The sequence below is a fragment of the Bifidobacterium choloepi genome (genome assembly GCF_010667615.1).
GTDB classification, from domain to species: Bacteria; Actinomycetota; Actinomycetes; order Actinomycetales; family Bifidobacteriaceae; genus Bifidobacterium; species Bifidobacterium choloepi.
The window spans coordinates 287,218-517,903 of record NZ_VYSG01000001.1 but is presented as its reverse complement, the minus strand read 5'-3'; the positions used below and the strand labels follow the sequence as shown (position 1 = coordinate 517,903).

Annotated in this window: 170 protein-coding genes, 4 tRNA genes and 3 pseudogenes (2 of these 177 running past the window's edge); 123 read left to right on the top strand and 54 right to left on the bottom strand. The window is 66.7% G+C overall.

Features of this window, described 5'->3' with window-relative positions:
• A protein-coding gene (locus F6S87_RS02105; RefSeq protein WP_331270744.1) for a sulfatase-like hydrolase/transferase crosses the window boundary here: on the top strand, nt 1-85 show its end. Its footprint begins 2,228 nt before the window's first position; 85 of the gene's 2,313 nt are visible here — the last part of the coding sequence; its start codon lies off the left edge, out of view; the stop codon is at nt 83-85.
• A gap of 568 nt (nt 86-653) precedes the next feature.
• The gene (gene uriH / locus F6S87_RS02100; protein ID WP_163227000.1) at nt 654-1,598 is read left to right on the top strand and encodes a uridine-preferring nucleoside hydrolase UriH; all 945 of its coding nucleotides are present in this window, start codon (nt 654-656) and stop codon (nt 1,596-1,598) included.
• 139 nt (nt 1,599-1,737) lie between these two features.
• Here uriH and purD read toward each other — a convergent pair whose 3' ends face one another.
• From purD to purF, 3 genes are read right to left on the bottom strand one after another with little or no spacing between them, the layout of a single operon-like run.
• Nucleotides 1,738-3,156, bottom strand: coding sequence for a phosphoribosylamine--glycine ligase (gene purD, locus F6S87_RS02095; protein WP_163226999.1), 1,419 nt, complete (start codon nt 3,154-3,156; stop codon nt 1,738-1,740).
• A 49-nt stretch (nt 3,157-3,205) separates the two neighbouring features.
• Nucleotides 3,206-4,273, bottom strand: a complete 1,068-nt coding sequence (gene purM, locus F6S87_RS02090) for a phosphoribosylformylglycinamidine cyclo-ligase (protein ID WP_163226998.1) — start codon at nt 4,271-4,273, stop codon at nt 3,206-3,208.
• 21 nt (nt 4,274-4,294) lie between these two features.
• The gene (purF, locus tag F6S87_RS02085) at nt 4,295-5,803 is read right to left on the bottom strand and encodes an amidophosphoribosyltransferase (protein WP_163226997.1); all 1,509 of its coding nucleotides are present in this window, start codon (nt 5,801-5,803) and stop codon (nt 4,295-4,297) included.
• A gap of 289 nt (nt 5,804-6,092) precedes the next feature.
• Here purF and F6S87_RS02080 point away from each other — a divergent pair, with 289 nt between their 5' ends.
• From F6S87_RS02080 to F6S87_RS02065, 4 genes are all read left to right on the top strand, one after another.
• Complete coding sequence (locus F6S87_RS02080; RefSeq protein WP_163226996.1) at nt 6,093-6,626, top strand: hypothetical protein; 534 nt, start codon at nt 6,093-6,095, stop codon at nt 6,624-6,626.
• Nucleotides 6,627-6,796: 170 nt separating this feature from the next.
• Nucleotides 6,797-8,314 (top strand): Y-family DNA polymerase, encoded by a 1,518-nt coding sequence (locus F6S87_RS02075; RefSeq protein ID WP_163226995.1) that lies wholly within the window; start codon nt 6,797-6,799, stop codon nt 8,312-8,314.
• A 103-nt stretch (nt 8,315-8,417) separates the two neighbouring features.
• On the top strand, nt 8,418-8,849 hold the full coding sequence (locus tag F6S87_RS02070) for a hypothetical protein (RefSeq protein ID WP_163226994.1): 432 nt from the start codon (nt 8,418-8,420) through the stop codon (nt 8,847-8,849).
• A 71-nt stretch (nt 8,850-8,920) separates the two neighbouring features.
• Complete coding sequence (locus tag F6S87_RS02065) at nt 8,921-9,898, top strand: Gfo/Idh/MocA family protein (RefSeq protein ID WP_163226993.1); 978 nt, start codon at nt 8,921-8,923, stop codon at nt 9,896-9,898.
• A gap of 17 nt (nt 9,899-9,915) precedes the next feature.
• Here F6S87_RS02065 and F6S87_RS02060 read toward each other — a convergent pair whose 3' ends face one another.
• Entirely contained in the window at nt 9,916-10,806 is an 891-nt protein-coding gene (locus F6S87_RS02060) for a putative ABC transporter permease (RefSeq protein WP_163227545.1), read from the bottom strand.
• 107 nt (nt 10,807-10,913) lie between these two features.
• Between F6S87_RS02060 and F6S87_RS02055 the strand changes: the two genes are divergently transcribed.
• The 3 genes from F6S87_RS02055 to F6S87_RS02045 are packed head-to-tail and all read left to right on the top strand — an operon-like array spanning nt 10,914 to nt 14,240.
• On the top strand, nt 10,914-12,251 hold the full coding sequence (locus tag F6S87_RS02055) for an alpha/beta hydrolase (RefSeq protein ID WP_231129304.1): 1,338 nt from the start codon (nt 10,914-10,916) through the stop codon (nt 12,249-12,251).
• A complete protein-coding gene (locus tag F6S87_RS02050; RefSeq protein ID WP_163226992.1) occupies nt 12,248-13,585 on the top strand; it encodes an alcohol acetyltransferase in 1,338 nt (445 codons plus the stop codon). Before F6S87_RS02055 ends, F6S87_RS02050 begins: the two co-directional genes overlap by 4 nt.
• Nucleotides 13,572-14,240 carry a DUF6320 domain-containing protein gene (locus F6S87_RS02045; protein WP_163226991.1) on the top strand — a complete coding sequence of 223 codons (669 nt, stop codon included), beginning with the start codon at nt 13,572-13,574 and terminating at the stop codon, nt 14,238-14,240. Before F6S87_RS02050 ends, F6S87_RS02045 begins: the two co-directional genes overlap by 14 nt.
• A 275-nt stretch (nt 14,241-14,515) precedes the next feature.
• Here F6S87_RS02045 and codA read toward each other — a convergent pair whose 3' ends face one another.
• Entirely contained in the window at nt 14,516-15,751 is a 1,236-nt protein-coding gene (gene codA / locus F6S87_RS02040) for a cytosine deaminase (RefSeq protein ID WP_163226990.1), read from the bottom strand.
• Between the two features lie 217 nt (nt 15,752-15,968).
• On the opposite strand from codA, the gene F6S87_RS08585 reads away from it, so the two are divergent.
• The 4 genes from F6S87_RS08585 (at nt 15,969) to F6S87_RS02020 (ending at nt 23,043) form a co-directional block, all read left to right on the top strand.
• Nucleotides 15,969-17,201 carry a hypothetical protein gene (locus F6S87_RS08585; protein WP_196779066.1) on the top strand — a complete coding sequence of 411 codons (1,233 nt, stop codon included), beginning with the start codon at nt 15,969-15,971 and terminating at the stop codon, nt 17,199-17,201.
• A 146-nt stretch (nt 17,202-17,347) separates the two neighbouring features.
• Nucleotides 17,348-18,028 (top strand): PspA/IM30 family protein, encoded by a 681-nt coding sequence (locus F6S87_RS02030; protein ID WP_163226989.1) that lies wholly within the window; start codon nt 17,348-17,350, stop codon nt 18,026-18,028.
• Between the two features lie 363 nt (nt 18,029-18,391).
• Nucleotides 18,392-19,141: a phosphoribosylaminoimidazolesuccinocarboxamide synthase gene (gene purC, locus F6S87_RS02025; RefSeq protein WP_163226988.1), complete on the top strand. Its 750-nt coding sequence runs from the start codon at nt 18,392-18,394 to the stop codon at nt 19,139-19,141.
• A 119-nt stretch (nt 19,142-19,260) separates the two neighbouring features.
• Nucleotides 19,261-23,043 (top strand): phosphoribosylformylglycinamidine synthase, encoded by a 3,783-nt coding sequence (locus F6S87_RS02020; protein WP_163226987.1) that lies wholly within the window; start codon nt 19,261-19,263, stop codon nt 23,041-23,043.
• Between the two features lie 117 nt (nt 23,044-23,160).
• Here the strand turns inward: F6S87_RS02020 and purT are convergent, their stop codons facing one another.
• On the bottom strand, nt 23,161-24,429 hold the full coding sequence (gene purT / locus F6S87_RS02015; RefSeq protein ID WP_163227543.1) for a formate-dependent phosphoribosylglycinamide formyltransferase: 1,269 nt from the start codon (nt 24,427-24,429) through the stop codon (nt 23,161-23,163).
• Nucleotides 24,430-24,600: 171 nt separating this feature from the next.
• A tRNA-His gene (locus F6S87_RS02010) sits at nt 24,601-24,673 on the bottom strand.
• A 695-nt stretch (nt 24,674-25,368) separates the two neighbouring features.
• On the opposite strand from F6S87_RS02010, the gene F6S87_RS02005 reads away from it, so the two are divergent.
• The 8 genes from F6S87_RS02005 (at nt 25,369) to F6S87_RS01970 (ending at nt 37,711) form a co-directional block, all read left to right on the top strand.
• Nucleotides 25,369-26,931 carry an MFS transporter gene (locus F6S87_RS02005; protein ID WP_163226986.1) on the top strand — a complete coding sequence of 521 codons (1,563 nt, stop codon included), beginning with the start codon at nt 25,369-25,371 and terminating at the stop codon, nt 26,929-26,931.
• A gap of 117 nt (nt 26,932-27,048) precedes the next feature.
• Nucleotides 27,049-28,143: a threonine aldolase family protein gene (locus tag F6S87_RS02000; RefSeq protein WP_163226985.1), complete on the top strand. Its 1,095-nt coding sequence runs from the start codon at nt 27,049-27,051 to the stop codon at nt 28,141-28,143.
• 63 nt (nt 28,144-28,206) lie between these two features.
• The gene (locus tag F6S87_RS01995; RefSeq protein ID WP_163226984.1) at nt 28,207-29,391 is read left to right on the top strand and encodes a glycosyltransferase; all 1,185 of its coding nucleotides are present in this window, start codon (nt 28,207-28,209) and stop codon (nt 29,389-29,391) included.
• Nucleotides 29,392-29,807: 416 nt separating this feature from the next.
• Complete coding sequence (gene rpsL, locus F6S87_RS01990; protein WP_006294990.1) at nt 29,808-30,179, top strand: 30S ribosomal protein S12; 372 nt, start codon at nt 29,808-29,810, stop codon at nt 30,177-30,179.
• A gap of 5 nt (nt 30,180-30,184) precedes the next feature.
• On the top strand, nt 30,185-30,655 hold the full coding sequence (gene rpsG / locus F6S87_RS01985; protein WP_003813834.1) for a 30S ribosomal protein S7: 471 nt from the start codon (nt 30,185-30,187) through the stop codon (nt 30,653-30,655).
• A gap of 163 nt (nt 30,656-30,818) precedes the next feature.
• Entirely contained in the window at nt 30,819-32,948 is a 2,130-nt protein-coding gene (fusA, locus tag F6S87_RS01980) for an elongation factor G (protein ID WP_163226983.1), read from the top strand.
• Nucleotides 32,949-33,320: 372 nt separating this feature from the next.
• The gene (tuf, locus tag F6S87_RS01975) at nt 33,321-34,520 is read left to right on the top strand and encodes an elongation factor Tu (protein ID WP_163226982.1); all 1,200 of its coding nucleotides are present in this window, start codon (nt 33,321-33,323) and stop codon (nt 34,518-34,520) included.
• 173 nt (nt 34,521-34,693) lie between these two features.
• Nucleotides 34,694-37,711 (top strand): glycoside hydrolase family 3 protein, encoded by a 3,018-nt coding sequence (locus F6S87_RS01970; protein ID WP_163226981.1) that lies wholly within the window; start codon nt 34,694-34,696, stop codon nt 37,709-37,711.
• Nucleotides 37,712-37,881: 170 nt separating this feature from the next.
• Here the strand turns inward: F6S87_RS01970 and F6S87_RS01965 are convergent, their stop codons facing one another.
• Complete coding sequence (locus tag F6S87_RS01965) at nt 37,882-38,409, bottom strand: NAD(P)H-dependent oxidoreductase (RefSeq protein WP_163226980.1); 528 nt, start codon at nt 38,407-38,409, stop codon at nt 37,882-37,884.
• Nucleotides 38,410-38,764: 355 nt separating this feature from the next.
• Here F6S87_RS01965 and F6S87_RS01960 point away from each other — a divergent pair, with 355 nt between their 5' ends.
• The 8 genes from F6S87_RS01960 to gmk all read left to right on the top strand — a co-directional run bounded on the left by F6S87_RS01960 (nt 38,765) and on the right by gmk (nt 50,105).
• Nucleotides 38,765-41,413, top strand: a complete 2,649-nt coding sequence (locus F6S87_RS01960) for a glycoside hydrolase family 3 C-terminal domain-containing protein (RefSeq protein ID WP_163226979.1) — start codon at nt 38,765-38,767, stop codon at nt 41,411-41,413.
• 231 nt (nt 41,414-41,644) lie between these two features.
• On the top strand, nt 41,645-42,331 hold the full coding sequence (locus tag F6S87_RS01955; protein ID WP_163226978.1) for a Pr6Pr family membrane protein: 687 nt from the start codon (nt 41,645-41,647) through the stop codon (nt 42,329-42,331).
• A 64-nt stretch (nt 42,332-42,395) separates the two neighbouring features.
• A complete protein-coding gene (gene efp / locus F6S87_RS01950) occupies nt 42,396-42,959 on the top strand; it encodes an elongation factor P (protein WP_163226977.1) in 564 nt (187 codons plus the stop codon).
• Nucleotides 42,960-43,071: 112 nt separating this feature from the next.
• Nucleotides 43,072-43,554, top strand: a complete 483-nt coding sequence (nusB, locus tag F6S87_RS01945; RefSeq protein ID WP_163226976.1) for a transcription antitermination factor NusB — start codon at nt 43,072-43,074, stop codon at nt 43,552-43,554.
• An 85-nt stretch (nt 43,555-43,639) separates the two neighbouring features.
• Complete coding sequence (gene carA, locus F6S87_RS01940; RefSeq protein WP_407925098.1) at nt 43,640-44,944, top strand: glutamine-hydrolyzing carbamoyl-phosphate synthase small subunit; 1,305 nt, start codon at nt 43,640-43,642, stop codon at nt 44,942-44,944.
• Nucleotides 44,937-48,320 carry a carbamoyl-phosphate synthase large subunit gene (gene carB, locus F6S87_RS01935; RefSeq protein WP_163226974.1) on the top strand — a complete coding sequence of 1,128 codons (3,384 nt, stop codon included), beginning with the start codon at nt 44,937-44,939 and terminating at the stop codon, nt 48,318-48,320. The genes carA and carB overlap by 8 nt, the downstream gene beginning before the upstream one ends.
• Nucleotides 48,321-48,501: 181 nt before the next feature.
• The gene (pyrF, locus tag F6S87_RS01930; RefSeq protein ID WP_163226973.1) at nt 48,502-49,419 is read left to right on the top strand and encodes an orotidine-5'-phosphate decarboxylase; all 918 of its coding nucleotides are present in this window, start codon (nt 48,502-48,504) and stop codon (nt 49,417-49,419) included.
• A 92-nt stretch (nt 49,420-49,511) separates the two neighbouring features.
• Nucleotides 49,512-50,105, top strand: coding sequence for a guanylate kinase (gene gmk / locus F6S87_RS01925; RefSeq protein ID WP_163226972.1), 594 nt, complete (start codon nt 49,512-49,514; stop codon nt 50,103-50,105).
• Nucleotides 50,106-50,141: 36 nt separating this feature from the next.
• Here gmk and ilvD read toward each other — a convergent pair whose 3' ends face one another.
• On the bottom strand, nt 50,142-52,001 hold the full coding sequence (ilvD, locus tag F6S87_RS01920) for a dihydroxy-acid dehydratase (protein WP_163226971.1): 1,860 nt from the start codon (nt 51,999-52,001) through the stop codon (nt 50,142-50,144).
• Between the two features lie 240 nt (nt 52,002-52,241).
• Between ilvD and rpoZ the strand changes: the two genes are divergently transcribed.
• From rpoZ to fmt, 6 genes are all read left to right on the top strand, one after another.
• A complete protein-coding gene (rpoZ, locus tag F6S87_RS01915) occupies nt 52,242-52,526 on the top strand; it encodes a DNA-directed RNA polymerase subunit omega (RefSeq protein WP_163226970.1) in 285 nt (94 codons plus the stop codon).
• A gap of 237 nt (nt 52,527-52,763) precedes the next feature.
• Nucleotides 52,764-53,987, top strand: coding sequence for a methionine adenosyltransferase (gene metK / locus F6S87_RS01910; protein WP_163226969.1), 1,224 nt, complete (start codon nt 52,764-52,766; stop codon nt 53,985-53,987).
• A 148-nt stretch (nt 53,988-54,135) separates the two neighbouring features.
• The gene (locus F6S87_RS01905) at nt 54,136-55,419 is read left to right on the top strand and encodes a class I SAM-dependent methyltransferase (protein ID WP_163226968.1); all 1,284 of its coding nucleotides are present in this window, start codon (nt 54,136-54,138) and stop codon (nt 55,417-55,419) included.
• A 100-nt stretch (nt 55,420-55,519) separates the two neighbouring features.
• The gene (locus F6S87_RS01900) at nt 55,520-58,018 is read left to right on the top strand and encodes a primosomal protein N' family DNA-binding protein (RefSeq protein ID WP_163226967.1); all 2,499 of its coding nucleotides are present in this window, start codon (nt 55,520-55,522) and stop codon (nt 58,016-58,018) included.
• Between the two features lie 68 nt (nt 58,019-58,086).
• Nucleotides 58,087-58,797 (top strand): HAD family hydrolase, encoded by a 711-nt coding sequence (locus tag F6S87_RS01895; protein WP_163226966.1) that lies wholly within the window; start codon nt 58,087-58,089, stop codon nt 58,795-58,797.
• Nucleotides 58,798-58,954: 157 nt separating this feature from the next.
• Complete coding sequence (fmt, locus tag F6S87_RS01890; RefSeq protein ID WP_163226965.1) at nt 58,955-59,980, top strand: methionyl-tRNA formyltransferase; 1,026 nt, start codon at nt 58,955-58,957, stop codon at nt 59,978-59,980.
• 53 nt (nt 59,981-60,033) lie between these two features.
• Here fmt and serB read toward each other — a convergent pair whose 3' ends face one another.
• Nucleotides 60,034-60,645 (bottom strand): phosphoserine phosphatase SerB, encoded by a 612-nt coding sequence (serB, locus tag F6S87_RS01885; protein ID WP_231129360.1) that lies wholly within the window; start codon nt 60,643-60,645, stop codon nt 60,034-60,036.
• Between the two features lie 242 nt (nt 60,646-60,887).
• Between serB and F6S87_RS01880 the strand changes: the two genes are divergently transcribed.
• The 6 genes and pseudogenes from F6S87_RS01880 to F6S87_RS01855 all read left to right on the top strand — a co-directional run bounded on the left by F6S87_RS01880 (nt 60,888) and on the right by F6S87_RS01855 (nt 67,848).
• Entirely contained in the window at nt 60,888-61,592 is a 705-nt protein-coding gene (locus F6S87_RS01880; RefSeq protein WP_196779064.1) for a DedA family protein, read from the top strand.
• A 107-nt stretch (nt 61,593-61,699) separates the two neighbouring features.
• A pseudogene (gene arc, locus F6S87_RS01875) lies at nt 61,700-63,238 on the top strand (proteasome ATPase); the annotation flags it as partial.
• A 163-nt stretch (nt 63,239-63,401) separates the two neighbouring features.
• Entirely contained in the window at nt 63,402-65,093 is a 1,692-nt protein-coding gene (gene dop, locus F6S87_RS01870) for a depupylase/deamidase Dop (RefSeq protein WP_163227541.1), read from the top strand.
• A gap of 79 nt (nt 65,094-65,172) precedes the next feature.
• The gene (locus F6S87_RS01865; protein WP_163226962.1) at nt 65,173-66,030 is read left to right on the top strand and encodes an inositol monophosphatase family protein; all 858 of its coding nucleotides are present in this window, start codon (nt 65,173-65,175) and stop codon (nt 66,028-66,030) included.
• 84 nt (nt 66,031-66,114) lie between these two features.
• Entirely contained in the window at nt 66,115-66,330 is a 216-nt protein-coding gene (locus F6S87_RS01860; protein WP_163226961.1) for a ubiquitin-like protein Pup, read from the top strand.
• Nucleotides 66,331-67,848 carry a proteasome accessory factor PafA2 family protein gene (locus F6S87_RS01855; protein ID WP_163226960.1) on the top strand — a complete coding sequence of 506 codons (1,518 nt, stop codon included), beginning with the start codon at nt 66,331-66,333 and terminating at the stop codon, nt 67,846-67,848.
• Between the two features lie 91 nt (nt 67,849-67,939).
• Here F6S87_RS01855 and F6S87_RS01850 read toward each other — a convergent pair whose 3' ends face one another.
• The 3 genes from F6S87_RS01850 to purB all read right to left on the bottom strand — a co-directional run bounded on the left by F6S87_RS01850 (nt 67,940) and on the right by purB (nt 72,863).
• Nucleotides 67,940-68,224: an HU family DNA-binding protein gene (locus tag F6S87_RS01850; RefSeq protein ID WP_163226959.1), complete on the bottom strand. Its 285-nt coding sequence runs from the start codon at nt 68,222-68,224 to the stop codon at nt 67,940-67,942.
• A gap of 277 nt (nt 68,225-68,501) precedes the next feature.
• Entirely contained in the window at nt 68,502-70,898 is a 2,397-nt protein-coding gene (locus tag F6S87_RS01845) for a lysylphosphatidylglycerol synthase transmembrane domain-containing protein (RefSeq protein ID WP_163227540.1), read from the bottom strand.
• Between the two features lie 522 nt (nt 70,899-71,420).
• On the bottom strand, nt 71,421-72,863 hold the full coding sequence (gene purB, locus F6S87_RS01840; protein ID WP_163226958.1) for an adenylosuccinate lyase: 1,443 nt from the start codon (nt 72,861-72,863) through the stop codon (nt 71,421-71,423).
• 187 nt (nt 72,864-73,050) lie between these two features.
• Between purB and F6S87_RS01835 the strand changes: the two genes are divergently transcribed.
• Together F6S87_RS01835 and F6S87_RS01830 are read left to right on the top strand one after the other, a co-directional pair.
• A complete protein-coding gene (locus F6S87_RS01835) occupies nt 73,051-73,401 on the top strand; it encodes a hypothetical protein (protein ID WP_163226957.1) in 351 nt (116 codons plus the stop codon).
• Nucleotides 73,398-74,948 carry a PGAP1-like alpha/beta domain-containing protein gene (locus F6S87_RS01830; protein WP_163226956.1) on the top strand — a complete coding sequence of 517 codons (1,551 nt, stop codon included), beginning with the start codon at nt 73,398-73,400 and terminating at the stop codon, nt 74,946-74,948. Before F6S87_RS01835 ends, F6S87_RS01830 begins: the two co-directional genes overlap by 4 nt.
• 77 nt (nt 74,949-75,025) lie before the next feature.
• Here F6S87_RS01830 and F6S87_RS01825 read toward each other — a convergent pair whose 3' ends face one another.
• From F6S87_RS01825 to F6S87_RS01795, 7 genes are all read right to left on the bottom strand, one after another.
• Entirely contained in the window at nt 75,026-75,580 is a 555-nt protein-coding gene (locus F6S87_RS01825) for a DUF6466 family protein (RefSeq protein ID WP_163226955.1), read from the bottom strand.
• A complete protein-coding gene (locus F6S87_RS01820; protein ID WP_163226954.1) occupies nt 75,577-76,608 on the bottom strand; it encodes a vWA domain-containing protein in 1,032 nt (343 codons plus the stop codon). The genes F6S87_RS01825 and F6S87_RS01820 overlap by 4 nt, the downstream gene beginning before the upstream one ends.
• A complete protein-coding gene (locus tag F6S87_RS01815; RefSeq protein WP_163227539.1) occupies nt 76,605-77,663 on the bottom strand; it encodes a VWA domain-containing protein in 1,059 nt (352 codons plus the stop codon). The genes F6S87_RS01820 and F6S87_RS01815 overlap by 4 nt, the downstream gene beginning before the upstream one ends.
• 5 nt (nt 77,664-77,668) lie before the next feature.
• Nucleotides 77,669-78,229 carry a hypothetical protein gene (locus F6S87_RS01810; protein WP_163226953.1) on the bottom strand — a complete coding sequence of 187 codons (561 nt, stop codon included), beginning with the start codon at nt 78,227-78,229 and terminating at the stop codon, nt 77,669-77,671.
• The gene (locus F6S87_RS01805) at nt 78,226-79,170 is read right to left on the bottom strand and encodes a DUF58 domain-containing protein (protein ID WP_231129358.1); all 945 of its coding nucleotides are present in this window, start codon (nt 79,168-79,170) and stop codon (nt 78,226-78,228) included. Before F6S87_RS01805 ends, F6S87_RS01810 begins: the two co-directional genes overlap by 4 nt.
• Nucleotides 79,171-79,271: 101 nt before the next feature.
• Nucleotides 79,272-80,321, bottom strand: coding sequence for an AAA family ATPase (locus F6S87_RS01800; RefSeq protein WP_163227537.1), 1,050 nt, complete (start codon nt 80,319-80,321; stop codon nt 79,272-79,274).
• 256 nt (nt 80,322-80,577) lie between these two features.
• Nucleotides 80,578-81,354, bottom strand: coding sequence for a uracil-DNA glycosylase (locus F6S87_RS01795; RefSeq protein ID WP_163227536.1), 777 nt, complete (start codon nt 81,352-81,354; stop codon nt 80,578-80,580).
• Nucleotides 81,355-81,474: 120 nt separating this feature from the next.
• Between F6S87_RS01795 and F6S87_RS01790 the strand changes: the two genes are divergently transcribed.
• The 3 genes from F6S87_RS01790 (at nt 81,475) to groL (ending at nt 85,004) form a co-directional block, all read left to right on the top strand.
• The gene (locus F6S87_RS01790) at nt 81,475-82,164 is read left to right on the top strand and encodes a LytR C-terminal domain-containing protein (protein WP_163226952.1); all 690 of its coding nucleotides are present in this window, start codon (nt 81,475-81,477) and stop codon (nt 82,162-82,164) included.
• A gap of 408 nt (nt 82,165-82,572) precedes the next feature.
• The gene (locus tag F6S87_RS01785) at nt 82,573-82,782 is read left to right on the top strand and encodes a cold-shock protein (RefSeq protein WP_163226951.1); all 210 of its coding nucleotides are present in this window, start codon (nt 82,573-82,575) and stop codon (nt 82,780-82,782) included.
• Nucleotides 82,783-83,390: 608 nt separating this feature from the next.
• Nucleotides 83,391-85,004 (top strand): chaperonin GroEL, encoded by a 1,614-nt coding sequence (groL, locus tag F6S87_RS01780; RefSeq protein ID WP_163226950.1) that lies wholly within the window; start codon nt 83,391-83,393, stop codon nt 85,002-85,004.
• A gap of 102 nt (nt 85,005-85,106) precedes the next feature.
• Here groL and F6S87_RS01775 read toward each other — a convergent pair whose 3' ends face one another.
• A complete protein-coding gene (locus F6S87_RS01775) occupies nt 85,107-85,397 on the bottom strand; it encodes a WXG100 family type VII secretion target (RefSeq protein ID WP_163226949.1) in 291 nt (96 codons plus the stop codon).
• A 112-nt stretch (nt 85,398-85,509) separates the two neighbouring features.
• On the opposite strand from F6S87_RS01775, the gene F6S87_RS01770 reads away from it, so the two are divergent.
• The 4 genes from F6S87_RS01770 (at nt 85,510) to F6S87_RS08920 (ending at nt 91,054) form a co-directional block, all read left to right on the top strand.
• Entirely contained in the window at nt 85,510-86,727 is a 1,218-nt protein-coding gene (locus tag F6S87_RS01770; RefSeq protein ID WP_231129303.1) for a TPM domain-containing protein, read from the top strand.
• 97 nt (nt 86,728-86,824) lie between these two features.
• Nucleotides 86,825-87,556, top strand: a complete 732-nt coding sequence (locus F6S87_RS01765; protein WP_163226948.1) for a response regulator transcription factor — start codon at nt 86,825-86,827, stop codon at nt 87,554-87,556.
• Between the two features lie 8 nt (nt 87,557-87,564).
• Nucleotides 87,565-89,322, top strand: coding sequence for a HAMP domain-containing sensor histidine kinase (locus F6S87_RS01760; protein ID WP_163226947.1), 1,758 nt, complete (start codon nt 87,565-87,567; stop codon nt 89,320-89,322).
• A 124-nt stretch (nt 89,323-89,446) separates the two neighbouring features.
• Nucleotides 89,447-91,054: a DUF3027 domain-containing protein gene (locus tag F6S87_RS08920; protein WP_163226946.1), complete on the top strand. Its 1,608-nt coding sequence runs from the start codon at nt 89,447-89,449 to the stop codon at nt 91,052-91,054.
• A 72-nt stretch (nt 91,055-91,126) separates the two neighbouring features.
• Here the strand turns inward: F6S87_RS08920 and F6S87_RS01750 are convergent, their stop codons facing one another.
• Together F6S87_RS01750 and F6S87_RS01745 are read right to left on the bottom strand one after the other, a co-directional pair.
• Complete coding sequence (locus F6S87_RS01750; RefSeq protein WP_163226945.1) at nt 91,127-91,960, bottom strand: hypothetical protein; 834 nt, start codon at nt 91,958-91,960, stop codon at nt 91,127-91,129.
• Nucleotides 91,961-91,965: 5 nt separating this feature from the next.
• Nucleotides 91,966-92,970 carry an ABC transporter ATP-binding protein gene (locus F6S87_RS01745; protein ID WP_163226944.1) on the bottom strand — a complete coding sequence of 335 codons (1,005 nt, stop codon included), beginning with the start codon at nt 92,968-92,970 and terminating at the stop codon, nt 91,966-91,968.
• A gap of 185 nt (nt 92,971-93,155) precedes the next feature.
• Between F6S87_RS01745 and F6S87_RS01740 the strand changes: the two genes are divergently transcribed.
• The 5 genes from F6S87_RS01740 (at nt 93,156) to F6S87_RS01720 (ending at nt 100,133) form a co-directional block, all read left to right on the top strand.
• Entirely contained in the window at nt 93,156-93,692 is a 537-nt protein-coding gene (locus F6S87_RS01740) for a TetR/AcrR family transcriptional regulator (protein WP_163226943.1), read from the top strand.
• 212 nt (nt 93,693-93,904) lie between these two features.
• On the top strand, nt 93,905-95,164 hold the full coding sequence (locus F6S87_RS01735; protein ID WP_163226942.1) for a hypothetical protein: 1,260 nt from the start codon (nt 93,905-93,907) through the stop codon (nt 95,162-95,164).
• 144 nt (nt 95,165-95,308) lie between these two features.
• A complete protein-coding gene (locus F6S87_RS01730) occupies nt 95,309-96,400 on the top strand; it encodes a universal stress protein (protein ID WP_163226941.1) in 1,092 nt (363 codons plus the stop codon).
• 353 nt (nt 96,401-96,753) lie between these two features.
• Nucleotides 96,754-99,321 carry an ATP-dependent Clp protease ATP-binding subunit gene (locus tag F6S87_RS01725; protein WP_163226940.1) on the top strand — a complete coding sequence of 856 codons (2,568 nt, stop codon included), beginning with the start codon at nt 96,754-96,756 and terminating at the stop codon, nt 99,319-99,321.
• A gap of 185 nt (nt 99,322-99,506) precedes the next feature.
• Entirely contained in the window at nt 99,507-100,133 is a 627-nt protein-coding gene (locus F6S87_RS01720; RefSeq protein WP_163226939.1) for a hypothetical protein, read from the top strand.
• A gap of 128 nt (nt 100,134-100,261) precedes the next feature.
• Here the strand turns inward: F6S87_RS01720 and F6S87_RS01715 are convergent, their stop codons facing one another.
• Nucleotides 100,262-101,197, bottom strand: coding sequence for a LysR family transcriptional regulator (locus tag F6S87_RS01715; RefSeq protein WP_163226938.1), 936 nt, complete (start codon nt 101,195-101,197; stop codon nt 100,262-100,264).
• 220 nt (nt 101,198-101,417) lie between these two features.
• Between F6S87_RS01715 and F6S87_RS01710 the strand changes: the two genes are divergently transcribed.
• From F6S87_RS01710 to F6S87_RS01695, 4 genes are all read left to right on the top strand, one after another.
• The gene (locus tag F6S87_RS01710; protein ID WP_196779063.1) at nt 101,418-102,446 is read left to right on the top strand and encodes an amidohydrolase family protein; all 1,029 of its coding nucleotides are present in this window, start codon (nt 101,418-101,420) and stop codon (nt 102,444-102,446) included.
• 145 nt (nt 102,447-102,591) lie between these two features.
• Complete coding sequence (locus F6S87_RS01705; protein ID WP_163226937.1) at nt 102,592-104,220, top strand: PTS transporter subunit EIIC; 1,629 nt, start codon at nt 102,592-102,594, stop codon at nt 104,218-104,220.
• A gap of 68 nt (nt 104,221-104,288) precedes the next feature.
• Complete coding sequence (locus F6S87_RS01700) at nt 104,289-105,515, top strand: hypothetical protein (RefSeq protein ID WP_163226936.1); 1,227 nt, start codon at nt 104,289-104,291, stop codon at nt 105,513-105,515.
• A 66-nt stretch (nt 105,516-105,581) separates the two neighbouring features.
• The gene (locus F6S87_RS01695; RefSeq protein WP_163226935.1) at nt 105,582-106,682 is read left to right on the top strand and encodes a neutral/alkaline non-lysosomal ceramidase N-terminal domain-containing protein; all 1,101 of its coding nucleotides are present in this window, start codon (nt 105,582-105,584) and stop codon (nt 106,680-106,682) included.
• An 81-nt stretch (nt 106,683-106,763) separates the two neighbouring features.
• On the opposite strand, the gene F6S87_RS01690 is transcribed toward F6S87_RS01695, so the two are convergent.
• A complete protein-coding gene (locus F6S87_RS01690) occupies nt 106,764-107,852 on the bottom strand; it encodes a YeiH family protein (protein WP_163226934.1) in 1,089 nt (362 codons plus the stop codon).
• Between the two features lie 375 nt (nt 107,853-108,227).
• On the opposite strand from F6S87_RS01690, the gene F6S87_RS01685 reads away from it, so the two are divergent.
• From F6S87_RS01685 to F6S87_RS01665, 5 genes are all read left to right on the top strand, one after another.
• Entirely contained in the window at nt 108,228-108,617 is a 390-nt protein-coding gene (locus F6S87_RS01685; protein WP_163226933.1) for a cupin domain-containing protein, read from the top strand.
• Nucleotides 108,610-109,479 carry a class I SAM-dependent methyltransferase gene (locus F6S87_RS01680; RefSeq protein ID WP_163226932.1) on the top strand — a complete coding sequence of 290 codons (870 nt, stop codon included), beginning with the start codon at nt 108,610-108,612 and terminating at the stop codon, nt 109,477-109,479. The genes F6S87_RS01685 and F6S87_RS01680 overlap by 8 nt, the downstream gene beginning before the upstream one ends.
• A 137-nt stretch (nt 109,480-109,616) precedes the next feature.
• Entirely contained in the window at nt 109,617-110,354 is a 738-nt protein-coding gene (locus tag F6S87_RS01675) for a nitroreductase family protein (RefSeq protein ID WP_163226931.1), read from the top strand.
• Between the two features lie 279 nt (nt 110,355-110,633).
• Complete coding sequence (locus F6S87_RS01670; RefSeq protein WP_163226930.1) at nt 110,634-111,998, top strand: uracil-xanthine permease family protein; 1,365 nt, start codon at nt 110,634-110,636, stop codon at nt 111,996-111,998.
• A gap of 141 nt (nt 111,999-112,139) precedes the next feature.
• Nucleotides 112,140-114,224: a DEAD/DEAH box helicase gene (locus F6S87_RS01665; protein ID WP_456236800.1), complete on the top strand. Its 2,085-nt coding sequence runs from the start codon at nt 112,140-112,142 to the stop codon at nt 114,222-114,224.
• A gap of 73 nt (nt 114,225-114,297) precedes the next feature.
• Here F6S87_RS01665 and F6S87_RS01660 read toward each other — a convergent pair whose 3' ends face one another.
• On the bottom strand, nt 114,298-115,179 hold the full coding sequence (locus F6S87_RS01660; protein WP_163226929.1) for an SDR family NAD(P)-dependent oxidoreductase: 882 nt from the start codon (nt 115,177-115,179) through the stop codon (nt 114,298-114,300).
• 327 nt (nt 115,180-115,506) lie between these two features.
• Between F6S87_RS01660 and F6S87_RS01655 the strand changes: the two are divergent.
• A pseudogene (locus tag F6S87_RS01655) lies at nt 115,507-118,508 on the top strand (heavy metal translocating P-type ATPase).
• Between the two features lie 467 nt (nt 118,509-118,975).
• On the opposite strand, the pseudogene brnQ reads toward F6S87_RS01655, so the two are convergent.
• Nucleotides 118,976-120,349, bottom strand: a pseudogene (brnQ, locus tag F6S87_RS01645) (branched-chain amino acid transport system II carrier protein); the annotation flags it as partial.
• Nucleotides 120,350-120,645: 296 nt separating this feature from the next.
• On the opposite strand from brnQ, the gene F6S87_RS01640 reads away from it, so the two are divergent.
• Nucleotides 120,646-121,293, top strand: a complete 648-nt coding sequence (locus F6S87_RS01640; protein WP_163226927.1) for a Type 1 glutamine amidotransferase-like domain-containing protein — start codon at nt 120,646-120,648, stop codon at nt 121,291-121,293.
• 102 nt (nt 121,294-121,395) lie between these two features.
• Here the strand turns inward: F6S87_RS01640 and gndA are convergent, their stop codons facing one another.
• The 8 genes from gndA to F6S87_RS01600 all read right to left on the bottom strand — a co-directional run bounded on the left by gndA (nt 121,396) and on the right by F6S87_RS01600 (nt 131,069).
• Complete coding sequence (gene gndA, locus F6S87_RS01635; RefSeq protein WP_163226926.1) at nt 121,396-122,850, bottom strand: NADP-dependent phosphogluconate dehydrogenase; 1,455 nt, start codon at nt 122,848-122,850, stop codon at nt 121,396-121,398.
• A 181-nt stretch (nt 122,851-123,031) separates the two neighbouring features.
• On the bottom strand, nt 123,032-123,832 hold the full coding sequence (gene pgl, locus F6S87_RS01630; RefSeq protein ID WP_163226925.1) for a 6-phosphogluconolactonase: 801 nt from the start codon (nt 123,830-123,832) through the stop codon (nt 123,032-123,034).
• A 93-nt stretch (nt 123,833-123,925) separates the two neighbouring features.
• A complete protein-coding gene (locus tag F6S87_RS01625; protein WP_163226924.1) occupies nt 123,926-124,876 on the bottom strand; it encodes a glucose-6-phosphate dehydrogenase assembly protein OpcA in 951 nt (316 codons plus the stop codon).
• Nucleotides 124,873-126,435 carry a glucose-6-phosphate dehydrogenase gene (zwf, locus tag F6S87_RS01620; RefSeq protein ID WP_163226923.1) on the bottom strand — a complete coding sequence of 521 codons (1,563 nt, stop codon included), beginning with the start codon at nt 126,433-126,435 and terminating at the stop codon, nt 124,873-124,875. The genes F6S87_RS01625 and zwf overlap by 4 nt, the downstream gene beginning before the upstream one ends.
• Before the next feature lie 10 nt (nt 126,436-126,445).
• Nucleotides 126,446-126,814: a hypothetical protein gene (locus F6S87_RS01615; RefSeq protein WP_163226922.1), complete on the bottom strand. Its 369-nt coding sequence runs from the start codon at nt 126,812-126,814 to the stop codon at nt 126,446-126,448.
• Between the two features lie 9 nt (nt 126,815-126,823).
• Nucleotides 126,824-128,752: a ferrous iron transport protein B gene (gene feoB, locus F6S87_RS01610; protein WP_407925108.1), complete on the bottom strand. Its 1,929-nt coding sequence runs from the start codon at nt 128,750-128,752 to the stop codon at nt 126,824-126,826.
• 140 nt (nt 128,753-128,892) lie between these two features.
• Nucleotides 128,893-129,348 carry a FeoA family protein gene (locus F6S87_RS01605; protein WP_163226920.1) on the bottom strand — a complete coding sequence of 152 codons (456 nt, stop codon included), beginning with the start codon at nt 129,346-129,348 and terminating at the stop codon, nt 128,893-128,895.
• A 305-nt stretch (nt 129,349-129,653) separates the two neighbouring features.
• Entirely contained in the window at nt 129,654-131,069 is a 1,416-nt protein-coding gene (locus tag F6S87_RS01600; RefSeq protein WP_163226919.1) for an aspartate ammonia-lyase, read from the bottom strand.
• A 189-nt stretch (nt 131,070-131,258) separates the two neighbouring features.
• On the opposite strand from F6S87_RS01600, the gene F6S87_RS01595 reads away from it, so the two are divergent.
• The 3 genes from F6S87_RS01595 (at nt 131,259) to F6S87_RS01585 (ending at nt 135,523) form a co-directional block, all read left to right on the top strand.
• Nucleotides 131,259-131,711, top strand: a complete 453-nt coding sequence (locus F6S87_RS01595) for a nucleoside 2-deoxyribosyltransferase (protein ID WP_163226918.1) — start codon at nt 131,259-131,261, stop codon at nt 131,709-131,711.
• A 187-nt stretch (nt 131,712-131,898) separates the two neighbouring features.
• A complete protein-coding gene (locus F6S87_RS01590; RefSeq protein ID WP_163226917.1) occupies nt 131,899-133,638 on the top strand; it encodes an ABC transporter ATP-binding protein in 1,740 nt (579 codons plus the stop codon).
• 7 nt (nt 133,639-133,645) lie between these two features.
• A complete protein-coding gene (locus F6S87_RS01585) occupies nt 133,646-135,523 on the top strand; it encodes an ABC transporter ATP-binding protein (protein WP_231129301.1) in 1,878 nt (625 codons plus the stop codon).
• On the opposite strand, the gene mfd is transcribed toward F6S87_RS01585, so the two are convergent.
• Nucleotides 135,520-139,116, bottom strand: a complete 3,597-nt coding sequence (gene mfd, locus F6S87_RS01580) for a transcription-repair coupling factor (protein ID WP_163226916.1) — start codon at nt 139,114-139,116, stop codon at nt 135,520-135,522. The genes F6S87_RS01585 and mfd overlap by 4 nt on opposite strands.
• Before the next feature lie 105 nt (nt 139,117-139,221).
• Entirely contained in the window at nt 139,222-139,824 is a 603-nt protein-coding gene (gene pth / locus F6S87_RS01575; RefSeq protein ID WP_163226915.1) for an aminoacyl-tRNA hydrolase, read from the bottom strand.
• Nucleotides 139,825-139,934: 110 nt separating this feature from the next.
• On the opposite strand from pth, the gene F6S87_RS01570 reads away from it, so the two are divergent.
• Entirely contained in the window at nt 139,935-140,450 is a 516-nt protein-coding gene (locus F6S87_RS01570; protein WP_163226914.1) for a GNAT family N-acetyltransferase, read from the top strand.
• Between the two features lie 211 nt (nt 140,451-140,661).
• Here the strand turns inward: F6S87_RS01570 and F6S87_RS01565 are convergent, their stop codons facing one another.
• The gene (locus F6S87_RS01565; protein WP_163226913.1) at nt 140,662-143,895 is read right to left on the bottom strand and encodes a UPF0182 family membrane protein; all 3,234 of its coding nucleotides are present in this window, start codon (nt 143,893-143,895) and stop codon (nt 140,662-140,664) included.
• A 165-nt stretch (nt 143,896-144,060) separates the two neighbouring features.
• Here F6S87_RS01565 and F6S87_RS01560 point away from each other — a divergent pair, with 165 nt between their 5' ends.
• The 11 genes from F6S87_RS01560 to F6S87_RS01510 all read left to right on the top strand — a co-directional run bounded on the left by F6S87_RS01560 (nt 144,061) and on the right by F6S87_RS01510 (nt 153,924).
• On the top strand, nt 144,061-145,455 hold the full coding sequence (locus tag F6S87_RS01560; protein ID WP_163226912.1) for a glycoside hydrolase family 3 protein: 1,395 nt from the start codon (nt 144,061-144,063) through the stop codon (nt 145,453-145,455).
• Nucleotides 145,456-145,643: 188 nt separating this feature from the next.
• Nucleotides 145,644-146,936, top strand: a complete 1,293-nt coding sequence (eno, locus tag F6S87_RS01555; protein ID WP_163226911.1) for a phosphopyruvate hydratase — start codon at nt 145,644-145,646, stop codon at nt 146,934-146,936.
• Between the two features lie 150 nt (nt 146,937-147,086).
• Nucleotides 147,087-147,626, top strand: a complete 540-nt coding sequence (locus F6S87_RS01550) for an FtsB family cell division protein (protein ID WP_163226910.1) — start codon at nt 147,087-147,089, stop codon at nt 147,624-147,626.
• Between the two features lie 70 nt (nt 147,627-147,696).
• On the top strand, nt 147,697-148,305 hold the full coding sequence (locus tag F6S87_RS01545) for a DUF501 domain-containing protein (protein ID WP_163226909.1): 609 nt from the start codon (nt 147,697-147,699) through the stop codon (nt 148,303-148,305).
• The gene (locus F6S87_RS01540) at nt 148,298-149,317 is read left to right on the top strand and encodes a Ppx/GppA phosphatase family protein (RefSeq protein ID WP_163226908.1); all 1,020 of its coding nucleotides are present in this window, start codon (nt 148,298-148,300) and stop codon (nt 149,315-149,317) included. The genes F6S87_RS01545 and F6S87_RS01540 overlap by 8 nt, the downstream gene beginning before the upstream one ends.
• Nucleotides 149,318-149,340: 23 nt before the next feature.
• A tRNA-Leu gene (locus tag F6S87_RS01535) sits at nt 149,341-149,420 on the top strand.
• Nucleotides 149,421-149,482: 62 nt separating this feature from the next.
• Nucleotides 149,483-150,052 (top strand): cadmium transporter, encoded by a 570-nt coding sequence (locus tag F6S87_RS01530; protein ID WP_231129300.1) that lies wholly within the window; start codon nt 149,483-149,485, stop codon nt 150,050-150,052.
• 121 nt (nt 150,053-150,173) lie between these two features.
• A complete protein-coding gene (locus F6S87_RS01525; RefSeq protein WP_163226907.1) occupies nt 150,174-150,581 on the top strand; it encodes an FKBP-type peptidyl-prolyl cis-trans isomerase in 408 nt (135 codons plus the stop codon).
• Nucleotides 150,582-150,731: 150 nt separating this feature from the next.
• Nucleotides 150,732-151,217: a GreA/GreB family elongation factor gene (locus F6S87_RS01520; RefSeq protein ID WP_163226906.1), complete on the top strand. Its 486-nt coding sequence runs from the start codon at nt 150,732-150,734 to the stop codon at nt 151,215-151,217.
• 191 nt (nt 151,218-151,408) lie between these two features.
• Nucleotides 151,409-152,383 carry a PAQR family membrane homeostasis protein TrhA gene (trhA, locus tag F6S87_RS01515; RefSeq protein ID WP_407925107.1) on the top strand — a complete coding sequence of 325 codons (975 nt, stop codon included), beginning with the start codon at nt 151,409-151,411 and terminating at the stop codon, nt 152,381-152,383.
• 62 nt (nt 152,384-152,445) lie between these two features.
• Complete coding sequence (locus F6S87_RS01510) at nt 152,446-153,924, top strand: sensor histidine kinase (RefSeq protein ID WP_163226905.1); 1,479 nt, start codon at nt 152,446-152,448, stop codon at nt 153,922-153,924.
• Between the two features lie 92 nt (nt 153,925-154,016).
• Here F6S87_RS01510 and F6S87_RS01505 read toward each other — a convergent pair whose 3' ends face one another.
• The 4 genes from F6S87_RS01505 to F6S87_RS01490 form a co-directional block, all read right to left on the bottom strand.
• Nucleotides 154,017-154,295: a WhiB family transcriptional regulator gene (locus tag F6S87_RS01505; protein ID WP_163226904.1), complete on the bottom strand. Its 279-nt coding sequence runs from the start codon at nt 154,293-154,295 to the stop codon at nt 154,017-154,019.
• Nucleotides 154,296-154,547: 252 nt separating this feature from the next.
• Complete coding sequence (locus tag F6S87_RS01500) at nt 154,548-156,329, bottom strand: FtsK/SpoIIIE domain-containing protein (RefSeq protein WP_163226903.1); 1,782 nt, start codon at nt 156,327-156,329, stop codon at nt 154,548-154,550.
• A gap of 133 nt (nt 156,330-156,462) precedes the next feature.
• A complete protein-coding gene (locus F6S87_RS01495) occupies nt 156,463-157,821 on the bottom strand; it encodes an LCP family protein (RefSeq protein WP_407925106.1) in 1,359 nt (452 codons plus the stop codon).
• A gap of 268 nt (nt 157,822-158,089) precedes the next feature.
• The gene (locus F6S87_RS01490) at nt 158,090-159,517 is read right to left on the bottom strand and encodes an LCP family protein (protein ID WP_163226901.1); all 1,428 of its coding nucleotides are present in this window, start codon (nt 159,515-159,517) and stop codon (nt 158,090-158,092) included.
• A gap of 306 nt (nt 159,518-159,823) precedes the next feature.
• On the opposite strand from F6S87_RS01490, the gene F6S87_RS01485 reads away from it, so the two are divergent.
• Together F6S87_RS01485 and F6S87_RS01480 are read left to right on the top strand one after the other, a co-directional pair.
• Nucleotides 159,824-162,940, top strand: coding sequence for a glycosyltransferase family 2 protein (locus tag F6S87_RS01485; RefSeq protein ID WP_163226900.1), 3,117 nt, complete (start codon nt 159,824-159,826; stop codon nt 162,938-162,940).
• Complete coding sequence (locus F6S87_RS01480; RefSeq protein ID WP_163226899.1) at nt 162,937-164,661, top strand: DUF5719 family protein; 1,725 nt, start codon at nt 162,937-162,939, stop codon at nt 164,659-164,661. The genes F6S87_RS01485 and F6S87_RS01480 overlap by 4 nt, the downstream gene beginning before the upstream one ends.
• Before the next feature lie 68 nt (nt 164,662-164,729).
• Here F6S87_RS01480 and F6S87_RS01475 read toward each other — a convergent pair whose 3' ends face one another.
• Nucleotides 164,730-165,158, bottom strand: coding sequence for a metallopeptidase family protein (locus tag F6S87_RS01475; protein ID WP_163226898.1), 429 nt, complete (start codon nt 165,156-165,158; stop codon nt 164,730-164,732).
• Between the two features lie 67 nt (nt 165,159-165,225).
• Between F6S87_RS01475 and F6S87_RS01470 the strand changes: the two genes are divergently transcribed.
• Nucleotides 165,226-166,101, top strand: coding sequence for an HAD family hydrolase (locus tag F6S87_RS01470; protein ID WP_163226897.1), 876 nt, complete (start codon nt 165,226-165,228; stop codon nt 166,099-166,101).
• Between the two features lie 52 nt (nt 166,102-166,153).
• Nucleotides 166,154-166,966 (top strand): ComF family protein, encoded by an 813-nt coding sequence (locus F6S87_RS01465; protein ID WP_163226896.1) that lies wholly within the window; start codon nt 166,154-166,156, stop codon nt 166,964-166,966.
• Between the two features lie 33 nt (nt 166,967-166,999).
• On the opposite strand, the gene ispF is transcribed toward F6S87_RS01465, so the two are convergent.
• Together ispF and F6S87_RS01455 are read right to left on the bottom strand one after the other, a co-directional pair.
• Entirely contained in the window at nt 167,000-167,494 is a 495-nt protein-coding gene (gene ispF / locus F6S87_RS01460; protein ID WP_196779100.1) for a 2-C-methyl-D-erythritol 2,4-cyclodiphosphate synthase, read from the bottom strand.
• 56 nt (nt 167,495-167,550) lie between these two features.
• The gene (locus tag F6S87_RS01455) at nt 167,551-168,138 is read right to left on the bottom strand and encodes a CarD family transcriptional regulator (protein ID WP_163226895.1); all 588 of its coding nucleotides are present in this window, start codon (nt 168,136-168,138) and stop codon (nt 167,551-167,553) included.
• 308 nt (nt 168,139-168,446) lie between these two features.
• On the opposite strand from F6S87_RS01455, the gene glgB reads away from it, so the two are divergent.
• The 5 genes from glgB to F6S87_RS01430 all read left to right on the top strand — a co-directional run bounded on the left by glgB (nt 168,447) and on the right by F6S87_RS01430 (nt 174,757).
• On the top strand, nt 168,447-170,726 hold the full coding sequence (gene glgB / locus F6S87_RS01450; protein ID WP_163226894.1) for a 1,4-alpha-glucan branching protein GlgB: 2,280 nt from the start codon (nt 168,447-168,449) through the stop codon (nt 170,724-170,726).
• A 20-nt stretch (nt 170,727-170,746) separates the two neighbouring features.
• Complete coding sequence (locus tag F6S87_RS01445; RefSeq protein ID WP_163226893.1) at nt 170,747-171,469, top strand: response regulator transcription factor; 723 nt, start codon at nt 170,747-170,749, stop codon at nt 171,467-171,469.
• A 134-nt stretch (nt 171,470-171,603) separates the two neighbouring features.
• A complete protein-coding gene (locus F6S87_RS01440) occupies nt 171,604-172,734 on the top strand; it encodes a sensor histidine kinase (protein ID WP_163226892.1) in 1,131 nt (376 codons plus the stop codon).
• A gap of 209 nt (nt 172,735-172,943) precedes the next feature.
• The gene (locus F6S87_RS01435; RefSeq protein WP_331270757.1) at nt 172,944-173,930 is read left to right on the top strand and encodes a metal ABC transporter ATP-binding protein; all 987 of its coding nucleotides are present in this window, start codon (nt 172,944-172,946) and stop codon (nt 173,928-173,930) included.
• Nucleotides 173,927-174,757, top strand: a complete 831-nt coding sequence (locus tag F6S87_RS01430) for a metal ABC transporter permease (protein ID WP_163226890.1) — start codon at nt 173,927-173,929, stop codon at nt 174,755-174,757. The genes F6S87_RS01435 and F6S87_RS01430 overlap by 4 nt, the downstream gene beginning before the upstream one ends.
• A 57-nt stretch (nt 174,758-174,814) precedes the next feature.
• On the opposite strand, the gene F6S87_RS01425 is transcribed toward F6S87_RS01430, so the two are convergent.
• The gene (locus F6S87_RS01425; protein ID WP_163226889.1) at nt 174,815-175,831 is read right to left on the bottom strand and encodes a metal ABC transporter solute-binding protein, Zn/Mn family; all 1,017 of its coding nucleotides are present in this window, start codon (nt 175,829-175,831) and stop codon (nt 174,815-174,817) included.
• Between the two features lie 168 nt (nt 175,832-175,999).
• Here F6S87_RS01425 and F6S87_RS01420 point away from each other — a divergent pair, with 168 nt between their 5' ends.
• The 6 genes from F6S87_RS01420 (at nt 176,000) to pyk (ending at nt 184,252) form a co-directional block, all read left to right on the top strand.
• Nucleotides 176,000-176,884 carry a bifunctional methylenetetrahydrofolate dehydrogenase/methenyltetrahydrofolate cyclohydrolase gene (locus tag F6S87_RS01420; protein WP_163226888.1) on the top strand — a complete coding sequence of 295 codons (885 nt, stop codon included), beginning with the start codon at nt 176,000-176,002 and terminating at the stop codon, nt 176,882-176,884.
• Nucleotides 176,885-177,166: 282 nt separating this feature from the next.
• The gene (gene rpsA / locus F6S87_RS01415; RefSeq protein WP_163226887.1) at nt 177,167-178,648 is read left to right on the top strand and encodes a 30S ribosomal protein S1; all 1,482 of its coding nucleotides are present in this window, start codon (nt 177,167-177,169) and stop codon (nt 178,646-178,648) included.
• Nucleotides 178,649-178,785: 137 nt separating this feature from the next.
• Nucleotides 178,786-179,439 carry a dephospho-CoA kinase gene (gene coaE / locus F6S87_RS01410; RefSeq protein WP_163226886.1) on the top strand — a complete coding sequence of 218 codons (654 nt, stop codon included), beginning with the start codon at nt 178,786-178,788 and terminating at the stop codon, nt 179,437-179,439.
• A 3-nt stretch (nt 179,440-179,442) separates the two neighbouring features.
• Nucleotides 179,443-181,551 carry an excinuclease ABC subunit UvrB gene (uvrB, locus tag F6S87_RS01405; protein WP_163226885.1) on the top strand — a complete coding sequence of 703 codons (2,109 nt, stop codon included), beginning with the start codon at nt 179,443-179,445 and terminating at the stop codon, nt 181,549-181,551.
• A 162-nt stretch (nt 181,552-181,713) separates the two neighbouring features.
• Entirely contained in the window at nt 181,714-182,703 is a 990-nt protein-coding gene (locus F6S87_RS01400) for a TerC family protein (RefSeq protein ID WP_163227527.1), read from the top strand.
• A 106-nt stretch (nt 182,704-182,809) separates the two neighbouring features.
• Nucleotides 182,810-184,252: a pyruvate kinase gene (gene pyk, locus F6S87_RS01395; RefSeq protein WP_163226884.1), complete on the top strand. Its 1,443-nt coding sequence runs from the start codon at nt 182,810-182,812 to the stop codon at nt 184,250-184,252.
• Nucleotides 184,253-184,341: 89 nt separating this feature from the next.
• Here pyk and F6S87_RS01390 read toward each other — a convergent pair.
• Nucleotides 184,342-184,415, bottom strand: a tRNA-Leu gene (locus tag F6S87_RS01390).
• 225 nt (nt 184,416-184,640) lie between these two features.
• Here F6S87_RS01390 and F6S87_RS01385 point away from each other — a divergent pair.
• From F6S87_RS01385 to glgX, 6 genes are all read left to right on the top strand, one after another.
• The gene (locus tag F6S87_RS01385; protein WP_163226883.1) at nt 184,641-185,252 is read left to right on the top strand and encodes an NUDIX domain-containing protein; all 612 of its coding nucleotides are present in this window, start codon (nt 184,641-184,643) and stop codon (nt 185,250-185,252) included.
• A 259-nt stretch (nt 185,253-185,511) separates the two neighbouring features.
• Nucleotides 185,512-186,312, top strand: coding sequence for an ANTAR domain-containing response regulator (locus tag F6S87_RS01380; RefSeq protein WP_163226882.1), 801 nt, complete (start codon nt 185,512-185,514; stop codon nt 186,310-186,312).
• Nucleotides 186,313-186,412: 100 nt separating this feature from the next.
• Nucleotides 186,413-189,487, top strand: a complete 3,075-nt coding sequence (locus F6S87_RS01375; protein ID WP_163226881.1) for a DNA polymerase I — start codon at nt 186,413-186,415, stop codon at nt 189,485-189,487.
• Between the two features lie 95 nt (nt 189,488-189,582).
• Nucleotides 189,583-190,521 carry a Nif3-like dinuclear metal center hexameric protein gene (locus F6S87_RS01370; protein WP_163226880.1) on the top strand — a complete coding sequence of 313 codons (939 nt, stop codon included), beginning with the start codon at nt 189,583-189,585 and terminating at the stop codon, nt 190,519-190,521.
• 38 nt (nt 190,522-190,559) lie between these two features.
• Nucleotides 190,560-191,279 carry an NUDIX hydrolase gene (locus F6S87_RS01365; protein ID WP_163226879.1) on the top strand — a complete coding sequence of 240 codons (720 nt, stop codon included), beginning with the start codon at nt 190,560-190,562 and terminating at the stop codon, nt 191,277-191,279.
• A gap of 46 nt (nt 191,280-191,325) precedes the next feature.
• A complete protein-coding gene (glgX, locus tag F6S87_RS01360) occupies nt 191,326-193,470 on the top strand; it encodes a glycogen debranching protein GlgX (protein ID WP_196779060.1) in 2,145 nt (714 codons plus the stop codon).
• Between the two features lie 180 nt (nt 193,471-193,650).
• Here glgX and F6S87_RS01355 read toward each other — a convergent pair.
• Nucleotides 193,651-193,724 (bottom strand) — tRNA-Pro (locus F6S87_RS01355).
• Nucleotides 193,725-193,866: 142 nt separating this feature from the next.
• Here F6S87_RS01355 and F6S87_RS01350 point away from each other — a divergent pair.
• The 3 genes from F6S87_RS01350 to F6S87_RS01340 all read left to right on the top strand — a co-directional run bounded on the left by F6S87_RS01350 (nt 193,867) and on the right by F6S87_RS01340 (nt 197,859).
• A complete protein-coding gene (locus F6S87_RS01350; protein ID WP_231129299.1) occupies nt 193,867-195,300 on the top strand; it encodes an ABC transporter permease in 1,434 nt (477 codons plus the stop codon).
• 211 nt (nt 195,301-195,511) lie between these two features.
• Nucleotides 195,512-196,267, top strand: coding sequence for a hypothetical protein (locus F6S87_RS01345; RefSeq protein ID WP_163226878.1), 756 nt, complete (start codon nt 195,512-195,514; stop codon nt 196,265-196,267).
• Between the two features lie 83 nt (nt 196,268-196,350).
• Nucleotides 196,351-197,859, top strand: coding sequence for a 3-phosphoshikimate 1-carboxyvinyltransferase (locus F6S87_RS01340; protein WP_163226877.1), 1,509 nt, complete (start codon nt 196,351-196,353; stop codon nt 197,857-197,859).
• A gap of 226 nt (nt 197,860-198,085) precedes the next feature.
• On the opposite strand, the gene F6S87_RS01335 is transcribed toward F6S87_RS01340, so the two are convergent.
• Both F6S87_RS01335 and pta read right to left on the bottom strand, forming a co-directional pair.
• Complete coding sequence (locus F6S87_RS01335) at nt 198,086-199,315, bottom strand: acetate/propionate family kinase (RefSeq protein ID WP_163226876.1); 1,230 nt, start codon at nt 199,313-199,315, stop codon at nt 198,086-198,088.
• Nucleotides 199,316-199,543: 228 nt separating this feature from the next.
• Nucleotides 199,544-201,220 (bottom strand): phosphate acetyltransferase, encoded by a 1,677-nt coding sequence (gene pta, locus F6S87_RS01330; protein WP_331270742.1) that lies wholly within the window; start codon nt 201,218-201,220, stop codon nt 199,544-199,546.
• A 317-nt stretch (nt 201,221-201,537) separates the two neighbouring features.
• Here pta and F6S87_RS01325 point away from each other — a divergent pair, with 317 nt between their 5' ends.
• From F6S87_RS01325 to F6S87_RS01300, 6 genes are all read left to right on the top strand, one after another.
• The gene (locus tag F6S87_RS01325; protein ID WP_163226874.1) at nt 201,538-203,037 is read left to right on the top strand and encodes a chloride channel protein; all 1,500 of its coding nucleotides are present in this window, start codon (nt 201,538-201,540) and stop codon (nt 203,035-203,037) included.
• Nucleotides 203,038-203,259: 222 nt separating this feature from the next.
• Nucleotides 203,260-205,038, top strand: coding sequence for an oxalyl-CoA decarboxylase (gene oxc / locus F6S87_RS01320; RefSeq protein WP_163226873.1), 1,779 nt, complete (start codon nt 203,260-203,262; stop codon nt 205,036-205,038).
• A gap of 142 nt (nt 205,039-205,180) precedes the next feature.
• Nucleotides 205,181-206,296: an AEC family transporter gene (locus F6S87_RS01315; protein ID WP_163226872.1), complete on the top strand. Its 1,116-nt coding sequence runs from the start codon at nt 205,181-205,183 to the stop codon at nt 206,294-206,296.
• Between the two features lie 283 nt (nt 206,297-206,579).
• The gene (gene frc / locus F6S87_RS01310; RefSeq protein ID WP_163226871.1) at nt 206,580-207,899 is read left to right on the top strand and encodes a formyl-CoA transferase; all 1,320 of its coding nucleotides are present in this window, start codon (nt 206,580-206,582) and stop codon (nt 207,897-207,899) included.
• 165 nt (nt 207,900-208,064) lie between these two features.
• A complete protein-coding gene (locus F6S87_RS01305) occupies nt 208,065-210,077 on the top strand; it encodes a lipase family protein (RefSeq protein WP_163226870.1) in 2,013 nt (670 codons plus the stop codon).
• Between the two features lie 57 nt (nt 210,078-210,134).
• Nucleotides 210,135-211,076, top strand: coding sequence for an Mbeg1-like protein (locus F6S87_RS01300; RefSeq protein ID WP_163226869.1), 942 nt, complete (start codon nt 210,135-210,137; stop codon nt 211,074-211,076).
• Between the two features lie 90 nt (nt 211,077-211,166).
• On the opposite strand, the gene guaA is transcribed toward F6S87_RS01300, so the two are convergent.
• A complete protein-coding gene (guaA, locus tag F6S87_RS01295) occupies nt 211,167-212,729 on the bottom strand; it encodes a glutamine-hydrolyzing GMP synthase (RefSeq protein WP_163226868.1) in 1,563 nt (520 codons plus the stop codon).
• Nucleotides 212,730-213,287: 558 nt separating this feature from the next.
• On the opposite strand from guaA, the gene F6S87_RS01290 reads away from it, so the two are divergent.
• Nucleotides 213,288-215,768, top strand: a complete 2,481-nt coding sequence (locus tag F6S87_RS01290) for a phosphoketolase (protein WP_163226867.1) — start codon at nt 213,288-213,290, stop codon at nt 215,766-215,768.
• Nucleotides 215,769-215,905: 137 nt separating this feature from the next.
• On the opposite strand, the gene F6S87_RS01285 is transcribed toward F6S87_RS01290, so the two are convergent.
• Both F6S87_RS01285 and F6S87_RS01280 read right to left on the bottom strand, forming a co-directional pair.
• Nucleotides 215,906-217,378 (bottom strand): hypothetical protein, encoded by a 1,473-nt coding sequence (locus tag F6S87_RS01285; RefSeq protein WP_163226866.1) that lies wholly within the window; start codon nt 217,376-217,378, stop codon nt 215,906-215,908.
• A gap of 260 nt (nt 217,379-217,638) precedes the next feature.
• A complete protein-coding gene (locus tag F6S87_RS01280) occupies nt 217,639-217,893 on the bottom strand; it encodes a hypothetical protein (RefSeq protein WP_163226865.1) in 255 nt (84 codons plus the stop codon).
• On the opposite strand from F6S87_RS01280, the gene F6S87_RS01275 reads away from it, so the two are divergent.
• The 5 genes from F6S87_RS01275 to F6S87_RS01255 all read left to right on the top strand — a co-directional run bounded on the left by F6S87_RS01275 (nt 217,892) and on the right by F6S87_RS01255 (nt 222,142).
• Complete coding sequence (locus F6S87_RS01275) at nt 217,892-218,257, top strand: phage holin family protein (RefSeq protein ID WP_163226864.1); 366 nt, start codon at nt 217,892-217,894, stop codon at nt 218,255-218,257. The two genes, F6S87_RS01280 and F6S87_RS01275, sit on opposite strands and share 2 nt — an antisense overlap.
• 108 nt (nt 218,258-218,365) lie before the next feature.
• Nucleotides 218,366-219,058 carry a putative ABC transporter permease gene (locus F6S87_RS01270; RefSeq protein WP_163226863.1) on the top strand — a complete coding sequence of 231 codons (693 nt, stop codon included), beginning with the start codon at nt 218,366-218,368 and terminating at the stop codon, nt 219,056-219,058.
• Nucleotides 219,059-219,345: 287 nt separating this feature from the next.
• Nucleotides 219,346-220,032 carry a type 1 glutamine amidotransferase domain-containing protein gene (locus tag F6S87_RS01265; protein ID WP_163226862.1) on the top strand — a complete coding sequence of 229 codons (687 nt, stop codon included), beginning with the start codon at nt 219,346-219,348 and terminating at the stop codon, nt 220,030-220,032.
• 147 nt (nt 220,033-220,179) lie between these two features.
• Nucleotides 220,180-221,085, top strand: a complete 906-nt coding sequence (locus F6S87_RS01260) for an SPFH domain-containing protein (protein WP_163226861.1) — start codon at nt 220,180-220,182, stop codon at nt 221,083-221,085.
• 100 nt (nt 221,086-221,185) lie between these two features.
• A complete protein-coding gene (locus tag F6S87_RS01255; RefSeq protein ID WP_163226860.1) occupies nt 221,186-222,142 on the top strand; it encodes a hypothetical protein in 957 nt (318 codons plus the stop codon).
• An 85-nt stretch (nt 222,143-222,227) separates the two neighbouring features.
• Here F6S87_RS01255 and F6S87_RS01250 read toward each other — a convergent pair whose 3' ends face one another.
• Nucleotides 222,228-222,806, bottom strand: a complete 579-nt coding sequence (locus F6S87_RS01250; RefSeq protein ID WP_163226859.1) for a xanthine phosphoribosyltransferase — start codon at nt 222,804-222,806, stop codon at nt 222,228-222,230.
• Between the two features lie 158 nt (nt 222,807-222,964).
• Here F6S87_RS01250 and F6S87_RS01245 point away from each other — a divergent pair, with 158 nt between their 5' ends.
• The 6 genes from F6S87_RS01245 to alaS all read left to right on the top strand — a co-directional run.
• On the top strand, nt 222,965-225,607 hold the full coding sequence (locus F6S87_RS01245) for an ATP-dependent helicase (RefSeq protein WP_163226858.1): 2,643 nt from the start codon (nt 222,965-222,967) through the stop codon (nt 225,605-225,607).
• Nucleotides 225,608-225,963: 356 nt separating this feature from the next.
• On the top strand, nt 225,964-226,590 hold the full coding sequence (gene rpsD, locus F6S87_RS01240) for a 30S ribosomal protein S4 (RefSeq protein ID WP_163226857.1): 627 nt from the start codon (nt 225,964-225,966) through the stop codon (nt 226,588-226,590).
• Between the two features lie 192 nt (nt 226,591-226,782).
• Nucleotides 226,783-227,484, top strand: coding sequence for a histidine phosphatase family protein (locus F6S87_RS01235; protein ID WP_163227525.1), 702 nt, complete (start codon nt 226,783-226,785; stop codon nt 227,482-227,484).
• A gap of 160 nt (nt 227,485-227,644) precedes the next feature.
• A complete protein-coding gene (locus tag F6S87_RS01230) occupies nt 227,645-228,052 on the top strand; it encodes a DUF948 domain-containing protein (protein WP_163226856.1) in 408 nt (135 codons plus the stop codon).
• A 1-nt stretch (nt 228,053) separates the two neighbouring features.
• A complete protein-coding gene (locus F6S87_RS01225) occupies nt 228,054-228,293 on the top strand; it encodes a hypothetical protein (protein ID WP_163226855.1) in 240 nt (79 codons plus the stop codon).
• Between the two features lie 138 nt (nt 228,294-228,431).
• On the top strand, nt 228,432-230,686 hold the 5' portion of the coding sequence (gene alaS, locus F6S87_RS01220; protein WP_163226854.1) for an alanine--tRNA ligase. It continues 442 nt past the right edge of the window; the window shows 2,255 of its 2,697 coding nt (coding positions 1-2,255); it begins with the start codon at nt 228,432-228,434; its stop codon lies beyond the right edge, outside the window.

The following is a 230,686-nucleotide window of genomic DNA, read 5'->3' as shown; positions in this document are numbered from 1 at the left end:
CATCCAGTACGACATCACCGCCGGCGAGGGCTACCTGAAGAACACCGACTTCCTGAGCCTGCCCGACAACGCCGGCACGATGTAACGGTCGCCCAACGGGCCTAGCACCCGTGCAAGCTGGAAAAAAGGTACCGTCCGACGGCCGTCGGGCGGTACCTTTCTTCCATTTTCCTGTCGGTGCTGGAAGAAAGGTGCCGCCGGGATGGCCTTGGGCGGTATCTTTTTCCAGTTTCCTGCCGGTGCTGGAAGAAGGGTGCCGCCAGGATGGCCTTGGGCGGTATCTTTTTTCCAGTTTCCTGTCGGTGCTGGAAGAAAGGTATCGCGGGGAGGACAGCGGACGGCACCTTCTTTCCAGTTTTCTTCCAGTTCCCGGATTGGCGATGGCGGAGGAGACACCGGCAGTCGCGGGATGGGGCGCGGGTTTTTCAAGAAGGAGGGGCGTGTTTTCCGAGAATTTGGAAAAACGTTTTAGCTTTTGGGCGTTCCCAGACGAAAACGATGGTATTGTGGGACCAACACGGCCTTGGCAACGAGGCCCGGTCCCCATGAACCGCGCCGGAATCGGCGAATTGCGGCCGGTATGCGGGGAGCGAATCGTTCCATGCATACACATCGATATAGAGGGAACAGGGAAGGTCCAAAGGAGGACAACCATGGTAGAGAAGATTATCCTCGACTGCGATCCGGGACACGACGACGCCGTCGCGCTGCTGCTCGCCGTCGCGAACCCGGCGATCGACTTGATCGGCGTGACGACGGTCGGCGGCAATGCCGCGCTCGAGAAGTGCACCTACAACGCCCGCGCCTGCCTCGAGCAGTACGGCGCGACCGACATCCCGGTCCATGCCGGCTGCGACCGTCCGCTGGTCCACCCGCTGGAAGTCGCCGACTACGTGCACGGCGAGACCGGCCTCGACGGCGCCGAACTGCCGGTGCCGACCCGTCCGCTCGACGAGGGCCACGCCGTCAACTGGATCGTCGACACGATCATGAACAACCCGCCGAAGACGATCACGCTCGTCCCGACCGGCCCGCTGACCAACATCGCGATGGCCATGCGCATGGAGCCGCGCATCGTCGAGCGCGTCAAGCAGGTCGTCCTGATGGGCGGCGGCTACAACATCGGCAACTGGTCCGCCGTCGCCGAGTTCAACGTCAAGACCGATCCGGAAGCCGCCCACATGGTGTTCGCCGAGAAGGGCTGGCCCGTCACGATGATCGGCCTCGACCTGACGCACCAGGCGCTGTGCACGCCGGCCGTCCAGGCCAAGATCGACGAGATCGGCACGCCGACCGCCAAGTTCATCAGCGAGCTGATGGACTTCTTCCGCAAGTCCTATCAGGATTCCGAGGAGTTCATCGATCCGCCGGTCCACGATCCGTGCACCGTCGCCTACCTGATCGACCCGTCGGTCATCAAGATGCGTCGCGCTCCCGTCGAGGTGGAGCTGCGCGGCGACCTGACCGTCGGCATGACGGTCGCCGACCTGCGCGGTCTCGAGCCGTCCGCCGAGGAGTGCAACACCCAGGTCGCGACGAAGCTCGACTTCGACAAGTTCTGGAACCTCGTCATCGACGCCGTCAAGCGCATCGGCTGATCGAGTCCCGGAGCTGATCAGGCCCTGATATGAACGATCCCCGCCAATGGCGGGGATCGTTTCGTTTGATGTCACCAGCCCGAGCTGCAGGCTCGGGCTGGTGACATCGCAATGGCGGGGCATGGGTCACCGCGCGAATCTACCGCAGCGCCTTGGCGGCGATGTCGTGGCGGTAGAAGAGGCCGGGAGTGTCGACGGCGTCGAGGATGTCGTAGATCTTGCGCTGCGCCTCGGCGATCGTCGGGGCACTCGTCTCGACGAGCAGCACGCGGCCCGAGTTCGCGACGAGCTTCGGGGCGGCCTCCTCGCCTCCGGAAGCGGCGACGCCGTTGCCGGCGGAGGCGGCGCGTGAATCGTCGCTGGCGGTCCTCTCGTCAGGAGCGAGACCGACGCCGGCGTAGTAGACGTGCGTCTCGTCGTCGAGATCGCCGAAATCGGGGACCGGGGCGCCCTTGACGACGTCGCCGGGGTAGCCGTCGGACGCGAGCACGACGCCGATCGTCGCGCCGTCGGTGTCCCATGCGAAGACCGGTTCGGCGCCGACCTTCGGGAACGAGCCGGTCTGCACGATGTCGTCGGCCGACTGCGGCGCCGCCACGCCGTCGCCGGACTGCAGGATCGTCCAGATCGCGGCGCCGAGGTCGCTCTTGAGGCGCGGCAGCACGACTTCCGTTTCCGGGTCGCCGAAGCGGGCGTTGAACTCGATGACCTTCGGGCCGTCGGCCGTCGCGATGAGTCCGGCGTACAGGATGCCGGTGAACGGCGCGCCCTCGGCCGCCATTGCCTCGACGGTCGGCCGGACGATCGTCCCGATCGCCTCGGCGACCGTCTCGTCGGCGATCTGCGGCACCGGCGAATAGGCGCCCATGCCGCCGGTGTTCGGGCCTTCGTCGTTGTCGTAGGCGCGCTTGTGGTCCTGCGAGATCGGCATCGGCCAGAAGTCGGTGCCGTTGACGAAGCTCATCAGCGAAAATTCCTGGCCCTCGAGATAGTCCTCGATGACGACCTTCGCGCCGGCGTTGCCGAAGCGGTGGTCGACGAAGATGTCGTCGAGCGCGGCAAGCGCCGTCTCGACGTCCATCGCGACGGTGACGCCCTTGCCGGCGGCCAGGCCGTCGGCCTTGACGACGATCGGCGCGCCGTGTTCCCTGACATACTCGGCGGCCGGCTCGAGTTCGGCGAACGTCGCGTACTTCGCCGTCGGGATGCCGTGACGATCCATCAGTTTCTTCGCGAAGTCCTTGGAACCCTCGATCTGCGCGGCGGCCTTCGACGGGCCGAATGCCGGAATGCCGGCGTCGGCGAACATGTCGACGATGCCCTCGATGAGCGGCACTTCCGGGCCGACGAACACCCAGTCGATGTCGTTGGCCTGCGCGAAGTCGATCATGGCCGCCTGGTTCGACGGGTTGATCTGCACGACGCGGATGCCGTCGGCTTCCATGCCCGGATTGCCGGGCGCGACGGTCACTTCCTCGACCGAATCGCCCTTGAGTAGCGTGTGCGCAATCGCATGTTCGCGCGCACCGGATCCGATGACGAGTACTTTCTGTCCCATGATGTATCTTTCTCCAATTCGGACTCCTCCGGAGAGGAGGTCCATAAGCTCACGCGAGTTCGACGTCTTCCTGTGTCTTCGGCACGATTCGTCCGATCTTCACGCCCCGCTCGCCGACGGACTCGAGCGCGGCGAGCGCCTCGTCGGCGCGCTCGGCCGGCACGGCGACGACCATGCCGATGCCCATGTTGAAGACGTTGTACATTTCCATGTGGTCGATTTCGCCGGCCTTCTCGATGACATCGAAGATCGGCGGCACGGTCCAGCTGCCGAGCTCGATGTGTGCGGCCAGGCCGTCGGGGATCATGCGCGGGACGTTCTCGACGAAGCCGCCGCCGGTGATGTGGGCGACGCCGTGGACGAGACCGTCAGCGGCGAACAGCGGCTTCAGGGCCTTGACGTAGATCTTCGTCGGCGTCAGGATGACATCGCCGAGCGTGCGGGCCCCGGCATTGGCGGACGAATCGTCGCCGCCGTTGAGTTCCGGCAGGACGTCGTCGACCGAGTAGCCGCCGTGGTCGAACAGGGCGCGGCGCACGAGCGAGAAGCCGTTCGAGTGGATGCCGCTCGACGGCAGGCCGATCAGCACGTCGCCGGCGACGATGGCCGAGCCGTCGACGATTCTCGACTTCTCGGCGACGCCGACCGCGAAGCCGGCGAGATCGTATTCGTCCTCGTCGTACATGCCCGGCATTTCCGCCGTCTCGCCGCCGATCAGCGCGGCGCCTGCCTCGACGCAGCCGTCGGCCACGCCGGCGACGACCTGCTCGAGCAGCGCCGGATGGTTCTTGCCGCAGGCGATGTAGTCGAGGAAGAACAGCGGCTCGGCGCCCTGGGCGGCGATGTCGTTGACGCACATCGCCACGCAGTCGACGCCGATCGTGCGGTGCGAATCCATCATCCTGGCGACGACGAGCTTCGTGCCGACGCCGTCGGTGCCGGAGATCAGCACCGGCTCCCTGTAGTCGAGCGACGCGAGGTCGAACAGGCCGCCGAAGCCGCCGATGCCGCCGACGACGCCCGGCCGGTCGGTGCGCGCCACGTGCGACTTGATGCGCTTGACGACTTCGTATCCCGCTTCGACGCTCACGCCGGCGTCTTCATATGCCTTGGGCATTCGTTGGGCCTTTCCTTGTAGTTATTCGAAATCCGTGGTGACCTGGTATTCGTTGCCGTTGTATTCGCTGACGTCGCGGGCGAACCGGGGCAGGCGCTGGCGGTCCTCCTCGGTGAGCGAGGCGAGGAACGCCGGCTCGTAGTCGTCGAGCGTCGTCGGATAGTCGCCGTTGAAGTACGCCACGCACAGGCCTCCGTACGGCGCGTCGGCGTTCAGGCCGATCGACTCGATGAGGCCGTCGAGCGAGAGGAACGCCAGCGAGTCGGCGCCGATGTAGTCGCGGATCTCGTCGACCGACTTCTTCGCGGCGATGAGTTCCTTCGTCGTCGAGATGTCGATGCCGTAGAAGCACGGATACTTGAGCGGCGGCGAGCTGATGCGCATGTGGACCTCGGCGGCGCCGGCCTCGCGCAGCAGGCTGACGATGTACTTCGACGTCGTGCCGCGGACAATCGAGTCGTCCAGCACGACGACGCGCTTGCCCTTGACGACGGAACGCACCGCCGACAGCTTCATCCTGACGCCCTGCTCGCGCAGTTCCTGCGTCGGCTGGATGAACGTGCGGGCGATGTACTGGTTCTTGATCAGGCCCATCTCGTTCGGCAGGCCGATCGTCTCGGCGTAGCCGGACGCCGCCGACAGCGACGAGTTCGGCACGCCGATGACCATATCGGCGTCGGCCGGCGCCTCCTGTGCCAGGCGCGCGCCCATGCGCTTGCGGGCCGTGTGGACGTTGACGCCGTAGATGTCGGAGTCGGGGCGGGCGAAGTAGATGAACTCCATCGAGCAGATCGACAGCTGCGTCAGCCCGGTGTACTGGACGACCCGGTAGCCGTCGTCGTTGACGATGACGATTTCGCCGGGACGGATGTTGCGCACGAGCTCGGCGCCGACGACGTCGAGCGCGCAGGTTTCCGACGCGAGCACGTAGGCGCCGTTCTTCATGCGGCCGAGCGAGAGCGGGCGGAAGCCGTTCGGGTCGAGCGCGCCGACCATCTCGTGCTCGGTCATGATCAGGTAGGCGAAGCCGCCGTGGACGGTGTTGAGCGCTTCCTTGAGCTTGTCGACGAACGTGCCGCGCACCGAGCGGCGGATGAGGTGCATGAGGACTTCGGTGTCCGAATTCGAATGGAAGATTGCGCCGTCGTCCTCGAGGGCGCGCCGCAGCGACTGGCAGTTGGTCAGGTTGCCGTTGTGACACAGTGCCATGTCGCCGTCATGGAAGCGGAAGACGAACGGCTGGATGTTGTCGAGGCCGCCGCTGCCGGCCGTCGCGTAGCGTACGTGGCCGATCGCCCGGTCGCCCCTGAGCTTCTCGATGTCCTTCTCGTCGTGGAAGACCTGCGTGAGCAGCCCGAGCCCCCGGTGGCCGATCAGGTGGCCGCCGTCGTTGGATACGATTCCCGCGCCCTCCTGGCCGCGGTGCTGCAGCGCGTGCAGGCCGAAGTAGGTCAGGCGCGCGGCGTCGGGGTGACCCCATACGCCGAAAATACCGCATTCTTCATGGATGTCCTCGAGTTCAGCCGACAAGCCAAGACTCCTTCCAGGGTGGGAAAGACGGGGGTTTCTCTGCCGAGGCCAACCCTAGCAACTTCCGACTACAAGGGGGCGCCCACGGGGGCGTGGAGGTCGCTCCGGCCGCTGGCGCGAACCGGACGGATCGGCGGTTTTCCACCGTTTTCCGACGGGGTTACATTGCGGACCGTCTTTCGCAATGTGGACGGGCGCCATTTGTCGCACAGGGAAATCGAAGGCGGGAGAATCGCCGCATTCCTACAATCGCTGGTAAAGGGAAACTCTGTCAGGAATGGGGGACGACATGGCCAACGACGAGAAGTCCGACGGCACGAAGAAGAGCGGCGCCGCCGCCGAAGACGTCAGGAAGGCCGCAGCGAAGACGACGGGCGCGGAAGCGCTCGAGCGTTCCGAGCACAGCAAGGACTATCGCGACGAAAAGCATCGCGAGGAGCTCGAGGACGACCGTCGCGAACGCCGCGAGCGCGAGAAGCGCGACCGCGAACGCGAGCTGGCGCGCCAGCGCGAGCAGCTCGCCGAGGAGCGCGTCGACGAGCTCGAGGAGCGCGAGGCCGACGAGGATCTCGAGAACACCGGCTATCCGGCCAGCGTCGTGCTGGCGCTCGTGTTCGGCATCCTGTTCGTCATCCTCGAGATCCTCGAGCTGTGCGCGGGCACGCAGATCAAGTACCTGTTCTGGGCCGCGATCACGCCGGTGCTGCTGTGCATCTGGGGTCTCGTCGACGTCTACGAGCCGGGCCGCCACTACAAGGGCATCGTCGGCTGCTGGATTGCCGTCGCCCTCACCGTCATCGGCATCATCCTCGGCTTCTGCTGACGCCGATCGGCTACGTGTAACGCCGATACTTCTTTTCTGGATGTCGCCATTCCCGTGATCGGATCACGGGAATGGCGACATCTTTTTGTTGCCGTCGTCCCGGTAGTCCTGATAGCTGCTGCCGAAACGCCGATTGGACCGCTTCGAACAATTGTTCGATAATGGATGGCATGGCTGAACCGCGAACCTATCTGGCGATCGACTTGAAGTCGTTCTATGCCTCGGCCGAGTGCGCCTCGATGGGCCTCGACCCGCTGGCGACGAACCTTGTCGTCGCCGACGCCTCGCGCACCGACAAGACGATCTGTCTCGCCGTCTCGCCGACGCTCAAGGCGTACGGCATTGCCGGTCGCCCGCGCCTGTTCGAGGTCAAGCGCATCATGCAGCAGGTCAACGAACGGCGGCGACTGCGGGCGCCCGGACGCCGGCTGTCCGGCAACTCCGTCAACGCTGCCCAACTGGCCGCCAATCCGGCGCTCGAGGCCGGATTCGTCGTCGCCAAGCCGCGCATGGCGTACTACCTCGAGACGAGCGCGAAGATCTACGGCATCTACCTCGACTACGCGTCGGCCGACGACATCCACGTCTACTCGGTCGACGAGGTGTTCATCGACGTCACGCACTATCTCGGCTACTACGGCTGCACGGCCCACGAACTGGCCCGGCGCATCGTCGCCGACATCTGCGCGGTCACCGGCATCACGGCGACGGCCGGCATCGGCACGAACCTCTACCTCGCCAAGGTGGCGATGGACATCGTCGCCAAGCACATCCCCGCCGACCGCGACGGCGTGCGCATCGCCGAACTCGACGAAACGTCCTACCGCCGACGGCTCTGGAGCCACCGGCCGCTCACCGACTTCTGGCGCGTCGGCCGCGGCACCGCCCGCAAGCTCGAGCACGCCGGCCTGTGGACGATGGGCGATATCGCCCGCTGCTCGCTCGGCGCTCCGGGAGAGGCCTACAACGAGGACATGCTCTACCGCATGTTCGGCGTCAACGCCGAACTGCTCATCGACCATGCCTGGGGCTGGGAACCCGTCACGATCGCCGACATCAAGGCCTACCGGCCGTCGGTGCGCAGCCATGGCGACGGCCAGGTGCTGCCGCGGCCGTACCGTTTCGCCGAGGCGCGCAACGTCGCCTGCGAAATGGCCGACCGGATCGCGCTCGACCTCGTCGAGAAGCAGTCGACCGGCGACAGGGTGGCGCTCGCCGTCCACTACGACGGCTCGAGCCTGGCGCCCGGACTCGGCGGACGCGGCGCCGACGGCATGCCGCGCGGCCGCGGCGCCTACGACGGGCCGCTGTCCTACGACCGCTACGGGCGCCCGCGGCCGAAAGGCGTCCACGGTTCGATGGATCTCGGCCGGTTCACGTCGTCGGCGCGCGCCATCCGCGAGGCGACCGGTTCGCTGTTCGACCGGATTGTCGACCCATCGCTGGCCGTGCGGCGCATCACCGTCGAGATCTGCCATGTGCGCGGACCGGGGGAGGGTGGCTACGAACAGCCCGGTCTCTTCGACGAGTCCGGTGCCGCCGACGACCGCCAGGACATTGCCGTGCAGCGCGCCGTGCTCGACATCAAGAAAAAATTCGGCGGCAACGCCGTCATCAAGGGCATGGACCTCGACGAGGGCGCCACCGGCATCCAGCGCAACAACCAGATTGGCGGCCACGCGGCGTGACAGGCCATGACGGAAGGATCGTGCACTATCGACACCGATATCGACAGCCGCAACCGGCGACGACTCGCGCAACCATACGCGCGGCGAAAAGGGGAGTGACATCATGCTGGACGAATCGACGGAACGCTACGGCGACATCATCGACCTGCCGCACCACCGGTCGCGCACGCGGCCGCACATGACGGTGCACAACCGCGCCGCCCAGTTCATGCCGTTCGCGGCGCTGCGCGGCTTCGACGACGTCATCGACCGGCAGACCAGCAGCGTGCAGCGGCAGGAACGCGGCCGGCTGCAGCCCGGACCCGACGACGAGGATTCCCTCAACGGCCGCCTCGTCGAACTGCTCGGCCAGCTCGAGCACCGTCCATGGGTGACGATCACGCATTTCCAGGCCGACGGTTCCCGCGGCGCCGGCGGCGGCGACTATGTGCTGACCGAGGGCATCGTCCGCCGTTTCGACGCCGCCGAACGCGTTCTCGTCATGGATGACGACAGCCGCATCCCGCTGTCCGCCATCCTCGCGCTTGATTTCTGACCGCCGTTTCCCGTCCGGTTCGGGAACTCTGTCGCGGCGGCGGTATCATGACGGGGAAATCGAGGTGAAGCATGCGCATTGGATTCTATGGCGACGGATTCATCGCCGGACGCGTGGCGGCGACGCTGGCGAAGATGGGCGACGGCTACGAACTGTACGCCGTGTATGGCAGGTCGGAAGGGAAGGCCCGGCAATTCGCCGACAAGTTCGGCTTCCGGAACGTCTACACGGACGAGGAAGCGTTCTTCGACGATCCCGCCGTCGATCTCGTCTACGTCGCCGTCATCAACTCGCTGCACGGCACGGTCGCGACGAAGGCGATCGAGCACGGCAAGGCGACCATTGTCGAGAAGCCGTACTGCATGACGGCAGCCGAGGCGCGCGACGTGTTCCGGCTGGCGGACGAACACGGCGTGTTCACGACGGAAGCCGACTGGACGAACTACGCGCCGGCGCGTTTTCTCGTCGACGACCTGCTGAAATCGGGAAAGGCCGGCGACATCCGACGGGCCGAAACGACGATGGCGAACAACGTGTTCGTCGACGCCCACGACCGGATCGTCAACAAGGCCGAGGGCGGCGGCGCGCTGCTGGAATTCGGCGTGTACACCATCGGCGACGCGCTGATGGCGCATTTCGGCACGTCGCCGGCGCCGGTCATCGAAAGCATCCGGTGCGACAAGATCGAGAGCGGCGTGGACGTGCGCGACTGGATCGAGCTGAAGTTTCCCGGCGGCCCGTCCTGCTCCGTCTTCCACAATGTCGAGCAGCCGCGGCCGTTCGTCAAGTTCGCCAACTACTACGGCACGAAGGGGACCGTCAAGGTGGAGGGAACGTCGCTGGTCACCGGCATCGTGCTGGAGGACCTCGACGGCACGGTGCTCGAGCGCGTGCCGATCCCGCCGATGATTTCCGGCTACGAATACGAATTCGAGGCCTGCCGCAGGGCGTTGGCGGCCGGGGCTCTGGAATGCGTGGAGCAGCCCCACGCAATGACACTGGCCGTGCTGGACGTGATGGACGCGTTGCGCGAACGCGCGGGAATGTAATCGGCCTTCTGCCTCTGCTACTTCTTGTCCTTCTTCAGCAGCCGCCGCACCTCGGCGACGAGCTTCGGACGGGACAGGTCTTCCAGTGTCGGATAGTTCTCGATAAGCCGGCGCTGCTGGTAGCTGAACTCGTGGCGCACCTTCGCGGCGAGCTCTTCGGCGTGCCGTCCGGTGCGCGTGCTGTCGAGACGACGGGCGACGTCGGCCTTGACGGCGGCGGCATGGCCGTCGGCACGCGACTCCGCGGCGGCGAGCTTCTCGTCGGCGCTCGTCCTGGCGGAAGCAAGGTGCTCGTCGGCGCGCGTGATGACCGGATCGATCTCGGCGATCTTTTCCTGCTTCCAGTCCTTGATGTCGGTCTCGACATGGCCGAGCCGCGAACGCAGGCTGATCAGGCCGGCGAGCGTGACGGCGGCGTCGGCAAGCAGCATCGCGAGCAGGATGCCACTGACGACAGCGAGCGGCACGGCGGGAATACGGTCGAGCCAGCCGAGCACCCACGGCTGCACCCACAGCTTGACGGCGGTGGCGCCGAGACCGAACGCGACGAAGCCGTTCAGGTACACGCGGCCGTTGATGTTGAACGGCTTGTTCGAATAGTCCCAGAACCGCACGTGGAACAGCTTCTCGATGCCCCACGACGTGACATATTCGAGCGTGCAGGCGAGCACGCCGCTCGACAGGAAGATGACAAGCGGCTGGTGTTCGCCGGCGAGCGCGAACAGCACGATCATCGCGCCGAAGCCGTAGATCGGACACAGAGGCCCGTTGAGCATGCCGCGGTCGACGAACCGCTTCTTCATGACGATGTTGAGGCCGGTTTCCCACAGCCAGCCGACGAAGCTGTACAGCAGGAACCAGCAGAAGACGCGTTCGATGGCGATGAGGAGGTGCGGCATGGGCTCCATCGAACCGGAGGCGGTTGACATCGGCCGCTCCGGTTCGCCGGTAGCGAGTGTCGGCGACTAGGCTGGGTGGCAATGGAGGGAACGATTCTCGCGAAAGGACGGTGCCCATGCCGATTCCGAAGGCCATCTATTCGGCGATCACGCACCTGACGCCGGACGCCTCGCATGCGTACCGACTGCAGCGCGTCGTCGAGGGCGTGGGCGCCCGGCTCGAGGGCGGCCTGCGCGGCAAATGCGCCGTCCAGGACATCCACCTGTCGATGTCCGACGACTACCGGCTGCCGCTGCGCGTCTTCACGCCGCTGCAGGCCGTCACCGAGACGCGCCACGCCGCCGAGGCCGCCTTGCAGCACCGCCAGGAGGAGTCGATCGCCGAGGTGCTGCGCGAGCTGGAAGGCGAGGAAATCCGCAACGAGATCCGGCTCGGCGACGACCAGCGCCGGCAGGCGGCCGCGCGCACGTGCCGCATCCGGCCAGAAATGCAGTTCGGCGGCCGCTATCCGGACGCGCCGGCGACGGCCACGACGGCGACGCCCGACCTGACCGACCCGGCGCTGATGCCGACGCACCTGAACGGCACCGTGCTCTTCATCCATGGCGGAGGCTGGGCGACCGGCAGTCCGGAGCTGTATACCGACGCGTGCGCCAACCTCGCCCTGCAGACCAATCGCCGCGTCGTCTCGGTCGACTACCGCCGCGCGCCCGACTACCGGTTCCCGCAGGCGCCGGAGGACTGCTACGAGGCCGCCCGCCAGCTGGCGACCGGCGAGCTGCGGCTGCCGCCAGTGCATGGCGTGGAACAGTTCGTCGTGCCGGAGCGGCTCGTCGTCTTCGGCGACAGCGCCGGCGGCAACCTGACGGCTGCCGTCTCGCTGATGGCCCGCGACCGCGGCGAGTTCGCCATCCGCACGCAGATGATGCTCTATCCGTGCCTGAACAACGACTACGATCCGGACACGACGCTCTTCGACTCGGTGCGCACGAACGGCAAGGACTACATGCTCACGGCGAAGGACATGGCCGACTATGTCAACATGTACCGGTCGAGCCCGGCCGACTTCATGGACCCGTACTTCGCGCCGCTCAACTCGACCGACCTGACCCGCCAGCCGCGCACCTTGATGATGACGGCCGAATACTGTCCGCTGCGCGACGAGGGCGAGACCTACGCGCGCGAGCTCGCGCAGGCCGGCAACGACGTCGAGTGCTACCGCATCCGCAACGGCGTCCACGGCTACTTCCTGTACCCGCGCGCCACGCACCTCGTCACCGACACATACGCCGTCATCCGGCATTTCCTCGACGGCGAGCCGCTCGGCGACGCCGACGCCGCCGGCGAGCCGTCCGGACCGGACGAATCGTCCGGCGCCATCCGGATCGAGCTGGACGATTCGTCCGCGACGGACGGCGCGCACATGTCGCGGGGAAAGGACGTGCGGCGGTGACACAGTCCTGGTACGCGCTCGACAACGTCGGCAAGTTCTATTCGGCGCAGGCCGGCCGCTCGCTGCAGACGGTGTTCCGGTTCTCCGCCGGCGTCGCTGATCCCGTCGACCCGGTCCTGCTGCAGCAGGCGCTCGACGCCGCGATCGAACAGTTTCCGAGCTTCAACGTGAACTTGCGCAACGGCCTGTTCTGGCACTATCTCGTGCAGTCGGAGGCGAAGCTGCTCGTCGCGCCGGAAACCCTGCCGATCTGCTCGCGGCTGCACCACGGGCCGGCGAGCACGCTGTTCCGCGTGACCTACCATCGCGAGCGCATCAACCTCGAGGTCTCGCACATGGTGTCCGACGGTCGCGGCGCGATCAACCTGTTCAAGGCGATCGTGCAGCGCTACGTGAGCCTGCGCTACCACGTGACCGGCGTACCGTCGGATTATGCCGGCTCGGACAGCGACAAGGCCGAGAACAGCTTTGACAAGTTCTACGAGAAGGACAAGGCCGCCGCCACGCCGACGACGAAGATCTTCCGGATTCCGGGCTTCCAGGACCGGTCGGCGCCGACGTTCCTCGAGCTGCACGTGAGCGCGTCGGCCGTGCTGGAGCTCGCCCACGCCTGCGGCGTCTCGCTGACGTCATACCTGATCGCGCTGATCATCGTCGCCATCCGCCAGTGCATGCCGTTGCGCGCCGTCGGCAGGAAGGCGATCCGCGTCGACATTCCCGTCGACCTGCGCGGTTTCTACGGTTCGGACACGGTGCGGAATTTCTACGGCATGACCTACGTCGCCTATGTGCCGCAGGACGGGGACGGCACCGGAGACGCGGGAATCGTCGCCGCCCGCCGTCCGTCTTCGCAGGACGATGACGATTCGTCCGCCGGTTGCGCCCCCGTCGCCGACATCGCCCGCGAAGTCCAGGAGCAGCTGACAACGGCGACAAGCCGCGAACGCATCGCCGGCTACATGAACACGATGGTCAGGCTCGAGAAGAACGCCGTGCTCAGGGTGGCGCCGTCGGCCGCGAAGGACGTCGTGCTCGACCTCGCGCAGAAAATGACGGAACGGCAGACGACGACGACCGTCTCGAACGTCGGCAGGATCGTCTTCGATCCGCGCATTGCCGAACACGTCCGCACCGTCTCGATGCTGACGACGCCGGCCGGACTGAACTTCACCGTCTGCTCGTTCGAAGACGACCTGTCGATCGGCGTTTCCTCGATCTATCGGGAGCTGGACGTGACGAAGAACCTGGTGCGGCTGCTGGCCGCGCAGGGCGTGACCGGCGTCGTGAACGCGGCCGGCGCGCTGGTGGAGGAGCGGAACAATGCTGAAATGTGAGGCGTGCGGCGTGGAGCTGACCGGAAACCTGCGGCGCTGTCCGCTGTGCCAGGGAACGCTGGACGGCGGTCCGGACGACGTCGTGCCGTCGCCGCTGCCGTCACAGCGCGTGTTCCTGCAGTCGCGGCGGCTGGCCGCCCAGATCGTGACGTTCGCCGCGGGACTGCTGGTCATCCTCGGCGTGTTCTTCATGGTCCTGTTCGACTGGCCGTGGCGGATCGTGCTCGCCTGCTGCCTGAGCGTGGCGGTGACGGGACTGTACGCCGTCAACGCCATCCGCCAGGCCGTCGGCCCGCTGCGGCTGCTGCTGCGCGCGTTCTACGTCGTCGAGCTCGCGGCGCTGATCTGGTTCGCCGTCCTCGGCAGCCGGATCGTCACGATGTTCGTCATTCCGATCACGACGATGGCGGCGATCGGCACGGGCGCCATCCTGATGATGGTGCTCGGCACCGAGGCACTCGACCGGTTCTTCAAGTACTTCGTGTTCAACATCGTCTTCGCGCTGTTGCCGCTCGTGTTCCTGCCACTCGGCTGGGCGCCGTGGCGGCTGCTTGTCATGGTCAGCGCGCTCGTCGGCGTGCTGTTCGCGTTCGCGCTCGCCGTCTTCGCCCACCGTCAGGTCCGCCGCGAATTCGGCAAGCAGTTCGGCGCGTGATCCATGCAGTCGGCACCTTCCTTCCAGTACCGGAAACCAGCTGGAAGAGAGATGCCGTCATGAGCCGGTAAACCAGCACCTTCCTTCCAGCTTGGCACCGAAACTGGAAGAAGGGTGCCGTCACCAGTCGGTAAAGCGGCACCTTCTTTCCAGTACCGGAAACCAGCTGGAAGAAGGGTGCCGTGGTTGGTCGACGAAACGGCACTTTCTTTCCAGTTCGGCACGGGAACTGGACAGAAAGTGCCGTTGGCGGGGATATTCGGCGAGCGCCGCCGTCACCAGTCCAGGTCGACGGTGGCCGGCTCGCCCTTGGCCAGGACCTGGCCGCGGCGGATGCTGTAGAGCAGGTCGGCGTTCGTGTTGAGCACCTCGTAGAAGTTCGGGGCGTTCAGGATGATGCAGTTCGCCGGGCGTCCGGTCTCGATGCCGTAGGCGTCGCCAAGGTGCATCGTGCGCGCGCCGTTCGTCGTCACGAACCTGTACGAGTCCATGAGCTGCGAGTAGCCCATGAGCTGCGCGGCGTAGACGCCCATCCTGACGACGTCGACCATGTTGCAGGTGCCGAGCGGGCTCCACGGGTCGCGGATGTCGTCCTCGCCGAACGCGACGTTGACGCCGTTCTCGTTCAGCTCCTTGACGCGCGTCAGTCCGCGGCGCTTCGGATAGGTGTCGAAGCGGCCGCCGAGATGCATGTTGACGAGCGGGTTCGAGACGAAGTTGATGTCGGCCATCTTCAGCAGGCGCATCAGCTTGTAGGCGTAGGCGTCGTTGTACGAGCCGAACGCGGTGGTGTGGCTTGCCGTGACGCGGTCCTTGAGGCCGCTTTCCAGCGCGAGCGTTGCGAGGACCTCGAGGTTGCGGGACGCCGGATCGTCGATCTCGTCGCAGTGGACGTCGACGAGCCGGTCGTTCTCGACGGCGAGGTCCATCAGGAATTGCAGCGATTCGCGCCCGTAGTCGCTCGTGAACTCGAAGTGCGGAATGCCGCCGACGACGTCGGCGCCCTCGGCGACGGCCGCGCGCATCAGGTCCTTGCCGTTCGGATAGGACAGGATGCCTTCCTGCGGGAACGCAACGACCTGCAGGTCGACGTACGGCTCGACTTCCTCGCGGACTTCCAGCATCGCGTGCAACGCCGTCAGCGTCGGGTCGGTGACGTCGACATGCGTGCGGACGCACTGGATGCCGTGGGCGGCCATGTTCTTCAGCGTCGCGACGGCGCGGTCGTGGACGTCCTGCTTCGTCAGGCTTTGCTTGCGTTCGCTCCAGATCCGGATGCCGTCGAATAGCGTGCCGGACTCGTTCCACTCCGGCTCGCCGGCCGTCAGCGTCGCGTCGAGGTGGACGTGCGGGTCGACGAACGGCGGCAGCAGCAGGCCGCCGCGGCCGTCGACGACTTCCTCGCCGTCCTTCGGCACGATTCCCGCGCCGATCCGTCCGAACACGTCCCCGTCGACTTCGACATCGAGCAGCTCCGGGGAATTTTCCACATGTACATTGCGAATGATCATGCCATCCATGATAGTGCCGACCGCCCTTGCAAACGCTGGCCTCAGCCCCCTTTCTCCGGCTTTCCGGGAGGAACCATTCGGAAAGACGGGCGCGCAAGCCGGAAGGAACAGCGATGACGGTTCGGGAGGGCGGTTTAAGACGGAGGGCGTAAGGGGGAGTGCGCCACGGTAGGATTTCCTACAATTGATTCCTGACACGACGCGGAAAGGACTGGGCATGGGCAGGCCATCATCGACTGGGGGCGGCGGGGGCCGTTCGGGTTCCGGCCATTCGTTCGGCGGTTCGGGCCGGCCCGGCGGATCGTCCGGCGGCTTTGGCGGAGGCGGCCGGCCGGGCGGCGGTTCCGGCGGCGGCATCTTCGGCGGAGGAGGATTCGGCGGCGGTTGTCCCGGTGGCGGCTCGGGCGGCGGACGTCCCAGCGGCGGCTTCGGGGGAGGCCCCGGTTTCGGCGGCCCGGGCATGTTCGGGCCGGGCATGGGCCGGCCGGCGCCGCCTCCGCGCCGGCCGCCGCGCCGGCACGTGCCGTTCGTCGCGCCGATCATCGTCACGCCGCCGGTGCGCACCGGCGGGTATCCGGACGGCGGCGCGCCCGACGGTGGCAACCCGAACGGGCAGCCGGGAGGCCGGCCGCCGCACCGCAGTCATGCCGGCCTGTTCGTCGGCCTCGTCGCCGTGTTCCTCGTCATCATCCTCGGCTTCGCGTTCTGCGGTTCGCGAGGATTGTCATCGTCGTCGAACACGGCGTCGGACATCCCATCGAGCACCGTCAACCGCACGAAGCTGACCGGCACGACGTGGACGAACGACTGCGTCGAGGACCAGCTCGGATGGATCGACGACGTCTCGCAGATGGAAAGCCAGCTCAAGACGTTCTACAACGAGACCGGCATCCAGCCGTACGTCGTGCTGCTCAAGTACAGCAGCTCGCTGACGAGCAACAGCGCCATGCAGTCGTACGCCGAACAGTGGTACGACCAGCACATCTCCAACGAGACGACGACGGTCTACTTCTACTTCGCCGGCAAGAACGCCGACACCGACTACGGCTACAACTACCTGTATTCGGGCTCGTCGGCGTCGACGATCATGGACTCGGAGGCGCGCCAGATCTTCTTCGCCTACCTCGACGAGTACTGGGCGACGAGCATGTCGACGCAGCAGGTCATTGTCAAGACGTTCGACTCGACGGCCTCCCGGATCATGACGAAGACGACGACGGCGGCCGACGTGCTCAAGTGGGTCGCGATCGGCATCGTCGTCATCGCCGTCATCGTCGGGGTGATCGTGCTGCTCAGGCTCAAGTTCAAACGCGACCGCGAACGCAACGAGGAGACCGAACGCATCCTGAACACGCCGCTGACGTACTCCGATCCCACGCTCAATAAGTACGAGGGGAACGATTCGTCCGGCGACAAGCCGTCCGGACCGACGATCAGCAGTCCCCGGTAGCCGTCGGCTGGCTGCCCGGGAGCCGGACAGTTCCAGCGAACTGACAGCATCTTCGGGAAGAATGCCGTACCAATAAGTCAATCAGGACACCAACAACCAACAGTCACGCGGAGCCATCAACCGCTCCGGACAGAAAGGCGGGGATCATGGGAATCCTCCAGCGGTTCAACGACATCATGCGCAGCAATATCAACGCGCTGCTCGACAAGTGCGAGGACCCGTCGAAGATGGTCGACCAGATGCTGCTCGACCTGCGGCGCGACCTGGCCGACGTCAAGAACGAGACGGCCGGCGTCATGGCCGACGCGGCCAACGCCAAGCGCCAGCTCGACCAGTGCGACGAGACGATCGCGCGCTACGACAAGGCCGCCCGCGCCGCCCTGCAGCAGGGCAACGAGGCCGACGCCCGCGAACTGCTCTCGAAGAAGCAGCAGTACGAGGAGACGCGCACGAGCCTGGCCAACGCATGGCAGCTCGCCGACGCGAACGCGACGAAGATGCGCGAGCTGCACGACAAGCTCGTCTCCGACATCTCGTCGCTCGAGGCCCGCAAGTCGGCAATCAAGGCGAAGGTCGCCGCCGCGAAGGCGCAGGAGCACGTCAACGACATCACGTCCGGCGGCGACCGCGCCCGCTCGTCGATGGAGGCGTTCGACCGCATGGAGGCCAAGGCCGACCGCATGCTCGACGCCGCCCAGGCCAAGGCCGACCTCAACGCCGGCGTCAACTCGACGTCCGAGCTGGCCGACAAGTACCTCAAGGGCGCCGACAGCCCGTCCGTCGACGACGAGCTCGCCCGCATGAAGGCCGAGATGGGCCTCGAGTAGTTCCGTTCATATCACACTCCCTCCCTGGAGGGGGTCGGCGAAGCGAAGCTGAGCCGGTGGGAGTTCGCAAGGCCGCTGGAACTGGCCGCTGATTCGGCAAGCAGCCGGTTCCGGCACGGTTGCGAACTCCCACCGAAACCGCTGCGCGGTTTCGACTCCCTCCGGGGAGGGAGTTTTTTCGCTGCCGGTCTCGCAGAGCGTCGCGGGGCTGTCCGGAATGTGACTCGGGGGCACCCCTTGCGAGCCCCCTTGTTTGGCGACGTTGCTACTGTTTTGCCTGTCAGCTCACCTAGGTGATCCAACTTCGAACGGCCACGGCCGGCATGGGGTTCGCCAAGCCGCACATGGCCGGGAAGGCAGAACATGGAGAAACTGGACAAGCTCTACGAGGGCAAGGCCAAGAAACTGTACGCCACCGACGATCCGGACGTCCTCTGGGTCGAATACATGAACCAGGCCACGGCCGGCAACGGCGCGAAGAAGGCCCAGATCGACGGCAAGGGGTCGCTGAACAACCGCATTACGTCGGTGATCTTCGACCTGCTCAAGGCCCGTGGCGTCGACTCCCACTTCATCGACCACATCTCCGACACCGAACAGCTCGTGCGCAGGATGGACATGTATCCGCTCGAGATCATCATGCGCAACACGGCCGCCGGCAGCTTCGCGCAGCGCTACGGTGTCGAGGAAGGCACCGAGCTGAAGAAGCCGATCCTCGAATTCTGCGTCAAGGACGACGACCTCGGCGACCCGTTCATCAACGACGACGGCATCGTCGCGCTCGGCCTGGCCAGCGAGGACGAACTCGCCGAAATCTCCCGCCAGGCCCGTGCCGTCAACGACGCCCTCAAGGACATCTTCTCGAAGATCGACGTCCAGCTCGTCGACTTCAAGATCGAGGAAGGCAAGACAAGCGACGGCACGATCCTGCTCGCCGACGAGATCACGCCGGACACCTGCCGCCTGTGGGACCTGAAGGACGGTTCCGGACAGATCGAGCATCTCGACAAGGACCTGTTCCGCCGCGACCTCGGCAACATCATTCCGGCCTACGAGGAAATCCTCGACCGCCTGACCGCCCTCGCCAACGAAGAGGGCGTCGAACTGCGCTAACCTCACGGCCTGCGTTCCGCCGAACGCAGGCCCTTTCAATCTTGGAAACGATTCGTCCCGGGACAGATCCCCGCCAGCGGGCATCGGATCGGGGACGCCATATATAGAAGGAATGGCAAGTGGTTTTTCGCATCCACGTGGAAAAGAAGCCGGGATTCGACGTCGAGGCGCGGCAGCTGACGCATGAACTGCGCACGATTCTCGGCATCGAGGGCCTGACGAACGTGAGAATTGTCAACCGGTACGATGTCGAGGGCATCTCGCGCGAGCTGTTCGACCGGGTGACGCCGACCGTGTTCAGCGAGCCGCAGGTCGACAACGCGACGGCGGACCTGCCGGCGTTCGATGACGACGACGATGTGTTCGCCGTCGAGTTCCTGCCCGGCCAGTTCGACCAGCGCGCCGACTCGGCGAGCGAATGCATCCAGCTCATCTCGCAGGGCGAGCGGCCTGCGGTCCGCTCGGCCAAGGTCTACGCGCTGGAAGGCGACCTGACCGCCGACGACGTCGCCGCGATCAAGAAGTACGTCATCAACCCCGTCGAGGCGCGCGAGGCCACCATGGAAATGCCGCGGACGCTGGCGGCCGCCGTGCCGGTGCCGCAGCCGGTGGAAGTCCTGACCGGCTTCCGCGACATGGCCGACGACGACCTGCAGGCCTTCATCGACGAACGGGGACTGGCGATGGACACCGCCGACCTGAAGTTCTGCCGCGACTACTTCGCCGAGGAAGGCCGCGACCCGACGATCACCGAAATCAGGGTCGTCGACACCTACTGGTCCGATCACTGCCGCCACACGACGTTCGGCACCAGCCTCGACCACGTCGCCATCGACGACCCGAAGACGGCCGCCGCCTTTGAAACCTACCTGAAGATGCGCGAGGAGCTTGGCCGCGAGCACAAGCCCGTGTGCCTGATGGACATAGGCACGATCGGCGCGAAATGGCTCAAGAAGAACGGCGTCCTGACCGGCCTGGACGAATCGGACGAAATCAACGCCTGCACCGTCAAGGTGACCGTCGACGTCGACGGCGAGCCGGAAGACTGGCTGTACCTGTTCAAGAACGAGACGCACAACCATCCGACCGAAATCGAGCCGTTCGGCGGCGCCGCCACCTGCATCGGCGGCTGCATCCGCGACCCGCTGTCCGGCCGCGCCTACGTCTACCAGGCCATGCGCGTCACCGGCGCCGGCGACCCGACCGTGCCGGTCGCCGAGACGATGGAAGGCAAGCTGCCGCAGCGCAAGCTCGTCACGACGGCCGCCGCCGGCTACAGCTCGTACGGCAACCAGATCGGACTGGCGACCGGACAGGTCGACGAGATCTACGATCCCGGCTACGCGGCCAAGCGCATGGAAATCGGCGCCGTCGTCGCGGCCACGCCGGCCGACCACGTGCGCCGCGAGACGCCGGCGCCCGGCGACGTCATCATCCTGCTCGGCGGCCGCACCGGCCGCGACGGCATCGGCGGCGCCACCGGCTCGTCGAAGGCCCACAACGTCGACTCGCTCGAACTCGACGGCGCCGAGGTCCAGAAGGGCAACGCGCCCGTCGAGCGCAAGATCCAGCGCCTGTTCCGCCGCGGCGAGGCGACGCGCCTGATCAAGCGCTGCAACGACTTCGGCGCCGGCGGCGTCTCCGTCGCCGTCGGCGAGATCGCCGACGGCCTCGACGTCGACCTCGACAAGGTGACGAAGAAGTACGAGGGCCTCGACGGCACCGAGCTCGCGATCTCCGAATCGCAGGAACGCATGGCCGTCGACGTCGCCGCCGACGACGCCGACGAATTCCTCGGGTACGCGAAGGAAGAGAACCTCGAGGCCGAAATCATCGCCACCGTCACCGAGGAACCCCGGATGATCATGCGCTGGAACGGCGACGTCATCGTCGACCTCTCCCGCGCGTTCCTCGCGTCCAACGGCGCCGAGAAGCACCAGGACGTCCACGTCGTCGAACAGCGCGCATACGTCGCGCCGTACACGGACGAATCGTACCGGCTCGCCGACGAGGACGCTCCCGGCCTCGAGGCCCGCATGACGGCGATGCTCTCCAACATCAACGCCGCCTCGAAGAAGGGCCTCGTCGAACGCTTCGACTCGACGATCGGCGCCGGCACCGTCCTGATGCCGTTCGGCGGCAGCCGCCAGCTCACGCCCGCCGAGGCGATGGTCGCCAAGCTGCCCGTCGACGGCGGCAAGACGACCACCGCGTCGGCGATGGCCTGGGGCTTCAACCCCGCCATCATGAAGGCCAACCAGTTCACCGGCGCGTACCTCGCCGTCGTCGAGTCGCTCGCCAGGCTCGTCGCCGCCGGCTTCGAACACGAGAAGGCCTACCTGACGTTCCAGGAATACTTCGAGAAGCTGCGCGACGTTCCGGAGCGCTGGGGCAAGCCGACCGCCGCCGTCCTCGGCGCGCTGATGGCCCAGGTCCAGCTCGGCGTCGGCGCCATCGGCGGCAAGGACTCGATGTCCGGCTCGTTCGAGGACCTCGACGTGCCGCCGACGCTCGTCTCGTTCGCCACCGCCGTCGGCGACATGCACCGCGCCACGTCTCCGGAATTCAAGGCCGCCGGCCACCGCGTCGTCCGCATCGCCCCGCGCCTGCAGGACGACAACCTCACCCCGGTGCCCGAAGCGTTCCTCGAGGCGATGTCGGTCGTCGAGGACCTCGTCGACTTCGGCGACGCGCTCGCCGTCGCCACGCCCGGCATGTTCGGCACCGCCGAGGCGCTGTTCCGCATGATGGTCGGCAACGCCATCGGCGTGCGGCTCGACGACGGCATCGCCGTCGACGACCTGTTCGAACCGGCGTACGGATCGTTCCTCGTCGAACTCGCCGACGACGCCGACCTGCCGGCCGTCACCAACCTCGTCGAGGCCGGCCAGATCGGCGAGACGACCGCCGACTACGTGTTCGCCGCCGCCGGCACCGTCCTCGACGGCGCCGCGCTGCAGGAAACATGGGAACGCGGGCTCGAGTCGGTCTTCCCGTACCGTTCCGCGGGGGAGGAGTCGCTCGAGGGCGACGATTCGTCCGTCGACCAGCTGTCCTGGACCGGTGGCCAGAAGCATGTGTACGCCGGCCAGCCTGTCGCCAGGCCGCACGTCGTCATCCCCGTCTTCCCTGGCAACAACTGCGAATTCGACGCGGCCGCCGCGTTCGAGAAGGCCGGCGCCGACGTCACGACGCTCGTCGTCAACAACCTGACGCCATCCGCCGTCGCCGAATCCACGACGGCGCTCGCCGACGAGATCCGGCGCTCGCAGATCGTCATGATCCCCGGCGGCTTCTCCGGCGGCGACGAGCCCGACGGCTCGGCGAAGTTCATCACGGCGTTCTTCCGCGCGCCGGAAGTCACCGACGCCGTGCGCACGCTGCTGGGCGACCACGACGGCCTGATGCTCGGTATCTGCAACGGCTTCCAGGCGCTGGTCAAGCTCGGCCTTGTGCCGTTCGGCGACATCGTGCCGATGACCGCCGACTGCCCGACGCTGACGTTCAACTCGATCGGCCGCCACCAGAGCCGACTCGTCACCACGCGCGTGGCGTCGAACCTGTCGCCGTGGCTGTCCGGCTGCGAGGTCGGCGACCTGCACACCGTCGCGATCTCGCACGGCGAGGGTCGCTTCGTCGCGCCGGCGAGCGTGCTGGCGTCGCTTGTCGAGCACGGTCAGGTCGCCACGCAGTACACGGATGCCCATGGAGTGCCGTCGATGGACCTCGACGTCAACCCGAACGGCTCGATGCTCGCGATCGAGGGCATCACGAGCCCCGACGGCCGCGTCTTCGGCAAGATGGGCCACTCCGAGCGCGCCGGCGACGGCCTCTACCGCAACGTCCCCGGCAACCTGTACCAGCCCGTCTTCGAATCCGGCGTGAACTACTTCACGGCCTGAGACCGCAAGAGGCAGGCTCCCTTCCATGGAACCTTCCCCCTTGACTCGATGTCGCAAACCCGAGCTTGCAGCTCGGGTTTGCGACATCGTAAGAGATGGAACAGGTCGCCCGGAGGCTCAGCCGACCTGGATGGCCAGGGCCTGCACGAGCTGCGTGGCCTTGATGCGGGCCTCCTCGATGTCGCTGCCGGTGGCCAGCGCCACGCCCATGCGGCGGTGGCCGTGGACTTCCGGCTTCGCGAAGACGCGCAGGTCGGTGCCCGGCTGGCGCAGCGCCACGTCGAGGTTGCCGAAGGACACCTCGCCGTCGCCCTCGACGACGATCGGGTGGCTGGCCGCGCCGGCATACTTCGGCAGTGCCAGCGCCACGTGGGCGTCGGTGACCGGAATGCCGAGGATGGCGCGGGCGTGCAGGTCGAATTCGCTCAGGTGCTGCGAGATCATCGTGACCATGCCGGTGTCGTGCGGCCGCGGCGAGACCTCGTTGAACAGCACCGTGCCATCCTTCAATACGAACAGTTCCACGCCGTACACGCCCCAGCCGGTCTCGTTCGGCAGCGGCTTGCCGTCGGCGCCGCGGGCCGACAGGTCAACGAGGCCGGCGACGGCGGCCTTCGCGATGCGCTCGGCATCTTCGTAGACGGACACGGGAACGTCCGCCGGCTGCCACGATTCGCGGTAGTCGCCGCTTTCCTGGCGCTGGCCGATCGGCTGGCAGACGACGATGCCGGCCGACGAGGCGACCGTCAGCATCGTCAGCTCGTAGTCGAGGTCGACGAGCTGCTCGACGACGACGCGGGACACGCCGCCCTCGCCGGCCGCGCGACGACCGTGCTGGGCCTCCTCCCACGCCGCCTCGATGCCGGAAGCGTCGCGCACGACCGACTGGCCATGGCCGGAACTCGACATGACCGGCTTGACGACGCACGGATAGCCGACGGCCTCGGCACCGGCCTCGAGTTCCCCGGGCGTGCCGGCGAAGCGGTAGTCGCTCGTCGGCAGTCCGAGCTCGTCGTGGGCGAGCGTGCGCAGCTTCTCGCGGTCCATGCATGTCTGTGCGACCTCGGCGCTCGGCACGACCTGGATGCCCGAACGGGCGGCGTCCGTCAGCTCCGACGTCGCGATCGCCTCGACTTCCGGCACGATGATGTCGGGATGGACGTCGGCAATGAGCTTCCTGAGCTCGTCGGCGTTCGCCATGTCGACGACGAACGATTCATGCGCCACCTGCGCCGCCGGCGCGCCGGCATACGAGTCGGCCGCGCCGACCCAGACGCCGAGCCGCATCAGCGCGATCGCGACTTCCTTGCCGAGCTCGCCGGAGCCGAGCAGCAGCACGCGCACCGGATGGGCGCCGAGCGGCGTGCCGACGCGACGGGCGGCCATGCCGGACGCGGCGGAAGTAGTGGGGGAGTTGTCTGCAATGTCGGCCAGATCGGCCTGATCGAGTTTCGCCATGCCCCCATTGTGCCATCGGACGGCGGCGGAGGGACCTTGTTTCGCCGGAATATGGCGGAAAACGAAAAACCCTCCGCGATGCGGAGGGTTTCGGTTCGGGGTGGATAACGCGGTTCGAACGCGCGACCTTCTGAACCACAATCAGATGCTCTACCGACTGAGCTATATCCACCATGTGGCGTCCGCTGCTTGAGCGGGGCAACAGATGGAAACTATACACGGTTTGCCGGTGGCGCAAAAATCACGGCGTGTCGCAGCGTTGGAAATCCTCGCGTGGCGCCTGGAAAGCGACTATACTGAAAGGTACTTGATAAAAGAAATAACTGAAGAGTGCAGACCGGACAGCAACGGTATCAGTGCCGCGCAGGGTGGCGCGGCGTCCCGGCGCGGGAGCCGGGAGAGCAGTTCCGAGGACGGAACGGTTCCGGTAGCGGGAATCGTTCGAGCATGAGAACCGCGGTGCACGCAGGCACCGCGAGAGAGGCCCCGCTGGCAGGCAGATCGGCGGTGAGGCACCCGCGAAACGATGGAATGGTGACAGTTCGAGGAGCGAGAATAACCCGCGTGGATGCGGGAGCAACGAGGATTCTCGGATGATAACTGAATAACCGGCCTTGGTTCGCGACGATGAAAATCCATTGGCAAGGCTGGAATGACGGACCGGATGACAGGCAATGCGCCGCCGACAGGCGCTCGGAAGCGCGGCAGTCGAACAGGCGGCGAGACCGGTCCTTCTTAGGGTGAGGCGGCCCGCGGAGTTTCCTAGACACTCCGCGGGCCGCCTGTTTTTTGTTGCAGTCCGCGACGCACTCAGCCGGTGACGAATCCGGGGCGGCGGGGAGCCGCCGGCTTCCTACCGTGGAAGGCATGGGAAGTTCGACTGCGGTAACGAATGCGAAGGAAAGCGGCAACCAGTCCGACCAGGGAGGCCTGCACGGATGGCGGCTGGCGCTCGTCTTCATCGGCCTGGCGCTCGGCATGTTCGTCAGCTCCTTGTCGGAGACGATCGCCGCGACGGCGCTGCCGACAATCGTCGGCGACCTCGGCGGCGTGACGATCATGCAGTGGGTCTCGACGACGTACATCCTCACGTCGACGATCACGATGCCGTTCTACGGCCGCCTCGGCGACAAGATCGGCCGCAAGCGGCTGCTCATCGTCGCGCTGGGCCTGTACGCGCTGGGCAAGGGCATCTGCGGCATCACGCCAAACATGGCCGGCCTGATCTGCGGCCGCGCAATCTCCGGCCTGGGCGGCGGCGGCCTGATCATCCTGTCGCAGGCCATCCTGGCGGACGTGGTCTCGGCGCGTGCCCGCGGCAAGTACATGGGCGCGATCGGCGCCGTCTTCGCCGTCTCGAACGTCCTCGGCCCGGTGCTCGGCGGCTGGTTCGTCCAGGTGACCGGCTGGCGGATGATCTTCTGGTTCACCATCCCGCTCGCCGTCCTCGCGATGGTCGGCACCGGCATCTTCCTGCCGAAGGACTCCCACGACGACCATCACGTCACCGTCGACGTCTGGGGCATCGTCACGTCGACATTGTTCACCGTCGCGCTCGTCCTCGCGCTGAGCTGGGGCGGCACGACGTTCGCGTGGGATTCGTGGGAAGTCATCGGCATGCTGGTGCTGACCGTCGTCGCCGCGGTCGCGTTCGTGCTCGTCGAGCGGCGCGCCGTCGAGCCAGTGATTCCATTGAGCCTGTTCCGCAACCGCAACTTCACGCTGCTGACCGTCGCCGCGATGCTGATCTACGCGAGCTTCGACGGCGCGATCAACTACCTGCCGACGTTCCTGCAGATCGTAGAGGACAAGTCGCCGGAAATCGCCGGCCTGATGATGGTGCCGATCTGCATGGGATCCCTGATCACGTCGACGGCCACCGGCTTCCTCGCCTCGGCGACGGGCCGCTACAAGTGGATGCTCGTCTCGATGTGCGCGTTCGTCTCGGTCGGCTTCTTCCTGATGGGCGTGCTGAACAGCCACACGGCACTGTGGCTCATGCTGACGTACTTCTTCATCCTCGGCTTCGGCCTGGGCCTGGGCTCGCAGATCATCGTGCTCGTCGTGCAGAACGAGTTCCCGCACTCGATCGTCGGCACGGCGACGGCCGCGAACAATTTCTTCCGCCAGATCGGCTCCACGCTCGGCACCGCCATCACCGGCTCGGTCTTCACGGCGCGCCTCGCCGCGATCGTCGAGCCGAAGCTGCCGTCGACGAGCCACATCAAGCTCGCCGACCTGACGCCGGACGAGTTCGACACGTTCCCGAAGGCGCTCAAGGCCATTGTCGCCGACGGCTACTGCCAGGCGCTCGTCCCGATTTTCCGCGTCTTCGTGCCGCTGATGGTCGCGTGCCTGGTCATGATGGTCTTCGTCAGGAACCATCCGCTCGCGACGAAGGTCGACAACGGCGGCACGGCTGCCCGGTGACGCTCCGGCGGCCCGCGTTTGCGATACGCCATCGGTGGACGGGAAGAATCGTGCACGCATGCCAATGGAATAATCGAACAGCAGAACATTCATTGGAAACCTGACGGAAGGGTTGTCATGCTGTCTTTCGAAAACGACTACTCGTCGACCGCGGCGCCGGAAATCCTCAAGCGGATGCAGGAAACCGCCGACGAACAGAATCCCGGCTACGGAGACGACGACTACTGCAAGGCCGCGGCCGCGAAAATTGGCAAGTATTGCGACGATCCGTCCGTCCAGGTCGTCTTCCTGACCGGCGGCACGCAGACCAACCAGGTCGTGCTCGACGCGATCACGCCGCCGTACGCCGGCGTCGTCGCCGCCGACAGCGGCCATGTCGCCGTCCACGAGGCCGGCGCCATCGAGTCGACCGGGCACAAGGTCCTCACGATCCCGGCCCATTACGGCAAGATCCGCGCCGCCGACCTCGACGATTTCTGCGAACGCTTCTACGCCGACGCCAACCACGAGCACATGGTGGCGCCCGGCTCCGTCTACATTTCCCAGCCGACCGAATACGGCACCGTCTACTCGCGCGAGGAACTCGCCGCGATCGCCGAGGTCGCGCACAGCCACCACATGCCGCTGTTCATCGACGGCGCCCGGCTCGGCTACGCGCTGACGGCCGTCTCGAACGACAACTGCGACGAAACCGAGACGCCGGACACCCCGGACGATCCGGCCGAGCCGACTGAACCGACAACGATGGCGACGATGGCCGACATCGCCCGCATCTGCGACGTCTTCACGATCGGCGGCACGAAGTGCGGCGCGATGATCGGCGAGGCCGTCGTCTTCACGAAGCACAACCTGCCGTCCCACTTCACGACGCTCGTCAAGCGCCACGGCGCGCTGCTCGCCAAGGGCTGGCTGCTCGGCCTGCAGTTCGACACGCTGTTCACCGACGACCTCTACTTCAACCTGTGCCGCCACGCCAACGAGGAAGCCGACCGCATCCGCGAGGTGCTCGTCAGGAAGGGCTACAACGTCGCGTTCATCTCCTCGACGAACCAGATCTTCATCACCGTGCCGAACGCGACGGCCACCGCGCTGCAGAAGAACGTCAGGCTCGGCTTCATGGAGCAGGTCGACGCCGGCCACGTCATGCTGCGCATCTGCACGAGCTGGGCGACGACCGACGCGCAGGTCGACCAGCTGATCAAGCTGCTGTAGTCGCCGGCGCCTGCCGCGTTCGCCGCCGGCTGTTCTACCCCCGTGACGTTACAATCGGGCCCCATGGGAAGCGAAGAGGAACAGGACAACCGGACAGCCGACGGCGACAGGCCGCTGACGATAGCGCTCGTCGTCGAGACGGGCGGCAACCGCGGCAACGGCACGTCGAACTCGGCGCTGCAGTGGGCCGCCGAACTGACACGGCAGGGGCACCATCCGCGCGTCGTCGGCATCGGCTCGGCGGATTTCCCGGCGCGCGAGAACCACATTCCGTTCGTCAGCTGGATCTCGCGCAAGCAGCAGATGCAGTTCGCCGAGCCGAGCCGCAAGCTGTTCGAGAAGGCGTTCGACGGCGTCGACGTCGTCCATGTCTACCTGCCGTTCCGCTTCGGACGCCACGCCGCGAAGGCCGCGCGCCGCATGGGCCTGCCGGTGACGGCCGGCTACCACCTGCAGCCCGAGAACATCACGTATTCGGCGGGCCCGCTGCGCTACCTGCCGTTCATGGACCCGCTGATCTACGGGCTGTTCGATCACTGGCTGTACCGCAAGGTCGACCACATTCACGTGCCGACCGAACTCGGCGCCACGCTGTTGCGCTCGCACGGCTACACGACGCCGATCACCGTCATCTCGAACGGCTACGAGCCGAGGTTCGTGCCCAAGCGGCAGAGCCCGGCCGGCTCGCCGTCGCCGCGGCCGTTCAGGATCGTCGCCTCGGGGCGGCTGACCGGCGAAAAGAATCACATCCTGCTTATCGAGGCGATCTCGCGCTGCCGGCACGCCGACGACATCGAGCTGACGATCGCCGGCACGGGACCGCTGGCGAACACGCTGAAGAAGCACGCCGACCGGCTGCTCACGCGCCCGGCGTCGATCGGCTTCCACCGCAACGCCGACATGCCGGCGCTGCTGCGCTCCGCCGACCTGATGGTCCACCCGTCGATCGCCGACCTCGAGTCGGTCTCGGTGCTCGAGGGCATGGCCAGCGGCCTCGTGCCGGTCATCGCCGACTCGCCGCAGTCGGCGGCCGGCCAGTTCTCGCTGTGCGAGGAAAGCTCGTTCGCCGTCGACGATGTCGAGGAACTGGCCAGGAGAATCGACTGGTGGATCGACCATCCGGACGAGCTGGCCCGCTGGGGCGCGCGCTACGCGCAGGTGGCCGCCGAACACTACTCGGTCGCCCGCTCGGTGCGCCGCTTCGTCGCGATGGAACGTGCCGTCATCGCCGGCCACGAGACCGCCTGACCTGTTCATTGCATCATGCCGCTGTCGCCCATGGTGCAAATCCGGGTTGCCGGTCCGGGTTTGCGCCATGAACGCAAGGGAAAAGACCGGCGAGTCGCGGCGTTGTGATTGTCGGGGGAGACGTGATATCATTCCCTCTTGTGTGTGCCAGCGGCGCGCCTTATGTGACAGGAGCGGACGCTGGGATATCCCGGAAGTCGACATGACCACGGACAGCAATGCCGCGGTGGGATGACGGACGGGCCATCGGGCCGGTGGGCAGTGGCTAGCTTTCTTTCGCAAGGATCGTCAACGATCCATCCGAGGAAGTGGACGTCGCAAGACCTGGAGTCTGCGGCGGCTCCCGAAAGGAAAGTGCGGCTGCAGCGCGGCACCGCACCAAGGAGAACAGAAACCACTGAATCGGAGAATTCAAGTTGCCTACTATTGAACAGCTCGTCCGCAAGGGACGCAAGGCAAAGCCGAAGAAGTCCAAGACTTTGGCTCTCAAGGGCAGCCCGCTGCGCCGCGGCGTGTGCACCCGTGTCTACACGACCACCCCGAAGAAGCCGAACTCGGCTCTTCGTAAGGTTGCCCGTGTGCGCCTGAGCTCCGGCGTCGAAGTCACCGCCTACATTCCGGGCGAGGGCCACAACCTGCAGGAGCACTCCATCGTGCTCGTGCGCGGCGGCCGTGTGAAGGATCTGCCGGGTGTTCGTTACCACATCGTGCGTGGTGCACTCGATACCCAGGGCGTTAAGGACCGCAAGCAGGGTCGTTCCCTGTACGGAGCAAAGAAGGCGAAGTAAGAGATATGTCACGTAAGGGACCTGCCAAGAAACACCAGCTGCTGCCGGATCCGATCTACGGTTCCACCGTTGTGGCACAGCTCATCAACAAGATTCTGCTCGACGGCAAGAAGTCGATCGCCGAGGACATCGTCTACTCGGCCCTTGACATGGTCAAGGAGAAGACGGACCAGGAGCCGGTGGCCGTGCTCAAGCGCGCCCTGGACAACATCCGTCCGTCGCTCGAGGTCCGCTCCCGCCGTGTCGGCGGCGCGACCTATCAGGTGCCGGTCGAGGTCAAGCCGGCCCGCGCCAACACGCTGTCGCTGCGCTGGCTGACCGACTTCTCCCGCGCCCGTCGCGAGAAGACGATGGCCGAGCGCCTCGCCAACGAGATCCTCGACGCCTCCAACGGCCTCGGTGCTTCCGTCAAGCGCCGCGAAGACACCCACAAGATGGCCGAGGCCAACAAGGCCTTCGCTCACTACCGCTGGTAGTCGCCACTTGCCGGGAATACCGGCCGGCTTCCCGTGGTTGCCGGTCATCGGTTGGATGAATCGTTCCAGATAGCCGCTTTGCCGGCTGGAACGATTCTTGCTGCCGGGAGCTGTTCCCGGCGACGGATATCAGAAAACGAAAGAGCTAAGGAAACAACGCATCATGGCACAAGACGTGCTTACTGATCTGCACATGGTTCGCAACATCGGCATCATGGCCCACATCGATGCCGGCAAGACGACGACCACTGAGCGCATTCTGTACTACACCGGCAAGAACTACAAGATCGGCGAGACCCACGACGGCGCCTCGACCATGGACTTCATGGCGCAGGAGCAGGAGCGCGGCATCACGATCCAGTCTGCCGCCACGACCTGCTTCTGGAACCGTCAGACCCACGACACCGACCAGAAGTTCCAGATCAACATCATCGACACCCCGGGCCACGTGGACTTCACGGCCGAGGTCGAGCGTTCGCTGCGCGTCCTCGACGGCGCCGTCGCCGTCTTCGACGGCAAGGAAGGCGTCGAGCCGCAGTCCGAGACCGTCTGGCGCCAGGCCGACAAGTACGGCGTCCCGCGCATCTGCTTCATCAACAAGATGGACAAGCTCGGTGCCGACTTCTACTACTCGGTCGACACGATCAAGACGAAGCTCGGCGCCACGCCGCTCGTCGTCCAGCTGCCGATCGGCGCCGAGAACGACTTCGCCGGCGTCGTCGACCTGATCCGCATGAAGGCCTACGTCTGGAACGACGTCAAGGACGACATGGGTGCCCACTACGACACGATCGAGATCCCGGACGACCTCAAGGAACGCGCCGAGCAGTACCGCTCGGAGCTGCTCGACCAGGTTGCCGAGTCCGACGAGGAGCTGCTCGAGAAGTACCTCGAGAGCGGCGAGCTGTCGGAAGAGGAGATCCGCGCTGGCATCCGCAAGCTGACGATCAACCGCGAGGCCTACCCGGTCCTGTGCGGTTCCGCGTTCAAGGACAAGGGCGTGCAGCCGATGCTGGACGCCGTTGTCGACTACCTGCCGAGCCCGGAGGACGTGCCGTCCATCCGCGGTTTCGACCCGTCCGACGAGTCCATCGAGATCGACCGCAAGCCGACCTTCGACGATCCGTTCTCGGCCCTGGTCTTCAAGATCTCGACCCACCCGTTCTACGGCAAGCTGGTCTTCGTCCGCGTCTACTCCGGCGTGGTCAAGCCGGGCGACACCGTGCTCGACTCCACGAAGGGCAAGAAGGAACGCGTCGGCAAGATCTTCCAGATGCACGCCGACAAGGAGAACCCGGTCGATTCCGCCGAAGCCGGCAACATCTACACGTTCGTCGGCCTGAAGAACGTCACCACCGGTGACACGCTCTGCGACGAGAAGCACCCGATCTCCCTCGAGTCCATGACCTTCCCGGACCCGGTCATCGAGGTGGCCGTCGAGCCGAAGACCAAGGCCGACCAGGAGAAGATGTCGCTGGCCCTCGCCAAGCTGTCCGACGAGGATCCGACGTTCCAGGTCAAGACCGACGAGGAATCCGGCCAGACGCTGATCTCCGGCATGGGCGAGCTCCAGCTCGACATCATCGTCGACCGCATGCGCCGCGAGTTCAAGGTCGAGTGCAACGTCGGCAAGCCGCAGGTCGCCTACCGCGAGACCATCCGCAAGGCCGTCATGGGCCAGGAATACACCCACAAGAAGCAGACGGGCGGTTCCGGCCAGTTCGCAAAGGTCCTCATGAACTTCGAGCCGCTGGACACCGAGTCCGGCGAGGTCTACGAGTTCGCCAACGAGGTCACCGGCGGCCACATCACGAAGGAATTCATCCCGTCGATCGACGCGGGTGTCCAGGAAGCCATGGAATCCGGCATCCTCGCCGGCTTCCCGGTGGTCGGCGTCAAGGCGACCGTCGTCGATGGCCAGGTCCACGACGTCGATTCCTCGGAAATGGCCTTCAAGATCGCCGGCTCGATGTGCTTCAAGGAAGCCGCCCCGAAGGCGAAGCCGGTCATCCTCGAGCCGATCATGGCCGTGGAAGTCCGCACCCCGGAAGAGTACATGGGCGACGTCATGGGCGACATCAACTCCCGTCGTGGCGCCATCCAGTCCATGACCGACGCCGCCGGCGTCAAGGTCATCGACGCCAAGGTCCCGCTGTCCGAGATGTTCGGCTACATCGGCGACCTGCGTTCGAAGACCCAGGGCCGCGCGATGTTCACGATGCAGATGGATTCCTACGCGGAGGTCCCGAAGGCCGTCGCCGACGAAATCATCAAGGCCCAGCGCGGCGAGTGATCCGGCCGGGCCGGCCGGTCCCTCGCGGCTGGCCGGGCCGCGCGGATCGTTCGCGGCGACTATCCGCCGCCGGACGGGACGACGAATTTTTCCGGAAATTTTCCGGAATAAACAACCGTCGAAACGATTGGTCATCACGTCTCGTCCGGCCGGGGGATGCCGCGGCGAAACGGCGCTGAAAAGTGACACGATTTCGTCACACCGGGGTTTGCCAGTGTCGCCCATAAACGGTAAGATTCTGTACCGTTGACTGGGTTGGCGACCCCGAAGTGGCGGAAAAACCATAAACTCAGTAATATGTAGCAAGTGCCTTGTGGCCTCGGCCCGAGGGGACAAGGTTTACTACGAGAACGTCCAGGAGGACAAACACACATGGCAAAGGAAAAGTACGAGCGCACTAAGCCGCACGTTAACATCGGCACCATCGGTCACGTCGATCACGGCAAGACCACGCTGACCGCCGCTATCTCCAAGGTTCTGCACGAAGAGTACCCGGATGTCAACCCGGCCTACGACTTCAACCAGATCGACGCCGCTCCGGAAGAGCAGCAGCGCGGCATCACGATCAACATCGCCCACATCGAGTACCAGACCGAGAAGCGTCACTACGCTCACGTCGACTGCCCGGGCCACGCCGACTTCGTCAAGAACATGATCACCGGTGCCGCCCAGATGGATGGCGCCATCCTCGTTGTGGCCGCCACCGACGGCCCGATGGCCCAGACCCGCGAGCACGTCCTGCTCGCCCGCCAGGTCGGCGTTCCGAAGATCCTCGTCGCCCTGAACAAGTGCGACATGGTCGACGACGACGAGCTGATCGAGCTCGTCGAGGAAGAGGTCCGTGACCTCCTCGACGAAAACGGCTTCGATCGCGACTGCCCGGTCGTCCACACCTCCGCTTACGGCGCCCTGCACGACGACGCTCCGGACCACGACAAGTGGGTCGAGTCCGTCAAGGAGCTCATGAACTACGTCGACGAGTACATCCCGACGCCGGTTCACGACCTGGACAAGCCGTTCCTGATGCCGATCGAGGACGTCTTCACGATCTCCGGTCGTGGCACCGTCGTCACCGGCCGTGTCGAGCGTGGCCGCCTGCCGATCAACACCCCGGTCGAGATCGTCGGCATCCGCCCGACCCAGAACACCACCGTCACCTCCATCGAGACCTTCCACAAGCAGATGGACGAGTGCGAGGCCGGCGACAACACCGGTCTGCTGCTCCGCGGCATCAACCGTACGGACGTCGAGCGTGGCCAGGTCGTCGCTGCTCCGGGCTCCGTCACCCCGCACACCAAGTTCGAGGGCGAAGTCTACGTCCTGACCAAGGACGAGGGTGGCCGTCACTCGCCGTTCTTCTCGAACTACCGTCCGCAGTTCTACTTCCGCACCACCGACGTCACCGGCGTCATCACGCTGCCGGAAGGCGTCGAGATGGTCCAGCCGGGCGATCACGCGACCTTCACGGTCGAGCTGATCCAGCCGATCGCCATGGAAGAGGGCCTGACCTTCGCTGTCCGCGAAGGCGGCCACACCGTCGGCTCGGGCCGTGTCACCAAGATCCTCGCCTGATTCCATTCGAATCAGTCGGTAGATCCGACACGCTGAACTAGCGCAGGGCCCCGCTCCCGTCTGGGAGCGGGGCCCTTTTGCATGTGCGGGAGAAGTAGGTTGCATGCGCGGGGATAAGAAGGATGAATAGGTAAAATGAATTGACAAATATCCTGCGCACATCTGGAGGCACCATGGCGACGAAGCCCACCGCAAGTCCCGACCAGCACGACGATTTCCGCTCCACGCCGCTGTGGGACGAATCGTTGCCGATATCCGAACGCGTCGAATGGCTGCTGGACGAGCTGACCATCGACGACAAGCTGTCGCTGCTGGCATCCAGCACGCCGGCGATTCCGCGGCTGGGTATCGGGCCGTTCAACATCGGGGGAGAAGCGGCGCATGGTGTCGAGGCCCGCCACGACCAGGACGGCGACGGCCCCGAACCGGACGGCAGCCTGCCGCATGCCGAGCACACGACGTCGCTGCCGCAACCCATCGGCATGAGCGCCACGTGGGATGCCAGTCTCCTCGAACGGGCCGGCGCGCTCGTCGGCGTCGAGGCGAGGGCGCTGTACCGGCGCAACCCGCGCGGCGGCCTGTGCCGCTGGGCCCCGACCGTCGATCTCGAACGCGACCCGCGATGGGGACGCACCGAGGAAGGCTACGGCGAAGATCCGGTGCTCACCGGCGCGATGGCCGGAGCCTACGTGCGCGGCCTGCAGGGCGGCGGCCCGGAGGACACCCGCGACCACCTGCGCGTCAGCGCCGCATTGAAGCATTTCTTCGCCAACAACGTCGAGGACGGCCGCTGCGTGACGTCCTCGACGGTCGGCGCCCGCGACCGCCGGGAATACTACCTGGAGCCGTTCCGCCGCTGCATTCAGGATGCCGGTGCCAGCTCGGTGATGACGGCGTACAACGCCGTCAACGGCACCGTCGAAATGCACGACGCTCGCGTGCGGGAACTGCTGCGCGGCGAGGATGGACTCTACGGCCATGTCGTCAGCGACGGCGGCGCCATGCGGCTCGTTCACGACGCGCGCGGCGACACGGACTCGCATGCGCAGACGGTGGCGCGGGCGCTCAAGGCAGGCGTCGACTGCATCGTCGACGATCCGGACCTCGTGCGCGAGGCGGCGACGCAGGCCTATCGGGAAGGACTCGTTGACATCGGGGACATCGACGAGGCGCTGCGGCACTCGTTCACGACGAAACTGCGGCTCGGCCTGTTCGACGCGCGACAGTCCAACCCGTTCGCCGCCGTTCCCGCCGACGCCGTCGACAGCGCGGAACATCGCCGGCTGGCCCGGCAGGTCACCGACGAATCGCTGGTGCTGCTGAAGAACGACGGGCTGCTGCCGCTGCGGATGCCGCACGCGGACGGCGGGACGCCGCCGGCACGCATTGCCGTCGTCGGGCCGCTCGCCGACCGCTGGTACCGCGACTGGTACGGCGGCGAACCGAACCTCCACGCGACGATAGCCGACGGCGTGCGCGACATTGCCGGAGCGGGCGTCGACGTCGCCGTCGACGATGCGCTGGACGTCGTGCTGCTGAAATTCGACGGACGCTACGCCGCGCTCGGCGACGATGCGCGCCTGCGGGCCGTCGGCGACGCCGCGCAGGCGGAACGATTCCGGCTGCAGGACTGGGGTCACGGTGCGCTGACGTTCGTCTCCGAAACGACCGGACGCTACCTGACGGCGCTGGACGACGGCTCGATCGCCGCCATCAAGGACATGCCGTTCGGCTGGTTCGTCAAGGAAACCTTCCATCGCGACGCCGACGGCAACCTGTGCATCTACAGCGACGTGCCCGTGTCGGTCGACGGCGACGGGAACATCGTCGCGGCCGGCGGCACTGATCTCGCCTCGCAGCGGGTGGGCGTGCCGCAGACCCATGGCTTCGGGACGGCGTCGTCCCGCGGTGCCGTGCTGGACATCGACGTGGTGGAGCGAGGCGTCGAGCGGGCCGGGAAGCTGGCCGCGGCGGCCGACGTCGTCATCGCCGCCGTCGGCTGCTGTCCGGTCATCAACGGCAAGGAGGACGAGGACCGGCCATCCACCGGGTTCCCGCCGTCCCAGCACGAACTTGTCCGCCGGCTCGTCGCGGCGAATCCGGACACGGCGATGGTGCTCGTCGCCAACTATCCGGTCGACATCGACTGGGAAGAGGAACACGTGCCGGCCATCCTGCTGACGGCTTCCGGCTCGCAGTGCATGGGCGACGCCGTCGCCGACGCGCTGTTCGGCGCCGTGGCCCCGGCCGGCAGGCTCCCGATGACGTGGTACGGCGCCGGCGTCGACCTGCCCGACAAGAACGACTACGACATGATCGGCGGCGGCCGCACCTACCAGTGGCACCGCGGCCCGGTGCTCTATCCGTTCGGCCATGGACTGACCTACGCGCCGTTCTCGTATATGTTCGGCACGCTGCCGGACGGCGGGTTGCGGGCGAACGCGGCCGCCGCCGACGTCGTGCATGTGCCGGTCGCCGTCGCGAACCATGGCGACGTGACCAGCGACGCCGTCGTCGAGGCCTACGTGCGCTACCCGCATGAAGAGGGGAACGATCCGGTGCCGATGCCCGTGCGGCGCCTCGTCGGCTTCGTCCGCGAACGGCAGGTCAAGCCGGGAGAGGAACGGCGCGCCGTCCTCGAGATCCCGATGGAGAACCTGCGCATCTACGACGTGCGTCGCGGCGACTACCGCGTTCCCGATGGCCGGTATGCGCTGGACATCGGCGCGTCCAGCGGCGACATTCGCGCCAGCATGCTGCTGGACATCGCCGGCGAGCCGCCGCGTCCGCGTCCGCTCGGCGAATGGATTCCCGTCGACCACTGGGATGCCGCGTCCAATATCGCGCTGGTGGCGGTGCCTGTCATGAACGATTCATCCGGCGATTCGATGACGGACCGTCCTGCCGCAACGGTGACGGATCATCTTCCGGCGGATGCCTGCTTGGCTACGGTTCATCAGCCCGACCGTCCCGGCACGCTGGCATTTGGCGGTTTCGAGCCCATGCAACCGGGCCGGCATGTGCGGCTTGCCAGCGACAATTGCACGATCGGCAGCCCCGTTGTCCTTCGCGTGGGCACCGACGACATCATCGCCGACCCCGACGGCACCTTCCCGCTGCCCGAAGGCACGGTATCCTTCACCCTCGTCCTGACCGGCGAAGCCCGGGTGTGCGCCGTCCGCGTCGACTGAAGCGTGGCTGCGGAGCAGGGGAGGACGGACTTGGTTATTCCGTCATCTTGATAGGGATTCGGTTCGCCGCGGGCAGGCCTACGGCGAACCGATTACAAAAGCAGGATGCTGTTTTCTGCATGTCACAATCCCGTGATCCGATCACGGGATTGTGACATGCAGAAATGTGGTCAGGAGGAAAGCAGGGAGGCGTAGGCCTGGGCGCTCTGGACGAGCCGGAGGTCGGCGAAACCGGGAACGGCGGTGCCGTGAACGAGGAACGGATCGTCGTAGATCATGCCGAGATAGCGGGCCGTGCTGCGCAGCGGGACCAGCACGTCGTCCATCGTGACGTTCTGGCTGCCCTCGTAACGGTAGATTTCTTCCGTACCACCGACAGTGACGGCGACCAGCAGGTGCTTGCCGGTGAGGACATTGTCGCCCTCATACGCCCAACCGGGCTCCAGCACGTCGTCTTCCCACTGCTTGAGCAACGCCGGCGAGCTGTACCAGTACAGCGGGAACTGGAACACGATGCGGTCGCTGGCTTCGGCCAGCGCCTGCTCCGCGGCGACATCGATGTCGAATTGCGGATACAGCGCGTACATGTCGCGGACGGTGATGTCGGGATCATGCAGGTTCTCGACGGCTTCGGCGAGCGCGCGGTTGGCGACGGACTGTCCGAGGTCGGGGTGGAACACCATGACGGAGGTCTTCATTGATTCTCCTTGGTTGGGCTTGTGTGCTTCGCAATTGCCAGTCTAATCGTCCGGCTCGCGCCGATGAACCGGAGGGGACATCCGGACGTCTCGAAGCGCGTTTCGATCGATAACAGACGTCGTCGCTTATCGCCGCCGTCATGGTTGCAGGGACGAAAACATGTCCCGGCGGATAGCCGATGGCTGTGGTCATCGCCGGCGTCCTGGTTGCCTGGGAGAAACGTGCTTCGGCCGATATGCGCAGTGACAGCGGAACGGGATTGGGACGGCCACGTCGGTGGTGTGGGTTTTCGAGTACGCTGGAAGGACAAGCGACAGGGCTGCCGTCCGGCAGGCCCCGCCGACCTGAGGGGGAATGACGATGACGCAGCCGCACTATCACGGCACCGAGCTGTGGAACGAAAACCTGGATATCGCCACCCGCGTCGAGTGGCTGCTGGGGGAACTGACGCTCGACGAGAAGGCCGTGCTGATCGCCGCGGACACGCCGGCCATCGACCGGCTCGGCATCCGGCCGTATTCGATGGGCCACGCCGGCTCGCCGATCGCGCAGCCGATCTCGATGGCGGCGACGTGGGATCCGGCGCTTGTCCAGCTCGCCGGCACCGCGACCGGCGAGCACATCCGCCGCGGCTTCCACGCCGGCGACGTCATCCGTGCGGCGGACAACGGCGACGGGAACGCCGCCTCGCCGCACGACACGACGCCACTGAGCGGCCTGACCTGCGACATCGCCGTCAGCCCGGCGTTCGATCCGCGCTGGGAGGGCGTCGAATACAGCTTTGGCGAGGATCCGCTGCTGTGCGGCGTCATGGCGTCGGTCTACATCGCCGGCGCCCAGGGCACGCCGATCAGCGACAACGCCGGCTACCGCTTCGACAACGTCAACACCGTCGCGAAATTCGGCGACTTCTCGGTCGACGACCCGCTGCGCGTCTGCGGCGCGCTGGCCGCGTTCTTCCTCGGTGAGGGCTGCGGCACGCCGGAGGACATTACCGTCGACGCGAGGAATCGTCGCGAATATTTCCTCGAGCCGTTCCGCCGCGGCATCATCACCGGCAACGCCAGCGCCGTAGAGACGGCCAGCTCCGTCGTCAACGGCACGCCGGAGCGGTTCGATCCGCGACTCGCCGAGCTCGTGCACGATTCGTACGGCATTCACGGCCACGTCGTCAGCGACGAGCACGCCGTGGCGCAGGCCGTCGTCGACGGCCGCACGCCGGAGGAGGCCGTCGCGGCGATGCTGTGCTCGGGCGTCGACGCCGTGCGCGACGATCCGGCCGTCGTCGAGCGTGCCGTCCACGACGCGCTCGACCGCGGACTGCTCGCCGAGGCCGATCTCGACGTGGCCATCGGCCACACGTTCGCCACGAAGATCCGGCTTGGCCTGTTCGACGCCCGGCCGATCAATCCGTACCAGTGGAAGCAGGGGCGTCCCGGCACGATGGATCCCGTCGACCCGACGGCGACGGCCGAGCGACTCGAGGCCGAACAGCTCGTGCTGCTCAAGAACAACGGCCTGCTGCCGCTGCCCATCGACGGCCACCGGACGCTCGGCGTCGTCGGGCCCGAATCGTTCATCGCCGGCGTCAAGAAGGCCGTCGACCAATGCGCCGGTGCCGTCGTCGGCTCCGACATCGACGTCGTCGGCGAGAGCGACCGCTCCCGCGCCGTCGACCTCGCCCTCGACGTCGACACCGTCGCCGTCGTCTGCCGGCGCGCCCAGCCCGACGTCGCCAACCCGCGCACGATCGCGTTTCCCGACGACGAACGCCGCCTGCTGCAGGACATCCTGCAGGTCAACAGTCGCGTCATCGTCGTGTTGCTGACCGAGCGGCCGGTCTGCATCGACTGGGAAAAGGCGGCGATTCCCGCCATCCTGACGACGGCCGCGCTCGGCTCCGCGAGCGAGGGACGCACGTCGGCGGCCGCGCTCGAGCGCACCGGACGGACCGTCGGCCGCGCGCTCGTCGGCGACGTCAATCCGGCCGGCCGGCTGCCGATGACCTGGTACGGTCCCGGCGGCTCGGTCGGCAGCGGCCTCGTGCCGGCCGGCATCGTGCGCGACCGGGCATCCGAGCCGCGCGGCGTCGACGGACCGCTCGACGACGACGGCGACCTCTACTACGACAAGGTCCCCGACGAGGACGACTTCGACATCATCGGCACCGGCCGCACCTACCAGTGGTGCCGCGGACCGGTCCTGTTCCCGTTCGGCCACGGCCTGTCCTACACGACGTTCGACGTCGAGCTCGCCGCGCCGCTCAACGGCGGCCGCCGGCTGGACACGACGATCGACCACTCGGTGCTCGTCAACCTGCGCGTGACGAACACCGGCGCGAGGACCGGCGACGACGTGCTGCAGGTGTACGTGCGCTATCCGCGCGAGCTCGGCGGCGGCGCGAACGAGGAGGTCAAGCCGGTCCGGCGCCTCATCGGCTTCGAGCGCCTCAACGGCCTGAAGCCGGGGGAGAACTTCCGCGTCCAGATGCGCATCCCGCTCGAGAACCTGCGCATGTACGACGTGCGCAAGGAAGGCTTCCGCATTCCGTACGGCACCTACCAGCTCGAGGTCGGTTCCTCGTCGGCCGACATCCGGCTGTCGTTGCCGATGCAGGTGCGCGGCGAGAAGCCGGCCACGCGGCCGGTACACGAATGGATCGCCATCGACCACTGGGACGAGATGAGCGGCGCCGCGCTCGTGCCGTCGCGCCCGCTGATGGGCCAGGAGCCGGGGCGTGCCTGCGCCGCCGTGCTCGAGCCCGGTGCCGCCGAAGCCAGGCTGACGTTCCGCGGCTTCGAGTCGACGAAGGAAGGCCGGCGCCTGCGCGTCGCCGGCGAGCGGCGGCGCACCGACGACGGCCGCACGCCCATCCACGTCGAGGTCGGCGCCAACGTCATCGTCGCCGACGGCGACGGCGCGTTCCCGCTGCCGCCCTACACGACCGCCCTGGACATCGTCCTCACCGGTCCCGCGAAGATTTCCGGACTGCGGGTCGACTGATGATCGTCGATGTCGTGAACCCGGGCCGACGGCCCGGGTTCACGACATCGAGGGGAGAAATTGGCTGGTCATTACAAGACCGGATGTGTCGTTTTTGTACGAAACCGCAAAGACGGGGTTTCGTCCGGTGCCCTAGAGTGGGAACGTTTTGCGTTGCACGATGCTCCGCGCCCGTTCGCGGCGGGAGCATCGTGCCGCCCACCGTCATCCACAAGAGAGGGTAACGAAAGCATGTTCACCAACCGCAATGCGCAGCTGATCTTCCAGAGCATGTTCGTGGCGCTCGGCGTCATCGGCATCATCGGCAGTTTCGGCGTCTACGAATACAAGTACGACGACGTCTGGTACACGTACTTCACGAACCTGTCGAACTACCTGTGCATCGGCGTCATGTTCGCCGAGCTGCTGCAGACCGCGAGGAAGCCGGTGGACAGCTTCGTCACCGTCGCGCCGCGGCTCAAGTTCGTCTCCGTCGAGGCCATCCTGCTGACCTGCCTCGTCTTCAACCTGCTGCTCGCCAACCAGCCCGACCGCTCGCCGGCGCAGAACGTGACGGTCACCTGCATCCTGTTCCACACCGTGCTGCCGATCGCGTTCACGGCCGACTGGATCCTGTTCTACCGCCACAAGGTCGCCCGCTGGACGTGGCCGCTGCTGTCGACGATCTTCCCGATCCTCTACCTCGTCTACATCTTCGTGCGCGCCGCCATCCTGAACTGGAATCCGGATGCGCCGAACATCTACCCGTACTTCTTCCTCGACGTCGACACGATCGGCTGGGGCGGCGTCGTCCGCTGGATCGTCATCCTGCTCGTCGCGTTCATGGTGTTCGGCTACCTGCTGATGGCGCTCGACCGCGCGCTGAGGCAGCCGAAGGGGGCCGTCGAGCGGGCGGCCGAAGCGGCGCAGCTGGCCTAGTTCAGGCGGTATGGCATAATGGTCAGCGGCTTAATTTGTAACCATGCGAAATAGGTGAAAAACATTGGCACAGACTACTAACGACATCAAGAACGGTTCCATCCTGAACCTCGACGGCCAGCTGTGGCAGGTCATCAAGTTCCAGCACGTCAAGCCGGGCAAGGGCCCCGCCTTCGTCCGCACGACGATCAAGAACGTGCTGAGCGGCAAGATCGTCGACAAGACGTTCAACGCCGGCATGAAGATGGAGTTCGAGACGGTCGACAACCGCACGCTGCAGTACTCCTACGACGATGGCGACAACTTCGTCTTCATGGACATGACGACGTACGACCAGGTCATGATCCCGAAGACGCTCGTCGGCGACCAGGCCAAGTACCTGCTCGAGGGCACCGACTGCATCGTGTCCTTCCACGACGGCACCGCGCTGTCCGTCGAGCTGCCGGCCTCCGTCGTGCTCACCGTCACGCACACCGAGCCGGGCCTGCAGGGCAACCGCTCGAACGCCGGCACGAAGCCGGCCACCGTCGAGACCGGCGCCGAGATCCAGGTCCCGCTGTTCATCGGCGAGGGCGAGAAGGTCAAGGTCAGCACCGAGGACGGTTCGTACCTCGGCCGTGAGAACTGAGCCGGACCGACCGACAAGGTCGGGTAGAATCGTTCGGTAATCGCGGCGCCTCGCCGGTGCCGGACGATTCCCGATGTCCAGTCAGTTTTCTCGAAAGAAGGACCAAGCTTCCATGGCACGTTCCACGGCTCGCAAGAGGGCTCTGAACACGTTGTACGAAGCGGACGAGAAGGGACAGGATTTCCTGTCCCTTCTTGATGAGCGCATTGCCGAGCCCGGTGCGCAGACGCCGCTTCCCGAGTACGCCATCGAGATCGTTCGTGGCGTGGCCGAACACCGTCGCGAAATCGACGACATGCTGAACCGGCATTCCACAGGGTGGAAGGTCAGGCGCATGCACGTGCTCGACCGTAATATCCTTCGTATCGCGGCATGGGAAATCATGTACAACGATGAGATTCCCGACAAAGTTGCGATCGACGAGGCGCTGAATCTGTCGAAGACGCTATGCGACGACGATTCGCCCTCGTTTATTCATGGCCTGCTCAGTGCCGTGTGCACCGAGCCGAAACCGGACTCTTCCGGACCTGGTTCCGCACAGACCACGGACGCCGTCCCGGCAGACGACAGCGACACGGACCAGTCCGGAGACTGACCGATCGCTTGGCGACTGGCCGGGTCGCGGGCTTCTCAACCGGCCGTTTGACCATCAGCAGTGACAGGGAAGAATGGGGGTTTGGGTGAGCCAGAACGACTCGGCAGCCGTGAACTATTCTCAGGACGATGCGGTTCTCGTACTCGAGGACGGCCAGGTGTACGTGGGGGAGCCGTTCGGCGCGACCGGCTCCACGACCGGCGAGATCGTCTTCACGACAGGCATGACCGGATATCAGGAAACGCTGACCGATCCGAGCTATGACCGGCAGATCGTCGTGCAGACGTTCCCGCACATCGGCAACACCGGCGTCAACGGCGAGGATCCGGAATCCGGCCGCATCTGGGTCGCCGGCTACGTCGTGCGCGACCCCAGTCCGAATGTCAGCAACTGGCGCGCGTCCGGCTCGCTGGACGACGCGCTCGTCGACAACGGCATCGTCGGCATCGCCGGCATCGACACGCGCAAGCTGGTGCGCCACCTGCGTTCCGCCGGCGTCATGCGCGCCGGCATCTTCTCGGGCGCCGCCTTGCTGGACGATCCTTCCAGTCCGGCCTCCTCCCCGCGCTCGATCGACTCCATGATGGAGGAGGTGCGCGGCACCGCGCAGATGAAGGGTCTGAGCCTCTACGACGAGGTCTCGGCCGACTCCTCCTACGTCGTCGAACCGTCAGGCGACTTCGCGGGCCAGGACCCGCTGCTCACCGTCGCCGCCGTCGACCTCGGCATCAAGGGAATGACGCCGGCGCTGATGGCCGAACGCGGCTGCCGCGTCGTCGTCATGCCGTCTTCGTCGACGATCGACGACATCAAGGCCGTCCATCCCGACGGCGTCTTCTTCTCCAACGGCCCCGGCGACCCGGAGCAGGCCGACCAGATGGTCCGGGTCCTGCGCCAGGTGCTCGACGCCGGCTACCCGTTCTTCGGCATCTGCTTCGGCAACCAGCTGCTCGGCCGCGCCCTCGGCTTCGGCACCTACAAGCTCAAGTTCGGCCACCGCGGCGTCAACCAGCCGGTCAAGGACATGACGACCGGCAAGATCGAAATCACCGCGCACAACCACGGCTTCGCCGTCGACGCTCCGCTCGACGGTCCGGTCGCCGCACCATACGACAACGGCAGGTACGGCCAGGTCTTCGTGTCCCACATCGACCTGAACGACGACGTCGTCGAGGGCCTGCAGTGCGTCGATATTCCCGCCTTCTCGGTCCAGTACCATCCGGAAGCGGCCGCCGGCCCGCACGACGCCGCCTACCTGTTCGACCGCTTCGCCGAGATGATGCGACGCCGCACGTCGCCGTCGCAATGGGATGACACGCGCGAATCGTGCCATGCCGAACCGACTTCCGCAACCAATTCCGATGCCAAGGAGGCCAACGCGAATGCCTAAGCGCAACGACATCAAGTCCGTCATGGTGATCGGCTCCGGCCCGATCGTCATCGGCCAGGCCGCCGAGTTCGACTACTCGGGCACGCAGGCCTGCCGAGTGCTCCGCGAAGAAGGCATCCGCGTCATCCTCGTCAACTCGAACCCGGCGACGATCATGACCGATCCGGAGATGGCCGACGCGACCTACATCGAGCCGATCGCCGTGCCGATTCTCGAGCAGATCATCGCCAAGGAACGTCCGGACGCGCTGCTGCCGACGCTCGGCGGCCAGACCGCCCTGAACGCCGCCATCGCGCTCGGCGAGGCCGGCGTGCTCGAGAAATACAATGTCGAGCTGATCGGCGCCTCGCTCGAGGCCATCGACCGCGGCGAGGACCGCGAATCGTTCAAGAAAGTCGTCGAGGAAGCCGGCGCCGAGTCGGCGCGCTCCGACATCGCCCACACGCTCGAGGAAGTCGACGCGATCGCCGAACGGTTCGGCTTCCCGCTCGTCGTCCGCCCGAGCTTCACGATGGGCGGCCTCGGTTCCGGCATCGCCCACGACACCGAGGAACTCCACCGCATCGCCGGCGCCGGCATCCACTACTCGCCGACCGACGAGGTGCTCATCGAGGAGGGCATCGAGGGCTGGAAGGAGTACGAACTCGAGCTGATGCGCGACCGCAACGACAATGTCGTCGTCGTCTGCCCGATCGAGAACGTCGACCCCGTCGGCGTGCATACCGGCGACTCGATCACCGTCGCTCCGGTGTTCACGCTGACCGACCGCGAATACCAGAAGCTGCGCGACATCGGCATCGCGATCATCCGCGGCGTCGGCGTCGACACCGGCGGCTGCAACATCCAGTTCGCCGTCAACCCCGACACCGGCCGCATCATCGTCATCGAGATGAACCCGCGCGTCTCCCGCTCGTCGGCCCTCGCGTCGAAGGCGACCGGCTTCCCGATCGCGAAGATCGCCGCGAAGCTCGCCCTGGGCTACACGCTCGACGAAATCCGCAACGACATCACGCAGTCGACGCCGGCATCGTTCGAGCCGACGATCGACTACGTCGTCACCAAGGTGCCGCGCTTCGCCTTCGAGAAGTTCCCCGGCGCCGACCTGACGCTGACGACGTCGATGAAGTCCGTCGGCGAGGCGATGGCCCTCGGCGGCAACTTCCGCGAGTCGCTCGGCAAGGCGATGCGCTCGATCGACAAGCGCCACATGAACTTCGGCTGGGACGGCGACAAGCCGACCGAAACCGAGGTCGCCGAGCTGCTCGAGGCGATCAAGGTGCCGACCGAACACCGCTACCTGCAGCTGATGCGCGCCCTGTGGGGCGGCGCCACGCCCGAACAGGTCTTCGAGTCGACGAAGATCGACCCGTGGTTCATCGAGCAGATGGCCGGCATCAACGCGACGGCGATGGAAGTCCGGGCCGCCGAGACGCTGACGCCGAAGCTGCTCAGGAAGGCGAAGCTGGCCGGCCTGTCCGACCTGCAGATTGCGCACCTGCGCAATCTGGGCGACGCCGGCGAGAACACGATCCGCGAGCTGCGCTGGAACTACGGCCTGCACCCGGTGTACAAGACCGTCGACACGTGCGCCGCCGAATTCGACGCCGTGACGCCGTACTACTACTCGTGCTACGCCGACGAATCCGAGCTGCGCCCGCGCGACCGCGAAGCCGTCATCATCCTCGGTTCCGGCCCGAACCGCATCGGCCAGGGCATCGAGTTCGACTACACGTGCGTCCACGCCGTCCAGGAACTCGGCAAGGACTACGACACGATCATGGTCAACTGCAACCCCGAGACCGTGTCGACCGACTACGACATGTCGGACCGGCTGTACTTCGAGCCGCTGACGTTCGAGGACGTCCTCGAGATCTACGAGGCCGAGAAGAAGATGGGCCCGGTCAAGGGCGTCATCGTCCAGCTCGGCGGCCAGACGCCGCTGTCGCTCGCCGCGCGACTCAAGGCCGCCGGCGTGCCGATCCTCGGCACGTCGCCGGAGGCGATCGACCTGGCCGAGAACCGCGAGCTGTTCGGCGAAGTGCTGCGCCAGGAACACCTGAACGCCCCGCGCTTCGGCACGGCAATGAGCCTCGACGAGGCCCGCGAGGCCGCCCACTCGATCGGCTACCCGGTGCTCGTCCGCCCGAGCTACGTGCTCGGCGGCCGCGGCATGGAAATCGTCTACGACGACGACCAGCTCGCCAAGTACGTCAACCGCGCGCTGTCCGAGGCGAAGGCCGACACCGTCGTCTCCGGCCGCCTGCCGTCGCCGCTGCTCATCGACAAGTTCCTGCAGGACGCCATCGAGATCGACGTCGACGCGCTGTTCGACGGTGAGGAACTCTATATCGGCGGCATCATGGAACACATCGAGGAAGCCGGCGTCCACTCCGGCGACGCCGCCTGCGCGCTGCCGCCGAGCACGCTGTCCGACGACCAGATCCGCCGCCTGCGCGAGGCGACGCACGCCATCGCGAAGGGCTGCGGCGTCCGGGGCCTGATCAACGTGCAGTACGCCTTCATGGCGAACACGCTGTACGTCATCGAGGCGAACCCGCGCGCCTCCCGTACCGTGCCGTTCGCGTCGAAGGCGACCGGCGTGGCGCTCGCCAAGGCGGCCGCCCGCATCATGGCCGGCGAGACGATCCGGCAGCAGCGCGACAACGGCCTGCTGCTGCCGCACGGCGACGGCGGCGACATCCGCGGTGGCCAGCAGGTCGCCATCAAGGAGTCGGTGCTGCCGTTCAAGCGCTTCCGCACGCCGGTCGGCAAGACCGTCGACATCCTGCTCGGACCGGAAATGCGCTCGACCGGCGAGGTCATGGGCTTCGACCGCGACTTCCCGCACGCGTTCGCCAAGAGCCAGCTCGCCGCCTATGACGGGGGGCTGCCGACCGAAGGCAACGTGTTCATCTCGGTCAACGACACCGACAAGCGCCAGCTGCCGCTGTTCGCCGTGCGCCTGGTGCAGCTCGGCTTCAAGCTGTGGGCGACCGAGGGCACCGCGTCGGTGCTCGAGCGCTACGGCATCGAGTCGAAGATCGTCGACAAGATCACCGGCCGCGTCGATTCCGACCCGACGGCGCCGCTCGTCATCCAGCACGCCGAAGGCTCGGTCGGCAAGAACGTCGTCGATCTCATCGAGGACGGCACGATCGACATGATCCTCAACACGCCGAACTCGCGCGGCTCGCGCTCCGACGGCTACTCCATCCGCGCCGCCGCGATCGCCGCCGACCTGCCGCACTTCACGACGATGACCGAGTTCGCGGCCGTCCTGATGGCCATCGAGGCCGTCAAGAAGCACGACTACCAGGTCATGAGCATCCAGGAGCACAGCCGCCTGCTCTTCGAGGAGGAGTCGAGGAAGAAGTAACGATTCTTCCGTTTCGGTTCCGTCTTCCAGGCATGTCACAAACCCGGGCTTCGAGCCCGGGTTTGTGACATATTGCATATCCGGAACCGGGCCGCATCGTGCGACGGGGGCATGGCTGGCGGCCGAAGTGCATTACGATGGAAACCGTCGTGAAACTGTTGCCGGATGGCCGGAGGGGACAATGGACGAGACCATTTCGCGGGAAGAACTCGAGGCGCGCAGGACCGATTTCGGCCTGCGGCTCGGCAATTCGATGAAGAAGCTCGGCTCGCTGTGCGTCGGCATCGACCCGCACCGCAAGCTGCTCACCGACTGGGGATACGATGTCGACGCAACCGGCGCCGAGCTGTTCTCGATGAGGATGCTGCAGGCGGCGGCCGGCAGGGCGGCGGCCGTCAAGTTCCAGACGTCGATGTTCGAACGATACGGCGCGAAGGGCTTCGCGGCGCTCGAACGCGTGCTGTACGCCGCCAGGCAGATGGACATGATCACGATCGTCGACTGCATGCACGGGGGACTGTCGACGACGATCTCGGCGCTGTCCGACGCCTATTTCAAGCCCGGCGCCCCGCTGGGCGCCGACGCGATCACGATGCTGCCGTATTACGGTGCCCGCTCGCTGTCGGGCGTCATCGACGACGCGCTCGACAACGGCCGCGGCGTGTTCATCGCGTCGCTGACGTCGAACGAGGAGGGCGTCTCGCTGCAGACGGCCGTGCGCCAGACCGGCGAATACGCCGGCAAGACCGTCGCCTACGGCATCACCGACATGGCCCAGCGCTACAACGAGCTCGCGCGACCGCACATGGGCTCGGTCGGCCTCATCATCGGCGCGACGATCGGCAACTGGATGTCCGACAGCGACATCGACCTTGACAAGTTCACCGGCCCGATCCTCTCGCCGGGCTTCGGCTACCAGGGCGCCACCGTCGAGGACCTGAAGAAGGTCTTCCGCGGCACGAAGGGCAACGTGCTCGTCACTGTCTCCCGCGAGATCGCGCGGCATGGTCCCAGCATCGAATCGCTGGCGCAGGCCACCGAATCGATCGCGCTCGACGTGCGCCGTGCGCTGATGGAAGTGAGCCTCGAGGACATCTGAGCGGCGGCTCCGTCGGCGACGATGTCGGCAGGGTTGTCGGTATATTGGAAGAATCGTTCTGTTTATTCTAATTAATCCAACGGGAGCATGACGTGACGGAAGCATCGTCGAAGCATGGGCGGCTGATTGTACTGAGCGGACCGACGGCGGTCGGCAAGGGGACCGTGGAGGCGGCGCTGCGCCGCCGGCATCCGGAAGTCTGGGTCAGCGTCTCGGCGACGACCCGCGCGCCGCGGCCCGGCGAGGAAAACGGCGTCAACTACTGGTTCATGGACGACGACGAGTTCGAACGCGACGAGGACGAGGGCAAGTTCCTCGAGACGGCCGTCGTGCACGGCATGGCCCACTACGGCACGCCGCTCGGACCGGTGCTCGAGCACCTCGCGACGAACACGCCGACAATCCTCGAGATCGACCTGCAGGGCGCGCGCCGCGTGCGCGAGCGCGCCGCCGAGCTCGGCCTTGACGTCGAATACGTGTTCATCGCGCCGCCGAGCTTCGACGAGCTCGTCCGCCGCCTTGTCGGCCGCGGCACCGAGACGGCCGAGCAGCGCGAGAAGCGGCTCGAGACGGCCCGCGTGGAGCTCGCCGCCGAATCCGAGTTCGACGTCACGCTCGTCAACGACGAAGTCGACGCCACCGCCGAGGCGCTGTGGGGCGTCATCGCCGAGGAATACGGACTGTAGATCACTCTTCACTCCCTCCAAGGAGGGAGTGGCAGTTCACTTGAGTCCGCTCAGCTCGTCGATGAGCTTCGGATCGCGGGTGGCGCCCTTGTCGGCGGAGCGGGCGAAGGCGGCGAACGCCTTCAGCGCCTGCGAGACCTGGCGGTCGCGGTGGGCGACGTAGCCGTCGCCGTTCTCCAGCTCGATGCGGCGCGCCTCGAGCTCCTCGTCGGTCAGCTTGACATTGATCGTGCGGTTCGGGATGTCGATCTGGATGATGTCGCCGTTCTTCACCAGCGCGATCGGGCCCTTGCTCGCCGCTTCCGGCGCGACATGGCCGATCGCCAGGCCTGACGAGCCGCCGGAGTAGCGGCCGTCGGTGATCAGCGCGACTTCCTTGCCGATGCCCTTGCCCTTGACGAACGACGTCGGATACAGCATCTCCTGCATGCCGGGGCCGCCCTTCGGGCCCTCGTAGCGGATGATCAGCGCCTGGCCGGGCTTCAGCGTGTCGTCGAGGATGACCTCGATGGCCTGCTCCTGCGACTCGACGACGAGCGCCGGACCCTCGAACTCCCAGATCTCGCGCGGCACGCCGGCCGTCTTGACGACGCAGCCGTCGGGGGCGAGGTTGCCGCGCAGGACGGCGAGGCCGCCTTCCGTCACGGCGGGATGGTCGATGTCGTGGATGGCGCCGTTGACGCGGTCGCGGTCGAGCGACTCGAACTTCGTGTTGTGCGTCCACGGTTCCGGCGAGACGATGTGGCCGGGAGCGTCGAGATACATGTCCCTCGCCTCGTCGGTGACGGTCTCGCGCATGATGTCCCAGTCGGCGAGCTTCGCCTCGAGGCTCGGATAGTCGATCGAGTGGACGTCGCGGTGCAGCTTGCCGGCCCGGTCGAGCTCGCCGAGAATGCCGGTGATGCCGCCGGCACGGTGCACGTCGGAGATCTCCCATTCGCCGGACGGCGACGCCTTGCAGATGCACGGCACGGTGTGCGAGATGCGCTCGATGTCGTCGAGCGTGAAGTCGACGTCGGCCGACTGCGCCATCGCGAGGATGTGCAGCACCGTGTTCGTCGAGCCGCCCATCGCGACGTCCATCGTCATCGCGTTCTCGAACGCGTGCTTCGTCGCGATCGAGCGGGGGAGCACCGAGTCGTCGTCCTCGTGATAGTAGCGGTTGGCGATGTCGACGACGGTCTTCGCGGCGCGCTCGAACAGGTTCTTGCGGTCGGCATGCGAGGCGAGGATGGTGCCGTTGCCCGGCAGCGCGAGGCCGATCGCCTCGGTCAGGCAGTTCATCGAGTTTGCCGTGAACATGCCGGCGCACGATCCGCACGTCGGACAGACGGTCTTCTCGTAGGCGAGCAGGTCGGCGTCGTCGAGCCGGTCGTCGGCCGACGCGTACATGACGTCGATCAGGTCGGTGTTCTCGTTGACGGTGCCGTCCGGCAGCACTGTCCTGCCGGCCTCCATCGGGCCGCCGGACACGAAGACGGTCGGGATGTTCAGGCGCAGCGCGGCCATCAGCATGCCCGGCGTGATCTTGTCGCAGTTCGAGATGCAGATCAGCGCGTCGGCGCAGTGCGCATTGACCTGGTATTCGACGGTGTCGGCGATGATCTCGCGGCTCGGCAGCGAGTAGAGCATGCCCGTGTGGCCCATCGCGATGCCGTCGTCGACGGCCATCGTGTTGAACTCGCGCGGAATGCCGCCCGCCTTCTTGACGGCTTCGGACACCAGGCGGCCCACCTTGTTGAGATGGACATGGCCCGGGACGAACTCGTCGAATGAATTCGCGATGGCGACGATCGGCTTGCCGAAGTCGTCGCCATCGACGCCGGCCGCGCGGTACAGCGCGCGGGCACCGGCGAAAATCCTGTCGGTCATCAGTTTGTGGGATCGCATTTCCATGGTTCCATTCAACCCAAATCGCCCCGAAAAGACACCGATGATTCACGATGTGGTCGCCCTTATGGACACTGCTTCCCTCTTCCCGGATGCCACGAAGCCGGACCCGCAGGCCCGGGTTCGCGACATCGAGAAAATGAATTGAAAGGTGTCGGGAACGTGCGGTAGCATGTTTGTTTTGGAATAGTCTCGAATAGTCCGGCGGTCCGATTGCCGCCGGAGAAGATGATTGGGAGATCAACTATGGCATTCGGCACTGAGCCTACCCCCACCGGACTTGCGGATCCGCCGATCGACGACCTGATGGAGCATGCCGATTCGAAGTACGCGCTCGCCATCTTCGCCGCCAAGCGCGCCCGGCAGATCAATTCCTACTTCACGCAGCTCAACGAGGGCCTGCTGCAGAACGTCGGCCCGCTCGTCGAGTACCAGAACCAGGAGAAGCCGCTGTCCATCGCCTTCCGCGAGATCAACGAGGGCCTGCTCGAGGAAACCCTCGGCGAGGACGACCTGTCCGAAGGCAACTGAGTTTCCGGCTGCATTGACTTGAACACGAAAAGGCACGGCATTGCGCCGTGCCTTTTCGCATTGATCGGACGATTCGTCCGTCTGGTGTGTTGAGGAGCGCAGGTTACGATTCCGTAGGTTTTCACGGAAGAATCGTGTCGAATTTGTAGAAAAACGACAAGGCGCAATCGTGGCGTTTTGATAGGGTAAACCCGTTTACGTGAACGACAAGCCCCATCCAATCCGGAAGAAGGAACCATGGCCGAACTGAGATTGATCTCCGCCGAATCGGTGACGGAAGGACACCCCGACAAGATCTGCGACCAGATTTCCGACGCCATTCTCGACGACATGCTGCGCCAGGATCCGCATTCGCACGTCGCCGTCGAGACGTCGGCGACGAAGGGCCAGTTCTTCGTGTTCGGCGAGGTAACCAGCGAGGGCTATTCGGACATCCAGAGCATCGTGCGCGACGTCGTGCGGGGCATCGGCTACACGAGCTCGACGATCGGACTGGACGCCGACTCGTGCGGCGTGCTCGTGTCCATCAGCGAGCAGAGCCCGGAGATCAACCAGGGCGTCGCCAGGCTGTCGCGCGACGAGGAAACGGCCGCCTCGCGCGAGGAACGCTACGAGGCGCAAGGCGCCGGCGACCAGGGCGTCATGTTCGGCTACGCGACCGACGAGACCGACGTGCTGATGCCGCTGCCGATCTACCTGGCCCACCGGCTGGCCGAACGGCTCACCGAAGTGCGCAAGAACGGCGAGGTCGCGGGCCTGCGACCGGACGGCAAGACGCAGGTGACGATCGAATACGACGAACACGACGTGCCGGTGCGCCTCGACACCGTCCTCGTCTCCACGCAGCACGATCCGGACGTGCGCCAGGACGTCCTGCGCGACGAACTCAACGAGCACGTCATCAAGCCGGTGCTCGCCGACGTGCTGCCGGAAAGCGTGGACGTCTCCGGCTACCGCGTGCTGGTCAACCCGACCGGATCGTTCATCATGGGCGGCCCGGCCGCCGACGCCGGCCTGACCGGGCGCAAGATCATCGTCGACACCTACGGCGGCGCCGCCCACCACGGCGGCGGCGCGTTCTCCGGCAAGGACCCGAGCAAGGTCGACCGTTCGGCCGCCTACGCCGCCCGCTGGGTGGCGAAGAACATCGTGGCCGCCGGCCTCGCCCACAAGGTCGAGGTCCAGGTCGCCTACGCGATCGGCGTCGCCGACCCGGTCTCGATCAACGTCGAGACGTACGGCACCGAGATCGGCGGCGTCACCCGCGAACAGATCCAGAAGGCCGTCCGCCGCGTCTTCGACCTGCGCCCGGCCGCCATCGTCGACGAGCTCGACCTGCTGCGCCCGATCTACTCGAAGACCGCGGCCTACGGCCACTTCGGCCGCGAACTGCCGGAATTCACGTGGGAGCAGGCGTCGAGGACCGACGAACTCAAGGCCGCCATCGCCGAACTCTCCTGAACATTGTTCCGCCCCGCCGACATCCCGTCGCGGGGCGGCCCCGTACATGGCCGAATTTCGATCGATTCGGCGCGATTCCCGCGCCTGCTGCGACGCGGGAACCCATGCAACGATCACTCCGCATGAAACCGCACGAAAGAAGGCAGCAATGCAGCAAATGACAGTCGCCGACATGATCCAGCTGTTCATCAAGCCCGGAGCGCCGATCTACATCACGGCGTTCGACGGCTCGACGCTCGGCTCCGAGGACGCGCCGCTGTGCCTGCAGGTCAGGAACTCCCGCGCCGTCTACTACCTGGCGAACAACCCGAACGAACTCGGTCTCGCCCGCGCCTACCTGCAGGGCGACATCGCGTCGCCGCAGCTCGTGCCCGGCAACCCGTACGGCCTGTTCAGGCAGCTCGTCGGCCTCAAGGACTGGGTGCGCACGCCATCGGCCGCCGGCGTCGCGAAGGCGCTGGCGACGATCGCCTCCCATGGCTGGCGCCGTCCGTCCGCCCCGGCCATCGAGGGCCCGAGCCGCGCCAGGCGCATGACCGAGGGCCTGATGCCGCACACCGAAGCCGGCGACGCCGCGACGGTCAGCTACCACTACGACCAGTCGAACGACTTCTACCGGCTGTTCCTCGGCCCGTCGATGACGTACACCTGCGCCGTCTTCGATTCGCCGGACATGTCGCTCGAGGCCGCGCAGAAGAACAAGCTCGACCTGGTGCTGGACAAGCTGGCGCTGCAGCCCGGCCAGCGCCTCCTCGACATCGGCTGCGGCTGGGGCTCGATGGAAATCGAGGCCGCGAGGCGCGGCATCAGGGTCCTCGGCGTCACGCTGTCCGGGGAACAGGTCGAATGGGGCCAGAAGTGGATCAGGGACGAGGGTCTCGAGGACCTTGCCGAAGTGCGCCTGATGGACTACCGCGAAGTGCCGGAAGGCGACTTCGACGGCATCTGCTCGATCGGCATGATGGAGCACGTCGGTCACAAGCACTATCCGTCCTACTTCCAGGAGATCTTCGACAAGCTCAAGCCCGGCGGCATGCTGCTCAACCACCAGATCACGCGCTGCAACTCGCGCCAGGGCAAGAAGGCCGGCGAATTCATCGACCGCTACATCTTCCCCGACGGCGAGCTGTCCTCGCCGGCCGAGATCGAGATGGTCATCCAGGACACCGGCTTCGAGGTGATCAACCAGGAGAACCTGCGCCAGCACTACGCGCTCACGCTGCACCGCTGGAACGAGAACCTGCAGGCCCACTGGAAGGAGGCCGTCGGCATGGTCGGCGAGCCGAAGGCCAGGCTGTGGGGCCTGTACATGGCCGGCTGCGCGTTCAACTTCGAGATGAACAACATCCAGATCCACCAGTTCCTCGCCGTCAAGCCCGGCGCCGACGGCACCGACACCTATCCGCTGCGTCCCTGGTGGCCGCTGCACTGATCCCTTCCGATGTCAGGACCCGGGCCGGCGGCCCGGGTCCTGACATGTCGGGGAGCGACATGTCAGGGCAGACGGCGACCGCAATGCTAACGTGGAGAGCATGAACGATGCGGAACAGTTGGCGTTGCCGGGATTGAAGCCGCGCAAGTCCCGCAGGAAGACAGCCGAACAGCGGCGCGCGGAGCAACAGCCGGCCGCCGACAATCCGGTCGCCCGCGTGGCACTCGACGTGCAGGCCACGCACCTCGGCCAGCTGTTTGACTACTACGTCACCGACGGGCAGGCGGCCGGCGCGCAGCCGGGCACGCTCGTGCGCGTGCGGTTCGGCGGCCAGCGCGTCAACGGCATTGTCTGGGAACGATCCTCCCGTCCCGAGGCCAACCCGGACGCCATCAGGTTCATCGAACGCGTCGTCAGCCCCGAAATCCTCGTGTCCGAATCGATGCGCCGCGACATCACGGCGATCGCCGACGCGTACGGTGGCACGCGCGCCAACATCCTGCGCCTCGCCGTGCCGCCGCGCGTGGCCTGGGTCGAGGACGCCCAGCGCGCCGTCGAGGGCATGACCGCCAACCGCGAGGATCGTTTCCGCGTCATGGCCACGCTCGCCAACGGCGAAATGGAGGCGCTCGCCGACGACATCGACGGATTCGAGAACTTCCGCTATGCGATGGACCACGACCGGTTCCAGGCCTTCGTCATGGACTCGATGCCCGGCGTCGGCCGCGCCGATCACGATCTCGCGACGCTCGTCGCGTCGGCGCTCGCCGCCGGACGGCAGGCCGTCGTCGTGCTGCCCGGCATGCGGCAGACCTGGGACCTCGCCCACGCGCTCAACCAGTACGGCCTGCGCACGTTCGCGCCGGACACCGCTCCCGGCGCCCCCGACGGTGACGGCAGTGACGGACCGGACGGGGCGAATCGTCCGGGCTACTTCGGCGACGTCGCGATCCTGTCCGGCTCGATGCCGCCGGCCGAACGCTACCGCGCCTACCTCGCCGTCTCGAGCGGCCAGGTACGCTGCGCCATCGGGCCGCGCGCCGCGATGTACGCGCCGGTCGAGGGCCGCGCGCTGTTTGTCGTCGTCGACGACAATGTCTACCAGCACGCCGACGGCATGATGCCGTACGCGTCCGCCCGCGGCGTCATGAGGCTGCGCGCCCGGCTGCACGACGGCCTGTTCGTCGCCTACGGCGCCGCCCGCAGCGCGCTGAGCCAGTGGGAAACCGATCCGGCCCACGTCGACATGACGGCCGTCACTGGCCCGTCGACGTCGCTGCATCCGAAACCGGCGGCCATCCGCCGCCGGCTCGCGCACGTGCGTTGGCTCAACCGCGAGGAACTCGGCCGGCTTGCCGACCCGAGCATCGGCGCCCGCATTCCGCACACCGCCGTCCGCGTGCTCACGCGCGCATTGCAATCCGGGCCGGTCCTGCTGTCGATCCCGCAGGACGGCGTCACCGAGTCGCTCAGCTGCGCCCAGTGCCTGCTGCAGGCCCGCTGCCTCAAGTGCACCGGCCCGCTCGTGCGGCCGACGGCCACCGGCGGCGCGACCTCCGCGGCCCGGCAGGGTTCCGGCGACGGCACGATTCCCGCGGCCGACGCCGGCCTGTCTTCCGGCGTCGCCGCGCCGCGCTGCGCATGGTGCGGCGCCCCGGCCGCCAACTGGCACTGCCGTGCCTGCGGCGGCGAACGGCTGCGCGTCGTGCGCGTCGGCGCCGCCGGCACCGTAGCCGAACTGCGTGGCCTGTTCCGCAACGTGCCGATGGTCGTCTCCAGTCCGCACCAGGACGGCGGCGTCGTCGAATGGATCGCCGACACGCCCGTCATCGTCGTCGCCACGCCCGGCGCCGAACCGCGCGTGCGCGCCGGCGGCGGCAACACCGGCGGCGACGGCCAGGGCTCGTACCGCGCCGTCGCGATCCTCGACGCATGGAACTCGCTGTATGCCCGCGGCATCGACGCCAGGCAGGAGGCGCTCGCGAACTGGATGCACGTCGTCGCGCTGTGCGCGCCGCACTCCGACGACGGCGCCGCGACGACGGTCGGCATGGAGGCGTTCGGCGGACCGAGGTCCGCCGAGGGACAGGCCCGCGCCGGCCGCACCGGCGCCGCCGGCACCGGCGGCCGCGGCGTCGGCCAGGGCGGCACGGCGCTGCTGATCGGCGAGACCGATCCGGTCATCGCCCAGTCGCTGATGCTCTGGGACTGCCGCATGCTCGCCGGGGCCGAATGCGACGAACGTGACGAGGCCGCGCTGCCGCCGTCGCTCGCCGCGGCCGCCGTCTGGGGCCGGCGCGACGCCGTCCGCCAGTGCCTGCTCAACATCGGCGTCACCGGCGACGGCGACTGGGCCGTGCTCGACCACGACGGCCTCGACCTGCCGGCCGTCCTCGGGCCGGTGCCGATCGCGCCGGACCGGACGATCGACGCGCGCCAGCTCGAGGACATGGGCGACCGGATCAAGGCAATCGTGCGCGTGCCGTACGCGCGCCGCGACGAGCTCGCCATCCGCCTGCGCGACGAAGTCTCCCGCCACGTCGCCCTGCGCGAGCACGGCGAACTGCGCTTCCAGATGGATCCGAAGGACCTGATGTAGGCCCGACGGTAGAATCGTCCCCGGAATCAGCCGGCGGCTCGCCGGCGACATGGACGAAGGAGCGCAGCATGGCAACAGGATGGCCGGGGGAGCCCGACATGGCATTCGACGTGATCGTCGCCGACGGCGAGGCCGCCGCGAACGACGGCAAGCCGGTCACCGACGTCGTCTTCGACTTCGGCAACGTGCTCGTGCGCTGGGACCCGTCGGCCGTCATGGTCAGCCGCTACGGGCGCGACCTGGCCGACGACTTCCTCGACAACGACAAGTCCGGCTTCTACGACGCCTGCAACATGCTCGACCTCGGCACCGACCGCGCCGACGTCTACCGCGCCGTCGCCGGAAAGCACGGCCGGTGCTGGGCCGACATGCTGAAGTTCTACCTCGAGAACTTCGAGGATTCGCTGCTCGGCAACGTGCCCGGCGCGCGGCTGCTCGTCCGGGACCTCAAGGACGCCGGCATCGGCGTGTGGGGCCTGTCGAACTGGGAGACGACGACGTTCCGGATTGCCGACAGCCGCTATCCGCTGCTGCGCGAGCTCGACGGACGCCTGATCTCCGGCTTCGTCGGCATGATCAAGCCGCACGCCGACATCTTCCGGCAGGCGTTCGAGGACTTCGGCATCGAGCCGGCCACGTCGCTGTTCGTCGACGACAAGGCGTCGAACGTCGCCGGCGCCAACGCCGTCGGCATGCGCGGCCTGCGGTTCGACGATCCGCGCGCCCTGCGCACCGCGCTCGTCGACGCCGGCGTGCCGATTCCGGCGCTGGAGCACTGATGCGATGTCACGGGTCCGGGCCGCGGCCCGGACCCGTGACATCGCGTGGCCAGCCGGAAGCGCCAGCGGACTGGCCGGTATACTTGGCGGAAGCATCGTCGTGGAACAAGACATGGTTTCACGACGTTTCACGATTGTCGCCACGAGAAGGAGAGCCATGCTGAAAGTGCTGTTTGCCGGGACGCCGGACGTCGCCGTGCCGTCGCTGAGGACGCTGGCGGCCGACACCGGACATTTCGAGGTCGTCGCCGTGCTGACGAGGCCGGACGCGCCGACCGGACGCGGCCGCAAGCTGATGCCGTCGCCGGTCAAGCAGGCCGCGCTCGAGCTCGGCATCCCGGTCATCGAATCCGATCCGTCGGAAGAATCGTTCGTCTCCTGCCTCAAGGCGACCGGCGCCGAGGCGGCCGCCGTCGTCGCGTACGGCAAGATCCTCAAGGAGCATGTGCTCGACGCGCTGCCACTGGGCTGGTACAACCTGCACTTCTCGCTGCTGCCGGACTGGCGCGGCGCCGCCCCCGTGCAGCGCGCGATCTGGGCCGGCGACTCGGTGACCGGCGCGACGGTCTTCCGCATCACGAAGGGCATGGACTGCGGTCCGATCCTCGCGCAGTCGACCGTCACGATCGGCGCGCACGAGACGGCCGGAGAACTGCTGGAACGGCTCGCCGACGACGGCTCGCACCTGCTCGCCGCATCGCTCGAGGCGATGGCCGAGGGCAGGATCGTGCCGGTCGAGCAGCCGCAGGGCGCGTTCGAGGTCGCCCGCAAGATCACCGTCGAGGACGCGCACCTGCGCTTCGACGTGCCGGTGTTCGCCGTCAACCGCCAGGCGCGCGCCTGCACGCCGAATCCGGGAGCGTGGTGCGAACTGCACGCCGACGGCGACGCGAATGGCGAACCGACGACGCTGCACGTGCTGGCGGCCCGGCCGATCGCCGACGACGACCGCGACAACTTCGCGACAATGCTCGCGAACCGCGCGGGCAACGGCGACGCCGACGGTACCTCGGCTTCGTCGCTGAATCCGGGCGAACTGCTCGTCACGAAGCGCAAGGTGTGGGTCGGCACGGTGACCGATCCGCTCGAGCTCGAGCAGGTCAAGCCGCAGGGCAAGAAGGCGATGAAGGCGGCCGACTGGGCCCGCGGCGCCCGTCTCGCCCCGACGGCATACGTGAAGTAGGCCCCGAAACGACGTGACCCCCGCTCCGTGCGGGGGTCACGTCGTCTTCGCGGTCACTTGTGCAGGAAGTCGAGCACCTTGCCGAGATTGCGCTCGTCGATCTCGTGCGGGGCGGCGTCGCGGACGCACTGCTTGGCGCAGAACGCGATGCCGAGCGCGGCCTCGCCGATCATCGGAAGGTCGTTGGCGCCGTCGCCGACGGCGACCGTCTGGCCCATCGGAATGCCGTATTCGCCGGCCCAGCGGCGCAGCGAGGCAAGCTTGACGTCCTTCGTGACGACGTCGCCGACAAGACGGCCCGTCAGCCTGCCGTCGACGATCTCGAGCCGGTTGGCGGTCCACACGTCGAGGCCGGCGTCTTCGGCGATCCGGTCGACGATCTCGTGGAAGCCGCCGGACACGACGCCGACCTTCCAGCCGTGCGCGTGCAGCGTGTCGATCAGGTAGTGGGCGCCCGGCGTGAACGTCACGCGGCGATACACCTCGTCGCAGGCCTCGAGCGGCAGGCCGGCGAGCAGCGCGACGCGTTCGCGCAGCGCCTCGGCGAAGTCGATCTCGCCGTTCATCGCGCGCTTCGTCACCTCGGCGATGCGGTCGCCGGCGCCGGCGACGTCGCCGAGCTCGTCGATGACCTCCTCGTTGATCAGCGTCGAGTCGACGTCCATGACGAGCAGGCCGGGCTCGGCCAGCGTCGGGGGAATCGTCGCCGCCTGTTCTTCGCGTCCACGGTCGGTGATGTCGTTCGCTGCGTTGTTGATATCCATCGTTCCTCGCTCACGGTGAACGTCGGCCGTCCGATCGCGGACGCCGCCGGCGCCGGCTTCGTGCCGTTCAGGCTCGTCAAGAACCTGCAAATGTCTGGGTTGGCCTGCTGACATTGTCAGGAAAAGTGAGGACAATGAAACCCATGATTTTCGGAACGATTCTCGCGCAGGCGGAAACGGGCGCGCCATTGCAGTGCGCCACCGGCAGCGACGGCATCATCGGCATGATGACCGAATGGCTGCTCAGGCTGATGGAGACGGTCGGGGGCATCGGCGTCTCGCTCGCGATCGCGATGGAATCGATCTTCCCGCCGATCCCGAGCGAGATCATCCTGCCGCTCGCCGGCTTCACGGCGGCCCGTGGCTCGATGTCGCTAGTCGGCGCGATCTTCTGGGCGACGATGGGCTCGCTGCTCGGCGCCTGGTGCCTGTACGGCATCGCGCGCTGGTTCGGCATCCACCGCATTCACAAGGCCGTCGACAGGATTCCGGGCGTCGCGCGCAAGGATGTCGACAAGGCCAACGAGTGGTTCTCGAAATACGGACGCTGGTCGGTGATGATCGGCCGCGTCATTCCGGTCGTCCGCTCGCTGATCTCGATTCCGGCCGGCTTCAACAAGATGAACTTCGCCGAATTCTCGCTGTTCACGTTCCTCGGCTCGGCCGTCTGGAACACCGTGCTCGTCACCGCCGGCTACATGCTCGGCGACCAGTGGTGCTCGATCCTCGGCATCCTCGACGTCTTCGAGGAAGTCGTCATCGCCGTCTTCGCGATCGTCGTCGTCGTGGCCGTCGTCCGCTGGATCCGCCGCGTCGTCAGGGAACGCAGCATGAAGGCTGTCGACTGACGGACAGCACCCCGATGCACAGCCACGCCCCGCTCCATTCCGGCAGCGGGGCTTTTTCGCGAAGCGTGCCGGGACAGCCACGCCCGCGGAATGCTATAACGGACTGCATGACGCAAGATGAACATGCCGCGCCGGACGCGGCGACCACGACGCTGGCGGGCACCGCGCCGGCAGACGTCGCGGCCGAGCTCGACCGCCTCAGGGCGAAGAACGGGGCGCTGGCGAAGGCGCTGACGCGGGCCACGCGGGAACTGGCGAAGGCCAAGTCGCAGGTCACGCAGTTCGCGCAGCCGCCGCTGACGTTCGCGACGATGGTCAGGATCAAGTCGAACACGACCGACGACCTCGGCGTGCAGCACGCCACGGCCGAAGTGCTCGCCGGCGGCGGCTCCGGACGCCGGCTCGTCGTCGCCGTCGCGCCGTCGCTGCAGGCGAGCCGGCTGAAGCCCGGCAACACGGTGCTGCTCAACGAGCAGATGGTCCTCGTCGAGCAGCAGGGCACCGCCACGCACGGCGCCGTCAAGACGGTCCGGGAGACGCTCGCCGACGGCCGGCTGCTTGTGACGGACGAATCGGGCCGCCGCACGCTCGTCGAGCGCTGCACGGCGCTCGCCGGCGAGAAGCTCGACGTCGCCGACCGCGTCGTCGTCGACGCGTCCGGCACGTTTGCGCTCGAGCTGCTCGCGCCGGAGGACGACGCCGACCTCGTGCTCGAGGAGACGCCGGACGTCACGTTTGCCGACATCGGCGGCCTCGACGAGCAGATCGACCGCATTCGCGACGCCGTCCAGCTGCCGTACCTGCACCGCGACCTGTTCGAGCGCGTCGATCTCAAGGCGCCGAAGGGCGTGCTACTGTACGGCCCTCCCGGTAACGGCAAGACGATGATCGCGAAGGCCGTCGCCAACGCGCTGGCCGGCGACGGCACGCCCGGCACGTTCCTGTCCGTCAAGGGACCGGAACTGCTCAACAAGTACGTCGGCGAATCGGAACGACTCATCCGCCTCATCTTCAACCGCGCCCGCGAGCTCGCCGCCGGCGGCCGGCCGGTCATCGTCTTCATCGACGAGATGGACTCGCTGCTGCGCACGCGCGGCTCCGGCGTCTCGTCCGACGTCGAGACGACGATCGTGCCGCAGTTCCTCGCCGAACTCGACGGCATCGAGCGGCTCGACAACGTCATGGTCATCGGCGCCTCCAACCGCATCGACATGATCGACCCGGCCGTGCTGCGCCCCGGCCGCCTCGACGTCAAGATCTTCGTCGACCGTCCCGGCCGCGAGGCGGCCGCCGCGATCGCCGGCCACTATCTCAACGACCGCCTGCCGCTCGCCGACGGCGTCGTCGCCGCCGACCTCGTCGACCGGCTCGTCGCCGATGTCTACCGTCGCGACGACGACCGCCTCGTCGGCACCGCCGACGACGGCCACGGCCCGCGCCCGCTGTACTTCGCCGACACGATGTCCGGCGCCGTCCTCAAGAACATCGTCGACCGGATCAAGACGAAGGCCGTCAAGCAGTCGCTGCTGGCGGCGGAATCGTCCATGACCGCGGACGATTCGTCCGCCGCGGCCGGCGCCCCGGCCATCACCCCGTCGATGGTCGCCGACGCCGTCCAGGACCAGTTCGTCGAGACCGCCGAAGCCTACGAGCGCTAGCCGTTCCCCGCATGGCATCAACCCGGGCTGGCGGTCCGGGTTGATGTCGCGCGGGGAAGGGCGAAGGAGGCGAATGGATCCGCCCGGACGGACCTTCCGTGCGCCCGTATATAATTAAGGCCGCTGTTTTCGAAAGGATAAGGTGGTCGACGTGACGGTACGGCGCGTGATGGGAACCGAGACGGAGTATGGCGTGGCGCTCGACGGGGCGTCGCGGTACAACCCGGTACGGCTGTCGTTCGACGTCGTCGCGGCGGCCGGCGACGAGCACTCCAACACGATCCGCTGGGACTACCGGCAGGAAAACCCGGTGTGCGACGCGCGAGGCTTCACGCTCGACCGCGCCGCCGCCCGGCCCGAGATGCTCACCGACGAGCCGCAGCAGCAGGTTGTCAACGTCATCGCGCCCAACGGCGGCCGCATCTACGTCGACCACGCCCACCCCGAATATTCGGCGCCGGAAACGACCGGACCGTTCGAGGCGGTCGCCTACGACCATGCCGGCGACCTGCTCATGCAGCGCGCCGCCGACCTCGCCAACGCCCGGCGCCGCGACGGCGAGGATTCGCCGGCTGGCGACTGGGCGGGGGCCGGGCTGCTGGCGGACGAATCGTGCAACAATCCCGGCACCATTGCGCTGTATCGCAACAATGCCGACGGCAAGGGCGCCAGCTGGGGCAGCCACGAGAACTACATGGTGAGCCGCGACGTGCCGTTCGACGACATCGCGGCGCTGATGACGGTCCACTTCGTCACCCGGCAGGTCTACGCCGGCAGCGGACGCATCGGCCTCGGCGAGCACGGCGAGGCGGCCGGCTACCAGCTGAGCCAGCGCGCCGACTACGTCCACGCCGAAATCGGCCTGCAGACGACGTTCGACCGGCCGATCGTCAACACGCGTGACGAATCTCACAGTCCCGACGACCGCCGCCGCCTGCACGTCATCGTCGGCGACGCCAACCGCATGGACGTCCCGCAGGTCCTCAAGCTCGGCACGACGAGCCTGCTGCTGTGGGCGCTGGAAGCCGCCACGGCCAACGACATCGACATCGCCGGGACGCTCGACGACCTGCAGCTTGCCGATCCGGTCGCCGCGATGCACACCGTCTCCCGCGACCTGACGCTCGCCGCCGGACTGCCGCTCGCCAACGGGGCGACGGCGACGGCGTGGCAGCTGCAGGTCAGCCTCTACTCGTTCATCTACGCCGTCGCGTCGATGGTCTACGACACCGACATCAACGGCGAACCGCTGTGGCCCGACAAGGACACCGTCGCCGTCGTCGCGATGTGGAAGCAGGCGCTCGTCGACGTCGCGACGGTCCGCCACGCCGACGACGACGAACGGCTGACGCTCGCCAACGAGGCCGGCCGGCTCGAATGGCTGTTCAAGTGGCAGCTGCTCGAACGACTGCGTCGCCGCCTGCATCCCGGCCTGACTCTCGCCGACAGTCTCGACGATCCGCGCCTGAAGGTCGTCGACCTCAAGTGGGCGGCGCTCTCGCCGGCCACGTCGATCTACGACCGGGTCAGGAGCAAGACCGAGCGCGTCGTCTCCGACGCCGACGTCGAGGCCGCCGCCGCCAACGCGCCGGAGGAGACGCGCGCGTGGCTGCGCGCCGAACTCGTGCGCCGCTGGGGCGCCGACGTCGCCGCCGCGTCGTGGAGCCACGTCGCCGTACGCCGCCGCACCGCCGCCGACAGTTCCTCCGACGGCGCCGCCGCCGAGCTCGTCGAGCTGGCGATGGCCGACCCGCTGGCCTACGCGAAGGCCGACGCCGAGGCGGTGCTCGACGCCGCCGCCGGCGCCGCCGACGCGCTCGAGGCGCTGGCCGCACTCGGCTGAATCCCGGCGCGGGGCGCCGCTATAATGGGCACGAATGCAGAGCGATCACTGATCTAGCTAGCGAGGGGACCGAACCATCATGGAGTTGCGCGAACTGGCCTTGGAGGCGGCACGAGTCGCCCAGGACGCCGGCAAGCATGCGCTGAACGACCAAATGCTGCCGAGGGATTTCAGCCCGATCGACCCGGCACAGCACGATTACAACGAAGGCCTCGAGATCGAGCGGCGCATCAGCCGGTTCATTCTCAACCGCCTCGGGTACATTGACGCGTTCGACGGCGACTGGGACGAACGGCCCGAACAAAGCCAGCCCGGCCAGCGCTACTGGTGCGTCGGCGGCATCGACGGCGTCATCAACTATTCGAGGAGCATGGCCGAATGGGCCATCCCGATTTCACTGTTCGAATTCAACGAGATGGGGCACGCCGACCCGATCCTCGGCGTAGTGCACGCGCCGGCGCTCAACCTGACGTACCTGGCCGCGCGCCGGCAGGGCGCCATCCGCATCCGCAAGACGCCGATCGGCGAGAAGCGCGAGAAGATCATCCCGTCGACGAACGCGCACCTCGACGGTTCCGTCGTCGGCTTCGGCATGTCCCACCGGCCCGCCGAGTCGAAGCGCGCGCTCGACGTCGTCGCCGCGATCGCCGGACGGCCCGCCGACATCAAGCGCATCGGCCCGGCGTCGCTCGACCTGTGCAAGGTCGCCGACGGCACCTACGACGCATACTTCGAGCCGCACCTGCACAGCTGGGACGTGCCGGCGATGTCGGCCGGCGCCGTCGTCATCTGGGAAGCCGAGGGCCGGTTCCGCCAGTGGAACGGCGACGGCGTGCACTGGCGCGGCGAAAACGACGTCGTCGCGTCGAACGGCCTGATCGCCGACGAGCTGCGCCCGATCCTCGAGCAGCACCTGCGCCGCAGCGACGAGGAATAGCCGGGGAAATAGCCGACCGAAAACCATCGAATGCCCGGCGTCCGGTCGCCGGCCATCCGGAACCACCACACGAAGGAGCATCAGATGCCGCAGGAACAGGCGAACCACCAGCAGGCCGTCGCGCAGGACACGCAGGCGCGGGGCGCAGACGAGGCGCTCGGCCAGGTCGGGCAGGCCGTCGTCGCCGAGGCCGCCGACGAAGTCGACGTCCTCGACGAACTGCTCGACGACCTGTCGTCGGTCCTCGAGACGAACGCCGAGGAATATGTCAGCAGTTTCGTGCAGAAAGGCGGCGAGTGAATGCCGCAGCTGCACGACAGCTCGAGCCGCACCGCCGCCAACCGCTCCGCCCACTACGCCGACCATGCCAGGATCTTCGGCCTCGAGACCGAGCACGGCATCTCGGTGACCGGTGCCAACCGCACCGTCACCGCCTCCGAAGCCGCGATGGAGATGTTCCGCCCCGTCGTCGAGCGCGCAAGGTCGACGAACACCTACGTCGACAACGGCTCGCGCCTCTACCTCGACGTCGGCGCCCATCCCGAGTACGCGACCGCCGAGGCCCGCACGCCGCTCGACGCGCTGCTCGCCGACCTCGCCGGCGAACGCACGATGGCGTCGATGGGCGCCGACGCCCAGGCCGTTCTGCGCAGGAAGACCGGCACCGACCTGACAGTGCACCTGTTCCGCAACAACGTCGATTCGGTCGGCCATTCGTTCGGGTGCCACGAAAACTACCTCGTGCGCCGCTATGTCGACCTCGCCGCGATCAACGACCAGCTGCTGCCGTTCCTCATCTCGCGGCAGATCTACACCGGCGCCGGCCGGTTCGCCCACGGCCGCTTCGGCGTCACGCAGCGCGCCGAATTCGTCGACGAGACCGTCTCGTCGGCCACCACGCGCTCGCGGCCGATGGTCAACACGCGCGACGAACCGCACGCCAATCCCGAGGACTTCCGCCGCCTGCACGTCATCATCGGCGACACGAACCGCTCGCAGTGGGCCACGACGATGAAGCTCGGCACCACGCACCTCGTGTTGTGCCTCATCGAGGCCGCCGCACGCCACGAATACCTGTCCGGCATGGAGAAGATGGCGCTCGCCGACCCGGTGGCCGCCAACCTGATGATCAACGACTTCGGCGGCCGCTCCGCGCTGCACCTCGCCAACGGCACCACGCTGACGGCGCTCGAAATGCAGGAACACTATCTCGCCGCCGCTGAGGCGTTCGTCGAGCGGTTCCCGCAGGAGGCGGCGCAGTCGCTGGGGGAGAGCTGGAACGATTCGTCCGACGGCGCCGACGCCGTCGGCGGCATCCGCTGGATTCTCGACCAGTGGCGATGGATCCTCGGCCGCATCGAGGAACGCGACTGGCCGGCGATGGCCCGCAAGGTCGACTGGACCGCGAAGGCGACACTGTTCGTCGCGCTCGCGCACAAGCAGGGTTTCGAGGGCCTGCGCGACCCGCGTCTGGCATCGTCGCCGCTGGCGGCGAAGCTGACGCAGCTCGACATGGACTACCACGACATCGCCAACGGCACGCTCTATCCGGCACTCGTCAGGCGCGGCATGATGACGACGCTCGTGACCGACAGCCAGGTGGACCGCGCCGTCCGCGAGCCGCCGTCCGGCACGCGCGCCGTGCTGCGCGGCCGGTTCGTCCGGGCCGCCCGTGACGCCGCCCCCGACGTGCGCTGGACCTGCGACTGGACCGACGTCGCCGTGACGGCTCCGGTGCGCGCCAGTGCCATCCTGCTCGACCCGTTCTCCGCCGAACCCACTGCCGACTACGACGCCGTCATGGCGGCGCTGGGCTGACACTGCCGGCTCCCTTCGGGAAAACTCGTTACCAACAAAAAATCCCGCCAGCGATGGCGGGATTTTTTCGATGCGCAATGGCGCGGAGGGATCACTCCTCGGTGACGGCCTTCTTCAGCAGCGAGCCGGCGGAGATGCGGACACCGTAGGTGGCCGGGATCTGGATGGTCTCGCCGGTGCGCGGGTTGCGGCCCGTGCGGGCGGCGCGCTTGACGCGCTCGGCGGAGAACAGGCCGGTCAGCTTCAGGCCTTCGCCGGACTTCATGGCCTCGACAAAGACATCCTGGAATGCGTTGACAGCCGCCTCAGCCTGAGCCTTGGTCAGGTTGGACTTCTGAGCGATCTTCGAAACGAGATCAGACTTGTTGTATGCCATATGCATCCTTCTTGGTCAGGGGCGATCCTCTTTGCATCGGGTCGCCACACGTTCACCCATGATCTTAGCGCATGAATTCACGGAAACCCGCGATTTTCTAGGGTTTTCCAAGAATTTTTCCGAATGGGGTGGTCAGGGACACGAAATCTGTCTAAAATTTCGTGAGAATCGTGCAAAAAATGAGCAAACCCCAACGATTTCAACGATTCGTGGTATGAAAAATGGCCGCTGCCGGAACGGGGGTTCCGGCAACGGCCGCGAGAGCATGGCAAGACCGTCAGATCAGGTTGTGCCTGTCGAGCCACTTGCTGGCCAGCGCGCCGACCGGAATGCGGATCCAGTAGAAGGCGACGCGGTAGACGAGCGTGGCGGAGACGGCGATCGTCGACGGGACGCCGACGGCCGTGAACGCGACGGACAGCGCCGCCTCGACGGCGCCCAGGCCACCCGGCGTCGGCACCGCGGAACCCAGCGTGTTGGCGAGCAGGAACACGAACGTCGTCTCGATCGGGTTGGTCTGGTAGCCGAACGCGAGCAGCGCGGCCCAGAAGCCCAGGCCCGTCGCGATGTTCAGCACCACGCCGCCGAGGATGCCGACGATGAGCTCGCGCGGCTGCGTCAGCGTCTCGAGCAGCGCGCGGGCGTACGACGTGACGAGCGGCAGCAGCTTCGAGAGCACGATCTTGCGGATCGGCGGGATCAGCATCGCCAGCGAGACGACGACGGCGACGACGGCGACGACGATGATCAGCGTGTTCGTCGGGATCATGCCGGACAGGGCGTTGCGGCCGGTGAAGATGCCGATGATGACCAGCAGCACGACGGTCGTCGCGGCCTGCACGGCCCAGACGGCCGACATGATGGCCGTCGCGACGGTGTTCTTGTAGCCGGACTTGCGCAGGAACTGCAGGTTGACGAACGCCGGGCCGATGCCGGCCGGCATCGAGACGGCGGCGAAGCCCTGGGCCATCTGCGAGCAGATCAGGCCGGCGTAGTTGCGCTTGTCGCGGTCCATGAAACCGCCGAGCGTGATGGCCGAGCCCACCCAGGCGAGGAACGAGAATGCCAGGCACACGAGCGCGAACCAGAAGTTCGCGGCCTTGACGGCCCTGATCATCTCGTCCGGCTTCATCTGCGTCAGCACGACGACGACGGCGACGATGAGCAGCGCGATCATGACGAAGCCGCGGATGGAGAAGCGCGACAGCGTGACCTGCTCGATGTTGTCGGCCTCCTCCTCGGGCACGAGCTTGCTCATCTCGCCGCGCAGCGTCTCGAGCAGGTGCTTGTCCCAGCCGGGCAGCTGGCGCGTGGCCGCCGGCACGGCTGCCTTCTGGACGAACGGGATGAGGTCGACGATCGTCTCGTCGGTCCACACGCGCCGGGCGATCTCGACGGTGTGCTCGACGCCGTACAGCGCGGCAAGCAAGGCGAGCAGCTCGACCTTGTCGAGCGCGACGTTGGCGGGGGAGGAGGCGAGGTCGCCGTTCTGCCAGCCGGCGACGAACAGGTCGCCGTTGTCCATGCGGGCGAGCGTGGACGCCGTGATCTGGCGGTGCGTGTAGCCGCGGTCGTGCGCGGCCTGCATGTAGTCCATGACGGACACGATGTCGTCGTCGGTCAGCGTGTCCGGATCGCAGGCGGAAGCGTGCGGCTCGTCGCGAAACACCATGATCGACGATTCGCCGACGTCGGTGACGCCGTACACCGGGATCGTCTCGAGGCCGAGCGCCCTGAGACCGAGCAGCATCGCGAGGTGGTGGTGCGTGGCGTCGGACGCCGAGCGGTCGTGGCGCACGGCGACGCCGGACAGGCGGATCCACTGCCACACCTGGCCGAGGTAGCCGGCGTAGTGGACCTGGTTGTCGAGGACCGAGACGATGTAGCGGCTGCCGTCGACGTCGATGGCGTCGTAGATGCGCGAGTGCTCGACGAGGTCGTCGACGAGCGTGGCCGGCAGTTCCGGATCCATCGCCGCGTCCTCGCGGCGCGTCAGCGTCTTCGGCTGGATGCCGATCGTCTTGAGGCCGCCGACGATCTGCATGCCCCAGGCGCCGGTGTTCTGCGTGCCGACGACGAACCGGACGACGAGGCCGACCATGCGGCCGACGAGCACCGAGACGACGGCGCCGATGACGGTGCTCCACGACGTGATGATGAGCACGCAGGCGACGACGATGAGGATGTTCCAGCCCCACTTGACGGCCGAGCGCATGCGCCGCGGGCCGGCGAACGTCAGGAACGCGGCGAGCGCCGCGTAGAAGTCCGGCAGCAGCGACGGGCCGACGTTCGTGCCGGCCGAGATGAACGCGGTGATCAGCGTCGTGTTGCCGACGAGCGTGATCAGCGACGATACGCCCCATGCGGCCGCGAAGCCGAGGATCAGCGTGATCGCGGCGACTGTCGACTGCAGCCACTCCTTGTTGACGATGAGCTGGAGCAGTACGGAGACGACGATGACGAGGATGCACAGCTGCTGCAGCATCGAGGCGGGCAGGTCGACGACCCATTCGACGGCGTTGACGGCGTTGCGGGCGTCGTATTCGACGCCGGACGCGATGCCGCGCAGGTAGAGCGCGAACAGCATGACGACGACGATGCCGACGAGCGAGATGACGGCGTGCATGAGGTCGCCGGAGACGCGCGTGCGCTGCGGCTCGACGTCGCGGATCATCGGACGGAACTTGACCGGGATCGCCAGCGTGCCGTCCTCGTCGGGCGCGGCTTCGGGCTCCTCGTCGCCGGTCGTCCAGCCGGCTTCCGCTTCGGTTCCGGCGCCGGCTTCGTCCCCGGAACCGGCATTGCCGTGCCGGTCGCGGTCGGCGACGCCCTCGTCGGGGTCGGTCATGATGTCGTCGGCGGCGTAGCCGGCCAGCGGATTGTCCTTCGTCGGACCTCCGTCGGCGGCGCCGGCGTCCTTGCGGCGCCGGCGCCAGGCCGCGCGCGGATTGCGCGGCGGCTGCGGTGGTGTCTCGTCGTCGACGGGCTTCGTGCCGTGCTCTTCGGTAGCCATCAACACCCTTCGTTTCGGTCGGTCAAGTCGCGCCAATCGTCCGTGCGTCGTCCCGTGCCTCCCGTTCGCCGTGGCGCGGCGCGGGTCGGGGGAATCGTTCGGGAAAATATCAGAGTGCCTGCCACCGTGGGCGATGGCAGGCAACACTATTGGCAACCATATTGTACTCGGGGCGAGTACGAATCAGCGGTCGTAGCGCACGAGGTCGGCGGCCACGCCGACGTAGCCTGCCGGCGTCAGCGCCGTCAGCCGCTTCGCCGTCTCGTCGTCGAAGGCGAGCGACGCGATGAACCGCTCGACGTCGTCCCTGCCGATCTGCTGGCCGCGCATGAGCTCCTTGACCTTCTCGTACGGATGGTCCATGCCCGGCAGTCCGGCGAGTTCGCAGGCGCGCATGGCCGTCTGGATCGGTTCGCCGAGGACCTCCCAGTTGTTCTCGAGCTCGTCGTCGATGACGGCCTTGTTCGGATGGATCGACTCGAGGCCGCCGAGCAGGTTGTTCAGCGCGAGCAGCGAGTAGCCGAGCGCCGTGCCGATGTTGCGCTGCGTCGTCGAGTCGGTCAGGTCGCGCTGCCAGCGCGACTCGACGAGCGTGGCGGACAACGTGTCCAGCAGCGAGCAGGACAGCTCGAAGTTCGCCTCGGCGTTCTCGAAGCGGATGGGGTTGACCTTGTGCGGCATCGTCGACGAGCCGGTGGCGCCCTTGACCGGCACCTGCGCGAACACGCCGCGGGAGATGTACATCCACACGTCGACGCACAGGTTGTGCATGATGCGGTTGGCATGGGCGACCGTGCCGTAGAGTTCGGCCTGCCAGTCGTGGCTTTCGATCTGCGTCGTCAGCGGGTTCCAGGTCAGGCCCATGCGATGCTCGACGAACTCGCGGGAGATCGCCGGCCAGTCGGCGTCGGGGACGGCGGCGTAGTGCGCGCCGAACGTGCCGGTCGCGCCGTTGATCTTGCCGAGGTATTCCTGGGCGGCGACATGCTTGAGCTGTCGGGACAGGCGGTAGACGTAGACGGCGAGTTCCTTGCCGAGCGTCGTCGGCGTGGCCGGCTGGCCGTGCGTCAGGCTCAGCAGCGCCATGTCGGCGTACTCGTCGGCCTTCGCGGCGAGGTGGTCGACGATCTTCGTCGCGGCCGGCAGCCACACCTGCTCGACGGCGCCCTTGACGCAGCGGGCCGTCGACAGGTTGTTGATGTCCTCGGACGTGCAGGCGAAGTGGACGAGCGTCTTGAGTTCCGTCAGCTGCGTCGGGTGGCCGAGGATGTCGGCGGCGCGGTCGAGCGCGTCGTCGATGTAGTATTCGACGGCCTTGACGTCGTGCTTCGTCTTCGCCTCGAACTCGGCGTGCCGCTCGATGCCCTCGGCGCCGAAGTGCTCGGGAATGGCCCGCAGGTACTCCTGCTCCTCGTCGGTCAGCGGCTCGACGCCCGGCACGATCGGCTGCCAGCCGTTGCCTTCGTAGCCGTTGGCCAGCAGGATCATCCATTCGACCTCGACGCGCATGCGTTCGCGGTTGAGCGCCGGCTCGCTCAGGTATTCGACGAGGGGAGCCGTCTGGGCATGGTAGCGTCCGTCGATCGGCGTGAGTGCAATGCTGGGAGAGATATCGGTAAGCCTCATGGTTTCCAGCCTAGCGACCTCCCTGAAGAAGGGGGCCATTTTCCCGTTCCCGGCTCCCGCATGATGGACAGCGCCCGTCGATGTCGCGGACGGCGTCGGGACAGGGCGCCTGTGGAAATTGGACGATTCGCCCACCGGAAGCGTGCCGGGTTGGCATCGGCGTCGCGCGGGCGGTGCAATGGTGGGCATGACCACGATGACCACTGCATTGCCGGCGACGACGAGCTCGAACCTGCTGGCGGCGGCACCGGCCTGCGTCTGCACAGGCGCGGCCGACGAATGCCGCACGCTCGTCGAGACGCTGTGCCGGTCGGCGACGGCAATCCTCGACGACGTCGCCGCCGATCCGTCCGCCTGCGCCGCCGACGGCTGGGAAGGCCAGGCCGCCGACCTGTTCCGCGAGCGCATCGCCGCGCTCGCCGTCCGCGCCGCCGACGCGGCCGGCCTCGTCGCCGCCGCGCGGCTCACGGCGCTCGACGCGACGACGGTGACGACAGTGACGATGACGGCGACGGCATTGGCGGAGGCGGTGCCATGACGACGCAGGTGCAGGCGACGATCAGCGGCGGCCGGCAGTATTCGACCGCGGACAAGGCCGTCTACGGGACGATCGTCACACTGCTCGACGACCAGGCCAACAGCTGCCAGTCGGCCGCGTCGGCATGGGGCAACGCGCAGCTCGCGATCGAATATCAGCGTTCGCGCCTGTCGTGGTGCGCGGCCGCGAACGGCACCGGCACGCTCGTCGTCGCCGGCACGTCGTGCGCAGCGGTGGCCGACCCGACCGGCGCGGCGGCCGTGACGACGACGCACACGGTCCTCGACTACGGCACGCTCGTCGCGCAATGCGGCGATGCCGCGGCGGCGCTGATGGCCGTCGCCGACGAATGCGAGGCGCTCTCGAGCCGCGTGGCCCGCGCGTTCAGCCTCTACGAGGCGGCCGAGGCGCTGTCGCGCCGCCTCGTCGACGAGATCGTCCAGTTCGCGGCCGTGCATTCGCCGCTGGCGACGTTCGGCGTCGCCGGCCTGTGTGCGCTCGGCGGCCTGGCCTATTCGCTGGCCACCGGCGACGGCGTCAACTGGACGCATGCGCTGAACGCGACGACGTGGATGCAGCAGGGCCTGCTCGCCGGCATCGGCTCGCTGGCCACCGGCCGATCCGAATGGGCCGGCCTGCTCGCCACGGGCGAGACGAATGCCGGGGCCACGTGGCTGGCGGCCGGATCGTCCCGGGTCAAGAACCTGCTGCAGGGCGACGAGCTGACCGTCGTCGAAGTCGAGCCGGCGACGCCGCTCGTCGGCTCGGCGACCGGCGTCGCCGACGCGCTGGCCGACCTGCGCCGGCTCGGCACGGCGCGGCTCGCCGACGGCGACGATTCCGGCGTCGACTACGGCACGATCGCGATCAGCCGCTACGTCGCGGCCGACGGCACGGCCAGCTGGCTCGTCACGATCCCCGGCACCGACGGCCAGTGGGACTCGCCGTTCGGCTGGGAACAGAACCTCGAGCTGATGTCGGACGACGCGTCCGTGCGCACGCAGGCCGACAGCTACCGCATGGTCGTCGAGGCGATGAGGATGGCCGGCATCGGCGCCGACGACTCCGTCGTCCTCGTCGGCCATTCGCAGGGCGGCATCGTCGCCGCCGCGATCGCGAGCGACTGCGGCGACGAATTCACGATCTCGCACATCGTGACGGCCGGTTCGCCGATCGCCAACCATCCGGTCGCCGACAGCACGTGGGTGACGGCGATCGAGATGGAGGACGAACTGGTCGCCGCCCTCGACGGCGACGACAATCCGTCGGGCGAGACATGGCTGACGGTGCGCGGCACGCTCGTCGACGGCTCGACGGCGACGGCGAGCGGCGCGCCGGTCATGACCGACCCCGACGACTACGAGATCACGCACTGGCTCGAATACCACATCGCCGCCTACGCCGACGCGACGTCGCTCGGTTCCCCGGCGCTCGCCGTCCACGAGCAGCATTTCGCCGAATCGATCGCCGGCGACTACGACGGCACCACGTACTATCAGGGCCGCATGTCGCATGTCGAATCGGGGACGACGACGGAGGAGGAATGAAAATGTTCTCAAGATGTCATGAACCCGGGCTTCCGGCCCGGGTTCATGACATCAAGACAGCATTGAAAGGGCGGCCATCACCACGGCTTGGCGGTGGACTGCGTGCTGGTCGTCGCGGTGTCCGACTGGGTGCTGTCGCCGGAGCTCTGCTTGCCGTTCGACTTGAGCAGGTCCTCGATCTGCTGCTTCTGCTCGTCGGTCAGCGCGCTCGTCGACGTCGACGACGAACCGTCGGCGCCGGTCGCCGACGACGAGTCGGTGGACGCGGCGTCGGCCTGTGCCTTCGCGATCAGCGCCGTCAGCTTCGCCGAGACGGTGGCGTTGCCGGCGATCGACGACTTGAGCTGCGGCAGCAGCACGGCGTCCATCGCCGCGGCCGACTCGTACTGCAGGTCGACCTGCGCCTGCGACGTCGACAGCGCGTCGAGGTCGGGGGAGTCGGACGCGGCCGCCTCGAGGTTCGACTCGAGCGTCGCCGTCGCCTGGTTGTACGTCGACAGCGCCGAGAAATTCACGGCGGCGAGCCCCGCGACGACGAGCATCAGCACGCCGAACAGCAGCAGCACGATCCTGACGGCCAGCGGCGCCCGCGGCGTCTTCCTGTTCGCGTTTCCCGTTGCATTTGCGTTCACAGCAGCCTCCTCGAAGTCGCGATCCACACGCCGAGCTCCCAGGCCAGCAGGACGGCGAGCGCGATCGCGAACGGCCAGACAATCGGCGACGTGCGGATGCGTTCCCGGGCCGTGCTCGTCACGCGCCACTTCGACGACTGCTGGGCGACCTCGGTGTTGTCGACGGTCGCCGACGGGCCGAGCAGGATGTACGAGCCGGACAGTTCGTCGGCGAGCTCCTTGATCTCGGCGACGTCGAGCTTCGAGATGCCATCCTCGCCGGTCGACGGATCCTTGACGTACTCGCCGGTCGTCTGGCCGCCGGACGTGACGGCGGGAATCTTGCCGCCCGCCTCCGAGCCGACGCCGATGACGCACGAGTCGGTCAGGTAGTCGCGCAGCGTCGAGAACGTGCGCGGCGACGTCGGCGACGTCTGCTCGCCGTCGGTGATGAAGTACAGGATGATCCGGTCGTCCGGATGCTCGTCCCTGATCGACTTGAGCGTCGTGATCAGCGTGTCCAGTCCGGCGTCCAGCGACGATCCGGCCGACGTGGACGTCGGCTCGGTCGTCAGCGCCTGCGCCCACGTGTCGATCGCGCCGGTGTCCGGCGTCAGCGGCACGTCGAGATTGCCGGTCGCGCCGAAGCTGACGGCGGCGAAGCTCGAGTTCGCGTACAGGCGCGTCAGGTCCTCGATCGCGAGCTTGGCGGCGTCGAGACGGCTCATCGTCTCGTCGGAGCCGTACTGCGCGTCGTCGACGGCCATCGAGCCGGTGATGTCGGTGGCGATGACGACGTCGGTCGCGCTGACCGCGCGGCTCGTCGTCGCCGTGGCCGTCGACGGCGTCAGCGCCATGACGGCGACAAGCAGCAGCATCAGCACGCGGCGGATGCAGCTGCCGGCCGTCTCGTCGGTGTCGCCGACCGGCCGGACGGAACGCCGGCGGACGTACTGGACGATCTCGACGACGGCCAGGGCCGCCATGACGACGACGATGACGATGCCCGCCGGCCATCCGAGGGCCGGCGCGAATGTGAATGTGCTCATCGCTTCAACCTCCAGGCCACGACCAGCCATCCGGCCAGCAGCACGGCGATGCCGAGCGTCCACCAGCCGGGTGCGTCGACGACGGCCGCCTGCGAATGCTTCTCGACCGACGCGACCTGCCGCTTGTCGATCTCGCGCACGAGCGCGTCCACGCTCGTGCCGTCCGACTGCGTCAGGAACACGCCGCCATGCGATTCGATCTCGCTTTCCATGTCCTTCGTCGTCTGGTCGTCCTCGCTCGACGACGGCCCCGAATACAGGCCGTCCACCGTGATGCCGGCCTGGCTCGTCAGGTCCAGCGCCTGCTGCAGCGTGTACGTCTCGGTGCCCGAGACGACGTTGTCGGTCGCCAGCACGATCGACGCCTCGCGGTCGGCGCCCTCGGACTGGCCGGACGAATACGTGAAGCCCGGCAGCATCGCGGCGCAGGAGACGAGACCGTCGCCGATCAGGCTCGTGGCGTTGTTCTTGTTCTGCGTGCCGTCCAGCCAGTCCGAAACGGCCTGGTACTGGGCGTCGGTCAGCGCGTCGATGTCGTCCTGCGTCTCGACGCCCTTGAGGATCGTCGACGCATTCTCGAGCTGCTGCTGCACGAGGTCGTAGTCGTCGGTCAGCGGGAAGACGGTGCGCGACGTCGAATTGAAGATCGACAGGCCGATGCGTTCGCCCTCGAAGTGCTTGACGAGTTTCAGGTACGTCTCGATGACCTCGTTGTCGTAGGGCAGCGTGGATCCCGAGACGTCGAGGCACAGCACGATGTCGCGGTTGCCGGTCGTCTCGTCGCTCTTGTCGACCGAACTGGGCCGGCCGGCCATGACGAGCGCGACGACGAGCGCCAGCGCGAGCAGCACGGCCGCCACGCGGTTCCACGCACGCCAGATGCGCATCAGGTGCGAGGCGTGCTCGCCCTTGAGATCGTCGGCCAGGTGGAACGCCTCGACCTGCGGCTGGCGGTCGAGGCCGCGGCCGGACAGCGCGCTGGCGAGCCACAGCACCAACGCCGCGACGACGAGCGCGATCAGGATGGCCCATGGCCACTGGAATGTCAATATCATCGTCGTCACCGCCATTTCTCGACGAGGGCCAGCACCCAGCCGGCCGCCTGGTCGACAGTCGCGTCGCGGGCGATCCGGTGGTGCTCGTTGTCGGCGAACTCGGGCGGATACAGCGCGGCGATCGTCTGCCGGAACAGTGTCCAGTTGTCCTGCGAGACGGCGCCGGAAACGGTGCGGTCCCGGTTGAGGTCGAGCAGCGTGTGCGACGTGACCGTCGTGCCGGACGCCGCCGACGCGAAGCGGCGCGCGACGGTCGCGAGGCGCGCGAACGCCTCCTCGCGGTCGATGTCGCCGTCGTCGTAGTCGGCGACGACCTGTGCGATGCGCTGCTTCCAAACGTCGCGCGGACCGAGCTTGGCGTGGGCGCCGGCCGGCTGCTGTTTCGTCTTCGGGCGCTTCTGTCTCGACAGCAGCACGGCGGCGACGACGAGCGCGACGGCCACGACGAGCGCCGCCACGATCGCGACGACGATCGGACCGTCGAGATCGAGACGGGGGAGCGCCTTCAGGTCGCCGGTATCCAGCGCCAGCACGGCGGACTGTCCGGGAACGTAAGGGTGATTCACCTGGAGCCTCCAGAGAGGGAAGAAATGGTGGCCGCCGGTCGCGCGCTGGCAATGAGCCGCACGAAGGCGCGGAACATCGCCTCGCTCGAGTCGGAGCGGATGGCCCGGGCGTCCACGCGGGCGAGTTCGGCGTCGAGCGCCTTCGCCAGGTAGGCGCGGTGCGTGTCGACCTCGGCGATGTCGGCCTGCGTGCGCAGGAACGCCGGCACTCGCCGGCCCGTGCGCGCATCGGCCACGTGGACCGGGCCGGCGCCGCGGATCGGTTCGGGCATGAACGGATTGATCGTCGTCACGTCGATGACGACAAGCGGATGCGTGCGGGCGATGCGCCGGATCGTCTTGAGATGGTCCGGACCGAGCGCATGCTCGTCGGTCGCGACGACGACGAGCGCGTCGCGGTCGCGCACGTGCGCCGCGTAGTCGAGCAGCGCGCCGATGTTGCGCGGCGCGGCCCATGGCCGCCCGAGCGCCTCGTCGATCGTCTTCTCGAACTGCGCGAAGCCGCCGTGGAACGGCACGCGCGTGATGCTCGCCGCGTCGCCGAACACGAGCGAGATGTCGTCGGAACGGCGCAGGCTCAGCGCAGCGAACATGCACAGCGCGTTGGCGGCGACCTCGAACGCGCGCTCGCCGGACGGGCAGACCTCGGTCATTTCGCGGCCGACGTCCATGAGCAGATAGACATGCGAGGAGACGAGCCGCTCGCGCTGGACGACCATCGGCCGGCCGGAGCGGGCCGAGATCTTCCAGTCGATCGCCCTCGACTCGTCGCCCGATTCGTACTGCCGGATGTCGAGCAGGTCGTCGGCGCCGCCGGGACGCCGCGAGGCGTGCTCGCCCTCGACAACGCCGAGCGCGCGGCGGACCGTCGGCAGCGTCATCGACGTGCCGAGCGTCTCGATCCGGCGGCGGATCCGCTCGGATTCGTCGGACGGCTTCATCGGGACGATCGGCTCGGCGGTGCCGGCGTCGCCGTCGCGGCGGTCGCGCTTGCGGTCCTTCGCCCGGTTCTTCGTGTTCTTCGATGCCAAGGCGCTCGACCTCACGGAACCGGGACGACCTTGACGATGGAATCGACGACCTGGTCGGTCGTCACGCCATCGGCGAGCGCCTCGAACGTCAGCAGGATGCGGTGGCGCAGGATCTCGTGCGCGAAGCCCTTGAGATCCTCCGGAATGACGTAGTCGCGGCCGGCCATCAGCGCGGCGGCCTGGCCGATGCGGACGAACGCGATCGAGGCGCGCGGCGAGGCGCCGAGACGCACGAGCGTCGACAGGCCCTGGATCGGGTTCGGACCGGCGCCGCGCGACGTCTTGGCCAGGTCGACGGCGTACTTCATGATCGCGTCGGACACGTGCACGCGGTGCGCGGAGCGGATCAGGAAGTCGACGTCGTGCACCGAGACGACGTCGTCGCCGACCTGCGTCGGGTCGACGACGTCGGAACCGCGACGCGTCAGCAGCTTGAGCATGTCGACTTCCTGGTCGGACGTCGGATACGTCATGACGGCCTTCATCATGAAGCGGTCCATCTGCGCTTCCGGCAGGTTGAACGTGCCCTCTTCCTCGATCGGGTTCTGCGTGGCGATGACCATGAACGGCTTCGGCAGCGGAATGCGCTGGCCGCCGATCGTCGTCGCGCCCTCGGCCATCGCCTCGAGCATGGCCGACTGGGTCTTCGCGTTGGCGCGATTGATCTCGTCGAGCAGCACGAAGTTCGCGTGGATCGGGCCGATCTGCGTCGTGAACTTCTGCGTCGCGAAGTCGAAGACCTGCGTGCCGACGAGGTCGGACGGCATGAGGTCCGGCGTGCACTGCACGCGCTTGAAGCTGCCGGACACGCTCGTCGCCAGCGTCTGCGCGGCCGTCGTCTTCGCGAGGCCCGGGACCGATTCGACGAGGATGTGGCCGCCGGCGATCATCGTCGTGATCAGCGATTCGCGCAGGTTGTCCTGGCCGACGAGCGTCTGCGCGAAGCGCGCGCGGATGCGGTCGGTGAGCTTGCGGGCGCGGTTGACGTCGTCGGCCGTCAGCGGCTGCGAGTCGGAGGCGGTCGCGGACGGGTACGCCGCGGTGGCCTGGGCCGCCGGCATGGCCGGGATGCTGCTGGTGTCGGCGTGGCCGACGACCGGCACGGTGCCGGTCGTGATCGGCGAGGCTCCCGGAGCCGCCGCCGTCACCGGCGCCGCGGCCTGCGGCGTGCGCTGGGTGCCCGCCGACTGCGGACGTTCCTTCGATTGCGTATGAAATAAAGCCATGAGTGGTCACCCTATCATTCGCTCGGGTACAGCTGTCCGTCGCACGATTCTACCGCACCGGCCTGCGCATCCCCCGGAAATCCCGGTCCCGCTATTCGAGACGCCAGTCGACGGGGGTGGTGCCCAGGCGCTCGAGGGCCTCGTTCGTGCGGGAAAAGGGCTTCGACCCGAAGAAGCCGCGGGAGGCGGACAGGGGGCTGGGATGCACGGACTTGAGAATCGTCGCGTTGGTCAGCAGCGGCTCGAGTTGCTGGGCGTTACGCCCCCAGAGAATCGCGACGAGCGGCTTCGGCCGGCCGGTTTCCGGATCGATTCGCGCGTTGAGCGCGCGAATGGCCTGCTCGGTGACCGGCTCCCAGCCGCGGCCCTGGTGGCTGTTGGGCTGGCCGGCGCGCACGGTCAGGCACCTGTTGAGCAGCATGACGCCCTGCCTCGTCCACGGTGTCAGGTCGCCGGAGGCGGCCGGCGCGATGCCGAGGTCGTCCTGCAGCTCCTTATAGATATTGCGCAGGCTCGCCGGCAGGGGCCGCACGTCCGGCGCCACCGAGAAGCTCAGGCCGACCGGATGGCCCGGTGTCGGGTAGGGGTCCTGGCCGACGATGAGCACCTTGATGTCGTCGAACGGAATCGTGAACGCGCGCAGGATGTTGCGGCTCGCCGGCAGCGTCTGGATGCCGTGGGCGTGCTCGGCGCGCAGGAAGTCGCCCATGCGGTGCACCTGCGGCTCGACCGGCGCCAGGACGGCCGCCCAGCCGGGATCGACGAGCTCGGCCAGCGGCTTCGGGCCGCCGTGGGAGCGCGAATCGTCGCCGGTGCCGGACGCCGGGACGTCGGGGGAGGAGAAATCGGGGGAAGAATCGTTCGTCATGGTTGCCACTGTACCGTCATCCGCCGTCCGCCGGCGGCGGCGTACACTGTGAACAGCGACGCGTGGACGCTGACGCGGCGTGACGGTACACTCGTGCGTAGGACTATCGGAAGGGAAGCCATGGCTCACGACAAGAAGGACAGCAAGGGGTACGATTCCTATCCCAAGGACTCCTACGACAATCCGCCGGCCGGCCCGGTCGGCGTGCATCGCGGCGCCCGGTCGGCGGCCGCGCGCACGGCGCCGTTCATTGCCGTGCTCGTCATCGCCGTGCTGGCGGCCCTGATCTTCTGGGGCGTCTTCTCCGGCGAGGCCGCGAACATGTTCAAGTCCTCCTCGGAAGCCTCGTCCGGCACGACGACGTCGGCAACGTCGACGGCCTCGTCGTCCAGCGCCTCCGCTTCCGCTTCCGACACCGCCTCCGCGTCCTCCTCGGCCTCGGCGTCCGCCACCGACGAGAGCTCGGCCTCGGCGACCGACGAGTCGTCGGCCTCGGCGTCCGCTTCCGACGAGTCGTCCGCCACCGACACCGCCGGCACCGTCGACTACGGCACGCAGATCAGCGTCATCAACGCGACCGGCGTGCAGGGCTATGCCTCGCAGGAGGCGACAAAGCTCAACAATGCCGGCTTCACGGCCGTCACGGCCGCCAATCCGTCGAGCAACGCGACGCTGCCGGACGCCACCGTCGTCTGGTACGCCAGCGACGACGACCTGGCGACGGCCCAGCAGGTCGCCTCGACGCTCGGCATCTCGAACGTCGTGCAGGCCAACATCAGCGTGCCGGTCATGGTCGTGCTGATGAGCTGACCAGAGCGGTATTTCCGATTCTTCCGCCGATGCCGCGCGGCGACGCGTGGCGACCACGAGGACCGGGCTTTCACATCATGGAAGCCCGGCCCTTGTCGTCGTGATTGGTGTGGACCGACCTAAATTGCCACGAATTGATGATTCTTTGCATGGTATTGCAAACCGTTTTGCAAACACTTTGTAGAAACCTGTCGATAAATGTTTGAGGTTCCATTCAGCACTTTCCAAAAAGTATTTTCAGATTTTGTGAAGTTGATTTCACTTGACGGTCACCGGCGTTTCGTGGCATTTTGATTTACTACAATGAACGGAAGTTGTGAGGTAGGGAGCACAAACTGGGGTGGTTTTTTGTTTCTGTCTCCCTCGAACCGAAGACACTGGGTTACGAGAAGAGAAAGAAAGAAAATCATGGCAAGGGGCACGGTAAAGTTCTTCAGCGCGGGCAAGGGATATGGATTCATCAATCCCGCCGACGGTGGCGACGACGTTTTCGTCCACTACTCGGTCATTCAGTCGGAAGGGTTCAGGACGCTGAACGAGGGCGATCCTGTCGACTACGATTTCGAGATCACGCCGAAGGGGGCCCAGGCCACGCGCGTGGTCAAGATCGAGTCCTGATGGAGACGGCCGCCTGCGCGGCCGGCTGGTCCAGTTGATCGAAGGTAAGTAACCCGGGATGGCCCGGAGGCGGCATGTGTCGCCTCCGGGCCGTTGCGTCATCGGCCGGAACCATAAAAAACAGTAAAAAATAATCCTGTCGTGCAAAATACATGTTTTGCATTTTGGATGATAGATTTTGCCGGTCAATATGGTTTGCATTGAAATTATTCTTAAATTAACTGCATGAATCGTCGAAAATAAAAAACGGCTTATGGGAAATTGATGGTTAATTTACAATCTTGCAGAATGAAAAAATCGTGCCGAAAGCTGCGAATGGTTATCAGTGTCATGACGGGATTCGTCGCAGATGAGGCGACGGGCAGCGCGCAAATGGTTGCACGGGACCGCTGAGCCAGTCGCGAACGCGGCACGCTGAGCGCGGTCGGCAAGTTGGCACTCGGGGTGTTCGAGTGCTAATCTCGCGAATTAGCACTCGAAGCCCGAGAGTGATAATCCGGTAGCTGACGACCGGCGGCATCGCGGCGACCTCGCGTCGCGCGCGGGCCAAGTCGCTCGAGGAACGCGGGTGGATATCCGATACACATGTAGCCGATTGTGGAGGAACAATGGCAAAAATCATCGAATATGACGAGGAAGCCCGCCAGGGCATGCTCGCCGGTCTCGACAAGCTCGCCAACACCGTCAAGGTCACCCTCGGCCCGAAGGGTCGCAACGTCGTGCTCGACAAGACCTACGGCGCCCCGACGATCACGAACGACGGCGTCTCCATTGCCAAGGAGATCGACCTCGAGGATCCGTTCGAGCGCATCGGCGCCGAGCTGGTCAAGGAAGTCGCCAAGAAGACCGACGACGTCGCCGGCGACGGCACCACGACGGCCACCGTACTGGCCCAGGCCCTCGTGCACGAAGGCCTGAAGAACGTGGTGGCCGGCTCCAACCCGATCGCGCTGCGCCGCGGCGTCGAGAAGGCCTCGGACGCCATCGTCAAGGAACTCGTCGCCTCCGCCAAGCCGGTCGAGACGAAGGAGCAGATCGCCGCCACCGCGACGATCTCCGCCGCCGATCCGGAAGTCGGCGAGAAGATCGCCGAGGCGCTGGACAAGGTCGGCCAGGACGGCGTCGTCACCGTCGAGGACAACAATCGCTTCGGTCTCGACCTCGACTTCACCGAGGGCATGCGCTTCGACAAGGGCTACATCTCCCCGTACTTCGTCACCGACGCCGAGAACCAGACCGCCGTGCTCGAGGATCCGTACATCCTGCTGACCAGCGGCAAGGTCTCCTCCCAGCAGGACATCGTCCACGTCGCCGAGCTGGTCATGAAGACCGGCAAGCCGCTGCTGATCATCGCCGAGGACGTCGACGGCGAGGCGCTGCCGACCCTCATCCTCAACAACATCCGCGGCACGTTCAAGTCCTGCGCCGTCAAGGCTCCGGGCTTCGGCGATCGTCGCAAGGCGATGCTGCAGGACATGGCCATCCTCACCGGCGGCCAGGTCGTCTCCGAGGAGCTGGGCCTCAAGCTCGACTCCATCGACCTGTCCGTGCTCGGCTCGGCCAAGAAGGTCATCGTCTCCAAGGACGAGACGACGATCGTCGGCGGTGCCGGCTCGAAGGAAGACGTGGCCGCCCGCGTGGCCCAGATCCGCGGCGAGATCGAGAACACCGATTCCGACTACGACCGCGAGAAGCTGCAGGAACGCCTGGCCAAGCTGGCCGGCGGCGTGGCCGTCATCAAGGTTGGCGCCGCGACCGAGGTCGAGGCCAAGGAACGCAAGCACCGCATCGAGGACGCCGTGCGCAACGCCAAGGCCGCCATCGAGGAAGGCCTGGTGCCCGGCGGTGGCGTGGCCCTCGTGCAGGCCGCCAAGAAGGCCGAGGCCGACGTCAAGCTCGACGGCGACGAGGCCACCGGCGCCCAGATCGTGTTCAGCGGCATCGAGGCTCCGCTCAAGCAGATCGCTGAGAACGCCGGCCTGTCCGGCGAGGTCGTCTTCGACAAGGTCCGCTCGCTGCCCGCGGGCGAGGGCCTGAACGCCGCGACCGGCGAGTACGAGGACCTGATGAAGGCCGGCGTCACCGACCCGGTCAAGGTCACCCGTTCCGCGCTGCAGAACGCCGCCTCCATCGCCGGCCTGTTCCTGACGACCGAAGCCGTCGTCGCCAACAAGCCGGAGCCGCCGGCAGCCGCCCCGGCCAACGCCGACATGGGCTACTGATCCGTTAGCCGACGCAATCTGTCAGCCGACCTGACTGACTTGACTGACTCATGTCACGAACCCGGGCTTGCAAGCCCGGGTTCGTGACATTTTTGCATGTTTTCATCCCGCGAAGAGGCGGGAGGCCTGGGTCTCGGCGTCGTCGTAGACGACCGAGGCGTTCGCCAGCGCGCGCTGGATGGAATCGAGCGATTCCTCCATTTGCTGCTGGGCACTGCGCCACTGGGCCGCGACGGTCGCGAACTGCGTGGCCGCCGATCCCGTCCACACCTCGCCGAGGGCGTTGAGGTTCGCGTACATCCCGTCGACGGCCTCTCGGATGGCCGCCACCGACGAGCTGACGGCCGCGCTGGCCGTCTGGATGCGCGCCGAATCGACCTGATACTGCGCCATGGTTGCTGTTGTCCTTTCCCTGGTCCCTCTTGTTTTCGGTCTGCCGATTGGCTTTCCGGCAACCGGCCGGCGAATGGCGTAGCCGGTCGCTATCTTGGAATCTATGGCACAGTTGAGCGAAAGAGAAGCCGGCGCAAGCGTTGTGGACGAATGGGGACACCTTCCACAACAGGGGGAGCGACGCCGGGCCGCATCGTCCCGCTGGCGTGCGCTGGCGGCGGTCGTCGTCGCCGCGCTCGCCACGATGGCGTTCGTGCTGGCGTCCGTCGTCGCGCCGGCGGCACTGGCGGACGAATCGTCCCCTAGCCCCTCGGACACGACGAGCCAGTCGGCGGACAGCACCGCCACCGACGGCAGTTCGGACGATTCGTCCGCCTCGACGGACGCGTCGACGTCGACCGACACGACGGCGACGAACATCACCGACACGCAGAACCTGCTCGGCTCGAACCTGTCGAAGGTCTCCGACGCGATCGCGAAGACGAAGGCCGAGACCGGCGTGACGGTCCGCCTGCTGTACCTGTCGACCTTCAATACCGACGAGTCGCCGTCCACGTGGGCGTCCGACCTGCTCAACTCGCTCAATCCGGAACCGAACACCGTGCTGCTCGCCGTCGCGTCCGCCGACGGCCAGCTCGTCGTCGCCGTCTCGTCGAACTCGGACGCATGGCTCAAGAAACAGTCGACCGTCGACGACATCACCGACGCGGCGCTGCAGCCGATCGTCGACGACTCGAGCGACCCGAACTGGGCGCAGGCCGCGATCGACATGATGAACGCGATCGTGACGGCGAAGAAGACGAGCACGACGAAGACGACGTCGGTCGTCAGCATCGTCGTCCTCGCCGTCGTCCTCGTCGTCCTCGTCGCGCTGATCGTCTTCATGATTGTCTGGAGGAAGAAGCACCGCCGCAAGGTCGGCCGCCACCAAGACACGAGGACGATCGCCGACTTCGAGCGCGGCGATGGCGAGACCGCCGCACAGCCCGCGAAGATGTGGCACACGGCGCAGATCGATCCGGCCGACGTGCGCGAGATCCGCGAGAAGGCCGCCCGCAAGAAGAAGCTCAAGGGAAGCGAAGAGGAACCGGAAGCCGAATCGACGGCCGCGGAACCGACGGCCGCGGAACCGACGACGCCAGACGCGAAGGAAGCCCCGGACGCGAAGGAAACCCCGGCCGCCGACCGGTACGTCGAGGAAGTGGCCGAGGAAGCCGACGAGGACGCCGAAACGAAACCGCCGACGCGACGCGAGCTGCGCGAACAGCGGGAGAAGGCCGGCCGCCGCAAGCGCAAGGTGGACCTCACCAAGCCGCGCAAGCGGTCCTGAAATGCGCCGGTAGCGGGAAACGGCACGCAAGTGCCGTCATTACAATGGCCAGTGTCCTTTCAGGAACCGTTCAGCTTGTAATACGAGGATTGTCACCATGAGTAAGCCTACTGAAGCCAAGCTTGTCGTCGTCGACGACGAACCGTCCATCCGCGAACTGCTGGTCGCGTCGCTGCATTTCGCCGGATACGAGGTCGCCACCGCCGCCTCGGGATCCGAAGCCATCGAGGTCATCGAGAAGACGCAGCCCGACCTCATCATCCTCGACGTCATGCTGCCGGACATCGACGGGTTCACCGTCACGCGCCGCATCCGCCAGGAAGGCATCGAGGCGCCGGTCCTGTTCCTCACCGCCCGCGACGACACGCAGGACAAGGTCATGGGCCTGACCGTCGGCGGCGACGACTACGTCACCAAGCCGTTCAGCCTCGAGGAAGTCGTCGCCCGCATCCGCGCCATCCTGCGCCGCACGCACGAACAGGTCGAGGACAACCCGATCATCCGCGTCGGCGACCTCGAGATCAACGAGGACTCCCACGACGTGAGCCGCGCCGGCCAGCAGATCGACCTGAGCCCGACCGAATACAAGCTGCTGCTGTACTTGATGGACAACGAAGGCCGCGTGCTGTCGAAGGCGCAGATCCTCGACCACGTCTGGCAGTACGACTGGGGCGGCGACGCCGCGATCGTCGAATCGTACATTTCCTACCTGCGCAAGAAGGTCGACGACATCACCGTCACCGACGAGGACGGCACCACGCACAAGGTGGCGCCGCTCATCGAGACGAAGCGCGGCATCGGCTACATGATCCGCGCGCCGAAGAACTGAGCAGACGCATGAAACCAAGCGCGAAAGACAGCGCGAAGACTACCGCGAGGCCAGCCACGAAGCGCGGTGCGAAAGGCACCGCGAGACGTGCGCTGGCCCGCGGCGTCTCGCTGAGCACGAAGCTCGTCGTGCTCATCATCGTGCTGCTCGCCGTCGGCACGGCGGGCATCTCGCTGTCCATCCGCCAGCTCGTCAGCAACTACCTGATGGACAAGACGGACACGCAGCTCATCTCGCAGGCCGACCTCGTCTTCCGCAACACCGACATGCTGCAGGGCAGCGAGAACCAGAACTCGATGACGAACTACTACGTCAAGGCGTACAACGCCGAGCTTGACCGGTCCACCGTGCTGCTGCAGCCGGTGTACAAGGACGGCATCATCTCGTCTCCGGACCTGCCGGACAACGGCGACCTCGACGGCGAGACACTCGGCGTGCCGTTCACCGTCGACGCCGTCGTCTCGCTCAAGAACGTCCAGAAGACGCCCGACCACTCCACGCTCGAGACGGCCGAGGCGCCATGGCGCGTCGTCGCGTTCCGCTGGGGCAAGACGACCGGCACCACCTACGAGGACACCGGCATCGTCTACGTCGGCCTGTCGCTCGCCAACCAGATCGACACGATCAACACGCTGACGAAATTCTGCGTGCTCGTCGGCATCGCCGTCGTGCTGCTCGGCGGCGTGCTGTCCGCCATCGTCGTCGAGAAGACGCTGAGCCCGCTCAAGCGCATCGAGAAGACGGCGGCCAAGATCGCCGCCGGCGACCTGTCCCAGCGCATCCCGACCGAACCGGAGAACACCGAGGTCGGATCGCTGTCGAAGTCGCTGAACACGATGCTCTCGACGATCGAGCAGAGTTTCAAGGAGCAGGAAGCCGTCACCGACAAGATGAAACAGTTCGTGTCCGACGCCTCGCACGAACTGCGCACGCCGCTGGCCGCCATCCACGGCTACGCCGAGCTGTACAAGATGCAGCGCGACCTGCCGGACGCGCTCGAACGCGCCGACGACTCGATCGCGCACATCGAGGCATCGTCGTCGCGCATGACGGTCCTCGTCGAGGACCTGCTGTCGCTCGCGCGTCTCGACGAGGGCCGCGGCGTCAACGCCACGCAGCCCATCCGCATGTCGTCTGTCCTGCAGGATTCCGTCGACGACCTGCACGCGCTCGACCCCGAACGCGCGATCGGCACCGGCACGCTGGCGCTCGACGACGCCGACGGCAAGCCGAAGCTCGGCGTGACGCCGGGCCCGCTGCCCGACGTCACCGTCGTCGCCGACGGCACCCGCATCCACCAGGTCGTCACGAACATCGTCGGCAACATCCACCGCTACACGCCGGCGGACAGCCCCGTCGAGTTCTCGCTCGGCGTCGTCGGCATCGACATGACGCCGCGCGACATGAGCAAGCTCAAGCCGAACGAGCAATCGCTCGCGTCCATCATGCAGGCCGCCGAACGCTACAAGCTCGACAGGGCCGGCGTCCAGTACGCCGTCGCGCGCTTCGCCGACCACGGACCCGGCGTGCCGGACGAATCGCGCGCGAAGATCTTCGAGCGCTTCTACACGGCCGACCCGTCGCGCGCCCGCCAGAAAGGCGGCACCGGCCTCGGCATGGCGATCGTCCTCGCCGTCGTCAAGTCGCACTGCGGCTTCATCTGCGCCACCGAGACGCCCGGCGGGGGACTGAGCTACACGATGTTCCTGCCGCTGACGCAGGACTTCCGCGGCGCCGCTCCGCAGCGCGACGCCCACCAGCTGTAGCCTGCCGTCTGCGTTCCCGCATGTCACAAACCCGAGCCCCCGGGCTCGGGTTTGTGACATGTTAAGGAAGGTGAGTAGACTGACGAACAGTTTGGAAATATCCGCATATATATAGGACTGGTGTATGGATTACAGCGATTTGGATCCGGCGGGCCTGGCGCGCGCCGTCGCCATCGACATGGCCGAGGCTCCCGAGGAAGTGGGCGAGCTCGTCGTCGCCGTGCCGATGGAGAACTCGGTCACCGATTTCCGGTTCGCCGCCCATCTCGTCGGCTACGAGGGCTGGCAGTGGTCGGTCACGCTGTACCACGACGTCGACGCCGACCGCTGGACCGTTGACGAGTCGACACTGGTGCCGACCGACCAGGCACTGCAGCCGCCGGCCTGGGTGCCGTGGAAGGATCGTCTCGAACCGTCCGACCTGTCCGTCACCGACTCGATCGGCACGGAGCCGGACGACCCGCGCCTCGAGGACGGTTTCGTCAGGGAGACCTCGACGGAGGAATCGTCGCAGGTCGAGACCGCCGACGGCGCCACCGGCGAACAGCGTACCGAAATCGAGGAGAAACTGAGCGTCGTGCCGGACGGCGACGGCGCCGACATCGTCGACGAACGCGCCGAAGTCACGACGACGCAGCTGGACGATTCGTCCGCCGCCGAGGCATCCGGCGAACCTGCCGAAACCGTGCGGGAAAGCGGCGAGGTCACCGTCGTCGAGTCGGCCGATTCGCCGGTCGACATCGAGGAAGCCGTCGAACGATTCGACCTGTCGCGCCGCCATGTCATGAGCCCGGCCGGCCGCGCCGAGACCGCGAAGCGCTGGTACGACGGTCCGCACGGTCCCAAGTCGCTGTCGACGAAGACTGCCGACGGCAACGTGTGCTCGACGTGCGGCTTCTTCATTCCGCTCGAGAGCGACCTGAGCACGATGTTCGGCGTGTGCGCCAACCGCTGGAGCCCCGACGACGGCCGCGTCGTCTCGGTCGACCACGGCTGCGGAGAGCATTCCGAGATCGAGCCGCCGGAACCATCGCACCTGTGGGTGCAGACGAAGCCGGCCTACGACGACCTGCACATCGACGTCATCGCCCAGCACAGGCGCGAGGAGCGCGGCGACGTCGAGCTGATGGAGCAGCTCACCGAGACCGTCGAGGACGCGAAATCGACGGACACCGACGACGAGCCGGTCATCGAGACGAACGAATCCGAAGCCGACGTCGTCGTCGACGGACAGGGCAACGTCGAGCAGGAAGTCGCCGTCGCCAAGCCGGCGGAAACGGCCGAGGCCAAGGAAGAGTCCGGGGAAGAGGCCAAGGAAGAAGTCGCGGAAGGGTCAGTCGTGACGGACGACCAGGCAGAACCGGCTGAATCCGCCGAACCGATCGCGGCTGCGGAAGCCGACAATGCCGACGAAGCTGACGAAACCGGCAAGACGGATGATGCTGCAGAAGACTCCGGTCCCGAAGAGGCCGTCGATTCCGGGGAGACTGCCGATTCCGGGGAGACTGCCGCCGAAGAAGACAAGACGGCCGACGAAGCAAGCGAACCGGCCGAAACCGACGAGATCGCCGCCGACACCGAACTGCCGGAGGAGCCGGAAGTGGCCGACGAGGCGACGATGGTCGCGACAAACGACGACGAGGACGACAGCGCCCCGTCGACGTCGATGGCGACGAAGACCGACGACGAGGGCAACCCGGCCCTCGAGTCGCAGATCGACGTCAGCGAATGAATTGACGCCCCTGTTCATGTGACGGACCCGAGCCATTGGCTCGGGCCCGTCACATGAACAGGAAAGACAACCTTACGCCACGTCGCGGTGACGGAGAATGAATCCCGAGACGGCGACGAACAGCAGCGCGCCGAGGGCGCCACCGACCGCGCACATCAGGACCGACAGCGCCGTCGCGTCGAGCGGGGCGCTCATCATCGCCGTCGGATAGAACAGGATGCCGAGGCAGAACGCCGCGAGAATCGACAGCCACAGGCGACTGCGGAAGAACACGGCGACGGTGACGTACAGGCCGGTGAACAATCCCATCAGCAGCATCTTGCCGAGCACGCAGCACAGGGCGCCGAATACCGAAGCGCCGAGGTCGCCGAGCGAGAGCGACAGTCCGGAGACGCCTCCGACAATGAGGGCGGCCAGCACGTATGCGAGCACCATGCAGCAGCCGGAGAACCAGCAGATCAGCGTCTTCGAGACGGCGTAGTCGGTCTTCGTCGCGTGCGTCGTGAAGATACTCTTGACGAAGCCGCTCGAATAGTCGTGGGCGATGAAGATCGAGACGAGCAGCGCCGCGAAAATGTAGACCATGTTGATGTTGCACATCGTCGCCAGGTCCATCAGCGCGGCGTTGTCGGCCGTGCCGGACACCGACTCGACGACCTGCCAGGCGTTCGTGTAGGTCGGCGTGGCGGCGACGGCGGGATCCTCGTTCGCCGGCACCATCGTCACGACGAGCGCCGGGATGATTGCCGAGATGGCGACCATCACGTAAAACACCGGCGTGTGAAACAGCCGGTAAAAGTCCATCCGGATCATCGGCATCAGCCGGTCGCGCGACGTCCTCGCCACGCTGCCGGTCACCGGCACCGCCGTCCGCCGCACGGTCCTTGCTTCCCTCGTGTTGGTCATCGTCCTCACCTTCCGTCTTCGTTCGGACCGTAATACGCGGCACGATTCATCCGCGCTCCCGGCCCGTGGCGTTGTTCGTCCATCAATTGCAGGTAGTATTCCTCGAGTCCGATGCGATTCATCCGGATTTCCCGGACGAACAGCCCGTGCTCGAACAGGTAGCGGGAGACATCCTCGCTGTCGAGGGCGTCGTAGACGCGCAGGCCACCGGTCGGCGAGCCGGTCGACGACTTCACGTGAATCGGCTGGCCGTCACCGTCGAGCACCTCGACACGGCGCCAGCGGCGCGCCAGCACCTGCGCCGCCCGCCAGTCGTCCTCGGTGGCGACGTAGACGAACGACTGGCATTCGGTCTCGAGTTCGGCGGCCGTCATTTCCTTGATCATGTGGCCGCGGCGGATGATGCCGTAATGCGTGGCGATCTTCGACAGTTCGCCGAGCACGTGCGACGTGATCAGCACCGTCACGCCCTCGTCGTGGGCCAGGTGCAGCAGCGTCTCGCGGATGGTGCGGATGCCGTCGGCGTCGAGGCCGTTGATCGGCTCGTCGAGGACGAGCACGTCGGGATGGCCCATCAGCGCCTGCGCGACGCCGATGCGCTGCTTCATGCCGAGCGAGCACTTGCCGAACTTCTGGCCGGCGGCGCTTTCCATGCCGACGAGCGAGAGCACGCGGCGAATTTCCTTGTCGGGGTTGGGCAGCCCGAGGTTGAGCGCCTGCATGAACAGGTTGCGGTAGACGGTGCTGTCCGGGAAACAGCCCGGATTCTCGATGAGCACGCCGAGGCGGCTGCGCACGAGCGGATCGTCACCGGGGCGGCCGAGGATGCTGACGCGGCCGCCCTGCTTCGTCAGCAGTCCGCATATGAGCTTCTCGGTCGTCGACTTGCCGCTGCCGTTCTCGCCGATGAAGCCGTAGATCGAGCCCCTCGGCACGTGCATGGTCAGGTTGTCCACGGCGGGGATGCCGCGGTAGGTCTTCGTCAGACCCTCGATGGCGATGGCGTCCATCGTGCCCCTCCTTCTCGTTGGTCCGGATGCCGTTGGCAACGGTGGCAACAGGCCTTGCGGACAGATGTCGCGACATGTGTTCGGACACGTGTCGGATTTAGTTCTAGAATAGAAATCGAATACAGGCGCCACAACCGACAGTTTTCCCGAAATGTCGGATGTGCAGGGAAGAGAGGGGCATTCGGATGAGCATGGCAAGCGGCGGTCGCAGGCGCAATTCGCAGGACCGGATCGAGGCGGCGTTCAGGCAGCTGCTCGAGACGAAGGAACTCGGGGACATCAAGGTCAACGAGATCACGAAGCTGGCCGGCGTCAACCGGTCGACGTTCTACGCGAACTATCTCGACATCGACGATCTCGCGGAAACGGTCCGCACCCAGATGTTCGAGCACTACCTGGCGCTGTATCCGCGCGAGGCGGAGACTCGATCGCATTCGTACAATTACTTGCCGATGTTCCAGGAAATCAGCGAGCATCCGGACTTCTTCCGAATGATGATGAAGCTGAACTTCGATTATGAGTCCTATTACGACGAGCACCTCGAGGCCAGCGAGGCGGAGAAGTACCTCGGCACCGCCGAACACATGGACTATCACATCGCGTTCTTCAAGGCCGGCATCAACGCGATGCTGCGCAAGTGGCTCGAGGAGGGCTGCACGGTTCCGCCGGAGGAGATGGTGGCCATTCTCGAAACCGAATATCGGGGCCGGCTCGGAGCATAGCATCGGCTACCGGGAAAATCGCCGCCGATAGTCCGCATCGGCCCGACGTCGCCGAACCGGCGAAACGACGGGGTTATCCGCGTGGAAAATCTTTGAGGAATCTTTCAGTTTCGTCTCGTATTTCCATAGGCATCAAGCCCGTAAACTGGGCTCGATATTCGGGCGAGGGCCGTCATCCGGCGGCCGTCGCGGCGGAAAGGCACGAGGCACTGGTGGGCGACGAACATTCCGATCTCGAGAAGCGGGAACAAGACATGCCCGCGGCCGGGAATGGAGCCGGCGGCACGGCTGCGGGCGAATCGTCGCAGGCTGGACAGCCGGCGGAACCGTCCGCCGGACAGTCGGCCGAGCCGCCGGCGAAGACGGCCGACATGACCGCCGTCGACGCGCCGACGACCGAGTTTCCCGAGACGAAGCGGCCGCCGAGCTTCAAGCCGAAGAGCAAGCTCGCCAGGCTCAAGCCGAGCGAACTGTTTCGCCGGCAGCGCGGCGACGAAGATGCCGGTGCCGTCACCGACGCCGACATCGCCGCCATCCAGCTGCCGCACCACGGCGTCAACAGGCATCGCGGACTGCGCGGCAGCCGCGCATTGTTCATCCTGTTGTCGGTCGTCATTGTCGCGCTCGTCGTCGGCTTCCTGTTCATGAACGGCAACATCGCGCACACGGCACGCGCCGCCGCGATGTCGAGCTGCACCGACAGCCGCGACGACGCGAAGGCGACGCGCGGCGTCCTCGCCACCGTCGTCGACGAGGCCGACGAATTCCACCTGACCGGCGAACCGCTGCTCGACGGGCAGGACAAGGCCTCCATCGAAAACCTGCTCAAGACGGCCGCCGTCGACCGGCAGGTCACCGTCGGCTGCTCGGTCACGATGTCGGACGCCACGCTGACCGCCAACGCCGCGAAGGCCGAGGACCTCAATGCCGTCTACACCGAGCTCACGAAGGAACTGCTGACGGCGATGGACAATGCGGCGCCCGGCGCCTCCGGCGACAACGGCAACGATTCGTCCTCCGACGACGATTCGTCCTCGACCCCGCTCGCCGACCTCACCCACGCGCCAATGCTCGCCGCCGCCACGACCGGCACGTCGTCGGACGACTCGTCGACTTCGTCGTCTGATTCCTCTTCCTCTTCCTCTTCCTCTTCGTCGTCGTCCTCGTCGTCCGCCAGCCCATCGGCGTCCGCCTCGCCGTCGACGTCCTCGTCGTCCGGAGTGACATCGGCGAAGTCCGGAAGCTCCACGTCGACGTCCGGGAAGTCGTCCTCGTCCGGTTCGGCGTCCTCGTCCGGCGCCTCGTCGTCGGGCACGTCGACGGACAGCCCGACCTCCGGCAGCTCGTCGTCCTCCTCGTCGGGCTCGTCGGAGACCGGCGGGAGCAGTTCGTCCTCCTCGTCGAGGAAAACCGCCGCCAGTACCGCCGGCGACGATTCCTCCGCCTCGCCGTCAACCGCGACTGGCAACTAATGATGGCTGCCGTTCCCTGGCGCCACAAGACGGACGGGGCGACCGGTGCGCATGACGGCGGGAAGAACTGGAACACTCTGTCGGTGAACACGCAAGTTCGCTAGGATGGGGCGTATTGACAGCTTCACGCAAAGGAGGGGCGCGATGACCGCGAATCGCGAGGCACGGGAGGACAACGCCACGGCGACGGACCGCAGGAACACGACGTCGTTCGACATCGACCTGCAGAAGATCGTCGACGAGAATTCCCACCGCAACTACTTCGACCTGACCGCCGACATCGTCGTCGGCGTCGACGGCTCTGCCGAATCGTTCGCCGCGCTGCGCTGGGCGCTGCGCCAGGCCGCGATGACCGGACAGCACGTCAACGCCGTGTACGGCTGGACCTACTCGTGGGACATGGGCCCCGAACCGACGACCGACGAGGACATCCGCAAGGTGCGCACCGAAATCAACAACCGGCTGCGCGAATGGGTGGACGAGGCGACGCGGGACTTCGACGTCGCCGACGAGCAGATCAAGCTGACGTCGTACCGTTCGTCCGGCTCGGCGGCGCTGCTCGAGATCGGCGCCAACGCCCAGCAGATTGTCGTCGGTCGACGCTCGATGGGCCGCGTGGCCCGCTGGATCGCCGGCTCGATGTCGGCGTCGCTCGCCGAGGAGAGCCCGGTGCCGGTCACCGTCATCCGCGTGCCGGACGACGATGACCTGTCGGTGCAGGACCAGATCGCCAGCTCGCTGACGCCCGGCGACCAGACCGTCCACTACGAGCTGCCGACGTCGCCGGTGCCGCGCACCAGCCGCCCGATCGTCGTCGGCGTTGACGGGTCGCCGGACTCGCGCCACGCGCTCGAGTTCGCGGCGTCGCTCGCCAGGCTGCACGATTCGCCGCTCCATGTCATGTACTGCTGGCAGTTCCGTGACCTCGGCACGGTGCCCGGCTACGAGACGACGGTGCCGCCGATGCCGGCCGCCCAGCACTACGCCGACCAGCGCGTCAGGGACTTCGTCGCCTCGTTCGACGGCACGACGCTGCCGAGGCTGCCGGAAGGCCTCGAGATCATTCCGGAGGCGTTCCACATTCCGGCCGGCAAGGGCCTGGTGTCCGCGTCCCGCTACGCCCGCCACATCGTCGTCGGCTCCCGCGGCCTGTCCGGCCTCGACGCCCACTTCCTCGGCTCGATCTCGAAGCAGGTCCTCAACAGCGCCGAATGCAACCTGACGATCGTGCACTGACCGACGGACTGGTGGTCAAGACGCCCTGGAAGTGCCGACTTCCGGGGCGTCTTGCGGGCGCACCTCGCACTTTCCGGAGGGGCATTTGGAAAGTGCGAAGTTCTCCGGGCCCGGCGAGGGCATCCGAAATCAAGGAACGGCGATGTTCTGCGGTTTCTATCAGGAGAGGCGCTCTGGAAGTTCGCACTTTGCCAATGACGCCTTGAAAAGTGCGAAGATCACCCTATCGAAAATCGTGCATCATTTCCGCGAACGGGAGAACGGGGGCAAGAATCTTTGAAATCCGGGAAATAAACGTCACCCGAGATTTGTAGAGTGAACTTGGATTAACAGTATTCATTGGAAGGACTAGCATGTTCGAACGGTTCACCGACCGTGCGCGGCGCGTCATCGTGTTGGCGCAGGAAGAGGCTCGTGCCCTCCAGCACAACTACATCGGCACGGAACACCTGCTGCTCGGCCTGATCCGCGAGGGGGAGGGCGTGGCCGCGAAGGCGCTCGCCTCGAAGGGCGTGACGCTGGAAGACACGCGCAAGCAGGTCGTCGAGATGATCGGCAAGGGCACCGCGGCCCCGAACGGCCACATTCCGTTCACTCCGCACGCCAAGCAGGTGCTGGAGCTCTCGCTGCGCGAGGCGCTGCAGCTCGGTCACAGCTACATCGGTACCGAGCACATCCTGCTCGGTCTCATCCGCGAGGGTGAGGGCGTCGGCACGCAGGTGCTCATCAAGATGGACGTCGACCTGTCCGACCTGCGCACGACGACGATCGACATGATCCGCGGCAACGCCAACGGCGGCGAGGGCGAGAAGGGTGACCTCGCCAACGCCGGCGGCGTGCAGGACAAGCGCAACCAGAACGGCTCCGCCATCCTCGACCAGTTCGGTCGCAACCTGACGGCCGAAGCCGCCGAAGGCAAGCTCGATCCGGTCATCGGCCGCACGAAGGAAATCGAGCGCGTGATGGTCGTGCTGTCGCGCCGCACGAAGAACAACCCGGTGCTCATCGGCGAGCCGGGCGTCGGCAAGACCGCCGTCGTCGAGGGCCTCGCCCAGAAGATCAACGCCGGCGACGTTCCGGAGACGCTCAAGGGCAAGCAGGTCTACTCGCTCGACCTCGGTTCCATGGTGGCGGGCTCCCGCTACCGCGGCGACTTCGAGGAGCGCCTGAAGAAGGTCCTCAAGGAAATCAAGACCCGCGGCGACATCGTCCTGTTCATCGACGAGATCCACACGATCGTCGGCGCCGGATCGGCCGACGGCGCACTCGGCGCGTCCGACATGCTCAAGCCGATGCTCGCGCGCGGCGAACTGCAGACGATCGGCGCGACGACGACCGACGAGTACCGCAAGTACATCGAGAAGGACGCGGCGCTCGAACGCCGATTCCAGCCGATTCAGGTCGAGGAGCCGTCGATCGCCGAGACGATCGAGATCCTCAAGGGCCTGCGTGCGCGCTACGAGAACCATCACCACGTCACGATCACCGACGACGCGCTGCAGGCGGCCGCCGAGCTGTCGGCGCGCTACGTGCAGGACCGCAACCTGCCGGACAAGGCCATCGACCTGATCGACGAGGCCGGCGCGCGCCTGCGCATCAAGCGCCTGACCGCTCCGCCGGAGCTCAAGGAACTCGACGGCAAGATCGCCAAGGTCGCCACCGACAAGGACCAGGCCATCAAGGACCAGGAGTTCGAGAAGGCCGCCGAGCTGCGCGACAAGCAGGAGAAGCTGGAGACCGAGCGCAAGGAGAAGGAAAGCTCCTGGCGCGAGGGCGAGTCCGACGTCAAGATGGTCGTCGACGAGGACGTGATCGCCGAGGTCATCTCGCAGAACACCGGCATCCCGGTCTTCAAGCTGACCCAGGCCGAGTCGAAGAAGCTCATGGACATGGAGTCCGAGCTGCACAAGCGCATCATCGGCCAGGACGAGGCGGTCTCCGCGCTGTCCCGCTCCATCCGCCGTACGCGCGTTGGCCTCAAGGACCCGAAGCGTCCGTCCGGCTCGTTCATCTTTGCCGGTCCGACCGGCGTCGGTAAGACCGAGCTGGCCAAGACGCTGGCCCAGTTCCTGTTCGACGACGAGGACGCGCTGATCCGCGTCGACATGTCCGAGTTCTCCGAGAAGTACGCGGCCTCGCGACTCTTCGGTGCGCCTCCGGGATACGTCGGCTACGAGGAGGGCGGCGAGCTCACCGAGAAGGTGCGCCGCAAGCCGTTCTCCGTCGTGCTGTTCGACGAGATCGAGAAGGCCCACCCGGACATCTTCAACACGCTGCTGCAGGTGCTCGACGACGGTCACCTGACCGACGGCCAGGGCCGCAAGGTCGACTTCAAGAACACGATCATCATCCTGACGACGAACCTCGGCACCCGCGACATCGCGAAGGCGGCGAACACCGGCTTCAACCTCGGTTCGAACAACGAGTCGAGCTACCAGCGGATGAAGGACCAGGTCACGAACGAGCTCAAGCAGCAGTTCCGCCCCGAGTTCCTCAACCGCCTGGATGACATCATCGTGTTCCGCCAGCTGACCGAGCCGCAGGTCCGCGAGATCGTCGACCTCGACGTCGCCGACCTCAACACGCGCCTGTTCGACCGTCACATGGAGCTCGACCTGACCGACAAGGCCAAGGACCTGCTCGCCGAGAAGGGCTTCGACCCGCTGCTCGGTGCCCGTCCGCTGCGCCGCGTCATCCAGCGCGACATTGAGGACGCCATCTCGGAGAAGATCCTGATGGGCGAACTCGAGGATGGCCAGAAAGTCGTCGTCGACGCCGAGGGCGAGGGCATCCTGGGCGAGTTCACGTTCACGGGCGAATCGTTCGAGGAGAGCGAGACGAAGGAGCCGGCGACCGTCGGCGCCGTCGCGACGTCCTCCGACGACGGCGGTGACGGGGTCACCGTCGAGTCGGTGGAGTAAGCCGGCAGGCTGATCCCGGGCCGGTAAATCAAGACGTCATGGACCCGAGCCAATGGCTCGGGTCCATGACGTCTTGTATTTGGTGCGCCGCCGAATACTCTCAGGGTGGAAACTCAGCGGCCATACAGCTTGCAACCCCTATGATTTCGTGTGAAATTGAACTTCGAAACAGAAGGGGAAGTGCAATGAGCGAGCAGGAAATTGGCGATGTGAGGGCCGCGACGATCGATCCGGAGGATCTCGCCGACGTCTATACGGAGCGCACGGCTTCCGAATACGGTGGCTACTTCCCGGACCAGCGCGGTGTTTCCTATCTGGGCGCCGACTTCGTGAAGGCGGCGGCCGCGCAGATCCAGAAGCAGCTGGGCACCGGCGAGACCGTCGAGTTCCAGGGCGATGCGAGCGACGAGACCGTCGCGAACATGCGCGAGGAACTCAAGATCGACAGCTACCGCACGCCGCTGCTGGCCATCGCGCGCGCCACCGTCGACGACTGGATCAAGTTCCAGTTCGTCGAGCTCGAGCAGGCCCCGAGCGATGCGATGGACCCGAAGAAGTCCGCGATCGCCACGCTGTTCAAGGCCTACGAGACCTCGGTGCTCAAGCCGGTCAACGACGAGAAGGAAGCCGCCCTGAACACGGCCGCGTTCCTGACCGAGGGCGACGAGCTGCAGAGCCTCAACAACACGATCGCCGAGACCAATGTCGAGCACCTGTCCGGCAAGCACATGCAGGACGGCGTCTTCCTCGTCTACGACGGCACGAAGTACTCCGATCCGCTGCAGGATCCGAACATGGTCATGTTCGAGTGAGGGCATCGCTTCGGTAGCGCTTGCCTGACGAATGGCGTGGGGGCCGTGAAACGAATTCGTTTCACGGCCCCCACGCCATTCGTCGTCATGGTGATGACGGAAGTCCGGTTCCTGCGCCGGCTTGCCGGCTAGTCGGCGGCCGTGCCGTCGTCGCCGCGCTGTTCCCGCCGCACGATGACGTCGCCGGAACGCTTGTCGTCCGACAGCGTCTCGAAGAAATCGAGGAACCGGCGCTGCATGGCCGACAGCGGCCGGTTGCGGAAGCACAGGTCGATGCGGGACACGACCGGGGGATCGAGCGGAATCGCGACGATGCGCCGGTCATGGGGGACTATGCCGCTCATCAGCAGCGAGACGGCAAGTCCCTGTGCCGCGAAGTCGACGATGTTGTCCATCTGGCCGTCGGTGCCGACGATGTTCGGTTCGAAGCCGGCCTTGCGGCACAGCTCCACGCAGGTCAGATAGGGTCTCGAGCCCTTCGGCTCGAAAAAGAACGATTCGTCCTTCAATTGGCCAAGCGAGACCGTGCGATGCTGGGCGAGGGGATGGTCCACGGAGGCCACGAAGACCATGTGGTCGTTCGTGACGAGAATGCGGCGGAAATCATTGGTGCCGCTTTCGTTCTTGATGAAGGCGAAGTCGCACAGTCCGTCCCCGAGCATCAATTCCAGGTCTTCGGAACGTGCCGTCGTCAACGAACAGCGGCATCCCGACGAGCGCATGAACCGCGAAATGATCCGTGTCAGTCCGTACTCGGACGCCGACGGGATGACGCCGAACGTCAGTGTGCCGCTCTGCTTGAATTCTCGCGACAGTTCGTCGCCGAACCTGTCCTGCAGGTCGTCGATCTGGTTGGCGTACTTCAGGTACAGTTTGCCGACCGGCGTCAGCGAGACGCCGGTGACCGACCGGTCGAACAGGCGCATGCCGATGGAGTCCTCGAGATTGTGGATACGCTTGGTCAGCGACGACTGCGAAATCCCCAGTGTTCGTGCGGCCGCCGTGAAGCTTGGGCCTTGCGCCAGCGTCAGGAAACTCTCCAGGTATTCCAGATGCATGTCCATGGGCATCATCGTATCGGCGGTATTCCGGAATGGAATGGAAACAGGCGTGTTTTCGATTATCTATCGGTTTTGTTCGTCTTATTCTCGGGAATTGACAACAGGGTTCTATCGGACTCGACGAGGAGTCTTCGGGACAATGGCCGTCGGAAACGAACCCGGACAAGAAACGGCGCCGGCCGTGCTGACTTAATGGCTCGTGCCGTCCCGACCGATCGAGGTGATGGGCATGATCGTAGACGCCAATGTGTATTGGCTACCCGAACAGTTGTTTTCCGATTCCGGGGTGCGCAACCATTTCCTGCGGTGCGTTCCCGAACCGTATGGCACGAGGGCGCTGGTCAAGGATGACGGCGACGACAAGGCCATCGTCATCGAGAAGCCGAACGGCAGGCACAACTTCGACTACTACGGACGGGACTACGATCTCGACCGCCAGCTCGCCGACATGGACGAGGCCGGCGTGGATGTTGCCGTCCTCAAGCTTCCCGGCGTCCAGGAATGGCTCGACCTGGACCTCTGCCGCCAGTTCAACGACTGGATGGCCGAACGGCAGGAAGCCTCCGGCGGACGCCAGGTGGCGCTCGCCGTCGTGCCGCCCGTCGCCGACGACGAAGTCCTCGCCGAACTCGGGCGCTGCCACGACGAGCTCGGGCTGCATGGCCTGCAGGTCTCGGCCCACTACGGCGAGCGCTACCTCGACGACCCGATGTTCCGTCCGTTGCTGCATGCGGCCGCCGACCTCGACATGACGGTGTACGTCCATCAGACGGCGCTGCCGGTCGATTACGGTTCGCTGATCGACTACAACAACGTGCGCCGCAGCATGGGACGCTGTTTCGACCAGCTGACGGCTGTCAGCCGCGAACTGTTCAGCGACCTGTTCGAGGAGCTGCCGGAGCTGCGGATGGTCCATTCGATGCTCGGCGGCGGCTTCTTCGCCTACCGGACAATGCTGCTGCCGACCGACTCCGGCAACGGCCGGTTCGTCACCGACAACGACCGCCAGCGCCAGTACCTGGAACGCAACCTGTTCTTCGAGATGTCGCACGCCCAGCCGTGGGGAGAGGGATGCCTCGAACTCGCCGTTCACGAGCTCGGCGCCGATCACGTCATCTACGGCTCGAGCTATCCGGTCAAGAAGAGCTGGCTGACCGGAGGCGTGTCGACGGTGCTGCGACTGGACGTCGCCGACGAGGCGAAGGAATGCATGCTGCACCGCAATGCCGAGTCTCTCTACCGGCTGGGCTGACCGGTCATGCCGGTCGTCGGAGGTTGGCCGATGACCGGTTTCCACGGTGCCAGGCAATGACGCCGGCACCGATCCATCATCACATGACGATCGTCTTCCTTCATCGCAACGAAGCCTGAGGGGACGAGGGAATGGAAGAACCATCATGAAATACGAACAACTATGCCAGGGCATCATCGCCGGCGTCGGCGGCGCGGACAACATCGACAACGTGACGCACTGCGTCACGCGTCTGCGGTTCAAGCTCAGGGACGAAAGCAGGGTCGACAAGGACGCCCTGTCGGCGCTGGACGGTGTGCTCACCGTCATCCAGACCGGCGGCCAGTGCCAGGTCGTCGTCGGCACCGCCGTCAACGAGGTCTTCGACGAGCTGTGCACGATCGCGGGACTCACCGACAAGGGCGAGAATCCGGTGGCCGTCGCAACCTCGACGGACAGCACCGGCGCTGTCGCCTCCGATGCCGCCGCAGGGACAGCCGCCGCGGCCTCCGGCATCGGGACTCCCGACGCGAACGGCGCGACCGGGGAGCAGGGTACTCGCGAAAAGCCGACCGGCGGATTCGCCGAACGGTTCCGCAGGCATGGCGGAAAGGACGCGGGAAAGAAGGAAGGAAAGAAGAAGGTCGGTCCGATCAGCCGTTTCCTGATCGTCATGACCGGCATCTTCAACCCGCTGCTCGGCATGCTGATGGCGATGGGCATGGTCAAGGCACTGCTCGTGCTGCTCACCACTGTCTGCCATGTCATCGATACGAATAGCGGCACCTACATCGTGCTCTACGCCATCGGCGACGCGATGTTCTACTTCTTCCCGATTCTTGTCGGCTGGACCGCCGCCAAGCAGTTCGGCCTGAAGGAAGTGTACGGTCTCGTCATCGGCGCCATCCTGACCTATCCGACCATCACCGCATTGTCGACCGGCGATGCGCTGTTCACCGTGTTCTCCGGTTCGATTTTCGAAAGCCAGGTCTACACGAGCTTCCTCGGCATCCCCGTCATCCTGCCGTCGGCGGGCTACACGAACTCGGTCATCCCGGCGATTGTCGTTGTCTGGGTCGCTTCCTATATCTACAAGTTCCTGCAGAAGCACCTGCCGCCGATGATGCGCACCTTCTTCACGCCGTTCCTGACGCTGATCATTGCCGTCCCGCTCGGCTTCCTGGTCTTCGGGCCGTTGGCCATCGTCGTCCAGGGCATCCTGACGTCGATCATCAAGTTCGTCATCGGCATCAACTCCGGTCTTGCCGGCTTCCTGATCGGCGGCCTGTGGACGCTGCTTGTCATGTTCGGCCTGCACATGCCGGTCATCATGATGTTCCAGCTCGACATCGTTGCGCAGGGATTTGACAAGATCAACCCGCTGATCTTCGCGGGCGCACTCTCCAACATGGGCGCCTGCCTTGGCGTGTTCCTGCGTACCAAGGATCCGAAGGAACGCGCCATTGCGCTGCCGGCCATGCTTTCCGCCTTCTTCGGCATTTCGGAGCCCACGCTCTACGGCGTGCTGGTTCCGCGCAAGAAGCTGTTCATCTCCACGCTGGTCTGCTCCGGCATCGGCGGTGCGATCGCCGGCTTCGGCGGAGCCACGCTGTGGAACATGTCGACATCCGGCCCGCTTGGCCTGCCGGGCTTCATCAGCCCGAATGGCATTGATTCCGGCTTCGTTGCGCTGTGCATCGGCGCCGTCGTCGCCTTCGTTGCGGCCGCCGTCTGCGGATTCATCTTCGGTGGACAGAAGGAGGACAGCGCCATCGAATTCAAGGGCCTCGACTGAGCATTGGACAGTCTGCGAACCAAACGAGGTATACCGGATAGCCGGACAACAACGGAAAGGACTCGACCATGCAGATGGGTGCCGCCGTACAGCCGATCGACGTCGGACCGACGCTTCCGTTCGAAGGATTCGATTCGATCCGCGACCAGCTGGCCGTCCGCGTGGCGCTGCTCGTCCCGGACGACAGGATTCCGGACGACGCTTCGGCCATGCGCCGGCCACCGGTGGCACTCGTCTCCTTCGATCTCACCTCGATGAGGGACTACGCCATCGCCATGGCACGGGACGTCGTGCGCTCGCGGACCGGACGGGACGATGCCGTCGTCTGGATTGGCGTCACCCACACGTTCTCCGCACCGCACACCAGATCGGCCCATGCCCTGGAAACGGGTACGCCGGCATTGCGCGAGAAGAACCGGCAATACGTGACGGCACTGATGGACGCGCTCGACCGGGCGACGGAACAGGCCATGGCCAGGCTCCAGGCCGTCACCGTCGAATATGGCGCCGCCACGGCGGACATCAACGTCAACCGCGACCTGTTCACCGCCGAAGGATGGTGGAAGGGAGCCGATCCCACCGGCTATTCCGACAAGACCGTCCCGGTACTGACCTTCCGTTCGAAGGCCACCGGCCGGCCGGCAGCCGTCCTGTTCACCGCCGACATCCAGTCGTCCGCCACCGAGACCGCGCCGGGCTCCGTGCCGCGACCGGTCAGCGGTGACGTGGCGGAACGAGCCAGCCGCTTCGTGGAGGAACGCGTCCCCGAATGCGTGGCGCTGTTCTTCTGCGGCGCGGCCGCCGACCAGATGCCGCGCGAGAATGCGAACGTCGACGAGCTGGGAGACGAGCTGGGGAAGGCAGTCCTCGAGGCAATGAACGCGCCGGCGGCGTGCGACGCCGATCCCTCGCTCGTCGTCGAGCGACAGACCTTCGCGTTCGGTGGCCAGCAACCGGAGGACATGGCGACAATGAAACCGGTGCATTCGAAGACATACCGGGTGGATGCCGAACGGCACTCGACGGTGGAGATCGTCGGACTGGGACCATTCGCGCTCGTGGGGGTGGCTCCGGAACTGTGCAGCGTGACCGGAACCGCCATTCGTTCCGCATCGTCCTGCAAGGGTGCGCTGGTGTGCACGCTGGTCAACGGCGCGGAAAAATACATGGCGGACGAATCGTGCTACGAACGATTCACGTACGAGGCACGCAACTCGAAATTCGCCCGGGGAAGTGCCGAACGGCTGGTGGCTGGCATCCTCCGGATGCTCGGCCGTCTGGCGACGTCGCCGTGACCGGCGACGGAACCGGCGCGAACGCCATCGAGACTTGACAGACATGCAGAACCAAAGGAGAACACCATGAACGTAGGCCACGCAAGATTCGATCTCACTCCGAACGGCGAATTCTACCTGATCGGCTTCAGGAGCGAAAACCGCATGCATCCGGCGAGCGGCGTGCACGACCGCATCTACTGCAATTCGCTGCTGATCGAGATCGACGGCAGGACGATGTTCATTTTCTCAGCCGATTTCCTCGAATTCGAGGAGGCGATGGCCGAAGACGTCAAGACAATGCTGGCCGACCTGTACGGCATCGACCGCGACATGGTGCTGCTGTGCGCCACCCACGACCACTCGTCGGTGGTGTCATATCACAAGGGCTGGTATACGCATAAGTTCGACCAGCGGTACTATGACTTCCTCATTGACATCATCAAGCGCAGCTACGAGGAATGCCGGCGCACGATGGTCCATGCCACCGCGCAGTACGGCAGCAAGGTCATCCTCGGCTACTACGGCAACCGCAACCATCCCGGCCAGCCGGCCGACAACGAAGTCATCGTCGTCAAGTTCGTCGACGACAACGGCAACGCGTTCGCCGGCCTGGTCAACTGGGCCGTTCACTCCACCGTCATCAGCGCCGAGAACACCTGGCTGACGGCCGAGTTCGCCGGCAACGTGAGCGAGAAACTCGAATCGTACTTCGGATTCGTGCCGGCGATGACGGTCGGCGCGGCCGGCGACTGCAGCAACCGCAACCAGCGGCAGGGGAAGAATTTCGCCGAGCTTGAACGCGTCTCGACCGGCATGGCCCGCGAGATAGGAACCATCGACTGCAGCCGCAACCTCGCGCTCGACAGGATGGTCAACCAGACGCTGTACCACACCATCCACACCGATTCCTACCATCTGGACGCCAAGGGCGAGGTCATCGACCTCGGCGACTTGCAGCTGTTCGTCTTCGGTGGCGAACTGGGCTCCAGGTTCGGCATCGAGATGAAGGAGGAGTGCGGCAAGCCCGCGCTGGTGCTCGGATACGCGAACGGCTACTACGGCTACTGGCTTCCGGAGGAAGAATACGGCATCTCGTTCGAGACGAAGACCAGCCCGATTCCGGCGGGGGAGAGCGAGAAACTCGTCGAGAAGTTCAAGCAGGCCTCGAAACTGCTGTCGAAGTGACATGACGATCAATGCAGGAAAGGCTCCCGTTGCCGGGAGCCTTTCCTGTCGCCGGAAGCCGGAGCCGGCGCCGGAGACGATCTAGAAGAAGATGATCGCGATGAGCACGCAGAACGCGAGCAGCAGGATCGAGGCGAGGAAGCTGGCGAGCAGCGCCTTGCCGCCCTTCTTGGCGAGGACGGCGAAGTTGACGTTGATGCCGAGCGCGGCCATTGCCATGCCGAGGACGACGTAGGCGATGTTGACGAGTCCGTCGGCGAACGCCTGGCCGCCGTCGCCCCAGACCGAGATGATGATCGTGCCGATGATCGAGGCGACGATGAAGCCGATCATGAACCACGGGAAGACGATCTTGCGCTTGCCGCCGGCCGTCTTGACGTCCGACTGCGTCTTGTCGTACCAGATCGCGATGATGATCGCCGCGAAGACGAGCATGAGGACGCGCGACAGCTTCATGATGATGGCCATTGTCTCGCCTTCCGCGCCGAGGGCGGCGCCGACGGCGACGGCGTGGGCGATCTCGTGCAGCGAGCCGCCGGCGATGACGCCGAGCTGCTCGTCGGACAGGCCGGTCATCGGGCCGAAGATCAGCTCGATCAGCGCGAAGACGACGCCCATGATCGCGACGATCGCGATCGCGACGACCTCGTCGTTCGATTTCTCTTCCTTCTTGTCCTCGCCGACGTTGAGCGAGCCGGAGATGGCCATGACGGCCGCGGCGCCGCAGATGCCGGTACCGCCGGCCACGAGGATGGCGAGCAGCGGGCTGACGCCGAGCCAGCGGGCGATCGCGTAGGTGACGATGACGGTCAGCGTGACGATGACGGCGGCGATCGGCAGGCACTTGAGACCGGTCGTGAACAGCAAGTCGAGGTTGAGCTTGAAACCGAGCAGGATGATGCCGAGGCGCAGCAGCTTGTTCGAGATCAGGCCTGCCGCGTCCTTGACGCCGGCGGCGCGCACGGCGTTGTCGCCGACGTACCAGGCGCGGATCGGGAACTGGACGATCATGCCGACGAGCAGCGCGATGATCAGCGCGCCGAGCAGGCTGAAGCCCGGGTACTGCTTGAGCCACATGCCGATGAAGCTCGCGATCAGCGTGACGATGGCGATCACCAGCATCTGCGGCGTGGCGATTCGCTTCCCCCATTTGGTGCAAAAATCTCTCATGCTGCCATTAAACGTCTCCCTGACGATTGCGGGGGAATCATCCGGGCACTTTCTCGCTGTCGACGAACAGGAGAAATTCCGCTCCTGCGTTCGGTTCTGACCGTCCATGTTCGTTTCAAGTGATGTCATGTTCGTTTTGGTTCTTCACGAATCCCGCGCATCATCGCCGCTCCCGTTTCCGCTGGGGCATGTCGCATTCGGTGGACGGCGACTGCGGAACGGCGACACCGCCAACAGAACGGCGACGGCGACTCCGCACGGATGACGATCGTGTCCACGACCCTTGTCCGCCCGCGCCGGCGGCGGTAGCGTGCTGGACTACCCGGGCGCCGAGGCCGGAGAGGGAAAACGAACGAACGAATGAAAGGACCCATCATGTCCCGTACCACGCCACTAGGCGAATCCGTCGTCGTCACCGACGTGTTCGCCGACCTGCCGATCGTCAAGGAATCGACGACGTCGCGCGTTCTCGTCAACAACGAACGGCTGCGGCACGTCATGTTCTCGATGGACGCCGGCCAGGTGCTCACCGAGCACACGTCGGCACGCGCCGTCATCGTCAACATGCTGACCGGCGCGCTGAAGTTCTCCGTCGCGGGCGTGCCGGCGACGGTGCGCGCCGGCGACGTCATCTACCTGGCGCCCGACGAGCTGCACGCCGTCGAGGCGATCGAGCCGTCCTACTTCTCGCTGACGCTCGTCGTCCCCGGCGACCTGCCCGCCGGCAACCCGGACACGCACGGCACGGCGGTGCACAATGACTAGCGCGAACACGACGAACGACAGGATCGTCGAGGACGCCGTCGCGACGGCTGCCGGAGACGAACGGCGACCACTGATCGATTCCGACGTCGACGACCACCGCAAGCAGGGCCACTGGCTGCTCGCCAGCCTCGGCAAGACAGTGCTGCGTCCCGGCGGCCTGGCGATGACGAAGGCGCTGCTCGACCATGCCGCGCTCGCCGCCGGCGAGACGATCGTCGAGTTCGGCCCCGGCGTCGGCAAGACGGCACAGTACCTGCTCGCCACGTCGCCGGCGAAGTACTACGGCATCGACCCGAACGCCGAGGGCGTCGGCAGGCTGGCCGACGTGCTCGAGGCCCATCCCGGCGTCGACGCCACCGTCGTCCGGGCCGACGCCAGGCATACCGGACTGCCGGACGCCTGCGCCGATGTCGTCGTCGGCGAGGCGATGCTGACGATGATGCCCGACGACGCCAAGCTGGAGACGATGAAGGAGGCCGCCCGCCTGCTCGCCCCCGGTGGCCGCTACGCCGTCCACGAACTCGGCCTGAAGCCCGACGACATCGATCCGTCCGTCGCCGGCGAACTGTGCCGGGATCTGTCGCGCACGATCAAGGTCGGTGCTCGGCCGTTGACGATGCGACAGTGGAAGCGGCTGATGGAGCAGGCCGGCTTCGATGTCATGTTCGAGCACGTCAACGCGATGGCGTTGCTCGAACCGGCGCGGATGCTCGAGGACGAGGGCGCGGCCGGCGTGGCGCGGATCGCCCGCAACCTCGCCGTCAATGCCGAGGCGCGGCGCCGCGTGACGGCGATGCGGTCGGTGTTCCGGCAGCATGCCGATCACCTGTGCGCCGTCGGCCTCGTCGGCGTTCGCCGCTGACGGAGCACCGTCCGCCCGGTAGCCGATACCCGTTCTCCGGATCATCACACCCCCGTCGCCCTTCGGTGTTTTCGTCCCGCACTGGCCACCGACGGGGGTAGGGTGGACGGCAACACGCCGGAACCGCAAGGAGAACGATGATGGGCGAACTGCAGCTGACGACGCTTGGCGTCGACGTGAAACCTGCCATGAAACAGCGCCATTCGACGAGGATGTTCGTCGATGAGCCGCTCGGCGACGACGAACTGGCGACGATCAGGTCGCTGGCGGCGAACATCGGCGGCGCCGCCGACATCGGCATGCATGTCGTGAGTGGCGACGCCGCCTCGCTCGGGGACACTCTCGATTCGGTCAGTCATTATGGCAAGTTCCGCGGAGTGCGGCATCTCGTCGTCGTCACGGCGCCACCCACGCGTGCCGGCCAGCGCAACGTCGGCTATTACGGCGAGCTGCTCGTGCTGTTGCTGACCAACGCCGGCTTCGACACCGGCTGGGTCGGTGGTTCGCTTGGGGAAAACGAAGACGATTCGTCCGGCAACGGCGAGTTCCGCGTCGCGATCGCCGTCGGCCATGCCGCCCGGCCCGGCCATCCGCACAGGTCGAAGGCGGCGGCCGAGCTGTGCGAGCTGCACGGCATGCCGTTCGAGGACATGCCGGCATGGTTCCAGCACGGCATTGAGGCCGTCCAGCTCGCCCCGTCCGCGCTCAACAGGCAGCCCGTGCGATTCGAACTGCTCGACGACGCCGACGGAAGGACTGGCCTGCCGGTCGTCCGCGCGACCGCCACCGACGACCTGCTCGCCACCGTCGGCCTCGGCGTCGCCGAACTCCACTTCGAACTCGGCGCCGGACGGGACTCCTTCGTCTGGGCCTGATGCCCCGTCGTCCAGCGCCATGTCGTCCATGATCATCTACGCTCCCGGAATGGACCTTTTTGGTTGCCGGGAGCGCGATTGTCTGTGATCTAGCTCACATCCGACTCGCTGATCAATCGGTTTACCGGACCGCCGGCGCGCGAATCGTGCCAATATTCGAGATGAAAAGCGAACGCACGCCACCCTCGAAACGATGCCCCCGTTACAATTGGCGAGGTAAGGCGCGGGAGTCCCCGGGTTTTGCCGCGAGAGAAACCAAAGGCAAATCCTGGAGGGATGATGTCCAATCTGTTTGCATGGAAGACCCACGGCGACGGCAAGACGCTGGGGCCGGGCGAGGTCGTCGAGCCCGACGAGCGGCTCAGCTGGGGACGAACCGCCGGCATCGGCTGCCAGCACGTCGTCGCGATGTTCGGCGCGACGTTCCTCGTGCCGATCCTGACCGGGTTCGACCCGTCCACCACTCTTTTCTTCACGGCTTTCTCCACGGCACTGTTCCTGTTGATCAACAAGAACGTGCTTCCTTCATATTTGGGGTCTTCTTTCGGCTTCATTGCGCCGATCGCGGCCGTCTACGCGTCCGGCAAGGGCATTGCCGTCGCCTCGTTCGGCATCATGTGCACCGGCCTGCTGCTCGCGCTGATCGGCGTCATCGTCCACTACGCCGGCGCCGTCTGGGTCGACCGCATCATGCCGCCGGTCGTCAACGGCGCCATCGTCGCGATCATCGGCTTCAACCTCGCGCCGAGCGCGTGGAACAACTTCCAGGCCGCTCCTGACACCGCCGTCATCACGCTCGTCGCCGTGCTGCTCATCGGCATGGTCTTCAAGGGCATGATCGGACGTCTCAACATCCTGCTCGGCGTGCTCGTCGGCTACTTCTACGCCGTCGCCCGCGGCCAGGTCGACTTCTCCGCCGTCGAGTCGGCGAGCTGGGTGGGCCTGCCCGCCTTCCATACGCCGCAGGTCGACTTCTCGGTGCTGCCGATGTTCCTGCCGGTCGTCCTCGTCCTCGTCGCCGAGAACGTCGGCCACGTCAAGTCCGTCGCCCAGATGACCGGCCGCGACTACGACGACCAGGTCGGCACGGCGCTGATCGCCGACGGCCTCGGCACGACGGTCGCCGGCTTCGGCGGAGGCTCCGGCACGACGACCTACGGCGAGAACATCGGCGTCATGGCCGCAACGAAGGTCTACTCGACGGCCGCCTACTGGTGCGCCGCCGGCTTCGCGTTCCTGCTGAGCCTGTGCCCGAAGTTCGGCGAGGTCGTCAACTCGGTGCCGGCCGGCGTGCTCGGCGGCGTCACGACGCTGCTGTACGGCATGATCGGCATGATCGGCGTGCAGATCTGGGTCGACAACAAGGTCGACTTCGGCAAGCCGCTCAACATGATGACGGCCGCCGTCGTCATGGTCGTCGGCATCGCCGACTTCACGTTCGCCGCCGGCGACGTCCAGTTCAACGGCATCGCCCTCGGCACGCTCGCCGTGCTCGTCATCTACCACGGCCTCAAGGCCCTCGGTCGCCTGACCGGCACGATTCCGAAGGGCGGCTACCGCGAGATCGTCGACGAGCCGATCGAGGATCCGCTGCCGAACCGCGCCCGCGAGTTCGCCGAGGAGGAACTCGTCGAGGAAAGCTGAGTCCGCCGGCGCGCCCGCGAACGAAAGGCTCCCCTCCGGGGGAGCCTTTTCATTGGGAAAAGTAGACGGTTCGGCGTACACTGGGGGAGTTTTGCGCGGCAACCGCGCGTATTTTCCATAGACTTCCAATGAAAGGCCACTGTGCCCGAACTCACTTCCGATGACGACATGATCGTCGACGACATTATTGTGAACGATTCTTCCGACGATGACGACGCCCCGGCCCCGATGTTCGCCGAACTCGGCGTGCCCGGCCCGATCGTCCGCGTGCTCGACGCGGACGGCAAGAAGACGGCGTTCCCGATCCAGGCCGACACGCTGCCCGACTCGCTCGCCGGCCGCGACGTGCTCGGCCGCGGCCGCACCGGCTCCGGCAAGACGCTCGCGTTCGCGATCCCGATGGTCGCCCGCCTCGGCGAGGTCGACTTCGACGACGAGACAACGATGAGCCAGTTCCGCAAGGGCGTGCGCCAGGTCCAGCAGCGCCACCGCGAGGAGCGCATGGAGAAGGGCTTCCAGCCGCATCCGCGCGGCCTGATCATGGCCCCGACCCGCGAGCTGGCCAACCAGATCAACGACGTCCTCGCGCCGATCGCCGCGATCTACGGCATCGAGACGACGACGGTCTACGGCGGCGTGCGCTACCAGCGCCAGATCAACGACCTCAGGGCCGGCGCCGACATCGTCGTCGCCTGCCCGGGCCGCCTCGAGGATCTCGTCGAGCAGGGCCAGCTGACGCTGTCCGACGTCAGGATCGTCGTCCTCGACGAGGCCGACGAGATGGCCGACATGGGCTTCCTGCCGCCGATCAAGCGCATCCTGTCGCAGATTTCCGACGGCGCCCAGCACATGCTGTTCTCCGCCACGCTCGACCACGGCGTCGACGGCCTCGTCAGGCAGTTCCTCGAGGACCCGAAGGTCCATTCGGTCGACGAGGCGACCTCCGCCGTCGACTCGATGACGCACCACGTCTTCGAGATCTCCCGCAACGACAAGCCGGCCCTCGTCAAGCTGCTCGCCAGCGGCGCCGGACGCCGCATCCTGTTCACCAGGACCAAGTTCCAGGCCAAGAAGCTCGCCAAGACGCTGACGCAGGCCGGCATCCCGGCCGCCGAACTGCACGGCAACCTGTCGCAGAACCAGCGCGACCGCAACCTCGCCGCGTTCGAGGAAGGCGACGTCAACGTGCTCGTCGCCACCGACGTCGCGGCGCGCGGCATCGATGTCAGCAACGTCGGCCTCGTCGTCCAGGTCGATCCGCCGGAGGACTCGAAGTCGTTCCTGCACCGTTCTGGCCGCACGGCCCGCGCCGGCAAGTCCGGCGACGTCGTCACGATCATGACGACGGACCAGCGCCGCTACGTGAAGCATCTCGTGAAACAGGCCGGCATCGACTGGAAGCCGGTCAAGGTCACGCTCGACGATCCGCTCGTCATGGAACTCGTCGGCGAGGTCGCCGAACCGGTCTTCGGCTGGAACCTCGACAAGACGCAGCCGGCCGGCGGCCGCGGCAAGAACGGTCGCGGCGGACGCAATGGCCGTAACGGCGGACGTGGCGGCAACCGCGCCGAACGCCGCGGCAACTCGCGCGGCGGCCTCGACGAGCGCACCGGTTCGTCGCACGACCGCAAGAAGAAGAAAAAGCGCAGCGATTCGCCCGAGCAGGCCCGCGCCCGCAAGGCCGCGAAGCTCGCGAAGCAGCAGGAACAGGGTTCCGCGGCCGGCTTCAGCCTGGACAGCGCCCTCGGCGCCGAGAACCAGCGCCACGTCGAGGCGTACGAACGCCGCCAGGAGCGCGAGGCGGCCCGCGCCGAGGAGCGCCGCGCCGACCGCATCGCCGAGAAGAAGGAAGCCGCGCGCCGTCGCCGCGAGGAGGCGTGGGCCTACGGCGACGACCGCTTCGACGGCTCGGGCCGCAAGGGCAAGCGCGGCGACTGGAAGCCGGGCAAGTCGGCCGGCAACGGCACCAGGAAGGCCGGCAACGGCGGCAAGCGCATCCACCGCGACGAGAACGTCGTGCGCGAGGACCTGCGCGGCGAGGACGCGAAGCGTCACGAACGCCGCCAGCAGGCGCACGGCCAGTTCGGCAAGGACCGTCCCCGCAAGACGAAGAACGGCGCGAAGGGCTCGACGAGCGCCCATGTCAAGCACCAGAGCCGCCATAACGCGAAGAAGAACGCCAACCCGTTCCGCTCTGCCGTCGGCAAGAAAAACCGTCGACACTGATTTTCCCCGTTGATGTCACAAACCCGAGCCTTGCAGCTCGGGTTTGTGACATCAACGGGGAAAATGTGGCGGGTCAGGCGGCCTTGTTCGCCAGCCTGGCGATCGTCTTCCTGACCGGGCAGCCGCAGGACTTCGCGGCCGGCGTGGCGGACGAATCGTCCGACAGGTCGGCGCGGTCCGGATCGCCGCCGTTCATGACGGCGGCGATGTGCGCGGCGAGGCAGGTCGGTGCCAGGCGCGCGCCGAACGCGCCGAGCTTGGCGAACCAGCCCTGGTAGGCGAGCGACCGGCCGGTCATCATCTTGTTGAACGCGAACTGCGCGACCTGCTGGGCCGTCGCCGGCTTGACCATCGTGTAGAAGTTCTTGCCGTGCATGTTCGCGGCCTTCGCGAAGCCGGTCGTCACCGGGCCCGGGCACACCGTCGTGACGGTGACGCCGGTGCCGCGCAGCTCGTAGGACAGCGCCGTCCCGAGCGAGCGGACGAACGCCTTCGTCGCGAAGTACATCGCCATGTACGGTCCGGGCATCGTCGACGCGAGCGACGAGATGTTGAGGATGCGGCCCCTGCCGGCGGCCACCATGTCGCGGCCGTACAGGTAGGACAGTTCGGCGACGGCGTGCATGTTGACCTGCATCATCGCGTCGGTCTTCGCCCAGTTCGCCTCCATGTAGCGTGTCCAGTCGGAGAAGCCGGCGTTGTTGATCAGGATGTCGACGTCGAGGTTGTTGCCGGCCGTGAAGTCGTGCAGCGTCTTCGGACCGTCCGGCTTGCTCAGGTCGGCGACGACGACCTGGACCTTCACCTTCATCTTCGTTTCCACTTCGGTCTTGAGCTGCCGCAGCCGCGCCTCGTCGCGCGCCGTGATGACGAGGTCCTGGCCTTCCTGCGCGCACGTCAGCGCCAGCGCCCGGCCGATGCCGCTCGACGCCCCGGTAATCAGTGTGTATCCCATCGCACACCCTTTCCTTGCTCGAAATATCCTCTTCCATCGTAGGCGGTTCGCCGGCGCTATTCCGACAGTGAGGAACCGGATCGCGGGGCGCCGCCACGCCGGACAAGCGGAAGCCGGCATCGGCTCGTCGACAGACAAACGGAGCCGTTTCGTTGCAACGGTCGCTGCGCCCGTCGCGGAAAGCGTCCGCATCGTGTTGGCTGCCGGAATAATCCCCGCCATTCCCGTTTGGCGCAGACACCGGCCTTCGGAAGAAGGCGTATCGTCCGCGCCGTGCCACCGGTTGACAACCGGCGGCACGGCGCACGGGAGAAGGGAACCACGATCATGATTTCGACTGTCGGCGTCGTCCTCGTCGCCGTCGCGCTCACCGGACTGCTCGCCTGGTACGTGTTCGCGCCGCGCCGCGCCGTCGAGGCGACGGTCGGCCAGGGCGGACGCCAGGTCGCGCACATCGTCGTCCAGGGCGGCTACAGTCCCGCCGTCACGCAGGTCGCCGCCGGCCAGCCGGTACGGCTCGAATTCGACCGGCGCGAGGGAGGGGAGTGCTCGTCGCACGTCGTCTTCGCCGACCTCGGCGTCGACCTCGCGCTGCCCGAAAACAGGACGACGACGCTCGACCTGCCGCCGCTCGCTCCTGGCGACTATCCGTTCGCATGCGGCATGAACATGCTGCACGGCTCGCTGCACGTCGTCGGCGACGGCGACAGCGGAAACGACGGCGACGATTCGCGCGCCATCGCGCCGGCCGCGCCCCCGACGGACCACACGAGTCACACGGGCCATGACCAGATGGAACCCATGGACCACATGGACCACATGAAGCACATGGACCACATGGATCACATGGACGATGCCGGCCACTGCCACATGGACCACGAAGCGCAAGGTCGCCAATCCGGCGCAGCCGCCGACATCGCCGCGGACGCCGACGCCGACGAACAGTCGCGCCTCGACGAGATCGCTTCGCTGAGGACCCGCCTGATCGTCGCCATCGTCTTCACGGTGCCGCTGCTGTGCGTCGCGATGCTGCCGATGATCCCGCCGGTCGGCCGCTGGTTCGCCGACACGTTGCCGGCATGGGTGACCGGCGGCTGGTTCCAGCTGGTGCTGACGCTGCCGGTGATGTTCTACTGCGGCTGGCCGATCCACCGCACCGGCTGGCTCGCGCTCGCGCACCGCTCGCCGGACATGAACTCGCTCGTCACGCTCGGCACCGTCGCGGCGTTCGGCTTCAGCACCGTCGTCACCGTCTGGCCCACGCTCTTGCCGGAAGGATCGCGCGAACCCTATTTCGAGGCCGTCGGCACGATTCTCACGCTGATGATCCTCGGCCAGCTGCTCGAGGCGAAGGCCCGCGCCGGCACCGGCGCGGCGATCCGCGCGCTTGTCGGGCTGACGCCGGATACGGCGCGAATCGTCATCCATGACGCCGCCGGCGACGACGGCCACGCAGCCGAACATGTCATCGAAGTGCCGACCGCCGACGTCCGCGTCGGCGACACGATCAGGATCCTGCCGGGCGACCGGCTGCCGGTCGACGGCGTCGTGACGGACGGTACGTCGGCCGTCGACGAATCGATGGTGACCGGCGAGTCGATGCCGGTGACGAAGACCGTCGGCGACGCCGTGACCGGCGCGACCGTCAACACGACCGGATCGTTCACGTACTGCGCCACCCGCATCGGCGCCGACACCGTTCTCGCGCAGATCGTCGCGCTCGTGAAGAGCGCCCAGGCGTCGAAGGCGCCGATCCAGCGCATCGCCGACCGCGTGGCCGCCGTCTTCGTGCCGGCCGTCATCCTCGTCGCGATCTGGACGTTCGTCGTCTGGTGGCTGACGGGCGTGCAGCCGCAGGGCCTGTACGGCCTCGTCTGCGCGATCAGCGTCCTCGTCATCGCCTGCCCGTGCGCGCTCGGCCTGGCCACGCCGCTGTCGATCACGATCGCGACCGGCAAGGGCGCCCAGTACGGCGTGCTGTTCCGCTCGGCGACGGCGCTCGAGACGCTCGCCCGCGTCGACACCGTCGTCCTCGACAAGACCGGCACCGTGACGGCCGGCGAACCGACGCTCGTCGCGATGCTCGTCGACGACGGCGACGGCGGCTGGGCCGAATGGGCCGAGCGCATCGACGACGGTTTGCTGGCGCTGGCCGCCGCCGCCGAATCGCGCTCCGAACATCCGCTGGCCCGGGCCGTCGACGCCGCCGCGGCCGGCAGGGGACTCGAGCTGCCCGGCGTCCTCGGCTTCGCGAGCCGCCCCGGCCACGGCGTGACGGCGAGCGTCCGCGGCGTGGACGGCGTGACCCATGACGTCGTCCTCGACAACGACGCTCCCGAAGCCCCGGCGCGCGAGATGGCCCGGCACGGCTGGACGCCGGTCGCGCTGCATGTCGACGGCGCGGTCCGCGCCGTCCTCGGCATCGCCGACATCGTCCGCCCGACGTCGGCGACGGCCGTGGCGGCGCTCAGGGCCCGCGGCATCGACGTCGTCATGCTCACCGGCGACCACGAGACGACGGCGCGGGCGATCGCCGACAGCACCGGCATCGACACCGTCTTCGCCGACGTGCGCCCCGACGACAAGGAACACGTGATCGCCGAACTGCAGGGCGCCGGCCGCACCGTCGCGATGGTCGGCGACGGCATCAACGACGCGCCGGCGCTCGCGCGCGCCGACGTCGGCATCGCGATGGGCACCGGCACCGACGTCGCGATCGAGTCGGCCGACGTCACGCTGATGAACGGCGATCCGCTCGGCATCGTCACGGCCGTCGACCTGTCGGCGAAGACGATGCGCAACATCCACGGCAACCTCGGCTTCGCGCTCGGGTACAACGGCCTCGGCATCCCGATCGCCGCCGGCGTGCTCTACCCGCTGTGGGGCGTCCTGCTCAGCCCGATGATCGCCGGCGCCGCGATGGCGTTCTCGTCACTGTCCGTTGTGCTTAACGCAAACAGGCTCCACTCGTTCCGGCCCGACCATGCTAAGCCTGTTCATGTCAGGCGGCGTCGCGCGACGCCGTCGAATATCGGCAAATGACCGCCGGACGGACGGGCCGCGCAGGGGATGCTGCGGCACTCCGCCGACGGAAACCAGGGAAAGGAACCGCCATGAAGGAGCGCAAGAGCGTCGAGGGTGTCCCGGAGATCGATCCGGTCAACGGCGAGGAAGTCACGTCGGAAACGGCCGCCGCCGAGCGTCAGTACGAAGGCGGCACGTTCCACTTCAGCAGCCTGGCCACGGCCGCCGAATTCGACGCCAATCCGGCCAAGTACTGCGACGACCCGCAGAAGCTCGCCCGTCACGATTCAAACTCGAACCACTGACTGGCATATATGACAAAATGGCCCCCTCTCCGGAGGGGGCCATTTTGCATGTGCGGATATTATTCCTCGCCGTCCTCGGCGCGCTTGCGGGCGGCCTGGGCGAGGGCGACCTGCTCGGCGACCGACGTGCCGGAGGCGATGACGGACGGCGCGTCCTGGGCGGCCTTGCGCTCGGCGGCGCGCTCGCGCTTGGCGTCGCGGGCCTCGCGCCGCGCTTCCGTCTTCCTGAGCTCCTTCATCTTCTTGTGCGAGAGCTTCTTGCCGTCGGGGCCGACGCCGGACTGGAGTTCCTCGGCCTCGAGCTTCGCCTTCGCGGCCTTTTCCTGCTCGATTTCCGCGCGACGTTCGGCCGCGAGTTCCGGATCATCGAGCTCGAGCCGGGCCAGTTCGGCCTCCTCGGAGCCGTCGAGTTCGTCCGGATCGACCTCGTCCCTCTTCCAGTTCGTATGGAACATCGAGATGTCGAAGCCGATGACGCCGCCGACGAATGCCGGCAGGATCCAGCCGAGCGACATCGAGGCGCCGGGGGACAGGTAGACGAGCTGCTCGAGCCAGTCGATGCTGCCGCCGAACAGGTGCACCATGTCGACGATGCCGGCCGCGATCGAGTCGACGGCCGTGAACAGGATCGTCCAGAAGTAGATGTGACGGTGCTTGCCGGCGAACCTCTTGTGCAGCAGCGCGAGCACGACGAGGACGATCGCGATCGGATAGAGCGCCTCGAGGATCGGCGTCGCGATCTTGATGATCGTCGACAGGCCGGCATTGGCGATGACGAACGCGACGACGGTGAAGATCGCCGACCACACGCGGTAGCTGACCGGCTTCTTGAACACGGTCGGATAGTTGTCGTGGAAGAACGAGCTGGCCGTCGAGATCAGGCCGGTGCAAACGTTGAAGCAGGCGATGACGAAGACGATGCCGATGAAGACGGTTCCGACCGAGCCGAGCGCGTGCGTGGAGAGGTTGGTCAGGACGGTGGCGCCGGTGTCGGTGTCGCCGTCGATCGGCGTGATCGAGCCGGACACCATGCCGATGAAGCCGAGCACGGCGTAGACGACGACGAGCATGATGCCGGTGAACAGGCCGGCCGTGGCCGTCTCCTGGCGGTTCTGCTTCGTCTTCCTGACGCCGAGATCGCGCACGTTCGCCGAGATGACGATGCCGAAGTACAGGCCCGCCAGCAGGTCCATCGTCTGGTAGCCGTTGAGGAAGCCTTCCGCGAACTGGTTCGTCGAGAACTCGCCGGACGGCGTGCCGAACGACGGGTGGTGGATGAACAGGCAGATGACGAACAGCACGAGAATCATCAGCAGCAGGATCGGGCCCATGACGCGGCCGAGGACCTTCGAGAGCTTCTCCGGCTTCTGGGCGACGACGAACGCCAGCGCGAAGAACACGAGCGAGTAGACCAGCTGCGCCACGCCGTGCGCCGATGACGGGATGAACGGCGAGACCATCATCTCGAACGACGTCGAGGCCGTGCGCGGGATGGCGAACAGCGGGCCGATCGTCAGGATGATCGCGATGCCGAGCACCGTCGCGAAGCCCCTCGAGACGCGGCCGGCGAGGTTCCTGAAGCCGCCGGCGAACGTGACGGCGACGACGCCGAGGATCGGCAGGCCGACGGCCGAGATGATGAAGCCGACGAGCGCGCCGACCGACGCGCTGCCGGCCAGGGCGCCGACGTACGGCGGGAAGATCAGGTTGCCGGCGCCAAAGAACATCGAGAAGAACGTGACGGCGACGACTGCTCGCTGGCGGGGATTGAGGTGGGTTCGCCGCGTCGTCGTGGCTTCCTCCTGCTGTTCGGTGTGGTCTGGGCGTGGGGAATCGCTCATGGTCGGACTCCGGTTCTGGACTCGACTGGGTGGCCGGACGGTCGCCGCGGCGCCGTTCTCTCGGTCGGCTCCGCCCTCTCACTGGACTCGTTCGGGACTCAAATTTCTCTTCTGGGTGAACCTGTCTACTCTACCGCGGATGAAGCGTTTTGGCATCCCTGGCGATTCAGTCCGGACAGCCAGCCGCCATGTTTTCGGACAATTCCCAGACAAGCTGTCCTAGGATGGCGGCAACACAACGGCAACGAATGATGAATACGGACACGAACAATCGAGGCGCGATGGAACGTTCGAAGATGACGCTGATACTCGGGGCGTCGTTCCTTGCGGTGGTGCCGGTCATGAAGCGGCTGCTCGGCGACTTGCGCGGCAAGCGCTGCGCGTTCATCTCGACGGCAAGCTATGCCGAGCCCTATGGCGTGGCGAATCGCGCGATGCGCTACTGGCTGCGCGCGCTCGGTCTCGGCGTCAAGATGATCGACGTCTCGACGGCGCCCGAAGCCGAGCTCGTCAACACGCTCGAGCACGCCGACCTGTTCTACGTTTGCGGCGGCAACACGTTCTACCTGCTCGAGCAACTGCGTCACAGCGGCGCCGACCGGCTGATCCGCGAGCGCGTGCTCGACGGCGTGCCGTATGTCGGCGAATCGGCCGGTTCGGTGATCTGCGGACCCGACATTGGCTACATCGGCGAGATGGACAGCTCGTCGGCGGCGCCGTCGCTGTTCAGCACGAGGGGACTGGATCTCGTCGACTGCGCGATCGTGCCGCATGTCGACTCGAAGCTGCTCGGCGTCAACGCGGCCGTCATCTGCCAGACCGGCGCCGCCTCTGCCATGCTCGTCCCGCTGCGCAACGACCAGGCCGTCGTCGTGCTCGGCGACCGCATGCACGTCGAGACGCATCCGTCCGTCCTGGCCTCGCTGACCGACCGCTGGTTCTGAACGATTCTGCCGCTTCCTGCCGCGAGCGAAAACAAGTGGCCGTCCGTCCTCCGGGGAGGACGGACGGCCACTTGTCCAGGATTGGCGGGAAACCGAAGGACCTTACTTCTCCTTGATTTCCGGCTTGCCCGGTTCGGTCCACAGCGTGTGGAAGACGCCCGGCTCGTCGACGCGCTGGTAAGTGTGCGCGCCGAACAGGTCGCGCTGGCCCTGGATCAGCGAGGCGGGCAGGCGCTTCGAGCGCAGGCCGTCGAAGTAGGCGAGCGACGACGAGAAGACCGGGCACGGGATGCCGTGGCGGACGGCCTGCTCGACGACGGCGCGCCACGACGGCTCGTCTTCCTGGATGCCGGACTTGAAGTACGGGGCGAACAACAGCGAGATGTCGGCGGTGCCGGACTCGAACGCCTCGGAGATGCGGTCGAGGAACTTTGCGCGGATGATGCAACCGGCGCGCCAGATGCGGGCGACCTCGGCCATGTCGATGTCCCAGCCGTAGTGCTTGCCGGCGGCGGCGATCTCGTTGAAGCCCTGCGCGTAGGCGACGATCTTGGAGGCGTACAGCGCCTTGCGGATGTGCTCGATGAAGTCGTCGCGCTGCTCGTCGTCGACGTCGAACTTCGGGTCAGGGCCGTCGAACGGATCGGCCTGCGCCTTCTCGCGCAGCTCGGTCTGGCCGGACAGGCCGCGGGCGAAGACGGCCTCGGCGATGCCGGTGACCGGCACCTCGAGCGACAGCGCCGTCTGGACGGTCCACGTGCCGGTGCCCTTCATGCCGGCGTGGTCGACGATGACGTCGACGAGCGGCATGCCGGTCTTGTCGTCGACCTTGTGCAGCACCTCGGCCGTGATCTCGACGAGGTAGGAGTCCAGGTCGGTCTTGTTCCACTGCTCGAAGACGTCGCCGATCTCGGCTGGCGTCATCTTCAGGCCGCGGCGCATCAGGTCGTAGCTTTCGGCGATGAGCTGCATGTCGGCGTACTCGATGCCGTTGTGCACCATCTTGACGAAGTGGCCGGCGCCGTTCGGGCCGATGTGGGCCACGCACGGCGTGCCGTCGGAAGCCTTCGCGGCGATCGCCTCGAACATCGGCTTGAGGCGTTCCCACGACTCGTCGGAGCCACCGGGCATCATCGACGGGCCGAGCAGCGCGCCTTCCTCGCCGCCGGAGACGCCGCAGCCGACGAAGTGGATGCCGCGGGCGGCCATCGCCTTCTCGCGGCGCATCGTGTCCTTGAAGTACGCGTTGCCGGCGTCGACGATGATGTCGCCCTTGTCCATGACGGCGGCGAGCTCCTCGATGACGTCGTCGGTCGGCTGGCCGGCCTTGACCATGATGATCGCGACGCGCGGCTTCTCGAGCGAATCGACGAACTCCCTGACTGTCTTCGACGGGAAGAACTCGCCTTCGGACGCGTAGTTCTTCATGAAGTTCTCGGTGCGCGCGTAGGTGCGGTTGTAGACGGCGACCTTGTAGCCGTGGCGGGCGAGATTGCGCGACAGGGACGCGCCCATCGCAGCGAGTCCGACGACGCCGACATTTGCTTCAGCAGTCATGCTTGTAGCCTCCAGACATCCGGCCTGACAGGGAGGCCGGGAATCGTACGGTTTCAATCGTTTTCCAGTCTAGCCCGACCCCAAACCTCCCCGGCGGCAAATCTTGCGACGACGTCGCTCAACTTGGACAGATGTCACAAAACTCGAGCCTGTAGCTCGGGTTTTGTGACATCCAAAAGATTCAGCACACCAGCGAGGCGGCGGCGCGGTCGGTGAGCCAGAGGAGGTCGGTGCGGGCGGCGGCGAACGAGGCGGGGGCGTGAGGGTCGGCGTGGCCGAGGAACGTGACGGCGACGGCGTCGGCCTTCTTCTCGCGCGATGCGCAGATCCACGTGCGCTCGCTGTTCGCGATCATCGGCACAGTGAACGTCAGCCGCAGCGGCGGCAGCTTCGGCGAATCGGCCACGCCAGTCACGAGGACGGACGGATCGTCCATCGTCACCTGCGGCAGGTCGGGGAACAGCGACGCGAAATGGCCGTCGGGACCCAGGCCGAACATCGCGATGTCGAGCGACGGACGGTCGCCGAGCTCGGCGACCAGTTCGCGCTGGTAGTCGGCGGCGGCCGCGGCGAGTGCCTCGGCGTTCTCGTCGGCCGACGCGGCGGCGACGGCGCTTGCCGGACGCCGGTCGGCCGGCATCTCGTGGATCTGCGCTTCCGTCATCCGTCCGGCCTCGACGAGCCCGTCGAGCAGCGCCTCGCGGGCGCCGACGGCGTTGCGTTCGGGACTGTCGGCGGCGACGAACCGCTCGTCGCCCCACCACACGTGCACATGCGACCAGTCGACGATGTCGAGCAGTTCGCTGCCGGCGATCGCCCGCAGGATGGCCGTGCCGTCGGTGCCGCCGGTCACGGCGATGTCGACGCGGTCGCGGCCGGGCTCGGCGAGCAGGCCGCTCAGCGTGAGCAGCGTGCGCTCGGCGACGGCGTCGGCCATCAGTTCGGGAGTGGGGTAGGCGATAATCCGTCGGTGGGCAGTCATCGATGACGTTCCCTTCTTAGTTACCAATCTGTTTGTCTGCACTGTGCACGATTCAACCCGACAAGTCTGGGAACTGTCTGGAATGGTCGTGCATCACGGATGGATGAGGTCCCAGCCCTTCGTGATGACTTCGCGGTAGATCTCGTCGGGGTAGAGGCGGCCGAGTTCCTCGCTCAGGCACTCTTCCAGCGTGCGCGTGGGCACCGGAATGGCCTGCGGCGACTGGCCCGGCACGTTGACGGTGGCCAGGCCCTGGTCGGCGGGACGGCGTTCCAGCGACACGACGCCGTCGTCGCGCGTCATGTAGACGCCGGTGACGGCAGTGGCTTCCGGCTCGGTTTCCAGCACGACCGGCACGTTGAGGCACAGTCGCAGCCAGGCGGCGAGCAGGTCCATCGGCAGGAAGTTTTCCGGACCGGTCACGCGCACCGACTTGATCGGCAGGTGCGGCGGCTGGTCCAGCAACGACGCGAGCATGGCGCGCCAGACGGTCAGGCGCGTCCACGACATGTCGACGTTCTTCGACGACATGTTGCGGCGCAGGTCCTCCATCGTGCGCATCGGGTTCGACGAGCGCTGCGCGTCGGTGATGCGGCTCGTCGCCATCGCGCCGAGGCGGTTCCTCGACGGGTTGGCCGGCGCCTCGGTCGGCCACCAGGCGACGACCGGCGCGTCCGGGACGAGCAGCGGGATGACGAGCGTGTCCTCGTGGTGCACGAGACCGCCGCGCGGGCGCAGCACGATGATCTCGCCGGCGCCGGCGTCCGCCCCGATGCGCACTTCGGCGTCGAGGAACGTCGCGGTGCCCGCGTCGTGCTCCTCCTTCGTGACGGTGCGCGTGCTCGGCGCGATCGCGATGACGCGGCACGGATGCTCGCGGCTCGCCTCGTTGGCGAGGCGCAGCGACTCCTCGAGATTGTCCTCGTCGGTCATGATGACGAGCGTGAGCACGCGGCCGAGCACGGCCTCGCCGCGCTCCTCGTGCAGGTCGTTCAGCTTCGCCGAGATCTCGTTCGTCTCGGTGTCCTTCATCGTGATGATCACGGCATCCTCCATCGACGTCCATCGCGGGCGAGCATCTCGTCGGCTTCCTCCGGGCCCCACGTGCCGGCACGGTACGGTTGCGGCTGGCCGAGCGTCGACCAGAAGTCCTCGATCGGGTCGAGGATCTTCCAGCTCAGGTTGACTTCCTCGGTCGTCGGGAACAGCGGCGGGTCGCCGAGCAGCACGTCGAGGATGAGCCGTTCGTAGGCTTCCGGCGAGCTTTCCGTGAACGAGCGGCCGTACGAGAAGTCCATCGAGACGTCGCGCACTTCCATCGACGATCCTCCCGGCACCTTCGAGCCGAAGCGGATCGTGACGCCCTCGTCGGGCTGGATGCGGATGACGATCGCGTTCTTGCCGAGCTCCTGCGTGGCCGTCGACTCGAACGGCAGGTGCGGCGCCGGCTTGAACACGACGGCGACTTCGGTGACGCGACGGCCGAGGCGCTTGCCGGTGCGCAGGTAGAACGGCACGCCGGCCCAGCGGCGCGTGTCGATATCGAGGCGGATGGCGGCGTAGGTTTCCGTCGTCGAGTTCGGGTCGATGCCCTTTTCCTCGAGGTAGCCGCACACTTCCTCGGAGCCCTGCCAGCCGGCGGCGTACTGGCCGCGAGCCGTGTGGGCGGCGAGGTCCTTCGGCAGTCGGACGGCGGACAGCACCTTCGTCTTCTCGGCCGTCAGGTCGGCGGCGGCGAACGAGATCGGCTCCTCCATGGCGGTCAGCGCCAGCAGCTGCAGCAGGTGGTTCTGGATGACGTCGCGCGCGGCGCCGATGCCGTCGTAGTAGCCGGCGCGGCCGGCCACGCCGATGTCCTCGGCCATCGTGATCTGGACGTGGTCGACGTAGTTGTTGTTCCAGATCGGCTCGTACATGCTGTTGGCGAACCGGAGCGCGAGGATGTTCTGGACCGTCTCCTTGCCCAGGTAGTGGTCGATGCGGAACACCGACTGCGGGTCGAACACCTCGGAGACGAGTTTGTCGAGTTTCTTCGCGCTCTCGAGATCGTGGCCGAACGGCTTCTCGATGATGACGCGGCGCCACGCGCCCTCGGTCGAATGGGCCAGGCCGCAGCGGGCCAGCTGGCGGGCGACGATCGGGAAGTCGCGCGGCGGCACCGACATGTAGAAGGCGTGGTTGCCGCGCGTGCCGCGGTCGCGGTCGAGTTCGGCGACCGTCGTCGACAGCCGGTCGAACGCGTCCTCGTCCTCGAACGTGCCCCGCACGAAGCGGATGCCCTTCGCGAGCTGCTGCCAGGTCATCTCGTCGAACTGCGTGCGGCAGTGGGCCTTGACGTTCGTCTTGACGAAGTCGCGGAACTCCTCCTCGCTCCAGTCGCGCCGGCCGAAGCCGGTCAGGCCGAAGCTCGGCGGCAGCAGGCCGCGGTTGGCGAGGTCGTAGATCGCCGGCAACAGCTTCTTGCGGGACAGGTCGCCGGTCACGCCGAAGATGACGATGCTGCACGGGCCGGCGATCCGCGGCAGCCTCAGGTCGCGGGGGTCGCGCAGCGGATTGTGCCACGGCTCGGTCGCCCCGGCGGAATTGGACGGTTGTTCACTCATGTGTGCCATCCTACTCGCGTCGCCGATCGGCGCCTGCGGCCCGTCGCGACCGGCGGGACAGCATCGCGCGAATCGTCAGCCGGTTGCCCTGGCCGGCCGGCACGAGCGGGCAGCCGGCGCAGATCAGCGAGTCGGGATCGGGGTCGCATGCTCCCGTCGAGCAACCCTTCGTCAGCTCGACGACGTCGAGCGTGCCCTTCCGGCGCGCATAATCGACGATCTGCTCGATGAAATCACGCGGCAGCTTGCGTTTCCTCGCGCACTCGCCGACCGTCATGCCGTGCCCGAGGTCGTCGACGACGAGTTCCATGACGGAAGGACGATTCGCGCGCGTGGTTCCGTCGCGCGAATCGTCCCCTGTCTTGCGAAATCCAGTCATGGGCCCGGCCTAGATGATCAGCCGCAGCAGCTGGAAGGCGACGACGGCGAGAATGTAGGCGGTCACGAGGCCCAGGCCGACGGTCTGCGCGGCGATCTTGCCGCCGTATTGTCGCTTGAGCTCGGCGACCGTCGCCAGGCACGGCGTGTAGGCGAGCGTGAACAGCAGGAACGCGATCGCCGCCGCCTTGCCGTGCCCGCCGGAACTTTCCTCGAACGAGTTCGCGATCGCGGTGCCGAGCGAGCCGGAGCCTTCCTCGGCCTCGGTCTCGTCGCCGGTGTCGATCGCGTACGACTGCGACAGCGAGCCGACGACGACTTCCTTGGCGACGAAGCCGGTCATCAGCGCGGCCGACGCATGCCAGTCGTCGAAGCCGGCCGGCTTGAAGACCGGCGCGATCGCGTCGGCGACGACGCCGTAGACCGACTCGTGCACGTCCTCGACGTCGCCGAACGAGCCGGCGCTGGCCGTCGCCGGAATGCCCTGCAGCACCCAGACGATGACGATCATCGTGACGATGATCGACGAGGCGCCGCGGATGAAGCCCCACAGGCGGGCCAGCACCGACTTGACGAGCACGAGCAGGCGCGGGCACTGGTACGGCGGCAGGCTCATCGCGAACGGCTCCGGCTCGAGCGAATGGAACTTGACCTTGCGCAGCAGGATGCCGACGGCGAGAATCAGCACGATCGAGAACACGTACATGCCGAACACGACGAGGCCGGCCTGCTCGCGGAAGAACGCGTAGGCGAGCACGAGATAGACCGACAGGCGCGCCGAGCACGAGCTGAACGGAATGAGCATGCCGGTGAGCACTCGCTGGCGCGAGTCCGGCAGCGTGCGCGTGGCGGCGAGCGCCGGCAGGTTGCAGCCGAAGCCTACGACGATCGGCAGGAACGCGCGGCCGTCGAGGCCGACGAGGCGCATCGCGCGGTCCATGACGAACGCCGCGCGCGCCAGGTAGCCCGAATCCTCGAGCAGCGACAGCAGGATGAACATGATGCCCATCGGCGGAATGAACGTGAGCACCGTGACGATGCCGTCGAGCAGGCCGTCGACGAGCAGGCCGTGCAGCCAGCCGTCCGCGGCGTCGGGACCGAACAGCGCGAACACCTGGTCGATGCCGCCGGTGATCCAGTCGCGCACGTCGCCGTCGATCCAGTCCTGCGCCGGACCGGCCAGCCACGTCGTCGCCTGGAAAACGAGGAACATGACGGCGAGGAAGACGACGATGCCGCCGACCGGATGGAGCAGCACGCGGTCGATGCGGTCGGAGAACGTCGAACGCTCGCGGTCCTCGAGGTTGATGTCCGCGATGACGCAGGCGGCCCAGTCGAAGCGTTCGTCGGCGCGGCCTTCCACCCACTGCTTGACGTCGACTTCCTGCGGGTCGACCGGGTGCAGCCCGGCGGGCATCGGCGTGCCGGCGAAGCTCTCGTTGATGACCTGCATCAGGCGGGCGGTGCCACGTCCGGTACGGCCGTCGACCTGGACGACCGGCACGCCGGACAGCGCGCGGGACAGCGCCTTCGGATCGACTTCGGCGCCGTTCTTCGCGGCGAGGTCGTTCATCGTCAGCGCGACGACGGTCGGCCGGCCCAGTTCGAGAATCATCGCGAGGAAGTACAGCGAACGGGCAATGTTCGTCGCGTCCAGCGTGGCGACGATGAGGTCCGGCTCGGCGTTGCCGTCGTTGCCGATCGCCGCCTGCGCGGCGACCTGCTCGTCGGGGGACAGCGGCAGCAGCGAATAGGTGCCGGGCGTGTCGATGAGGTCCCAGGTCTGGTCGTCGTACCGGTAGTCGCCGCGCTCGAGCAGGACCGTCGTGCCCGGCGCGTTCATCACGCGGGCACGGGCGCCGAGAATGGCGTTGAACATTGACGACTTGCCGACGTTCGGGTTGCCGATGAACACGACGCGCCGGTGGTGGGAGGCCATCGGCGTGGCGGCGTGGCCATGGGGATCCGCCGAATGGTCGCCGCCGGCGTGTTCCGCGCAGCAGTCGTCGCCGTGGCGTTCCGGCAGCAGTACGGCGAGGCCGCGGCGTCCTTCATGACATTTGGTGTTGGCCATCTCTCTTATTTCTCCTCGTTCGTCGCGGCGGTGATGGACTCGTCGTCGTCGCCGGCGGGTTCGGCCTTCCGGTCCTCTTCGGCCTTCCGTTCCTCTTCAACCTTCCAGTCGGCGGCCGTTTCGCGGTCGGCGGGGGAGGAGTGACGGTGGCCGGGATCGACGTAGATGTCGTCGGCCGGGGACGCGGTGCCGGCGTGCGCATCGTGCGCGACGGCGACTCCGATGGCGGCGGCCGTCTTGCCGTCGATGGCGATCCGTTCGTAGCCCTTCGCGACCACGCGGCCGCCGAAGTTCGCCTTCTGGATGACGCGGACGACGGTTCCGGAACGCAGGCCGAGCTCGAGCATGCGGAAGCGGTGGCGTTCGTCGAGGCCGATCGACTCGATGACGACGTCGACGCCGAGCGGCGCCGTGCGCACTGTCAGCCGGGCCGGCGACTGTGTGGGGGATTGAACAAGCATGGTTCCATTGTGACTGCGGCAATGCTCCATTTCAACAAAAAATGGATCCGGTTGGATCCATTTCAGTGCAGGGCCACCGTTCGGGCTGCTCCATTTTGTTGGCGACAATCAGGAATGATTCCCGCGATCGCATGGTTCCCGCGAGCTTTTGGCCCGTCCCGCCGCCAGCGCAATCCTGCTCCATTTTGCCGGCGCAACCCCGTTCGCCCGTCTTCACGATATGGACACAGGACCTTGTCGTGTCGCAATCACGCGATCGGCTCGCGAGATTGCGACACGACGGGAGCGGCCGGGAGCGCGACCGTCTACTGCTCGCGGCAGGTCTGGCCGAGGGCGCGGGAGAGGGCGGCGACGTCGAGCAGCTCGTCGAGCTTGCCGGCCGGCAGGTCGGTGCGCTCGGCGGCGACGTCGCGGATCGTGCGCTGCTCGGCGACGGCCTGTTCGGCAATGCCCATCGCCTTCTCGTAGCCGAGCGTGCCGTTGAGCGCCGCCGACAGCGACGGCGACTGCTCGGCGTACAGCCGGCCGATCTCGGCGTTGATCTCGATGCCGTCGATGCACTTCGTGCGGAACATGTCCATCGCGTTGATGATCAGCGTCATGCCGGTCAGGATCTCGTGGATGATGACCGGGTCGAACGCGTTGAGCTGCAGCTGGCCCTCGGCGCACGCCCAGTTGACGGTGACGTCCATGCCGAAGACGGTGAAGCAGCACTGGTCCACGCATTCGGGGATGACCGGGTTGACCTTCGCCGGCATGATCGAGCTGCCTGCCTGGCGCGCCGGCAGGCGCAGGTCCTCGAAGCCGGCGCGCGGGCCGGAGTTGAGCAGGCGCAGGTCGTCGGCCGCCTTCTTCAGGTGCACGGCGAGGTTCTTCAGCGTCGCCGACGCGGCGATGTATGCCGACATGTCGGTGACCGAGGCGACCGGATCGTGCGCGGCGACGACCGGCAAGCCGGTCAGCTCGGCGAGATGGCGCGTGGCGGCCTCGCGGAACCGCAGGTCGGCGCAGATGCCGGTGCCGATCGCCGTCGCGCCGAGGTTGAGGTCGCACAGCTGCGGCACGAGCATGTCCATCGCCTTCAGGTCGAGCTTCATGAACGACGCGAACGCGTGGAACTCCTGGCCGTACGTCATCGGCACGGCGTCCTGCAGCTGCGTGCGGCCGAGCTTGACGTCGGTGACGTGGCGGTCGGCGAGCTCGTGGAACGCCACGCGCAGCTTCTCGCACGATTCGCGCAGCGAATCGAGCCCGCGGGCGATCGACAGCTTGCAGGCCGCCGGATACGTGTCGTTCGTCGACTGCGACTTGTTGACGTCGTCGTTCGGATGGATGGTGGCGTAGTCGCCGCGCGGACGGCCGGCGAGCTCGAGGGCGCGGTTGGCGACGACCTCGTTCATGTTCATGTTCATCGACGTGCCGGCGCCGCCCTGCAGCACGTCGACCGGGAACTGGTCGGCGAGCTTGCCGGCCTCGATCTCCTTGCAGGCCTCGATGATGTAGCCGGCCTTCGTCTCGTCGAGCAGGCCGAGTTCGCGGTTGGCCATCGCGCAGGCGCGCTTGATGACGGCGTACGCCCGCACGAGCGCCGGATGATCGGCCTCCGGAATGCCGGAAACCGGGAAGTTCTCGATCGCGCGCTGCGTGTGGATGCCCCAGTACACGTTCGACGGAACGCCCAGCGGTCCAATGCAATCGTGTTCGAGCCGCATCTCTGTCATCGTCGTTGTTCTCGCTTTCGACCGGCACCCGCCGGCCATGTCCAATATTCAATGTCCGCCGTCCAGTGTGCCCCGACCGTTGGAACAACTTCCCCGACGAAACGCCGGCCCGCGTCCGTGCCGACTTTGCCGGGAGCTGATTGTGGCGAGTCGTTGGCAATGTGAAGGTTGAATGAAGGTATGGAAACGATGAACATTCACGATACCAACTTCACGTCGTCCGAGCCGATCTACGACTTCTTCGTCGCCGGCCCGTTCTTCACCCATCCGGAAATGCAGAGCATGGAACGCCTCGAGCACGTGCTGACGGTCCGCCACAAGCGCCTGTTCATGCCGCGCTTCGCCGCCGACCTGTCGACGGTCGGCCCCACGCAGTGCTTCAACGTCGACCTGCAGGGCATCCGCAACTCGCGCGCCCTGATCGCCAACGTCATGGACACCGATCCCGGCACGATGTTCGAGATCGGCTACGCCTACTCGCTCGGCAAGCCGGTCTACGTCTACGCCGAGGGCATCCAGCCCGGCGCGAAGATGAACCTGATGATCGCGCAGGCCGCGACCGTCATCCTCACCGGGCCGGCCGACCTCGAGGCGCTGCTCGACTCCGGCAAGTTCGAATCGGTCGAGGTCACGCAGTACTGACCGACCGTCTCGCGGAAACACCGACTGTTTCCCTGCCGCGGCCCCTCCCGATGTCATCGGGAGGGGCTGCGGCGTTCGGGCGGGCAGCGGCCGTCCATCATCCGCACGGAGGATGCATTGCCGGGCGCGGACATGACAAGATGGGGGCATTCACCCTGTCCGAATCGACCCATGGAAGGCGACTGTCGTGCGACTGGTCCTGCGCTACATCCGACCGCAATGGAAACTCGCGACGCTGATCGTCGTGCTGACCGCCGTCAACGCCGTCGCGTCGCTGCTCATCCCGACGTACGCGGCCGACCTCATCGACGAGGCGGCGGCCGGCGGCGGTTTCTCCGCGATGGCGACGAGCTGCCTGCTGATGGCCGTCGCCAGCCTCGTCGCGTCCGGCACGGCCATCTGGAGCGGCTACGCCGTCGCGAAGCTGTCGGCCCGCGTCGCCAGGGACATGCGCGACGACCTGTACGCCAAGTCGCTCGAGCTGTCCGCGTACGACTTCGCGCAGTTCGGCCTCGCCTCGATGACGACGCGCACGATGTCCGACATCAACGTCATCCAGGTCGCGCTGTCGGACTTCAACTTCATGATGCTGCCGGTGCCGTTCATGGTCGGCACGTCGCTCGTGCTCTCGTTCCGCATCTCCGCGCGCATCGGCTGGCTGCTGACGGCGGCGATGGCCGTCGTCATCGTCCTCGGCGTCGTCATCCTCACCGCCGCCTCGCCGCTGTACCGGAGACTGCAGAAGCTGCTCGACAGGATCGGCGCCGTGCTGCTCGAGAACCTGACCGGCGTGCGCGTCGTGCGCGCGTTCGGCAGGGAAGCCGACGAGGAAGCGCGCATGGACCGCACGTTCGCCGACTACGCGACGACATCGATCCGCGCGAACCGCATGTTCGCCAACCTCGACGGCCTGTCGTACCTGGCCATCAACCTGTTCATCGCGCTGATGCTGTTCGTCTCCGGCCACTACATCGCGCTCGGCGAGTTCCAGATCGGCGGACTGGTCGCCCTGTCCGAATACGCCGTCATGTGCCTGTTCTTCCTGATGATGGCGCAGATGATGATCGCGATGCTCCCGCGCGCCCTCGAATGCGCGCGCCGCGTCGACGAGGTGCTCGCCTGCACGCCGTCGATCGCCGACCCCGACGATCCCGTCGACATGGCCGGGGCGGCACCGCTCGCCGACGGCGAGGTGCTGCGCTTCGACAACGTCGGCTTCCGGTTCCCGGACGCGTCCGAGGATGCGCTGTCGGCCGTCTCGTTCAGCTGCTCGGTGGGGAAGACGACGGCGGTCATCGGCGGCACCGGCTCCGGCAAATCGACCGTCGCCATGCTCGCGCTGCGCTTCCACGACGCGACGACCGGCCACGTGCTGCTCGACGGCGTCGACGTCAAGGCCATGCGGCAGGCCGACCTGCACCGTCACGTCGCCTACATCCAGCAGCGGGCGTGGCTGTTCTCCGGCACCGTCGGCGAGAACCTGCGGCACCGTTCCGACGCCGCCGGCCTGACCGAGTTGCGACGCGCCCTCGACGTCTCGCAGTCGGCCCCGTTCGTCGGCGACATCGCGAGCGATCCTTCCGTCCTGGCCCGGCCCGTGGCCCTCGGCGGATCCAACTTTTCCGGCGGCCAGCGCCAGCGCCTGTCGATCGCCCGCGCACTCGTCGGCCCCAGCCAGCTCGTCGTCTTCGACGACTCGTTCTCGGCCCTCGACTTCGCGACCGACGCGGCGCTGCGCCGGGCCCTGAAGGAGGAGATGGGCGACAAGGCCGTGCTGATCGTCGCCCAGCGCGTCAACACCATCCGCCACGCCGACCACATCGTCGTGCTGTCGGACGGCCGTGTCGCCGGCCAGGGCACCCACGACGAACTGATGGACCACTGCGACGTCTACCGCGAAATCGTCGCCTCGCAAACCCGGGAGTAGGAGAGTCATGACCAACGCCACCGACGAATTCGTCGAGGACCTGCGGGCCGACGAAACCGCCATGCTCGCGCAGCGCGACGCTGTCGAGGAGCCAAGCGGGGCGCCAAAGCACGCCTGGGCCACGACGAAGCGCCTCGCCAGGCAGTTCTCGAACCAGCGGCTGCGCCTGGCCGCCGTCCTCGTGTCGACGGTGCTGTACACCGGCTTCCACGTCGCCGGCCCGGCATACAGCGCGATCGTCATCAACACGCTCTGGGCCGACATCCAGCGCAGCTGGACGACGGGCGAATCGTTCAAGCTGACGTTCGCCAACGGCAGCGCCGGCCTCGCGATCGCCGTCTACGCCGCCATCCTGCTGCTCGAATGGCTGTTCTACTACATCCAGATCCTCCTCGTCGCCAGCGTCGCCGAGAAACTCAACCTGACGCTGCGCGAGCAGATCGCCGCGAAGCTGGGGCGCCTGCCGCTCGGCTGGTTCGACGACCACCGTCCCGGCGAGACGCTCAGCCGCGTGACGAACGACCTCGACCGCATCAGCGAGACGATGCAGAACGGCCTCGTCCGGCTGTTGCAGGCCGTCCTCAACACCGTCGTCGCGCTTGTCATCATGGCCTACTACTCGTGGGTCCTCACGCTTGTCTTCCTGCTATTCGTCGCCCTCAACCTGCTCATCACGAAGAGCGTCGCCGAGAAGAACCTCGCCGCCGCCAGCCGTCGCCAGCGGCTCGTCGGCGAACTGACCGGCATGGCCGAGGAATACTACCAGGGCCGCCAGGTCATCAAGGCGAGCAACCGCGAAGCCGCGAGCCGCCGCGACTTCGGCAGGCTGACCGAGCAGGTGCGCGAGGTCTCGCAGTACACCGACTTCCTGACGAACTGCGTCAATCCGCTCGTGCGCATGGTCAACCGCTTCGCGCAGGTCGCCATCGCGCTGCTCGCCGCCTGGATGATGGCCGGCGGCCGCATGTCGATCGGCGTCGCCCAGGCCTACTTCCAGTACGTCGTGCAGATCGGCGAGCCGATCACCGAGGCGACGTTCGTCGTCAACTCGCTGCAGTCGTCGCTCGCGTCGGCCGAACGCACGTTCGAGCTGCTCGACGCGCCGGAGGAACGGCCGGACCCGGCGCCCGGCGACGCGCTCGCCATCGACGGCCCGGTACATGGCCGCGTCGAGTTCGCCGACGTGAGCTTCGGCTACGATCCGTCCGCCCCGCTGATGCGCGGCGTCTCGTTCGTCGCCGAACCGGGCACGAAAGTCGCGATCGTCGGCCAGACCGGCGCCGGCAAGACGACGCTCGTCAACCTGCTGCTGCGGTTCTACGAGATCGACGGCGGCGCGATCACGCTCGACGGCGTCGACACGGCGAGGATGACGCGGGCCGAGCTGCGCTCGCATTTCGGCATGGTGCTGCAGGACACGTGGCTGTTCGGCGGCACCGTCGCCGAGAACATCGCCTACGGCCGGCCGGACGCCAGCCGCGACGAGATCGTGGCCGCCGCGAAGGCCGCGCACGCCGACTTCTTCATCCGCACGCTGCCGCACGGCTACGACACGATGCTGGACAACGAGGCCGCGAACCTGTCCGCCGGCCAGTGCCAGCTGTTGACAATCGCCCGCGTGTTCCTCGCCGACCCGGCCATGCTCGTCTTCGACGAGGCGACGTCGTCGGTGGACACGCGCACCGAGGCGGCGATCTCGCACGGCATGGACGCGCTGATGAAGGGCCGCACGAGTTTCGTCATCGCCCACCGCCTGTCGACGGTGCTCGACGCCGACCTGATCCTCTACATGGAACACGGCGACATCCTCGAGCACGGCACGCACGCCGACCTGATGGCGCGGAACGGCCGCTACGCCGCGATGTACAACGCCCAGTTCGCCTAGGCCGCCTTCGGCTTCGGCGTCCATGCGAGGTCGTCAAGCAGGACCTCGGTCCAGCGCACGACCTCGTCACTCGTCATCGGCTTCGAGCCGAGCGACCCGGCGAACGGGGCCGGCACCGTCACCTGATGCGTCACCGGACGGTACTGGGCGCCGTGGTAGATGCGCTTGATGCGCATCTGCACCGAATCGGGAGGATCGATCCTGCCGATGCGCACCGTGCGGCCCTGCGAGAAGATCTCGGTGATGCCCAGCGCGCGGGCCTTCTCGCGAAGCCGCGCGATGTCGAACAGCGCGTCGAACTCGGCCGGCGGCTCGCCATAGCGGTCGCGCAGCTCCTCGTGCAGGTCCTTCAGGTCCGCCTCGCCCCGCGCCGACGCGAGCTTGCGGTAGACCTCGAGGCGCAGCTTGTCCGAATCGATGTAGTCGACGGGAATGGAGGCCTCGACCGGCAGGTCGATCGAGACGGCGACCGGCTCGGCGGCAGCGCCGTCCGGTTCCTTCGCCTCCTCGATGGCCTGCGAGACCATGCGCACGTACAGGTCGAAGCCGACACCCTCGATGTGGCCGGACTGCTCGTCGCCGAGCAGGTTGCCGGTGCCGCGCAGCTCCAGGTCCTTCATCGCGACGTCGAAGCCGGAACCCAGCGCCGTGTTCTGCGCGATCGTGACGAGGCGCTCGTGCGACTGCTCGGTCATCGGCCTGGCCGGATCGTAGAGGAAGTAGGCGTAGGCGCGTTCGTGGCCGCGGCCCACGCGGCCGCGCAGCTGGTGCAGCTGCGAGAGGCCGAACCGGTCGGCATGGTCGACGATCAGCGTGTTCGCGTTCGAGATATCGAGGCCGGTCTCGATGATCGTCGTCGTGACGAGCACGTCGATGTCGCGGTGCCAGAAGTCCTGGATGACCTCGTCGAGCTGCTTCTTGCCCATCTTGCCGTGGGCGATGCCGACCTTCGCCTCCGGCACGAGCTCCTGGATGCGAGCCGCCGTGCGCGAAATGTCCTCGACGCGGTTGTGCAGGAAGAACACCTGGCCGCCGCGCATCAGCTCGCGCCGGATGGCCGCCGCGACCGACGAATCCTCGTAGGCGCCGACATACGTCAGCACCGGCAGGCGGTCCTCCGGCGGCGTCGCCAGCGTCGACATCTCGCGGATGCCGGTGATCGCCATCTCGAGCGTGCGGGGGATCGGCGTCGCCGACAGCGACAGGACATCCACATTGGTGCGCAGCGCCTTGAGTGTCTCCTTGTGCTCCACGCCGAAGCGCTGTTCCTCGTCGATGATGACGAGGCCCAGGTCCTTGAACTTGATCGACGGGTTGAGCAGCTTGTGCGTGCCGATGACGACATCGACGGTCCCGTCCGCGAGGCCCTCTTCCGTCTCGCGGATCTCCTTCGCCGACTGGAAACGGCTCATCGCGCGGACGTTGACCGGGAAGCCCTCGAACCGTTCGGTGAACGTCTCGAGGTGCTGCTGGGCGAGCAGCGTCGTCGGCACGAGCACGACGACCTGCTTCGAGTCCTGCACGGCCTTGAATGCGGCGCGCACGGCGATCTCGGTCTTGCCGAAGCCGACGTCGCCGCAGATCAGCCGGTCCATCGGCAGCGGCTTCTCCATGTCGGCCTTGACGTCGTCGATCGTCGTCAGCTGGTCGGCTGTCTCCTGGTAGGGGAAGGCGTCCTCGAGCTCCTTCTGCCACGGCGTGTCCGGCGAAAACGCGAAACCCTTCGACCGCTGGCGCGCCGAATACAGCCTGATGAGGTCCTCGGCGACCTCGTGGACGTGCTTCTTCGCCTTCGCCTTCGTGTTCGCCCAGTCCGAGCCGCCAAGCTTGTTGAGCTTCGGCGCGTCCGAACCGATGTACTTGCTGACCTGGTCGAGCTGGTCGGTCGGCACGAACAGCTTGTCGGCCGGCGCGTTGCGCTTGCTCGGCGCGTACTCGATGACGAGATACTCGCGCGTCGCCTGGTTCTTGCCGGTGCCGGTCGTGCGCTGGCGCATCTCGAGGAACCGGCCGATGCCGTGCTGCTCATGGACCACGTAGTCGCCCGGCTTCAACTCCATCAGGTCGATCGCCTTGCGCCGCTTCTTCGGCGTCTTCGGACCGCCCGCCGCGCTCGCGTGGCCGGTGATGTCGCGTTCGGTGAGCACGGCCACCTTCGCCTTGCCGTCGACGAAGCCGTCGAACGCCATCGAGCGCACCGCGTCGAACCTGGTGATGCCGGCCGAATGCAGCATCCGGCGCAGCCTCGAGAGCGTGCCGTGACCGGCCGCCGTGATCGTCACCCGGTAGCCGTCGTCAAGCAGCCCCTGCAGTCCCGCCGTCGTCTTCGACTCGTCGCCGCGGAAGTTCGCCGGCGCGACGGCGCCGAGCTGCACGGCGCTCGACGACGACGAGTCGTCGACGGGAAAGCTCGTGACGTTCCACAGGTCGCGCTCGCTATACGCCAGCGACGCCGTGATTTCCCCGTAGTCGTAAAAGTTCGCGCGGTCGAACGAGATCGGCGCGCCGGCGCCGTGGCCGGAGGCGGCGACATGCCAGCTCGTCGCGAGGAACTCGTTCGACGTCTTGACGAGGTCGTCGACGGAACGGCGCAGCTTCTCCGGATCGCACAGCATGACGACGGCGTCCTTCGGCAGCATCGTCGTCACCGGCTCCATCTCGTCGACGAGCACCGGCATCAGCGCCTCCATGCCCTCGACCGGAATGCCGTCGGCGATCGAGGCGAGCATGTCGTCGGCGTTCGGAATGCGGCCGGCCAGCGCCTTCGCGCGGTTGCGCACGTCGTCGGTCAGCTGCAGCTCGCGGCACGGCGTCGCCCAGATGCGCCGGATCGGCTCGCCGTACGTGCGCTGGTCGGAGGCGTGGAATTCGCGGATCGAGTCGATTTCGTCGCCGAAGAACTCGATGCGCACCGGATGCGGCATCGTCGGCGGAAACACGTCGAGGATGCCGCCACGCACGGCGAATTCGCCGCGGTCCATGACGAGCTCGACGCGGGTGTACGCGTTGCGCACGAGCGCGGCCGCCGCGTCATCGAGCGAGACTTCCTCGCCGACGGCGAAGACGAGCGGCTCGACGTCGCCGATGCCCCTGACGACCGGCTGGATCAGCGAGCGCACCGGCATGACGAGGATCCTGATCGGGCCGAACATGTCGGAGCCTTCGCGCGGATGGACGAGCCGGGTGAACACGGCCATGCGGTTGGCGACGGTGTCGGCGCGCGGCGAGAGCCGTTCATGCGGCAGCGTTTCCCACGCCTGCAGTTCGGCGACGGTCGCCGGGTCGCCGTCGTACCAGCTGCGGATCGAGGCGACCATGTCGCCCGACTGCCGGTCGGACGGCACGACGACGACAACCGGCCGGCCGTGCGCCGTCGCGGCGGCGAGCGCCGGGCGGATGCCTTCCGGGGCGCCGACGAGGATCGTCGGGTCGGTGTCGTCGGCGTCCGGCTCGACGTCGCCGTCGGCGAGCCTGCGGAAGCCGGCGTCGCCGTCGGCGAGCTCGCCGACGAGCGCCGCGAGCGAGCCGTCGAGCGGCTCGGTGGTCGCGGTGTCGCTGCCGGCCGTTGCCGTGTCCTGCTTCGTGGTGTCCATGCGGTCTTGCCCCCTGTCAAACGATGGACGATGCCCGCTCCGCGGCGTTCCCGGCGACCGGGCGGCTGCGGGACGGGCCCTGATATTCGGTACGATTCGTCCGTCTCAGCGGGCGTTGTACTTGTCCTGCGCCTTTTGCAGGCCCTCGAACATGATCGCCTCGACGGCGTCGGCGCCGTCGGCGAGGAACGTCGGCATTTCCTTCTTCTGCGCCGCGTTGAAGCCGCCAAGCACCCAGTTGATGCTGTTCTCGTGGGCGTCGCCGCCGCGGTTGGAATGGCCGACGCCCATGCGCACGCGGTAGTACTCGGGCGTGTGCAGGCAGCGGTCGATCGACTTGATGCCGTTGTGGCCGCCGGCGCTGCCGCCCTTCTTGAGCTTGATGCGGCCGAAGACGAGGTCCATGTCGTCGTGCGCGACGACGATGTGGTCCGGCCTGATGTGGTAGTACTCGCTGATCGAGGCGACGGCCTGGCCCGAGTTGTTCATGAACGTCAGGGGCTTGGCGAGGAAGAACTTGCGCGACTGTCCTCCCAGCGACATCGTGCCCTTGCCGAGGTCGGCGAGGCCCTTGTGGTTCGAGAAGTTGACGGACCAGCGTTCGGCGAGTTCGTTCGCGACGGCGAACCCCATGTTGTGCCGGGTTCCCCGGTACTTGGATCCGGGATTCCCCAGACCGACGATCAGCCAGAATTCCGACGAAGCCATGACAATCTTTCCGTTCCACGTGGTTGAACAATTAATCGTCAGCCATCGTAGTGTCCAACTCTGACCGAGTGAAAACACTCGCCACGGGTCCATGCCGTAAGCTCGAGAGCATGACCGATCACGAATTCACCTATCGGCCGGCGACCGATGCGGATGCACCGCGAATCGCCGACATCTACAATGCCGCCGTCACCGCCGGCGGCGCTTCCGCCGACCTGACACCGCGCACGCTGGAGCAGCGCATCGACTGGATGCGCGAGCAGGACGCCGTCTACGTCGTCGAGGCACACGAACCCGACGCCGAGCACGGCACCGTCGTCGCGTTCGGCGCCTTCGGCCCGTTCCACGAGCGGGAAGGCTACCGCGGCGTAGACGACATCGCCTACTACGTCGATCCGGCATGGCGCGGCCGCGGCATCGGCGCGTTCACGCTCAAGACGCTCGTCGACGAGGCGCACAGGCACGACCTGCGCACGCTCGTCGCCGTCATCTTCGCGACGAACAAGGGTTCGCTCGCGCTCGTGAAGAAGTTCGGCTTCACCGAGTTCGGAGTCCTTCCCCTCGCCGCCCGCGACAGCACCGGCGAGCTCAAGGACATGAGCTACTGGTACCTGAACCTGCGATGATTCCCGATGCGCGGCGGCCCTCCGGCGAGCAGCCGAGTCGTATTGCGCATCGCTGCAAATGAGAAGACCGATGGTCCGTCCCCTTCAGGTGACGGACCATCGGTCATGGTCGTGGCCGGCTCGCGCTGCGCGCTCGCCGGCCACCGCTTCGCGGCTTCGCCGCTCGGCGACTCCCCCTGAAGAGGGAGCGGGCTCCCTCAAGGGGGGATTTTTATTCGTTCTCGAGTTCGAGGGCCTTGTTCAGGGCTTCCTCGAGCTGCTTCTGGGCTTCACCGTAGGCGGTCCAGTCGCCGTTCTTCATCGCGGTGTCGGCGTCCTTCATCGCCTGGGAGGCATCGGACAGCGCCGCCTTGAGGTCGGCGGAGACGGACGAATCGTTCGACGCGGAGCCGGACGACTCGCCCGACGAGCCGGAGCCGGACGAATCGTCGCCGGAGCCCGACGAGCCGGACGAACCCGACGACGTCGCGGAACCGGAGCCGTTGCCGGCGTCGCCGGCCTCGGCGCCGGAGTCGCCGCCGAAGACCTGATTGAGCGCCTCGTCGAGCGTGCCGGCGAAGCCGACCTGGTCGCCGAACGCGACGAGCACCTTCTTGAGCAGCGGATAACTCGTCGATCCGGACGACTGCACGTACACCGGCTCGACGTAGACCAGTCCGCCGCCGAGCGGCAATGTCAGCAGGTTGCCGCGGATGACTTCCGTCGAGCCCGACTGCAGCAGGTTGAGTTCCTTCGAGACGTCGGCGTTCGCGTTGAAGTTGTTCTGCACCTGGCCGGGGCCGGGCACGTTCGTGTCCTTTGGCAGCTCCTGGAGTCTCAGCGTGCCGTAGTTCGGCCCGACGACGCCGTCCGTCGACCCGGCGTCCGAGTCGACCGACAGGAAGCCGGTCAGGATCTCGCGCGTCGAGGAGCCGGCCGGAATGTACGTCGACGTCAGCGAGAACACCGGCTCGTCGGCGCCGCCGGTCTGCAGGGTCAGGTAGTACGGCGGCTGCAGGATGTCCTTCTTCTGGTCGGCCGACGACTCGGTCGGGTCGGTCGGCACCTGCCAGAAGTCCTCGCCGGAGAAGAACTGGCTGGCGCTCGTGACGTGATAGTCGGCGAGCAGCGAGCGCTGGACCTTGAAGATGCCCTCCGGATAGCGCATGTGGCTCATCAGGTCGCCGGACATCTCGTCGATCGAGTGGTACTGGCCGGGGAAGATGCTCGACCACGCCTGGATGAGCGGATCGTCGGTATCCCAGACATACAGGTCGACCGAGCCGTCATACGCGTCGACGGTCGCCTTGACCGAATTGCGCATGTAGTTGACGGAGCCGGAACCCAGCGAGCTGACCGTCGACGACGAGACCGTCGTCGAGTCCTCGGTCACGCTCGACAGGTCGGTCGTCTGCGCGTACGGATACATGTCGCTCGTCGTGTAGCCGTCGATGATCCACTTGACGCGTCCGTCAACAACGGCCGGGTACACGCGGCCGTCAAGCGTCAGGTACGGCGCGACCTTCGCGACGCGCTCCTTCGGCGAGCGGTCGTAGAGGATCTGCGATTCGCTCGTCACGCGGTCCGAGAACAGGATCTGGTCGGAACCGAAGCGGATGGCGTACAGCAGGCGGGAGAAGATGTTGCCGAGCGACGGGCCGCCGTCGCCAGTGAACGTCGTCGTCGCACCCTCGGAACCGGTCGGGTAGTCGAACTCCCAGCCCGTCGTGCCTTCCGGCGCACCGACGATCGAGTATTCGGGAGCCTCGGGGGAGAAGTAGATGCGCGGCTCGTAGTGCTGCGTCTCGGTCAGGTAGCCCTGCGTCGGGATGCCGTACTCGAAGAACTCCGGCTGGCCGTCGCTGGTCACCTTGTTGCCGTAGGCGGCGACGACGCCGTAGCCGTGCGTGTAGACGGTGTGGTCGTTGACCCAGTTGCGGTTGTCGTTGCCGGACAGGTCGAGCTCGCGGGCCGCGATGACGGTGTCCTGCGAGACACCGTCGATGTCGTACTTGTCGACGGCGAGCGTGTCGGCGAACGTGTAGTACTGCTTCATCTGCTGCAGCTGCTTGAACGTCGGAGAGACGATCTGCGGGTCGAGCAGGCGGATCTGCGCCGTCGTCTCGGTTTCCTGCGACAGCGCGCCCGACTCGGCCTTCGTCGTCGCGTCGTATTCCTCCGTGACGACGCCGTCGAGCCCGAACGCCGCGCGGGTGGCGTCGATGTTGCGCTGGATATACGCCGACTCCTTCTCCTGGGCGTTCGGCGTGACGACGAAGCGGCTCAGCAAAGCCGGATACAGCGTCGTCAACGCCAGCGAGACGACAATGAACGACGCGACCGCGATGGCCGGCACGCGCCATTCCCTCAGCGCCGACTTCACGTTCGTGAACTGCGTGGCCGCGCCGCCGACCGACAGCGACTTCGCCGTCATCAGCCACACGCCGACGAGGACGCCAAGCACGACGAGCAGGCCGGAGACGATGAACGTCGCCGGAATCGTCGCGTGGACCGTCGTGTACGTGGCGCCGGTGATGCGGTCGCCCTCCTCGGTCAGCGTGTCGAAGACGCCGAGCGCCATGTTCGCGGCGACGGCGATCATCGTCAGCATGAACCAGACGGCGACCTGGCGGCGAGCGTTCGCCGTCATCGCGAAGATCGAGCGGCCGCGGGCCGGCATCGCGAAGCGGATGCCGCTCATCGCGATGTTCGTGCCGACCGAGAAGACGAGCGCCATGACAAGCAGGATCGTGACGGCCGACATCACGAGCTTCAGTCCCGGCAGGACGAAGACGTAGAAGCCGATGTCGATGCCGAACTGCGGGTCGGCGGAACCGAACGACCGGTAGTTGAACATGAGCAGCAGCTCGGTCCAGTTGATGTTGAACTGCGAGCCGAAGATCGCGCCGACGACCAGCGAGCAGACAATCGCGATGCCGCGGGCCTTCCTCGAGCTGACCGACTTGCCGATCTCGATCGTGTCGCCGTTGACGCGGATCGTCGAGCCGTCGGCGAAATCGGGACGGGCATGGATGGCCAGATTCGCGCTCAGCGTCGTGATCGCGACCATCAGCAGCGCGTACGCCACCCACAGGCCCACGCGCGTGCCCAGCTGTGTCCAGATGACGCTCGAAAAGCCGAGCTGGTCGTACCACATGACGTCGGTGACGAAACGGGCCATGCCGAAGAACAGGCCGACGATGACGACGAGGGCGAGGACGACGCCGATGAGGATCTTCCAGCCGCGGTCGTGATGGCCGTGCGGGCGCTTCGGATGACGTCCGTCGCGCGTCAGGCGTGGACGGTTGTGCGGGGGATGGCCCGAACCACCGGCATTGCCGGAACCGGAGCGGCCACCGGACGGACGCTCGCCGTCCGTCTCGATGTCGACGACGATCGGCTCGTCGTCGCGCGAATCGTTGCCGGAGCCATGAGACGAGGCCCCGAAAGCGTCAAAAATATGCATTTTCCCAGACTACGCGAAGCAAACCTCCAGCGTCCCGCAAGGCGGCAAAGTCCCACACTTTCCCCACCAACCGGCTCCCGGCGCCACGAAACGCCAACGCGAAGCCCGTGCGGACGACGGCTGAACACGACGTCCCGGCCACCGCGATGTGCGACAATGGGCCCCATGACTGCACAGCATCCCGGATCCGGCAACGCCGGCCATCACGATTCCCACGACGAAGACGCCCGGAAGGCCCGGCATCCCGGTTCCGGCACGGCCGTCCGCCACGCGACGGACCGGCCGCGCTCGCCGCTGCGCACGGCGCTGTTCGTCGCCACGACCGTCGTCGTCGCCGTGGCGCTCGTCGTCGGCGTCTGGTTCTTCGGCGGCCGCACGTGGCTGCGGGCGCAGGCGGCGAAGGTCAGGGATTCGGCCGCCGAGCTGTCGCAGGACATCGAGCGGCAGACGTCGCCGGACAAGGACGACAAGAACGGCAAGGAGGCGACGGCCTCGCCGACGACGGCCGCCGGCCTCGCCGAACAGGCCGTCGACGGGATGACCGTCGAGGAACAATGCGCCCAGCTCGTCATGATGCCGCTGAGCTATGGCGAGGACCCGTCGGCCGTCGAGGGCTACGTCAAGGACAGCAAGGTCGGCTCGGTGCTGCTGATGGGCAACTGGACGAGCGGCACGGCCGGCGTCAAGCAGGCGACGGCGGCGCTGCAGTCCTACGCCACCGGCTCCGGCCAGATTCCGCTGTTCATCGCCGTCGACCAGGAAGGCGGCCAGGTCCAGCATCTGAAGGGTGCCGGCTTCTCGACGATCCCGAGCGCCTACGAGCAGGGCCAGATGTCGGTCGGGGAGCTGCGCGAATACGCCCAGCAGTGGGGTGGCCAGCTCGCCACGGCCGGCGTCAACATCGACCTGGCGCCGAGCGTGGACACCGTCGTCATCGACCGCGCCTCGAACGCGCCGATCGGCGCGCTCGACCGCGACTTCGGCCTCGACGCCGACGGCAACGCCGAGCACGCCGTCGCGTTCATCCAGGGCATGGCCGCCGCGTCGGTCGGCACGGCCGTCAAGCACTTCCCGGGCCTGGGCGCCGTGACGGGCAACACCGACTTCACGTCCGGCGACGCCACCGTCGACACCGTCACGTCGGTCGACTCGATCCAGATGGACGCGTTCAAGAAGGCCATCCAGGACGGCGACCCCGACATGGTCATGATGTCGCTGGCCACCTACACGAACCTCGACCCCGACCATCCGGCCTGCTTCTCGTCCTATATCATCCAGGACATCCTGCGCAAGCAGATCGGCTACGACGGCGTCGTCATCTCGGATTCGCTGTCGGCGTCGGCTGTCTCCGGCTACGATTCGTCCCAGCTCGGCGTGCTGTTCGTCCAGGCCGGCGGCGACCTGATCTGCATCAACGACCGCTCGCTGACCGAGGACATCCTCGACGGCATGGTGGAGGAGGCGTCGCAAAGCACCGACTTCGCCGCTCAGGTCAAGGCGGCGGCCACGCGCGTGCTCACGCTCAAGTACCAGATGAACCTCGACCAGAAGAACCAGTGACCGATGGCCATCCGACGGGGTGACGGCGCCGGCACGGAACGGGGGAATCGTGCCCGCGGAACGGGGGAGAAGCCTTCCGTTACCGCTCACGGAACGCCGCTCGATTCTGCCGAAGGCCGCTTGCCTGTCGTCCAATTGAGGCACTACGCTTGGGCCTTGTCATCACAACCTAACATAAAGGAGTAGTTGTGGCTGCTATTGAAAGCGTTTACGCACGCCAGATCCTTGATTCCCGTGGCAACCCGACCGTCGAAGTGGTGCTGGACACCGAAGACGGCGCCCGCGGCCTGGGCCTGGTTCCGTCCGGTGCCTCCACCGGCGAGGCCGAAGCCTGGGAGCGCCGCGATGGCGACAAGTCCGTCTACCAGGGCAAGGGTGTCCTCAATGCGGTGAAGGCCGTCAACGACGAGATCGCTCCGAAGGTCATCGGCATGGATGCCACCGACCAGCGCGCCATCGACCAGCTCATGATCGACCTCGACGGCACCCCGAACAAGGGCCGCCTCGGCGCCAACGCCATCCTCGGCGTCTCCCTGGCCGCCATGTACGCCGCCGCCCAGTCGGCCGAGCTGCCGCTGTACCGCTACATCGGCGGCACCAACGGCCACGTCCTGCCGGTCCCGAACATGAACATCATGAACGGTGGCGCCCACGCCGACTTCGCCACCGACATCCAGGAGTACATGATCTCCCCGTACGGCTTCGAGACCTACTCCGAGGCCCTGCAGGCCGGCGTCGAGGTCTACCACACGCTGAAGAACGTCCTGAAGAAGCAGGGCCTGGCCACCGGCCTCGGCGACGAGGGCGGCTTCGCCCCGAAGATGAAGACCAACGAGGACTCCCTGAAGTACATCATGGACGCCATCTCCGCCGCCGGCTACGAGCCGGGCAAGCAGATCGGCATCGCCCTCGACGTCGCCTCCTCCGAGTTCTACAACAAGGAGACCGGCAAGTACCACTTCGACGGCGAGGACCGCGACTCGGCCTACATGCTCGACTTCTACGAGAAGCTCGTCGACGAGTTCCCGATCGTCTCCATCGAGGATCCGTTCCAGGAAGAAGGCTGGGAAGACTGGGCCAAGATCACCAAGGCCCTCGGCGACCGCCTGCAGTTCGTCGGCGACGACCTGTTCGTCACCAACCCGGTCCGCCTGGCCAAGGGCATCAACATGGGTGCCGGCAACTCGCTGCTCGTCAAGCTCAACCAGATCGGCACCGTCTCCGAGACCCTCGACGCCATCGAGCTGGCCACGAAGAACGGCTTCACCTCCATGGTCTCCCACCGTTCCGGCGAGACCCCGGACACGACGATCTCCGACCTCGCCGTCGCCAAGAACACCGGCCAGATCAAGACCGGCGCCCCGGCCCGCGGCGAGCGCATCGCCAAGTACAACCGCCTGCTCGAGATCGAGGAGGAGCTCGGCTCCACCGCGAAGTACGCCGGCTACAGCGCCTTCAAGGCCTGCAAGCAGTACATGTGATCAGGTGGCGCGCCGACGGCGTGTGAATCGTCCGGAATGCCGGAGACAAGTCCGGCCTGACCGGACGGTACCCACCCGGCCGGCCGCCCCGCGATGACGGTTTCGCCCGTCGCTTTCGCAAGTCGAAAGCGGCGGGTATTTTCGTTGTCTATGAGTCAGCGGAACCGAGCGAACAAGAAGTCGGAGCGCCAGCGGAGCGCCAGTGCCGGGCCGATCGCCTTCTTCGTGGCGCTGTTCATCGTCGCGCTCGGCGCCATCCAGCTGATCTCGACGTTCCACACGTACGCGCTCGACCTCGCCGACCTCAACGCCCTCAAGAAGGAAGAGGCGTCGCTGACGGCCCAGAAGCAGGAACTCGAGAACGACATTTCCCGCTGGAACGACCAGGCCTACGTCGTCGCCCAGGCGCGCGAGCGGCTCGGCTTCGTCTTCGAGGGGGAGACGCTCGTCAACGTCGAACATCCCGAAGCCGTGACCGGCGAGGGCACGACCGGCGACGATTCGTCGTCCTCGTCGTCCGAGACGACGCTGCCGTGGTACAACGAACTGGCGTACTCGATGCGCGAGGCCGACAAGGAGCCGGCGTCGACATCCTCGGATTCGTCGGATTCGTCATCGTCGTCGGCGACCTCGTCGCCGTCGTCGTCCGCGTCGCCGTCGGTGACGGACAGTTCCGACTCGTCGCAGTGAGCGGCCGGCGAACCGTGCCGTCTCTTGTCATGACGCAGGCATTTCCCAACAATCCAGAAGGAAGGTAACGATGGCCCAGGAGCCGCAGTTCGATCCCGATATCCAGCGGCAGGCCAGCGCCCTGCTGGACGCGATTCTCGCCGTGCCGGCGAGCGACGACGACATCGCGCTCGTCGGCAGGCAGCTTGGCCGCTACCCGCGCGGCATGGTCGCCGTCGGCGCGCGCTGCGCCTGTGGCAGGCCGCTCGTCACGATCACGCGGCCGCAGCTCGAGGACGGCACGCCGTTCCCGACGACCTGCTACCTGACGAGCCCCGAGGCCGTCAAGGCCGTCTCGCACCTCGAGGCGAACGGCGCGATGAAGGAGTACACGGACCGCCTCGCCGACGACGCCGATTTCCGCGCCGCCTACGAACGCGCCCACGAATGGTACCTGGCATTCCGCCACGAACTGGCACAGCGGCTCGGCGACTCCGAGGAACACATCGCCGGCATCTCGGCCGGCGGCCTGCCGACGCGCGTCAAGTGCCTGCACGCCATCCTCGGCCAGACGCTCGTCATGGGCGAGGGCGTCAACCCCATCGGCGACGACGTGCTCGCACGCATCAAGGCCAGCGGCGAATTCGACCCCGCCGTCTGCCGCTGCACCGTCACGCTCGAGGAGGAACCGAATGAGTGAACAGCGCCGTTCCGTCGTCGTCGGAGGCATCGACTGCGGCACCAATTCCATCCGCCTCAAGGTCGCGCGCGTCTTCGACGACGGCACGATGGAGGACGTCGTGCCGCGCGTGCTGCGCGTCGTGCGGCTCGGCCAGGACGTCGACAAGATGCACCGCTTCGCCGACGACGCCCTCGAACGCACCTACGCCGCCGTCCGCGAGTTCGCCGGCATCCTCGCCGCCCATCCGGTCGAGCAGCTGCGGTTCGTCGCGACGTCGGCCACGCGCGACGCCTCGAACCGCGACGAGTTCGAGGACACCGTCGAGTCGATCCTCGGCGTGCGTCCCGAAGTCATTCCCGGCACCGAGGAGGCCGCGCTGAGCTTCCTGGCCGCCACGTCGATGGTCGCCGGCGGCGCGGGGGAGGCCGGCCTCGAGCCGCCGTACCTCGTCGTCGACCTCGGCGGCGGCTCGACCGAGCTCGTGCTCGGCGGCGACGGCAATGACGTACCGGCCACCGACGTCGTCGCGGCCTACTCGATGAACGTCGGCTCGGTCAGGATGACCGAGCGTCACCTCAGGCACGATCCGCCGACCGCCGACGAGATCGCCGCGGCCTGCGACGACGTCGACGCCCACATCGCCGAGGCCGCGACGACGGTGCCGATCGGCCGGACGAGGACGATCATCGGCGTCTCCGGCTCCGTGACGACGATGACGGCGCTGGCGATGGGTCTCGACCACTACGACCACACGAAGGTCGACGGCGTGCGCATCGGCTTCGAGAAGGCGTTCGAGGTTGACGACAGGTTCCTCAACATGTCGCGCGCCGAACGCGCGACGTACAGGACGATCCATCCGGGCCGCGTCGATGTCGTCGGCGGCGGGTGCGTGGTCTGGAACCGCGTGCTCGACCGCGTCGGGCAGGCCGCGTTCGACGACCACGGCCAGCGCCTCGACAGCTACGTCGCCAGCGAGCACGGCCTGCTGGACGGCATTTGCCTGAAGCTTGGCCGCGACTTGCTGTCGTGACTTGCGACATAATGGAACACTGTGCCCCCGTGGCGGAATGGTAGACGCATCCGACTTAAAATCGGCCGCCTCGTGCGTGCGGGTTCGAGTCCCGCCGGGGGCACTGTCATCTCGTGTTCTTTTGTCGGAAACATGTCCTTTGCAAATCCAGATAGACTGGTGGACATGACTTCACGCAATGCCCGGATTTCCAAGCGTTCCCAGCCGACCGACCCCGCCGAGCGCAAGCCGCTGCCGCTCATGGGCGTGCAGGCCGTCCTCGTGGCCGCCGTGCTCTGTCTCGGCGAACTGATCTGCTCGCCGATCTACGTCTCGATGTCCGGCGGCGCCTTCTATCTCGGCTCCTGGTGGCTGCTCGCCTGCCTGCTCGCCGTCGCGTTCAGCTACATCGTCGGCTTCGCGCTGCTGTGGTGTTGCGAATCGTTCGCCTACCGGATGAAGCGCAAGGTGCAGCCGCTCGTCTACGCCGTCGTCGGCGCCGTCGGCTTCGGTGTCTGGACGACGTGGGTCGTGCTGTCGATCATGGGCTCGATCCTCTCGTCCGCCGGACTCGCCGTCGCGTCCGGCTCGACGGTCCCGGCCGCCGTCAACGGGGCCGTGCTCGGCCTCGCCGCCTTCTTCTGCGCCGCCACGCTCGGCGAACGCCTGGCGCATCACCGCGTCGCCGTCGCCATCGTCCTCGCCGTCACGATCCTCCTCGCCATCGCCGGCGCCGTCGTCCTGTTCCGGCTGTAGGCGAGCCGGGAATTGGGCATGTCGCGGGCCGGCTAGTCGGCGGCGGTGCTATCCTTGTGTTCCGTTGTGTACTTGTGCATCGGCGCCGCAGCACGGCGCCGCGGAAGGTAAGGAGGACGGCATGTCGCAGGGTATGCCCGTCGTGCAGCCGGAATTCGGAGCGGCTCCGGTCATCGAGTTTCCGGAAGCCGAGGCCCCGAAGGGCCTCAAGGTCGTCGAGCTCGTCGAGGGCGACGGCCCGATGGTCCGTCGCGGAGATACCGTGACCGTCAACTACGAAGGCGTCGTCTGGGGCAAGACCGAGCCGTTCGACTCGAGCTTCGCCCGCCACCAGCCGGCCAGCTTCCAGATCGGCGTCGGCCAGGTCATCCGCGGCTGGGACCAGACGGTTCCGGGCCACAACGTCGGCTCGCGCCTGCTCGTCTCCATTCCGCCGCAGTACGGCTACGGCTCCCACGGCGCCCCGCAGGCCGGCATCGGTGGTGACGACACGATCGTCTTCGTCATCGACATCGTCTCGACCCGCTGACCGCACCGCATTCCATGTCGACACTGCACCGCCTCGATCGGCCGGTGCAGTGGTTTTTATATTCGGCACGATTTCCGCGCCACGACGGCGAGGGGGAAGAATCGTGCATGACGTTCGTATCCGCGAACACAATCCCAGGAGGAACCCACCATGGCAGAGGTTGAAGAGAAGACCATCCTGCTGACGCAGGATGCCTATGACAAGCTGAAGGAAGAGCTGGCCTGGCGCGAGGGCGAATACCGCGACGAGATCACCGAGCGCATCGCGGCCGCCCGCGCCGAAGGCGACCTGTCCGAGAATGGCGGCTACCAGGCCGCCCGCGAGGAGCAGGGCAAGAACGAGGGCCGCATCAACGAGCTCATCGTCAAGCTGCGCAACACGAAGATCCTCGAGGCGCCGGCCGCCGGCACCGTCGGCAACGGCTCGCTCGTCACGCTCGACCTCGCCGGCAACGAGATGGTCTACGTGCTCGGCTCGCGCGACATCGCCGTCGCCACCGACTACGACGTCATCAGCCCCGAATCGCCGATCGGCGCGGCCATCATGGGTGCCAGGGAGGGCGACGTCGTCGAGTACGCCACCCCGACCGGCCGCACGATGAAGGTGACGATCAAGGAAGCCAAGCCGCTGCAGTGACCTGTCGTCCGCGATATTGAGAACCATGCGAAGCTCCCTTTCGGGGAGCTTTTTGCGTTCTCCCCGGATTCGCCGAGCCAAACGCCGCCGACTTGACATGGACATACCTTACGATAGAGTAACTTACGGTTGCGTAACCAACGTGACTGTCCATTTTCCGTTCGTTGTTCCGCGAGGTGACAGGGATGAGCATGGCGACCATGACGAAAGACGAGGACCGGACCGACGCCCGGCAGGACGACCGGCATTCGCTGACGGCGAACCTGCCGACGCTGCCGAAGCGCACCGACGAGGAAATCGCCGCCCGGCGCGCCGCCGTCATCGAGGCGCGCGAGGCCGCGTTGCAGGCGAAGGCCGACCGTGTCCGCCTCAAGGCCGAGACGAAGGCCGAGAACATCCGCGCCAAGGCCGACATGAAGGCCAAGAAGAAGATCGCTAGGGGCGAGGCGAAGGCCTGCAAGATCGAGGGCATCGCCCCGAAGGAAGTCGAGCGCAAGATCCGCCTCGACGTCCACGGTCGCGAGAAGCCGCTGATGCGCGGCTGGTTTCACGCGATCACGGCGCCGCTGGCGCTGGCCGGCGGCATCGTGCTCATCTGCATCGCCCACGGCACCGGCCTCAAGTGGGCGTGCGCCGTGTTCATGACCGCCTCGCTCGTGCTGTTCACGAACTCGGCCGCCTACCACCTCGGCGACTGGTCGCCGCGCGTCACCGACGTGCTGCGCCGCATCGACCACGTCAACATCTTCCTGCTCATCGCTGGCACGTACACGCCGGTCGCGTTCGCGCTCGACCCGTTCTGGCGCAACGCGATCATCATCGGCATGTGGAGCTGCACGGCCATCGCCCTGCTCATCCACGTCGTCTGGATCAACGCGCCGCGATTCCTGTTCACCGTCGTCTACATCGTCTTCGGCGTCTCCGGCGTGGCGTTCATGGGCCTGTTCTGGGTCTCGCCGGCCGCCGGTCCGGCCGTCGTCGTCCTGATCTGCGCCGGCGGCCTGTGCTATATCCTCGGCGCGATCGTCTACGCGCTGCGCAAGCCGGATCCGTGGCCGAAGGTCTTCGGCTTCCACGAGATCTTCCATCTCGGCACCGTCGCCGGCTACGCCTGCCACATGGTTGCGATCTACATGGTCATCGTCCACCTCGCGCAACTGGGCTGACCGGCGCAGGCGGCGACGCCGCGGGACGGGGGCGTCGTGGCGGTTGGACGTATGATGTTGGCATGGCTGATTTTTCCCAGATACTTGCCACCCGGCCGGATTTTGACGACGCCGACCGCGAATGGCTGCACCATCTCGTCGCCGACTGGCAGGTGATCGCCGACCTGAGCTTCGCCGACCTCATGCTGATCCTGCAGAACGGGGACGGATCGTTCGTCGTCGCCGAGCAGTGCCGTCCGTCGACGGTGATGTCGCTGCGGCCCGACGATGTCGTCGGACTGACGGTGCCCGACGAGCACCTCGAGGAACTGCACGAGGCGATGAAGTCCGCGACGATCTTCCGTTCGTCGTCGCTGCGCCCGGTCGGCAAGTCGATGGTCTGCAACGTCTACGCGCCGATTCGCCGCGACGGCAAGACGCTCGGCCTCGTCGTGCGCGAGACGAACATGGCCACGCGCGAATCGAACGGCCGCTACGAGAAGGAATCGATCGAGGCCGGCAAGCGCCTGTTCGAGATGATTCCGCGCGGCCAGTTCCCGTACCGCGACACGATCATGAACCAGCGGCACATCGCCCGCGTTTCCGACGGCTTCATCATGGTGACGTTCGACGGCATCGTCGACTACGCGTCGCCGAACGCGATCAGCTGCTTCAGGCGCCTGGGCCTGACCGGTTCGATGGAGGGACAGTACCTGTCCGAAGTCGGCACGTCGCTGCTGCACGAGAACGATCCGGTTCCCGAGACGCTGCCGCTCGTGCTCACCGGCAAGGCGCCCGTCGACTCCGAACTCGACGCCAACCGCTCCGTCGTCTCGATGCGGTCACTGCCGCTGATGGACGCCGACGGCCGCACCGGCGCGATCGTGCTGTGCCGCGACATCACCGAGCTGCGCCGCCGCGAAGTCGAGCTGCAGACGAAGGACGCGACGATCTCCGAGATCCATCACCGCGTCAAGAACAACCTCCAGGCCGTCTCGGCGCTGCTGCGCCTGCAGGCCCGCAAGACGAAGTCCGAGGAAGTCAAGAAGGAACTCGCCGAGGCCCAGCGCCGCGTCCAGACGATCGCGATGGTCCACGAGGGCCTGAGCCAGACCGCCGACGAGATCGTCGACTTCGACAAGGTCATCTCGAACCTGCTGCGCATGGCGCTCGACCTCGGCTCGATGGAGGACCAGAACATCACGATCGACTACATCGGCAAGTTCGGCATGATGCCGGCGCAGGACGCCACGCCGCTGTCGCTCGTGCTCACCGAGCTCATCACGAACTGCGTGGAGCACGGCTACGAGGGCCGCAAGGAAGGCCACATCACCGTCTCGGTCGGCCGCTGCGGCAAGAGCCTCAACGTCGTCGTCGAGGACGACGGCAACGGCATCGAGCACGAGGAACACAACGGCATGGCCCGCTCGTCCGGCTCGGGCCTCGGCACGCAGATCATCAACACGTTCGTCAAGAACGACTTCGGCGGCACGGTCCGCTGGGAACCGGGCCGCTCCGGCGGCACCCGCGTCGTCCTCGACATGACGCTGCGCGCCGCCTAGGACCGCCAGCGCCCGGCATGGTCCGGCGCATCATGGTACGGCAATGAAGAAAGGCTCCCCTCGGGGAGCCTTTCTTCATGCAGTTTCACGAATCAGATCTGCATCTGCATCGACTGCGAGCGACGGGCGCGCATCGTGCGGCGCTTGAGCGCGCGACGCTCCTCCTCGCTCAGGCCGCCCCAGACACCGTAGTCCTGATTGGTGTCCAGCGCGCACTTCAGGCAGGCGGCGACGACTTCGCAGTTCTTGCAGACGGCCTTGGCTTCCTCGATCTGCTGGAACGCCGCGCCGGTGTTGCCGACGGGGAAGAACAGCTCGGGGTCCTTGTCGCGGCAAGCGGCCTTGGCACGCCAATCAAATGCACTGCTCATGTTGTGTCCTTTTCTGCGTAGATGTTCGCGAAGGCGAGTTTCCGCGGCCTCCGGCTCCGGCCGTCACCCTGATGCTGCCGCCGGCCAGAACCCTGATTTCACGGGGGTTGAACCGTGGAATCATGCCAGACGGACAGTCCGGAAGTATTCGTCCCGTTTACTGTACGGAATTCAATGCTAAAAGGAAAACCGACGAATTTCAAGAGTTTGTGAAGAAAATTCCAAGGAAAAAAGGGTGTTGGATCCGATTTGCTATGCTGGCCCGTCCCTCACGCACTGCACGAGCACGGCGGTACCCGGCGTCAGCAGCACGCCGCGCCCCGGCGTCCCGTAGTCACGCGGCGACAGCGACGCGAGCAGCGGTGCCGGCACGCCGTCGGCGAGGTCGGCGGCGCGCTCGCCGCACGGAAAGACGAGCCGGTTCGTGCAGTGGTCGGGAATGCGCAGGTGGCGGCTGCCGGCGAGCGTGAACACGACGGGCGTCGCCGGATCGGCGAGTAGACGGCGGAACTCCCTCGCCCCGGCGTCGTCGGCGAGCGGGTCGAGCAGCCGGTCGGCGTCGTCGAAGAAGCGGCACGGCGACGATCCGAGCTGCCGGTGCAGCGTTGCCAGTGCCGTCGTCCGCCCGCTGCCGAGCCGGCCGACAATCGCGAAATTGCCGGACAGGCAATCGACGGTGGCCGGTTCGAGCGAGACGCCGGTGTCGGCCACGCCAAGCACGGCCGAGCCGGGAGACGCGACGCCCAGCGGCACCGGCGCCGTCCACGTCACCGTCGCCGGCAGCGGCGCCGTGAACAGCGGCGGCTCGGCGTCATGGCCGTGAAACTTCGCCGCCAGGCCGACATGCCGGACGATTCTTTCGAGTTCGGCCGCCGATGGCGCGCATGCGGCCCTCATCGGGACCGGCGCGCCGTCGCCGTCCGAGCACAGTGCGGTGCCCGGCGCGCCGGTGGCGATCCTCGCGGCGTCCGGCACGTCGAGCATGTCGCGCGACTGCATCGGGTCCTGCACGCGCAGGCACAGCCGCAGCGCCATGTTCGCCTTCATCGCCGGACTGATCTGGCCGAGCGGATGCTGCGTGCAGGCGACGACGTGCATGCCGAGCGACCGGCCGAGCGACGCGACGCGCACGAGCCGGTCGACGTAGTCGGGCAGCTGCCCGCTCAGCGCGTGGAATTCGTCGACGATGACGACGAGCCGCGGCGGCATCGCCGCGGCCGGCAGCTGCGCGATGTCGGCGACGCCGGCTGCCGCGGCGAGCCGTTCGCGGCGCTTGAGCTCGCGTTCGATCGCCTCGAGCGCGCGCACGGCGTGCTTGAGGTCGAGGTCGGAGACGCAGCCGCGCACGTGCGGCAGGCCGACGAGCCGGTCGAGCGCCGAGCCGCCCTTGAAGTCGAGCAGCAGGAACTGCAGCCGCCACGGCGGAAACGCCGCGGCCATCGCCACGCACCAGGTCTGCAGCAGCACCGACTTGCCCGACCCGGTCGTGCCGGCGACGATCGCATGCGGCCCGGAGCGCAGCAGGTCGAGCGTGAACGGGACGGACCGGTGGCCGGTGCCGACGACGACGGCGAGCGAGCGGCGCACGTCGGCCGTCAGCCACCGGCGCGCGACGGTGCGCCACGGTGCCGCGTCGGAGGCCACGCCAAGCGCCGTCGCCAGCGGCATCGCCGGCAACACGAGTCCGGCGACGGCCGGCGTGCGGGTGTCGCCGGGCGCGCCGGAACCGGCGACGTCGGCACTGGCCGTGTCGTTCGTCGTGCCGTGGGGGAGCGGCGTGGCGGAGAACGGGCTGGCGCCGGCGCCACGCCGCCGGTTGCCCAGCGAGACGACGAGCGTGGCGACGCAACCGAGACAGCCGGCGCCGACCATCGTCGCGAACAGCCACTGGCCCTGCGCGAGCAGTGCTACGAGCATGACGGCCTGCGCCAGCGCCGGCGCGGCCATCGCCGCCGTCGCCAGCCAGCGCATGCGGGAGCCGTCGTCGCGCCGGCGTCCGTCGCGCCGCGTGGTCGCCGTCGAATTCCTCTCCATGCCTCCAGCGGTACCATGCCGCCACCATCGCGGAAAAACGAAACGGGCCGGTGTGGACGAATGCCTTCGTGTCCACACCGGCCCGCGCGAATCGTCGCCACCAATGACTTCCTGTCATGGCGGCGACGATTCGTCAGCTCTCGTCGGCGAGCGTGCCGACGGTGCCGGCGGCGTGCGTGCCCTCGTTGAGCTCCTTGAACAGCTCGGTGTTCTGGGCGTCGTCGAGCAGGACCGACGAGCCGACGCCGTCGACGTAGTAGTCGGGGTCGCTCCAGTAGACCGAGCCGGTGATGCCGTCGTTGCCGGAGGCGCTCTTGAACGCGAGCAGCATCTGCACGAGCGTGAACGGCGTCGTCTTCTCGTCGACGGTCAGCGCACCGAGGACAGCCTCGGCGACGGCCTTGTCCTTGCCGAAGTTGAGCAAGGTCGAGGCGGACGCGGCCTTCTTCGCGATGGCGCCGATGACCTGCCGCTGGCGCTCGGCGCGGCCGAAGTCGCCGTTCGGATCGGAGTAGCGCATGCGGGAGAACGCCAGCGCCGTCGTGCCGTCGGCGACGTGGCAGCCGGCCGTCCAGACCATGCCGGACTTCTCGTCGTTGACATCGTCGTCGTAGCACAGCTCGACGCCGCCGAGCGCGTCGACGACCTTGACGAGGCCGCCGAACGACAGCTCGGCGACATGGTCGATCTTGTAGCCGGTGATGTCTTCGATCTCGCCGACCATCGCCTGGTTGCCGTAGTCGCCGAGGACGGCGTTGATCTTCATGTAGTAGCCGTCGACCTGCACGAGCGAGTCGCGGGGGATCGAGACGAGCGACGCGGCGCCGGACTTCGGCTTCGTGAGCACGAGGATCGTGTCGGTGCGGGCGCCGGTCGTGCCGTCGTCGCCGGTCGTGCCGTCGCGCTCGTCGGAACCGAGGATCAGCCACGTCGTCGCCTTCGAGTTGTCGGCCATCGACGTGAGCCATTCCTGCTTGTTGAGGTTCGAGTTGACCCAGCCGTACAGGCCGGCGAACGCGATGCCGAGCACGACGACGATGACGAGGAGGACGGAGACGACGACCGTGCGCGCACGGTGGCGCCGGTCGGCGCGGCTGCCGGCGCGCTGCGCGGCGGCGGAGCGGCCGCCACGGGACGGCAGCGACGGCATCGACGGGCGCCGCGATCCGCCGGACCGGCCGCCGTGACTGTCCGGCGTGCGTCCGCCCGTCGGGTATGCCGACGACTGCCGGTTCGTCGAGCCCTGCGAGCTGCGCGGCGCGCGCGATTCGTGCGCGTGGCCGTTCGGCGAGAAGCTCGGCGGCACGTCGGACTGCGCGCCCTGGCCGGATTCCCCCGCCATGCCGGCCGGCGCCTGTTCGCGCGCGACGTTGCCGGCCGTCCGGCCCTGCGCGGCGCGCGGCGACTGTGCCGCCGACTGCGCGGCATCAGGGTGCGCCGACGACGACTGTCGCGGCGAACGGTTGCGGCGCGGCGCGAACGAGGCCGGCATCGCGTCGCCGCCGGCGTTGCCGGCGCCGCCGGCCGACGCGTGCGAAGCACCCGACGATCCGGCCGCGCCGTTCGCCGCGGAGGACCCCGACGATGCCGACGACCCGTGATGCCGGTGCGGTTTCGGAGCGAAGCTTGGTGGATTGTCGTGCTGCGTCATGGAACTCGTGCCTTGGAGGGTGAATGCAATGCGGTCGGATACGCCAATGCGTTGCGCCGGACCGCACCCCTTGACGGTCCCGCGCAACGCATTGGCCTGTGTCGGCGGCTCAGTTTTCGGTGATGCCGCAGAACTTGTAGTTGATGTACTTGTCGGCGATGCCGATGTACTGGTAGGTGTCGAGGTCGATGATCGAACCGGTGTCGGCCTCGACCATGCCGCCGGTGTTCGGATCGATCAGCGTGCCGTCGGACTCGACGATCAGGCCGGTGTTCGCGTCGTAGGTGCCCTCGTCCTTCTTCGAGTCGGCATCGCCGGACGAGGAAGCCGACGACGATGCCGACGCCGACGCCGACTCGCTCGCGGAGGCGGACGAGCTGGCCGACGGGGACGATTCGTCCGCCGTCACCGACGTCGCGGTGTCGAACAGCGGCTCGCCCTTGACCATCTTCTCCCAGACCTCGTCGGCACTGTCGGCCCAGACGACGCGGTTGGCGTCCTGCGACCACGTCGTGACCGGCACCGTCTGCGTGTAGATGTGCGACGTGTCGAGGTTGACGAGGCTCATCGCCAGGCCGACGAGCGTGCTGGTATCGGCCAGGCCGGAGGAGATGTTGAGCGACTTGATCGCGGCGAGGGCGAGCTGGTAGAGCTGGGCGCTTTGCGTGAACAGGTTCTTCGAGATCGCCTCTCTCAGGATGGTCTTGATCAGGTACTGCTGCCTCGTCGTGCGCATGATGTCGGTGCCGTCGGTGTTCGTGCCGTGGCGCATGCGGGCGTACTGCGTGGCCGTCACGCCGTCCATGTGGTTGAGGCCAGCCTTGAGGTCGAGGTTCGTGTTCGAGTCCTCGATGTCGGTCGGCAGGCAGATGTCGACGCCGCCGAGCGCGTCGACCATGCTGGACAGGCCGGCGAAGTCGACGACGATGAAGTTCTTGATGTCCATGCCGGTCAGCGAGTTGACGGCCTCGACGGTGCACGTCGCGGCCGACGCCAGGTTGCCGCCGACCGAATAGGCGCGCGCGAAGATCGAGTTGAACATCACGTTGTACTGCGCCGGCACCGTGCCGTTCGTCGTCTGGCAGCTCGGCACGCTGACGATCGAGTCGCGCGGGATCGAGACGAGGTTGATGTAGGAGCGGTCCGCGGAGATCTGCGCGACCATCGTCGTGTCCGCCGAATGCAGGTCGGAGTTCTCGTCGGCGTCGCCGGTGATCGAGCCGGACGCGCCGTCGCGGGTGTCCTGTCCGATGATGACGAACGAGATCGTCTCGCCGGCGTTCGGATCGACGACCTCCTCGCTGTCGCCGTCGCCCTGGCTGACATAGTCGACCTTCGTCGACTTGACGGCCGAGTCGAGATTGATCCAGACGGCCGCGGCCGCCGTGCCGGCGAACGCGAGGACCGCGATGACAATGCAGGCGATGACCGTCAGCATGCGATGATGGACACGGTAGCTGGCCGTGTGGCGCGGAGGATTCTTGTGGGTGCCACCGAGATTCGGATTGGATTCGCCTGAATTCCTGTGAGAGGCCAAGAGTTCGCCTTTCCTACTTCGTCAACGTCTTCTGTCGCGTCGCCGTCCGGTCCGTCGGTGCGCGTCCTCTATGCCGTCTCCTGAGCGCCCGTGCGGCCATCGGAGATGCGTGAACGGTACAGATTATATGACGACCGGCTGAACACAACCACCAGCTTGCCTGAACCGCCACTGAATGCGCACGTTGGCCCCGCCGGAACGGATGATCCGCAACGGTTCCCGTGACGGGCACGGCAGCAGGATGGAAGGAGGCAAGACGAGGAACATGTTGACAGGGCATCCGCGCGCGTGCGTACACTGGGCACTATGAATTTGACAGGGAGCAGCGAGATCCAGCGGCTCGTCGGCGAAACGTTGGCGGTCGAACCATACGCCCGGGCGCAACGGGTCGAGGAGAAAGTGACCGCCGTCGTCACCGTCGAGCAGGACATGCGCTACCTGCCCGCCACGCTGCGGGCTATCCTGTCCCAGACCGTGCTGCCCGGCACCGTCGTCATCGCCGACTGCTCGGGCCAGACGCTCCAGTCGGTGCGCACCGTCGTCGACGTCGCCTGCGCGGGCGCCGCGCCGGCCAGCCTCTCGGTCCAGATCGTCAAGGTCGCGCAGGCCCGCTCGTTCGGCGACGCCGTCGCGAAGGCCGTCCGCAACGCCCAGGTGGACACGTCGAGCCGCACGCTGTGGCTGCTGCACGACGATTCGCGCCCCGCCGACGACCACTGCCTCGAATCGTTGCTGGACGCATGGAACAACACGCCGACCGCGGCGGTCCTCGGCGCCAAGCAGCTCGACTGGGAAGGCGAGCACCTGCACAACGTCGGCGCCTACGCCTACCGCCACGGCCTGCGCACGCTCGTCGTCGACGGCGAACCCGACCAGCAGCAGTACGATGGCCGCCAGGACGTCTACGCCGTCTCGCTCGCCGGCGCGCTGATCCCCGACCACACGCTCGCCAGCGTCCACGGCGTCAACCCGTGGTTCACCACCTACCGCGAATCGGCCGACTTCTGCCGGCGCCTGTGCCTCAACGGCAAGCGCGTCGTCGTCGTGCCGTCCGCGAGGATCGCCCACCGCCGCGCCCGCTACGAGGGCGTGCGCACCGCCGACGGCAAGCCGCTCGACGACGCCGACGCCATCGACACGTCGATGCCGGTGCTCGCCGCCAGCCAGAAATACTTCTACACCGACTTCGCCGCCGGCTGGTGGCCGCTCGCCTGGATCCTGCGGCTCGTCGTCTGCCTGTGCGACGCCGTCCGCCAGCTGTTCCGCAAGATGCCCTACCGCGGCTGGTGCATGCTGTGCATGCCGTGGATCGCGCTGTTCAACATCCCCGGCGCGCTGACCGCCCGCCACCGCATGGGCCAGCAGACCCGCGTCGGGCGGCGCGACATCGGCCAGCTCGTCGCCGACCACCACCAGATCGCCGCATGGAAGGCCGCCACGCGCGAATACGAGGACCAGCGCACGCAGGTGCTGCTCAGCCCGCTCGCCCGCGCCCACCTGCGCCGCCAGCGCATCCGCCGCTGGACCTACGCCCTGCTCGCCGCCCTCGTCGCGTTCGCCGTCGTCGTCGCCGTCTACTGGCAACTGTTCCGCACCGCCTGGTCCGCCGACGTCTCGCTGTACTCGGACACGCTGCTGCCGACCGGCGCCACGTGGGACCAGCTCGTCGCCTCCGCCACCACGCCTTGGGTCTTCGGCACGACCGGCACCGGCATCCCGGCGCCGCCGACGCCATGGCTGCTCGTCCTCATGGTCGTCTCCGCCGTCACCGGCGGCCACGTCGCGCTCGCCGTCACGCTGCTGTTCTTCCTCGCCGCCCCGGCGATGACCCTGTCGTTCTGGGCGCTCGCCGGCGTCGTCACCCGCTCGAACCCGGTGCGCGTGCTCGGCGCGCTCGCCTGGTTCGCGCTCGCGCTCGGCACCGGCATGTTCGCGCAGGCCGACGTCGCGATGCTCACCGTCTTCGTCTTCATGCCGGCCGCGTTCGCGTTCGTGTTCAAGGCCGTTGGCATGTACCGCACCGAACAGCCGGTCAACCCGCGCGCCTCGGTGCAGGCCGCCGCGCTCGCCGCGCTGCTGTTCATGCCGGTCGTCGCCGCCGAACCGCAGCTGCTGCTCGCGCTCGTCGTCATCTTCGTCGCGTTCCTCGTCTTCGTGCGCCGTCACCGCATGATGCTCGTCCTCATTCCGTTCCCGGCCGCGTTCGCGCTGGCGCCGACGATCGTCAACGCCATCCGCTACGCCGGCGACGGCATGTGGCGCCAGCTGTTCGGCGACGTCACTGTACCGCTCGCCTCCGTCGATGGCACGCCGGCCGTGCGCAACCTGACGGCGATCGTCGCCGCCGTGTTCGGCATGGACACCGGCGGCGACGACCTGCTGGCCGCCGGCTGGACGTCGACGGACACCGTGCGCGTCGTGCTGATCCTCGTGCTGCTCGCCGTCCTCGCCGTCGTCGCGATCGTCGCGCTGTTGCGCCCGTCGCTGTTCCGCGCCTCGCACATCCTGTGGACCGTCATCGTCTGCGGCATCCTGCTGGCGATGGTCTCCGGCGCCGTCGCCGTCGCGGCGTCCGGCACCGGCTCGGTCGCCGGCTCGACGATGCCGGGCCTGTCGCTCGCGTTCGCCGGCCTGATCTGCTGCGTGTGCATGATGGCCGGCCCGGCCGTCAAGGCGTTCACGCCGCTGACGGACCGCGGCGCCCGCAAGTTCCACGGCGCCGCAGTCGGCCGCCTGCTCATCTCCGTCGCGCTGGCCGCCGTCACGTTCCTGTGCGCCTGCAACGGCTACGCCAACGCCGAGCTGTACGGCATCGGAGTCTCGGGCTCCGGCCTGCCGATGGTCGCCCAGCAGTACCTGTCGCAGAACCCCGACCGCCGCGTGCTCGCCCTGGCGGCCGAATCGAACAACACCGTCGCCTACACCGTCATGCGCACCGGCCGCGGCGACCTGATCGACTCGTCGGCCGCCCAGCGCGTGCGCATCGCGTTCGGCAACGAGACGAACACCGAGAACGACGAGCTCGCCGCGATCGCCGGCAAGCTGCTCGCCAACGCCGACGCCGATGCCATCCAGGACCTGAGCGACCTCGGCTTCGGCGGCATCTACGTCGTGGCCGGCAACGGCGACGACATCTCGTCGAAGGCGACCGACCAGCTCGTTGCCAACATCACGTCGTCTACCGGCACGCAGTCCGTCGTCGACAACGACGACGGCGTCTACTACCGGCTGACGCTCTCGAGCTACGCCGACCAGAAGATCGACGTCGGCTGGCAGATGCGCACGCAGTCGAGCCCGTGGCGCGCGGCGTGGCTGTGGTGCCTCGTCATCGTGACGGCGCTCTACATCGTCGTCGCCATTCCGCGCCGGCACACGCCGACGGCCGCGATCGACGGCACGTCCGACGAGGGGGAGGAAGCATGAGCCGCACCGACCGCAATGACCACGATCTCGTGACCGCCGGCGAAGAACATCATGACGGCGCGCCGGACATGGCGCGCTCGGGTCGCCACCGCGCCGGACGGGCGACGGTCGGCATCGTCGGCGCCGTCGTCGCGGCGGCCGTCGTCGCCGCGCTGACGCTGCTGCCGACGACGTCCGCCGACTCGGCCACGTCGAGCGCCGCCGTCTCGCAGCTCGCCAGCCCTAAGCAGATCGAGCAGTACTGCCCGGCGCAGATGAACCTCGCCGACACCGGCTCGTACGGCGACTCGGAATTCCAGGCGACGACCGGCGACATCGCGTCGCGTACCCGCTACGTCGCGCTCGGCTCCGTCTTCCATGCGCAGGTCGAGGCGCTCTCCGACGTCGACGGCGCGAACGCCACGGTCCTGAGCGGTCCGACGACGTCGACGGCGACGTCGGACACGGAGGAATCGTCCTCGTCCGACGACGACACGGCCGTCGTCGCCTCTGCCGACTCGCAGAAGGAAGCGACCGTCCTCGACACCCGCATCCTGACCGCCGACGACGGCACCGGCGCCGCCGGCACGCTGTTCAGCTGGGCGACGACCGGCGACATCGAGGGCGTCTCGGCCGCCGGCTGTACGACGACGGCGCTGACGCAGACGCTGCTCGTGCCCGAAACATCGTCGTCGACGACCGAGCAGCTCGTCATCACCAACCCCGGCGACCGCGCGACGACCGTCGACATCGAGATCCACGGCCCCGACGGCGACGTCGCGATGGCGACGAACTCGACGATCGCGATCGCCGCCGCCTCGTCGGCCACCGTCGACCTCGCGGCCGCCGCCGGCGACCAGTCCGGCCTCTACGTCAAGCTGACGAGCTCGGTGACGCCGGTCGGCGCCGTCGTGCGCTCGATCGCGATGGACGGCCTGACGCCGAACGGCTCGGACTTCGCCGTCCCGCTCGCCTCGAAGGCCACCGGCGACTCGGCGGCCGTGCAGGCCATCCCGCTCGGATCGTACGATTCGTCCTCCGAGTCGCTGACGACGTACCTGTACGCCGACGTCGACACCGACGTGACGCTCAAGTGGACCGGCACCGCCGGCGCCGAAACCGCGAAGACGGTCCAGCTGGCGGCCGGCAAGGTCTCCGTCGTCACGCTCGACGACGCGCCCGGCTGGACGACCGGTCTCGTCGCGACGACGGAGGACGCGTCGACCGGCACGTCGACCGGCGACGATTTCTCGATCCTCGCGAAGGTGTCGAAGTCCGGCGACGGCGGCCAGCGCGACTTCGCGCTCGTGGCCGGCAGCGCCGCCGCCGGCGAATCGGCCGTCGCCGTGCCGTCCGACGCGCAGGCCTCCGTCGTCCTCGTCAACCCGACGTCCGAAGCGGCAACGGTGACGCTGCAGCCGGTCAAGGCCGACGGCACGTTCGGCACGGCGAAGTCGGAGACGATCGACCACGAATCCGGCCTGTCCGTCGCCGTCTCCGACCTCGGCGACGACGTCGCCGCCGTCCGCGTCACGACGGACGCCAGCGGCGACGATTCGTCCGCGACGACGTCCGCCGACGACGACAACAACAATCCGGCAACGGTCGTCTGGGGCCTCGGCCTGTCGTCGAAGTCCGTCTCCGGTGCCGGCCTCGCCGGGCTGGCCTATGTCGCCTCGACGCCGCTGACCGTCTCGAAGACGACGGTGAACGCGATCAACGACCCGACGATCGTGAAGTAGTCATTGATGTCGCGAGCCCGGGCTTCAAGCCCGGGCTCGCGACATCAATGACGGGGTGGCAGGTCTGCCTACATGCCCCAGTCCGGATCGATTTCCTCGGGGCGGCGCCCGTAGAGCTCGGCGATGCGCAGGACGAGCTCGTCGCGGATGGCGAACTGCAGGTCCTCGCGGTCGCGGGCGTGGCTCTGCAACGGCATGCGGTAGAGGACGATGCGGGCGGGGGAGCCGTGCGTGGCGGCGAACGCCTGCGACGTCAGCTGCGGCTGGCGCTCCCACGGCGCCGGATTCGACGGCGGCACGTCCTCGACGGCGAACTGGACCGGCCCGATCAGCTCGGGCCACGCGCCGTTGAGCCGCTTGAGCTGCGAGGCGACGGCGTCGTCGAAATAGCCGCTGCGCGTGCGGTAGCGCGGCAGGCGGGTGCCGAACATCGGCGTCCTGACGCCGCGGCCGTGACGATTCCGATAGACTTTCGCTTCCCAGGGTGGTGTCTGCATATGGAACACCCTACTCCATGCGGTAGGATGGTGGACCGATTGCGTAACCGAAACCCGGGAGGATGGGATGGAAGCTGTCGTCGTACCGAACTGGACCGACGTCGATCTCGATGCCGTCAGCGGCGCCATGAGGATGGTGGCGTTCGATCTCGACGGCACGCTGGCCAGGAGCAAGAAGCCGATGAAGGAACCGATGGCCGCGGCGCTGTCCGAGCTGACCGGACACGTGCCGGTCGCGATCGTCTCCGGCGGCACGATGGCACTCGTGACGAGCCAGGTCACCGACATGCTGACGGCCGAGGCGAACCGCGACAACATATACCTGATGCCGACGAGCGGCACCCGCTACTACCGCTGGAAAGCCGCCGCGTCGCCGACGCCGGCGAGCGACCATCCGTCCGAGGGGGAGGGCAGCGGCCGGCCGGCCGGGGAATGGGAGCTCCAGTACAAGCACGACCTGAGCGAAATCGACCGCAAGCTCGTCATGAAGTCGCTCGAGCGCCACGCCCGCGAGATGGGCCTGTGGGAAGAGCATCCGTACGGCGATGTCATCGAGGACCGCGGCAGCCAGATCACGTTCTCGGCCCTCGGCCAGCAGGCGCCGGTCGAGCTCAAGGAACAGTGGGACCCGACGAACGAGAAGAAGAACCGCCTCAAGGTCGCCGTCCAGCGCGACGTGCCGCACCTCGAGGTGCGCTCGGGTGGCTCGACGAGCGTCGACGTCTCGCTGCGCGGCGTCGACAAGGCCTACGCCGTCAACGAGCTCGCCGGCATGCTCGGCGTCGGCATCGGCGACATCGTCTTCATCGGCGACCGCATGGACCCCGACGGCAACGACTATCCGGCTGCCAGGGCCGGCACCCGCGCGCTGCGCGTCGACGGGCCCGAGGACACGCTCGCCGTCGTCAGCCACATGAACGATTGGTTCCGCCATCATCGCTGAACACCATCCGGCCAATGGCCGTCGCCGGGGCCATGCCGGTCGCCGCGTAGCCGTGACCTCGGCCGTTGCCGGAACGACGCGGATCCTCGGCGCGACCGTGCGTGACCTCGTGTTCCCGCGCGGCTGCGCCGGCTGCGACATGCCCGACGAAGTGCTGTGCCCACGGTGCCTGGAACTGTTCGGCCGCGACTGGAGCTATCCGCTGCCCGGCACGCTGGCCGGGTGCGGCTTCGGCGCCGCCACCTACGCCGGTCCCGTCCGCGACGCGATCCTGCTGTGGAAGGACCACGGCGACGAGGAATGCGACGGCGTCTTCGGCGACATCCTCGCCGCCCTCGCCGCCGATCACGTGGGACGGTGGCTTGGCGATGGACAAGGACAGTCCGTGAGCCGCCTGCTCGTCGTCGCCGCGCCGTCGACGCCGAAGTCGGTCCGCTCGCGCGGACGTCGCCAGATGGATCCGCTTGTCGGCGCCGTCGCGCGCCGGCTGTCCGGCGACATGACGGTCCGCCGCCTCGGCATCGACGTCGTCGCCGCGCCGATTCTCGCCGCGAGGGACGTGCGTCGCAAGTCGGTCGAGGCCTCCTCGGTCCGCCAGCGCGCCGCCCGTCTCGCCAACCGCCTCGTCCTGCGCGACCTGGAACGATTCGTCCCGGAATTGTCCGGCAATGCCGGGGAAGTGGACAGCCGCGAGGATCGCGCAGGACGGCCGACAGGGGACGGCGGCGCGACGGTGGCCGTCCTCGTCGACGACATCGTGACGACCGGCGCGACGATGCGCGCCTGCACCGATGTCCTGACCGCCGCGGGCATCCCCGTCGTCACCGCCCTGAGCCTCGCCTACGCCCCGCCTCCGGACGCCTAGACCCATGGGCCCCGGATGAACATCGACGGGAATTCAGGGGAGACAATGCAGCAGGACGGTGGCCTGGGCGGCTATGCCCTCGCCGCGGCCGGTGAAGCCCATGCCGTCGGTCGTCGTGGCGGAGAGACTGACCGGGCAGCCGAGCAGCGCGGACAGCGTGTCCTGGGCTTCGGCGCGGCGACGGTTGACCTTGGGACGGTTGCCGATGACGGTGACGACGGCGTTGACCGGGGCGAAGCCGAGGTCGCGGACACGGGCGAGCGTCTCGCGCAGCATCGGGGCGCCGTGCATGCCGGCGCCGCGCGCGTTGGCGCCGACGCCGAACAGCGATCCGATGTCGCCGGCACGGCAGGCGGACAGCAGCGCGTCGATCAGCGCGTGCGCGACGACGTCGCCGTCGGAATCGCCGTCGATGCCCGGGCCCTCGCCGGGCCATTCGAGGCAGGCGAGCCACAGCGGCCGGTCGTCGCCGGCGAAGCGGTGCGCGTCGAAGCCCGATCCAATGCGCAGGGCGCCGGCGACGTCCATGCCGTGCATGTCGTCGCCGGCGCCCTGCGCAAGATTGTCGTTCGTGGCGGAACCGGTCACTTCTTCTTCGTCTCGGCCTCGATGCGGGCGAGCGTCTCGGACGCACCCTCCTCGGGAGCGAACGTGTGGTGGTCGTCGTCGCCCGGCAGCGGCTCGCGGTAGCCGAGGTTGACGTCGAGCAGGCGCTGCGCCTCCTCTTCCTCCAGCTTCTCCGACAACGAGATCTCGGAGGTCAGGATCGAGCGGGCCTTCGTCAGCATGCGCTTCTCGCCGGCGGACAGGCCGTGCTCGTCGACGTCGCGCTGCGCGAGGTCGCGGACGACCTCGGCGATCTTGTTGACGTCGCCGGTCGCGATCTTCTCGACGTTCAGCTTGTAGCGGCGCGACCAGTTCATTTCCTTCTCGATGATCGGCGTGCGCAGGATCTCGAAGACCTTCGCGACTTCCTGGGCGTCGACGATGTCGCGGACGCCGACCTTCTTGGCGTTCTCGACCGGGACGTTGATGACGAGCCCGTCGCTGGACAGGACCGACAGCTGAAGATATTCGCGGGTGACTCCCTTCACCGTACGCTCGGTGATGGCCTCGACCTTGGCGGCGCCGTGACGCGGATAAACGACCATATCGCCGACTTTGTACCCCATGAACCCTCCGTGGTGATTGCGTGAAAAACCCAACTTATTATGCCGTCCGCCTTGGACGATTGGCCGCATTTGGCCCTTCCCGGCGTCCGGATGCTGACATGCGGACGGCGCCGGCGGGGAAGGGGAGACGACGACGTGCCGAAGTTGCCTTGCGGATGAATCGTGGCCGGCGACGATTTCGACAAAGAGACCGCGACAGTCGAACTTGCCGGCGCGAATATTAGCCGTTACGTAAAAAAGTAAGGAAATTGTCGGGGAATATCAGTGAAACCGCCCGCGACCTTCACAAATGTGCTTATTCTTTTGGCATGACAACTTCTTCTTCACATGATTCGGCGCTGGCCATCGCCAACGCAGGCGCCCTGGTCACGGTCAATGCCGACCAGCTGGACGCCGTCAGCAACGGGCAGTTCTACAACCCGCACGAGATCCTCGGTGCCCACCTCGGCGCCGGCAAGGACGCCAGGTACACGACGATCCGCGTGCTCAAGCCGCTTGCCAAGACCGTCACGATCGTCACCGAACAGGGCGACGTCGAGGCCGCCCACGAGCACAACGGCGTCTTCGCCGCCGTCGTCCCGTCCCTCAGGACGAAGGACGGCTACTCGGTGCCCGACTACCGCGTCAAGACGACGTACGAGGACGGTTCCTCGGTCGTCCAGGACGATCCGTACCGCTATCTGCCGACGATCGGCGACATGGACCTCTATCTGTTCGGCGAGGGCCGCCACGAACGCCTCTGGGAAGTCATGGGCGCCCGCGTCAAGTCCTACGACGATCCGATGGGCGCCTCCGACGGGACGAAGGGCAAGCCCGTCACCGGCACCGCCTTCACCGTCTGGGCGCCGAACGCCCACGCCGTGCGCGTGGTCGGCGACTTCAACGGCTGGGACGGCCGCGCCCACGCGATGCGCGAGCTCGGCTCCTCGGGCGTCTGGGAACTGTTCATCCCGGACGTCGGCGCCGGCGAGATCTACAAGTACCAGATCCTCAATGCCTACAACAACTGGGAAATGAAGGCCGACCCGATGGAGCGGTCGCACGAGATCCCGCCGCGCACCGGCTCGGTCGTCGCCGACTCCACGTTCAAGTGGGGCACCGGCGACAAGGCCTGGATGGACAGGCGCGCCAAGACCGATCCGCACAACGGCCCGGTCTCGATCTACGAGGTGCACGCCAACTCGTGGCGCAAGGACTGCCACAACTACCGCGAACTCGCGGACGCCCTCGTGCCGTACGTCCAGAAGCTGGGCTTCACGCACGTCGAGTTCATGCCGCTGGCCGAGCATCCGTTCGGCGGCTCCTGGGGCTACCAGGTCACCGGCTACTACGGTATCGATTCGCGTCTCGGCGGCCCGGACGACTTCAAGTACCTCGTCGAGAAGTTCCATGACGCCGGCATCGGCGTGATCATGGACTGGGTTCCGGCCCACTTCCCGAAGGACTCGTTCGCGCTCGGCCGCTTCGACGGCACGCCGCTGTACGAGGATCCGGATCCGCTGCGCGGCGAGCACCCGGACTGGGGCACCTACATCTTCAACTTCGGCCGCCGCGAGGTGCGCAACTTCCTCGTCGCCAACGCCTGCTTCTGGCTTGACGAATACCACATCGACGGCCTGCGCGTGGACGCCGTCTCCTCGATGCTGTACCTCGACTACAGCCGCGAGAACGGCCAGTGGCGCCCGAACAAGTTCGGCGGCCGCGAGAACCTCGAAGCCATCGATTTCATCCAGGAAGCCAACGCCACGGCGTACAAGAACAACCCCGGCATCATGATGATCGCCGAGGAGTCCACCGCCTATCCGGGCGTCACGGCGCCGACGAGCGAGGGCGGCCTGGGCTACGGGCTCAAGTGGAACATGGGCTGGATGCACGACACGCTCGAGTACCTGCACGAGCAGCCGATCAACCGCAAGTGGCACCACGACGAGATCACGTTCTCGATGGTCTACGCCTACTCGGAGCACTACGTGCTGCCGATCAGCCACGACGAGGTCGTCTATGGCAAGGGCTCGCTGTTCGGCAAGATGCCGGGCGACGACTGGCAGCGCTACGCCGGTGTCCGCTCGCTGTTCGCCTACCAGTGGGCCCACCCGGGCAAGAACCTCTCGTTCATGGGCAACGAGCTCGCCCAGTACGGCGAGTGGGACTGCAACGGCCAGCTGGACTGGGATTGCCTGAACTGGCCCGACCACCGCGGCGTGCAGGACCTCGTCGCCGACCTCAACGCCCTGTACAGGAAGAGCCCGGCGCTGTGGAGCCAGGACTTCACGCCGGACGGCTTCCAGTGGCTGACGTCGGACGATTCCGACCACAACACGCTCTCGTTCGTCCGCATCGGCAAGGACGGCCAGCAGATGGTCGTCGTCGTCAACTTCTCCGGCTCGGCGTGGCAGGACTACCAGGTCCCGCTCACCAAGGGTGGCAAGTGGCGCGAGGTGCTGACGACCGACGACGAGAAGTACGGCGGCTCCGGCATCCACAACACCGACATCGAGGCGAATGCCGGCGCGTACCATTCCCGCGACTACTCGACGAAGATCACGGTGCCGGCGCTCGGCGTCGTCTTCCTCGAGCCGGAAAACTGAAGAAAGGCGTGTGATCAGTCATGATTAATTCGTCGGCGCAGCGCGGCACGTCGCCGCGCACGGTATTGATCGTCGAGGACGAGCCGACGCTCGCCACCGCCATCGCCCAGCGGCTCACGGCGGAAGGCTGGACGGCGCGCGTCGTCTCCGACGGCGCCAGCGCCGTGCAGGCCGCCGCGCAGTTGAAGCCGGATCTCGTCATCATGGACGTCATGCTGCCGGTGATGGACGGCCTCGAGGCGACGAAGCGCATTGTCTCGGAACGTCCGGTGCCGGTCCTCATGCTCACGGCCCGCGACGACGAGGCGGACAAGATCATCGGCCTCGGCGCGGGCGCCGACGACTACATGACCAAGCCATTCTCGATGCGCGAGCTCATCGCCCGCTGCAAGGCGCTGCTGCGCCGCGTGGACCGCGCGAAGGTCATCGCGAAGAACTCGGAGAACGAGAAGATCCTCGACTTCGGCTCGCTCGTCATCGACCCGGCCCAACGCGTCGTCACGCTCGACGGCGAGCCGGTGCACCTGACGCCGACCGAATTCGACCTGCTCGCCACGCTGGCCCGCAAGCCCAAGTCGGTCCTGACGCGCGAGAAGCTGCTCGAGGAGGTCTGGGACTGGGTGGACGCCTCCGGCACCCGCACCGTCGACAGCCACGTCAAGGCGCTGCGCCACAAGCTCGGACCGTCGATGATCCGCACCGTGCACGGCGTCGGCTACGCCTTCGAACCGCCGGAGAACTGACGGACGGATCGTTGTCCGTCTTCCATTCACGGCCAGACAGCCGCCAGTCGTTCCGACACTGGCGGCTGTCTCGTTCGCGGCGCCGGTCGCGCCGGCACGCCGCGTCACCCCGTACTTCGTAAGGAACGATCACGATGACCTCACCAGAACCAGATTCCGATCGCCACAGGCATCACCAGCCACACCAGCAGCACCGCTCCCATGCGCCGCACGGCGCGCACCTGCACCGTTCGCTCGACTACCAGCAGCCGGCCGGCCTGTTCACGTCGCTGAAGATCGAGCTGTCGGCGCTCATCGTCATCGCGACGATCCTCGCGTTCTTCGTCGCCTGGTTCCTGATGAAGGCCGGCTTCAACGGCTGGTTCGCGATGCCGATCGCGATCGTCGCGACGATGATCTTCACGTACTGCTTCAGCCGGGGACTGACGGCGCCGCTGCGCCAGATGCGCAAGGCCGCCGAGGCGATGGCCGAGGGCGACTATACGGTGCGCATGCGCGTGGACACGAACAGCCACGACGAGATCTCGCAGCTCGCGCGCTCGTTCAACGAGATGGCCGAGGAACTCCAGCACGCCGACCAGATGCGCCGCGACATGGTCGCCAACGTCAGCCACGAGCTGCGCACCCCGGTCTCGGCGCTGCAGGCGATGGTCGAGAACATGGCCGACGGCGTCGTGGAGCCCACGCCGGCCAACCTCGAGAACATCCTGCGCCAGACGCACCGGCTGTCCGACCTCATCGCGTTCCTGCTCGACCTGTCGCGCATGGAGGCCGGCGCCGCCTCGCTCAACGTCGAGGAATTCGACTTCGCGACGTTCGTCAACGACACCGTCGGGCCGCTGCAGTTCGCGGACACCGGCAACCACACGATCGAGCTGAGGATCCCGGACGGCATCCGCATGGAAGGCGACCAGAACCGCCTGCGCCAGCTGTTCACGAACATCATCGCCAACGCGCTCAAGCATTCGGCCGACGAGACGTCGGTGCTCGTCGAGGCCCACGAGGATCCGCTCGAGGAGACCGTCGTCACCAACGTCGTCAACTTCGGCTCGCAGATCCCGCGCGAGGTGCGCAGCGACATCTTTCGCCGCTTCGTCAAGGGCAAGTCGGGTCCCGGCACCGAGTCCGGCGGCACCGGCCTGGGCCTGTCGATCGCGCGCTGGGCCGCCCAGCTGCACGGTGGCACCGTCCAGGTCGTCGACGACGACCGCGGCGTCGACTTCGAGATCGTCCTGCCGAAATACCACGACGGCGCCGTCGACTAGCGGATCGCCGGAGGCGGGACGGATCGTTTCTTATTGAGAATCATTGTCATTAATGAATTGTACAATGACCGCCGTCGGCGCGGATGTCTTTCCGGACTGCCGGACGACAGTATTTCCAACGTTCCTGGAACGATTCACCACGAGGAAGGTGGCAGGCGGTGACCAGTCACGACGACGACCGCGCAACGCGGCCGTGGACGCAGGAGCCGGTGCGCGATCCGGCCATTTCGCTGCGCGACGTTTCCATACGCCGCGGCGGCAGGACGATCTGGTCGGACGGCACGTTCGACATTCCCGCCGGTACCGTCACGGCGATCGTCGGCACGAACGGCGCCGGCAAGACGACGCTGATGAAGGCCGAACTCGGCCTCATCCCGATCGCCGGCGGCACGATGAAGGTGCTCGGCCGCGCGCCGGGGCAGATGAACGCCGAGATCGGCTACGTGCCGCAGACCTATGTCTCCGAGATCGATTCGAGCCTGACGGCGGAGCAGTCGGTGCTGCTCGGCCTGACCGGCACGCGGTTCGGCATCCATCCGGTCACCCGCAAGCAGAAGGAACGCGCCCGCGAGGCGATGGACTTCATCGGCATCGGCCAGTTCGCAAAGTACCGGCTCGCCGACCTGTCCGGCGGCCAGCGCCAGCGCGTCGCGATCGCGCAGGCCCTCGTCGCCGATCCGAAGCTGCTCATGCTCGACGAGCCGCTCGCCAACCTCGACCTCGCCAGCCAGCGCGCCACCGTGCATATCCTTGCCAAGCTCAACCGCGAGCTCGGCATGACGATCCAGGTTGTCGCCCACGACCTCAACATGCTGCTGCCGATCCTGACCGGCGCCGTCTACCTGCTCGACGGCCACCCGCACTACGCGCCGCTCAACCAGGTCCTCGACTCCGACCTGCTCACGCACCTGTACGGCACCGACGTCCAGGTCGTCACGACGCCGCAGGGCGATATGTTCGTCACGCCGTCGCTCGACCGGCCGGCCGGCAGCGAGGTCGACGTGCACAGGCCCGACGAGGTCGCCGAATTCCACCGCCACGGTCACGGCCTTGTCGGCCATGGTCACATGCACCAGCTGATCGGCCTGCGCCGCGGGGGCGAGGACGGCGCGGACGACGGCGCCGACGGCAGCGCGGGCGCCAATGCAGACGGCGGTGCAAACGCCGGCAACGACGGAAAGGACGGCGCGCGATGAGTTCCTTCACCTACGATCCCGACTGGATCTCGACGCTGGGTGCGTCGTTCATGACGAGGGCGTTCGTCGCCGGCCTGTGCATCGCGGTCGCCGCCGGCGTCGTCGGCTACTTCACGATCGCCCGCCAGTCGACGTTCGCCGCGCACGCGCTCGCGCACATCGGCCTGCCGGGCGCCACCGGCGCCGTGCTGCTCGGCCTGCCGGTGTCGCTGGGCATGGGCGTGTTCGCGCTCGGCGGCGCGCTCGTCATCGCGGCGCTCGGCAAGCGCGCCTCGCAGCGCGAGATCGCCACCGGCACCGTGCTCGCGTTCGCGACCGGCCTGGGCCTGTACTTCGCGAGGATGTCGAGTTCGGCGTCGCAGCAGTTCCAGTCCATCCTGTTCGGCTCGATCCTGACCGTCACGCCGGACCAGATCCGCGGCTTCGTCATCTTCGACGTCGTGCTGCTCGCCGTCTTCGCGATCGTCTACCGGCCGCTGCTGTTCAGCTCGCTCGACGAGCAGGTCGCGCAGGCCAAGGGCGTGCCGGTCGGCGTCATGAACGTCGTCTACATGGCCATTCTCGCCGGCGTCATCACGATCGCCGTGCCGGCCGTTGGCACGCTGCTGATCTTCGCGCTCGTCATCACGCCGGCGGCGACGGCCAACATCGTGACGGCGTCGCCGTTGCGCGCCATGATCGTCTCGACGGTGCTGTGCCTGCTCGCGATCTGGGGCGGCCTTGTCCTCGCGACGATGTTCCCGGCGCCGCCGAGCTTCGCGATCGTCACGCTGAGCACGCTGTTCTGGGCCATCGCCAAGCTCGTCGACTACCTGCGCCGCAAGTAGCCGGACGCCGTACATGCAAAAGGGCCCCCGCCTGCGGGGGCCCTTTCGCGTTGGAATTCAGTCGGACGACGACGCCGAGGCGGACGACGACGCGGAGGCCGTGCCCTCGTCGGTCGTGGCGCTGGCGGAGGCTTCGTCGCCGGAGGCCTGGCCGTCCTTGAAGTCGGAGACGACCTCGTTGACGAGCGCGGTCACCCAGTCGGTCAGGTTGACGTAGTCGGACGGCATCTGCTCGGTCACCTCGAGCACGTCGATGCCGTTGGTCTCGGCGAGCGAGACGAGCTCCTTCGTCGTGTCGTTCTCCTCCTGCGAGTTGTTGACGAGCAGCTCCACGCCCTTGTCGTTCAGGAGGTCCTGGAACGCCTTGATGTCGGAAGCGGCCGGCTCGGACTCGTTGCTCATCGCCTGCGCGAAGCCGGTCGGCGTCGCGTCGGACAGTCCCAGGTCGCTCATCAGGTAGTAGGCGATCGACTCGGTCGCGGCGTACTTGTCGCCGGAGTAGGCGTCCGCGAAGCTCGACATCGTCTCGTCGAGCGTCGTCTCCTTCTGCTGCCACGCGTCGTAGTTCGTCTGGAACGTGTCCTTCGCGTCCGGGCGCAGCTTCGTGAACGTCTCGAGCAGCGCCTTGGCGACGGCGTCGCGGGCGTCCTTCGAGAACCACAGGTGCGGGTTGTCGCCGTCGATGGCGCCGACGGTGTCCGCGACCGAGATCCTCGTCGCGCCGGACGCCAGCGTCTTGTCGGCCCAGGTGTCGTAGCCGGCGCCGTTGACGAGGACGACGTCCGCCTTCTCGAGCTTGGCGACGTCGGCCGTTGTCGGCTCGAAGTCGTGGGCGTCCACGCTCGTCGAGCTCAGGATGCTCGTGACGTCGACGTAGTCGCCGCCGATCGCCGCGGCCAGCGAACCCCACTGGTTGAGCGAGGCGACGAGCGTGATCGGGTCGGACGATTCGGTCGTCGTCGTGCCGGTCGTCGGTTCGCCGGCGGACGAGCCGCCGCAGCCGGCGACGGCGGCGCCGACGGCCAGCGCCGCCACCGCGGCGACGAGCGTGCGCAGCAGGTGAGCTTTCTTCATGGTTTCCCCCTCGACGTGTGGAGAATCGTTCTATATTTTTTCGATATCGCACGATTCGTCCGCCAATTTGCAACGATTCGCCCCGGTCCGCCGAACAAGACCGGCCGGCGCGAGGTTGGTCGGCGGCGGTAAGGTCTTGGTCCAGATATTTCGGACGGAGGTACGCTGATGGCAATCATACTCGACGGCAAGCGGACGGCGGCGGCAACCCGGGCAAAACTTGCCGACAGGGTAGCGGCGCTGAAGGCCGCCGGCCTGCAGCCGGGACTGGGCACGATTCTCGTCGGCGAGGATCCGGGGTCGCTCAAGTACGTCGCGGGCAAGCACCGGGACTGCGAGGAGGTCGGCATCAGGTCGCTGCGCATCGACCTGCCGGCCGACGCGACGGAGCGCCAGGTCCTCGACGCCGTCGAACAGTTCAACGACGATCCGGCCTGTACCGGCTACATTGTCCAGCTGCCGCTGCCGGACCACGTCGACCAGAACGCCGTCATCGACGCGATCGACCCGGCCAAGGACGCCGACGGCATGCATCCGGCCAACCTCGGCGAGCTCGTGCTGCACGTCGGGGGAGGAGACTCGCTGGCGACGCCGCTGCCGTGCACGCCGCGCGGCGTCCTCGAATTGCTCGGCGACTACGGCATCGGGCTCGACGGCGCCGAGGTGTGCGTGCTCGGCCGCGGCATCACGATCGGCCGCACGATCGGCCTGATGCTGACGAGCCGCGCCGTCAACGCGACGGTGACGCTGTGCCACACCGGCACGAGGGACATCGCCGCCCACACCCGCCGCGCCGACGTCGTCGTCGCCGCGATGGGCTCGGCCGGTTTCGTGACCGCGGACATGATCCGCGACGACGCCGTCCTCGTCGACGTCGGCGTCTCCCGCGTCTACGACGAGGCCGAGGGGCGCTGGCGCGTCCGCGGCGACATCGATCCGGGCTGCTACGACAAGTGCCGCGCCTACACGCCGAACCCCGGCGGCGTCGGCCCGATGACCCGCACGATGCTGCTGGAAAACGTAGTCGAAATGGCCGAACGAATCGTGCGGTAAATGAAGTTTCTACGAAACGCAAGATGATGGTCCAACCGGAGGAGCCGGACGATGTCGTTCTCGAGCGTAGGCTTGGCCGAACGGCCTCGAGTGTCTCGAGAACGGCAACGCCGCCGTCCTCCCGCGCCGGAACAAGACGACTGGAACGACACGCCCGAAATTTTCTCCACGAAATCTTCCACGGGGCCGGGTAGTATTGACAACCGTATGTGTCAAGCGGCGCATCGGCATAACTGAAGATCGATTTTATCCACAATTTCTAGTTGTAAGAAACCACTGTACATGGCAGAAAACAATAACGAAGTCACCAAGGTTGCCCTGAACGACATCGGCACCGTCGAAGACTTCATCAAGGCAGTCGACTCCACCATCAAGAACTTCGACGATGGTGATCTGGTCGAGGGCACCGTCGTCAAGGTTGATCACGACGAAGTCCTCCTGGACATCGGCTACAAGACCGAGGGTGTGATCCCCTCCCGTGAACTTTCCATCAAGAAGGACGTTGACCCGGATGAGGTCGTCGAGGTCGGCGACACCATCGAGGCCCTTGTCGTCACCAAGGAAGACAAGGAAGGACGCCTGATCCTGTCCAAGAAGCGCGCCCAGTACGAGCGCGCCTGGGGCGACATCGAGAAGATCAAGGAAGACGACGGCGTCGTCGAGGGCACCGTCATCGAAGCCGTCAAGGGCGGCCTCATCGTCGACATCGGCCTGCGCGGCTTCCTGCCGGCGTCGCTGGTCGAAATGCGCCGCGTCCGCGACCTGTCCCCGTACATCGGCCAGAAGATCAAGGCCAAGATCCTCGAGCTCGACAAGAACCGCAACAACGTGGTCCTGTCCCGTCGCCAGTACCTCGAGGAGACGCAGTCCGAGGTCCGCGAGACCTTCCTGTCGCAGCTCAAGAAGGGCCAGATCCGCGAAGGCGTGGTCTCCTCCATCGTCAACTTCGGCGCCTTTGTCGATCTTGGCGGCGTTGACGGCCTGATCCATGTCTCCGAGCTGTCCTGGAAGCACATCGACCACCCGTCCGAGGTCGTCAAGGTCGGCGACAAGGTCACCATCGAGGTGCTCGACGTCGATCTCGATCGCGAACGCATCTCCCTGTCGCTCAAGGCGACCCAGGAAGATCCGTGGCAGCGCTTCGCCCGCACCCACGTGCCCGGCCAGATCGTCCGTGGCAAGGTCACCAAGATCGTCCAGTTCGGCGTGTTCATCTCCGTCGAGGACGGCATCGAGGGCCTGGTGCACATCTCCGAGCTTGCCAACCGTCACGTCGAGAATCCGGAAACCGTCGTCAAGCCGGGCGAGATCGTCTTCGTCAAGGTCATCGACGTCGACCTGGACCGCCGCCGCATCTCGCTGTCCCTCAAGCAGGCCAACGACTCCGTCGATCCGGCTTCCGAGGACTTCGATCCGGCGCTGTACGGCATGCCGGCCGAGTACGACGAAGAAGGCAACTACAAGTACCCGGAGGGCTTCGACCCGAACACCAACGAGTGGATTGCCGGCTACGAGCAGCAGCGCGAAGAGTGGGAAAACCAGTACGCCGCCGCCCACGACCTGTGGGAGCAGCACAAGGAATTCGTCGCCCGCGAGCTCGAGAACGCCGAAGCTTCGGCCGCCGAGGACGGCCAGGCTTCGTCCCGCGAGGAGAAGGTCGAGGAAGCCTCGAACTACTCGTCCGAGAACACCTCGAACGGCACCCTCGCCGACTCCGACCAGCTGGCCGCCCTGCGCGAGCAGCTGCTGAGCGAGAAGAAGTGAGCTGACCGCCAGGCCTAGCCTTGCTTGTGCCGGAGGGCCCCGTCAGGATTATCCTGACGGGGCCCTCCGCGTTTTGCTGCCGATGTCACGGACCCGAGCCTGCGGCTCGGGTCCGTGACATCGTAGTGGAGGCTAATATGGGCACCGTGAACGTGTTGCGGATTGGATTGACAGGCGGGATTGCCGCGGGGAAGTCGACGGTGTCGGAGAGGCTTGCGGAGCTCGGGGCCGTCGTCGTCGACTATGACGTGCTCGCGCACAACGTCGTCGAGCCGGGGTCGCCGGTGCTGGACGAGATTGCCCGGCAGTTCGGCGCCGGCTCGCTCAACGCCGACGGCTCGCTGGACCGGCGCTGGCTGGCCTCGCAAGTCTTCGGCGACGATTCTCCCGCCGGCAACCGCGAACGGTTGATGGCCATCGAATACCCCGCCATCTTCGCCCTCGCGCAGGCCACCGAGGACGCCGCGATCCGACGGGCCGGCGGCGACGTCCTCGTCGTCGTCCACGACGTGCCGCTGCTCGTGGAGGTCGTCGACGAACTGCCGTTCTCGTTCGACCACGTCGTCACCGTCGAGGCGCCGGAGAAGGAGCGCGTGCGGCGCATGATCGCCACGCGCGGCATGACGGCCGGCGAGGCGGTCGCCCGGATCAACAGCCAGCCGACGGCTGCCCGGCGTCTCGCCATCAGCGATACCGTCGTGGACAGCACCCGGCCGCGCAACGCTATGCTGAAGCAAGTGGATGAGCTGTACGAATCGTGGCAGCGCGAAGCGGAAGAATCGAGCCGATAACCCATGACGGAAATTGAACGCACCAACCGGCCGTTTGTCGTCAAGTCTCCCTACCAGCCCAGCGGCGACCAGCCGCAGGCGATCGAGGAGCTGGCGACGCGCATCGAGAACGGCGAGAACGACGTCGTGCTGATGGGCGCGACCGGCACCGGCAAGACGGCGACGACGGCGTGGCTCGTCGAGCGGCTGCAGCGCCCGACGCTGATCATCGAGCCGAACAAGACGCTGGCCGCGCAGCTGTGCGCCGAGTTCCGCGAACTCATGCCCGACAACGCCGTCAGCTATTTCGTCAGCTACTACGACTACTACCAGCCGGAAGCCTACATTCCGCAGACCGACACGTACATCGAGAAGGACTCGAACATCAACGACGATGTCGAGCGGTTGCGGCATGCGGCGACGGCGAATCTGCTCACGAGGCGCGACTGCGTCGTCATCGCGACGGTCAGCTGCATTTACGGCCTCGGCACGCCGGAGGAGTACGCCGGCCGCATGCTGTTCCTGAAGCAGGGCCAGGAAATCAACCGCGACGACCTGCTGCGCACGTTCGTCGACATGCAGTACAAGCGCAACGACATCGCGTTCACGCGCGGCACGTTCCGGGTGCGCGGCGACACCGTCGAGATCATTCCGGTCTACGAGGAGCTCGCCGTCAGGATCGAATTCTTCGGCGACGAGATCGACCGCATCTCGATGCTCCATCCGCTGACCGGCGACGTCATCAGGGACGAGGAAAGCGTCCATATCTTCCCGGCGTCGCACTACGTTGCCGGCCCGCAGCGCATGGAGCGCGCGCTGGCGTCGATCCAGCAGGAACTCGACGAACGCGTCGCCGAGCTGAAGAAGCAAGGCAAGGAACTCGAGGCGCAGCGCCTGTCGATGCGCACGACGTACGACCTCGAGATGCTCTCGCAGGTCGGCGTCTGCTCCGGCGTGGAGAACTATTCGCGGCATTTCGACGGCCGCGCGCCCGGCACCCCGCCGCACACGCTGCTCGACTTCTTCCCCGACGACTTCCTGCTCGTCATCGACGAAAGCCACGTCACCGTCCCGCAGATCGGCGCGATGTACGAAGGCGACGCGTCACGAAAGCGCACTTTGGTCGAGCACGGCTTCCGCCTGCCGAGCGCGATGGACAACCGGCCGCTCAAGTGGCCGGAGTTCCTCGAGCGCGTGGGCCAGACCGTCTACCTGTCGGCGACGCCGGGCGACTACGAGCTGGGACTGTCCGACGGCGTCGTCGAGCAGATCATCCGCCCGACCGGCCTCGTCGACCCGAAGATCGACGTGCGGCCGGTGGAGGGGCAGGTCGACGACCTGCTCGCCGAGATCAAGGACCGCGTGGCCAGGAACGAGCGCACGCTGGTGACGACGCTAACGAAGAAGATGGCCGAGGACCTGACCGACTACCTGCTCGAGCGCGGCATCAAGGTCGAATACCTGCACTCCGACGTCGACACGTTGCGCCGCGTGGAGCTGTTGCGGCAACTGCGCGAGGGCAAGATCGACGTCATCGTCGGCATCAACCTGCTGCGCGAGGGCCTCGACCTGCCGGAAGTCTCGCTCGTCGCTATCCTCGACGCCGACAAGGAAGGATTCCTGCGCTCGTACCGCTCGCTGATCCAGACGATCGGCCGCGCCGCCCGCAACGTTTCCGGCACCGTCATCATGTATGCCGACGACGTCACCGAGGCGATGGACAAGGCGATCTCGGAGACGAACCGCCGCCGCGAGATCCAGATCAGGTACAACGAGGAACACGGCATCGACCCCAAGCCGCTGATCAAGAAGATCTCCGACGTCAACGACATGCTCGCCAAGGAGGACGTCGATACCCAGGAGCTGCTCGAGGGTGGCTACAGGAACGCCAACAAGGCCGGCAACTCGCACCTGGGCGTGCCGGACGTCAGCGAGGCCGACATCGACCGGCGCCACGAGGAAATCCTCAAGGCCGGCCTGCCGGCGCAGGATCTTGCCGACCTCATCCGCCAGCTGTCCGACCAGATGCACACGGCTGCCGAGCAGCTGCAGTTCGAGCTTGCCGCCAGGCTGCGCGACGAGATCAAGGGCCTGAAGAAGGAGCTGCGGCAGATGACCGAGGCGAAGAGGTAACGGACGACGCGCGGAACGGGACGTAACCCGACGGAGCCGCGCGGAACCGGACTGCGGCGGGGGAGGTCGACGGCCACCCCCGTCAACCATGTGAGACGGCGAACCGTTTTACCGTGGAATGTAACGCCGATTCGTCATCGAGGGTTCCTATGCTGGGTGGCTATGTCCGAAACCCCATTCGCCTTCATGCTGGTCACCTACATCGTGCTCGCGGTCTTCTTCGTCGTCGACCTCGCCGTCATCGGACGGCGGCCGCACGTGCCATCGACCGGCGAATGCGTCCGCCACATCCTGTTCTTCGTCGTCTGCGCGCTGATCTTCGGCGGCCTGATGTGGTGGGTGGCCGGTTCCGGCCCGGCGATCGAGTTCTATTCGGGCTGGCTCACCGAATACTCGCTGAGCATCGACAACCTGTTCGTCTTCGTCATCATCATGTCGAACTTCGCCGTGCCGAAGAAGCTGCAGAAATACGTGCTGTCGGTGGGCATCGCGATCGCGCTCGTGCTGCGCGGCGCGTTCATTCTCGTCGGCGCGGCGCTGATCGAGCGGTTCACGTGGATCTTCTTCCTGTTCGGCGCGTTCCTGATTTACACGGCCGTCAAGGTCGCGAGGGGAGAGGACGACGAGGAAGAGTTCCACGAGAACGCCCTGATCCGGTTCATGCGCAAGATCTCGCGCGTCTCCGACGACTACGACGGGACGAGGCTGCGCATCGTCGACAAGAAGGACGGCCTGAAGTACTGGACGCCGATGCTGTTCGTCCTGCTGACGATCGGCACGACCGACGTCATGTTCGCCTGCGATTCGATTCCGGCGATCTTCGGCCTGACGAAGGATCCGTTCATCGTGTTCACGTCGAACGTCTTCGCGCTGCTCGGCCTGCAGCAGCTCTACTTCCTGCTCGGCGCCATGCTCGACAAGCTCGTCTACCTGCCGGCCGGTCTGGCGATCGTGCTCGGCTTCATCGGCGTCAAGCTGATCATGGAGGCGCTGCACGGCAACTCGTTGCCGTTCATCAACGGCGGTCACGGCATCGAGGCCGTGCCGGAAATTCCGACGTGGCTCTCGCTCGCCGTCATCGTCGTCGCGATCGGCGGGGCGGCCCTCGCGTCGGTGATCAAGATGCGCTCGATGAAGAAATGTGAGCGGTAACAGAAACCGGCGTTTTCCGCTGGGGAAGGTGGGGGTTCCGGAGTAGACTGGTGTGCGACTGTTGGGCCACGAGGGCCCGGCGTTACACAGAAAAGGGTATGCATTCATGCGCAAAGCAAAGATTGTGGACACCATCGGTCCCGCCACCGAATCGCTCGAGAACCTGACCAAGCTGGTCGAGGCGGGAATGGACGTCGCCCGTCTGAACCGTTCGCACGGCACGCCGGAGGACCACCTCCGCGTCTACAACAACGTGCGCGAAGCCTCGAAGACGACCGGCCGCAACGTCGCGGTCCTCGTCGACCTGCAGGGCCCGAAGATCCGCTGCGGCTGGTTCAAGAAGAACGCCGACGGCGAGGACAAGGTCCAGCTCAAGGCCGGTCAGGAATTCATCATCACGACCGACGACATCGAGGGTGACGAGCACATCACGTCCTGCACGTTCAAGGGCCTGCCGGGCGACTGCCACGCCGGTGATCCGATCCTGATCGACGACGGCAAGGTCCGCCTCGAGGTCACCAAGGTCGAGGGCAACAACGTCTACACGAAGGTCGTCGTCGCCGGACCGGTCTCCAGCCACAAGGGCATCAACCTGCCGGGCGTCGCCGTCTCGCTGCCGGCCCTGACCGAGAAGGACGAGGACGACCTGCGCTGGGCCATCCGCACCGGCGCCGACATCATCGCCATGTCGTTCGTCCGCTTCGCTTCCGACATCGACCGCGCCCACGAGATCATGGACGAGGAAGGCCGCCGCATCCCGGTCGTCGCGAAGATCGAGAAGCCGCAGGCCGTCGAGAACCTCGAGGACATCGTCAAGGCGTTCGACGGCATCATGGTCGCCCGTGGCGACATGGCCGTCGAGATGCCGTTCGAGGAAGTCCCGCTGGTCACCAAGCGCTGCATCGAGCTGGCACGCCAGTACGCCAAGCCGGTCATCGTCGCCACCGAGGTCCTGGGCTCCATGGTCCACTCGCCGGTCCCGTCCCGCGCCGAGGCTTCCGACTGCGCCAACGCCGTCCTCGACGGTACCGACGCCACGATGACCTCCAACGAGACCGCCGTCGGCGATTACCCGACCGACACCGTCATCACGATGTCCCGCATCTCGGGCTATGCCACCGAGCACGGCTTCGACCGCATCCCGAAGCTGAACAACCTCGACATGTCGTCGACCGGCGCCGTTTCCTCGGCCGCCGTCGATCTCGCCGACAAGCTCAACGCCAAGGCCATCGTCGCCTACACGCAGACCGGCTCCACCGTGCACCGCGTCTCCCGCGAGCGTCCGGCCACCCCGATCTACGGCCTGACGACGAACGAGCACACGTTCCACTGGCTGGCCCTGTCCTGGGGTGTCGAGGGCGTGCTGCTCTCCGATGACTACCACGACATGTCCCGCAAGGACCTGATGATCTTCACCGACAAGGTCCTGCGCGAAGAGGGCAAGGTCGCCAATGGCGACAAGATCGTCGTGCTGAGCTCCGCCCAAGGCGAGCACCAGCCGGGCCGCACCGACTCGATCTACGTCCACACCGTCGGCGCCTGCGACTGAGCAAACGCTGCGACTGAGTGAACGACTAGCCTGACGCGAAAGGCCGGTTCCCTTGCGGGAACCGGCCTTTGTCGTTGTTCGTTGGAGAGTGCCCCGAGTGGGACTCGAACCCACACTGCGCAGATTTTGAGGCTGCTTCCTCTACCGATTGGGATATCGGGGCGCATCGTTCGCCGCCTTGCAAAGCCGGCGGCGGCAACAGAAGCGAGCTTACCCGAAGCCGGCGAAAAGTCAAGTTGTCCGGCAGGCGCAACCGTGGAACCGGCCGTGGGACAATCGACCATTTCGCCCGCAAATGGAATAGAATTGGCCGCAATGCTTTTGATCGACTGACATTGCCGGCGAGGTGAGTTGCGCCGGCGACGACAGCCAACGAAGGGAGACAAGCATGACGAAGGAAACATACCGCCGCTTCGACCCGTGGCGTTCCACGCCCCTCAAGGAAGAGAGCCGCGAGTCGATCGTCTCGAACCATTATTTCAACGTCGACCGCGTGGCGTTCAATTCGAACGAGGTCGGTCGCTTCGAGCGGCTGCTGCTGCACAAGAACAACGGCGACTCGGTCGGCGTCATCGGCCTGACGCCGGACGGCAAGATTCCGCTCGTCGAGCAGTACCGTATCCCGGTGCACCGATGGACGCTCGAGATTCCGGCCGGCCACGCCGTCAAGAAGTCGGAAAGCCCGCTCGAGGTCGCCAAGCGCAAGCTGTACGAGGAAGTCGGCTACGAGGCCGCGAACTTCGTCCAGTTCTGCCGCTTCATCAACACACCAAGCTTCTCGAACCAGTGCACGTCGCTGTTCTTCGCGTCCGGCCTCAAGGAAGTCGGCGACGGCGGCATCACTGACGCGACGCGTTCGTACGTGCGCTTCTACACGCCGCAGGAAGCCTACGACATGGTGCTCAACGGCACGATTCTCGATGCCAAGTCGGTCATCGCCATCCAGCGTCTCTACCATTCGCCGGACTACATGGTCGCCGAAGAGGTGCCGGAAGTCTAGCCGGACGGATCCGGCTGGCCGGTCCCGTCCTTTTCTTTTCCTGCGTCGCGAACCCGGGCTCCGAAGCCCGGGTTCGCGGCATTCGGGGAGGGACGATTCGTCCGACGTGACCGGAGTCACATGCCTTGTCGGGGGCGCAGGGCGTGTTCTCCGGCGCCATGTTGCGCCGGAGTGTAAGATGGAACCTTGGATTGCGCCGGGCAGAAGGAACCGCGCCGGCGCGACAACGAAGAGCATTGGGAACATCGAAAGAATCAACATGGCAGAAACCAAAACCAACGATCAGGAAGTGCTGAGCGCCGAGGAACTGGACGCCGTCGCCCAGGCCGCCGACACGGACTCGACCGATCAGGTGGCCGCCGAGGCCACCGAGGCCGAGCCGGCCGCCGACCGCAAGCGTACCGTCGTCGTGGCCGAGGACGAATCGGTCAACAGGATGGATCTCGTCGCCATGCTCGAGGACAACGGCTACGAAGTCGTCGGCGAGGCCGCCAACGGCGAGGAAGCGGTCGACCTGACCCGCGAACTCAAGCCGGATGTCGTCTGCATGGACGTCAAGATGCCGAAGATGGACGGCATTACCGCCGCCGGCATCATCTGCGACGAGAACATCGCCCCGGTCGTCATGCTCACGGCCTTCTCGCAGACCGATCTCGTGCGCCAGGCGATTGGCGCCGGCGCGATGGCCTACGTCACCAAGCCGTACGAGGAGTCCAAGCTGATGCCGGCGATCGAGGTCGCGATGGGCCGCTTCGCCGAGATCAACGACCTGCTCGATTCCGTCGACCGCGACGAGAAGGAGCTCGAGGAGACCCGCGAGGCCCTCAAGGACACCGAGGCCAAGCTGCAGAAGGCCGAGGACACGCTCGAGGAGCGCAAGCTCGTCGACCGCGCCAAGGGCCTGCTCATGGACAAGGCCAACTTCACCGAACAGGGCGCCTTCCGCTGGATCCAGAAGACGTCGATGGACCAGCGCATTCCGAAGAAGCGACTGGCCCAGGCCATCATCGACAAGTACGGCGAGCCCAAGAAGCCGGCCGCCGACGCCGACGCCGAGTGACCCCGCCGGCATATGCCGGCGTGACAGGTGATCATTGGAAAACAGTGGCGGTTCGTCCGCCACTGTTTTCGTATGTGGCGGCTGTGGTAAGACTGTACCTATGAGTGAATCGACAGAACCCGCCGCCGAACGCGGCACGCTGCTCGTCATCGACGGCCATTCGCTGGCGTTCCGGGCGTTCTACGCGTACCCGGTCGACAGCTTCTCGAACGGCAAGGGCCAGGCGACGAACGCCGTCTACGGCTTCCTCGTCATGCTGGCCGACGTCATCCGGGACGAGCATCCCGACCGGCTCGCCGTCGCCTTCGACGTGCGGGGCGGCACGTTCCGCGACGAAATGCTCGGCCAGTACAAGGCGACGAGGACGGCGCCTCCCGAGGATTTCCTCACGCAGCTGCCGCTCATCCAGCAGGCGCTGACGGCGCTTGGCGTCACCTATCTCGAGAAGCCTGGCTACGAGGGCGACGACATCATCGCCACGCTCGCGACGATGGGGGAGCGGGACGGCTACTCGACGCTTGTCGTCTCCGGCGACCGCGATTCGTTCCAGCTCGTCGACGACAGGACGACGGTGCTGTACCCCGGCTACCATTTCTCCGACCTCAAGCGCATGACGCCGGCCGCCGTCGAGGAAAAATACCATGTCACGCCGGCGCAGTATCCCGACCTCGCGGCGCTGCGCGGCGAGACGAGCGATAACATTCCCGGCGTTCCGGGCGTCGGCGACGGCTTCGCGGCCAAGTGGCTCGCGCAGTACGGCTCGCTCGAGGGCGTTCTCGAGAACGCCGACAAGATCAAGGGCAAGAAGGGCGAGGCGCTGCGCGAGAACATCGAGCAGGTGCGGCTCAACCGCCGCGTCAACGCGCTCGTGCGCGACCTCGACCTCGACGTGTCGATGGACGAGCTCGCGTTCGGCAATGTCGACGCCGCCGCGACGACGGCGCTGTTCGACGAACTGCAGTTCGGCAAGAACAGCCGTCGCAAGATCCTCACGTATTTCGGCCGGCGAGGCGACGGCGCCGCGGACGGTGGCGGCACCGCCGGACGCGATTCGCGCGTCGGACGTCGTCCTGCTTCCGGCACCAGTGGCGCCGTCTTTTCCGACGGCGTCGTCGGCACGGGCGACTCGGTCGAGATCGCGACGACCGTCGACGAGATCGCCACGGCGCAGGACCTGCGCGGCTGGGCTGCCGGACACCTGACGGTCCCGGCCGCCGCCGGGGCCCCCGACAATGCGGACCGGACGGACGTCGTCGCCGAACTCGACCATGCGTCCGACCGCTGCGTCGACGACGTGGACCGCTCGTGGAGCCTGCTGGCGGACGGATCGCCCAAGCCGGGCGCATCGTCGCTGGTCTCGGTGACGCTGCTCGCCGCCGACGGCCACGCCGTGACCGTCGCCACCGCCGACGCGACCACCGACGCGGCGCTGCACGACGCATTGCAGGACGTCCTCGACCGGTATGCGGCGACGGCGGCCGTCCACTCGCTCAAGGAGACGATGCACATGCTCGCGGCCGGCGGCTACCGGCTGCCGATGCCGCTATTCGACACGAAGCTTGCCGGCTACCTGGTCGAGCCGGACTTCTCCGGCGCCACGCTCGCCGACTACACGCAGCATTTCCTCGACGTCACGCTCGCCGACATGACCGGCGACGCCGCCGACGGCGAGGGGGAAACGCAGGGCACGCTCGACCTGCTGTTCGCCGATGACGATTCCTCCGACAAGACCGGCGGCCTGTCGGACGACGCGCGCGCCACGCAGGCCGCGAAGGCCGCGCTCGTCGCCGCGCTCGCCCGGCACCTGGCCCCCGAACTCGAGCGGCGCGAACAGGTCGACCTGCTGCGCGTCGTCGAGATGCCGGTGTCCGTCGTGCTGTTCCGGATGGAACAGGTCGGCGTCGACGTCGACCGGCAGCGCTTCTCGACGATGCTCGCGACGTTCTCGGAAGAATCGTCCAGGATGGAGCAGCTCGCCTGGCAGGCGGCCGGCCACGAAGTCAAGCTCAAGTCCCCGAAGCAGCTCGGCGAGGTGCTGTTCGGCGAGATGGGCCTGACGCCGACGAAGAAGACGAAGAAGGGCGCGCCGACGACGAACGCCGCCGCCCTCGTCAAGCTGTACGCGACGAGCGAGGAAGGCACGCCGGCCAACGAATTCCTCGGCGCCGTGCTGCGCTTCCGCGAGACGAACAAGCTCGAGCAGATCGTCCAGTCGCTGACCGACGCCGTCAACCCGGCCGACGGCCGCATTCACACGACGTTCGAGCAGACCGTCGCCGCGACCGGCCGCCTGTCGTCGGTCGACCCGAACCTGCAGAACATTCCGAACCGCAACGCCGAGGGCCGCGAGATCCGCTCGGCGTTCGTCGCCGGCCCCGGCACCGTTAGCCCGCTCGTCGTCGCCGACGGGCTGCCCGCCGGCGTCGCCCGGGCCACGAAGGCGACGGAGGCGTACCGCGAACGCCGCGACGTCGACTTCACGTCGCTGCTCAGCGCGGACTACTCGCAGGTCGAACTGCGCATCATGGCCGACCTGTCCGGCGACGAGGCGCTCATTGACGCGTTCAAGTCCGGCGTCGACTTCCACCGGTATGTCGCGTCGCTCGTCTACGGCATCCCGGCCGACCGGATCACGCCCGACCAGCGCAGCCACGTCAAGGCGATGAGCTACGGCCTGGCGTACGGCCTGAGCTCGTACGGCCTGTCCCAGCAGCTCGGCATCACGCCGCACGAGGCCGACGCGCTGAAGGCGCAGTACTTCGCCGTGTTCGGCAAGGTGCACGACTACCTCGAGTCGCTCGTCGCGACGGCCCGCAAGCGCGGCTACACCGAGACGATGTTCGGCCGGCGCCGCTACTTCCCAGCGCTCGCGTCCGCGAACCGGACGGCCCGCGAGGCGGCGGAACGCGCCGCGCTCAACGCGCCGATTCAGGGCTCGGCCGCCGACATCATGAAGATCGCGATGATCCGCGCCGAACGGATGCTGCGCGAGGGCGGCTACTTGAGCCGCATCGTGCTGCAGATCCACGACGAACTCGTCGTCGAGCTGGCGCCGGGGGAGACCGACGCCGTGACGGCGCTCGTCCGCGACGCGATGGAACACGCCGTCGATCTCGCCGTGCCGCTCGATGTCTCGACCGGCGTCGGTGCCGACTGGCAGCTCGCCGCCCACTGAGCCGGAACCGGTCCCGGCTCCGGCGACCGCACGGCGCGGCCAGCCAGTGACATGACATGACCGGTCAACAGCACGACTAGCGAAAGGACAAGCACATGGTGCAGCTCAATCAGGTCGTCGACGTCCTCGAGACGCTCTATCCGCTGCGGTACGCCGAGGACTGGGACCATCCCGGCCTCATCGTCGGCGATCTCGCCGACCAGGTCCACCGCATCGTCTTCGCGGCCGACCCGACGACGAAGGTCATCGACGACGCGATCGCCTCCGGCGCCGACCTCGTCGTCACGCACCATCCGCTGTTTTTCCGCGCCGTCCACGAAGTGTCCGGCAAGGGCTTCCGCGGCGAAATCGTCGCGAAGCTCTACCGCGCCCACTGCGCGCTGTGGGTGGGCCACACGAACGCCGACGCTGCCTGGCGCGGCGTGGCGCAGGCCGCCGCCGACACGTTCGGTCTCGTCGACCAGGTGCCGATGGTGCCGATCGCCGACGACAGCGTGCCGCACGCCGTCGGCGAGGGCCGCGTCGGCGAGCTCGCCGAGCCGATGACGCTCGGCGACTTCGCCCGCAAGATCGCCGCCGCGCTGCCGCGCACCGAATACGGCGTGCAGGTCTCCGGCCCGCTCGACATGCCGGTGAAGACCGTCGCCGTGCTGCCCGGATCCGGCGACTCGATGTTCGGCGAGGTCAACGCGCTCGGCGTCGACGTCTACGTCACCAGCGACCTGCGCCACCATCCGGCCACCGACGAAATGCAGCAGTCCTACTACGAGGCCGCGATGCGCGGCCGCGGCATTCCGCTTGGCCACGGACCGGCCGTCATGGGTGGCGGCCACGCGGCCGGCGCGCTCGGCGAGGCCGCGACGGCCGTGCGTCCGGCGCTGATCAACACGCCGCACAGCGCCATCGAGTCGCTGTGGTTCAACTACGCGCTCGTCGACGTGCCGGCGGCGATCGAGCGCGTCTGCGGGGAACGCGTCGAGGCGCGCTGGGACCGCCAGCGCACCGACCCGTGGGACCTGGCGATCAGGAACTGAACGACGACGGTGACGGACGGAGAAGGAACGGGGCGACGATGGCGACGGTGACAACGGACGAGCGGCACGGCGACGGCGAGACGGCCGGGGCGCAGGTCGACATGGACATTCCGGCGACAATCCTGTCGTCGGTCACGCGCTACCGCGGCGCCATCTTCCACGTCGACGACCGCGCCGTCGCGCTGCACCTGACGGACGGCGGCGAGAGCGTCATCCGCCGGCAAGTCGTCGTCCACGCGCCAGCCGTCGTCATGCTCGTCCACGACACGGCCACCGACCGCTACCTGGTCGAACGCGAATACCGCGCCGGCGCCGACGCCTACGTGCCCGGACTGCCCGCCGGACTGATCGACGCCGGCGAGGACACGCTCGCCGCGGCATTGAGGGAACTGCGCGAGGAAACGGGCGTCACGCCGGCCGGACGAATCGTCCTCGACGGCAAGACCGCCGGCAGCTGCGACGGCACCGGCGAGTTCCGGCCGGCGACCGGTGGCGAGAACGGCGACGATTCGCCCGTCGGTGCCGAATTCGAGACCGTCGGCGCCTACTATTCCTCCGAGGGCATGAGCGACGAGCTCGCCCACGTCATGATCGTCCGGCTGCGCCGATGGCGAACAGGAGCCACGCACTTCGACGGCGACGAACACGTCGAATCCGGCTGGAAGAGCTGGAACGAGGTGCAAACGTTGCCAATCACCGCCTCCAACAGCAGAATCGCCATCTTGCAGGAAGAACTTAACCGACTGTGCAAACGTTAGCAGGATAACGCCCCCGTCGAGCCGGAACTGTGAGACAATGGAAACCATGCAAACACGACCTGGATCCATGTATCCGCTCGGCGCGACGTTCGACGGCGCCGGCGTCAACTTCGCGCTCTACTCGCGCGTGGCGCAGAAAGTCGAACTGTGCCTGTTCGACGAGCAGGACAACGAGAGCCGGATTGAACTGACCGAACAGAACTCCTACGTCTGGCACATCTACATTCCCGGCATCCAGCCCGGCCAGCGCTACGGCTACCGCGTCTACGGACCCTACGACCCGGCGCACGGCCTGCGCTGCAACCCGAACAAGCTGCTGCTCGACCCGTACGCCAAGGCGATCGAGGGCAATGTCGACGGCGACGAATCGCTGTACTCGTACTGGTTCGACGATCCGGACTCGACGACGAACATGAACGACCTCGACTCGGCCCCGCACACGATGAAGGCGGCCGTCGTCAACCCCTACTTCGACTGGGGCAACGACCGCCACCCGCAGATTCCGTACCACGACTCGATCATCTACGAGGCGCACGTGCGCGGCATGACGAACCTCAACCCGCACGTCCCGGCCGAACTGCGCGGCACCTACGCCGGACTGGCGCACCCCGCCGTCATCGACTACCTGAAGAACCTTGGCATCACGGCCATCGAGCTCATGCCGATCCACCAGTTCATCAACGACTCGTTCCTCCAGCAGAAGGGCCTGTCGAACTACTGGGGCTACAACACGATCGGCTTCTTCGCGCCCCACAACAGCTACTCGAGCACCGGCCAGCGTGGCGAACAGGTCAACGAGTTCAAGTCGATGGTCAAGGCCTACCACCGGGCCGGCATGGAAGTCATCCTCGACGTCGTCTACAACCACACGGCCGAAGGCAACCACATGGGACCCACGCTGTCCCTGAAGGGCATCGACAACCAGGCCTACTACCGGCTCGTCGACAACGACCAGGCCCACTACTTCGACACGACCGGCACCGGCAACTCGCTGCTCATGCGCTCGCCGCACGCGCTGCAGCTCATCACCGACTCGCTGCGCTACTGGGTGGAGGAAATGCACGTCGACGGCTTCCGCTTCGACCTCGCCGCCACGCTGGCCCGCCAGTTCCAGGAAGTCGACAAGCTGTCCGCGTTCTTCGACATCGTCCAGCAGGACCCGGTCATCGGCCACGTCAAGCTCATCGCCGAACCGTGGGACCTCGGTTCCGGCGGCTATCAGGTCGGCGGCTTCCCGCCGAGCTGGTCCGAATGGAACGGCCGCTACCGCGACACCGTCCGCGACTTCTGGCGCTCGCAGCCGTCGACGCTGCCGGAATTCACGTCCCGTTTCATGGGTAGCTCCGACCTCTACCAGACGAACGGTCGCAAGCCGGTCGCGTCCGTCAACTTCGTGACGGCCCACGACGGCTTCACGATGAACGACCTCGTCTCCTACAACGAGAAGCACAACCAGGCCAACGGCGAGGACAATCGCGACGGCGAAAGCAACAACCGCTCGTGGAACTGCGGCGTGGAGGGGCCGACTGCCATCCGCGACATCGTCGAGCTGCGCCAGCAGCAGATGCGCAACATGTTCTCGACGCTGCTGTTCTCGCAGGGCATCCCGATGATCTGCGGCGGCGACGAGGTGTGCCGCACGCAGCTGGGCAACAACAACGCCTACTGTCAGGACAACCAGCTGTCGTGGACGCACTGGGACCTCGACGACGCGCAGCGCGACATGCTCGAGTTTGTCTCGAAACTCACGCACCTGCGCCTGGCCCATCCGGTCCTGCACCGGCGCCGCTTCTTCACGGGCCGCGAGGACTGGTCGGGCAGCGAGGACATTCCGCAGGTCGAGTGGTTCGACCACACCGGCTCGATCATGGACCTGGCCGCCTGGGGCGACACGCACGCGTTCTCGATCATGATCTACCTCAACGGCTCCGACATCCCGGAGACCGACTGGTATGGCAACCGGCAGGTCGACAACGACTTCCTGCTCATCTTCAACGCCCACTACGAGCCGATCATGTTCACGCTGCCGGACGAGCGCTACGGCAAGAAGTGGCGCCTCGTCGTCGACACGCACAATCCGAAGGGTCCGGAACTCAACTTCGAGGCCGGCTTCGCGATCACCGCCCAGCCGAGAAGCTTCATGATGCTGATGAGCGGCAACAAGCCCGACCAGACGCCCGTGCTGTTCTGACGTGGTTCCGATGATGCAGCTCCGATGCAGTTCTTGATGTCACGGGCCCGAGCCTCGAGCTCGGGTCCGTGACATCAAGAAGATGCCGCCTGCATGCCACATGCAAGTCCGGATTCGGAAAAGCAGGCGCGCGGAACAGCAAACGCCCCGCCTTCCGGAAGGAAGGCGGGGCGTTGACGGTCGGGCTGACAGGATTTGAACCTGCGACATCCTGCTCCCAAAGCAGGCGCGCTACCAAACTGCGCTACAGCCCGTCGTGCGGTTGCGGGGACATGCAATCCAACCGCCGGCACAAGCCACGAGTATAGCACGCCGTCAGACAACATCCTTCACCCCGTATGGCCCCGTCGTCCTACAATGAGGACGTCAATGGCGGCGAGCGAGGGGAGCAACGGCATGGGACGTCATCAGCGGGCGGAAGCGGTGGGATTGCTATCCTTCCTGTTCTGCGCGATCATCGGCGGCGTCGGCATGCTGCTCTACCTCGACTACGCCTCCGCGTTCTGGCAGCTGTCGCAACGCCGGTTCATGGGCGCCTCGGCGCTCGTCGCCGGCTGCGGCGTCGCCAGCTTCATCGTCGGCTACCTGCACCGCATCCGCTCGCTCGCGCTCCGCGGACGCTGGTACGTCTCGCTGCGGCGCGCGTTCGAGATCCTCGCGTTGTCGGTCGTCTATGCGTCCACGCTGTTCCTGACGTCGTTCATGATCATCACGCTCGTCAACTCGCTGATGGGCACGGCGATGTTCCAGACCTACATTCCGTCGGTGACGGCCGCGATCGCCGGCATCGCCGGCTACATCACGTTCATCCAGGCCGAGCTGATGGACGCGAAGACGCTCGCGTCGCTGCTGCCGTTCTTCATCGTTTCCGGCGTCGGCACGGCCGCGACGACGACGACCGACCCGAACTGGTTCAACAACAACTTCTCGCAGCTCGGCGACCGCACGACGTTTGCGGCGAGCATGTTCAACTCGACGCTGATCCTCGGTGGCCTGTGCATCATCATCATCTCGTACTTCGCGCTGTCGGAACTCGTCGCCACGTACCGCGTCTACGGTCCGCGCACGGCCGCCGGGACGAATCGCACGGAAGGAGAACAGGACGGCGACCGGCAGGGAAATGTCGCCGGGAACGATTCGCGCGGCAGGAGCGACGCCCGCGACATCAGTCATTTCAAGACGAGGATGGCGTTGACGGCCGTCCTGCTGACGCTGAGCGGCATCTGCTTCATCGGCATCGGCACGTTCAGATACACGCCGCATCCGTTCATGCACAACGTCTTCGCCCGCGGCATGCCGTGCGTCATGCTCGTCATGCTGCTCGGGCTGCCATGGCTCGTGCCGCAGCTGTCGAAGTCGCTGTACGTCATCTCCGACCTCGCGCTCGCCGTCTGCGGCGTGGCCGGCCTGATGTGGCTCGAGGGCGCGAACACGCTGACGAACGTCGAGGCGCTGTCCGGCATGCTGTTCCTCGGCTGGTTCATCGTGTTCTCGCGCCAGATCGCGTCGATCGAGGACGACCGCATCCAGAACCAGCTGCTGCGTGCCACCGCCGGCATCGGAGCCCCGGCCACGGTCACCGCTCCGGCCACCGTCCTCGGCCGCGTGCCGGCCGGCGCCGGCACCGCGGCGACCGACGGCTCCGGTGACGATTCCCCCGTCGAATCCGCCGAGGTCGCCGAGGCCGCCAAGCCGAATGATCCGGACAACCTGGACGATTCCGCCGCCGACGGCATCCTCGCGCCGGTTGGTCCCGACGCCGTCGACGACGCGATGCGCACGGCTGCCGACGAGGACCTGCGCGAGCGCGAGCACTGGGACGGCGAGTAAGCGATAGTCGGCTTCTCACGAAGCGTTTTTATCCCCGCATGTCACAAATCCCGTGATCAGATCACGGGATTTGTGACATGCGGGGGAGCGTGACGGAAACCGGCTGCGCAGGGCGGCGGGCGCGCCACGGGAAGCGGACGGAATGCCGAGTCGCTACACTGGGTTCTTAATTGACTGGAATTCATCTGTTTTCGACGCTGAAAGGACATTCATGGTCACGAAAGACGTGCAGGTAGGCCCGCTGGAAGTCGCCATTCCCACCCCGTTCGAAGTGCTGAACCGGATGCCGGACGATCCGTCCGACCTGCTGACGCTCGGCTGCTCGACGAACCAGGCGATGTGCCTGCTGCGTCTCCAGGCCATTCCCGCCGAATACGCGATGCCGGTCGGCAACCCCGGCGCCGTCGTCGACGGCGTCCACGGCGCGCTCGAGGAAGACCAGGGCCTCATCTCGGTCGGCACGGCAACGACGAAGAAGGGCCGGCAGGCCGTCTGGTCGATCGTCAAGACCGTCGGCACCGGCTCGCCGGCACCGGCGACCGCCGACATGGAGGCCGAGGACGCCGCCGACGTCGCCTCGGCGTTCCCGGCCGGCGATCCGGCCGCCATCGACGTCGACGGCCTCGAGCACACGGCCGCCATGCAGGGCCGCCTTCCGCGGGGTGCCGTCCAGTACTGCCTGACACTTCACATCTACTTCAAGGAACGCGTGCTCGGCGCGACGATGTTCGCCGACGAGGCCGGCGTCACCGGCATGCGCGCGGCAACGGTCCACGAATACGCCGTCCAGAAGGGCATGCTGTCCGGCAACGACGACCCGGCCTGGAGCCGTGACCCGTACGACGCCTCGTTCACGAAGGGCGTGCCGATGAACATGTCCGAAATGGAACAGTTCGACCGCGCGTTCCCGAACCATCCCCTGAGCATCGAGCGCGCCACGCTGCACATCATGCTGCAGAACAACTGAAGGCCATCCGGGGGTGCCCCGCGGCTTTTCCGCGGGATGAATCGTCATCGCCGACGTCGCTCGCCGTTCGCTAGGATGGCAGCATGACTTCACTTCAGAACCACCCCACCGCGACGGTGCCGGCCGACCCGTGGCCGGCGCCGGTCGCCGCGCGACCGCTCGACGCCACCGTCACGATTCCCGGCAGCAAGTCGCTGTCCAACCGCTATCTCGTCCTCGCCGCCCTCGGCGACCGGCCCGTCACGCTGCACGGCCTGCTCAGGTCCCGCGACACCGACCTGATGATGGCCGCGCTCGCCGCGCTCGGCGTGCGTTTCGACGAGATTCGCGACGATGCCGGCGACGGCGACGATGCCGCCGCCGATGGCCGCGCCGCGGCCCCGACGACGGTGCGCGTCACTCCGCCGGCCGGCGGACGGTTCTCCGGCGATGCCGACGTGTACTGCGGCCTGGCCGGCACTGTCATGCGGTTCGTGCCGCCACTGGCAATGTTTGCCGACGGTCCGGTGCGCTTCGACGGGGACGCCGAGGCCTACCGGCGGCCGATGGGGCCGCTGCTCGACGGCCTGCGCCAGCTCGGTGCCGACATCCGCTTCGAGGGCAGGGAAGGCTACCTGCCGTTCACGCTGACGCCGCCGGTCACGCTCGCCGCCGGCGACGATTCCCGCGACGGGACGGCCGCCCATGTCGTCATCGACTCGTCCGGCTCGTCCCAGTTCGTTTCCGGCCTGCTGCTGATCGGCTCGAGGCTGCCGCATGGCCTCGACCTCGTCCACGACGGCGAGAAGCTGCCGAGCATGCCGCACATCGCGATGACCGTCGAGGACGTCAACGGTGCCGGCGGCGACGCGAGGATGGTGCGTCCGGGCCACTGGACCGTCGGGCCGCATGCCCTCGACCTGCCGGTCGACGTCGTCGTCGAGCCGGACCTGTCGAACGCGGCGCCGTTCCTCGGCGCCGCGCTGATCGCCGGCGGCACCGTCCGCGTGCCGAACTGGCCGGCGCGCACGACGCAGCCCGGCGCTCTGCTGCCGGCGATGCTCGCCGACCTCGGCGGCATCGTCACGCTCGACGGCGTCCCGTTCGACACCGAGGACGCCGGCGACAATCCTGCCTTCGCCGCCCGCGGCTACGCCGGCACGCTCGCCGTGCGGGGCATGGGCGTGCGCGACTGGGCCACCGGCAACCGTAACGGTAATGCGATCCACGGTCTCGGCCGCTACGACATGTCGGCGGCGGGCGAGATCGCGCCGTCGATCGCCGCGCTGTGCGCGCTGGCCGACGGCGACACCGAGCTCGTCGGCATCGGCCACCTGCGCGGCCACGAGACGAACCGCCTCAGGGCGCTCGTCGCCGAGATCCGCCGCGTCGGGGGAGAGGCGGAGGAACTGCCCGACGGCATCCGCATCGGCCACGTGCCGTTCGGCCGGCTGCACGGCGCCGTCCTCGAGACGTATGCCGACCACCGCATGGCGACGTTTGCCGCGATGCTCGGCCTGGCGGTCGACGGCGTCGAAATCGTCGACGTCGCGACCACCCGCAAGACCATTCCCGACTTCACCGGCATGTGGACGGCCATGCTCCGTTCCTGAACGGAACGCGAGAAGTGAAGATCCTGTCGGGAAACGGGGACTCGCGCTGACATCCCGCGCCCCCGTCCGGTAATGTTCAAGTCACGAAGGGGAACTTCGAAAGGAGCCCGGTCCGGGGGATGGACCGGGCTCCTTTCGTTTGCGGCACGAAAGACGGCGAGGGGTTCCGTTCCCTGCGGAACGGAACCCCTCGCTATCCGAAGAATCGTTCAGTGCGCCTGAATGCTCACTTCTCGAACTTGTTGCCGTAGGTGTCGACGCCGTTGGCGGCGATCTCGGCGGACTTGCGGGCGATGGCCAGCTCCTCGTTCGTCGGCACGATGCAGACGGTGACGGAGGAGTCCGGCGTCGAGATGACGCGCGATTCCTTCGAGCGCGTGTCGTTCTTCTCGTTGTCGAGCTTGACGCCGAACGGGGCCAGCTTCTCGCAGACCATGCGGCGCACGATCTCGTCGTTCTCGCCGACGCCGGCCGTGAAGGTCAGCACGTCGAGGCCGCCGAGCTGCGCGGCGTAGGCGCCGATGTAGCTCACGATGCGGTGGATGTAGACGTCGAGCGCCAGCTTGGCGTTCTCGTCGCCCTCGGCGATCAGGCGGTGGACCTCGCGCATGTCGCCGAAGCCGGTCATGCCCATCATGCCGGACTTCTTGTTGAACAGGTCGTCGAGCTCGTCGACGTCCATGCCGGCGTTGCGGATCAGGTGGAAGACGACGGCCGGGTCGATGTCACCGGTGCGGGAGCCCATGACGAGGCCCTCGAGCGGGGTGAGGCCCATCGACGTCTCGATCGGCCTGCCGGACAGCTCGGCCGAGGCGGAGGCGCCGTTGCCGATGTGCAGGACGATCTGCTTGAGGCCTTCGGCCGGCTTGCCGAGGAACTCCGGGATGACGGAGGAAACGTACTGGTGCGACGTGCCGTGCGCGCCGTAGCGGCGGATGTTGTACTTGTCGGCGACTTCCTTGTTCAGCGCGTAGGTGCTGGAAGCTTCCGGCAGGTCGACGAAGAAGGAGGAATCGAACACGAAGACCTGCGGCACGTCCGGCAGCAGCTCGCGCATGACCTCGGCGCCCTTGGCCTCCGGGCCGTTGTGCAGCGGGGCGAGCACGGCGAGCTCCTCGACCTTGGCGATCGTCTCGTCGGTGACGAGGGCCGGCTTCGGGAAGATGTGGCCGCCCTGGACCACGCGGTGACCGACGGCGACGATGCCGGATTCGTCGAGCTTCGGGCCGAACTCGTCGAAGAACTGGAGCACGCGCTTGAGACCCTGCTCGTGGTTCTCGATCTTCTCGGTCAGTTCGTGCTTCTCGCCGTTGTACTCGTGCTTGTAGTGGCCGTCGATCGGCTCGCCGATCTTCTCGACGAGGCCGGAAGCGAGACCTTCGCCGGACTCGAGGTCCACCAGCTGGTACTTGATGGAGCTGGAACCGGAATTGATGACAAGGACGGTTTTCGCCATTGTGGGCATCCTCCATTGATTTCTGCGTGAGGCCGCGCCGCGACATGGCGGCGAGGCCAGTTACCAAACTTCAGGGTACTCGGCGAACGCTACAATGCGACGCCGCAAGACCAAGTGACCGGGCGTTTCGCGGAGCCTTCCGGCGGCGAAGTACCCGGTCACCCGGCGGGGTGCGCGTAAGGAACGCGCGGGGTGCGCGGAGCGTGCGGGGACGCACGCACATGGGCGTCAGTCCTGCTGCGCCTCGATGGCGGTCAGCGCGATCGTGTTGATGATGTCCTGGACGAGGGCGCCGCGGGACAGGTCGTTGACCGGCTTGTTCAGGCCCTGCAGGATCGGGCCGATCGCGACGGCGCCGCTCGAGCGCTGGACGGCCTTGTAGCAGATGTTGCCGGCCGTCAGGTCCGGGAACACGAAGACGTTGACGTGGCCGGCGACGTCGTTGCCGGGCGCCTTGACGGCGGCGACGGTCGGCGACCAGGCGGCGTCGAACTGGACCGGGCCGACGACCGGCAGGTCCGGACGGCGCTCGGCGACGAGCTTCGTGGCCTCGACGACGATGTCGACGTCCGGGCCCTTGCCGGAGTTGATCGTCGAATAGGACAGCATGCCGATCTTCGGGTCGATGTCGAACGACTTGGCGGTCTCGGCCGACTGGATGGCGATGTTCGCGATTTCGGAGGCGTCCGGGTTCGTGTTGATGGCGCAGTCGGCGAAGACGGCGACATGGTCCTTGAAGCACATCAGGAACGCGCCGGAGACCGACGTCGCGTCCGGCTTCGTCTTGATGACCTGCAGTGCCGGGCGCACGGTGTTGGCCGTCGAGTTGATCGCGCCGGAGACGAGGCCGTCGGCGTAGCCCATGACGACGAGCATCGTGCCGAAGTAGCTCATGTCCTTGAGCGTGGCGGCCGCCTTCTCGGGCGTCATGCCCTTCTTGGCGCGCAGTTCGCACAGCTTGGCGATCATCGGCTGGAGCATCGCCTCGTCGTCCATCGACTGGAAGTGGGCCTTGTCGAGCGAGTCGAGGCCGAGTTCCTTGCCGCGGGCGAGGATCTCGTCCTGCTCGCCGATGATGATGAGGTCGACGATCTCGCGCTTGAGCAGGTAGTCGGCCGACTTGAGGATGCGGTCGTCGCAGCCTTCCGGCAGCACGATCGTCTTCCTGTCGCGCTTGGCCTTCTCGAGCAGCGAGTACTGGAACGCGAACGGCGTCGTCGGCTTGACGAACGGCTCGTCGAGCGCGGCGAAGAACTGCGCGGAATCGACGTTCTCGCAGAACGCCTGCTCGGCGTGCTCGACGGCGCCTTCCTTGCCGAAGTCGACGAACGGGATCGTCCAGACCGGCAGGCGGTAGCCGTCGAAGTACTTGCGCAGGTTGTCGGCGTCGTCGCCGCGGCAGCCGGTGACGAACACGCCGATGACCTTCGTGCCGGCGTTGACGATGACCTTCTCGCAGCTCTCGATCGTCTGGGCCACCTCGTCCGGCGTGCGGTCGATCGTGCAGACGGTCAGCAGGACCGGCGACTGCAGGTCGGCGGAGACGCGAGCGTTGAACGCGAAGCGTTCCGGATCGCCGACGGAGGACTTGTCGGAGCCGACGATGACCATCGCCTCCGGCTTGACGGCGGCTTCGGTCTCGGTGAACTTGGCGACGATCGCGGCGCGCGCGTCGCCCGGATCGGTGCGGGATTCGCGCGGCGTGACGCCGGTGGCCTGGTCGCGGGTTTCCTCGGCGGAGGCGAGGTCGAGCAGCACGGACGTGAGGCCCTCGTCCTTCGTGACGGCCGGACGGAAGACGCCGGTCTTCTCGCGCTTCGACAGCGCGCTGACAATGCCGACCGCGACGGCGTTGCGGCCGTTGCCGGCTTCCGGACTGATGATGCTGACGTTGATTCGACTCACGTTGTCTCCTATAAATATCATGGTGTTGCGCCGGTGGGGGACCGGCCCGGGTGACTGCGTCGTACACCCCGCGGCAATCATCGCTGACTGTCGACGGGTTTCATCGTAGCTCAGGAACAGCGGCGACATGGGAGCGTTCCCGGCGGTTTTCGGCTCCCGAAGTGTGATGTTTCCCACAGACGCGGCGTGTCGGGGGTCGGCGCCGTCGCTTTCTTCCATCGGCATGGCCGTCGCCGCGCTCCGCATATATAGAGGTATTCTCGGGATAGATTTGGCCGGGTTGCGCCGCGGGTGCCGGCACGGGGGAGGCGAACGGGATGACGACAGATGGACAGGATGTGCACGATTCGCACGACGGACCGGCCGCGAAGGTCGGGGCCGGCTGCAGGCGCGGAGCATCGTGCCAACGGGGCGCCCATGGCCCCGAAGGCCGCAAGTTCGTCTGGCGGCAGTTGCTGCAGCACCTGCTGTTCGCGCTGGTGTGCGGCGTGGTCTGCGGATTCGGCTCGGTGCTGCTGTGCATCTGCGTCGACGCGTCGCGCCGGCTGTTCGTCCGCTGGACGTGGCTGCTGTGGCTGCTGCCGGTGCTCGGCGTACTCGAGCTGCTGCTGTACCGCTGGTGGAAACTGCCGCAGGACACGACGACCGAGTCGGTCGTGCGCACGATGCGCCGCGGCGAGCGGCTGTCCGGCATGCTCGCGCCGGGCATCCTGCTGACGACCTGCATGACGATGCTCGGCGGCGGCGCCGTCGGCAAGGAAGCCGGTGCGCTGCAGATGGGCGCGAGCCTCGGAACGACCGTCTCGAAGCCGTTCCACCTGCACGACCTGTTCCAGCGCGACGACGACGACACGAAGGCCGTCAACAGCTACGTCGCGTCGACCGGCATGGCCGCGGAGTTCTCGGCGTTGTTCTTCGCGCCGCTCGGCTCGGCCGTCCTCGTCATCGAGCTGCTCGGCTTCAGCCAGATCCGCTTCATCTTCTCGATCCTCATCGCCTGCTTCGCCGCCTACGCCGTCGCGTCGATGTGCCACATCGGCGACATCATCACGGCGATCGGCGCGCCGCCGGTTAGCTGGCCGGTCATCGGCAACTGCATCGTCATCGGCGTGGCCGGCGCGCTGTTCGGCGCGATCTTCGCGACGTCGGTCAGGATGATCCAGGGACTGACGAAACGCATCTTTCCGAAGCTGTACCTGTGGGTCGTCGTCGCCGGCCTCTTCTACGCCGTGCTCGTCATCGCCTGCAAGTGGATCGACTTCACCGGCTCGGGCGGCGAGCTGCTCAACATGACGCTCGAGACCGGCAACATCTCGTGGGATTTCGCGATCAAGATGCTGCTCGTCGTCATCTGTCTCGGCTTCTGGTTCAAGGGCGGCGAGATCATGCCGTCGCTGTGCATCGGCGGCCTGCTCGGCTCGTCCTGCTCGATCATGACCGGCACCGATCCGCTATTCGGCGCCGCCATCGGCACGATGTGCTTCTTCGCCGCCGTCGAGCGCGTGCCGGCCGCGGCGTTCCTGATGGGCTGCGAGATCTTCGGCTGGTCGATGGCGCCGTTCCTCGCGATCGCCGTCGTCGTCGCGTTCATGTTCAGCTACCCGGTCGGCATCTATGGCGCCGGCGCCGACCTGTTCGTGCGCACGCGCTGGCGCGCGTTCAAGTCGAGGATCTTCGAGCGCAGCCTGTCCGACGAATGGAGCAGCGACCGCGGTCCGCTCGACAACATCGCCCAGATGACCCGCGCCCTCGAGAATCTCCGCGCCGGCAACCACCCCGACGAAGGCCATCCCAATCCTGCCGACCACGACGACTGATCGCCTTTCCCTTCCTGTCTTTTCATGGTCTTTTCATGTCGCGGACCCGGGCTTCCGGCCGGGTCCGCGATGTTCAGGGAGCGGGGTCGTGACGAAAAACCGGGCAGCCGTTCGCTGGGGGCGTGAAGGTACGCTTTCCGGTTGAAACCGACGGAAATGTCCCGTTCGGACAGGACGCGAACTCTATGGTGAAGGTAATCAATCTGTCGATTGGAGGGAACCATGACAGACGAAACCACTCAACCACAGGGGGACACGGCGACCGAGAACATCACCGACGCTCCGCACTACCTGGCCGAGGCGCTGCTCAAGAACGGCGTGAAGCACATGTACGGCGTCGTCGGCATTCCGGTCACCGATTTCGCGCGAATCGCCCAGGGGATGGGCATCCGCTACATCGGCATGAGGCACGAGGAGGACGCGGTCAACGCCGCGGCCGCCGAGGGCTTCCTCACCGGCCGCCCGGCCGTCGCGCTGACCGTCAGCGCCCCGGGCTTCCTCAACGGCGTCGGCGCGCTGCTCGAGGCCACGACGAACGGCTTCCCGGTCATCATGATCGGCGGCTCGTCCACCCGCCATGTCGTCGACATGAAGGAAGGCGAGTACGAGGGCCTCGACCAGATGAACTACGCCAAGCCGTTCACGAAGGAATCGTTCAGGCTCGACAAGATCGAGGACGTGCCGCTGGCCGTCGCCCGCGCCGTGCGCATCGCGAGCTCGGGCCGCCCGGGCGCCGTCTACCTCGACTTCCCTGACGGCACCGTCGGCCAGACGATGCCGAAGGACCAGGCCGAAGCCCAGCTGTGGACGCCGGTCGACCCGAACCCGGCCATGCCGCCGGCCCAGGCGTCGATCGACAAGGCCCTCGAGCTGCTGGCCGGCGCCAAGCATCCGCTGATGCTGATCGGCAAGGGTGCCTCGATGGCCCAAGCCGAGGACGAGGTCCGCGAGTTCGTCAAGGCCACCGACATCCCGTTCCAGCCGATGAGCATGGCCAAGGGCCTCGTGCCGGACGACGACCCGCACTCGACGGCCGCCTGCCGCGGACTCGCGCTGCGCACCGCCGACGTCGTGCTGCTCGTCGGCGCGCGCCTCAACTGGATGCTGTCGTTCGGCCAGGGCAAGACCTGGAACCCGGACGTCAAGTTCATCCAGATCGACATCGACCCGAACGAGATCGACAACGCCCGCCCGATCGCATGCCCGGTCGTCGGCGACATTAAGTCCGCGATGACGATGCTCAACGAGGGCCTCGCGAAGACGCCGTTCAAGGCCTCGGCCGAATGGCTGCAGATGCTGCAGGCCGACACCGCGAAGAACGACGCGAAGTTCGCGCCGAAGGAATCGTCCGACACCGTCCCGATGGGCCACTACAACGCGCTCGGCGCGATCAAGAAGGTCTACGACCGCCACCCGGACATGATCCTGACGAACGAGGGCGCCAACTCGCTCGACGACTGCCGCAACATCATCGACATCTACCAGCCGCGCCACCGCCTGGACTGCGGCACGTGGGGCGTCATGGGCTGCGCGACCGGCTACGCGATCGGCGCGGCCGTCACGACCGGCAAGCAGGTCCTGTACATCGGCGGCGATTCCGGCTTCGGCTTCGACGGCATGGAAGTCGAGACCGCCTGCCGCTACAACCTGCCGATCACGTTCGTCGTCCTCAACAACGGCGGCATCTACCGCGGCGACTTCGAGAACCTCGGCAAGGACGGCGACCCGAGCCCGCTGACGCTGACGTACGACGCCCACTACGAGAAGATGATCGAGGCCTTCGGCGGCACCGGCTACTACGCCACGACGCCGCAGGAAGTCGAGGACATGGTCGAGAAGGCCGTCTCCTCGGGCAAGCCGAGCTTCGTGCACGTGCAGCTCGCCGACTACGCCGGCAAGGAATCCGGCCACATCGGCAACCTGAACCCGAAGCCGGTCGTCGGCCCGCTCGCCACCTCCGAATGCACCGCCAACCCGTACCTCGAGGGTGCGCACATGTGACGGTGTCCCTCTTCCGGACAGGCCGGCCGGCCCCGTGACCGGCCAGCCTGTCCGGAAGCCCAACCACACGCGGAACCTGCGCCGTCGTCAAGCAACGAAAAGGGGGAAGACGGCGCTCCGCAAGACCTAACGGGACAAAACCATGGAAAAGATATTAATCGAAGACATCATCCCGATCATCGTCATCATGGCGCTGGGATACTTCTGCGGCAAGATCGCCTACTTCGACGACGACCAGCGACAGGGCCTCAACAAGGTCGTCCTGAACATCGCACTGCCGGCCGCCCTGTTCATCTCGATCGTCAAGGCCACCCGCCACATGCTGGCCGAAGACGCCGTGCTGACCGCCCTGGGCTTCCTCGGCATCATCGTCATGTTCATGATCAGCTTCTTCCTGTGCCGCCTGTTCTTCAAGCACAGCATCCAGGAAGCCGCGGTCTGCGCCCTGATCGCCGGCTCGCCGACGATCGGCTTCCTCGGCTTCGCCGTCCTCGACCCGATCTACGGCGACACGGTCTCCACTAACCTGGTCATCGCGATCATCTCGATCGTCGTCAATGCCGTCACGATCCCGATCGGCATGTACCTGATCAACCTCGGCCAGTCGAAGGACAACCGCGAGGCCGCCCTGGCCGCCGCGAACAACGCCCGCACGAACAAGACCGTCGCCGCCGGCAAGGGCGGAGACGTCGCCGTCGATCCGACGAAGGACCCGAAGACCGACAAGAACGCCGAGGTCATGGTCGCCACGTCGTCGAACAAGGGCAAGGCCCACCATCACGAGATCAAGAACCCGAACGTCGCCGCCCTGGTCAACGCCCTCGAGCAGCCGGTCTGCTGGGCTCCTATCCTCGCCATCATCGTCGTGCTCATCGGCATCCGCATCCCGGACCAGGTCGCCCCGACGTTCGACCTGATCGCGAAGGCGAACTCCGGCGTCGCCGTCCTGGCCGCAGGCCTGGCGCTGTCGACCGTCAAGTTCTCGCTCGGCTGGGAGACGATCTGGAACACGATCTACCGTCTGCTCATCACGCCGGCCGCCTTCCTCGGCGTCGGCCTGCTGTGCGGCATGGGCCACGACATCACCAAGCTGTCCATGCTGGTCCTGTCCGTCGCACTGCCGCCGGCCTTCTCGGGCATCATCATCTCGAGCCGCTACAACATCTACGTGAAGGAAGGCGCGTCGACGACGGCCGTCGCGACCGTCTGCTTCGCCGCCACCTGCATTCTGTGGATCTGGCTGGTCCCGCTGTGCTAGCGTCCCTCCGATAGCTGGATATCAACCGGCGAATGCCGCCGAACCTTTCGGTTCGGCGGCATTCGCCGTTCTTGCCTTGCGATGGCGCAGACGGCATCGGGAAAACAGTTCCGGCGGCCGGATCGTTCACAGCAAAGACGGCGACGATTCACGGCAAATTCCCAGTGTTTGACTCCCTGAGCGGAAACCGGACGAATCCCCCGACAAGACACCTATATTGAAGGCAACGACCCGTTCGACAGGGTTTGAAGGGGTATCGAAACGAGGTTCTCAAGGAGGTCTCATGACTGACAACAACACCGCGCCGCTCGCAGGCATCAAGGTGATCGACTGGACGCAGGTCCAGTCCGGTCCGTCCTGCACGCAGATGCTGGCCTGGCTGGGCGCCGAGGTCATCAAGCTCGAGAAGGTCAAGGGCGGCGATCCGACGCGTAGCGAAATGAACGACGTCGACGGTTCGTACTCGCTGTACTTCCTGCAGCTCAACGCCAACAAGAAGTCGATCACGCTCGACATGAAGTCTCCGGAAGGCGCGCAGATCCTGACCGACCTGCTCAAGGACGCCGACGTGTTCGTCGAGAACATCGGCCCGGGCGACGTCGAGAAGCTCGGCTTCGGCTGGGACAAGGTCCACGCGCTCAACCCGAAGCTGATCATGGCCTCCCTGAAGGGCTTCAACCAGGGCTCCCGCTTCGAGCACGTCAAGGCGTTCGAGCCGGTCGCGCAGTGCGCCGGCGGCTCCGCCACCGCCACCGGCTGGTACGAAGGCGAGAACAACGTCCCGACGCAGTCTGCCGCCGCGCTGGGCGACTCCAACTCCGGCATGCACCTGACGATCGGCATCCTCGCCGCGCTGCTGCAGCGCGAGAAGACCGGCGAGGGCTCCTACGTCTACCAGTCCATGCAGAACGCCGTCCTCAACCTGTGCCGCATCAAGCTGCGCGACCAGCTCATCCTCGACAACCTGCACGAGCTGTCCTACTACGACTGCTACCCGGGCTACAAGTTCGGCAAGGCCATCCCGCGCGCCGCCAACGCCGAGGGCGGCCTGGTGCTCGGCTGGTGCTACCGCGCCAAGGGCTGGGAAACCGATCCGAACGCCTACGTCTACATCGTCATCCAGCAGTCCCAGAAGGGCTTCGAGAACTTCTGCAAGGCCATGGGCTTCGAGGACTGGCTGACCGATCCGAAGTTCGCCACCGCCAACGCCCGCGACGAGAACAAGCAGGAAGTCTACAAGCGCGTCGAGGCGTACACGATGCAGTACGACAAGTACACGCTGACGAAGGAACTCGGCGCCAAGGGCGTCCCGGTCGGCCCGGTGCTCGACTGGTACGAGCTCGAGAACGATCCGGAGCTCAACTCCGACGGCACGATCGTCACGATCGACCAGGAAGATTCCCGCGGCAAGTTCAAGACGATCGGCGTTCCGTTCACGATGTCCGACTTCACCCCGACGTACAAGCGCGCCCCGAAGCTCGGCGAGAACAACGAGGAGATCCTGTCCGCGCTCGGCTACACGGCCGACCAGATCGCCGACCTCAAGACCAAGGGCGTCATCGGCGGCAACGACGGCGTCAAGGCCGACCTGGTCAGGCACTGATCGCCGGTCGACGGTGCCGTCCGGACGCACGGGTCCGGACGGCATGACTGGAGAGGAGCGGATGGCCGCCACGGCGGCCATCCGCTCCCGTCATTGACGGGGAAGCCGGGATACCCGGGGAACGACGAAGCTCTCCCGGCGAACACGAGAAAGGGAAGCACGGCGATGACACCGCAGCAGGCAAGACAGGCATTCGGGGACACGACGACGGTGTCCACGACGTTCCTCTCGCATTTCGCGCAGATGTGCGGCAAGGCGAAGGAACGCTTCGAGAACGACATCGAGTTCCCGTTCGACGGATCGTGGTTCTTCCACGACGTCGACGACTACAACCCGTACATGTCGTGGGCCGGCATGGCGATCTGCCTGAGCGGCTACAAGAACCTGCCGTCGAACGGCTACCGCTACATCGCGAAGTCGTTCGCGAACCTCGGCTGCCGGGATATCGACATCACGAGCTACTACCACCTGAACGACGAGAACCAGGTCGCCGTCATGCACAACGTCGACCAGCTCGCCTACGCGTTCGGCCACCGCACCGTCAAGGACGCCGCCACCGGCGAGGAACGCGAGCTCGTCGTCATGATGCTGCGCGGCACGTCCGACTCGGCCGAATGGCTGTCGAACTCGGAAGTCGCCGACTCGGTCGCCGACGGCGACTTCTCGCGGTTCACGTACCACGAGGGCTTCATGCTGACGGCCCGCAAGTCGCTCGCCGACCTGAAGACCTACATCGGGCGCCACCGCATCGACATGCGTGGCGCCAAGCTCTGGGTCATCGGCCACAGCCGCGGCGCCGCGATCGCCAACGTCCTCGCCGCGCTGATCGACGAGGACACGCAGCGACCGGCCGACAGCCGCGTGATCGGCGTCGACCGCGACGACTTCTACGCCTACACCTACTCGGCCAGCCGCGGCACCGTGCGCGACGACGCCGGCAAGCCGCTGTTCGCCAACATCTTCAACGTCGTCAACCCGGAAGACTACATCCCGCGCCTGCCACCGTCCGGCTGGGGCATCCGCCGCTTCGGCCGCGACCTGTTCCTGCCGAGCATCGCCACCCGCTACGCCGACTATCGCCTGTACCGCGACGAATTCCTGGCGACGTTCCGCAAGTGGACGCGCATGGACTTCCCGGCCTTCCACGGCTTCGCCGAGACCAACGCGCTCGAGCGCGGCCTGGTCGACCTGTGCCCGACCGTCGCCGACATGTACCAGCACAAGCGCTTCTCGCACGGCGGCACTGTCACGTTCTCGCAGTACTTCACGCTGTTCACCGACCTGCCGGCCGTTCAGGGCCACACGCAGGACCTCGAGGCGGCCGAGTTCACGAAATACGGATCCGGCACGTTCTCCGACTTCCTGGCCTACTTCATCCACAACGAGATCCTCGGCCACAATGCCTCCGGCGCCCACCAGGAGGAAGGCTACCTGATCAAGCTCGCGCTGTGCTGCAAGGACGACATCGACATCGAGCAGGGCGAGCGGGTGGACACGACCTGCCTGACCGTCTACGGTCCCGTCGACATCCACGTCCTCGACGCCGCCGGCAAGCCCGTCGCCGTCATCGAGAACGGCAAGATCGACGAGAAACTGTACGATTCGTCCGGTTTCATCGCCATGTACGTCGACAAGACGACGCGGGAACGCAGCGTCTGGATCCCCGACGGCGGCCACTACGACGTGCGCCTCAAGGCGCGCGCAGACGGCCACTACGAACTGCTCGAAAGCCGCATCGCCCCGTCGGGCAGGATGACGGCACGTACCGTCTACGCCGACGTGCCGCTGAAGAAGAACGCCGTCGTCGAGTGGGGAAGCCTGCGCGGCGAATCCCGCGGCAAGCCGACCGACCGGCTCGGCACGCTCGACGTGCGCTGCTCGGTGCGCGGCATCGGCGAGCTGTCCGACGGCAAGGCGTTCGCCTCGACCTACGGCCCCGGCGCCCACACGATTCCGATTCCCGGGCCCGAAGTCGTCTGCGACGCCCGCGGCGTGCGCCAGCTGTCGTTCGGCGACACCGTCGCCGTGCGCGCCCACCACGGCGCCGACGTGAAATTCCTCGGATGGTACCGCGCCGGCGACAACCCGAAGGACGCGGCACCGCTGTCGACGGACGAATCGTTCGTCTTCGCGCCGACCGAAAGCCAGGACCTCGTCGCCTGGTTCGAAAAGCGCTGACGACGACCGGACATCGACGCAGACGGAGCAGACAGACAAGACAGAGGTGACTTTTCGATGCTGATGGATTACGCACGCGACTATTTCGGCACGCCGTTCTCGCAGGTCGGCGCCAACGCGCTCGACCTGCTCGTGCTTTCCGAAATGACGAACTTCGAATACGACGACGACTCGATCGGCAAGCCGATGGCCGACGCGATCGACGAGGCCGTCCTGCCGACGATCGAGAACCGGCACGGCGAACCGGTCGTCTCGCTCGAGAACAAGGAAGACCTCGAGCTAGCCCAGCTCGTCAAGCGGGCCGACCGCTACCGCGACGCCGTCCTGCGCGACTTCGAGGCCCGCTACGTCGAGGGCTCGCAGCAATTCGGCGCGCTCGCCGTCGAGCAGGGCGGCATGCTGTGCGTCGCGTTCCGCGCCACCGACCTGACGGTGACCGGATGGCACGAATCGCTCAAGCTGTCCGAGAACCAGCCGACCGGCTCGCAGCTCGACGCCGCCGCGTTCCTCGAGCGCAACTACGCCGACTGGAACGGCCCGGTGCTCGTCTGCGGCCACTCGAAGGGCGGCAACCTCGCCGAGTTCGCCTGCCGCGAGCTCGTCGACCGCTACCCGGACGCCGCCGGCGACATCGTCGACATCTGCAGTTTCGACGGGCCCGGCCTGGCGCCGCACTACCGGGACACCGACGCCTACCGGCTCATCGCGCCGAAGATCCACACGTTCATCCCGAAATCGTCGATCGTCGGCAACATTCACGAACACCCGCGCGCCGGCCTCGCCTACGTCGACAGCGCCAAGCCGTTCGTCATGCAGCACTACGTCTACAACTGGAAGACGAGGGGCACGCACCTGATCCGCGCGCACCAGACGATGGTCGGCCGCATGACCAGCGGCCTGCTCAACCTGCTCATTGACATCACCGACGACGCGGCCAAGCACCGCATCTTCCAGACATTGTTCGCTCCCTACCGCCTGCTCGGGCGCAGGCTGCTGTAGGCCTTCCTCCGGATGGCAAAAGGCCACCGCCCCGGATCCGGGGCGGTGGCCTTTTGCCACATGGCGTCCGTCGGACGCCGGGGGAGTGGGTCACTCCCACTCGATCGTGGCCGGCGGCTTGCTCGTGCAGTCGAGGACAACGCGGTTGATCTGGCGGCATTCGTTCGTGATGCGCGTCGAGATCGTCGCGAGGACGTCGTACGGCAGGCGGCTCCAGTCGGCCGTCATCGCGTCCTCGGAGGACACCGGGCGCAGCACGATCGGCGAGCCGTACGTGCGCTCGTCGCCCTGGACGCCGACCGAGTGGACGTCGGCAAGCAGCACGACCGGGCACTGCCAGATGTCGCGGTCGAGGCCGGCCTTCGTCAGCTCCTCGCGGACGATCGCGTCGGCCTCGCGCAGCACGTCGAGGCGTTCGCGCGTGATCTCGCCGACAATGCGGATGCCCAGGCCCGGACCCGGGAACGGCTGGCGCCAGACAATCTCCTCCGGCAGGCCGAGCTCGGTGCCGATCGCGCGGACCTCGTCCTTGAACAGCGTCCTGAGCGGCTCGATGAGCTCGAAGTCGAGGTCGTCGGGCAGGCCGCCGACGTTGTGGTGCGACTTGATGTTCGAGGCGCCGTCGCCGCCGCCGGACTCGACGACGTCGGGGTAGAGCGTGCCCTGCACGAGGAACTTGACTTCCTTGCCCTCGGCGCCGGCCATCTCGATGACCTGGCGCTGGGCCTTCTCGAACGTACGGATGAACTTCTCGCCGATGATCTTGCGCTTCGTCTCCGGATCGGAGACGCCGGACAGGGCGTCGAGGAAGTCGTCGGCCGCGTCGACCGCGATCAGCTTGATGCCGGTCGCCTCGACGAAGTCGTGCTTCACCTGCTCGACCTCGCCCTTGCGCAGCAGGCCGTGGTCGACGAACACGCAGGTGAGCTGCTCGCCGATCGCCTTGTGGACGAGGGCGGCCGCGACGGCCGAGTCGACGCCGCCGGACAGGCCGCAGATGACCTGGGCGTCACCGACCTTCTCGCGGATGGCCCTGACCTGGTCCTCGATGATGGACGTCGAGTCCCAGTTGTCGCCGATGCCGGCGCATTCGTGCAGGAAGCGGGAGATGAGGTCCTGGCCGAGCGGCGTGTGCTTCACTTCCGGATGCCACTGCACGCCGTAGAGACGGCGGGACGGGTCGGCCATCGCGGCGACCGGCGCGCCCTCGGTGTGCGCGAGAACCTCGAAGCCCGCCGGCGCCTGCTTGACGGCGACGCCGTGGCTCATCCAGACGTCCTGCTCGCGCGGGGAATCCTCGAGCATGCCCTCCGGGGCGTCGATGACGGCCAGCGTCTTGCCGTATTCGCCGAGCGCGGCCTTGTCGACGTCGCCGCCGAGGACGTGGGCCATGACCTGGAAGCCGTAGCAGATGCCGAGCACCGGGACGCCGGCGTCGAAGATCGCCGCGTCGATCGTCGGCGCGCCTTCCTCGTAGACGGACGCCGGGCCGCCGGACAGGATGATGGCGGCCGGATCCTTCGCGAGCATGTCGGCGACCGGCATGGAGTGGGGGACGAGTTCGGAATAGACGTTGGCCTCGCGCACGCGGCGGGCGATGAGCTGCGCGTACTGGGCGCCGAAGTCAACGACGAGCACTGGCCCTGTAGCCATATGTATAACCCCTTTGGACTTGGAAGCGGCATTCGGTTCGCGGGGAAGTCCCGCGGACGTGACTGACAGCCGCGCCGGGACCGCGAGCGGCACCCGTCGGCGGTGTCGATGAATGGCTCCATTGTGTCGGGCCAAGACGACATTGTGCGGTCGAACGGAGGATGTTTGGTTCTGTTTGGTTGGTTGGGGCAGCTTGTTTCCGTAGGCTGAACGATTCTTCCGAAAGGTTCAACACGCCGCAACAGAATCTACCAAAACCAACATTTCGATTTTGGAGAAATCGTTCAGAAGCTTGAATTTCCAACGATTCCCGAATAAGTTCAACGAATTTCCTTTTTCACAAATCCCTAGACGAAAGCGACAGAAACGGTAAAAAAACTAACATTTCTGCACATACGGTTTCAAAAAGGTCCCAAAAGTCATCGTCGTCCCGTACTATAAACACCGATTGGGAGCGAGCCGACGGCTTTTGCACAGAACGGGCCACGGCAAAGCAACCGACTGGTAAACACACATATTGCACTTCCCAAGCGAAGTGCAAGGAGTACAGGAGTATACATGACAAGTCCTGTTATTGGCACCCCCTGGAAGAAGCTCAACCGCGCTGTTTCCGAGGAAGCTATCGAAGGAATGGACAAGTACTGGCGTGCGTCCAACTACATGTCCATTGGCCAGATCTACCTGCGTAGCAACCCGCTGATGAAGGAGCCCTTCACTCGCGACGACGTGAAGCACCGCCTTGTCGGTCACTGGGGCACCACCCCGGGCCTGAACTTCCTTCTTGCCCACATCAACCGCCTGATCGCGGACCACCAGCAGAACACCGTCTTCATCATGGGCCCGGGCCACGGCGGCCCGGCCGGTACCGCCCAGTCCTACCTCGACGGCACCTACACCGAGTACTACCCGAACATCACGAAGGACGAGGCTGGCCTGCAGAAGTTCTTCCGCCAGTTCTCCTACCCGGGCGGCATCCCGTCCCACTTCGCTCCGGAGACCCCGGGCTCGATCCACGAGGGTGGCGAGCTGGGCTATGCGCTGTCGCACGCCTACGGCGCCGTCATGAACAACCCGAGCCTGTTCGTCCCGTGCATCGTCGGCGACGGCGAAGCCGAGACCGGCCCGCTGGCCACCGGCTGGCAGTCCAACAAGCTCGTCAACCCGCGCACCGACGGCATCGTCCTGCCGATCCTGCACCTCAACGGCTACAAGATCGCCAACCCGACGATCCTCGCCCGCATCTCCGACGAGGAGCTGCACGACTTCTTCCGCGGCCTGGGCTACCACCCGTACGAGTTCGTCGCCGGCTTCGACGACGAGGATCACATGTCGATCCACCGTCGCTTCGCCGACCTGTTCGAGACGATCTTCGACGAGATCTGCGACATCAAGGCCGCCGCGAACACCGACGACACCACGCGTCCGTTCTACCCGATGCTGATCTTCCGCACCCCGAAGGGCTGGACCTGCCCGAAGTTCATCGACGGCAAGAAGACCGAGGGCTCCTGGCGTGCCCACCAGGTCCCGCTGGCCTCCGCCCGCGACACCGTCGAGCACTTCAACATCCTGAAGAACTGGATGGCTTCCTACAAGCCGGAAGAGCTCTTCAACGCCGACGGCTCCGTCAAGGAAGACGTCACCGCGTTCATGCCGAAGGGCGAGCTGCGCATCGGCGCCAACCCGAACGCCAACGGCGGCGTCATCCGCCAGGAGCTCGACCTGCCGAACCTCGACGACTACGAGGTCAAGGAAGTCAAGGAGTTCGGCCACGGCTGGGGCCAGCTCGAGGCCACCCGTCGCCTCGGTGTCTACACCCGCGACATCATCAAGAACAACCCGGATTCGTTCCGCATCTTCGGACCGGACGAGACCGCGTCGAACCGTCTGCAGGCTTCCTACGAGGTCACCAACAAGCAGTGGGACAACGGCTACCTGTCCCGCGACCTCGTCGACGAGCACATGGCCGTCACCGGCCAGGTCACCGAGCAGCTCTCCGAGCACCAGTGCGAGGGCTTCCTCGAGGCCTACCTGCTCACCGGCCGTCACGGCATCTGGAGCTCCTACGAGTCCTTCGTCCACGTCATCGACTCGATGCTGAACCAGCACGCCAAGTGGCTCGAGGCCACCGTCCGCGAGATCCCGTGGCGCAAGCCGATCTCGTCGATGAACCTGCTGGTCACCTCGCACGTCTGGCGTCAGGACCACAACGGCTTCTCGCACCAGGATCCGGGTGTCACCTCCGTCCTGCTGAACAAGACGTTCAACAACGACCACGTCGTGAACATCTACTTCGGCGCCGACTCCAACCTGCTGCTCGCCATCGCCGAGAAGTGCTACAAGTCGACGAACGCGATCAACGCGATCATCGCCGGCAAGCAGCCGGCCGCCACGTGGGTCACGCTGGACGAGGCCCGCGAAGAGGTCGCCAAGGGCGCCATCGAGTGGAAGTGGGCTTCCAACGTCGACAAGAACGAGGACGTCGATATCGTCCTCGCCGCCGCCGGCGATGTCCCGACGCAGGAGATCATGGCCGCTTCCGACAAGCTGAACCAGCTTGGCGTGAAGTTCAAGGTCGTCAACGTGGCCGATCTGCTCAAGCTGCAGTCCGCCAAGGAGAACGACGAGGCCCTGTCCGACGAGGAGTTCGCCGAGCTCTTCACCGAGGACAAGCCGGTCCTGTTCGCGTACCACTCCTACGCCCATGACGTTCGCGGCCTGATCTACGATCGCCCGAACCACGACAACTTCAACGTTGTCGGCTACAAGGAGCAGGGCTCCACGACCACGCCGTACGACATGGTCCGCGTCAACGACATCGATCGCTACGAGCTGACCGCCACGGCCCTCCGCACGATCGACGCCGACAAGTACGCTGACGAGATCAAGAAGCTGGAAGACTTCCGCGTCGAGGCCTACAACTTCGCGGTCGACAACGGCTACGACATCCCGGACTACACCGACTGGGTGTACCCGGGCGTCAAGACCGACAAGCCGGGCGCCGTCACCGCCACCGCCGCCACCGCTGGCGACAACGAGTGATGATCGCCTGACCTTCCGGTAGGCGCGGCCAGTCCGCACCTGCCGGGGTCTGCACGGACGTGCGGGTGGGCCCCGCCGGAAAAATCCGGCGGGGCCCACCCGCATGTTCATATTCATGCTCGCATTCATGCGACTCTTCAGGGGACATCGGGCTGCGACATGCCGAACTGGCCGATGAGGTGGGGGAGCAGGTGAACGCCGCCGACAAGGCGGTGATAGGCGGCGACGAGGCCGTCGAAGACCGGCAGCGGGTCGGCGATCGCGCCGGACAAGCGGTGCAGCTGCGCGGCCTCTTGGCGCACGACGCCGCGCAGCACGGGAAAATAGCCTTCTTCGGGACCGACGGTCAGCGAGAATGACACCTGCGCCGTGTCGTCGCCCGCGTCCCTGGCCGTGCGCGCGGCCGCTACAAGCTGCGACTGGTAGTCGATGCCGCGGTAGACGAGTGTCCACTGCCGCCCGTAGATCCGCTGGAGATCGGCCGTCCGGTCGGTGTCGGCCAGGCCCCAGTAGGACAGGACCCGGGCGTCCCAGTCGACATCGACGCCGTTCGACGGAAAGTAGGCGTCGCGGTCGGCGTAGCCGCCCGGCACGGCGGCCGAGTACCGGGCGGTGCCGCGCAGCACCTCGTGCTCGAAATCCCCGACGGCGAATTGCGTATGCTCGCCGAGGAACGAGAGCGGCGACAACGTGGAACAGGGCCTGGCGTCGAGGCGGATGGCGGGACACTGCGGCGCCGCGAGATGGCAGCCCGTCGTCGGGGCCACGTCGGCGGGATCGAGTCCGTCGACCGCGGCGAGCAGCGCGCGGCGGTGCTCGAGCGTCTCGACGGACGACGAGAACGGCGTCGGGAACGCATAGAGCTGGCCGTCCCTGCGCACCGTCAGCAATCCGCGGCGTGCCCGGTGCCGCAACGGCGGCGGCGCGGTGGCGGTGTCCATGCAGGACGTGACCTGCGAGAGCGCCGCAGACCACGGCGGCGTGCCGTCGGATGGCGTGCGGAACGGGTATTCGGTCAGCGGGACGACCGACGGATTGGCGGCGGACCGCACGAGCATCGGCATGACGAGGTCCCGGTTGTCGCCGGAAACGCCGGCGAAGGACAGGCCGGCCACGCGCGCGGACAGGTAGCCGGCGTAGAGGTCGGGCTGATGCCGGCGCAGGTAGTCGGCGAAGCCGGCCGGACCGCCGCGCGACCATTCGACATGCCATCCGGCCCAGGCGATGAACAGCAGTTCCATGGCAACGGCGACGGCGTTGTAGTCGTGCCGCAGGCACCGGTCGCCGAACGCCAGCACGGTCAGGTGGTCGTAGTCGACGAGCAGTCCGGAACGCGTGATCGACGGGTCGAGCGCCGTGCGCAGCGATCCGGTGGCGTTGGCCGTGCCGGCGACGACGTCGTCGACCGGCGTCGACGGGGCGACGGGCGCTGCCGCCGGCGGCCCGGGAAGCCGGCGACGCGGCCGGACGGGGTGGCCGTAGCGTTCGGCGACGAAGTCCATCAGTCCGGACGGTCCGAGATAGCCGAGCAGGGCGACGGCGCCGTCGAGCGCCGGATCGTTGACGACGCTGGCGCGGTGCATGCGGATGACGACGATGGCGAGCGACATGGCAATCCTTCCCGCGGTCCGGCCGGTTCCGGCGTCGTTGCCGGCGACCATTGCTACGGACCGCCCTGATCGGAAGGTTATGGATGCCATCGCGGCGTTCCGGTGCGGTTTCCCCGGTGGGAAACGGCGCCGTGCCGTGACGTCGCGGATTATCGTCCGCGAAAAACGGTCGATTTGGCGGCCCGGCGTCGGCACCTGTCCGGCGCTTGCGTACTGGGCTGCCGGGGTGCCGACAGCGGTTCCCGTCCGGAACATCGTCGTCACCGACCGGCCTCGCTGGCCGAAATGGTGAGTCGCCGCCGCGCTGTCATGTTTCGCTTCGTCGTCGGCGAAACCGGAAACGGAACCAAATCGTGCCGGCTCCGATGGCGTATCTTCGTGACCGGAAAGCCGGCAAAGACGGCGGCAAGCGTCGGGATATCCCGGGAGAAATCGTGAAAAAACAGTGAACGGGCCGCCGCCGGCCGTTCTTTCCGGGGCGAAGCACGGGATTGCTCTGGCATAATCGGGGCCATGGCAAGTTTCCTGGCCCGCTGGGCAATCATGACATTCGCCGCCGCCGTCATGGTGGCGCTGCTGCCGGGCATGACGGCCGTCGGCCACCCGGCCATCCTCGGCGTCGCGATCTGGGCACTGTTCATGGCGCTACTCAACGCGTCGCTCAAGCCCGTCGTCCAGCTGCTCGCGATGCCGTTCTCGATCCTGACGTTCGGCCTGTTCGCGCTCGTCATCAACTGGCTGTTCATGGAGCTGGCCAGCTGGCTCGCGTTCACGATCTTCGGCATGGGCGTCGTCATCGGCGGCTTCTGGTGGTCGGTGATCGGCTCGCTGATCCTGACGATCGTCTCCGGCCTCGTCAACACCGTCGTGCGCGCCTGACGTCCGCGCCGGCCGCGCCGCCGGTTTTTCTCTCGGCCCACCGGTCGCCGAATGGGTAGGGTGAGGCTGCAGGGGACAGGCACCATTGGAAGGCGGGCGAGCGCGCAGATGAGTCGTGAACACAACAGGCGGCGGGACGCCGGGGAGCCGCGCGACGGAAACCGCGAATCGCTGCACGGCACGGTCCGGCGCGACGAACTCGGCTATTTCCGGCCACGCACGTGGTTTTTCTGGCGCACGCTGATCATCTGCCTGTGCTATTTCAGCATCGTCGGCCACTGGTGCGAGCTGCCGTACTGCACGATGATGAACCATTTCTTCGGCATCGTCGCCGACGACTATGCCGTCTGGCACGACCCGTGGTATTTCCCGTACTGGGTGTACGGCATCGGCGCCGTCGTCATGACGCTTGTCATCGAGCCGCTCAAGGAATGGATCGTCCGGCGCCGCAAGACGAACTGGGGCGCGCTGCTGGAAACGTTCGTCATCGCGTTCCTGCTCGCCGCCGTGCTGGAAACCGGCATCGGCCTGATCATCAACCAGCCCGACCAGTACGGCATCTATCCGTACTGGGACAACTCGGTGCTGCCGGGCAACATCCTGGGCCAGGGATGGATTGTCAACGACTTCTTCATCGGCCTGCTCGCCGTCGCCTACGTCTGGCTGTTCTATCCGGTCATCTGCCGCATCTTCATGCACATGAAGCCGGTCACCGCGAACGTCGTCTTCGCCGTCCTGATGGTCCTGTTCGCCGTCGCCTGCATCTTCTCCTACGTCCCCGGCCTGGCGCCCGTCGCGTAGCCACCCGCCCATTACCGGCCCGGAAGCCATGGCGAATCACATGAACAACATCGACAAGACCAGCCAGCGCGCACTGCGTCGCCGCCCACGGCGCCGTCTGCCTCGTGCGCGGCGACCTCGACTGACATTCCGGCATCGTTGTTCCGACATCCACGGAAGAAATGCCGGAGGAGGCGCCCGTTATTCTTTCGGCTCACCACGGGCCGGAGCATCGTTCCTACAATGAGTGGACGATTCTCCCGCCCGTTGCGCTGGCGGGAGCGTTTCCGCGACGAAAGGATTTTTTCATGACGCGAGCACTGATTGTCGTCACTTCCACCGCTGCCTTCGACACGATCGACCGGGCGACCGGCGTGTGGCTGTCCGAAGCCGTTCATTTCCACGATGCAATGCAGCTCAACGGCGTCGCCGTCGACTACGTGAGCCCGAGGGGCGGCTACGTGCCGGTCGATCCGGGCAGCCTCGCCGCCGACGCGATGGACGACGCCTGCTGGCGGCACTACCGCGACGCCGGCTTCCGCGAACGCTACCTGGCCGACTCGTTCGCCCCGTCCGAAATCGATCCGGACGACTACGACGTCATCTACTACGCCGGCGGCCACGGCGTGATGTGGGACCTGCCGCACGACGAGGAGATCGCCGCCGTCGCCGAGTCCATCCACCAGCGCGGCGGCGTCGTCGCCGGCGTCTGCCACGGCGTCGTCGGGCTGCTCGCGATGAGGAAGCCGGACGGTTCGCCGTTCGTCGAGGGCCTCGACGTTGCCGGCTTCAGCGACCGCGAGGAGGAACTCAACGGCCTGACCAAGGCCGTGCCGTTCCTCGCCGAGGATGCCCTCAGGCAGGCCGGCGCGAACTATTCCGAAGGCGACCCGTACACCGACCATGTCGTCGTCGACGCCGACGCGCGCCTGGTGACCGGCCAGAACCCGCAGTCCGCCGCCCACGTCGCCCGCGAGGTCCTCAAGCTGCTGTAGCAGGCGGTCTCGGCTCCCGAGAATGTCGACGGAGGCGGCGCCCGGCGGCGCTAGTGTGGGAAATCGAGCGACCGGAACGAACGAAGTTCCGCAGCGGAGGACCCGCCTGTCCGTTGCCGTCGCCGCTTTCGAGAGGGGAGAACACCCATGGTTGCGCTGGTCATTGCCGTCATTGTCGTCCTGCTGGTCGTGTGGCTGCTGGCGTCGTCGATTTTCGTCGTCCAGCAGCAGACCGTCGCCATCATCGAGCGATTCGGCCGGTTCAGGCGCATCGTGCCCGCCGGCATCCACATGAAGGTGCCCGTCATGGACGTCATCCGCCAGCATGTCGACCTGCGCACGCTACAGGACATGTTCGAGATGTCCGCGAAGACGAAGGACAACGTGACGATCAAGATGACGGTCGCCGTGCAGTTCCGTGTCTCCACCGAAGACGGCGACGCCGGCATCTACCGCAGCTTCTACGCGTTGCAGAATCCGTTCGAGCAGATGAAGAGCTACATCGTCGACGCGCTGCGGTCCACGATTCCGCAGTTCGACCTCGACTCCGTCTTCGACGAGAAGGACGCGATCGCCGAGAGCGTGCGCCGCAAGGTCGCCGACCACATGATCCAGTATGGCTACGTCGTCGTCGGCACGCTCATCCAGTCGATCGGCCTGCCCACCGACGTCGAGAACGCGATGAACGCGATCAACGCCGCCGAACGCGAGAAGGTCGCCACGAAGTCCCGGGCCGACGCCGAGAAGATCCGCGTCGTCACCGAGGCGACGGCGAAGGCGGACGCGATGAAGGAAGCCGGCCGCGGCATCGCCGAGCAGCGCAAGGCGATCGCCGAGGGCATCAAGGACTCGCTGGCGACCATCCAGGAAGCCGGCGTCACGCCGCGGGAAGCCAACGAACTGTTCGCCTTCACGCAGTGGACCGACATGATGGGGGAGTTCGCCTCGCACGGCAAGTCGTCGACGGTCGTGCTGCCGAGCGACTTCCGCGAGACGAGCTCGATGTTCGACCAGATGCTCGCCGCCGCCTCCTCGTCGCCGAAGAAGCAGTAGGCGCCCAACTCGTTTCTCCCGCGCCCGCTCCTCTCGCTGTCGGCTCAGCGCGGACGCTTCCGCCTATAGTCGGGGCTGAACGGGCAGACAGGGAGGAATCGTGCTCAACGACAGCGACGAACAGGCGGACAGCGGGCTGGAAGGCCAGATCGACGCGGGACTGGACACGATCGTCGGCAAGCGGCTGAAGAAACCGAACGGTCCCGTCAACGGCTACGAATGGCACATGAAACGGCACGCGAAGTACATGGCTGCCGGATTCGCCGTCATCTTCGGCGGCCTGTCGATCGGCGACTTCCTCAAGCTCGTTCCCGAACGGTCCAACGCGGACACGCAGGTCGTCATCGACGCGATCGACAAGCTCGTCGGCAAGCTCACCCGCGACGTCGTCGAGCTGCCCACGGTACAGGCCCATCCAGAATCGTTCATCGTCGAGATGCTGGCGTTGTTCGCCGGCGGCGCGATCCTCTACTTCACCATCCAGGACAACGACGACTACCGCACCGTCTTCAACCACATCACGCGCCGCTACACGCCCGCGCAGGTCAGGGCGGCACGGCGCTCGCAGGCGGCGTGGCTCGCGACCGGCGCCGCGATCATCGCCGGCGTCAACGCGCTGCTCGTGCTGCTCGCGCAGTCGTGGCCGACGGCCGTGACGAGCGGCCTGTCAAGCCTGTCGATCGCCGTCGGACTGGCGATGATTCTCTACAGCTACTACTGGGGCGGACGCGTCAACGTCGGCAAGTACAACTTCCACGCGATGCGGTTCGTCAACATCTACCAGCTGAGCAAGAACGAGGAGGGACGCGACGAGCGGATCAACTACGACCGCATCGCCGAGAAGCAGCTGAGTTACTGGGCCAACGTGCTCGGGCTGCTCGCCATCGTCATCGGCGTCGGGGCCGCGCTCGCACTGTACTGCCTGCCGACGCTGAAGACGCCGTATTTCTGGATTCCGCTGGCCGTCATGCTCGTCGTCGGCCTCGTCGTGCGCTGGATCGTCGACGACTACGCGATCAGGAAATTCGAGGGCGCCGACGACGACGTGAAGATCTGACCATGACGGAACGGGAGCCTGCCGTGGGCAGGCTCCCGTTCCGTCATGAATGGAAAAAATGGGAACGATTCGCGGGTGTTCCGGCTCAGTGACGGAAGACCAGCGTGCCGTCGTCGCGAATCTCGTCGATGATGGCGAGCGAGTCGACGTCGTAGCCCTCGTCGCGCAGCGCGTCGCCGCCACCCTGGAAGCCCTTCTCGATCGCGATGCCGATGCCCTCGACATGGGCGTGCGCTTCCTCGCACAGCTCGAGCAGGCCCTGCATCGCCTTGCCGTTGGCCATGAAGTCGTCGATGATCAGCACGTGGTCGGAGGGCCCGAGGAACCGCTTCGACAGGATGATCGGATAGGCCTGCTGCTTTGTGTACGAATACACCGACGTGCAGTACTGGTCGCCGTCGAGGTTGATCGACTGCGCCTTCTTCGCGAACACGACCGGCACGTCGTCGAAATGGCGCGCGGCCACGCACGCGATGCCGATGCCCGACGCCTCGATCGTCAGGATCTTGTTGACCGGACGGCCGGCGAAGTGGGCAGCCCATTCGGCGCCCATGTGGTCGAACAACGTCACGTCGCACTGGTGGTTGAGGAACGAGTCGACCTTGACGACCTCGCCCGGTCGCACGGTTCCTTCGGCAACGATCCTGTCCTCGAGTTCCTGCATGTTCTCTCCTCACGTATAGCCGAGAAGCTTACTCGCCCGACGGACATGCGGCGCACCCGGCGCCGGGGAAGCCCTCCGGCCCGGTCGCGCCGCCGGGTTCCGAACCGTACACTATGCTGGGAACGATTCGACGTTCGTCCACCACAGGAAAGGGCACGATGCAGCAGGATCCCGAAGTCATCCAGAGGTCGCCGGAAGAGCTGACGGGCGACCTGAACCAGCCGCAGGCCGAGGCCGTCCGCTACGCCGGTCCGGCGCTGCTGATCGGCGCCGGCGCCGGCTCCGGCAAGACGCGCGTGCTGACGCGCCGCATCGCGTGGATTCTCTCCCAGGTCGGCGCGTGGCCCAGCCAGATCCTCGCGATCACGTTCACGAACAAGGCCGCCGCCGAGATGAAGGAACGACTCGCCGCGCTGATCGGGCCGGTCGCCGACCGCATGTGGGTCTCGACGTTCCATTCCGCCTGCGTGCGCATCCTGCGCCGCGACGGCGAGGGCGTGGGCCTGAAGAACGGCTTCTCGATCTACGACACCGCCGACTGCGAACGCCTGATCAAGCTCATCGGCCAGGACCTCAACGTCGACGTCAAGAAGTTCACGCCGCGCAGCATTCTCTCGCGCATTTCCGACTACAAGAACTCGCTGGTCGACTGGAAGACGCAGCTGGCGGCGTTCGCGCCGGACTACAAGCCCGGGCAGCGTGGCTACCGGTTCGGCCGCATCGACAACATCGAGGAACTCTACGCCGTCATGTACGCCGAATACCAGTACCGGCTGGCGATGGCCAACGCCGTCGACTTCGACGACCTGATCTTCAAGACCGTCGAGCTGCTGCGCACGCAGCCCGACGTCGCCGCCTACTACCGGCACAAGTTCCGCTTCATCCTCGTCGACGAGTACCAGGACACGAACCACGCCCAGTACATCCTCATCCGCGAGCTCGCCGGCGTCGACGACCCGGCCGGCCCGTCGGCCGCCGTCACTGTCGTCGGCGACTCCGACCAGTCGATCTACGCGTTCCGCGGCGCCGACATCCGCAACATCCAGGACTTCGAGCAGGACTTCCCGAACGCCAGGACAATCATGCTCGAGCAGAACTACCGTTCGACGCAGACGATCCTCGACGCCGCCAACGCCGTCATCACCCACAACGAGGGCCGCAAGCCGAAGAAGCTGTGGACGGCGCTCGGCAAGGGCGAGAAGATCACCGGCTACGCCGCCGACAACGCCGCGCTCGAGGCGCACTGGATCGCCGGCGAGATCACGCGCCTGCACGCCGAGGAAGGCGTCAGGTATTCGGACATCGCGATCATGTACCGCGCGAACGCGCAGTCGCGCTCGCTGGAGGAAGGCCTGATCAAGGCAGGCGTGCCCTACCAGCTTGTCGGCGGCACGCGCTTCTACGAGCGGCGCGAGGTCAAGGACGCGATAGCCTACCTGCAGGCGATCGTCAACCCGGCCGACAACGTCAACATGCGCCGCATCCTCAACGTGCCGAAGCGGGGACTGGGCGCCCGCGCCGAGTCGATGGTCGCGATGGCGGCCGAAAGCCACAACACGACGTTCTGGGACGCGCTCGACCACCTCGAGCAGATCGAGGGCATGACGGCGCGCACGGCCAACCCGCTGTCGAGGTTCCGCGACCTGATGAACTCGCTGCGCCAGTTCGCCGCCGCGAACGATGCGCATCCGTCGAGGATTGTTGCCCAGGTGCTCCACGAGAGCGGGCTGCTCGAGGAGCTGCAGAAGTCCGACGACCCGCAGGACGCCTCGCGCGTGGAGAACCTCTCGCAGCTGCAGTCCGTCGCCGCCGAATACGAGCAGCACAACCCCGACGGCACGCTGTCCGGCTTCCTCGAGACGACGGCGCTCGTCGCCGACTCCGACCAGCTGCCCGGCGCCGACGAGGATTCCGGCAAGGTCACGCTGATGACGCTGCACACGGCCAAGGGCCTCGAATACCCGGTCGTCTTCCTGACCGGCATGGAGCAGGGCACGTTCCCGCATTCGCGCGCGATGGAGGACGAGAAGGAACTGTCCGAGGAGCGCCGTCTCGCCTACGTCGGCATCACGCGCGCCAAGCGGCACCTGTACGTCACGCGCGCCGCGCTGCGCGCGCAGTGGGGCCAGGCCAACGAGATGCTGCCGAGCCAGTTCCTCGACGAGATTCCCGACGAGCTGATCGACTGGAAGCGCCGCGAGACCGGCATGGAACGCATGCGCTCCGGCTGGCGCGACGACGACGAGTTCGGCGGGTGGGGCGACGATGACGACGAATTCGGCGGCTTCTCGTTCGGCGGCTCGACGTTCGGCTCGGCCGCCCCGCGCACGGCGTCGCACTCCTCGTACGGCGGCTCCTCGTACGGATCCTCCCGTGGTTCGTCGTCATACGGCTCGTCGTACGGATCGTCGCACGATTCGTCCCGCAGGTCGGGGTCCCGCGGCGGCCACGGATCCTACCAGTGGAACCGCCGCTATGGCAGCGACCTGAGCAACGACCGCGGCGGCTACTCGAGCTCGCACAGCCGCGCCGGACAGGCCGGCTCGGGCCATTCAGGCCGCGTGACGACGCGTCGCACGTCGCCGTCGGCGAACGTCAAGCCGGTGTCCGCGACCGGTGCCGACAACCACCTGGACATCGCCGACTTCCACGTCGGCGACCGCATCACGCACGACAAGTTCGGCATGGGCAAGGTCGTCGACACGCAGGACAAGGGACGCAACTCCGTGCTCACCGTCGACTTCGGCTCGAACGGCGTCAAGCGCCTGATGCTGCGCCTCGCCCCGATCGAGAAGCTCTAGGCGGCAGCGGCATGTCCGGGGCAGGCGTGTATACTTGGCGGCTGGTGTCTTCCGGGCTCCGGCCCGGATCCGGACACCGTCTGGAGTCATAGCCCATCAGTGGGTCGGCGGACGGCAACGTCCGTTCGCGCCTCGCGCGCGATGAAGCACTGGGGAGGCCGACTCAGCGTCGGAACGGCTTCCGGCGGATGGATCGTTTCATCCGGCGAACCGACCGGCGACCTTCTTGCGGGAGGTCTCCGGCGGCACGCGGGACAGCGATACGCCGCCGACGGAAGACGTGGACGGTCCGTGCGACCGGCCTGCCATTCCGACGTTCCGTTCAGACAACGACAGAACAACCGAAGGATATATCAATGACGAACGTTCAGCGTTCCCGCCGTCAGGTGCGCCTTTCCCGCGCCCTCGGCATTGCACTGACCCCGAAGGCCCAGCGCATCTTCGAAAAGCGTCCCTACGCCCCGGGCGAGCACGGCCGCACCCGTCGCCGCACCGAGTCCGATTACGCCGTGCGTCTGCGTGAGAAGCAGCGTCTGCGCGCCCAGTACGGCATCTCCGAGAAGCAGCTGCGCGCCGCCTACGAAAAGGGCACGCACACCGCCGGCCAGACCGGCAACGCCATGCTGACCGACCTCGAGACCCGTCTCGACGCCCTGGTCCTGCGCGCCGGCATCGCCCGCACGACCGCCCAGGCCCGCCAGTTCGTGGTTCACCGCCACATCCTCGTCGACGGCAACATCGTGGACCGTCCGTCCTACCGCGTCAAGCCGGGACAGACCATCCAGGTCAAGCCGAAGAGCCAGACGATGGTTCCGTTCCAGATCGCCGCCGAAGGCGTGCACCGCGATGTGCTGCCGCCGGTCCCGGGCTACCTGGACGTCAACCTGCCGTCCCTGAAGGCCACGCTGGTCCGCAAGCCGGAAGCCGAAGAGATTCCGGTCCAGGTCAACATCCAGTACGTGGTCGAATTCTACGCTCGCTGATGCGGGCCACAGCTCTGTAAATCATTACGGATTAGGACATACATACCGGCAAGGGCTCCGGACCGAGAAGGTCCGGGGCCCTTCGTCGTTGTCCGGCCCGCGGCGCATGCGAGGAAGCGTTTTCCCATGCGTTGTCATCCCGGGAACGAATCCCGGGACGGCGGCATGACGGGCAGTGCTACGATGAGGGCCATGATCCTGCACCTGCACCTTGTCCGTCACGGACAGACATTCTTCAACCGCTACAACCGCCTCCAGGGCTGGTCGAACTCGCCGCTGACCGAATCCGGCCTGGCCGACGCCGACCATGCCGGCCACCTGCTCGAGCACGTGCGCTTCGCCGCCGCCTACTGTTCGGACACCACGCGCGCCGAGACGACGGCGCGCCGCATCCTCGACATCAACGGGCAGGCCGGCAACCCGCGTCCGGCCCTCGTCGCCGACATGCACTTCCGCGAGCAGTTCTACGGCTACTACGAAGGACAGGACATGGGCGTGGCCTGGACCGCCGCCGGCGGCCCCCACGGCGCGCCGACCTACAATGCCATCGTCGAGCGCTACGGCCTGGGCGCCACCCGCGACTTCCTCAAGGAAGCCGACCCGTTCCACGACGCCGAGAACGACGAGGAATACTGGCGTCGCGTCGAGGGCGGCTTCCGCCTCATCGCCGCCAATCCGGCGCTGCATGACGGCGACGACGTGCTGCAGATCTCGCACGGCAACACGCTGCTGAGCCTCATGCACCGCTTCGGCGAGTCCAGCCGCGACGAACACGGCCAGCCGTACGACCTGTCCGAACGGCCGGCGAACGGCTCGGTCACCGTCCTCGACTTCGACACGGAGGCCGCGAGCTTCGACGAGGCCGTGACGGTCGCCTCCTACAACCGTCGTTGAGCGCGACGCCCAACGGAGAAAAACTTCCGGTCCGGCTTATTGGCTAGTGTGGGGCGGGTAACATGGTCGCTTAGCAATGCCCGGTGGCAGCGGACCGCCGCCACGGTCGGCCAGGGAGGCCGGCCGGCGCGTCCGGCCACGTTCGAGAAAGAGGTGCAAGATGGGTGTTGGAGAAATCGCCGGCCTGATCGCCGCCATCGCGTTCGCCGTGCTCGCGGGTTTTCTCATCTACCCGCTGATTCGTCTCGGCAAGCTGTTCGACCAGATCGCCGACACCGTCAAGGATGCCGGCGACCATGCCCTGCCGGCCCTCGACGAGGGCGTCACGACGGTGCAGGAAGTCAACAAGACGCTCGCCGACGTCAACAGGATCTCGTCGGCGGCCAGCGCCACCGCCAATAACGTGGGCGCCCTGACCAACCTGTACGGATCGTTCCTCGGCAAGCCGGTCATCAAGATCGCCTCCATCGTCTACGCGGCGAAGACGACGGCCCAGTCGTTCGCCCACCCGAAGGACGCGAAGGAGACGACGACCACCGCGACGGCCACGAAGACCAAGGGGGAGTGAAGTGTTCAAGCGCGTATTCTGGATTGGCCTGGGCGTCATCGCCGGCGTGCTGGCCGTCACGAAGGCCGAGGCCTATCTCAAGGCCAACACGCCCGACAAGGCACGCCAGTTCGTCCTCGGCCCCGACCAGGACAACGTCGCGATGCGCACGCTGCAGGGACTCGTCACCGAATTCCGCGACGCGCAGCGCACCCGCGAAGCCGAGCTCAACGCCAGGTACGGCGCCGAGCTGAAGGGCTGAGCGCCCCTTCCGGCGCGGGAATCGTGCACGATCCCCGCGCGAATCATGCTTTTCCGCGCGACCGGCCGGGTTCATCCGGCCATGCGTCCATTCGACTTTTCACCCGACAGACACAGACCAACAAGGAGCCAACGCACAATGCGCACCGCTGAAATCGCGAAGCGATTTTTGAACTATTTCGAGGAGAACGGGCACCTGGTGGTCCCGTCGGCATCGCTGATCTCCCCGAATCCGACCACGCTGTTCACCATCGCCGGCATGGTCCCGTTCATCCCGTACCTGATGGGCGAGAAGACGCCGCCGAGCCACCGCATGGCCAGCAACCAGAAGTGCGTGCGCACGCTCGACATCGAGGAAGTCGGCAAGACCACGCGTCACGGCACGTTCTTCCAGATGCTCGGCAACTTCTCGTTCGGCGACTACTTCAAGGAAGAGGCCATCCACTACGCCTACGACCTGCTGACCAGGCCGCAGGACCAGGGCGGCTACGGCTTCGACAAGGAGAAGCTGTGGATGACGACGTTCACCGACGACGACGAGGCCCGCGCGATGTGGAAGAACGAGGGCGTCGACCCCGAACACATCCAGATCCTCGGCATGGAGGACAACTTCTGGACGACCGGAGGCCCCGGTCCCGGCGGCCCGTGCTCCGAGATCTACGTCGACCGCGGCCCCGAGTTCGGCAAGGACGGCGGCCCGGTCGTCGACGAGAACCGCTACATCGAGATCTGGGACCTCGTCTTCGAGAACTACTACGTCGACAACGTGCAGTCGAAGACCAACCTGCACATCGTCGGCGAACTGCAGCACAAGAACATCGACACCGGCGCCGGCCTCGAGCGCGTCGCCTACCTGCTGCAGGGCAAGAACAACATCTACGAGACCGACGAGGTCTATCCGGTCATCGAGGCCGCCGAGAAGCTCTCGGGCATCAAGTACGGCGACGATCCGTCCGCCGACGTGCGCTTCCGCGTGGTCGCCGACCACGTCCGCTCCGCGCTGATGATCATGTCCGACGGCGTGCGTCCGTCGAACACCGGCCGCGGCTACGTGCTGCGCCGCCTCATCCGCCGCACCGCCGAGGCCATGCAGAAGCTCGGCGTCAAGGAACCGGTCATCCCGGAGCTGCTGCCGGTCTCCGAGAACGCGATGGAACCGAACTATCCGGAACTCAAGGACACGTTCCACGACGTCTACGAGGCCGCCTGCGGCGAGGAGGACGCGTTCCGCAAGACGCTCGCCAAGGGCATCGAGATCTTCGACATGGCGATGGACAAGGCCAGGGAGGAAGCGAAGGAGGACAACAAGTCCGACGTCGTTTTCCCGGGCGATGCCGCGTTCACGCTGCACGACACCTACGGCTTCCCGATCGAGCTGACGCTCGAGATGGCCCAGGAGCAGGGCGTCAAGGTCGACGAGGCCGAATTCCGCAAGCTCATGAAGGAGCAGAAGGACCGCGGCCGCCAGGACGCGCTCAAGAAGCGCCACAACGTGGACCTGTCCGAATACGACGACTTCAAGAAGACGCTGACGGCCCCGATCGAGTTCGAGGGCTACACCGAGGTCGCCACGCGCTCGCGCGTGCTCGGCATCATGGTCGAGGGCAAGGGCTCCGTGCCGGCCGTCACCGCGCCGGCCAACGTCGAGGTCATCCTCGACCGCACGCCGTTCTACGCCGAGGCCGGCGGCCAGCTCGCCGACCAGGGCGACATCGTCTCCGACGACGGCGCCGTGCTGCAAGTCGACGACGTCCAGAAGCCGATCAAGGACCTCATCGTCCACCAGTGCCGTCTCGAGGAGGGCACGCTCGTCGTCGGCGCCGAAGTGACCGCCGAGATCGACATCGAGCGCCGCGGCGCCATCGCCCGCGCCCACACCGCCACGCACATCGTCCACAAGGCACTGCGCGAGGAACTTGGCCCGCAGGCCACGCAGCGCGGCTCCGAGGACGCCCCGAACCGCCTGCGCTTCGACTTCCAGTGGTCGTCGGCCCCGACGAAGGACCTGATGAGCTCGGTCGAGGCCCGCGTCAACGACCGCCTGCGCGACAACCTGCGCGTCACCACGCAGGAAATGAAGTTCGACGACGCCGTCGCGCTCGGCGCCATGCACCTGTTCGGCGAGAAGTACGGCGACATCGTGCGCGTCGTCACGATCGGCGACGACGGCTGGAGCCGCGAGCTGTGCGGCGGCACGCACGTCGACTACGCCGGCAAGATCGGCAACGTCTCCATCCTGTCCGAGGCGTCGATCGGCTCCGGCGTGCGCCGCGTGGACGCCCTCGTCGGCCAGAACGCCTACGAGCACGGCGCCCGCGAGCACGCGCTCGTCTCCCAGCTGTCCGACATGGTCAACGCCCGTCCGGACGAGCTCGCCGACCGCGTCACCACGCT

Excerpts from the sequence above, each read along its gene's own strand:
- F6S87_RS01700 (WP_163226936.1), top strand. The coding sequence starts at position 104,289 with ATGCAGATGGGTGCCGCCGTACAGCCGATCGACGTCGGACCGACGCTT.
- F6S87_RS01315 (WP_163226872.1), top strand. The coding sequence starts at position 205,181 with ATGGAAAAGATATTAATCGAAGACATCATCCCGATCATCGTCATCATG.
- purM (WP_163226998.1), bottom strand. The coding sequence starts at position 4,273 with ATGCCCAAGGCATATGAAGACGCCGGCGTGAGCGTCGAAGCGGGATAC.
- purB (WP_163226958.1), bottom strand. The coding sequence starts at position 72,863 with ATGAGGCTTACCGATATCTCTCCCAGCATTGCACTCACGCCGATCGAC.
- pgl (WP_163226925.1), bottom strand. The coding sequence starts at position 123,832 with ATGACTGCCCACCGACGGATTATCGCCTACCCCACTCCCGAACTGATG.
- F6S87_RS02045 (WP_163226991.1), top strand. The coding sequence starts at position 13,572 with ATGCTGAAATGTGAGGCGTGCGGCGTGGAGCTGACCGGAAACCTGCGG.
- F6S87_RS01690 (WP_163226934.1), bottom strand. The coding sequence starts at position 107,852 with ATGAGAGATTTTTGCACCAAATGGGGGAAGCGAATCGCCACGCCGCAG.
- F6S87_RS01265 (WP_163226862.1), top strand. The coding sequence starts at position 219,346 with ATGACGCGAGCACTGATTGTCGTCACTTCCACCGCTGCCTTCGACACG.
- groL (WP_163226950.1), top strand. The coding sequence starts at position 83,391 with ATGGCAAAAATCATCGAATATGACGAGGAAGCCCGCCAGGGCATGCTC.
- F6S87_RS08585 (WP_196779066.1), top strand. The coding sequence starts at position 15,969 with ATGGGCAGGCCATCATCGACTGGGGGCGGCGGGGGCCGTTCGGGTTCC.
- trhA (WP_407925107.1), top strand. The coding sequence starts at position 151,409 with ATGGCGACCATGACGAAAGACGAGGACCGGACCGACGCCCGGCAGGAC.
- F6S87_RS01720 (WP_163226939.1), top strand. The coding sequence starts at position 99,507 with ATGAGCGAGCAGGAAATTGGCGATGTGAGGGCCGCGACGATCGATCCG.
- F6S87_RS01805 (WP_231129358.1), bottom strand. The coding sequence starts at position 79,170 with ATGAAGCCGTCCGACGAATCCGAGCGGATCCGCCGCCGGATCGAGACG.
- ilvD (WP_163226971.1), bottom strand. The coding sequence starts at position 52,001 with ATGGAAATGCGATCCCACAAACTGATGACCGACAGGATTTTCGCCGGT.
- F6S87_RS01250 (WP_163226859.1), bottom strand. The coding sequence starts at position 222,806 with ATGCAGGAACTCGAGGACAGGATCGTTGCCGAAGGAACCGTGCGACCG.
- F6S87_RS01670 (WP_163226930.1), top strand. The coding sequence starts at position 110,634 with ATGTCCAATCTGTTTGCATGGAAGACCCACGGCGACGGCAAGACGCTG.
- F6S87_RS01520 (WP_163226906.1), top strand. The coding sequence starts at position 150,732 with ATGGCAGAGGTTGAAGAGAAGACCATCCTGCTGACGCAGGATGCCTAT.
- F6S87_RS01305 (WP_163226870.1), top strand. The coding sequence starts at position 208,065 with ATGACACCGCAGCAGGCAAGACAGGCATTCGGGGACACGACGACGGTG.
- F6S87_RS01335 (WP_163226876.1), bottom strand. The coding sequence starts at position 199,315 with ATGGCGAAAACCGTCCTTGTCATCAATTCCGGTTCCAGCTCCATCAAG.
- F6S87_RS01760 (WP_163226947.1), top strand. The coding sequence starts at position 87,565 with ATGAAACCAAGCGCGAAAGACAGCGCGAAGACTACCGCGAGGCCAGCC.
- feoB (WP_407925108.1), bottom strand. The coding sequence starts at position 128,752 with ATGGCCTCCCACCACCGGCGCGTCGTGTTCATCGGCAACCCGAACGTC.
- F6S87_RS01640 (WP_163226927.1), top strand. The coding sequence starts at position 120,646 with ATGACGCTGATACTCGGGGCGTCGTTCCTTGCGGTGGTGCCGGTCATG.
- F6S87_RS01505 (WP_163226904.1), bottom strand. The coding sequence starts at position 154,295 with ATGAGCAGTGCATTTGATTGGCGTGCCAAGGCCGCTTGCCGCGACAAG.
- gndA (WP_163226926.1), bottom strand. The coding sequence starts at position 122,850 with ATGACTGCTGAAGCAAATGTCGGCGTCGTCGGACTCGCTGCGATGGGC.
- F6S87_RS01900 (WP_163226967.1), top strand. The coding sequence starts at position 55,520 with ATGAACGATGCGGAACAGTTGGCGTTGCCGGGATTGAAGCCGCGCAAG.
- F6S87_RS01710 (WP_196779063.1), top strand. The coding sequence starts at position 101,418 with ATGGGCATGATCGTAGACGCCAATGTGTATTGGCTACCCGAACAGTTG.
- F6S87_RS01905 (WP_163226968.1), top strand. The coding sequence starts at position 54,136 with ATGCAGCAAATGACAGTCGCCGACATGATCCAGCTGTTCATCAAGCCC.
- F6S87_RS01245 (WP_163226858.1), top strand. The coding sequence starts at position 222,965 with ATGCAGCAGGATCCCGAAGTCATCCAGAGGTCGCCGGAAGAGCTGACG.
- F6S87_RS01445 (WP_163226893.1), top strand. The coding sequence starts at position 170,747 with ATGATTAATTCGTCGGCGCAGCGCGGCACGTCGCCGCGCACGGTATTG.
- rpsG (WP_003813834.1), top strand. The coding sequence starts at position 30,185 with ATGTCACGTAAGGGACCTGCCAAGAAACACCAGCTGCTGCCGGATCCG.
- F6S87_RS01475 (WP_163226898.1), bottom strand. The coding sequence starts at position 165,158 with ATGCAGACACCACCCTGGGAAGCGAAAGTCTATCGGAATCGTCACGGC.
- frc (WP_163226871.1), top strand. The coding sequence starts at position 206,580 with ATGACTGACAACAACACCGCGCCGCTCGCAGGCATCAAGGTGATCGAC.
- F6S87_RS01545 (WP_163226909.1), top strand. The coding sequence starts at position 147,697 with ATGGCCCAGGAGCCGCAGTTCGATCCCGATATCCAGCGGCAGGCCAGC.
- F6S87_RS02070 (WP_163226994.1), top strand. The coding sequence starts at position 8,418 with ATGCTGGACGAATCGACGGAACGCTACGGCGACATCATCGACCTGCCG.
- F6S87_RS01340 (WP_163226877.1), top strand. The coding sequence starts at position 196,351 with ATGACTTCACTTCAGAACCACCCCACCGCGACGGTGCCGGCCGACCCG.
- guaA (WP_163226868.1), bottom strand. The coding sequence starts at position 212,729 with ATGGCTACAGGGCCAGTGCTCGTCGTTGACTTCGGCGCCCAGTACGCG.
- codA (WP_163226990.1), bottom strand. The coding sequence starts at position 15,751 with ATGATCATTCGCAATGTACATGTGGAAAATTCCCCGGAGCTGCTCGAT.
- F6S87_RS01850 (WP_163226959.1), bottom strand. The coding sequence starts at position 68,224 with ATGGCATACAACAAGTCTGATCTCGTTTCGAAGATCGCTCAGAAGTCC.
- F6S87_RS01845 (WP_163227540.1), bottom strand. The coding sequence starts at position 70,898 with ATGATCCGCGACGTCGAGCCGCAGCGCACGCGCGTCTCCGGCGACCTC.
- F6S87_RS01660 (WP_163226929.1), bottom strand. The coding sequence starts at position 115,179 with ATGGGATACACACTGATTACCGGGGCGTCGAGCGGCATCGGCCGGGCG.
- F6S87_RS01525 (WP_163226907.1), top strand. The coding sequence starts at position 150,174 with ATGTCGCAGGGTATGCCCGTCGTGCAGCCGGAATTCGGAGCGGCTCCG.
- purT (WP_163227543.1), bottom strand. The coding sequence starts at position 24,429 with ATGGCCGCCCGTCGCGTCGGCACGCCGCTCGGCGCCCATCCGGTGCGC.
- F6S87_RS01480 (WP_163226899.1), top strand. The coding sequence starts at position 162,937 with ATGAGCCGCACCGACCGCAATGACCACGATCTCGTGACCGCCGGCGAA.
- F6S87_RS01235 (WP_163227525.1), top strand. The coding sequence starts at position 226,783 with ATGATCCTGCACCTGCACCTTGTCCGTCACGGACAGACATTCTTCAAC.
- F6S87_RS01820 (WP_163226954.1), bottom strand. The coding sequence starts at position 76,608 with ATGAGCACATTCACATTCGCGCCGGCCCTCGGATGGCCGGCGGGCATC.
- fusA (WP_163226983.1), top strand. The coding sequence starts at position 30,819 with ATGGCACAAGACGTGCTTACTGATCTGCACATGGTTCGCAACATCGGC.
- tuf (WP_163226982.1), top strand. The coding sequence starts at position 33,321 with ATGGCAAAGGAAAAGTACGAGCGCACTAAGCCGCACGTTAACATCGGC.
- F6S87_RS02080 (WP_163226996.1), top strand. The coding sequence starts at position 6,093 with ATGGCCAACGACGAGAAGTCCGACGGCACGAAGAAGAGCGGCGCCGCC.
- F6S87_RS01550 (WP_163226910.1), top strand. The coding sequence starts at position 147,087 with ATGAGTCAGCGGAACCGAGCGAACAAGAAGTCGGAGCGCCAGCGGAGC.
- F6S87_RS01470 (WP_163226897.1), top strand. The coding sequence starts at position 165,226 with ATGGAAGCTGTCGTCGTACCGAACTGGACCGACGTCGATCTCGATGCC.
- F6S87_RS01855 (WP_163226960.1), top strand. The coding sequence starts at position 66,331 with ATGCCGCAGCTGCACGACAGCTCGAGCCGCACCGCCGCCAACCGCTCC.
- F6S87_RS01275 (WP_163226864.1), top strand. The coding sequence starts at position 217,892 with ATGGCAAGTTTCCTGGCCCGCTGGGCAATCATGACATTCGCCGCCGCC.
- F6S87_RS01785 (WP_163226951.1), top strand. The coding sequence starts at position 82,573 with ATGGCAAGGGGCACGGTAAAGTTCTTCAGCGCGGGCAAGGGATATGGA.
- F6S87_RS01375 (WP_163226881.1), top strand. The coding sequence starts at position 186,413 with ATGAGTGAATCGACAGAACCCGCCGCCGAACGCGGCACGCTGCTCGTC.
- F6S87_RS01955 (WP_163226978.1), top strand. The coding sequence starts at position 41,645 with ATGTTCACCAACCGCAATGCGCAGCTGATCTTCCAGAGCATGTTCGTG.
- F6S87_RS01680 (WP_163226932.1), top strand. The coding sequence starts at position 108,610 with ATGACTAGCGCGAACACGACGAACGACAGGATCGTCGAGGACGCCGTC.
- F6S87_RS08920 (WP_163226946.1), top strand. The coding sequence starts at position 89,447 with ATGGATTACAGCGATTTGGATCCGGCGGGCCTGGCGCGCGCCGTCGCC.
- F6S87_RS01510 (WP_163226905.1), top strand. The coding sequence starts at position 152,446 with ATGGCTGATTTTTCCCAGATACTTGCCACCCGGCCGGATTTTGACGAC.
- F6S87_RS01345 (WP_163226878.1), top strand. The coding sequence starts at position 195,512 with ATGGTCACGAAAGACGTGCAGGTAGGCCCGCTGGAAGTCGCCATTCCC.
- purC (WP_163226988.1), top strand. The coding sequence starts at position 18,392 with ATGGAGAAACTGGACAAGCTCTACGAGGGCAAGGCCAAGAAACTGTAC.
- F6S87_RS01740 (WP_163226943.1), top strand. The coding sequence starts at position 93,156 with ATGAGCATGGCAAGCGGCGGTCGCAGGCGCAATTCGCAGGACCGGATC.
- fmt (WP_163226965.1), top strand. The coding sequence starts at position 58,955 with ATGCTGAAAGTGCTGTTTGCCGGGACGCCGGACGTCGCCGTGCCGTCG.
- purD (WP_163226999.1), bottom strand. The coding sequence starts at position 3,156 with ATGGGACAGAAAGTACTCGTCATCGGATCCGGTGCGCGCGAACATGCG.
- F6S87_RS01895 (WP_163226966.1), top strand. The coding sequence starts at position 58,087 with ATGGCAACAGGATGGCCGGGGGAGCCCGACATGGCATTCGACGTGATC.
- pyrF (WP_163226973.1), top strand. The coding sequence starts at position 48,502 with ATGGACGAGACCATTTCGCGGGAAGAACTCGAGGCGCGCAGGACCGAT.
- F6S87_RS01565 (WP_163226913.1), bottom strand. The coding sequence starts at position 143,895 with ATGCATATTTTTGACGCTTTCGGGGCCTCGTCTCATGGCTCCGGCAAC.
- F6S87_RS02030 (WP_163226989.1), top strand. The coding sequence starts at position 17,348 with ATGGGAATCCTCCAGCGGTTCAACGACATCATGCGCAGCAATATCAAC.
- F6S87_RS01815 (WP_163227539.1), bottom strand. The coding sequence starts at position 77,663 with ATGATATTGACATTCCAGTGGCCATGGGCCATCCTGATCGCGCTCGTC.
- F6S87_RS01400 (WP_163227527.1), top strand. The coding sequence starts at position 181,714 with ATGTCCGAAACCCCATTCGCCTTCATGCTGGTCACCTACATCGTGCTC.
- F6S87_RS01600 (WP_163226919.1), bottom strand. The coding sequence starts at position 131,069 with ATGACAGAGATGCGGCTCGAACACGATTGCATTGGACCGCTGGGCGTT.
- F6S87_RS01300 (WP_163226869.1), top strand. The coding sequence starts at position 210,135 with ATGCTGATGGATTACGCACGCGACTATTTCGGCACGCCGTTCTCGCAG.
- F6S87_RS01790 (WP_163226952.1), top strand. The coding sequence starts at position 81,475 with ATGGCTCACGACAAGAAGGACAGCAAGGGGTACGATTCCTATCCCAAG.
- F6S87_RS01865 (WP_163226962.1), top strand. The coding sequence starts at position 65,173 with ATGGAGTTGCGCGAACTGGCCTTGGAGGCGGCACGAGTCGCCCAGGAC.
- F6S87_RS01290 (WP_163226867.1), top strand. The coding sequence starts at position 213,288 with ATGACAAGTCCTGTTATTGGCACCCCCTGGAAGAAGCTCAACCGCGCT.
- F6S87_RS01285 (WP_163226866.1), bottom strand. The coding sequence starts at position 217,378 with ATGTCGCTCGCCATCGTCGTCATCCGCATGCACCGCGCCAGCGTCGTC.
- F6S87_RS01750 (WP_163226945.1), bottom strand. The coding sequence starts at position 91,960 with ATGACCAACACGAGGGAAGCAAGGACCGTGCGGCGGACGGCGGTGCCG.
- ispF (WP_196779100.1), bottom strand. The coding sequence starts at position 167,494 with ATGGACGTCGCCGGCGCCCTGCGCATTGGATCGGGCTTCGACGCGCAC.
- F6S87_RS02065 (WP_163226993.1), top strand. The coding sequence starts at position 8,921 with ATGCGCATTGGATTCTATGGCGACGGATTCATCGCCGGACGCGTGGCG.
- carB (WP_163226974.1), top strand. The coding sequence starts at position 44,937 with ATGCCTAAGCGCAACGACATCAAGTCCGTCATGGTGATCGGCTCCGGC.
- F6S87_RS01705 (WP_163226937.1), top strand. The coding sequence starts at position 102,592 with ATGAAATACGAACAACTATGCCAGGGCATCATCGCCGGCGTCGGCGGC.
- F6S87_RS01745 (WP_163226944.1), bottom strand. The coding sequence starts at position 92,970 with ATGGACGCCATCGCCATCGAGGGTCTGACGAAGACCTACCGCGGCATC.
- F6S87_RS01730 (WP_163226941.1), top strand. The coding sequence starts at position 95,309 with ATGACCGCGAATCGCGAGGCACGGGAGGACAACGCCACGGCGACGGAC.
- mfd (WP_163226916.1), bottom strand. The coding sequence starts at position 139,116 with ATGGACACCACGAAGCAGGACACGGCAACGGCCGGCAGCGACACCGCG.
- F6S87_RS02055 (WP_231129304.1), top strand. The coding sequence starts at position 10,914 with ATGCCGATTCCGAAGGCCATCTATTCGGCGATCACGCACCTGACGCCG.
- F6S87_RS01715 (WP_163226938.1), bottom strand. The coding sequence starts at position 101,197 with ATGGACATGCATCTGGAATACCTGGAGAGTTTCCTGACGCTGGCGCAA.
- F6S87_RS01880 (WP_196779064.1), top strand. The coding sequence starts at position 60,888 with ATGATTTTCGGAACGATTCTCGCGCAGGCGGAAACGGGCGCGCCATTG.
- F6S87_RS01365 (WP_163226879.1), top strand. The coding sequence starts at position 190,560 with ATGGCGACGGTGACAACGGACGAGCGGCACGGCGACGGCGAGACGGCC.
- F6S87_RS01830 (WP_163226956.1), top strand. The coding sequence starts at position 73,398 with ATGACGACGCAGGTGCAGGCGACGATCAGCGGCGGCCGGCAGTATTCG.
- F6S87_RS01325 (WP_163226874.1), top strand. The coding sequence starts at position 201,538 with ATGACGACAGATGGACAGGATGTGCACGATTCGCACGACGGACCGGCC.
- F6S87_RS02005 (WP_163226986.1), top strand. The coding sequence starts at position 25,369 with ATGGGAAGTTCGACTGCGGTAACGAATGCGAAGGAAAGCGGCAACCAG.
- F6S87_RS01860 (WP_163226961.1), top strand. The coding sequence starts at position 66,115 with ATGCCGCAGGAACAGGCGAACCACCAGCAGGCCGTCGCGCAGGACACG.
- F6S87_RS01960 (WP_163226979.1), top strand. The coding sequence starts at position 38,765 with ATGACGATGACGCAGCCGCACTATCACGGCACCGAGCTGTGGAACGAA.
- F6S87_RS01540 (WP_163226908.1), top strand. The coding sequence starts at position 148,298 with ATGAGTGAACAGCGCCGTTCCGTCGTCGTCGGAGGCATCGACTGCGGC.
- F6S87_RS01995 (WP_163226984.1), top strand. The coding sequence starts at position 28,207 with ATGGGAAGCGAAGAGGAACAGGACAACCGGACAGCCGACGGCGACAGG.
- F6S87_RS01420 (WP_163226888.1), top strand. The coding sequence starts at position 176,000 with ATGGCAATCATACTCGACGGCAAGCGGACGGCGGCGGCAACCCGGGCA.
- F6S87_RS01615 (WP_163226922.1), bottom strand. The coding sequence starts at position 126,814 with ATGACTGGATTTCGCAAGACAGGGGACGATTCGCGCGACGGAACCACG.
- F6S87_RS01585 (WP_231129301.1), top strand. The coding sequence starts at position 133,646 with ATGACCAACGCCACCGACGAATTCGTCGAGGACCTGCGGGCCGACGAA.
- serB (WP_231129360.1), bottom strand. The coding sequence starts at position 60,645 with ATGGACGTCGACTCGACGCTGATCAACGAGGAGGTCATCGACGAGCTC.
- glgB (WP_163226894.1), top strand. The coding sequence starts at position 168,447 with ATGACAACTTCTTCTTCACATGATTCGGCGCTGGCCATCGCCAACGCA.
- F6S87_RS01350 (WP_231129299.1), top strand. The coding sequence starts at position 193,867 with ATGGGACGTCATCAGCGGGCGGAAGCGGTGGGATTGCTATCCTTCCTG.
- coaE (WP_163226886.1), top strand. The coding sequence starts at position 178,786 with ATGGGCACCGTGAACGTGTTGCGGATTGGATTGACAGGCGGGATTGCC.
- F6S87_RS01455 (WP_163226895.1), bottom strand. The coding sequence starts at position 168,138 with ATGGGGTACAAAGTCGGCGATATGGTCGTTTATCCGCGTCACGGCGCC.
- F6S87_RS01695 (WP_163226935.1), top strand. The coding sequence starts at position 105,582 with ATGAACGTAGGCCACGCAAGATTCGATCTCACTCCGAACGGCGAATTC.
- F6S87_RS01530 (WP_231129300.1), top strand. The coding sequence starts at position 149,483 with ATGACTTCACGCAATGCCCGGATTTCCAAGCGTTCCCAGCCGACCGAC.
- F6S87_RS01800 (WP_163227537.1), bottom strand. The coding sequence starts at position 80,321 with ATGCCGGCGGCCCAGGCCACCGCGGCGTACCCGTCCGCGACCGCCTCC.
- F6S87_RS01775 (WP_163226949.1), bottom strand. The coding sequence starts at position 85,397 with ATGGCGCAGTATCAGGTCGATTCGGCGCGCATCCAGACGGCCAGCGCG.
- pyk (WP_163226884.1), top strand. The coding sequence starts at position 182,810 with ATGCGCAAAGCAAAGATTGTGGACACCATCGGTCCCGCCACCGAATCG.
- zwf (WP_163226923.1), bottom strand. The coding sequence starts at position 126,435 with ATGAGTGAACAACCGTCCAATTCCGCCGGGGCGACCGAGCCGTGGCAC.
- uriH (WP_163227000.1), top strand. The coding sequence starts at position 654 with ATGGTAGAGAAGATTATCCTCGACTGCGATCCGGGACACGACGACGCC.
- F6S87_RS01280 (WP_163226865.1), bottom strand. The coding sequence starts at position 217,893 with ATGGCCCCGATTATGCCAGAGCAATCCCGTGCTTCGCCCCGGAAAGAA.
- F6S87_RS02075 (WP_163226995.1), top strand. The coding sequence starts at position 6,797 with ATGGCTGAACCGCGAACCTATCTGGCGATCGACTTGAAGTCGTTCTAT.
- oxc (WP_163226873.1), top strand. The coding sequence starts at position 203,260 with ATGACAGACGAAACCACTCAACCACAGGGGGACACGGCGACCGAGAAC.
- F6S87_RS01370 (WP_163226880.1), top strand. The coding sequence starts at position 189,583 with ATGGTGCAGCTCAATCAGGTCGTCGACGTCCTCGAGACGCTCTATCCG.
- F6S87_RS02060 (WP_163227545.1), bottom strand. The coding sequence starts at position 10,806 with ATGGAGCCCATGCCGCACCTCCTCATCGCCATCGAACGCGTCTTCTGC.
- F6S87_RS01230 (WP_163226856.1), top strand. The coding sequence starts at position 227,645 with ATGGGTGTTGGAGAAATCGCCGGCCTGATCGCCGCCATCGCGTTCGCC.
- F6S87_RS01270 (WP_163226863.1), top strand. The coding sequence starts at position 218,366 with ATGAGTCGTGAACACAACAGGCGGCGGGACGCCGGGGAGCCGCGCGAC.
- pth (WP_163226915.1), bottom strand. The coding sequence starts at position 139,824 with ATGGCTTCGTCGGAATTCTGGCTGATCGTCGGTCTGGGGAATCCCGGA.
- F6S87_RS01675 (WP_163226931.1), top strand. The coding sequence starts at position 109,617 with ATGATGGGCGAACTGCAGCTGACGACGCTTGGCGTCGACGTGAAACCT.
- F6S87_RS01500 (WP_163226903.1), bottom strand. The coding sequence starts at position 156,329 with ATGGAGAGGAATTCGACGGCGACCACGCGGCGCGACGGACGCCGGCGC.
- F6S87_RS01765 (WP_163226948.1), top strand. The coding sequence starts at position 86,825 with ATGAGTAAGCCTACTGAAGCCAAGCTTGTCGTCGTCGACGACGAACCG.
- F6S87_RS01560 (WP_163226912.1), top strand. The coding sequence starts at position 144,061 with ATGACTGCACAGCATCCCGGATCCGGCAACGCCGGCCATCACGATTCC.
- F6S87_RS01605 (WP_163226920.1), bottom strand. The coding sequence starts at position 129,348 with ATGCTTGTTCAATCCCCCACACAGTCGCCGGCCCGGCTGACAGTGCGC.
- F6S87_RS01495 (WP_407925106.1), bottom strand. The coding sequence starts at position 157,821 with ATGCCGGCCTCGTTCGCGCCGCGCCGCAACCGTTCGCCGCGACAGTCG.
- F6S87_RS01570 (WP_163226914.1), top strand. The coding sequence starts at position 139,935 with ATGACCGATCACGAATTCACCTATCGGCCGGCGACCGATGCGGATGCA.
- F6S87_RS01385 (WP_163226883.1), top strand. The coding sequence starts at position 184,641 with ATGACGAAGGAAACATACCGCCGCTTCGACCCGTGGCGTTCCACGCCC.
- rpsA (WP_163226887.1), top strand. The coding sequence starts at position 177,167 with ATGGCAGAAAACAATAACGAAGTCACCAAGGTTGCCCTGAACGACATC.
- F6S87_RS01440 (WP_163226892.1), top strand. The coding sequence starts at position 171,604 with ATGACCTCACCAGAACCAGATTCCGATCGCCACAGGCATCACCAGCCA.
- F6S87_RS01595 (WP_163226918.1), top strand. The coding sequence starts at position 131,259 with ATGAACATTCACGATACCAACTTCACGTCGTCCGAGCCGATCTACGAC.
- F6S87_RS01970 (WP_163226981.1), top strand. The coding sequence starts at position 34,694 with ATGGCGACGAAGCCCACCGCAAGTCCCGACCAGCACGACGATTTCCGC.
- F6S87_RS02000 (WP_163226985.1), top strand. The coding sequence starts at position 27,049 with ATGCTGTCTTTCGAAAACGACTACTCGTCGACCGCGGCGCCGGAAATC.
- F6S87_RS01835 (WP_163226957.1), top strand. The coding sequence starts at position 73,051 with ATGACCACGATGACCACTGCATTGCCGGCGACGACGAGCTCGAACCTG.
- F6S87_RS01685 (WP_163226933.1), top strand. The coding sequence starts at position 108,228 with ATGTCCCGTACCACGCCACTAGGCGAATCCGTCGTCGTCACCGACGTG.
- F6S87_RS01965 (WP_163226980.1), bottom strand. The coding sequence starts at position 38,409 with ATGAAGACCTCCGTCATGGTGTTCCACCCCGACCTCGGACAGTCCGTC.
- F6S87_RS01425 (WP_163226889.1), bottom strand. The coding sequence starts at position 175,831 with ATGAAGAAAGCTCACCTGCTGCGCACGCTCGTCGCCGCGGTGGCGGCG.
- F6S87_RS01795 (WP_163227536.1), bottom strand. The coding sequence starts at position 81,354 with ATGACGAACGATTCTTCCCCCGATTTCTCCTCCCCCGACGTCCCGGCG.
- uvrB (WP_163226885.1), top strand. The coding sequence starts at position 179,443 with ATGACGGAAATTGAACGCACCAACCGGCCGTTTGTCGTCAAGTCTCCC.
- F6S87_RS01380 (WP_163226882.1), top strand. The coding sequence starts at position 185,512 with ATGGCAGAAACCAAAACCAACGATCAGGAAGTGCTGAGCGCCGAGGAA.
- rpsD (WP_163226857.1), top strand. The coding sequence starts at position 225,964 with ATGACGAACGTTCAGCGTTCCCGCCGTCAGGTGCGCCTTTCCCGCGCC.
- metK (WP_163226969.1), top strand. The coding sequence starts at position 52,764 with ATGGCCGAACTGAGATTGATCTCCGCCGAATCGGTGACGGAAGGACAC.
- F6S87_RS01430 (WP_163226890.1), top strand. The coding sequence starts at position 173,927 with ATGAGTTCCTTCACCTACGATCCCGACTGGATCTCGACGCTGGGTGCG.
- F6S87_RS01260 (WP_163226861.1), top strand. The coding sequence starts at position 220,180 with ATGGTTGCGCTGGTCATTGCCGTCATTGTCGTCCTGCTGGTCGTGTGG.
- F6S87_RS01485 (WP_163226900.1), top strand. The coding sequence starts at position 159,824 with ATGAATTTGACAGGGAGCAGCGAGATCCAGCGGCTCGTCGGCGAAACG.
- F6S87_RS01725 (WP_163226940.1), top strand. The coding sequence starts at position 96,754 with ATGTTCGAACGGTTCACCGACCGTGCGCGGCGCGTCATCGTGTTGGCG.
- glgX (WP_196779060.1), top strand. The coding sequence starts at position 191,326 with ATGCAAACACGACCTGGATCCATGTATCCGCTCGGCGCGACGTTCGAC.
- rpoZ (WP_163226970.1), top strand. The coding sequence starts at position 52,242 with ATGGCATTCGGCACTGAGCCTACCCCCACCGGACTTGCGGATCCGCCG.
- nusB (WP_163226976.1), top strand. The coding sequence starts at position 43,072 with ATGGCACGTTCCACGGCTCGCAAGAGGGCTCTGAACACGTTGTACGAA.